The 228,647-nt window shown below is 72.8% G+C and carries 204 protein-coding genes, 2 tRNA genes, 1 other RNA gene and 1 pseudogene (2 of these 208 cut by a window edge); 133 read left to right on the top strand and 75 right to left on the bottom strand.

The window, feature by feature from the left end; all coding sequences use genetic code 11:
* The 5 genes in view from ACU4ZT_RS09555 to ACU4ZT_RS09535 are tightly spaced (at most 2 nt apart) and all read right to left on the bottom strand, a layout consistent with a single transcriptional unit that may run on beyond the window.
* Window positions 1–256, bottom strand: the beginning of a protein-coding gene (locus tag ACU4ZT_RS09555) for an isocitrate lyase/phosphoenolpyruvate mutase family protein (protein ID WP_445337072.1). 662 nt of this gene lie to the left of the window's left edge; the window shows 256 of its 918 coding nt (coding positions 1–256); it begins with the start codon at window positions 254–256; its stop codon lies off the left edge, out of view.
* Window positions 253–828, bottom strand: a complete 576-nt coding sequence (locus ACU4ZT_RS09550) for a thiamine pyrophosphate-dependent enzyme (protein ID WP_445337071.1) — start codon at window positions 826–828, stop codon at window positions 253–255. Before ACU4ZT_RS09550 ends, ACU4ZT_RS09555 begins: the two co-directional genes overlap by 4 nt.
* 2 nt (window positions 829–830) lie before the next feature.
* On the bottom strand, window positions 831–1,343 hold the full coding sequence (locus ACU4ZT_RS09545) for a thiamine pyrophosphate-binding protein (protein WP_063071167.1): 513 nt from the start codon (window positions 1,341–1,343) through the stop codon (window positions 831–833).
* The gene (gene asnB / locus ACU4ZT_RS09540; RefSeq protein WP_217491909.1) at window positions 1,340–3,268 is read right to left on the bottom strand and encodes an asparagine synthase (glutamine-hydrolyzing); all 1,929 of its coding nucleotides are present in this window, start codon (window positions 3,266–3,268) and stop codon (window positions 1,340–1,342) included. Before asnB ends, ACU4ZT_RS09545 begins: the two co-directional genes overlap by 4 nt.
* Window positions 3,265–4,005, bottom strand: a complete 741-nt coding sequence (locus tag ACU4ZT_RS09535; protein WP_175345471.1) for a phosphocholine cytidylyltransferase family protein — start codon at window positions 4,003–4,005, stop codon at window positions 3,265–3,267. The genes asnB and ACU4ZT_RS09535 overlap by 4 nt, the downstream gene beginning before the upstream one ends.
* A 488-nt stretch (window positions 4,006–4,493) precedes the next feature.
* On the opposite strand from ACU4ZT_RS09535, the gene pdxT reads away from it, so the two are divergent.
* The 10 genes from pdxT to ACU4ZT_RS09485 all read left to right on the top strand — a co-directional run bounded on the left by pdxT (window position 4,494) and on the right by ACU4ZT_RS09485 (window position 14,471).
* On the top strand, window positions 4,494–5,123 hold the full coding sequence (gene pdxT, locus ACU4ZT_RS09530; RefSeq protein WP_063071170.1) for a pyridoxal 5'-phosphate synthase glutaminase subunit PdxT: 630 nt from the start codon (window positions 4,494–4,496) through the stop codon (window positions 5,121–5,123).
* Window positions 5,124–5,200: 77 nt separating this feature from the next.
* A complete protein-coding gene (locus ACU4ZT_RS09525) occupies window positions 5,201–5,968 on the top strand; it encodes a YebC/PmpR family DNA-binding transcriptional regulator (RefSeq protein ID WP_445337070.1) in 768 nt (255 codons plus the stop codon).
* Window positions 5,969–5,974: 6 nt separating this feature from the next.
* Window positions 5,975–6,628 (top strand): crossover junction endodeoxyribonuclease RuvC, encoded by a 654-nt coding sequence (gene ruvC / locus ACU4ZT_RS09520; RefSeq protein ID WP_270981764.1) that lies wholly within the window; start codon window positions 5,975–5,977, stop codon window positions 6,626–6,628.
* Window positions 6,629–6,645: 17 nt separating this feature from the next.
* Complete coding sequence (gene ruvA / locus ACU4ZT_RS09515; protein ID WP_063071190.1) at window positions 6,646–7,290, top strand: Holliday junction branch migration protein RuvA; 645 nt, start codon at window positions 6,646–6,648, stop codon at window positions 7,288–7,290.
* Entirely contained in the window at window positions 7,287–8,375 is a 1,089-nt protein-coding gene (gene ruvB, locus ACU4ZT_RS09510) for a Holliday junction branch migration DNA helicase RuvB (protein WP_445337069.1), read from the top strand. Before ruvA ends, ruvB begins: the two co-directional genes overlap by 4 nt.
* A 76-nt stretch (window positions 8,376–8,451) precedes the next feature.
* Window positions 8,452–8,841: a preprotein translocase subunit YajC gene (gene yajC, locus ACU4ZT_RS09505; protein ID WP_107490167.1), complete on the top strand. Its 390-nt coding sequence runs from the start codon at window positions 8,452–8,454 to the stop codon at window positions 8,839–8,841.
* Between the two features lie 124 nt (window positions 8,842–8,965).
* A complete protein-coding gene (gene secD / locus ACU4ZT_RS09500) occupies window positions 8,966–10,768 on the top strand; it encodes a protein translocase subunit SecD (RefSeq protein ID WP_270981759.1) in 1,803 nt (600 codons plus the stop codon).
* Window positions 10,768–11,778 (top strand): protein translocase subunit SecF, encoded by a 1,011-nt coding sequence (secF, locus tag ACU4ZT_RS09495; RefSeq protein WP_063071175.1) that lies wholly within the window; start codon window positions 10,768–10,770, stop codon window positions 11,776–11,778. Before secD ends, secF begins: the two co-directional genes overlap by 1 nt.
* The gene (locus ACU4ZT_RS09490) at window positions 11,775–12,134 is read left to right on the top strand and encodes a rhodanese-like domain-containing protein (RefSeq protein ID WP_063071176.1); all 360 of its coding nucleotides are present in this window, start codon (window positions 11,775–11,777) and stop codon (window positions 12,132–12,134) included. Before secF ends, ACU4ZT_RS09490 begins: the two co-directional genes overlap by 4 nt.
* An 87-nt stretch (window positions 12,135–12,221) precedes the next feature.
* The gene (locus ACU4ZT_RS09485) at window positions 12,222–14,471 is read left to right on the top strand and encodes a RelA/SpoT family protein (RefSeq protein WP_063071177.1); all 2,250 of its coding nucleotides are present in this window, start codon (window positions 12,222–12,224) and stop codon (window positions 14,469–14,471) included.
* Here ACU4ZT_RS09485 and ACU4ZT_RS09480 read toward each other — a convergent pair.
* The 3 genes from ACU4ZT_RS09480 to ACU4ZT_RS09470 form a co-directional block, all read right to left on the bottom strand.
* Entirely contained in the window at window positions 14,458–15,066 is a 609-nt protein-coding gene (locus tag ACU4ZT_RS09480; protein ID WP_254654491.1) for a type IV toxin-antitoxin system AbiEi family antitoxin, read from the bottom strand. The genes ACU4ZT_RS09485 and ACU4ZT_RS09480 overlap by 14 nt on opposite strands.
* A gap of 94 nt (window positions 15,067–15,160) precedes the next feature.
* The gene (locus ACU4ZT_RS09475) at window positions 15,161–16,393 is read right to left on the bottom strand and encodes a DUF349 domain-containing protein (protein ID WP_445337068.1); all 1,233 of its coding nucleotides are present in this window, start codon (window positions 16,391–16,393) and stop codon (window positions 15,161–15,163) included.
* A 205-nt stretch (window positions 16,394–16,598) separates the two neighbouring features.
* A complete protein-coding gene (locus ACU4ZT_RS09470) occupies window positions 16,599–16,889 on the bottom strand; it encodes a hypothetical protein (RefSeq protein WP_063071178.1) in 291 nt (96 codons plus the stop codon).
* Window positions 16,890–16,961: 72 nt separating this feature from the next.
* On the opposite strand from ACU4ZT_RS09470, the gene ACU4ZT_RS09465 reads away from it, so the two are divergent.
* The 50 genes from ACU4ZT_RS09465 to pyk all read left to right on the top strand — a co-directional run bounded on the left by ACU4ZT_RS09465 (window position 16,962) and on the right by pyk (window position 71,504).
* Entirely contained in the window at window positions 16,962–18,374 is a 1,413-nt protein-coding gene (locus ACU4ZT_RS09465; RefSeq protein ID WP_270981761.1) for a replication-associated recombination protein A, read from the top strand.
* A gap of 248 nt (window positions 18,375–18,622) precedes the next feature.
* Entirely contained in the window at window positions 18,623–19,252 is a 630-nt protein-coding gene (gene rpsD, locus ACU4ZT_RS09460; RefSeq protein ID WP_012038492.1) for a 30S ribosomal protein S4, read from the top strand.
* 189 nt (window positions 19,253–19,441) lie between these two features.
* Window positions 19,442–19,663, top strand: a complete 222-nt coding sequence (locus tag ACU4ZT_RS09455; RefSeq protein WP_063071179.1) for a hypothetical protein — start codon at window positions 19,442–19,444, stop codon at window positions 19,661–19,663.
* A gap of 5 nt (window positions 19,664–19,668) precedes the next feature.
* Window positions 19,669–22,326, top strand: coding sequence for an alanine--tRNA ligase (gene alaS / locus ACU4ZT_RS09450; protein WP_270981762.1), 2,658 nt, complete (start codon window positions 19,669–19,671; stop codon window positions 22,324–22,326).
* Window positions 22,326–22,811 carry a Holliday junction resolvase RuvX gene (gene ruvX, locus ACU4ZT_RS09445; RefSeq protein ID WP_063071181.1) on the top strand — a complete coding sequence of 162 codons (486 nt, stop codon included), beginning with the start codon at window positions 22,326–22,328 and terminating at the stop codon, window positions 22,809–22,811. The genes alaS and ruvX overlap by 1 nt, the downstream gene beginning before the upstream one ends.
* Window positions 22,726–24,453, top strand: coding sequence for an endolytic transglycosylase MltG (gene mltG, locus ACU4ZT_RS09440; RefSeq protein ID WP_445337067.1), 1,728 nt, complete (start codon window positions 22,726–22,728; stop codon window positions 24,451–24,453). The genes ruvX and mltG overlap by 86 nt, the downstream gene beginning before the upstream one ends.
* A complete protein-coding gene (locus tag ACU4ZT_RS09435; RefSeq protein ID WP_063071744.1) occupies window positions 24,446–25,336 on the top strand; it encodes a shikimate dehydrogenase in 891 nt (296 codons plus the stop codon). The genes mltG and ACU4ZT_RS09435 overlap by 8 nt, the downstream gene beginning before the upstream one ends.
* Window positions 25,337–25,387: 51 nt before the next feature.
* On the top strand, window positions 25,388–26,626 hold the full coding sequence (aroC, locus tag ACU4ZT_RS09430; protein WP_415292797.1) for a chorismate synthase: 1,239 nt from the start codon (window positions 25,388–25,390) through the stop codon (window positions 26,624–26,626).
* A gap of 2 nt (window positions 26,627–26,628) precedes the next feature.
* Window positions 26,629–27,120 (top strand): shikimate kinase, encoded by a 492-nt coding sequence (locus tag ACU4ZT_RS09425; protein WP_063071746.1) that lies wholly within the window; start codon window positions 26,629–26,631, stop codon window positions 27,118–27,120.
* Window positions 27,117–28,262: a 3-dehydroquinate synthase gene (gene aroB, locus ACU4ZT_RS09420; RefSeq protein WP_254654529.1), complete on the top strand. Its 1,146-nt coding sequence runs from the start codon at window positions 27,117–27,119 to the stop codon at window positions 28,260–28,262. Before ACU4ZT_RS09425 ends, aroB begins: the two co-directional genes overlap by 4 nt.
* Complete coding sequence (locus tag ACU4ZT_RS09415) at window positions 28,259–29,041, top strand: SDR family oxidoreductase (protein ID WP_063071747.1); 783 nt, start codon at window positions 28,259–28,261, stop codon at window positions 29,039–29,041. Before aroB ends, ACU4ZT_RS09415 begins: the two co-directional genes overlap by 4 nt.
* A gap of 61 nt (window positions 29,042–29,102) precedes the next feature.
* Window positions 29,103–29,543, top strand: a complete 441-nt coding sequence (locus tag ACU4ZT_RS09410; protein WP_063071748.1) for a type II 3-dehydroquinate dehydratase — start codon at window positions 29,103–29,105, stop codon at window positions 29,541–29,543.
* A 112-nt stretch (window positions 29,544–29,655) separates the two neighbouring features.
* Window positions 29,656–30,219, top strand: coding sequence for an elongation factor P (efp, locus tag ACU4ZT_RS09405; RefSeq protein ID WP_063071749.1), 564 nt, complete (start codon window positions 29,656–29,658; stop codon window positions 30,217–30,219).
* Between the two features lie 4 nt (window positions 30,220–30,223).
* The gene (gene nusB / locus ACU4ZT_RS09400) at window positions 30,224–30,637 is read left to right on the top strand and encodes a transcription antitermination factor NusB (protein ID WP_063071750.1); all 414 of its coding nucleotides are present in this window, start codon (window positions 30,224–30,226) and stop codon (window positions 30,635–30,637) included.
* Between the two features lie 112 nt (window positions 30,638–30,749).
* A complete protein-coding gene (locus ACU4ZT_RS09395) occupies window positions 30,750–31,625 on the top strand; it encodes an ABC transporter ATP-binding protein (protein WP_063071751.1) in 876 nt (291 codons plus the stop codon).
* Between the two features lie 58 nt (window positions 31,626–31,683).
* The gene (locus ACU4ZT_RS09390; protein WP_063071752.1) at window positions 31,684–32,727 is read left to right on the top strand and encodes an aliphatic sulfonate ABC transporter substrate-binding protein; all 1,044 of its coding nucleotides are present in this window, start codon (window positions 31,684–31,686) and stop codon (window positions 32,725–32,727) included.
* Window positions 32,724–33,572: an ABC transporter permease gene (locus tag ACU4ZT_RS09385; protein ID WP_445337066.1), complete on the top strand. Its 849-nt coding sequence runs from the start codon at window positions 32,724–32,726 to the stop codon at window positions 33,570–33,572. Before ACU4ZT_RS09390 ends, ACU4ZT_RS09385 begins: the two co-directional genes overlap by 4 nt.
* Window positions 33,573–33,644: 72 nt before the next feature.
* Window positions 33,645–35,693: an acetate--CoA ligase gene (gene acs / locus ACU4ZT_RS09380; RefSeq protein WP_445337065.1), complete on the top strand. Its 2,049-nt coding sequence runs from the start codon at window positions 33,645–33,647 to the stop codon at window positions 35,691–35,693.
* Window positions 35,694–35,779: 86 nt separating this feature from the next.
* The gene (locus tag ACU4ZT_RS09375; RefSeq protein ID WP_270981524.1) at window positions 35,780–36,121 is read left to right on the top strand and encodes a PadR family transcriptional regulator; all 342 of its coding nucleotides are present in this window, start codon (window positions 35,780–35,782) and stop codon (window positions 36,119–36,121) included.
* Window positions 36,118–36,558 (top strand): hypothetical protein, encoded by a 441-nt coding sequence (locus tag ACU4ZT_RS09370; protein ID WP_445337064.1) that lies wholly within the window; start codon window positions 36,118–36,120, stop codon window positions 36,556–36,558. The genes ACU4ZT_RS09375 and ACU4ZT_RS09370 overlap by 4 nt, the downstream gene beginning before the upstream one ends.
* A gap of 101 nt (window positions 36,559–36,659) precedes the next feature.
* Window positions 36,660–37,238 (top strand): bifunctional pyr operon transcriptional regulator/uracil phosphoribosyltransferase PyrR, encoded by a 579-nt coding sequence (gene pyrR, locus ACU4ZT_RS09365; RefSeq protein ID WP_445337063.1) that lies wholly within the window; start codon window positions 36,660–36,662, stop codon window positions 37,236–37,238.
* A complete protein-coding gene (locus tag ACU4ZT_RS09360; protein ID WP_063071756.1) occupies window positions 37,235–38,191 on the top strand; it encodes an aspartate carbamoyltransferase catalytic subunit in 957 nt (318 codons plus the stop codon). The genes pyrR and ACU4ZT_RS09360 overlap by 4 nt, the downstream gene beginning before the upstream one ends.
* A gap of 26 nt (window positions 38,192–38,217) precedes the next feature.
* Window positions 38,218–39,609, top strand: a complete 1,392-nt coding sequence (locus tag ACU4ZT_RS09355) for a dihydroorotase (RefSeq protein ID WP_445338649.1) — start codon at window positions 38,218–38,220, stop codon at window positions 39,607–39,609.
* Window positions 39,606–40,133 carry a PH-like domain-containing protein gene (locus tag ACU4ZT_RS09350; protein ID WP_063071757.1) on the top strand — a complete coding sequence of 176 codons (528 nt, stop codon included), beginning with the start codon at window positions 39,606–39,608 and terminating at the stop codon, window positions 40,131–40,133. The genes ACU4ZT_RS09355 and ACU4ZT_RS09350 overlap by 4 nt, the downstream gene beginning before the upstream one ends.
* A 5-nt stretch (window positions 40,134–40,138) precedes the next feature.
* Window positions 40,139–41,308, top strand: a complete 1,170-nt coding sequence (carA, locus tag ACU4ZT_RS09345) for a glutamine-hydrolyzing carbamoyl-phosphate synthase small subunit (RefSeq protein ID WP_063071935.1) — start codon at window positions 40,139–40,141, stop codon at window positions 41,306–41,308.
* On the top strand, window positions 41,308–44,598 hold the full coding sequence (gene carB / locus ACU4ZT_RS09340; RefSeq protein ID WP_445337062.1) for a carbamoyl-phosphate synthase large subunit: 3,291 nt from the start codon (window positions 41,308–41,310) through the stop codon (window positions 44,596–44,598). The genes carA and carB overlap by 1 nt, the downstream gene beginning before the upstream one ends.
* Window positions 44,595–45,491, top strand: coding sequence for an orotidine-5'-phosphate decarboxylase (pyrF, locus tag ACU4ZT_RS09335; protein ID WP_445337061.1), 897 nt, complete (start codon window positions 44,595–44,597; stop codon window positions 45,489–45,491). The genes carB and pyrF overlap by 4 nt, the downstream gene beginning before the upstream one ends.
* Window positions 45,488–46,396 (top strand): guanylate kinase, encoded by a 909-nt coding sequence (gene gmk / locus ACU4ZT_RS09330; RefSeq protein WP_445337060.1) that lies wholly within the window; start codon window positions 45,488–45,490, stop codon window positions 46,394–46,396. Before pyrF ends, gmk begins: the two co-directional genes overlap by 4 nt.
* A 48-nt stretch (window positions 46,397–46,444) precedes the next feature.
* Complete coding sequence (gene rpoZ, locus ACU4ZT_RS09325; protein ID WP_012038467.1) at window positions 46,445–46,714, top strand: DNA-directed RNA polymerase subunit omega; 270 nt, start codon at window positions 46,445–46,447, stop codon at window positions 46,712–46,714.
* Between the two features lie 78 nt (window positions 46,715–46,792).
* Window positions 46,793–48,010: a bifunctional phosphopantothenoylcysteine decarboxylase/phosphopantothenate--cysteine ligase CoaBC gene (gene coaBC, locus ACU4ZT_RS09320; protein ID WP_445337059.1), complete on the top strand. Its 1,218-nt coding sequence runs from the start codon at window positions 46,793–46,795 to the stop codon at window positions 48,008–48,010.
* A 51-nt stretch (window positions 48,011–48,061) separates the two neighbouring features.
* Window positions 48,062–49,273, top strand: a complete 1,212-nt coding sequence (metK, locus tag ACU4ZT_RS09315; RefSeq protein ID WP_063071761.1) for a methionine adenosyltransferase — start codon at window positions 48,062–48,064, stop codon at window positions 49,271–49,273.
* Window positions 49,274–49,315: 42 nt separating this feature from the next.
* Window positions 49,316–51,376, top strand: a complete 2,061-nt coding sequence (locus ACU4ZT_RS09310; RefSeq protein ID WP_445337058.1) for a primosomal protein N' — start codon at window positions 49,316–49,318, stop codon at window positions 51,374–51,376.
* A 112-nt stretch (window positions 51,377–51,488) separates the two neighbouring features.
* Window positions 51,489–52,406, top strand: a complete 918-nt coding sequence (gene fmt / locus ACU4ZT_RS09305; protein ID WP_063071762.1) for a methionyl-tRNA formyltransferase — start codon at window positions 51,489–51,491, stop codon at window positions 52,404–52,406.
* Complete coding sequence (locus ACU4ZT_RS09300) at window positions 52,403–53,881, top strand: RsmB/NOP family class I SAM-dependent RNA methyltransferase (RefSeq protein ID WP_270981510.1); 1,479 nt, start codon at window positions 52,403–52,405, stop codon at window positions 53,879–53,881. The genes fmt and ACU4ZT_RS09300 overlap by 4 nt, the downstream gene beginning before the upstream one ends.
* Window positions 53,882–53,890: 9 nt before the next feature.
* On the top strand, window positions 53,891–54,559 hold the full coding sequence (gene rpe, locus ACU4ZT_RS09295; protein WP_270981509.1) for a ribulose-phosphate 3-epimerase: 669 nt from the start codon (window positions 53,891–53,893) through the stop codon (window positions 54,557–54,559).
* Window positions 54,560–54,593: 34 nt separating this feature from the next.
* Complete coding sequence (locus ACU4ZT_RS09290) at window positions 54,594–54,962, top strand: FKBP-type peptidyl-prolyl cis-trans isomerase (RefSeq protein WP_063071764.1); 369 nt, start codon at window positions 54,594–54,596, stop codon at window positions 54,960–54,962.
* A 109-nt stretch (window positions 54,963–55,071) separates the two neighbouring features.
* Window positions 55,072–55,335, top strand: coding sequence for a phosphoribosyl-ATP diphosphatase (locus ACU4ZT_RS09285; protein ID WP_012038459.1), 264 nt, complete (start codon window positions 55,072–55,074; stop codon window positions 55,333–55,335).
* A 46-nt stretch (window positions 55,336–55,381) separates the two neighbouring features.
* Window positions 55,382–56,221, top strand: a complete 840-nt coding sequence (gene hisG / locus ACU4ZT_RS09280) for an ATP phosphoribosyltransferase (RefSeq protein ID WP_063071939.1) — start codon at window positions 55,382–55,384, stop codon at window positions 56,219–56,221.
* A gap of 31 nt (window positions 56,222–56,252) precedes the next feature.
* Window positions 56,253–57,032, top strand: coding sequence for an imidazole glycerol phosphate synthase subunit HisF (gene hisF, locus ACU4ZT_RS09275; RefSeq protein WP_445338647.1), 780 nt, complete (start codon window positions 56,253–56,255; stop codon window positions 57,030–57,032).
* On the top strand, window positions 57,029–57,436 hold the full coding sequence (gene hisI / locus ACU4ZT_RS09270) for a phosphoribosyl-AMP cyclohydrolase (RefSeq protein WP_414763405.1): 408 nt from the start codon (window positions 57,029–57,031) through the stop codon (window positions 57,434–57,436). Before hisF ends, hisI begins: the two co-directional genes overlap by 4 nt.
* Window positions 57,433–58,983: an anthranilate synthase component I gene (locus tag ACU4ZT_RS09265; protein ID WP_063071766.1), complete on the top strand. Its 1,551-nt coding sequence runs from the start codon at window positions 57,433–57,435 to the stop codon at window positions 58,981–58,983. Before hisI ends, ACU4ZT_RS09265 begins: the two co-directional genes overlap by 4 nt.
* Entirely contained in the window at window positions 58,983–59,672 is a 690-nt protein-coding gene (locus ACU4ZT_RS09260) for a Trp biosynthesis-associated membrane protein (RefSeq protein WP_445337057.1), read from the top strand. The genes ACU4ZT_RS09265 and ACU4ZT_RS09260 overlap by 1 nt, the downstream gene beginning before the upstream one ends.
* Window positions 59,673–59,712: 40 nt before the next feature.
* Window positions 59,713–59,949 carry a DUF6704 family protein gene (locus ACU4ZT_RS09255; RefSeq protein WP_270981502.1) on the top strand — a complete coding sequence of 79 codons (237 nt, stop codon included), beginning with the start codon at window positions 59,713–59,715 and terminating at the stop codon, window positions 59,947–59,949.
* Entirely contained in the window at window positions 59,949–60,725 is a 777-nt protein-coding gene (trpC, locus tag ACU4ZT_RS09250) for an indole-3-glycerol phosphate synthase TrpC (RefSeq protein WP_270981501.1), read from the top strand. The genes ACU4ZT_RS09255 and trpC overlap by 1 nt, the downstream gene beginning before the upstream one ends.
* Window positions 60,722–61,936, top strand: a complete 1,215-nt coding sequence (gene trpB, locus ACU4ZT_RS09245; RefSeq protein ID WP_063071770.1) for a tryptophan synthase subunit beta — start codon at window positions 60,722–60,724, stop codon at window positions 61,934–61,936. Before trpC ends, trpB begins: the two co-directional genes overlap by 4 nt.
* Window positions 61,933–62,751: a tryptophan synthase subunit alpha gene (trpA, locus tag ACU4ZT_RS09240; protein ID WP_445337056.1), complete on the top strand. Its 819-nt coding sequence runs from the start codon at window positions 61,933–61,935 to the stop codon at window positions 62,749–62,751. The genes trpB and trpA overlap by 4 nt, the downstream gene beginning before the upstream one ends.
* Window positions 62,752–62,822: 71 nt before the next feature.
* Window positions 62,823–63,845, top strand: coding sequence for a prolipoprotein diacylglyceryl transferase (gene lgt, locus ACU4ZT_RS09235; RefSeq protein ID WP_445337055.1), 1,023 nt, complete (start codon window positions 62,823–62,825; stop codon window positions 63,843–63,845).
* Between the two features lie 101 nt (window positions 63,846–63,946).
* On the top strand, window positions 63,947–68,521 hold the full coding sequence (gene gltB / locus ACU4ZT_RS09230) for a glutamate synthase large subunit (protein WP_445337054.1): 4,575 nt from the start codon (window positions 63,947–63,949) through the stop codon (window positions 68,519–68,521).
* The gene (locus tag ACU4ZT_RS09225) at window positions 68,514–69,971 is read left to right on the top strand and encodes a glutamate synthase subunit beta (protein WP_270981498.1); all 1,458 of its coding nucleotides are present in this window, start codon (window positions 68,514–68,516) and stop codon (window positions 69,969–69,971) included. The genes gltB and ACU4ZT_RS09225 overlap by 8 nt, the downstream gene beginning before the upstream one ends.
* An 87-nt stretch (window positions 69,972–70,058) precedes the next feature.
* Window positions 70,059–71,504: a pyruvate kinase gene (gene pyk / locus ACU4ZT_RS09220; protein ID WP_063071774.1), complete on the top strand. Its 1,446-nt coding sequence runs from the start codon at window positions 70,059–70,061 to the stop codon at window positions 71,502–71,504.
* Window positions 71,505–71,597: 93 nt separating this feature from the next.
* On the opposite strand, the gene ACU4ZT_RS09215 is transcribed toward pyk, so the two are convergent.
* A tRNA-Leu gene (locus ACU4ZT_RS09215) sits at window positions 71,598–71,680 on the bottom strand.
* A gap of 85 nt (window positions 71,681–71,765) precedes the next feature.
* Between ACU4ZT_RS09215 and ACU4ZT_RS09210 the strand changes: the two genes are divergently transcribed.
* The gene (locus tag ACU4ZT_RS09210) at window positions 71,766–72,371 is read left to right on the top strand and encodes an ANTAR domain-containing response regulator (RefSeq protein WP_063071775.1); all 606 of its coding nucleotides are present in this window, start codon (window positions 71,766–71,768) and stop codon (window positions 72,369–72,371) included.
* 36 nt (window positions 72,372–72,407) lie between these two features.
* On the opposite strand, the gene ACU4ZT_RS09205 is transcribed toward ACU4ZT_RS09210, so the two are convergent.
* Window positions 72,408–72,842, bottom strand: a complete 435-nt coding sequence (locus ACU4ZT_RS09205) for a PaaI family thioesterase (RefSeq protein ID WP_063071776.1) — start codon at window positions 72,840–72,842, stop codon at window positions 72,408–72,410.
* 53 nt (window positions 72,843–72,895) lie between these two features.
* Here ACU4ZT_RS09205 and polA point away from each other — a divergent pair, with 53 nt between their 5' ends.
* From polA to ACU4ZT_RS09125, 16 genes are all read left to right on the top strand, one after another.
* Window positions 72,896–75,580: a DNA polymerase I gene (gene polA, locus ACU4ZT_RS09200; RefSeq protein ID WP_445337053.1), complete on the top strand. Its 2,685-nt coding sequence runs from the start codon at window positions 72,896–72,898 to the stop codon at window positions 75,578–75,580.
* Between the two features lie 49 nt (window positions 75,581–75,629).
* Window positions 75,630–76,088, top strand: coding sequence for a PTS mannitol transporter subunit IIA (locus tag ACU4ZT_RS09195; RefSeq protein WP_270981492.1), 459 nt, complete (start codon window positions 75,630–75,632; stop codon window positions 76,086–76,088).
* Window positions 76,085–77,764: a DUF885 domain-containing protein gene (locus tag ACU4ZT_RS09190; protein ID WP_063071779.1), complete on the top strand. Its 1,680-nt coding sequence runs from the start codon at window positions 76,085–76,087 to the stop codon at window positions 77,762–77,764. Before ACU4ZT_RS09195 ends, ACU4ZT_RS09190 begins: the two co-directional genes overlap by 4 nt.
* Window positions 77,765–77,955: 191 nt before the next feature.
* Window positions 77,956–79,410, top strand: coding sequence for a 30S ribosomal protein S1 (gene rpsA / locus ACU4ZT_RS09185; protein ID WP_063071780.1), 1,455 nt, complete (start codon window positions 77,956–77,958; stop codon window positions 79,408–79,410).
* A gap of 107 nt (window positions 79,411–79,517) precedes the next feature.
* The gene (coaE, locus tag ACU4ZT_RS09180; protein ID WP_270981488.1) at window positions 79,518–80,132 is read left to right on the top strand and encodes a dephospho-CoA kinase; all 615 of its coding nucleotides are present in this window, start codon (window positions 79,518–79,520) and stop codon (window positions 80,130–80,132) included.
* A gap of 10 nt (window positions 80,133–80,142) precedes the next feature.
* A complete protein-coding gene (gene uvrB, locus ACU4ZT_RS09175) occupies window positions 80,143–82,209 on the top strand; it encodes an excinuclease ABC subunit UvrB (RefSeq protein ID WP_094129737.1) in 2,067 nt (688 codons plus the stop codon).
* 80 nt (window positions 82,210–82,289) lie between these two features.
* Window positions 82,290–85,211: an excinuclease ABC subunit UvrA gene (gene uvrA, locus ACU4ZT_RS09170; protein ID WP_063071783.1), complete on the top strand. Its 2,922-nt coding sequence runs from the start codon at window positions 82,290–82,292 to the stop codon at window positions 85,209–85,211.
* Window positions 85,211–87,139: an excinuclease ABC subunit UvrC gene (uvrC, locus tag ACU4ZT_RS09165; protein WP_270981485.1), complete on the top strand. Its 1,929-nt coding sequence runs from the start codon at window positions 85,211–85,213 to the stop codon at window positions 87,137–87,139. The genes uvrA and uvrC overlap by 1 nt, the downstream gene beginning before the upstream one ends.
* Before the next feature lie 74 nt (window positions 87,140–87,213).
* Window positions 87,214–88,089 carry an RNase adapter RapZ gene (gene rapZ / locus ACU4ZT_RS09160; RefSeq protein ID WP_063071785.1) on the top strand — a complete coding sequence of 292 codons (876 nt, stop codon included), beginning with the start codon at window positions 87,214–87,216 and terminating at the stop codon, window positions 88,087–88,089.
* 29 nt (window positions 88,090–88,118) lie between these two features.
* Window positions 88,119–89,099 (top strand): DNA-binding protein WhiA, encoded by a 981-nt coding sequence (whiA, locus tag ACU4ZT_RS09155; RefSeq protein WP_445337052.1) that lies wholly within the window; start codon window positions 88,119–88,121, stop codon window positions 89,097–89,099.
* 188 nt (window positions 89,100–89,287) lie between these two features.
* Window positions 89,288–89,914: a superoxide dismutase gene (locus tag ACU4ZT_RS09150; RefSeq protein ID WP_063071787.1), complete on the top strand. Its 627-nt coding sequence runs from the start codon at window positions 89,288–89,290 to the stop codon at window positions 89,912–89,914.
* Between the two features lie 124 nt (window positions 89,915–90,038).
* Window positions 90,039–91,046 (top strand): type I glyceraldehyde-3-phosphate dehydrogenase, encoded by a 1,008-nt coding sequence (gene gap, locus ACU4ZT_RS09145; protein WP_445337051.1) that lies wholly within the window; start codon window positions 90,039–90,041, stop codon window positions 91,044–91,046.
* Between the two features lie 6 nt (window positions 91,047–91,052).
* Window positions 91,053–92,267 carry a phosphoglycerate kinase gene (locus tag ACU4ZT_RS09140; protein WP_063071789.1) on the top strand — a complete coding sequence of 405 codons (1,215 nt, stop codon included), beginning with the start codon at window positions 91,053–91,055 and terminating at the stop codon, window positions 92,265–92,267.
* Window positions 92,258–93,061, top strand: coding sequence for a triose-phosphate isomerase (gene tpiA / locus ACU4ZT_RS09135; RefSeq protein WP_445337050.1), 804 nt, complete (start codon window positions 92,258–92,260; stop codon window positions 93,059–93,061). Before ACU4ZT_RS09140 ends, tpiA begins: the two co-directional genes overlap by 10 nt.
* Window positions 93,062–93,200: 139 nt before the next feature.
* Complete coding sequence (gene secG, locus ACU4ZT_RS09130; protein ID WP_012038429.1) at window positions 93,201–93,452, top strand: preprotein translocase subunit SecG; 252 nt, start codon at window positions 93,201–93,203, stop codon at window positions 93,450–93,452.
* 11 nt (window positions 93,453–93,463) lie between these two features.
* Entirely contained in the window at window positions 93,464–93,832 is a 369-nt protein-coding gene (locus ACU4ZT_RS09125; protein ID WP_053774592.1) for an RNA polymerase-binding protein RbpA, read from the top strand.
* Between the two features lie 159 nt (window positions 93,833–93,991).
* On the opposite strand, the gene pgl is transcribed toward ACU4ZT_RS09125, so the two are convergent.
* The 6 genes from pgl to tkt form a co-directional block, all read right to left on the bottom strand.
* The gene (gene pgl, locus ACU4ZT_RS09120) at window positions 93,992–94,762 is read right to left on the bottom strand and encodes a 6-phosphogluconolactonase (RefSeq protein ID WP_063071791.1); all 771 of its coding nucleotides are present in this window, start codon (window positions 94,760–94,762) and stop codon (window positions 93,992–93,994) included.
* The gene (locus ACU4ZT_RS09115; protein ID WP_414747909.1) at window positions 94,759–95,757 is read right to left on the bottom strand and encodes a glucose-6-phosphate dehydrogenase assembly protein OpcA; all 999 of its coding nucleotides are present in this window, start codon (window positions 95,755–95,757) and stop codon (window positions 94,759–94,761) included. The genes pgl and ACU4ZT_RS09115 overlap by 4 nt, the downstream gene beginning before the upstream one ends.
* Complete coding sequence (gene zwf / locus ACU4ZT_RS09110) at window positions 95,754–97,295, bottom strand: glucose-6-phosphate dehydrogenase (RefSeq protein ID WP_063071793.1); 1,542 nt, start codon at window positions 97,293–97,295, stop codon at window positions 95,754–95,756. Before zwf ends, ACU4ZT_RS09115 begins: the two co-directional genes overlap by 4 nt.
* Before the next feature lie 38 nt (window positions 97,296–97,333).
* Window positions 97,334–98,929, bottom strand: coding sequence for a glucose-6-phosphate isomerase (locus tag ACU4ZT_RS09105; RefSeq protein WP_445337049.1), 1,596 nt, complete (start codon window positions 98,927–98,929; stop codon window positions 97,334–97,336).
* Window positions 98,926–100,041: a transaldolase gene (gene tal, locus ACU4ZT_RS09100; RefSeq protein WP_063071795.1), complete on the bottom strand. Its 1,116-nt coding sequence runs from the start codon at window positions 100,039–100,041 to the stop codon at window positions 98,926–98,928. Before tal ends, ACU4ZT_RS09105 begins: the two co-directional genes overlap by 4 nt.
* Window positions 100,042–100,195: 154 nt before the next feature.
* Window positions 100,196–102,286, bottom strand: a complete 2,091-nt coding sequence (gene tkt, locus ACU4ZT_RS09095) for a transketolase (RefSeq protein WP_445337048.1) — start codon at window positions 102,284–102,286, stop codon at window positions 100,196–100,198.
* Between the two features lie 173 nt (window positions 102,287–102,459).
* Between tkt and ACU4ZT_RS09090 the strand changes: the two genes are divergently transcribed.
* A complete protein-coding gene (locus ACU4ZT_RS09090) occupies window positions 102,460–103,380 on the top strand; it encodes a heme o synthase (protein WP_063071797.1) in 921 nt (306 codons plus the stop codon).
* A gap of 404 nt (window positions 103,381–103,784) precedes the next feature.
* Here the strand turns inward: ACU4ZT_RS09090 and ACU4ZT_RS09085 are convergent, their stop codons facing one another.
* Window positions 103,785–104,735 carry a COX15/CtaA family protein gene (locus tag ACU4ZT_RS09085; protein WP_445337047.1) on the bottom strand — a complete coding sequence of 317 codons (951 nt, stop codon included), beginning with the start codon at window positions 104,733–104,735 and terminating at the stop codon, window positions 103,785–103,787.
* 324 nt (window positions 104,736–105,059) lie between these two features.
* Between ACU4ZT_RS09085 and sufB the strand changes: the two genes are divergently transcribed.
* The 6 genes from sufB (at window position 105,060) to ACU4ZT_RS09055 (ending at window position 110,955) form a co-directional block, all read left to right on the top strand.
* Window positions 105,060–106,478, top strand: coding sequence for a Fe-S cluster assembly protein SufB (sufB, locus tag ACU4ZT_RS09080; protein WP_012038419.1), 1,419 nt, complete (start codon window positions 105,060–105,062; stop codon window positions 106,476–106,478).
* A complete protein-coding gene (sufD, locus tag ACU4ZT_RS09075; protein ID WP_175345501.1) occupies window positions 106,479–107,690 on the top strand; it encodes a Fe-S cluster assembly protein SufD in 1,212 nt (403 codons plus the stop codon).
* Window positions 107,687–108,007 (top strand): non-heme iron oxygenase ferredoxin subunit, encoded by a 321-nt coding sequence (locus ACU4ZT_RS09070; RefSeq protein WP_015490400.1) that lies wholly within the window; start codon window positions 107,687–107,689, stop codon window positions 108,005–108,007. Before sufD ends, ACU4ZT_RS09070 begins: the two co-directional genes overlap by 4 nt.
* Window positions 108,008–108,020: 13 nt before the next feature.
* Window positions 108,021–108,791, top strand: coding sequence for a Fe-S cluster assembly ATPase SufC (gene sufC, locus ACU4ZT_RS09065; RefSeq protein WP_063071799.1), 771 nt, complete (start codon window positions 108,021–108,023; stop codon window positions 108,789–108,791).
* A complete protein-coding gene (locus ACU4ZT_RS09060; protein WP_043669540.1) occupies window positions 108,788–109,123 on the top strand; it encodes a metal-sulfur cluster assembly factor in 336 nt (111 codons plus the stop codon). Before sufC ends, ACU4ZT_RS09060 begins: the two co-directional genes overlap by 4 nt.
* A gap of 233 nt (window positions 109,124–109,356) precedes the next feature.
* Window positions 109,357–110,955 (top strand): ABC-F family ATP-binding cassette domain-containing protein, encoded by a 1,599-nt coding sequence (locus tag ACU4ZT_RS09055; RefSeq protein WP_270981472.1) that lies wholly within the window; start codon window positions 109,357–109,359, stop codon window positions 110,953–110,955.
* A gap of 54 nt (window positions 110,956–111,009) precedes the next feature.
* On the opposite strand, the gene ACU4ZT_RS09050 is transcribed toward ACU4ZT_RS09055, so the two are convergent.
* From ACU4ZT_RS09050 to ACU4ZT_RS09040, 3 genes are read right to left on the bottom strand one after another with little or no spacing between them, the layout of a single operon-like run.
* Window positions 111,010–111,855: an SURF1 family cytochrome oxidase biogenesis protein gene (locus ACU4ZT_RS09050; RefSeq protein ID WP_445337046.1), complete on the bottom strand. Its 846-nt coding sequence runs from the start codon at window positions 111,853–111,855 to the stop codon at window positions 111,010–111,012.
* Window positions 111,852–112,106 carry a hypothetical protein gene (locus tag ACU4ZT_RS09045; protein ID WP_445337045.1) on the bottom strand — a complete coding sequence of 85 codons (255 nt, stop codon included), beginning with the start codon at window positions 112,104–112,106 and terminating at the stop codon, window positions 111,852–111,854. The genes ACU4ZT_RS09050 and ACU4ZT_RS09045 overlap by 4 nt, the downstream gene beginning before the upstream one ends.
* Window positions 112,103–112,591: a DUF3099 domain-containing protein gene (locus ACU4ZT_RS09040; RefSeq protein ID WP_445337044.1), complete on the bottom strand. Its 489-nt coding sequence runs from the start codon at window positions 112,589–112,591 to the stop codon at window positions 112,103–112,105. The genes ACU4ZT_RS09045 and ACU4ZT_RS09040 overlap by 4 nt, the downstream gene beginning before the upstream one ends.
* Window positions 112,592–112,710: 119 nt before the next feature.
* Here ACU4ZT_RS09040 and fabG point away from each other — a divergent pair, with 119 nt between their 5' ends.
* Together fabG and ACU4ZT_RS09030 are read left to right on the top strand one after the other, a co-directional pair.
* Window positions 112,711–113,421, top strand: coding sequence for a 3-oxoacyl-ACP reductase FabG (gene fabG / locus ACU4ZT_RS09035; protein WP_063071804.1), 711 nt, complete (start codon window positions 112,711–112,713; stop codon window positions 113,419–113,421).
* A 23-nt stretch (window positions 113,422–113,444) separates the two neighbouring features.
* Entirely contained in the window at window positions 113,445–114,401 is a 957-nt protein-coding gene (locus ACU4ZT_RS09030) for a phosphotransferase enzyme family protein (protein ID WP_445337043.1), read from the top strand.
* 18 nt (window positions 114,402–114,419) lie between these two features.
* Here ACU4ZT_RS09030 and serB read toward each other — a convergent pair whose 3' ends face one another.
* Together serB and ACU4ZT_RS09020 are read right to left on the bottom strand one after the other, a co-directional pair.
* Window positions 114,420–115,118: a phosphoserine phosphatase SerB gene (gene serB / locus ACU4ZT_RS09025; RefSeq protein ID WP_445337042.1), complete on the bottom strand. Its 699-nt coding sequence runs from the start codon at window positions 115,116–115,118 to the stop codon at window positions 114,420–114,422.
* Window positions 115,115–116,356, bottom strand: coding sequence for a glucose-1-phosphate adenylyltransferase (locus ACU4ZT_RS09020; RefSeq protein WP_063071806.1), 1,242 nt, complete (start codon window positions 116,354–116,356; stop codon window positions 115,115–115,117). Before ACU4ZT_RS09020 ends, serB begins: the two co-directional genes overlap by 4 nt.
* A gap of 46 nt (window positions 116,357–116,402) precedes the next feature.
* Between ACU4ZT_RS09020 and glgA the strand changes: the two genes are divergently transcribed.
* From glgA to ACU4ZT_RS09005, 3 genes are all read left to right on the top strand, one after another.
* Window positions 116,403–117,587 carry a glycogen synthase gene (glgA, locus tag ACU4ZT_RS09015; RefSeq protein WP_445337041.1) on the top strand — a complete coding sequence of 395 codons (1,185 nt, stop codon included), beginning with the start codon at window positions 116,403–116,405 and terminating at the stop codon, window positions 117,585–117,587.
* 63 nt (window positions 117,588–117,650) lie between these two features.
* On the top strand, window positions 117,651–118,439 hold the full coding sequence (locus tag ACU4ZT_RS09010; protein ID WP_270981468.1) for an ABC transporter ATP-binding protein: 789 nt from the start codon (window positions 117,651–117,653) through the stop codon (window positions 118,437–118,439).
* A gap of 132 nt (window positions 118,440–118,571) precedes the next feature.
* Window positions 118,572–118,829 carry a type B 50S ribosomal protein L31 gene (locus tag ACU4ZT_RS09005; protein WP_063071809.1) on the top strand — a complete coding sequence of 86 codons (258 nt, stop codon included), beginning with the start codon at window positions 118,572–118,574 and terminating at the stop codon, window positions 118,827–118,829.
* A 106-nt stretch (window positions 118,830–118,935) separates the two neighbouring features.
* On the opposite strand, the gene ACU4ZT_RS09000 is transcribed toward ACU4ZT_RS09005, so the two are convergent.
* On the bottom strand, window positions 118,936–119,637 hold the full coding sequence (locus ACU4ZT_RS09000; protein WP_063071810.1) for a 3'-5' exonuclease: 702 nt from the start codon (window positions 119,635–119,637) through the stop codon (window positions 118,936–118,938).
* 10 nt (window positions 119,638–119,647) lie between these two features.
* Window positions 119,648–121,369, bottom strand: a complete 1,722-nt coding sequence (treS, locus tag ACU4ZT_RS08995; protein WP_012038402.1) for a maltose alpha-D-glucosyltransferase — start codon at window positions 121,367–121,369, stop codon at window positions 119,648–119,650.
* A gap of 138 nt (window positions 121,370–121,507) precedes the next feature.
* Between treS and ACU4ZT_RS08990 the strand changes: the two genes are divergently transcribed.
* Together ACU4ZT_RS08990 and ACU4ZT_RS08985 are read left to right on the top strand one after the other, a co-directional pair.
* A complete protein-coding gene (locus ACU4ZT_RS08990; protein WP_270981466.1) occupies window positions 121,508–122,404 on the top strand; it encodes an alpha/beta fold hydrolase in 897 nt (298 codons plus the stop codon).
* Entirely contained in the window at window positions 122,401–123,495 is a 1,095-nt protein-coding gene (locus ACU4ZT_RS08985) for a glycosyltransferase family 4 protein (protein WP_063071812.1), read from the top strand. Before ACU4ZT_RS08990 ends, ACU4ZT_RS08985 begins: the two co-directional genes overlap by 4 nt.
* Window positions 123,496–123,517: 22 nt before the next feature.
* Here ACU4ZT_RS08985 and ACU4ZT_RS08980 read toward each other — a convergent pair whose 3' ends face one another.
* Both ACU4ZT_RS08980 and ACU4ZT_RS08975 read right to left on the bottom strand, forming a co-directional pair.
* Window positions 123,518–124,153, bottom strand: coding sequence for a histidine phosphatase family protein (locus tag ACU4ZT_RS08980; protein ID WP_063071813.1), 636 nt, complete (start codon window positions 124,151–124,153; stop codon window positions 123,518–123,520).
* On the bottom strand, window positions 124,150–125,004 hold the full coding sequence (locus tag ACU4ZT_RS08975; RefSeq protein ID WP_063071814.1) for a Sir2 family NAD-dependent protein deacetylase: 855 nt from the start codon (window positions 125,002–125,004) through the stop codon (window positions 124,150–124,152). The genes ACU4ZT_RS08980 and ACU4ZT_RS08975 overlap by 4 nt, the downstream gene beginning before the upstream one ends.
* A 149-nt stretch (window positions 125,005–125,153) precedes the next feature.
* Here ACU4ZT_RS08975 and ACU4ZT_RS08970 point away from each other — a divergent pair, with 149 nt between their 5' ends.
* Complete coding sequence (locus ACU4ZT_RS08970; RefSeq protein ID WP_063071815.1) at window positions 125,154–125,963, top strand: TrmH family RNA methyltransferase; 810 nt, start codon at window positions 125,154–125,156, stop codon at window positions 125,961–125,963.
* The gene (locus ACU4ZT_RS08965; RefSeq protein WP_270981464.1) at window positions 125,960–127,174 is read left to right on the top strand and encodes a D-alanyl-D-alanine carboxypeptidase family protein; all 1,215 of its coding nucleotides are present in this window, start codon (window positions 125,960–125,962) and stop codon (window positions 127,172–127,174) included. The genes ACU4ZT_RS08970 and ACU4ZT_RS08965 overlap by 4 nt, the downstream gene beginning before the upstream one ends.
* Before the next feature lie 60 nt (window positions 127,175–127,234).
* On the opposite strand, the gene ACU4ZT_RS08960 is transcribed toward ACU4ZT_RS08965, so the two are convergent.
* Entirely contained in the window at window positions 127,235–128,026 is a 792-nt protein-coding gene (locus tag ACU4ZT_RS08960) for an SGNH/GDSL hydrolase family protein (protein WP_445337040.1), read from the bottom strand.
* Window positions 128,027–128,167: 141 nt separating this feature from the next.
* On the opposite strand from ACU4ZT_RS08960, the gene ACU4ZT_RS08955 reads away from it, so the two are divergent.
* The 3 genes from ACU4ZT_RS08955 (at window position 128,168) to ACU4ZT_RS08945 (ending at window position 132,261) form a co-directional block, all read left to right on the top strand.
* Window positions 128,168–129,019: a VOC family protein gene (locus ACU4ZT_RS08955; protein ID WP_063071818.1), complete on the top strand. Its 852-nt coding sequence runs from the start codon at window positions 128,168–128,170 to the stop codon at window positions 129,017–129,019.
* Between the two features lie 52 nt (window positions 129,020–129,071).
* On the top strand, window positions 129,072–130,253 hold the full coding sequence (locus ACU4ZT_RS08950; protein WP_063071819.1) for an acyl-CoA dehydrogenase family protein: 1,182 nt from the start codon (window positions 129,072–129,074) through the stop codon (window positions 130,251–130,253).
* A 199-nt stretch (window positions 130,254–130,452) separates the two neighbouring features.
* Window positions 130,453–132,261 (top strand): DEAD/DEAH box helicase, encoded by a 1,809-nt coding sequence (locus tag ACU4ZT_RS08945; protein WP_063071820.1) that lies wholly within the window; start codon window positions 130,453–130,455, stop codon window positions 132,259–132,261.
* Between the two features lie 181 nt (window positions 132,262–132,442).
* Here ACU4ZT_RS08945 and ACU4ZT_RS08940 read toward each other — a convergent pair whose 3' ends face one another.
* From ACU4ZT_RS08940 to ACU4ZT_RS08925, 4 genes are read right to left on the bottom strand one after another with little or no spacing between them, the layout of a single operon-like run.
* Window positions 132,443–133,450 (bottom strand): glycine betaine ABC transporter substrate-binding protein, encoded by a 1,008-nt coding sequence (locus ACU4ZT_RS08940; RefSeq protein ID WP_063071821.1) that lies wholly within the window; start codon window positions 133,448–133,450, stop codon window positions 132,443–132,445.
* Window positions 133,451–133,452: 2 nt separating this feature from the next.
* Window positions 133,453–134,217: an ABC transporter permease gene (locus ACU4ZT_RS08935; RefSeq protein ID WP_063071822.1), complete on the bottom strand. Its 765-nt coding sequence runs from the start codon at window positions 134,215–134,217 to the stop codon at window positions 133,453–133,455.
* Window positions 134,214–135,500: an ABC transporter ATP-binding protein gene (locus ACU4ZT_RS08930; RefSeq protein ID WP_414747918.1), complete on the bottom strand. Its 1,287-nt coding sequence runs from the start codon at window positions 135,498–135,500 to the stop codon at window positions 134,214–134,216. Before ACU4ZT_RS08930 ends, ACU4ZT_RS08935 begins: the two co-directional genes overlap by 4 nt.
* Entirely contained in the window at window positions 135,493–136,134 is a 642-nt protein-coding gene (locus ACU4ZT_RS08925; RefSeq protein ID WP_445337039.1) for an ABC transporter permease, read from the bottom strand. The genes ACU4ZT_RS08930 and ACU4ZT_RS08925 overlap by 8 nt, the downstream gene beginning before the upstream one ends.
* Before the next feature lie 247 nt (window positions 136,135–136,381).
* Between ACU4ZT_RS08925 and ACU4ZT_RS08920 the strand changes: the two genes are divergently transcribed.
* Window positions 136,382–137,725: a J domain-containing protein gene (locus ACU4ZT_RS08920; protein ID WP_414747920.1), complete on the top strand. Its 1,344-nt coding sequence runs from the start codon at window positions 136,382–136,384 to the stop codon at window positions 137,723–137,725.
* 54 nt (window positions 137,726–137,779) lie between these two features.
* On the opposite strand, the gene ACU4ZT_RS08915 is transcribed toward ACU4ZT_RS08920, so the two are convergent.
* The 3 genes from ACU4ZT_RS08915 to ACU4ZT_RS08905 form a co-directional block, all read right to left on the bottom strand.
* Window positions 137,780–138,745 carry an NAD-dependent epimerase/dehydratase family protein gene (locus ACU4ZT_RS08915; protein WP_063071826.1) on the bottom strand — a complete coding sequence of 322 codons (966 nt, stop codon included), beginning with the start codon at window positions 138,743–138,745 and terminating at the stop codon, window positions 137,780–137,782.
* A gap of 44 nt (window positions 138,746–138,789) precedes the next feature.
* The gene (locus ACU4ZT_RS08910; RefSeq protein WP_063071827.1) at window positions 138,790–139,806 is read right to left on the bottom strand and encodes a magnesium and cobalt transport protein CorA; all 1,017 of its coding nucleotides are present in this window, start codon (window positions 139,804–139,806) and stop codon (window positions 138,790–138,792) included.
* A 128-nt stretch (window positions 139,807–139,934) separates the two neighbouring features.
* A tRNA-Leu gene (locus tag ACU4ZT_RS08905) sits at window positions 139,935–140,020 on the bottom strand.
* Window positions 140,021–140,135: 115 nt separating this feature from the next.
* On the opposite strand from ACU4ZT_RS08905, the gene ACU4ZT_RS08900 reads away from it, so the two are divergent.
* Genes ACU4ZT_RS08900 through mshC form a run of 3 tightly spaced genes read left to right on the top strand, consistent with a single transcriptional unit; the run spans window position 140,136 to window position 143,595 of the window.
* Window positions 140,136–141,446, top strand: a complete 1,311-nt coding sequence (locus ACU4ZT_RS08900; protein WP_063071828.1) for a M20/M25/M40 family metallo-hydrolase — start codon at window positions 140,136–140,138, stop codon at window positions 141,444–141,446.
* A 42-nt stretch (window positions 141,447–141,488) separates the two neighbouring features.
* Entirely contained in the window at window positions 141,489–142,307 is an 819-nt protein-coding gene (locus tag ACU4ZT_RS08895; RefSeq protein WP_414747921.1) for an undecaprenyl-diphosphate phosphatase, read from the top strand.
* Window positions 142,308–142,311: 4 nt separating this feature from the next.
* A complete protein-coding gene (gene mshC / locus ACU4ZT_RS08890; protein WP_445337038.1) occupies window positions 142,312–143,595 on the top strand; it encodes a cysteine--1-D-myo-inosityl 2-amino-2-deoxy-alpha-D-glucopyranoside ligase in 1,284 nt (427 codons plus the stop codon).
* Between the two features lie 38 nt (window positions 143,596–143,633).
* On the opposite strand, the gene ACU4ZT_RS08885 is transcribed toward mshC, so the two are convergent.
* Window positions 143,634–144,593, bottom strand: a complete 960-nt coding sequence (locus tag ACU4ZT_RS08885) for a PAC2 family protein (protein ID WP_063071831.1) — start codon at window positions 144,591–144,593, stop codon at window positions 143,634–143,636.
* Between the two features lie 89 nt (window positions 144,594–144,682).
* Here ACU4ZT_RS08885 and ACU4ZT_RS08880 point away from each other — a divergent pair, with 89 nt between their 5' ends.
* The 9 genes from ACU4ZT_RS08880 (at window position 144,683) to lnt (ending at window position 155,102) form a co-directional block, all read left to right on the top strand.
* The gene (locus ACU4ZT_RS08880; RefSeq protein ID WP_063071832.1) at window positions 144,683–145,378 is read left to right on the top strand and encodes an HAD family hydrolase; all 696 of its coding nucleotides are present in this window, start codon (window positions 144,683–144,685) and stop codon (window positions 145,376–145,378) included.
* Window positions 145,375–146,439, top strand: a complete 1,065-nt coding sequence (locus ACU4ZT_RS08875) for a tRNA (adenine-N1)-methyltransferase (protein WP_414747923.1) — start codon at window positions 145,375–145,377, stop codon at window positions 146,437–146,439. The genes ACU4ZT_RS08880 and ACU4ZT_RS08875 overlap by 4 nt, the downstream gene beginning before the upstream one ends.
* Before the next feature lie 61 nt (window positions 146,440–146,500).
* Window positions 146,501–147,544, top strand: coding sequence for an FKBP-type peptidyl-prolyl cis-trans isomerase (locus tag ACU4ZT_RS08870; RefSeq protein WP_063071834.1), 1,044 nt, complete (start codon window positions 146,501–146,503; stop codon window positions 147,542–147,544).
* 46 nt (window positions 147,545–147,590) lie between these two features.
* Window positions 147,591–148,598 (top strand): helix-turn-helix transcriptional regulator, encoded by a 1,008-nt coding sequence (locus ACU4ZT_RS08865; RefSeq protein WP_063071835.1) that lies wholly within the window; start codon window positions 147,591–147,593, stop codon window positions 148,596–148,598.
* Complete coding sequence (locus tag ACU4ZT_RS08860) at window positions 148,595–149,584, top strand: helix-turn-helix transcriptional regulator (protein ID WP_414763385.1); 990 nt, start codon at window positions 148,595–148,597, stop codon at window positions 149,582–149,584. Before ACU4ZT_RS08865 ends, ACU4ZT_RS08860 begins: the two co-directional genes overlap by 4 nt.
* 199 nt (window positions 149,585–149,783) lie before the next feature.
* Window positions 149,784–150,125, top strand: coding sequence for a Sec-independent protein translocase subunit TatA (tatA, locus tag ACU4ZT_RS08855; RefSeq protein ID WP_063071837.1), 342 nt, complete (start codon window positions 149,784–149,786; stop codon window positions 150,123–150,125).
* A gap of 54 nt (window positions 150,126–150,179) precedes the next feature.
* Complete coding sequence (gene tatC, locus ACU4ZT_RS08850; protein WP_063071944.1) at window positions 150,180–150,932, top strand: twin-arginine translocase subunit TatC; 753 nt, start codon at window positions 150,180–150,182, stop codon at window positions 150,930–150,932.
* Window positions 150,933–151,035: 103 nt separating this feature from the next.
* On the top strand, window positions 151,036–153,507 hold the full coding sequence (locus ACU4ZT_RS08845) for a DEAD/DEAH box helicase (protein ID WP_445337037.1): 2,472 nt from the start codon (window positions 151,036–151,038) through the stop codon (window positions 153,505–153,507).
* Window positions 153,504–155,102 (top strand): apolipoprotein N-acyltransferase, encoded by a 1,599-nt coding sequence (gene lnt, locus ACU4ZT_RS08840; RefSeq protein WP_445337036.1) that lies wholly within the window; start codon window positions 153,504–153,506, stop codon window positions 155,100–155,102. The genes ACU4ZT_RS08845 and lnt overlap by 4 nt, the downstream gene beginning before the upstream one ends.
* Window positions 155,103–155,189: 87 nt before the next feature.
* On the opposite strand, the gene ACU4ZT_RS08835 is transcribed toward lnt, so the two are convergent.
* A complete protein-coding gene (locus ACU4ZT_RS08835) occupies window positions 155,190–155,555 on the bottom strand; it encodes an RNA polymerase-binding protein RbpA (RefSeq protein WP_063071839.1) in 366 nt (121 codons plus the stop codon).
* 60 nt (window positions 155,556–155,615) lie between these two features.
* Window positions 155,616–156,437 (bottom strand): glycerophosphodiester phosphodiesterase family protein, encoded by an 822-nt coding sequence (locus tag ACU4ZT_RS08830; RefSeq protein WP_445337035.1) that lies wholly within the window; start codon window positions 156,435–156,437, stop codon window positions 155,616–155,618.
* A gap of 175 nt (window positions 156,438–156,612) precedes the next feature.
* On the opposite strand from ACU4ZT_RS08830, the gene ACU4ZT_RS08825 reads away from it, so the two are divergent.
* The 3 genes from ACU4ZT_RS08825 to ACU4ZT_RS08815 are packed head-to-tail and all read left to right on the top strand — an operon-like array spanning window position 156,613 to window position 160,001.
* A complete protein-coding gene (locus ACU4ZT_RS08825) occupies window positions 156,613–157,392 on the top strand; it encodes an SDR family oxidoreductase (protein WP_445337034.1) in 780 nt (259 codons plus the stop codon).
* A 51-nt stretch (window positions 157,393–157,443) separates the two neighbouring features.
* Window positions 157,444–159,531 carry a S9 family peptidase gene (locus ACU4ZT_RS08820; RefSeq protein WP_414747927.1) on the top strand — a complete coding sequence of 696 codons (2,088 nt, stop codon included), beginning with the start codon at window positions 157,444–157,446 and terminating at the stop codon, window positions 159,529–159,531.
* Window positions 159,528–160,001, top strand: a complete 474-nt coding sequence (locus tag ACU4ZT_RS08815; RefSeq protein ID WP_063071843.1) for an NUDIX hydrolase — start codon at window positions 159,528–159,530, stop codon at window positions 159,999–160,001. Before ACU4ZT_RS08820 ends, ACU4ZT_RS08815 begins: the two co-directional genes overlap by 4 nt.
* A gap of 61 nt (window positions 160,002–160,062) precedes the next feature.
* On the opposite strand, the gene ACU4ZT_RS08810 is transcribed toward ACU4ZT_RS08815, so the two are convergent.
* The 6 genes from ACU4ZT_RS08810 to ACU4ZT_RS08785 all read right to left on the bottom strand — a co-directional run bounded on the left by ACU4ZT_RS08810 (window position 160,063) and on the right by ACU4ZT_RS08785 (window position 169,330).
* Window positions 160,063–161,079: a LacI family DNA-binding transcriptional regulator gene (locus tag ACU4ZT_RS08810; protein WP_063071844.1), complete on the bottom strand. Its 1,017-nt coding sequence runs from the start codon at window positions 161,077–161,079 to the stop codon at window positions 160,063–160,065.
* 35 nt (window positions 161,080–161,114) lie between these two features.
* Entirely contained in the window at window positions 161,115–161,900 is a 786-nt protein-coding gene (locus ACU4ZT_RS08805; protein ID WP_270981442.1) for a carbohydrate ABC transporter permease, read from the bottom strand.
* A gap of 140 nt (window positions 161,901–162,040) precedes the next feature.
* A complete protein-coding gene (locus ACU4ZT_RS08800) occupies window positions 162,041–163,003 on the bottom strand; it encodes a carbohydrate ABC transporter permease (protein ID WP_081235020.1) in 963 nt (320 codons plus the stop codon).
* 71 nt (window positions 163,004–163,074) lie between these two features.
* Window positions 163,075–164,391, bottom strand: a complete 1,317-nt coding sequence (locus tag ACU4ZT_RS08795; protein ID WP_270981441.1) for an extracellular solute-binding protein — start codon at window positions 164,389–164,391, stop codon at window positions 163,075–163,077.
* Window positions 164,388–166,550 (bottom strand): glycoside hydrolase family 36 protein, encoded by a 2,163-nt coding sequence (locus ACU4ZT_RS08790; RefSeq protein ID WP_063071846.1) that lies wholly within the window; start codon window positions 166,548–166,550, stop codon window positions 164,388–164,390. Before ACU4ZT_RS08790 ends, ACU4ZT_RS08795 begins: the two co-directional genes overlap by 4 nt.
* Window positions 166,551–166,621: 71 nt before the next feature.
* Complete coding sequence (locus ACU4ZT_RS08785; protein WP_414763380.1) at window positions 166,622–169,330, bottom strand: CBM35 domain-containing protein; 2,709 nt, start codon at window positions 169,328–169,330, stop codon at window positions 166,622–166,624.
* 475 nt (window positions 169,331–169,805) lie between these two features.
* Here ACU4ZT_RS08785 and ACU4ZT_RS08780 point away from each other — a divergent pair, with 475 nt between their 5' ends.
* Window positions 169,806–170,012, top strand: a complete 207-nt coding sequence (locus ACU4ZT_RS08780) for a hypothetical protein (RefSeq protein ID WP_063071847.1) — start codon at window positions 169,806–169,808, stop codon at window positions 170,010–170,012.
* Here ACU4ZT_RS08780 and ACU4ZT_RS08775 read toward each other — a convergent pair.
* The 7 genes and pseudogenes from ACU4ZT_RS08775 to zapE form a co-directional block, all read right to left on the bottom strand.
* A pseudogene (locus tag ACU4ZT_RS08775) lies at window positions 169,996–170,202 on the bottom strand (universal stress protein); the annotation flags it as partial. The gene ACU4ZT_RS08780 and the pseudogene ACU4ZT_RS08775 overlap by 17 nt on opposite strands.
* Window positions 170,203–170,426: 224 nt before the next feature.
* Window positions 170,427–171,734, bottom strand: a complete 1,308-nt coding sequence (locus ACU4ZT_RS08770) for an endo-1,4-beta-xylanase (protein WP_254654530.1) — start codon at window positions 171,732–171,734, stop codon at window positions 170,427–170,429.
* A gap of 175 nt (window positions 171,735–171,909) precedes the next feature.
* Window positions 171,910–172,707, bottom strand: coding sequence for a putative protein N(5)-glutamine methyltransferase (locus tag ACU4ZT_RS08765; protein WP_081235030.1), 798 nt, complete (start codon window positions 172,705–172,707; stop codon window positions 171,910–171,912).
* 124 nt (window positions 172,708–172,831) lie between these two features.
* A complete protein-coding gene (locus ACU4ZT_RS08760; protein ID WP_063071850.1) occupies window positions 172,832–173,257 on the bottom strand; it encodes a MarR family winged helix-turn-helix transcriptional regulator in 426 nt (141 codons plus the stop codon).
* A 208-nt stretch (window positions 173,258–173,465) separates the two neighbouring features.
* Window positions 173,466–174,305, bottom strand: a complete 840-nt coding sequence (locus tag ACU4ZT_RS08755) for an aldo/keto reductase (protein ID WP_063071851.1) — start codon at window positions 174,303–174,305, stop codon at window positions 173,466–173,468.
* Window positions 174,306–174,528: 223 nt separating this feature from the next.
* Window positions 174,529–175,815 (bottom strand): ammonium transporter, encoded by a 1,287-nt coding sequence (locus tag ACU4ZT_RS08750; RefSeq protein WP_063071852.1) that lies wholly within the window; start codon window positions 175,813–175,815, stop codon window positions 174,529–174,531.
* Between the two features lie 251 nt (window positions 175,816–176,066).
* A complete protein-coding gene (zapE, locus tag ACU4ZT_RS08745; protein ID WP_063071853.1) occupies window positions 176,067–177,131 on the bottom strand; it encodes a cell division protein ZapE in 1,065 nt (354 codons plus the stop codon).
* A 156-nt stretch (window positions 177,132–177,287) separates the two neighbouring features.
* Between zapE and ACU4ZT_RS08740 the strand changes: the two genes are divergently transcribed.
* The 7 genes from ACU4ZT_RS08740 (at window position 177,288) to ACU4ZT_RS08710 (ending at window position 185,057) form a co-directional block, all read left to right on the top strand.
* Window positions 177,288–178,199: a sulfurtransferase gene (locus ACU4ZT_RS08740; RefSeq protein WP_063071854.1), complete on the top strand. Its 912-nt coding sequence runs from the start codon at window positions 177,288–177,290 to the stop codon at window positions 178,197–178,199.
* Window positions 178,196–178,636, top strand: a complete 441-nt coding sequence (locus ACU4ZT_RS08735; RefSeq protein WP_063071855.1) for a SufE family protein — start codon at window positions 178,196–178,198, stop codon at window positions 178,634–178,636. The genes ACU4ZT_RS08740 and ACU4ZT_RS08735 overlap by 4 nt, the downstream gene beginning before the upstream one ends.
* Entirely contained in the window at window positions 178,633–179,379 is a 747-nt protein-coding gene (locus tag ACU4ZT_RS08730; protein ID WP_414763379.1) for a dihydrofolate reductase family protein, read from the top strand. Before ACU4ZT_RS08735 ends, ACU4ZT_RS08730 begins: the two co-directional genes overlap by 4 nt.
* 80 nt (window positions 179,380–179,459) lie before the next feature.
* Window positions 179,460–180,056 carry a DUF3000 domain-containing protein gene (locus ACU4ZT_RS08725; protein ID WP_270981433.1) on the top strand — a complete coding sequence of 199 codons (597 nt, stop codon included), beginning with the start codon at window positions 179,460–179,462 and terminating at the stop codon, window positions 180,054–180,056.
* A gap of 416 nt (window positions 180,057–180,472) precedes the next feature.
* Entirely contained in the window at window positions 180,473–181,651 is a 1,179-nt protein-coding gene (locus ACU4ZT_RS08720) for an HRDC domain-containing protein (protein ID WP_270981538.1), read from the top strand.
* A 71-nt stretch (window positions 181,652–181,722) separates the two neighbouring features.
* On the top strand, window positions 181,723–182,931 hold the full coding sequence (locus tag ACU4ZT_RS08715) for a thiolase family protein (RefSeq protein ID WP_063071858.1): 1,209 nt from the start codon (window positions 181,723–181,725) through the stop codon (window positions 182,929–182,931).
* Window positions 182,928–185,057 (top strand): 3-hydroxyacyl-CoA dehydrogenase NAD-binding domain-containing protein, encoded by a 2,130-nt coding sequence (locus tag ACU4ZT_RS08710; protein ID WP_445337033.1) that lies wholly within the window; start codon window positions 182,928–182,930, stop codon window positions 185,055–185,057. The genes ACU4ZT_RS08715 and ACU4ZT_RS08710 overlap by 4 nt, the downstream gene beginning before the upstream one ends.
* 63 nt (window positions 185,058–185,120) lie before the next feature.
* Here ACU4ZT_RS08710 and dxs read toward each other — a convergent pair whose 3' ends face one another.
* From dxs to dut, 5 genes are all read right to left on the bottom strand, one after another.
* Window positions 185,121–187,073, bottom strand: coding sequence for a 1-deoxy-D-xylulose-5-phosphate synthase (gene dxs / locus ACU4ZT_RS08705; protein ID WP_063071860.1), 1,953 nt, complete (start codon window positions 187,071–187,073; stop codon window positions 185,121–185,123).
* A 114-nt stretch (window positions 187,074–187,187) separates the two neighbouring features.
* The gene (acnA, locus tag ACU4ZT_RS08700; protein WP_063071861.1) at window positions 187,188–190,001 is read right to left on the bottom strand and encodes an aconitate hydratase AcnA; all 2,814 of its coding nucleotides are present in this window, start codon (window positions 189,999–190,001) and stop codon (window positions 187,188–187,190) included.
* A gap of 213 nt (window positions 190,002–190,214) precedes the next feature.
* Window positions 190,215–190,988 (bottom strand): DUF3159 domain-containing protein, encoded by a 774-nt coding sequence (locus ACU4ZT_RS08695; RefSeq protein WP_254654531.1) that lies wholly within the window; start codon window positions 190,986–190,988, stop codon window positions 190,215–190,217.
* A gap of 2 nt (window positions 190,989–190,990) precedes the next feature.
* Window positions 190,991–191,680 (bottom strand): DUF3710 domain-containing protein, encoded by a 690-nt coding sequence (locus tag ACU4ZT_RS08690; RefSeq protein WP_063071863.1) that lies wholly within the window; start codon window positions 191,678–191,680, stop codon window positions 190,991–190,993.
* Window positions 191,677–192,147, bottom strand: a complete 471-nt coding sequence (gene dut, locus ACU4ZT_RS08685) for a dUTP diphosphatase (protein WP_063071864.1) — start codon at window positions 192,145–192,147, stop codon at window positions 191,677–191,679. Before dut ends, ACU4ZT_RS08690 begins: the two co-directional genes overlap by 4 nt.
* 38 nt (window positions 192,148–192,185) lie before the next feature.
* Here dut and ACU4ZT_RS08680 point away from each other — a divergent pair, with 38 nt between their 5' ends.
* Window positions 192,186–192,635 carry a DUF3093 domain-containing protein gene (locus ACU4ZT_RS08680; RefSeq protein WP_063071865.1) on the top strand — a complete coding sequence of 150 codons (450 nt, stop codon included), beginning with the start codon at window positions 192,186–192,188 and terminating at the stop codon, window positions 192,633–192,635.
* 47 nt (window positions 192,636–192,682) lie between these two features.
* On the opposite strand, the gene ACU4ZT_RS08675 is transcribed toward ACU4ZT_RS08680, so the two are convergent.
* Window positions 192,683–192,976, bottom strand: a complete 294-nt coding sequence (locus ACU4ZT_RS08675) for a DUF4193 domain-containing protein (RefSeq protein ID WP_012038342.1) — start codon at window positions 192,974–192,976, stop codon at window positions 192,683–192,685.
* A 325-nt stretch (window positions 192,977–193,301) separates the two neighbouring features.
* Between ACU4ZT_RS08675 and sepH the strand changes: the two genes are divergently transcribed.
* Window positions 193,302–194,501, top strand: a complete 1,200-nt coding sequence (gene sepH, locus ACU4ZT_RS08670; RefSeq protein ID WP_445337032.1) for a septation protein SepH — start codon at window positions 193,302–193,304, stop codon at window positions 194,499–194,501.
* 26 nt (window positions 194,502–194,527) lie between these two features.
* On the opposite strand, the gene ACU4ZT_RS08665 is transcribed toward sepH, so the two are convergent.
* A complete protein-coding gene (locus ACU4ZT_RS08665) occupies window positions 194,528–195,667 on the bottom strand; it encodes an alkaline phosphatase family protein (RefSeq protein WP_445337031.1) in 1,140 nt (379 codons plus the stop codon).
* Between the two features lie 84 nt (window positions 195,668–195,751).
* Between ACU4ZT_RS08665 and ACU4ZT_RS08660 the strand changes: the two genes are divergently transcribed.
* Window positions 195,752–198,298, top strand: coding sequence for a DNA gyrase/topoisomerase IV subunit A (locus tag ACU4ZT_RS08660; RefSeq protein WP_063071868.1), 2,547 nt, complete (start codon window positions 195,752–195,754; stop codon window positions 198,296–198,298).
* Between the two features lie 81 nt (window positions 198,299–198,379).
* On the opposite strand, the gene ACU4ZT_RS08655 is transcribed toward ACU4ZT_RS08660, so the two are convergent.
* Window positions 198,380–200,458, bottom strand: a complete 2,079-nt coding sequence (locus ACU4ZT_RS08655; protein WP_414747934.1) for a DNA gyrase/topoisomerase IV subunit B — start codon at window positions 200,456–200,458, stop codon at window positions 198,380–198,382.
* A 212-nt stretch (window positions 200,459–200,670) separates the two neighbouring features.
* On the opposite strand from ACU4ZT_RS08655, the gene ACU4ZT_RS08650 reads away from it, so the two are divergent.
* Entirely contained in the window at window positions 200,671–200,898 is a 228-nt protein-coding gene (locus tag ACU4ZT_RS08650; RefSeq protein WP_012038337.1) for a DUF7455 domain-containing protein, read from the top strand.
* 108 nt (window positions 200,899–201,006) lie between these two features.
* Here ACU4ZT_RS08650 and ACU4ZT_RS08645 read toward each other — a convergent pair whose 3' ends face one another.
* From ACU4ZT_RS08645 to ACU4ZT_RS08625, 5 genes are all read right to left on the bottom strand, one after another.
* Complete coding sequence (locus ACU4ZT_RS08645; RefSeq protein WP_063071870.1) at window positions 201,007–201,735, bottom strand: type 1 glutamine amidotransferase; 729 nt, start codon at window positions 201,733–201,735, stop codon at window positions 201,007–201,009.
* On the bottom strand, window positions 201,732–203,012 hold the full coding sequence (locus ACU4ZT_RS08640; RefSeq protein ID WP_063071871.1) for a Mur ligase family protein: 1,281 nt from the start codon (window positions 203,010–203,012) through the stop codon (window positions 201,732–201,734). Before ACU4ZT_RS08640 ends, ACU4ZT_RS08645 begins: the two co-directional genes overlap by 4 nt.
* A gap of 3 nt (window positions 203,013–203,015) precedes the next feature.
* Complete coding sequence (locus ACU4ZT_RS08635; RefSeq protein WP_445337030.1) at window positions 203,016–204,503, bottom strand: RNA polymerase sigma factor; 1,488 nt, start codon at window positions 204,501–204,503, stop codon at window positions 203,016–203,018.
* 212 nt (window positions 204,504–204,715) lie between these two features.
* Window positions 204,716–206,038, bottom strand: a complete 1,323-nt coding sequence (locus ACU4ZT_RS08630; RefSeq protein WP_445337029.1) for an MFS transporter — start codon at window positions 206,036–206,038, stop codon at window positions 204,716–204,718.
* Between the two features lie 54 nt (window positions 206,039–206,092).
* Window positions 206,093–207,013 (bottom strand): proteasome assembly chaperone family protein, encoded by a 921-nt coding sequence (locus tag ACU4ZT_RS08625; RefSeq protein WP_063071873.1) that lies wholly within the window; start codon window positions 207,011–207,013, stop codon window positions 206,093–206,095.
* Between the two features lie 137 nt (window positions 207,014–207,150).
* Between ACU4ZT_RS08625 and ACU4ZT_RS08620 the strand changes: the two genes are divergently transcribed.
* The 3 genes from ACU4ZT_RS08620 (at window position 207,151) to sucB (ending at window position 211,631) form a co-directional block, all read left to right on the top strand.
* A complete protein-coding gene (locus tag ACU4ZT_RS08620; protein WP_445337028.1) occupies window positions 207,151–208,659 on the top strand; it encodes a leucyl aminopeptidase in 1,509 nt (502 codons plus the stop codon).
* A gap of 91 nt (window positions 208,660–208,750) precedes the next feature.
* A complete protein-coding gene (gene lpdA, locus ACU4ZT_RS08615; protein WP_063071875.1) occupies window positions 208,751–210,124 on the top strand; it encodes a dihydrolipoyl dehydrogenase in 1,374 nt (457 codons plus the stop codon).
* 58 nt (window positions 210,125–210,182) lie between these two features.
* Window positions 210,183–211,631: a 2-oxoglutarate dehydrogenase, E2 component, dihydrolipoamide succinyltransferase gene (gene sucB, locus ACU4ZT_RS08610; protein ID WP_445337027.1), complete on the top strand. Its 1,449-nt coding sequence runs from the start codon at window positions 210,183–210,185 to the stop codon at window positions 211,629–211,631.
* A gap of 22 nt (window positions 211,632–211,653) precedes the next feature.
* Here sucB and ACU4ZT_RS08605 read toward each other — a convergent pair whose 3' ends face one another.
* Window positions 211,654–213,141 carry a protein kinase domain-containing protein gene (locus ACU4ZT_RS08605; RefSeq protein ID WP_445337026.1) on the bottom strand — a complete coding sequence of 496 codons (1,488 nt, stop codon included), beginning with the start codon at window positions 213,139–213,141 and terminating at the stop codon, window positions 211,654–211,656.
* A gap of 348 nt (window positions 213,142–213,489) precedes the next feature.
* On the opposite strand from ACU4ZT_RS08605, the gene ACU4ZT_RS08600 reads away from it, so the two are divergent.
* The gene (locus ACU4ZT_RS08600) at window positions 213,490–214,200 is read left to right on the top strand and encodes a DUF4191 domain-containing protein (protein WP_063071877.1); all 711 of its coding nucleotides are present in this window, start codon (window positions 213,490–213,492) and stop codon (window positions 214,198–214,200) included.
* Between the two features lie 54 nt (window positions 214,201–214,254).
* Window positions 214,255–214,971 carry a J domain-containing protein gene (locus tag ACU4ZT_RS08595; RefSeq protein ID WP_063071878.1) on the top strand — a complete coding sequence of 239 codons (717 nt, stop codon included), beginning with the start codon at window positions 214,255–214,257 and terminating at the stop codon, window positions 214,969–214,971.
* 37 nt (window positions 214,972–215,008) lie between these two features.
* On the opposite strand, the gene ACU4ZT_RS08590 is transcribed toward ACU4ZT_RS08595, so the two are convergent.
* Window positions 215,009–215,437, bottom strand: coding sequence for an RDD family protein (locus tag ACU4ZT_RS08590; protein WP_063071879.1), 429 nt, complete (start codon window positions 215,435–215,437; stop codon window positions 215,009–215,011).
* 193 nt (window positions 215,438–215,630) lie between these two features.
* On the opposite strand from ACU4ZT_RS08590, the gene glnA (ACU4ZT_RS08585) reads away from it, so the two are divergent.
* A complete protein-coding gene (gene glnA / locus ACU4ZT_RS08585; RefSeq protein ID WP_063071880.1) occupies window positions 215,631–217,055 on the top strand; it encodes a type I glutamate--ammonia ligase in 1,425 nt (474 codons plus the stop codon).
* Between the two features lie 123 nt (window positions 217,056–217,178).
* Here glnA (ACU4ZT_RS08585) and ACU4ZT_RS08580 read toward each other — a convergent pair whose 3' ends face one another.
* Both ACU4ZT_RS08580 and glnA (ACU4ZT_RS08575) read right to left on the bottom strand, forming a co-directional pair.
* Complete coding sequence (locus ACU4ZT_RS08580; RefSeq protein WP_445337025.1) at window positions 217,179–220,199, bottom strand: bifunctional [glutamine synthetase] adenylyltransferase/[glutamine synthetase]-adenylyl-L-tyrosine phosphorylase; 3,021 nt, start codon at window positions 220,197–220,199, stop codon at window positions 217,179–217,181.
* 58 nt (window positions 220,200–220,257) lie between these two features.
* A complete protein-coding gene (glnA, locus tag ACU4ZT_RS08575; RefSeq protein WP_063071882.1) occupies window positions 220,258–221,595 on the bottom strand; it encodes a type I glutamate--ammonia ligase in 1,338 nt (445 codons plus the stop codon).
* Between the two features lie 85 nt (window positions 221,596–221,680).
* Between glnA (ACU4ZT_RS08575) and panB the strand changes: the two genes are divergently transcribed.
* Window positions 221,681–222,550 carry a 3-methyl-2-oxobutanoate hydroxymethyltransferase gene (gene panB, locus ACU4ZT_RS08570; RefSeq protein WP_063071883.1) on the top strand — a complete coding sequence of 290 codons (870 nt, stop codon included), beginning with the start codon at window positions 221,681–221,683 and terminating at the stop codon, window positions 222,548–222,550.
* 9 nt (window positions 222,551–222,559) lie between these two features.
* Here the strand turns inward: panB and ACU4ZT_RS08565 are convergent, their stop codons facing one another.
* The gene (locus ACU4ZT_RS08565; protein WP_063071884.1) at window positions 222,560–222,742 is read right to left on the bottom strand and encodes a hypothetical protein; all 183 of its coding nucleotides are present in this window, start codon (window positions 222,740–222,742) and stop codon (window positions 222,560–222,562) included.
* 74 nt (window positions 222,743–222,816) lie between these two features.
* Here ACU4ZT_RS08565 and ppgK point away from each other — a divergent pair, with 74 nt between their 5' ends.
* The gene (ppgK, locus tag ACU4ZT_RS08560; RefSeq protein WP_063071885.1) at window positions 222,817–223,638 is read left to right on the top strand and encodes a polyphosphate--glucose phosphotransferase; all 822 of its coding nucleotides are present in this window, start codon (window positions 222,817–222,819) and stop codon (window positions 223,636–223,638) included.
* A gap of 78 nt (window positions 223,639–223,716) precedes the next feature.
* On the opposite strand, the gene rnpB is transcribed toward ppgK, so the two are convergent.
* The 7 genes from rnpB to ACU4ZT_RS08525 form a co-directional block, all read right to left on the bottom strand.
* Window positions 223,717–224,097, bottom strand: an RNA gene (rnpB, locus tag ACU4ZT_RS08555) — RNase P RNA component class A.
* Between the two features lie 43 nt (window positions 224,098–224,140).
* Complete coding sequence (locus ACU4ZT_RS08550; protein WP_445337024.1) at window positions 224,141–224,875, bottom strand: zinc ribbon domain-containing protein; 735 nt, start codon at window positions 224,873–224,875, stop codon at window positions 224,141–224,143.
* A gap of 75 nt (window positions 224,876–224,950) precedes the next feature.
* Window positions 224,951–225,778, bottom strand: a complete 828-nt coding sequence (locus ACU4ZT_RS08545) for a Nif3-like dinuclear metal center hexameric protein (RefSeq protein WP_063071953.1) — start codon at window positions 225,776–225,778, stop codon at window positions 224,951–224,953.
* Window positions 225,779–225,827: 49 nt separating this feature from the next.
* Window positions 225,828–226,025 (bottom strand): hypothetical protein, encoded by a 198-nt coding sequence (locus ACU4ZT_RS08540; protein ID WP_063071887.1) that lies wholly within the window; start codon window positions 226,023–226,025, stop codon window positions 225,828–225,830.
* A 72-nt stretch (window positions 226,026–226,097) separates the two neighbouring features.
* Window positions 226,098–226,703 carry a CbiQ family ECF transporter T component gene (locus ACU4ZT_RS08535; RefSeq protein WP_063071888.1) on the bottom strand — a complete coding sequence of 202 codons (606 nt, stop codon included), beginning with the start codon at window positions 226,701–226,703 and terminating at the stop codon, window positions 226,098–226,100.
* Window positions 226,700–227,386, bottom strand: coding sequence for an energy-coupling factor ABC transporter ATP-binding protein (locus ACU4ZT_RS08530; RefSeq protein ID WP_063071889.1), 687 nt, complete (start codon window positions 227,384–227,386; stop codon window positions 226,700–226,702). The genes ACU4ZT_RS08535 and ACU4ZT_RS08530 overlap by 4 nt, the downstream gene beginning before the upstream one ends.
* The gene (locus ACU4ZT_RS08525) at window positions 227,383–228,030 is read right to left on the bottom strand and encodes a biotin transporter BioY (RefSeq protein WP_445337023.1); all 648 of its coding nucleotides are present in this window, start codon (window positions 228,028–228,030) and stop codon (window positions 227,383–227,385) included. The genes ACU4ZT_RS08530 and ACU4ZT_RS08525 overlap by 4 nt, the downstream gene beginning before the upstream one ends.
* On the opposite strand from ACU4ZT_RS08525, the gene ACU4ZT_RS08520 reads away from it, so the two are divergent.
* Window positions 228,029–228,647: the 5' portion of a TetR/AcrR family transcriptional regulator gene (locus tag ACU4ZT_RS08520; RefSeq protein WP_445338645.1), read on the top strand. The gene runs 122 nt beyond the window's last position; only the first 619 of its 741 coding nucleotides appear in the window; the start codon lies at window positions 228,029–228,031; its stop codon lies off the right edge, out of view. The genes ACU4ZT_RS08525 and ACU4ZT_RS08520 overlap by 2 nt on opposite strands.

The following is a 228,647-nucleotide window of genomic DNA, read 5'->3' as shown; positions in this document are numbered from 1 at the left end:
ATCCCGAGTCGCAGTCCGCGAGGACCGGGATCCGGACCTTCGCGGCCATCGACGCCGCCACCGCCAGCACGTCGCTCATCGTCAGGATGTTCGCGTCGGGCACGGCCATCGACGCGGAGATCTCGAGCCCGCTGGCCCAGACCACGTCGTATCCCGCCTGTTCGACCAGCCGCGCCGTCAGCGCGTTGTGCGCGCCGGCCGCGCTCCCGATGCGCGCTGAGGTCAGCACGTCCCGGAGCGTCCGTTGCATCGTCATCGTCCCTCTCCTCTCATCTCGTGTCCGTCCGACCGCAGATGCGCGGCGAACCTGTCGCGGAGCTCCCGCGGTGCGAGCGACACGCGGGGTCCGATCGGCCCGGACCTCGGGGCGACCCGGATCCGTGCGAAGGCGGGGAAGCGCGCGATCCCCGCGATCCCCGCGAGCTCGTCCTCGGTCGTGATGTCCAGCACGGTGCGGTACCCGAGCCCGCGGGCGACGGCGGCCAGGTCCCCGGAGGGGGACACGCGCTGACCGCCCGTGCTGCCGTGCTGGCCGTTGTCGAGCACGACGTGCAGGATCCGGTTGCCGCTCCCCGCGACGCTGGCCGCTCCGCTGAGGTTCATGGCCGCGGAGCCGTCGCCGTCGATCGCGATCACCGTCGTCGACGGGAGCTGGATCGAGACGCCGAGCGCCACCGGTCCCGCCATCCCCATCGACCCGACGAGGTAGAGGTTGCCGCCCCTGTCGTGGAAGCCGAACAGGTCCCGCGAGATGTGGCCGCACGTGGCGACCACGGCGGCGTCCGCGTGCGCGTCGAGCAGGGCTCGGAACGCGTCCTCGTACCGCACGACTAGATCCCCTCCACGACGAGCACGACGAACGGCTGAGCGTCCCGCACCGCGTCCATGCCCGACGCCACGGCCCGCTCCGGCCGCTCGGGGTCCAGGACCGCGTGCGCGATCCCGACGACGTCGAGGAGGCGGACGACCTCGCGGCCGATGACGTCGTGCTCGACGGCGTCCGTCCCGTCGTGCCCGCGCCAGCTCATGATGATGAGCGGATGGACGTCGTAGATGAGGGTGAGGCTCGTGAGCACGTTCAGGCAGTAGCCCAGTCCGGAGTTCTGCATCAGGACGACGGGCATCGCACCCGCCAGCCGTGCCCCGACCGCCATCCCCATCGCGGTGTCCTCGCGCGGCGCCGGGACGTACCGGATGCGCTCGCCCGGCCCTCCGCGCTCCAGGGCGGAGAACAGCCCCGCGAGCAGGGAGCACGGGACGCCGGTCGCGAAGTCGACCCCCTCCCGCCGCAGGGCGGCGAGCACCCGGTCGGCGGCCGTCGCCGTCGCGGTCCCGGCGGTCACGAGTGCACCACCTCCTGCATCCAGATCGCCACGTTCATGTACATCCAGACCTTCTTCCCGTAGAAGTCGTGGTCGAGGTCCTGCGGGCGGCGGAGGAACTCCTCCATCGCCCGCCGATCGAAGAGGCCGTCGCGCTGGGTTGCCCCGTCCAGGAGCACCTCGCGGGCGCGGACCAGCATGCCGTCGCGCATCCAGTCGTCCAGCGGCGTGGGGAAGCCCATCTTCTTGCGCGACGTCAGCGTCCCCGGGAGGTACCTGTCGGCGACCCTCCGCAGCACGGTCTTCGTCGTGTCCAGGGTCTCGGAGGCGCGGAAGGCGGGCGTGAACCACGAGCGGAGCTGCGCGGAGCGGCTGTTCCACGCCATCTTGTGGCGGACGGGCATGTGCACGAACGCCTCGACCAGCTCGTGGTCGACGAACGGCACGCGTCCCTCCAGGCTCGCGGACATGCCGATCGCGTCGACCTTGTCGAGGATCGCGCCGATGTGGAGGTGCTGGAACGCGTGCAGGACCCGGTCGTAGGGGTCGGCATCCGCGGTCCGGGCGAACGACCGCTCGAACGGGGCCCTGACCGCGCGATCACCCTGCAGGGCCTCGCGCGCCTCGGGGGAGAAGAGGCCCCACTTCTCCTCGAACGGCACCCAGTGGTACATGCGGTAGAAGTGCTCGAGGTGGTCGCGCACGTCCAGGTTCGCGGCCAGCGAGGTCTGGCTCGGGCCGTGCGCGGCCGCGATCCTCCTCGCCAGGGCCGGCGGGACCACCTTCTGCAGCGCCGCCGTCTTCTTCCAGTCGAGCGGCGAGCGCATCACCCGCCCGTATCCGCCGAACAGCTCGTCCGCCCCGTCCCCCGAGAGCGCGACCGTCACGTGGCGCCTCATCTCGGTGGAGAGAGCGTGGACGGCGATCTCCTGCGGGATGGACAGGGGCGCGTCGCGGTGCCGGATCAGCGGCACGAGCCCCTCCTCGTACGTCTCCCTGCCGACGACGAGATGGGTGTGCTCGGCGCCGACGTGGTCGGCGACCTGCTGCGCGAACGCCCCCTCGTCGTACGCGCCCGTCCCGTAGCCGACCGAGAACGTCCGCACCGGGCGATCGAGGCGCCGCGCCATCATCGCGACCACGAGGCTCGAGTCGAGGCCCCCGCTCAGGTACGCCCCGAGCGGCACCTCCGAGACGAGGCAGCGGTCGACGGCCCTCCCGAGCATCTCGTCGGCGAGGTCGATCCACTCCGGTCCGCTCCGGGACCCGTCCGGCCGGGGCACGGGGAGCTGCCAGTACTCGCGGTCGACGACCCGCCCTCCGGACACCTCGACCAGATGGCCGGGCAGCACCTTCTCGATCCCCTCGAAGTAGCTGTTCCCCCACACGGCCTGACGGAAGGTGAGGTAGCTCGAGATGCCGGCGAGGCTCGCCTGCCTGCGGAAGCCCGGCACCGCGAGGATCGCCTTCATCTCGGACGCGAAGACGAACCTCCCGTCGACCACCGCCCAGTGCAGGGGCTTGATCCCGAGCCGGTCCCGAGCCAGGAGGAGCGTGCCCGTGCGACCGTCGTGGATGCCGAACGCGAACATGCCGTTCAGCCGGTGCACCACGTCCGAGCCCCACTCGAGGTACCCGCGGAGGAGCGACTCCGTGTCGCTCGACGTCCGGAACACGTGGCCGCGCGCCCGCAGCTGGCTCCGGAGCTCCCGGAAGTTGTAGATCTCCCCGTTGAAGACGAGCGACACGCGCGTGTCCGCGTCGACCATCGGCTGCTGCCCGTGCGGCACGTCGATGACGCTGAGCCGCGTGAATCCCAGACCGACGGGACCGTCGACGTGGTAGCCGGACTCGTCGGGTCCGCGATGAGCCTGGCACGCGTTGACGGCGGCGAGCATCTCCAGGTCGGCGAACGGCCGACCGTCGAGCTCCAGGATCCCCGTCACCCCGCACATGGGCCGGCACCTCCACGCCCCGTCTCGAAGATGCTGCGCGCGCGGGCGTAGTCCGCGGGCGTGTCCACCTCCGCCCATCGGTTCCCCCCGACGCTGACGCACTCGATGGACAGCGTGTGCGCGAGGTCCGGGAGGACCGCCGTGTAGTAGTCGTCGCGATCGCGGCCCTCGGCGAACCGACGCGCGAGCTCGGCCGCGACGGGCGCGCAGGCGCGCTCGCTCAGCTTGAGGATCCCCACGAAGTTGCCGTCCGCCTCGGCCGGCGCGAGGCGGTTGCCGATCTCGAGCGCACCGTCCCGGAGGCGGACCCGCATGGTGCCCTCGAGGCGGGAGGAGCCGTCGACGGCGAGCGCGACGTCCGCGGGCGAGTCGAGCAGCGCGTCGAGGATGCCCGGATCGAAGACCACGTCGCCGAAGAGGATCACCCGGTCGCCTCCCCCCTCGAGGAGGTCGACGTTCGCGCCGAGCGTCCAGAGGTTGTTGGCGGTCTCCCAGCCGTCCCAGACGCGCACCGTCCCGGTCGGTCCCACGGCGCTCGCCAGCTGGCGCCACTCGAACCCGGCGACCACCACGGAGTCGCGCACCCCGGCGCGTGCGAGCTGGGCGCGGGCGCGGGCGAGCAGCGACACGGCGTCGATCTCGAGCAGGCACTTCGGGACGTCGCCCGTGACGTCGCGCGCGCGGGTGCCGGATCCGGCGCAGAGGAGCACCGCCCTCGTCTCAGCCACGGTCGGCTCCCCGACCGGCGGACGCCCCGACGACCTCGCGCGACCGGACCCGGTCCCGTCCCTGCACCCCTTCGCGGACGGCAGCCGGCGCGTCGGCCAGCAGCCTCCGCCTGCACCCCTCGGGTACGCCCTGATGCGACATCGATCCCTCCCCGTCTCGTCCTGCACGCGTACGACCTGTGCGCCTCCGACGAGAAGGGAGCTCGTGAACGCCTGCCCGTCCGTGGACGGAGCCTCGCGTTCGATACGACATCGTCAGCTTCGTGCGAGGACGGTATCGACGTCCATCCCCCGTTCGCCATCTGTTGACGAAGCGGTCATCCCGTCGCATAATCGCGCCCGCGGGCCGGGCACCCGTCGCGCGCGGGATATCCTGTCCTCCATGCCCTCGTCCTCCGCATCCCGCTCCGCACGGGGTGGTGGCACGTCGATCCCGGCTCACGGCGACGAGCTCGCCGGCGTGAGCGCCGCCCACCGGCTCGCCCAGCGTGGCCGGTAGCACGGCGGCGCCGAACGCCGACGGGACTCTCGTCGGCGTCCTCGCGCTGCAGGGGGACGTCCGCGAGCACGTGCGGGTGCTCGAGGGATTCGGTGCGCGCACGCGGCTCGTCCGCCAGCCGAAGGACCTGCCGGGGCTCAACGGCCTGGTCATCCCGGGCGGCGAGTCCACCGTGATGGACAAGCTGTCGCGCCAGTTCGGGATCGCCGAGCCGCTCCGCGGTGCGATCGACGACGGGCTGCCCGTGTACGGGACCTGCGCCGGCCTCATCATGCTGGCCGACGAGATCGTCGACGCGATCCACGACCAGCGGAGCATCGGCGGGCTCGACGTCGCGGTCCGCCGCAACGCCTTCGGATCCCAGACCGCGTCCTTCGAGGTGGACCTCGACGTGCCCGAGCTGGGGGACCCGCCCGTGCACGCCGTCTTCATCCGCGCGCCCGTGGTCGCGTCGGTCGGGCCGGCTGCGTCGGCTCTCGCGTCGCTCGACGACGGCCGCGTGGTCGCCGTCCGCCAGGGCGCGCTCCTCGGCACCTCGTTCCACCCGGAGGTGACGGGCGACCTCCGCTTCCACCGCCTCTTCCTCGACATGGTTGAGGAGTCCGGCCGCACCCTCTGACCCCCGGGGTCGATCGGCGCGGCCGCCAGATGGTCCATCATTGACAGCGAGCAGACGCCGCGTAAGGAGAACCACCCGTGTCCGGACATTCCAAGTGGGCGACCACGAAGCACAAGAAGGCGATCATCGACTCGCGTCGCGCCAAGTCGTTCGCGAAGCTGATCAAGAACATCGAGGTCGCGGCCAAGATCGGCGGCGCCGACATGTCCGGCAACCCGACCCTCGTCGACGCGGTGCAGAAGGCCAAGAAGACCAGCGTCCCGAACGACAACATCGACCGCGCCGTCAAGCGCGGCGCGGGCCTCCTCGGCGAGGTCGTCGACTACCAGACGATCATGTACGAGGGCTACGCGGCCAACGGCGTCGCGATGCTCGTGGAGTGCCTCACGGACAACAAGAACCGCGCGGCCGCCGAGGTCCGCACGGCGATGAGCCGCAACGGCGGCAACATGGCCGATCCGGGCAGCGTCGCCTACAACTTCCACCGCAAGGGCGTCCTCGCCGTTCCCCATGCCGAGGCGCCGACGGAGGACGACGTCCTCACGGCGGTCCTCGACGCGGGCGCGGAGGACGTCACCGACCACGGCGAGGTGTTCGAGATCCGGTGCGAGCCGAGCGACATGGTCGCCGTGCGCCAGGCGCTCCAGGCGGCGGGCATCGAGTACGACTCCGCCGACGTGGAGTTCGTGCCGCAGGTCAAGGTCGAGGTCGACCTCGAGACCGCGCGCAAGGTGAACAAGCTCATCGACGCCATGGAGGACCTGGACGACGTCCAGAACATCTACGTCAACAGCGACGTGCCCGCCGAGGTCCAGGCGGCGCTCGACGACGACGACGAGGAGTAGCCCCTCATCGCCGGTGCGCGGGGGAGCGGCGCGGGCGGCACCGGGCCGTCCGTCCGGATCCTCGGGATCGACCCCGGACTGACCCGCTGCGGCGTCGGGGTGGTCGACGTGTTCGCGGACCGCTCGGCGCGCATCGTCGACGTGCAGGTCGTGCGGACGAGCCCCACGGACGAGCTGCACCACCGGCTGCTCGCGGTGGGCGACGGCATCGACGAGCTCGTGGCGCGGCACGGCCCGGCGGTCGTCGCCATCGAGCGCGTCTTCGCGCAGGACAACCTCTCCACGGTGATGGGCGTCGCGCAGATCACGGGCGTGGCCCTCGCCGGCGCCGCGCGGCGCGGGCTCGACGTCGCGATGCACACGCCGAGCGAGGTGAAGGCGGCCGTCACGGGCTACGGGCAGGCCGACAAGAAGCAGGTCGCGACGATGGTCGCGCGGATCCTCGGCCTCGACGAGCTGCCGACCCCGGCCGACGCCTCGGACGCCCTCGCCCTCGCCATCTGCGCCGGCTGGCGGGCGGGGCTGTCCCGCGCGGGGATCACCGGGACGCCCGCGCCGGTCTCGCGCGCCGCCGCGTCGGCGGCGCCCGGTGCCGCCGGACCGACCGCGGCCCAGGCGGCGTGGCTCGCCGCCGAGCGTGCGCAGCGGGGTCGGCGCTAGCTCGTAGGGTTGTGGGCGTGATCTCCTCCCTCCGCGGCACCGTGCTGTCCGTCTCCGGTCAGACCCTCCTGCTGGAGGTCCACGGCGTCGGCTACGGGATCTCCGTCACCCCGCGGCACGCGCTCGAGCTGCGGCACGGATCCGAGGCCACCGTCCTCACGTCCCTGGTCGTCCGCGAGGACTCCCTCACCCTCTTCGGCTTCCCCGGGCCGGACGAGCTGCGCGCCTTCGAGCTGCTCTGCGGCGTCACCGGCGTCGGCCCGAAGTCCGCCCTCGCGGTGCTGGAGCACCTCGACCCCGAGGCCATGGCGCAGGCGATCGCCGTCGAGGACGACGCCGTGTTCCGCCGCGTCTCCGGCATCGGCCCCAAGACGGCGAAGCTCATCGTCCTGCAGCTGGCGGGGAAGCTCGTCGTCACGCAGCCGCGGTCGCGCTCGGCGGCATCCGCCCCGTCGTCCGTCACCGCGGACGTCCTCACCGCGCTCGTGGGCCTCGGCTGGTCGGAGCGCGTCGCCCGCACGGCGGTCGACGACGCGGTGGCCGCCGCCGAGGAGCAGGGCGCGCCGGCCGACATGGCGCGCCTCCTCCGCGTCGCCCTCGGGATGCTCGGCCCGCAGCAGGCGCCCGGCACCGCCGCGGCCGGCGCGGCGGCCGACCGGTGAGCGCCCCCGAGCAGGGCGACGTGTCGAGCCCCGTCCCCGAGTCGGAGGCCGAGCTCGCCTTCGAGGGCGCGCTGCGACCACGGTCCCTGTCGGAGTTCGTCGGGCAGGTCAAGGTGCGTGGGCAGCTGGAGCTGCTGCTGACGGCGGCCGCGATGCAGAACCGCTCGCCCGACCACATCCTCCTGGCCGGCCCGCCCGGGCTCGGCAAGACGACGCTCGCGATGATCGTCGCGGAGGAGAGCCGCCGGCCGCTCCGCCTCACGAGCGGCCCCGCGATCCAGCACGCGGGCGACCTCGCGGCGGTGCTGTCCGCGCTCGTGCCGGGCGAGATCCTGTTCGTCGACGAGATCCACCGGATGGCGCGCTCCGCCGAGGAGATGCTCTACCTCGCGATGGAGGACTTCCGCATCGACATCATGGTGGGCAAGGGCGCCGGCGCCACCTCCATCCCGCTGGAGCTCGCGCCCTTCACGCTCGTGGGCGCCACCACTCGCTCCGGCATGCTGCCGAGCCCGCTACGCGACCGCTTCGGCTTCACCGCGCACCTCGAGTTCTACGAGACGCACGAGCTCGAGCAGGTCATCGAGCGCGCGGCCGGGATGCTGCACCTCGAGATCGAGCACGAGGCCGTCGCGGAGATCGCGGGACGCTGCCGTGGGACGCCCCGCATCGCCAACCGCCTCCTCCGCCGGGTGCGCGACTACGCGCTCGTCCACGGCACGGAGGCGGACGTGACGTCCGTCCGCGCCGCCCTCGACCTCTACGACGTGGACCCGCTCGGCCTCGACCGGCTCGACCGCGCGGTGATGCGCGGCATCCTCACGCGCTTCGACGGCGGACCCGTCGGGCTCAACACCCTGGCCGTCTCGGTGGGGGAGGAGGCCGAGACCATCGAGTCGGTCGTCGAGCCGTTCCTCGTGCGCACCGGGCTGGTCACCCGCACCCCGCGCGGTCGCGTGGCGACCCCCGCCGCCTGGCGGCACTTCGGGCTCGAGGGACCGATGGCCCAGGTCCGGCCGGGCGCCCCCGGACCGGGGGCGGCGTCTCCCGGGGCCGAGGAGCCGCTCTTCGGCGATGGCCTATGATTCAAGCTGGCCTCCCGCGGAACGTCGCCGGTTCGTCGCGTCCGTACACCCCCAGCTCCTGAAAGGCCCGTCCCGCATGGACCCGTTCACCCTGATCATGTTCGCCGTCCTGGCGCTGCTCATCTTCTTCATGTTCCGCAACAGCCGGAAGCGCCAGAAGGACCTGGCCGCGCTGCAGACGCAGATGGTGCCCGGCGCCGAGGTCATGACCGCATCCGGCATCTACGGGACGCTCGTCTCCTTCGACGACGAGAACAACCTCGCCTACCTCGAGGTCTCGCCCGGCACCGTCCTCAAGCTGCACCGCCAGACCATCGCCCGGGTCGTCGAGCCCACCGTGGCCGTGGCGGACGACGCGAGCGAGCTCGTGGACGACGCCCCCGCGACCGACGTCGTCGACGAGACCGGCAGCACGGACGCCGGTCGTCGCCTCGACGACGGCGACGCGCCCACCGCGCGCTCCTGATCCACCGGGCGGGCGGCTGAGCCGTCCGCCGCACCCGGGCGGGATCGCGCCCGGGCCAGCTCCCCCACCCATCCGGGACCGCGTCGCAGCGGCGGGCGTCCCGCGGAGAAAGTCGAGTGTCCAGGTGGCCAAGTCGCCCACACCGGTACGCAAGGCCCGGCGCAAGCTCGTCTGGCTGCTCGTCATCATCGGCCTCCTCGCCGGCGGCAACGCGGCGAGCATCGCCTTCAGCAACGGGTCCTGGACCCCGAAGCTGGCGCTCGACCTCGAGGGCGGCACGCAGATCATCCTCGCGCCGCAGCTCGACGGCTCGTCGTCCGGGCCCACGAGCGAGCAGCTCGCCCAGGCGGTGTCGATCATCCGCCAGCGCGTCGACGCGAGCGGCGTCTCCGAGGCGGAGATCACCACGCAGGGCGGCAGCAACATCGTGGTGAGCCTGCCGGGCGAGCCCGACGCCGCGACGATGCAGCGCCTGCAGTCGTCCGCGAAGCTCGAGCTGCGGCCCGTGCTCGTCGGCGCCCCCGGCACCGCCACGCCCACGCCGACGCCGACGCCCACGGACGGATCCGCGCCCGCCGACGGGTCGACCCCCGCGGCCGAGACGCCGGCCGCCGAGGCCACGCCCGACCCCGCCACGCTCTCCGACGAGCCCGCGACGCAGCCGACCGGCCCCAGCGATGTCGCCTGGATCACCCCGAGGCTGCAGGCGCAGTTCGCCGCCTACGACTGCGCCACCGCGCCGGAGAACGACGGCCAGGCCGCACCCGCCGACCGCGCGATCATCGCCTGCGCCGACGACAAGGCGGCCAAGTACGTGCTCGGCCCGGTCGAGGTCGACGGCAGCACGATCTCCGACGCCACGAGCGGGCTGACGCAGTCCAGCCAGGGCGTCAGCACCGGCACGTGGGCCGTCAACCTCGTCTTCGACGGAGACGGCACGAAGCAGTTCGGCGACATGTCGACCCGCCTCATCACGCTCGAGTCCCCGCGCAACCAGTTCGCCTTCGTCCTCGACAACGAGGTCATCTCCGCACCGGTCACGCAGGGCGTCGTCACCAACGGCAAGCCCTCCATCACGGGCAACTTCACGCAGGAGAGCGCCAAGGCGCTGGCCGACCAGCTCAAGTTCGGCGCCCTGCCCCTGAGCTTCACCCTGCAGAGCTCGGACGTCATCTCGGCGACGCTCGGGTCCTCCCAGCTCACCAGCGGCCTGATCGCGGGACTCATCGGCCTCGTGCTCGTGGTGCTCTACTCGCTCGTGCAGTACCGGGCGCTCGGCATGGTGACGGTGGCGTCGCTGGCCATCGCCGCCGTCATCACGTACCTGCTCATCACGCTCCTCAGCTGGCGGGAGGGGTACCGGCTGTCGCTCGCCGGGGTGGCGGGGCTCATCGTCGCCATCGGCATCACGGCGGACTCGTTCATCGTGTACTTCGAGCGCATCAAGGACGAGCTCCGGGACGGCCGCGGCCTCGTCTCGTCGGTCGAGCAGGGGTGGAAGCGCGCGCTGCGCACGATCATCGCCTCCGACACGGTCAACTTCCTCGCCGCCGCGGTGCTCTTCATCCTCGCCGTCGGCAACGTGAAGGGCTTCGCGCTCACGCTCGGGCTCACGACGATCATCGACCTCATCGTCGTGTCGCTCTTCACCCACCCGATCCTGCAGCTGCTCGCCGAGCGCCGCTTCTTCGCCGAGGGCCACCGCCTCAGCGGGCTCGACCCGCGGGCGCTCGGCGCGGTCTACCGCGGCCGCGCCACCTTCCGCACCCCGACCGTCTCGACCGGCCGAGGCACCGCCGCGGCCAAGGAGGCGGCGCGCCGGCAGACCATCGCCGAGCGCAAGGCCGCCCAGGGCGCGGGAACCGGCACCACCTCGACCGCGACGATCGACGCGCCGCGATCCGACGACACGAGCAGGGACGACTGATGGCTGGCTTCTCCGAGTTCGGCAACGACCTCTACACGGGCAAGCGCTCGTTCGACATCGTCGGGCGCCGCAAGCTCTGGTACGGCATCGCCGCCGTGTGCATCCTCATCTCGATCCTCGGGCCGCTGGTCCGGGGCGGATTCACCTTCGGCATCGAGTTCACGGGCGGATCCGAGTTCACGGTGAGCGGGGCGTCCTCGCAGTCGCAGGACATCGCGAGCGACGCGGTGGCCACCGTGACCCCCGTGCCGGCGCGCGTCTCCAGCGTCGGCTCCGACGGGGTGCGCGTGCAGACCGACCAGCTCGAGGCCACCGACAGCACCGCCGTCCGCCAGGCCCTCGCCACGGCGTACGGCGTCGAGCCGGCGAGCGTCACGGAGTCGTTCATCGGCCCCTCCTGGGGCCAGGACATCACGCGCCAGGCGCTCTGGGGGCTCGTGGTGTTCCTCGCGCTGGCCGCCCTCGTCATGTCGGTGTACTTCCGCACCTGGAAGATGTCCGTCGCCGCCATCGTGGCACTGCTCCACGACCTGGTGCTCACCGCCGGCATCTACGGGATCACCGGGTTCGAGGTCACGCCGGCAGCGGTGATCGGCTTCCTCACGATCCTCGGCTACTCGCTGTACGACACGGTCGTGGTCTTCGACAAGATCCGCGAGAACACCGCGGAGGACGGCCAGGAGTCGCGGCGCACGTTCGGTCAGTCCGTCAACCTCGCCGTCAACCAGACGCTCGTGCGCTCGATCAACACCTCGATCGTCGCGATCCTCCCGGTCGGCTCGATCCTCTTCATCGGCGCCGTGGTGCTCGGAGCGGGCACCCTGCGAGACATCGCCCTGTCGCTCTTCATCGGCATCATCGTGGGCACCTACTCCACGATCTTCCTCGCCGCCCCGCTGTACGCGCACCTCCGGGAGAACGAGCCGAAGGTGAAGAAGGGCGACGCCCGCGCGGCCGCGGCCGCCAGCCGGGCCCAGGCCGAGCGCGCCGCGGCTACGGTGGAGGCATGAGCAGCGCACACGGAGCGGGCGTCCCCGAGGACATCGACGCCGCCACGGCCAAGGCCCGCACGGCGACGGGGGAGTCCTGGCTCCTCGACGTGCGCGAGGCAGACGAGTGGGCCGCGGGCCATTCCGCGGTCGCCCATCACATCCCCCTGGGCGAGCTCCAGGACCGCGCCGACGAGCTGCCGTCCGACGAGCACATCGTCGTGGTCTGCCGCTCCGGCCACCGGTCGTCGCTCGCCACGCAGGCCCTCCTCCGCGGGGGCTTCGCGGCCTCCAACATCACCGGCGGCATGCAGGCCTGGGCGGAGATGGGCGGCGACGTCGTCACGGACGACGGGTCCGCGGGCCGCGTCGCCTGATCCGCGCCCGTCCCGCCGGAGCAGTGGTCGGGAGCGCTGTGCTGCGGTGATAATTTGGTCACCAGCAGACGGCTGGGAGGCTGGACGATGACGGAGACGACCTCGAGCACGGCTTCCCTCCGGCGCCTCGTGCCCCGCCTCTTCTCCCGGGCGCAGCCGGCCGGCGCCGTGGAGCAGCTCATCCGCACCGCCAGGCTGCACCACCCCAAGGCAGACATGGGCCTCATCGAGCGGGCGTACTCGGTCGCCGAGAACGCGCACGAGGGTCAGAAGCGCAAGAGCGGCGAGCCGTACATCACCCACCCCGTGGCCGTGGCGCAGATCCTCGCCGACCTCGGGATCGGACCGAAGACCCTCGCGGCCGCATTGCTGCACGACACGGTGGAGGACACCGAGTACACGCTCGACATGCTCCGGCACGACTTCGGCGACGAGATCGCGATGCTGGTCGACGGCGTCACCAAGCTCGACAAGCTCAAGTACGGCGACAGCGCGCAGGCCGAGACCGTGCGCAAGATGGTCGTCGCCATGTCGAAGGACATCCGCGTGCTCGTGGTCAAGCTCGCCGATCGCCTGCACAACGCCCGCACGTGGGGCTTCGTCGAGTCGGCCTCCGCCGAGCGGAAGGCCAAGGAGACGCTCGAGATCTACGCGCCGCTCGCGCACCGCCTCGGCATCCAGACCATCAAGTGGGAGCTCGAGGACCTCTCGTTCGCGGTGCTCTACCCGAAGATCTACGTCGAGATCGAGAACCTCGTCAAGCAGCGCACGCCGCAGCGCGAGGAGTTCGTGCAGCAGGTGATCGACAGCGTCAACGACGACCTGCGGTCCGCGCGCATCCGGGGCAAGGTCGCCGGCCGCCCGAAGCAGTACTACTCGATCTACCAGAAGATGGTCGTGCGCGGTCGCGAGTTCGACGAGATCTACGACCTCGTCGGCATCCGCGTGCTCGTCGACTCGCTGCGCGACTGCTACGCGGTGCTGGGTGCCATCCACGCGCGCTGGACGCCGGTGCCCGGGCGGTTCAAGGACTACATCGCCACCCCCAAGTTCAACCTCTACCAGTCGCTCCACACGACGGTGATCGGCCCGAAGGGGCGACCCGTCGAGATCCAGATCCGCACGCACGAGATGCACCAGCGCGCCGAGTTCGGCGTGGCCGCGCACTGGAAGTACAAGGAGCGCATGAACGGCGGCCGCACGACGGAGGTGTCGCCGCAGGGGGACACCGACCTCGCCTGGCTCGCCCACATCTCCGACTGGCAGTCCGAGACCGCCGACCCCGGCGAGTTCCTCGACAGCCTGCGCTTCGAGATCGGGGCGAAGGAGGTCTACGTCTTCACGCCGCACGGCAAGGTGATCGGCCTCCCGGCCGGCGGCACGCCCGTGGACTTCGCCTACGCGGTGCACACGGACGTCGGCCACCGCACCATGGGGGCGAAGGTCAACGGGCGGCTCGTGCCCCTCGAGAACCCGCTCACCACGGGCGACGTCGTGGAGGTCTTCACGTCGAAGAACCCGGACAGCGGCCCGAGCAAGGACTGGCTCGCGTTCGTCAAGAGCGCCCGCGCCCGCAACAAGATCAAGCAGTGGTTCACCAAGGAGCGCCGCGAGGAGGCCATCGAGCAGGGCAAGGACGCCATCGCCCGGGCCATGCGGAAGCAGAACCTCCCGCTCCAGAAGCTCATGAACCAGGACGCGTTCTCCGACGTGGCCCAGAGCATGAAGTTCGACGACGTCGCGGCGCTCTACGCGGCCGTCGGCGAGGGCCACGTCTCCACCCAGTCGGTGATCGAGAAGGTGCTCGCGTCCATCCAGGGCGACAGCGGCGGGGAGGCGGAGGAGGTCTTCGCCGTCACGCAGCGCTCCCGGGTGTCGCGCAACAGCGACTCGGGCGTGCTGGTCCGCGGCGCCCCCGACATCCTCGTCAAGCTCGCCAAGTGCTGCACGCCCGTCCCGGGGGACGAGATCATCGGCTTCGTGACCCGGGGTGCCGGCGTCTCGGTGCACCAGGCGTCCTGTCACAACGTCGGCTCGCTGCGCTCCGAGCCCGAGCGCATGATCGAGGTGGAGTGGGCGCCCTCGTCCAAGAGCCTGTTCCTCGTGCACATCCAGGTGGAGGCGCTCGACCGCTCGGGTCTGCTCAGCGACGTGACGCGCGTGCTGTCGGAGCACCACGTGAACATCCTGTCCGCGTCCGTGTCCACCTCCTCGAACCGGCTGGCCATCAGCCGCTTCGTGTTCGAGATGGGCGACGTCACCCACCTCGACCGGGTGCTCAACGCCGTACGGCGGATCGACGCCGTGTACGACGTGTACCGGGTCAACGGGGGCTGATCGGAGCGGCGCCGCCGGCGCCCTCGTGCTCTGCGGCGTCGTCCGCGAGACCGGCGAGGGCCGAGAGGCGCGCGAGCGCGCGGCGCTTGTCGGGCAGCGCCCCGGAGGCCTCGAGGTGCGCGCGGGCAGCGGGCACCGTGACGTCGGGGAGGGCGAGCAGTCCGAGGCACGCGCTCTCGTGCCGCGGCGTGAAGTCGGCGACCGTGCGGGCGATGTCGCACAGCGTGCGCACGGGCGTGGTGACGCGGAGGCCCGCCATGACGACGGTGTCGCGCTCGTCGAGCACGACCTCGCGGATGCGGACGTTCCGCAGCTCCGGTGGATGGCACCGCGCGACGGCGTCGACGCAGTACTCGTGCGTGCGCGGGGGCTGGCGCGTGGCGCCGTGGACCCACGCCGCGGTCAGGCGCTCGGCGATGAGGCGGCTCGGCACCTGGGCGGCCAGCGCCGCCGCGCGGAGCCAGGGGGACGCGAGCTCGTCCACGGGGGAGTAGCAGGCGTCGACCTCGTAGACCTCGCCGTCGAGGCGCGCGGAGCAGAGCTCGGCGAGGGGCAGGTCGAGGACGGACAGGACGGGGGCGAGGCGCGGGGTCATGCGGCGCACCATGGCAGGTGCCGGCCGCGCACGGACCACGGGCCGGGATCCTGTGGAGGATCCCGGCCCGTCGTCGCCGTGCGGAGGAGGAGGGCTAGGACCCCAGCGCGTCCAGCCAGACCCGGCGGGCGGCGAGCGCCTCCTCGGCCTCGGCGATGCGGCGGGCGTCGCCCTCGGCCTTGGCAGCGTCGAGCTCACGCTGCAGCTTGTCGATCGCGGCGCCGAGCTGCGACGCGAGGCCCTCGGAGCGCGCCTTGGTCTCCGGGTTGTTCTTGCGCCAGAACTCCTCGTCGAGAGTGCGGACGTGCGTCTCGACCTTGCGGAGCCGGTCCTCGACGGTCTTGACGCTGTCGCGCGGCACGCGGCCGACGGCGTCCCATCTCAGCTGGACGGCCGTGAGCTTGTCGCGCGCGGCGGTGCGCTCGGTGATCTGGAGGATGGGCTCGGCCTCGTCGAGCAGGGCGAGCTTCGCCTGCAGGTTCGCCTGCTGCTCCTCGTCGTCCGCCGCGTCGACCTCGGCCTTGGCGCCGTAGAGGACGTCGCCCGCGGCCTTGAACTGCGCCCACAGCGCGTCGTCGTAGCGCTTGCCGGCGCGGCCGGCGAGCTTCCACTCGTCGAGGAGGCGACGGTACGCCGGGATGCCGCCGACGCCCTGCGACTCGAGGGCGCGCGCCTGCTCGACGATGGCCTGCTTCTTGGAGCGGGCGTCCTTGTGCGCGTTGTCGAGCTCGGCGAAGAACGCCTTGCGCTCGGTGTCGATGGTGGAGCGCGCGGTGCGGAACCTCTTCCACAGCTCGTTGGCCTCGTTCTTGGGGAGGCGCGGCCCCGTCTGCTGGTGCTGCTGCCAACGGGCGAACAGCGCGTCGACCTCGGCCGTGAGCTGCTTCCACTGCACCTTCGAGAAGTCCTGCTGCGCGAGGCGCTCGGTCTCCTCGACGATGGCGGTGCGCTCGGCGACGGCGCCCTGGACGACCTGGCGCTGCTCCTCGCCCTGCTTCTCTGTGAGCTCGCCGACCGTGGCGGCGAGCACGTCGAGCCGGGCCCGCAGGGCCTGCAGGTCGCCGACGGCGTTCGCGCCGTCGACCGCCTCGATGAGGTGCGCGACGGCCTTCGACACGTCCGCCGCGGGGGCGCCGCGCTTGGCGCGCTGCTCCAGGAGCGTGACCTGACCCGCGAGGTCGGTGAACTTGCGCTGGAAGTACGCCAGCGCCTCCTCGGGGGTCCCGTCGGGGTACTGGCCGACGACGCGCTCGCCGTCGCCCTCGCGGAGGAAGACGGTGCCCGTCTCGTCGACGCGGCCCCAGGGGGTCTGATCGTTGTCTGCCACGGATTCCACCTTGTTCGTAGGACCGGCCGGACCGGTGCGGAGACGTGCACGTCAGCCTAGAGCACGGGCATCGCGCAGGTTCGCCGCGTGCGTCGGCGGGCTGACCTGTCGATCATGCCCCAGCGCGGGTCGCGCCTGCGCGGGAGGACGCCGATCGGCCCGGGCTCGCAGGCGCTCGTGAGGACCGTGCGGTCGGGCCGGCTGCTCAGGGTGCCGGGGTGGCGTCCGGCGCCGGGGTGGCGTCCGGCGTGGCGGGCGCGGGGTCGCCGGGAGAGGCGGGGGTGGAGGACGGCGCGGGAGCCGGGGCTCCGGGGCCGGCCTCGTACGCGAGCTGCGCGCCGACCGCGAGCGCGGCGACGAGGATCACGCCGACGACCGCGACCAGGTCGTCGCGGCGGCGGCGGCGGACGCCGCTCGCGTGCAGCTCCTGACGGGCCTCGTAGCGGCGGAGCCGGGCCTGCGCCTCACGGGCTGCGCGGTCGTTCCTGGGGGCCACGGCGTCCTCCGGTCGGTGCCGCCCGAGTCGGCGGTACGGGAACACTAGCCGGTCCCGCCTACCATCGAGGTCATGACCGACACGCGAACGGGCCTCCGCTCGGGGGCCACGCCCCTGGCCGTCCGGATGCGTCCGCGGAGCCTCGACGAGGTCACCGGCCAGCGTCACCTGCTGACGCCCGGATCGCCGCTCGTGAGCCTCGCCTCGGACGTCGCGGGGGAGCAGGGCTCCGTCTCGATCATCCTGTGGGGCCCGCCCGGCACGGGCAAGACGACGCTCGCGCAGGCCATCGCGCACGGGTCGAGCCGCCGCTTCGTCGAGCTGTCCGCGGTGACGGCCGGGGTCCGCGACGTGCGCCAGGTGATGGAGAAGGCGCTCAGCGACCGCGACCTCTTCGGCGTCTCCACGGTGCTGTTCCTCGACGAGATCCACCGCTTCACCAAGGCGCAGCAGGACGCGCTGCTGCCGGGCGTGGAGAACGGCTGGGTGATCCTGATCGCGGCCACCACGGAGAACCCCTCGTTTTCGGTCATCTCGCCGCTGCTCTCCCGCAGCCTCCTGCTGACCCTCGAGCAGCTCGACGACGACGACCTCGGCGTGCTCGTGGACCGCGCCGTCGCGGACGCCCGGGGACTGGGCGGCCGGTTCGCGCTCGAGGACGACGCCCGGTCGATGATCATCCGGCTCGCCTCCGGGGACGCCCGGCGCGCGCTGACGGCGCTCGAGGCGGCCGCGGTGTCGGCCCAGGCGGACGCGTCGGGCAAGGCGCGCGCGGCGGCGGAGGACGACGAGGACGAAGACGAGGACGACGAGGCAGCCGCGCCCGCGCCCGCCGAGGACCCCGCGCCCATCCCCATCTCCACCGAGCAGGTCGCCCTCGCCGTCGACCGGGCGCTCCTCCGCTACGACCGCAACGGCGACGAGCACTACGACGTCATCAGCGCCTTCATCAAGTCGATCCGCGGCTCCGACGTGGACGCCGCGCTGCACTACCTGGCCCGCATGATCGAGGCGGGGGAGGACCCGCGCTTCATCGCCCGGCGGATCATCGTCTCGGCCTCCGAGGACATCGGGCTCGCCGACCCGCAGGCGCTCGTCGTCGCGGTCGCCGCCGCCGACGCGGTGCAGCTCATCGGCATGCCAGAGGGGCGGATCCCGCTGGCCCAGGCCGTCGTGCACCTCGCGACCGCGCCCAAGTCGAACGCGTCCTACCTCGGCATCGACCAGGCCATCGCCGACGTGCGGGCCGGCGCGTTCGGCCGCGTGCCGCTGCACCTGCGCGACGCGCACTACCCGGGCGCGAAGCGCCTCGGCCACGGCAAGGGCTACCGCTACCCGCACGACGCGGACATCGGCGTCGTCACCCAGCAGCACCTCCCCGACGAGCTCGTGGGCCGCACCTACTACTCGCCCACGCAGCACGGGCACGAGCGCGACCTCGCGGCGCGCCTGGAGAAGCTGCGGCGCATCGTCCGCGGCGGGTGACGCCGGCGCGGCGCACCCCCGGGAACGCGCGGATGCCGTGCTAAGCTCGCTGTCGCCTAGATGGGGTGTCGCGTGCGGCTGCGTCGACATCCAGATCCAAGGGACACGTCCTGTAGCCGGACGACCCGTGGCGAATCCCTCTACTTCCGCAGGACCCGCATCAGCGGGATCGATCGTCGCGCGCCCATGCGTGTGCGCGGACGCCCTGCACCACCCGTCGTCAGAGACTTTCTCCCTGGAAGGAAAACGTGTCCACCAAGTCACGCACCCGCAGCAAGACCCGCCTCTCCCGCGCGCTGGGCATCCCGCTCACGCCGAAGGCGGCCAAGTACCTCGAGAAGCGCCCCTACGCGCCGGGCGAGCACGGCCGGTCCAAGCGCAAGCAGGACAGCGACTACGCCGTCCGCCTCCGCGAGAAGCAGCGTCTGCGCGCCCAGTACGGCATCCGTGAGGCCCAGCTCAAGATCGCCTTCCAGGAGGCGCGTCGCACCCAGGGGCTGACCGGTGAGAACCTCGTCGAGATCCTCGAGCAGCGCCTCGACGCGCTCGTCGTCCGCTCCGGCCTCGCGCGCACCACGGCGCAGGCCCGCCAGCTCGTCGTGCACCGCCACATCATGGTCGACGGCAAGATCGTCGACCGCCCCTCCTTCCGCGTGAAGGCCGGCCAGATGATCCACGTCAAGCCGCGCTCCGAGGGCACCGAGCCCTTCCAGGTCGCTGCCGCCGGCGGTCACGCCGACGTGCTGCCGAAGCTCCCCTCGTACCTCGAGGTCGAGCTCGACAAGCTGCAGGCCCGCCTCGTGCGCCTGCCGAAGCGCGCCGAGGTCCCCGTGACCTGCGAGGTCCAGCTGGTCGTCGAGTACTACGCGGCCCGCTAGCCACCCGCACCACCGTCCGCGAGGCGGGTCGCCCTCCGGGGCGGCCCGCCTCGCGGCGTATCCGGGCCACGGGCGCCGGCGACCGCGCGCCCGCCCGCCCGCCCGCGGGACGCCGAGACCGGGCCGGTAGGATCGCCCTCGGCCCCGTGGCCGCGCACCCGGCACGACGTCTCCCGGAAGGGGAACCCCATGAAGAACCTCGTCCTCATCGCCGTGGGGGTCGCCATCGGCTTCGCCGCCGCCCACGTGGTCGACCGCACGCCCGCCGGGCACCGCCTGTTCCAGGGCGTCGACGCCCGGGCCCGCCGCTTCGGCGAGGCCGTCGAGCACGGGTACCGCCGCCGCGAGGCCGAGCTCCGCGCCGCCGTGGGCGAGGCCGAGGACACCATCACCGAGCTGGGAAAGCAGTAGACCGCATGCAGACCGCAGACATCCGCAACGCCTGGCTGACGTACTTCGGCGATCGGGGGCACACCGTCGTGCCGTCGGCGTCGCTCGTGAGCGACGACCCGACGCTCCTGTTCACGGTGGCCGGCATGGTCCCGTTCGTGCCGTACCTCACGGGCGTCGTGCCCGCGCCGTTCCCGCGCGCCACGAGCGTGCAGAAGTGCATCCGCACGCTCGACATCGAGGAGGTCGGCCGCACGCCGCGGCACGGCACCTTCTTCCAGATGAACGGCAACTTCTCGTTCGGCGACTACTTCAAGGAGCAGGCCATCGCGTACGCGTGGGAGCTGCTCACCACGAGCGAGGCCGACGGCGGCCTCGGCTTCTCGCCCGACGACCTGTGGGTCACCGTCTACCACGAGGACGACGAGGCCCGGCAGGCGTGGAAGCGCATCGCGGGGCTCCCGGACGAGCGGATCCAGGGCCTCGGCCGCGACACGAACTACTGGCACACCGGGCAGCCCGGGCCCGCGGGCCCCTGCTCCGAGATCTTCTTCGACCGCGGCCCGGCCTACGGCGCCGACGGCGGCCCGGCGACGGACGACGACCGCTACGTGGAGATCTGGAACCTCGTCTTCATGCAGTACCTGCGCGGGGCGGGCACCGGCAAGAGCGACTTCGAGATCCTCGGCGACCTGCCGAAGCGGAACATCGACACCGGCATGGGGCTCGAGCGCGTCGCGTTCCTCAAGCAGGGCGTCGAGAACATGTACGAGATCGACCAGGTGCGCCCGGTCCTCGACCGCGCGTCCGAGCTCTCGGGCCGGCGCTACGGCGCCGACCACGAGGACGACGTGCGCATGCGCATCGTCGCCGACCACGTGCGCTCGTCGCTCATGCTCATGTCGGACGGCGTCCGGCCGTCCAACGAGGGACGCGGCTACATCCTGCGCCGCCTCATGCGCCGCACGGTGCGCGCCATGCGCCTCATGGGCGTCGACGCCGCCACCTTCGGCGAGCTGTTCCCCGCGTCGCGCGACGCGATGAAGGCGGCGTACCCCGAGGTGTCCGACGACTTCGACCGCATCTCCCGCCTCGCGTACGCGGAGGAGGAGACCTTCCTCCGCACGCTCGCCGGCGGGACGACGATCCTCGACGTGGCCGTGGGCGAGACCAAGGCGAAGGGCGGCGAGCGGATCGCGGGCGACACCGCCTTCCTCCTGCACGACACGTTCGGCTTCCCCATCGACCTCACGCTCGAGATGGCGGAGGAGAACGGCCTCACGGTCGACCGCGAGGCGTTCGACCGGCTGATGCTGGAGCAGCGCACGCGCGCCAAGGCGGATGCCAAGAGCAAGAAGACCGCGCTCGCCGACCTCACCGTCTACAGCGAGTTCCGCGCAGCCGGCGAGACGCGCTTCACGGGCTACGACGAGCTCGAGACCGGGACGACCATCCTCGGCCTCATCGTGGGCGGACACAGCGTCGACCACGCGGTCGCGGGCGACATCGCGGAGGTCATCCTCCCGGAGACGAGCCTCTACGCCGAGTCCGGCGGCCAGGAGGCCGACGCGGGCAGCATCGTCGGGAACGGCTTCGACCTCGAGGTGCTCGACGTGCAGAAGCCCGTCAAGGGCCTCGTCAGCCACCGCGTGCAGGTGCGCTCGGGCGAGGTGGGCGTCGGCGACGCCGCCACCACCGTCGTCGACGCCGACTGGCGCCGCGGCGCGACCCAGGCGCACTCGGGCACGCACCTCGTGCACGCGGCGCTCCGCCAGGTGCTCGGCCAGGACGCGCACCAGTCCGGCTCCTACAACCGCGCCGGCTACATGCGGCTCGACTTCGCGTGGAACCAGGCGCTGAGCCCCGAGACGCGCAGCGAGATCGAGGACATCGCGAACGGCGCCGTGCGCGACGACCTGCAGGTCGTCACGCGCGTGATGCCGCTCGACGAGGCCAAGCAGCTCGGCGCCATGGCGCTGTTCGGCGAGAAGTACGGCGACACCGTGCGCGTCGTCGACATCGGCGGCCCGTGGTCGCGCGAGCTGTGCGCCGGCACGCACGTGTCCTCCAGCGCGCAGATCGGGCTCATCAACGTGGTGGGGGAGTCGTCCGTCGGATCCACGAACCGCCGCATCGAGTCGCTCGTGGGTCGCGAGGCGTTCCAGGACCTCGCCGTCGAGCGCGCCATCGTGTCGCAGCTCACCTCGAGCCTCAAGACGCCGCGGGAGCAGCTGCCCGACCGCATCGCCGACCTCCTGCAGAACCTCAAGACCGCGGAGCGGCGCATCGCCGACTTCGAGGCGCAGGCGCTGCAGCAGCGCGTGCCGGCCCTCCTCCAGCAGGGTGCGCGCGTGGGCGCCGTCACGCTGATCCAGGACTCGCTCGGCAGCGTGCGCTCGGCGGACGAGGTGCGCCAGCTCGTGACGCTCGTGCGCGAGCGCGCGGGATCCGAGCCCGTGGTCATCGCCCTCGCGGGCGACGCGGGCGGCAAGCCGACCGTCATCGTCGCCACGAACCAGGCCGCGCGCGACGCCGGCGCCAAGGCGGGGCAGCTCGCCCGCGCCGCGGCGGCCGTGCTCGGCGGCGGCGGAGGCGGCAAGGACGACCTCGCGCAGGGCGGCGGCCAGGACGTCTCGGCCATCTCCGACGCGCTCGCGGCCGTGCGCCAGGCGCTCGCATCCTGATGCGCCTGGGCGCCCGGATCGCGGTCGACGTGGGGAAGGCCCGCATCGGCCTCGCCCGGTCGGATCCGCACGGGCTGATCGCCACGCCCGTCGAGACCGTGCCGCGCGACGCGGCCGGCTCGGCGGACGTGCGCCGCATCCTGGAGGTGGCCGCGGAGGCGGACTGCGTCGAGCTCGTCGTCGGACTGCCGCTCGCGCTCTCCGGCCGGGCGACGGCCTCCACCGACGACGCCGAGGGCTTCGCGCGGCGGCTCGCCGACGCCACGGAGATCCCCGTCCGGCTTGTCGACGAGCGGCTCTCGACGGTCTCCGCGCAGAGCGCCCTGCGCTCCTCCGGCAGAGGCTCCCGTAAGCAGCGGCCCGTGATCGACCAGGTGGCGGCCGTTATAATCCTTCAACATGCGCTCGAGAGCGAGCGCGCCGCCGGCTCCCCACCCGGCGATCTCGTCCCGAGGAACCGAGTCGATCCTGACCGACACGCCTGAGCACGACCCCGCCCGACGCGCCACGACGGCCTCGGGCGGAGGAGCCGACCCCTTCGAGAGCCTCTTCGGCGACGTGGGGGACGTGGTCGAGGCGACTCCGGGCTCCGCGTCCGCCGTCCCGGCCTCCCCTCCCGCCGGCGGATCGACGGCCTCCTCCGCGGACGCCGACACCCCGGCCCCGCGGGGCGCCGGGCCCGGCATCGGCACCGGCGCCCCCATGACCCGCCGCGAGCTCCGCGCGCTGCGCGAGGCCGCGGAGGCGCGCTCGGAGGCCGCGGCGGCATCCGGGCCCGCCCCGTCCACGTCGGCCGGGTCGCCCGCCCCGCGACCGGTCGGCGGCGACGCCCGGCCGTTCCCCGACCCGTCCGCGGCAGCCGCCGCGTCGGCGTCCGCGGCACCCGCCGACGCGTCCTCCGCATCCGCGGCCGCCGCCGGCATCGCCGCAGCCGCGGCAGCACCGGACCGCGGCACGTCGGGCGCGCCCGTCCGCGTCCCGCGCCCGGCTCCCGCGCCGGTCGACCCCGCCTCCCGCCGCGGCGGCCGCACGCCCCGTCCGCCGGCCGCACCGCGGTCCGCGCCGAAGCCGAAGCGGCGCCACCCGAAGTGGCCCTACGTCGTGGTCCTCCTGGTCGTGCTGTTCGGCGGCGCCGCCGTGATCGCGACCTCGCTGTTCGGCCCCGTCGTCTCGGCGCTGCTCACCCAGGCCGAGCCCTCCGACTACGACGGCGACGGATCCGGTGAGGTGCAGGTGGTCGTCAAGACCGGCGACACCGGCAGCACCATCGGGGACACGCTCGCCTCGCAGGGCGTGGTGAAGACGTCGAAGGCCTTCTACCAGGCCGTCGTCCGCTCGGGCAGCGAGATCGTGTTCCAGCCCGGCACGTACACGCTGCGGAAGCAGATGAGCGCGGCCTCCGCGCTCGAGATGCTGCAGGATCCGACGAGCCAGGTGCAGGCCAAGGTCACGATCCCCGAGGGGCAGACCGCGGCGCAGGCGTTCGAGCTCGTCGCCGAGGGGACGGGCACGCCCGTCGCCGACCTGGAGGCGGCCGCCGCCGACCGGGCGGCGCTGGGGATCCCGGCCGAGGCTCCGAGCATCGAGGGCTACCTCTTCCCGGCCACCTACGACTTCCCGCCCGGCACGAGGGCGGCGGACATGGTGAAGGCCATGGTCTCCCGGACGTTCGCGGCGCTCGACAAGGCGGGGGTCGCGCCCGCGGACCGCCATCGGGTGCTCACGCTGGCCGCGCTGATCCAGAAGGAGGCGCGCTTCGAGGGCGACTTCTACAAGGTGTCCCGCGTCTTCCAGAACCGCATCGGGATCGGCATGGCGCTCCAGTCGGACGCCACCGTCGCGTACGGGGCGCAGTCCGTCGGCCGCGTCACGACCACCGACGCCGAGCGCGCCGACGACAACCCGTACAACACCTACCTGCACCCCGGGCTCCCCGTCGGGCCCATCTCCAACCCCGGCGACCTCGCGATCAAGGCGGCGATCGCGCCCGAGCAGGGACCGTGGCTGTACTTCGTCACGGTCAACACCATCACGGGCGACACGGTGTTCTCCCAGACGTACGAGGAGCACCTCAAGGCCGTCGCGCAGTGGCAGCAGTTCATGAAGGACAACCCGGGCAATGGCTGATCCGCGGACGCCGGCCGTGCGGCTGGCGGTCCTCGGCAGCCCCATCGGGCACTCGCTCTCGCCGCGCCTGCACCGCGCGGCGTACGGGGTCCTCGGGCTCGATTGGTCCTACGAGGCCGCGGAGTGCACCGGCGCGGGGCTCCCGGCGTTCGTCGCCGGGCTCGGCGACGGCTGGCGCGGCCTGTCGCTCACGATGCCGCTGAAGCGCGACGTGCTGCCGCTCCTCGACGCCGTGGACGAGACGACCCGCCTCGCGGGCGCCGCGAACACGCTGCTCCTCGAGCGCGACGGAGCGGGCGGGATCCGGCGGCGCGGCGCGAACACGGACGTCGCGGGCATCGTCCGCGCGCTGGCGGCGGCGGGTGTCGAGCGGTCGCGGCGCGCGGTCGTGCTGGGCGCCGGATCCACGGCGCGCTCCGCCGTCGTCGCGCTCGGCCGCATGGGCGCGCGCCACGTGATCGTGGCCGCTCGGCGGCCGGAGCAGGTGCGGGAGCTCGTGCCCCTCGCGGACGAGCTCGGGATCACGCTGGAGGCGGCGTCCCTCGACGACGCGCCGGCCGCGCTGCGCGACGCCGACACGACCGTCTGCACCCTTCCGGGCGACGCCGCCGCGGCCGTCCCCCTCCCGGACCGCCTGCCCGACGCGGCCGCGCTCCTCGACGTCACCTACGCGCCGTGGCCGACCGGCATCGCCTCCGGGTGGGAGCGGGCGGGGGGACGCGTGGTGCCGGGGATCGACATGCTCGTGCACCAGGCGCTCGGGCAGGTGCGGCTGTTCGTCCACGGCGACGCCGGGCTCGCGCTGCCGGACGAGCCGCGCGTGCTGGAGGCGATGCTCGCGAGCGTCGGCCGGGATCCGCGGAGGCCCTGGACCGGCGCCTGACGCCGCCCCGATCCGGGGGAGCGCCGCCGACCGCTGTGGGAGGATGGGGCCATGCTGCGTTGGCTCACCGCCGGGGAATCCCACGGCCCCGAACTCATCGCCGTCCTGGAGGGCCTGCCCGCGGGCGTGCCCGTCAGCCTCGACGGCATCCGCGCCGACCTCGCCCGTCGCAAGCTCGGCTACGGCCGTGGCGCGCGCATGGCGTTCGAGCAGGACGAGCTGCACCTCTCGACCGGCGTCGTGCACGGGCGGACGCTCGGCAGCCCCATCGCGGTGCGCATCGGCAACACGGAGTGGCCCAAGTGGGTCGACGTCATGAGCCCGGAGCCGGTGGATCCCGAGAAGCTGCAGGGCGCGCGCGCCGCGGCCCTCACGCGCCCCCGCCCGGGCCACGCCGACCTCGTGGGCATGCAGAAGTACGACTTCGACGAGGCGCGTCCCGTGCTCGAGCGCGCGAGCGCCCGCGAGACGGCCGCGCGCGTCGCCCTCGGTGCCGTGGCCCGCGCGTTCCTCGCCGAGCTCGGCATCACCCTCGTCAGCCACACCCTCGCGATCGGCCCCGTGCGCGTGCCCGAGGGCGCGCCGCTGCCGACGCCCGCCGACGTCGACGCGCTCGACGCGGATCCGCTGCGCTGCTTCCACCCCGAGACGAGCGCCCGCATGGTCGCCGAGGTCGACGACACGAAGGCGAGCGGCGACACGGTCGGCGGCGTCGTCGAGGTCCTCGCGTACGACCTGCCGCCGGGCCTCGGCTCGCACGTGCACTGGGACCGCCGGCTCGACTCGCAGCTCGCGGGCGCGCTCATGGGCATCCAGGCCATCAAGGGCGTGGAGGTCGGCGACGGCTTCCTCACCACCACGCGGCGCGGATCCGAGGCGCACGACGAGCTGTTCTCCACTGCCGCCGGCATCGGCCGGTCCACCGACCGCGCCGGCGGCACCGAGGGCGGCATGTCGACGGGCACGGTCCTCCGCGTCCGCGCCGGCATGAAGCCCATCGCGACCGTGCCGCGCGCGCTCCGCACCGTCGACACCGCGACGGGCGGCGCCGCGCCCGCGAACCACCAGCGCTCCGACGTGTGCGCGGTCCCCGCGTCCGGCGTCGTCGCCGAGGCGATGGTCGCCCTCACGCTCGCGAACGCCGTGCTCGAGAAGTTCGGCGGCGACTCCGTCGGCGAGACGCGGCGGAACCTGCGCGGCTACCTCGACGCGATCCCCGAGGGCCGCCGCTCCGGCGCCGACCTCGTCGACGAGGCCGACGCCGCCCCGCCCGCCCCGCCCGAGGCCTGAGCGTGCCGGTCGTCCTGATCGGCGCGCCCGGCGCGGGCAAGACCACGGTGGGCCGCCGGGTCGCGCGCGCGATGGGCGTGCCGTTCACGGACACCGACCGCGCCCTCGTGGACGCGCACGGGTCCATCGCCGACATCTTCCGCGAGCACGGCGAGCCGCGCTTCCGCGAGCTCGAGCGCGAGGAGGTCGCACGCGCCCTCGCGGCCGGCGGCGTCGTCTCGCTCGGCGGGGGAGCCGTGCTCGATCCGGCGACCCGCGCCGACCTCGCGGCGTGCGACGTCGTGCTCCTCACCGTGAGCGAGCACGCCGTCCGCGCCCGCATCCGCGGCGACGACCGCCCCCTCGTGGACGGCGTCGAGAGCTGGCGCCGCATCGTCGCCGACCGCGAGGAGCTCTACCGCTCGCTCGCCGACCTGACCATCGACACCTCCGACCGCCCGCTCGCGCGCATCGCCCGCGAGATCGAGCGCTTCGCCCGGGAGAGGCAGCCATGACCGACCCACACCCCACCGACACCGCCCCCACCGACGCCGCCGCGCACGAGACCGCCGCCGTCGAGCCCGACGCGCCCACCGTCATCCGCGTCTCCGGCACGCCCGGCTACGACGTCACCGTCGGCCGCGGCCTGATCCCGGGCGTCGGCGCGCTGCTCGGCCCGCGCGTCCGCAAGGTGCTCATCGTGCACGCGCCGGCCCTCGCCGAGGAGGCGTCGCGGCTCCGGGAGCGCCTGCAGGGCGACGTCGAGGTGTACCTCGCCGAGGTGCCGGACGCCGAGGGCGCCAAGCGCGTCGAGGTCGCGGCGTTCTGCTGGAAGATCATGGGCACCACCGACTTCACGCGTTCGGACGCCGTCATCACGCTCGGCGGCGGTGCCACGACCGACCTCGGCGGCTTCGTCGCGGCCACGTGGCTGCGCGGCGTGATGCTCATCCAGATCCCGACGACCGTGCTCGCCATGGTCGACGCGGCCGTGGGCGGCAAGACGGGCATCAACACCTCCGAGGGCAAGAACCTCGTCGGCGCCTTCTACGCGCCGACCGCGGTGGTCGTCGACCTCGACCTGCTGGCGACGCTGCCGCGCAACGAGCTCGTCACGGGCTTCGCGGAGATCGTGAAGGCCGGGTTCATCGCCGTGCCCGAGATCCTGGACATCATCGAGCGGGACGTGGCGCGCGTCACCGATCCCACGGCACCGGAGTTCCGCCGCGTCGTCGAGCTCGCCATCGCCATGAAGGCGGAGGTCGTGGGGGAGGACTTCACCGAGAAGGGCCGCCGCGAGATCCTCAACTACGGGCACACGCTCGGCCACGCCATCGAGCACGCCGAGCGGTACCGCTGGCGGCACGGCGCGGCCGTCGCGGTGGGCATGGTGTTCGCGGCCGAGCTGTCGCGCCTCACCCGCTCGCTCTCCGACGAGGCGGTCGACCGGCACCGCCGGATCCTCGACTCGCTCGACCTGCCCACGAGCTACCCCGTCGGCCGCTGGCCCACGCTCGTCGCGAGCATGAAGCGCGACAAGAAGGCGCGCGGCGACATGATGCGCTTCATCGTGCTCGACGGCGTCGGCCGCGCGAGCGTGCTCAACGGACCCGAGGAGGCGCTGCTGTTCGCGGCGTACCAGGAGATCGGGTCGTGACCGACCCCGCGCATCCGGACGCGCCCCGGCCCGTCGCCCTCGTCACGGGCGTCGGCCGTGTGTCCGGCATCGGCGCGGCGATCGCGGAGGACCTGGCCCTCGGCGGCTGGGACGTCGCCTTCACCTACTGGTCCGACTACGACGCGCGGATGCCGTGGGGCCGCCGGCCCGAGGACCCCGCGCGCGTCGCGGAGGCCGTCGAGCGCGCGGGCGGCCGGGCCCACGCCGTCGAGGCCGACCTCGTGGACGTGGACGCGGCCGAGCGGATCCTCGGCGAGGTCGAGCGGGAGCTCGGGCCCATCACGTCGCTCGTGCTGAGCCACGCGGAGTCCGTCGACAGCGCGCTGCTCGACACGAGCGTCGAGAGCCTCGAGCGCCACCTCGCGGTGAACGTGCGGGCATCGCTGCAGCTGATCCAGGGGTTCGCGCGCCGGTACCGGGCCGTCCCCGGCGCCGGCCGCATCGTGGCGCTCACCTCCGACGCCGTCGTGGGGGAGGTCGCGTACGGCGCGAGCAAGGCCGCGCTCGACCGCATCGTCATCGCGGCGGCGCGCGAGCTCGAGGACGTGCGCATCACCGCGAACCTCGTGGACCCCGGTCCGACGGACACGGGCTGGTTCACGGACGAGATCCGCGAGAGCCTCCGCGAGACGACGCCGCGCGGCCGGCTGGCCGAGCCCCGCGACGCCGCGGCGCTCGTGTGCTTCCTCGTGTCGGCCGAGGGCGGCTGGATCAACGGCCAGCGCATCCGCTCCGACGGCGGCCAGAGCGTCGGCTGAGCATGCGCCCCGCGCGCACCGGCCGGCCGATCCCACCCGACCCGCGCCCTAGGCTGGGCGCATGTCACGCGTGCTCGTCCTCAACGGCCCCAACCTCGGACGGCTCGGCAGCCGCGAGCCCGACGTCTACGGCACCGGATCGCTGGAGGACCTGCGGCGCGAGCTCGTCGCCTTCGCGCCCGCCGACGTGGAGATCGACCTCCGCCAGACCGACGACGAGGCGACCCTCATCGGCTGGCTGCACGAGGCCGTCGACACCGCGAGCCCCGTGATCCTGAACCCCGCCGCGTTCACGCACTACTCGTACGCGCTCCGCGACGCCGCCGCGCTCGTCACGAAGGCGGGGATCCTCCTGCTGGAGGTGCACCTCTCGAACCCGCATGCGCGCGAGGAGTTCCGGCACACCAGCGTCATCTCGCCCGTCGCGACGGGCGTCATCGCGGGTCTCGGGCAGGGCTCCTACCTCCTCGCCCTCGCGCACGTCGTGACCGCCACCCGTTAGGCTGATCCCTCGGATCCCCGCATGCGCCCCGTCGGGCCGCGGATGACGGATCCTCCGCGCGGCCGCTCGCACGCCGCATCCCGCTCGTCGAACAGGCAAGGACCCTCCCCGCATGGCCTCTACCGCTGACATCAAGAACGGCATCGTCCTCAACATGGACGGCCAGCTGTGGACCGTCATCGAGTTCCAGCACGTGAAGCCGGGCAAGGGCGGCGCCTTCGTGCGCACCAAGGTCAAGAACGTGATGACCGGCAAGGTCGTCGACCGCACGTTCAACGCGGGCGCGAAGATCGAGACCGAGACGGTCGACCGCCGCGACTTCCAGTACCTCTACGCCGACGGCGAGAACTTCGTGTTCATGGACACGAGCGACTACGACCAGATCACGCTGTCCGCGGCGCAGGTCGGCGACGCGAAGAACTTCATGCTGGAGAACCAGGACGTGACCGTGGCGCTGCACAACGGCGAGGGGCTCTACGTCGAGCTGCCCGCGTCGGTCGTGCTCACCATCACGTACACGGAGCCGGGCCTGCAGGGCGACCGCTCGACGGGCGGCACCAAGCCCGCGACGGTCGAGACCGGGCACCAGATCCAGGTCCCGCTCTTCCTCGAGCAGGGCACGCGCGTCAAGGTCGACACCCGCACGGGCGACTACCTCGGCCGCGTCACCGACTGACCCCGTGAGCGCACGCACCAAGGCGCGCAAGCGCGCCCTCGATGTCCTCTACGTCGCCGACATCCGCGGGGAGAGCATCCCCGCCACCCTCGCGGTCGAGCAGCAGCGCGCCGCGGCCGAGCCCGACCGGCAGGCCTCGTGGCAGTACGCCCGCGAGATCGCCGAGGGGTTCGTCGCGCACCAGGACGAGATCGACGAGCTCATCGAGACGTACTCGGTGAACTGGACCCTCGCCCGCATGCCCGCCGTGGACCGCGCGATCCTGCGCATCGGCATCTGGGAGATCCTCTTCAACGCGGACGTGCCGAACGGCGTCGCGATCTCGGAGAGCGTCGACCTCGCGTCGTCGCTCTCGACGGACGAGTCGGCGTCGTTCGTGAACGGCATGCTCGCCCGGATCGCGGCCGCGCAGGCCTGATCCCCGGCACGTCGGGCCCGTTCTCGCCACCTCCGTTACGCCGCGTGTCGCCTCGCGACGGCGTGTGACGGGGGACGAGGCGGGTCGGCACGCGCCGACCTAGCGTCGGGTCATGCCCGCCACCGCCACCGCCTCGCACCGCGCTCCCGCGACGCCCGCCCGCGCCCGCGCCGACGCCGGCGCGGATCCCGAACCCGGCTCGGCCGGCGCCGTCGAGCTCCGCGGGGTAGGCCGGTCGTTCCCGGTCGACGGCGGACGGAGCACGCGCGTCGTGCTGCGCGACGTCGACCTCGACCTCGCGGCCGGCGACGTCGTCGCGGTCCTCGGGCCCTCCGGCTGCGGCAAGTCGACGCTCCTCCGCCAGGTGAGCGGGCTCGACCGGCCCGACGCGGGGTCCCTCCGCATCGACGGGACGCCCGTGCGCGACGTCGACCAGCGCTCGGCGGCCGCGTTCCAGGAGCCCCGGCTGCTGCCCTGGCGCACGCTCCGCGCCAACGTGCGGCTCGGCCTCCCGCGCGACGTGCCGCGCGCCGAGGGCGACGCCCGGGTGCGCGACCTGCTGGAGCTCACGGGCCTCGCCGAGGCGGCCGACCTCCGTCCGCGCCAGGTCTCCGGCGGCATGGCCCAGCGCGCGTCGCTCGCCCGCGCGCTCGCCCGCCGACCCCGCGTGCTCGTGCTCGACGAGCCGTTCGGCGCGCTCGACGCCCTCACCCGGCTGCGGATGCAGGACCTCCTCCTCGACGTGCACGCCGCGATCCCCACGACCGTCCTGCTCGTCACCCACGACGTGGACGAGGCGCTGCACCTCGCCGACCGCGTGGTGCTGCTGGGGCCCGATCCCGCGCCCGGCGCCGCGCCGGGCGCGACCGTGCGCCGCGTGCTCGACGTGCCGGGCGCCCGCCCGCGCGACCGCGGCGACGCCACCCTCGCGGCCCTCCGCGCGGAGCTGCTCGAGGGGCTCGGCGTGCCGGGCCACCGCGGCGGCTGATCCGCCCCATCCGCCGGCCCCGCTCGACCACCGCACCCGACACCGCACCGAGGACCCCGTGACCCGACTCCTGCCCCGCCGATCCGCCCTCGCGCTCGCGACCGCCGCCGTCCTGCTCCTCGCCGGCTGCGCCGCGGGCGAGGGCTCCTCCGTCGCTCCCGCCCCGGCCGCCGCGGGCGGCTGGAGCGCCGACACGCTCACGGTCGACTGGGCGACCTACAACCCGCTCAGCCTCATCGTGAAGGACCAGGGCCTCCTCGAGGCGCGCCTCGGGTCCGACGTCGAGGTCGACTGGGTGCAGTCCGCGGGCTCGAACAAGGCCAACGAGCTGCTGCGGGCGGGCGCCGTCGACGTGGGCTCCACCGCGGGCTCCGCCGCGCTGCTCGCCCGCGCCAACGGCTCTCCCATCCGCACCATCGACGTGTACTCCCAGCCCGAGTGGACGGCGATCGTCGTGCCGAAGGGCTCGCCCATCACGAGCGTCGACGAGCTCCGCGGCGCCGACATCGCCGCCACGAAGGGCACCGACCCGTACTTCTTCCTCCTGCAGACGCTGGATCAGGCGGGCATCCCCGCCTCCGACGTCACCATCCAGAACCTCCAGCACGCCGACGGCCGCGCGGCGCTCGAGAACGGCGCGGTCGACGCGTGGGCCGGGCTCGACCCGCTGATGGCCGCGAGCGAGGCGCAGGCGGGATCCACGCTGCTGTACCGGAACGTCGACTTCGCGACCTACGGGTTCCTGAACGCGACGCAGTCGTTCCTCGACGCGTCGCCCGATCTCGCGCAGGCGGTCGTCGACGCGTACGAGCAGGCGCGCGCGTGGGCCGTCGCGCACCCGGACGAGACGGCGGCGATCCTCGCGCGGGCCGCGGCGATCGACCCCGGGGTCGCCACCTCCGTGATCGACCGCACGAACCTGGCCGTGGATCCGGTGCCCGGCGACGCGCAGCGCACCGTCCTCGAGCGCGTCGGCCCGATCCTCGTGGACTCGGGCGACGTGACCGACCAGGGGAAGGTCGACGACGCGCTCGACGAGCTGTTCGAGCCGCGGTTCGCCGAGGCCGCGGATCCCGCAGCCGCTCCCGGGACCGCCGGATGACCGCCGTCGACCGGACGCCCGTCGCCCGCGACGCAGGTGCGACGCGCGACGCCCGCCCGGACGACCGCCGGCGGGACGGCGCCCGCTCCGCCCGCGCCGCGCTGACTCGCACGGCCGTCGGCCTGGTGGTGCCGGCCGTCGTCGTCGGGCTGTGGGCCGTCGTCACCGCGACGGGTGCCGTGCCCGCCCACCTGCTACCCGCGCCGCTCGACGTGGTGCGCGCGGGCGTCCAGCTCGCCGAGCAGGGGATCCTCGGCCCGTACGTCGCCATCTCCCTGCAGCGCGTGCTGCTCGGCTTCGCGCTCGGCGCGACCGTGGGCCTCGTGCTCGGCGCGGTGGTCGGCCTGTCGCGCGTGGGCCGGCTCCTCCTCGCGCCCACCGCGGGCGCCTTCCGCACGGTGCCGTCGCTCGCGTGGGTGCCGCTGCTCCTGCTCTGGATGGGGATCAACGAGGACTCCAAGGTCACCCTCGTGGCCATCGGCGCGATGTTCCCCGTGTACACGACCGTCGCGGGGGCGCTCCGGCACGTGGACCCGCACCTCGTGGAGGCGGGGCGCGCGTTCGGGCTGACGCGGATCCCGCTGCTGGTGACCGTGCAGCTCCCCGCCGCGCTGCCGGCGGTCGTCTCCGGGCTCCGGCTCGCGCTCGCGCAGTCGTGGCTGTTCCTCGTGGCCGCGGAGCTGCTCGCCGCCTCGATGGGGCGCGGCTTCCTGCTCACGGAGTCGTCCTCGAACGGACGCGTCGACCGGGTGCTGCTCGCGATCGTGCTGCTCGCCGTGCTCGGCGCCGTCACCGACGCCGTGGTGGGCCTCGTCGAGCGCGTCCTCGTGCGCCGCTGGGGCTGACCGCGGCCGTTCCGTGTCGTCGCGTGACATCCCGGTTCCGGATCGAGGCGGCGCCGCACGTAGCGTCGGCGCATGACCTCCCCGCGCACCGAGCAGGCCGAGACCGCCGCCCCCGATGAGGACGCCGACGCGACCGTCGGGCAGGCGCTCTTCCCGCCGCCGGCGCATCTCGCGGCGGCGGCGAACGTCAAGGCGGAGGCGTTCGCGCGAGCCGACGCGGATCCGGTCGCCTTCTGGGAGGAGGCCGCCCGCCGCCTCGACTGGGAGACGCCGTGGGAGACCGCGCACACGTGGATCCCGCCGGTCGCCGCCGACGGCACCCCGCAGGTGCCCGCGGCCACGTGGTTCGCGGGCGGCTGCCTCAACGTCGCCGTCAACTGCGTCGACCGGCACGTCGCCGCGGGGCGCGGGGAGAAGGTCGCGCTGCACTTCGAGGGCGAGCCGGGGGACCGGCGCGCGGTCACGTACCGCGACCTCCAGGACGAGGTGTCCCGCGCCGCCAACGCGCTCACGGCGCTGGGCATCGGGCCCGGCGACCGCGTGGTGATCTACCTGCCCGTGCTGGTCGAGACGATCGTGGCGACGCTGGCGGTCGCCCGCATCGGCGCCGTGCACTCGCTGGTGTTCGGCGGCTTCTCCGCGGAGGCGCTGCGCTTCCGGGTGGAGGACACGGGCGCGAAGCTGCTCATCACGAGCGACGGGCAGAACCGCCGCGGCACCGCCGTCGCGACGAAGCCGCAGGCCGACGAGGCCGTCGCGGGCATCGCGTCGATCGAGCACGTGCTCGTCGTCCGCCGCACCGGGCAGGACGTGCCCTGGACCCCGGGACGCGACGTGTGGTGGCACGACGCCGTCGGATCCGCGTCGCCGGTCCACGAGCCGCGGGCCTTCGACGCCGAGCACCCGCTCTTCATCATCTACACGTCCGGCACGACGGGACGCCCCAAGGGCCTCGTGCACACCTCCGGCGGGTACCTGACCCACGCGTCCTGGGCGCACTGGGCGCACTTCGACGCGAAGCCCGACGACGTGCACTGGTGCACCGCCGACCTCGCCTGGGTCACCGCGCACACCTACGAGATCTACGGTCCGCTGTCCAACGGCCTGACCCAGGTGATCTACGAGGGCACGCCCGACACGCCCCACCGCGGGCGGCACCTCGAGATCATCGAGCGGTACGGGGTGACGACGTACTACACGGCGCCCACGCTGATCCGCTCGCTCATGAGCTGGCACCCCGACGGCGTGCGGGAGGCGCACGACCTCTCGAGCATCCGGCTGCTGGGATCCGTGGGGGAGGCGATCAACCCCGCCGCGTGGCGCTGGTTCCACCGGGAGATCGGCGGCGGGCGGGCGCCCGTCGTCGACACGTGGTGGCAGTCCGAGACGGGAGCGGCGGTCATCGCGCCGCTGCCCGGCGTCGCGACCCTCAAGCCCGGCGCCGCCGGCCGCGCCCTGCCCGGGTTCCGGGTGGACGTGGTCGACGACGACGGCGAGCCCGCCGCGGACGGCGAGGGCGGCCTCCTCGTGATCCAGCGCCCGTGGCCCGGCATGGCCCGCACCGTGTGGGGCGACCCGGACCGCTACCGCCGCGCCTACTGGGAGCGATTCGCCGAGCGGGGCTGGTTCCTCGCGGGCGACGGCGCGCGCCGGGACGAGGACGGCGACGTCGCGCTGCAGGGCCGGATCGACGAGGTCGTGAACGTGTCCGGCCACCGGCTCTCCACCATCGAGATCGAGTCGGCGCTCGTCGCGCACCCGCGCGTCGGCGAGGCCGGGGTCACGGGAGTCGCCGACGAGCTCACGGGGCAGCGCGTCGTCGCGTTCGTCGTGCCGCCCGGCGACGACCGCCCGGCGGACGACGACGCGGCGGGCTGGCACGCGCTCGCCGCGGAGCTGGAGCCGCTCCTCACCGCGCACGTGGCCCGCGCCATCGGGCCGGTCGCGAAGCCCCGCCGCGTCGTCGTCGTGCCGGACGTGCCGAAGACGCGCTCGGGGAAGATCATGCGGCGGCTGCTCGCCGACCTCGTGGAGGGGCGGACCCTCGGCGACGCCACGAGCCTGCAGGACGCCGCCGTGCTGGGCCGGATCCGCGCGGTGCTGGACGCCTCCGCGGGCTGAGCGGAGGACGCGGCCGGGTCGACCGGGCCAGCCCGCTCGGGCGGTAGTAGTTTGTGCGGCCATCTACTCAGGCATACCATCTACCTATGGACGCGAACTGGCCGGGCGAGTGGCTCCGGGGTCCCCTCGAGATGATGGCGCTCGCCGTCGTCGCCGAGGGGGAGACCTACGGCTACCTCATCGCCGCCCGCCTCGAGGAGGCGGGCATCGGCACCGTCAAGGGCGGCACCCTGTACCCGATCCTCGCCCGCCTCGAGCAGGCGGGGGCGCTGGCGTCCGAGTGGCGCCAGGGGGACGGGGGCCCGGGCCGGAAGTACTACTCGGCCACCCCGGTCGGCCGCGCCCGCCTGGACGAGCAGCGCCGCCGATGGCTGCTGTTCGCGGAGCGCACGACCGCACTGCTCGCACCCCGGAGGGACCCCGCATGACCACCACGACCGAGTACACCCAGCAGCTCGCCCTCGCGCTCCGCATGCGCGACGTGCCCGGCGCCGCCATCGGCGACGCCGTCGCGCAGGTGGAGAGCCACGTCGCCGACACGGGGGAGGATCCCGTAGAGGCGTGCGGCCCCGCGCGGGCCTACGCCGCGAGCGTCGCCGCCACCGTCGACCGCCCGGCCCCGGCGCTCCGGGTGGTCCGGCTCGCCCTCCTGGCGCTCGCCGGCGCCCTGCTCGGGGTCGCCCTCGCGCTCGGGATCGCCGGGCTGGTGCGTGGCGAACCGGTGGTCGGCGGGATCCCGCCGATCGTCGCCGTGCTCGTGGGTGGCCTCGGCATCGTCGGCGTCCTCGTCGTCGTGAGCGTCGTTTCCGCACGGCGGATGCGCGGCCCGCGCATCCACGCCGGGGAGGGGCGCTCGCGCGGGTGACGGGGTGGCGCCGACACGGCGCCCGGCCGACACCCGCTAGAGTGACCGGCGGAACAGACCACCTTTAACATCCGTCCCGAGAGGCGGGGAAGGAGGTCGGATTGCCTCAGCGCGTCGTGCTGCAGCCCTCTGACATCACCCGTGCGCTCACGCGCATCGCCCACGAGATCCTCGAGTCGAACCGCGGCCCCGCCGGCCTGCTGCTCCTCGGCATCCCGACCCGCGGCACCGTCCTCGCCGAGCGCATCGGCCGGATCATCGCCCGTCTCGAGCCCGACGCCCCCGCCGACCTGGTGGGCTCGCTCGACGTCACCATGTACCGCGACGACCTGCAGCGGAACCCGACCCGGGCACCCGCCCCCACGCTCCTGCCGCCCGGCGGCGTCGACGGCCGCACGGTCGTGCTGGTGGACGACGTGCTCTTCTCCGGCCGCACGGTGCGCGCCGCCCTCGACGCCATCGGCGACCTCGGCCGCCCCACGGCCGTGCGCCTCGCCGCGCTCGTCGACCGCGGGCACCGCGAGCTCCCGATCCGGGCCGACTTCGTGGGCAAGAACCTGCCGTCGAGCCTCGCGGAGCGCATCTTCGTGCGGCTCGACGAGATCGACGGCGAGGACGCCGTCACGATCGCCGGTCCCGACGACGCGCCCGCCGCGACCGAGGGCGAGGTCCGCGCATGAGGCACCTGCTCTCCACCCGCGACCTGTCCCGCGACGAGGCGGTCCACATCCTCGACGTCGCCGAGGACATGGCCGACGTCGGCACCCGCGAGATCAAGAAGACGCCCGCGCTCCGCGGCCGCACGGTCGTCAACCTGTTCTTCGAGGACTCGACCCGCACGCGCATCTCGTTCGAGGCCGCCGCCAAGCGCCTCTCGGCCGACGTCATCAACTTCAGCGCCAAGGGGTCGAGCGTCTCGAAGGGCGAGAGCCTCAAGGACACCGCGCAGACGCTGCAGGCGATGGGCGCCGACGGCGTGGTCGTCCGCCACCCGTCCTCGGGCGCACCGCACACCCTCGCTGGCAGCGGTTGGATCGACGCAGGCATCGTCAACGCGGGCGACGGCACGCACGAGCACCCCACGCAGGCGCTGCTCGACGCGTTCACGATCCGCCGCCGGCTGCACGGATCCGCCGCGCGCGGGAAGGGCCTCGACGGCACGCGCGTCGTCATCGTCGGCGACGTGCTCCACAGCCGCGTCGCCCGCTCGAACGCGTGGCTGCTCACGACGCTCGGCGCGGAGGTCACGCTCGTCGCGCCGCCCACGCTCGTGCCGGTGGGCGTCGGATCCTGGCCCGTCACCGTGCGCTACGACCTCGACGCGGCGCTTCGCGAGGGGAAGCCCGACGCCGTGATGATGCTGCGGATCCAGGCCGAGCGCATGCGGGCCGCCTTCTTCCCGAACCCGCGCGAGTACGCGCGCATCTGGGGCCTCGACGACGCGCGGCTCGCGCTCCTCGGGCCCGATACGATCGTCATGCACCCGGGGCCCATGAACCGCGGGCTCGAGATATCCGCCGCCGCCGCCGACTCGGAGAGGTCCACGGTGCGCGAGCAGGTCGCCAACGGCGTCTCGGTGCGCATGGCCGTCCTCTACCTCCTGCTGTCCGGCGACGGGAAGGCCGACCGATGACCCAGAACGAGATGACCCAGGACACGATGACCCTGGACGACGCGCACCTGATCCGCGGCGCCACCCTGCCCTCCGGCGAGCGCGCCGACATCCTCGTCGCCGACGGGCGCATCCGGGCGATCGGCGCCGACCTCGACGCCCCCGCGGGCGCGCGTGTCCTCGACGCGGACGGCCTGGTCGCGCTGCCCGGCCTCGTCGACCTCCACGTGCACCTGCGCGAACCCGGCTACGAGCAGAGCGAGACCGTGCTCACGGGATCGCGCGCCGCGGCCCTCGGCGGCTTCACCGCGGTCTTCGCGATGGCGAACACGATGCCCGTGCAGGACACGGCGGGCGTGGTCGAGCAGGTCAAGGCCCTCGGCGACGCGGCCGGCTACGCCACCGTCCGCCCCATCGGCGCCGTGTCGGTCGGGCTCGCGGGGGAGTCGATGGCGGAGATCGGCGCCATGGCGTCCAGCCGCGCGGCCGTCCGCGTCTTCTCCGACGACGGGAAGTGCGTCTCCGACCCGCTGCTCATGCGCCGCGCGCTCGAGTACGTGAAGGCCTTCGACGGCGTCATCGCGCAGCACGCGCAGGATCCGCGCCTCACGGAGGGCGCGACCATGAACGAGGGCGAGCTGTCGGGCGAGCTCGGCATCACGGGCTGGCCCGCGGTCGCGGAGGAGTCGATCATCGCGCGCGACGTGCTGCTCGCCGAGCACGTGGGATCCCGCCTGCACGTCTGCCACGTCTCCACCGCGGGCTCGGTCGACGTGATCCGCTGGGCCAAGGCCCGCGGGGTCGACGTCACCGCCGAGGTCACGCCGCACCACCTGCTCCTCACCGAGGACCTGGTCGCCGGCTACGACGCGCGCTACAAGGTGAACCCGCCGCTCCGCCGCCGCGCGGACGTCGAGGCGCTCCGCCAGGCGCTCGCCGACGGCACGATCGACGTCGTCGCGACCGACCACGCGCCGCACCCGACCGAGGCCAAGGACTGCGAGTGGGACGCGGCCGCGTTCGGCATGGTCGGCCTCGAGTCGGCGCTCTCGGTGGTCCAGCTCGCGATGGTCGACACCGGGCTCCTCGACTGGCAGGGCGTCGCCCGGGTCATGTCGCACGCGCCCGCGCGCATCGGCCGCCTCGCCGAGCACGGGCACGTCCTCGAGGCGGGTGCCCCGGCGGACATCACGCTGTACGACCCCGCGGCCTCGCGCGTCTTCGGGCGCGACGACCTCGGCGGCCTGAGCGGCAACTCGCCGTACCTCGAGATGACGCTGCCGGGTCGCGTGGTCGCCACGTTCCACCGCGGCTACCCGACGGTGCTCGACGGCGCCCTCGTCGACCGCGAGACCGTCGCGCGCGCCGCGGTCCTCCGCGACCGGGCCGACGCCGACGCGCGCGAGGCGGCGGCCGACGCCGCGGCGGGACGCGCATGAGCGACCGCACCGGACCCGCGCTCACCGTGATCGCGCTCCTCCTCCTGCTGCTCGCGCTCATGGTGCTCGGCTGGCGCGCGCGCCGCCGTCGCCAGCGCGCCCTGCCCGAGCCGCCGCGGCCGCCCGAGGACCTCGGTGCGCCCGACCTCGAGGTCGACGTGCTCTACGTCGCCACGACCACGGCCGGCCAGCCGCTCGACCGGCTCACGGTCGCGCCCCTCGGGTTCCGGGGACGCGCGGCCGCCCGGATCCACCCGGCCGGCCTGGTGCTCGCGATCGACGGCGAGCGCCCGGTGCTCGTGCCGGCCGACCGGATCACCGGATCCGGCCTCGCGACCTACGCGATCGACCGCGTCGTGGAAGAGGGCGGCCTCGTGGCCGTCACCTGGCTCCTCGACGAGGCCGCCGGCGTCGAGGTCGACACGTACCTCCGGGTGATCGACCCGCGCGAGAAGACCGCGCTCGTCGACGCCCTCCACCGCATCCCCCGCCCCGCGCACGACGACGACAACGAAGGGAAGTGACCGACATGGCCCGACACGAACCGGCGGTCCTGGTACTCGAGGACGGACGGAGGTACGTCGGACGCGCGTACGGCGCCCGTGGCACCACGCTCGGCGAGGCCGTCTTCGCGACCGGCATGACCGGCTACCAGGAGACGATCACCGACCCGTCCTACGCGGGCCAGATCGTGCTCCAGACCGCGCCGCACATCGGCAACACCGGCATGAACGACGACGACATGGAGTCCCGCCGCATCTGGGTCGCCGGCTACGTCGTCCGCGACCCCTCCCGCGTGGTCTCGAACTTCCGCGGGCAGCGCACCCTGGAGGACGACCTCGTCGCCCAGGGCGTCGTCGGCATCTCCGGCATCGACACGCGCGCCGTCACCCGCCGGATCCGCGACGAGGGCGCCATGCGCGCCGGCGTCTTCTCCGGCGAGGCCTTCGCGCTCGGCGACGAGGAGCAGCTCGCGCAGGTGCGGCAGGCGCCCGACATGGCGGGCCGCAACCTCTCCGCCGAGGTCTCCACGCAGGAGACGTACACGATCCCCGCCGTGGGCGAGCGCATCGGCTCCGTCGCCGTGCTCGACCTCGGCATCAAGACCGCGACGGTGAAGCACCTCGCCGCCCGCGGGCTCGACGTGCACGTGGTGCCGCAGTCGATCACCACCGAGCAGCTCGCCGAGCTCGCCCCCACCGCGGTCTTCTACTCGAACGGCCCCGGCGACCCCGAGGCGTCGCAGTACCACGTGGAGCTGCTGCAGGACGTGCTGCGCAAGGGCATCCCGTTCTTCGGGATCTGCTTCGGCAACCAGCTCCTCGGCCGCGCCCTCGGCTTCGACACCTACAAGCTGCCGTTCGGGCACCGCGGGATCAACCAGCCCGTGCTCGACCGCCGGACCGGCCGCGTCGAGATCACGAGCCAGAACCACGGCTTCGCGGTCTCGGCGCCGCTCGACGGCCCCGTCGAGAGCCCGGCCGGCTTCGGCCGCGCCGAGGTCAGCCACGTCTCGCTCAACGACCAGGTGGTCGAGGGGCTCAACTGCCTCGACATCCCCGCCTTCTCGGTGCAGTACCACCCGGAGGCGGCCGCAGGCCCGCACGACTCGTCGTACCTCTTCGACCGGTTCATCGAGCTGATCCACGCCGCGGGCGACGCCCCCGCATCCGCCGCGACCCCCCAGGAGACCGTGTAATGCCCAAGCGCGACGACATCAACAGCGTCCTCGTCATCGGCTCCGGGCCGATCGTCATCGGCCAGGCCGCCGAGTTCGACTACTCGGGCACGCAGGCCTGCCGCGTGCTCCGCGAGGAGGGCGTGCGCGTCATCCTCGTGAACTCGAACCCCGCCACGATCATGACCGACCCGGGCTTCGCCGACGCGACCTACATCGAGCCGATCACGAGCGAGGTGCTCGAGAAGATCATCATCAAGGAGAAGCCGGACGCGGTGCTCCCGACCCTCGGCGGCCAGACCGCGCTCAACGCGGCCATCCGCCTCGACGAGCTCGGCATCCTCGCCAAGCACGGCGTGGAGCTCATCGGCGCGAAGGTCGAGGCCATCCAGAAGGGCGAGGACCGCCAGCTCTTCAAGGACCTCGTCATCGAGTCCGGCGCCGACGTCGCCCGCTCGCACGTCGCGAAGACGCTCGAGCAGGCCGTGGAGTTCGCCGAGGACCTCGGCTACCCGCTCGTGATCCGCCCCTCCTTCACCATGGGCGGCCTCGGCTCCGGCTTCGCGCACACCCGCCAGGAGCTCGAGCGCATGGTCGCCGACGGACTGCAGTCGAGCCCCACCACCGAGGTGCTCCTCGAGGAGTCGATCCTCGGCTGGAAGGAGTACGAGCTGGAGCTCATGCGCGACACGGCCGACAACACGGTCGTCGTCTGCTCCATCGAGAACGTCGACCCGGTCGGCGTGCACACGGGCGACTCCATCACGGTCGCGCCCGCGCTCACGCTCACCGACCGCGAGTACCAGCACATGCGCGACATCGGCATCGACATCATCCGGCGGGTGGGCGTCGACACCGGCGGCTGCAACATCCAGTTCGCGGTGGATCCCGCGGACGGCCGACTCATCGTCATCGAGATGAACCCGCGCGTGTCCCGCTCCAGCGCGCTCGCGTCGAAGGCGACGGGCTTCCCCATCGCGAAGATCGCCGCGAAGCTCGCCATCGGCTACCGGCTCGACGAGATCCCCAACGACATCACCAAGGTCACGCCCGCGAGCTTCGAGCCCACGCTCGACTACGTGGTCGTGAAGGTGCCGCGGTTCGCGTTCGAGAAGTTCCCGGCCGCCGACGCCGAGCTCACCACCACCATGAAGTCGGTCGGCGAGGCCATGGCCATCGGCCGCAACTACTCGACCGCGCTGCAGAAGGCGCTGCGCTCGCTCGAGAAGCGCGGATCCTCGTTCCACTGGGGCCCCGAGACCCGCTCGGTCGACGAGCTGCTCGAGGTCAGCCGCACGCCCACCGACGGCCGCATCGTCACGGTGCAGCAGGCCCTCCGCGCGGGCGCCACGGCGGAGCAGGTCTTCGACGCCACGAAGATCGACCCCTGGTTCATCGACCAGATCGTGCTCATCAACGAGGTCGCCGACGCCGTGCGCGACGCCGACGAGCTCGACGCGGAGACGCTCCGCGAGGCCAAGGACCACGGCTTCTCGGACGCGCAGATCGCCGAGATCCGCGGGTTGAGCGAGCAGGAGGTGCGCGACGCGCGCCACGCGGCCGACATCCGGCCCGTGTTCAAGACGGTCGACACGTGCGCGGGCGAGTTCCCCGCGCTCACGCCGTACCACTACTCCAGCTACGACTCCGAGACCGAGATCGTGGCGTCCGACCGCCGCAAGGTGATCATCCTGGGCTCGGGCCCGAACCGCATCGGCCAGGGCATCGAGTTCGACTACTCGTGCGTGCACGCGTCCTTCGCGCTGTCCGACGCCGGGTTCGAGACGATCATGATCAACTGCAACCCGGAGACGGTCTCCACCGACTACGACACGAGCGACCGGCTCTACTTCGAGCCGCTCACGCTCGAGGACGTGCTCGAGATCGTGCACGCGGAGCAGCAGGCGGGCGAGCTCGTCGGCGTCGTCGTGCAGCTCGGCGGCCAGACCGCGCTCGGGCTCGCGAAGGGCCTCGAGGCCGCGGGCGTCCCGATCCTCGGCACGAGCCCGTCGGCCATCGACCTGGCGGAGGAGCGCGGCCTGTTCTCCGGCATCCTCGACGCCGCGGGCCTCGTGGCGCCGCGGAACGGCACGGCCACAGCGATCGACGAGGCCGTGGTCGTCGCGGAGGAGATCGGCTACCCCGTGCTCGTCCGCCCGAGCTACGTGCTCGGCGGCCGCGGCATGGAGATCGTCTTCGACACCGCCACACTGCACGACTACTTCCTGCGCATGGCCGACCAGGGGATCATCGGCGAGGGCAAGCCCCTCCTCATCGACCGGTTCCTCGACGACGCCATCGAGATCGACATCGACGCCATCTACGACGGCACCGAGCTGTACGTCGGCGGCGTCATGGAGCACATCGAGGAGGCCGGGATCCACTCGGGCGACTCGAGCTGCACCCTCCCGCCTGTGACCCTCGGCCGCGGCCAGATCCAGCAGGTCGTCGACGCCACGCGCGCCATCGCCGAGGGCGTGGGCGTGCGCGGCCTCCTCAACGTGCAGTTCGCGATCGGCGCGGGCGTGCTCTACGTCCTCGAGGCGAACCCGCGCGCCAGCCGCACGGTGCCCTTCGTCTCCAAGGCGCTCGGGATCCCGCTCGCGAAGGCGGCGTCGCTCGTCATGGTCGGCACCTCCATCGCCGAGCTCAAGGCCTCCGGGCTGCTGCCCGAGCGCGACGGATCCGACGTGCCGATGGACTCGCCCGTCGCCGTGAAGGAGGCCGTGCTGCCCTTCAAGCGGTTCCGCACGAAGGACGGCCTCATCGTCGACTCCGTGCTCGGCCCGGAGATGCGCTCCACGGGCGAGGTCATGGGCATCGACCGCGACTTCCCCCGCGCGTTCGCCAAGAGCCAGGAGGCGGCGTTCGGCGGCCTCCCGCTCTCGGGCACGGTGTTCGTCTCGGTCGCCGACCGCGACAAGCGCTCGATCGTGCTGCCGGTGCTGCGCCTCCAGCAGCTGGGCTTCGAGGTGCTCGCCACCGAGGGCACGGCGGAGATCCTCAGCCGCAACGGGATCCAGGCGCGCGTCGTCCGCAAGTACAGCGAGACGCCGGCCGCGGGGGACTCGCCGTCGATCGTGGACCTCATCAACCGCGACGAGGTCGACGTGGTCATCAACACCCCCTCGGGCCGCACCGCCCGCGCGGACGGCTACGAGATCCGCGCCGCGGCCGTGGCGGCGGACAAGCCGCTGTTCACGACCATCGCGCAGCTCACGGCCGCGGTCGCGTCGTTCGACGCCATCCGCGCCGGGTTCGACGTCACGAGCCTGCAGGACTACGCGATCGCCCGCGAGGCCCGCAGGTGACGACCGCCGACGGCGGGGCGGCTCCGGCCGTCCCGCCGTTCGGCGCGCGCCTCGCGCGGGCGTTCCGCGAGCACGGGCAGCTCTGCGTGGGCATCGACCCGCACCGGTCGCTGCTCGACGCGTGGGGCCTCGCCGACGACGCACGCGGCCTCGAGGAGTTCGGCCTGCGCGTGGTCGAGGCGACGGCCGGGCGCGCGGGGATCGTCAAGCCGCAGGTGGCGTTCTTCGAGCGCCACGGATCCGCCGGGTACGCCGCCCTCGAGCGCGTGCTCGCGGCCGCCCGTGACGCCGGCCTCCTGGTGATCGCGGATGCCAAGCGCGGCGACATCGGCTCCACGGTCGACGCGTACGGCGCCGCGTGGCTCGCGCCCGACAGCCCGCTGCGCGCCGACGCCGTGACCCTCACGGCCTACACGGGCGTGGGGTCCCTCGACGGCGTGCGCGCCGCTGCTGACGTGTGGGGCGCGGGCGTCTTCGTCCTCGCCGCCACCTCGAACCCCGAGGCGCGCGGGCTCCAGCGCGCGCTGCTCCCCGGCGGCGGATCCGCGTCCGCCCACCGCACGGTCGCCCGCGCGATCCAGGACGCCGCCGTCGCCGCCAACGGGTCGCTCGACGATCCCGCGGCCGAGCCCGGCGCGTTCGGCCTCGTCATCGGCGCGACCGTCGACGCGGCCGACGCCGGCCTCGACCTGGCGCGCCTCACCCGCACGCCGATCCTCGCGCCCGGCTTCGGCCACCAGGGCGCGCTGCTCGCCGATGTCCGGAAGCTGTTCGGTCCGGCCGCCGGCGTTGTGGTCGCGAGCGCCTCGCGGAGTATCCTCGCGGCAGGGCCACGGCGTGTCGCGGAGGCCGTCACCGATCACGCCGCACGACTCAGAGAGGCGCTCCCATGAGGCCCGAACCACCCGAGGTCGACCGCGTCGCCGCCTCCCAGGCCGCGGTCGCCGCGCGCCGGGCCCGCGCCGAGGTGAAGCACGACATCGTCACGGGGGAGCGCACCCCGCTCGGCGTCCTCGACGCGTCCGCCGATCCCGCCCGCCGCGCCGAGGCCACCCTCCGCGTCACCGAGTTCCTCACGAGCATCCCGAACATCGGCCCCACCAAGCTCGAGCGGATCCTCGGCGAGCTCGGCATCTCCACCGCCAAGCGCCTCGGCGGCCTCGGCGTGCACCAGCGGGTGCGCCTCACCCGGTTCCTCGAGGACTGGCAGGCCGCCAAGCAGATCGTGGAGCCGAGCCGCCTCGTCGTGCTCGCCGGCCCCACGGCCGTCGGCAAGGGCACCGTCTCGACCTTCATCCGCGAGAACGAGCCCGACGTGCTCCTCTCGGTCTCCGCCACGACCCGCGCGCCCCGCCCGGGCGAGGTCGAGGGCGTCAACTACTACTTCGTGTCCGACGCGGAGTTCGACCGCATGGTCGAGCACGGCGAGCTCCTCGAGTGGGCCACCGTGCACAACGCCCACCGCTACGGCACGCCGCGCGCGCCCATCGACGTGGCGCTGGCCGAGGGCCGGAGCGTGCTGCTGGAGATCGACATCCAGGGCGCCCGCCAGGTGAAGGCCGCCATGCCGGAGGCCCGGCTGGTGTTCCTGCTGCCGCCCACCTGGGAGGAGCTGGTGCGCCGACTGGTCGGCCGCGGCACCGAGGGGCCCGAGGAGCAGCAGCGTCGGCTCGACACCGCGAAGGTCGAGCTGGCCGCCCAGGACGAGTTCGACCACCTCGTCGTCAACCGCGATGTCGCGGAGGCGGCGCGCGAGGTCGTAGACTTGATGAAATCCAGGAAGGCCGTCGGTCCATGACACGGACCCGTGCGGCCTTCTTCCATGCAATGAGGAAGCGGCACATCCATGGTTGACAAGACCCAGGGCATCATCGACCCGCCCATCGACGAGCTCCTCTCGAAGGTCGACTCGAAGTACGCGCTCGTGATCTTCGCCTCCAAGCGGGCCCGCCAGATCAACGACTACTACGCCGACCTGCACGAGGGCAGCCTGTTCGACAACGTCGGACCGCTCGTCGACTCCACCATCGACGACAAGCCCCTCTCGGTCGCCATGCACGAGATCAACGAGGACAAGCTCGTCGCCACGCCCATCGTGGAGCCCGCGGCCTCCTAGCCGCCCGCCGTCCCGGATGCCCCGCGCCGACCGCACCCCGCACGCCCTCCCGGCCCCCGAGCCCCGGAGCGCCGCCGCGTGATGGTCGTCGTGGGCATCACGGGCGGCATCGCGGCGTACAAGGCCGTCGGCGTGGTCCGGGGCCTCGTGCTCCTCGGCCACGACGTGCACGTCGTGCCCACCGAGGCCGCGCTCCGCTTCGTCGGGAAGCCCACGCTCGAGGCCGTGAGCCGCAACCCCGTCACGAGCGACCTCTACGACGGGGTCTCCGAGGTCCGCCACGTGGCGCTCGGCCAGAAGGCCGACCTCATCGTCGTCGCCCCGGCCACCGCGCACACGCTCGCGTCCATGGCACTCGGCCTCTCGGACGACCTGCTCGGCACCACGATCCTCGCCAGCCGCGCGCCCCTCGTCGTCGCGCCCGCGATGCACACGGAGATGTGGCAGCACCCGGCCACCCAGGCCAACGCGGCCCTCCTGCGCTCCCGCGGCGCGACCCTCGTCGGCCCCACCTCGGGACGGCTCACCGGCACCGACTCCGGGCCCGGCCGCATGGCCGAGGTGGAGGACGTCATCGCCGCGGCCCTCGCCGCCGTCCGCCCGGGCGGACGCGACCTCGAGGGCCGCCGCGTCCTCGTCTCGGCTGGCGGCACGCGCGAGCCGCTGGACCCCGTGCGCTTCCTCGGCAACCGCTCGTCCGGCCGCCAGGGCGTCGCCCTCGCGACGGCCGCGCGCGACCGCGGCGCCGACGTCGTGCTCGTCGCCGCGCACCTCGAGGTGACAGCGCCCGCCGGCGTCCGCGTCGTGCCCGTGTCGACCGCGCTCGAGCTCTCCGACGCCATGGTCCGCGAGGCGGACGACGCCGACGTCGTCATCATGGCCGCGGCTGTCGCCGACTACCGGCCGGTGTCCGTGTCCGAGGGCAAGATCAAGAAGGACGAGGCGGGGGAGTCGCTCTCCGTCGAGCTCGTGCGGAACCCGGACGTGCTCCAGCGGCTCGCGGCGGACGCCGCCGTGCCGCGCGCGGACGGCTCGCGTCGCGTGGTCGTCGGCTTCGCGGCGGAGACCGAGGAGGACCCGGCGGAGCTGGTGCGCATCGGCCGCGCGAAGCTCGCCCGGAAGGGCTGCGACCTGCTCGTCCTCAACAGGGTGGGGTGGTTCGAGGGGTTCGCCACAGAGGGCAACGCGATCACGGTGCTCGGGAGGTCCGGCGATACACTGGCCGAGGCCTCCGGCTCCAAGGAGCAGGTGGCCCATCGAATTCTCGACGTAGTGGGTCTGCCGACTCCGCGGTAACGACTCCGCGGCAGCGATGGGCGGGCGCCACGCGATCCCCTGGAGGCCTCTGTGACCGACCTGCGCCTGTTCACCTCCGAGTCCGTCACCGAGGGCCACCCCGACAAGATCTGCGACCAGATCTCGGACAGCATCCTCGACGCGCTCCTGGCGCAGGACCCGTCGAGCCGCGCCGCCGTCGAGACGCTCGTCACCACGGGCCTCGTGCACGTCGCCGGCGAGGTCACCACGTCCGGCTACGTGGACATCCCGCAGATCGTCCGCGACCGCATCCGGGACATCGGCTACGACTCGTCCGAGGTCGGGTTCGACGGCAGCAACTGCGGCGTCACGGTCTCCATCGGCGCGCAGTCGCCCGACATCGCGCAGGGCGTCGACCGCTCGTACGAGTCGCGGTCGGGGACGGCGTCCACCGACGCGCACGACCTCCAGGGCGCGGGCGACCAGGGCCTCATGTTCGGCTACGCGTCGCGCGACACCCCCGTGTTCCTGCCGCTCCCCATCTACCTCGCGCACCGGCTCGCCGAGCGCCTCGCAGCCGTCCGCCACTCGGGCGAGCTGTCGTACCTCCGGCCGGACGGCAAGACGCAGGTCACCATCGGCTACGACGGGCTCGTGCCGCGCACGGTCGACACCGTCGTGCTGTCCACGCAGCACGGGCCGCAGGTCTCCCAGGACGACCTCCGCCGCGAGGTCGAGGAGCACGTCATCCGCCCGGTGCTCGCGCAGGCGGCGGAGATCGGCATCGAGCTCGACTCGCGCGAGGCGACGATGCTCATCAACCCCACCGGCAAGTTCGAGATCGGCGGGCCGAAGGGCGACGCCGGGCTCACCGGCCGCAAGATCATCGTCGACACGTACGGCGGCTTCAGCCGGCACGGCGGCGGCGCGTTCAGCGGCAAGGACCCGTCGAAGGTCGACCGCAGCGCCGCGTACGCCATGCGCTGGGTCGCGAAGAACGCGGTCGCCGCGGGCCTCGCCGACCGGCTCGAGGTGCAGGTCGCGTACGCGATCGGCAAGGCCGCGCCCGTGGGGCTCTACGTCGAGACGTTCGGCACGGCGCACGTGCCCGAGGAGCGCATCGTGCGCGCCATCCGCGAGACGTTCGACCTGCGTCCCGCGGCCATCGTCGAGCAGCTGGACCTGCTCCGCCCCATCTACGCGCAGACCGCCGCCTACGGGCACTTCGGGCGCGAGCTGCCGGACTTCACCTGGGAGGCGCTCGACCGTGTCGCCGACCTGCAGAGCGCCGCGGGGCTCTGACGCGACCAGCCGCGCGGGTCGCCCCGTGACCGGGGGCGCGCGATGACCGCGGGGGAGACCGCGCCCGTCGGCGGATCCGCGACCACGGAGGCCGCGTCCGGCGCGCGCCCGCCCGTGGTGCGGGTGATGGTGGACTCGCCGCTCCCGCAGCTCGACCGGCTGTTCGACTACGCGGTGCCCGAGGCGCTGCGCACGACGTGCGTCCCGGGCGTCCGCGTGCGCGTGCCGCTGCGCTCGGCGGGACGCGTGGCCGACGGCTACGTCATCGAGGTCGGCGACGGGCAGGGCTACGACGGCGCGCTCAGCGAGGTCGAGCAGGTCGTGTCGCCGCTGCCCGTGCTGCGGCCGGAGGTCTGGGCGCTCGCTCGCGCTGTCGCCGACCGGCAGGCCGGCACGGCATCCGACGTCGTGCGGCTGGCGGTGCCCCCGCGGCAGGTGCGCGTGGAGAAGGCGCACCTCGCGGGCCTCGCGGCGGCTGCCGACGCCGGCGATCGGACGGACGAAGCCGAGGCCGCTCCGGTCGGGGACCCCGCCCTGCCTCCGATCGACGGCTACGCCCCCGGCTCGCTCGACGCCGTGGTCGACGCGTCCGGCCGCGCGGCCGTCGACGCGATCCCCGAGGTCGTCGAGCTGCCCGGCGGCGCATGGGCCGGGCGCTGGGCCGTCACGCTCGCGCAGGCCGCCGTCCGGGTGCTCGCGTCGGGCCGCAGCAGCATCCTCGTCGTGCCCGACTACCGCGACCAGGACCAGCTGGAGACGGCGCTCCGGGCCCACGCGCCCGCCGGATCCGTCATCCGCACCGATGCCCGCCAGTCCGGCCCCGACCGCTACCGCGCGTTCCTCCAGGGGCTGGGCGAGGAGCCGCGCATCGTCGTCGGCAACCGCTCCGCCGTCTACGCGCCCGCCGCGCGCCTCGGCCTCATCGCGCTGTGGGACGAGGGCGACCCGTTGCACGCCGAGCCGCTCAGCCCCTACGCGCACGCCCGCGACGTGGCGCTCCTCCGCACGCAGCAGCAGGGCACGGCGCTCGTCCTCCTCGCCCACTCGCGGAGCACGGAGGTCGAGCGGCTCGTCGCGATCGGCCACCTGGGGAGCGTCACGCCCGCCGTGAACCGGCCTCCGCGCGTCATCCCTACCACGTCGCAGACGGGTGACGAGGGCTTCGCGCGCCAGGCGCGCATTCCCTCGGGCGCGTGGCGCGCCGCCAAGGACGCGGTGGAGCACGGGCCGGTGCTGATCCAGGTCGCCCGCCCCGGCTACGCGCCGCTCGTGGCCTGCCGTGCGTGCCGCCAGGCCGCGCGCTGCACGGTCTGCACCGGGCCCCTCGGCATGTCGACCGCCACGAGCACGCCCACGTGCGGCTGGTGCGGCCACCTCGCCGGCGACTGGACGTGCGCCAACTGCGGATCCGACGAGCTGCGCCTCGTCACCATCGGCGCGGGCCGCACCGCGGAGGAGCTCGGCCGCGCGTTCCCCGGCGTGCAGGTCGTGGTCGCCGACGGCGAGCGCCAGGTGCAGGAGGTGGACGCGGAGTCGCGGCTCGTGGTCGCGACGCGCGGCGCGGAGCCCGTGGCGGCGGGCGGCTACCGCGCGATCCTCCTGCTCGACGGCGAGCGGATGCTCGCGCGCGAGAGCCTGCGGGTGGGGGAGGACGTGCTCCGCCAGTGGTCGAACGCCGCCGCCCTCGCCGCACCGCGCGCGCCCGTGATGCTCGTGGGCGTCGGCGGGCAGGTCGCCCGGGCGCTCGCCACCTGGCAGCAGCCGCGGTACGCGCGCGAGGAGCTGCTCGAGCGCCGCGCCCTGCGCTTCCCGCCCGCGGTGCGCGCCGCGAGCGTCGAGGGCCTGCCGGATGCGGTCGGGGCGGCCGTCGAGCGCCTGGCCGGGATCGAGGGCGTCGACGTGCTCGGCCCCGTGCCCACCGAGCAGGGCCGCGTGCGCGCCATCGTCCGGCTCGACTACGCCCGGGGCGCCGACGCGGCGCGGGAGCTGCGGGCGGCCGTCGTGCGCAACGCCTCGAGCCGCCGCAAGCCGGTCGCGGGCCGCACCGGGTTCCGGCCCACGGTCCCCCTCCGTGTACGGTTCGACGACACGGGGCTGTTCTGATGCACGTCGCCCACGCCGCCCGCCCTGCCGCCGCGGACCGCTGCGCCGCCCCGGCCGCCGCCGCCTCCGCCCGCCCCGCCCACCCGCACGTCGTCCCCGGAAGGGACCCGCAATGAGACTCGTCTTCGCCGGCACGCCGCTCCCGGCCGTCCCCTCGCTCCGGCTGCTCGCCGCGTCCGGCCACGAGGTCGCCCTCGTCGTCACGCGCGCCGACGCGCCGCTCGGCCGGAAGCGCGTGCTCACCCCGTCGCCCGTCGCCGCGGAGGCCGAGCGGCTCGGGATCCCGACGCTCCGCACCAACCTCCTCGACGACGAGGCCACCGCGCGCATCGCCGCGGTCGGGGCCGACCTCGGCGTGATCGTCGCCTACGGCGGCCTGGTCCGCGAGCCGCTGCTCTCCACTCCCGCGAAGGGCTGGATCAACCTGCACTTCTCGCTGCTGCCCCGGTGGCGCGGCGCCGCCCCCGTGCAGCGGTCGATCATGGCCGGCGAGCGCGTCACGGGCGCGAGCGTCTTCCAGCTGGAGCGCGGCATGGACACCGGGCCCGTGTTCGCGATGGAGGAACGCCCCACGGGCGAGCACGAGACGGCCGGTCACGTCCTCGACGCGCTCGCGGAGCAGGGCGCCGACCTGCTGCAACGCACGGTCGACGCCATCGGCGCGGGCACGGCCGTCGCGCGCCCGCAGGAGGGCGAGCCGACGCTCGCCCCCAAGACCACGATCGACGACGGCCGGATCGACTGGGCGCGGCCCGCGGAGGAGGTGCTCGCCCGGATCCGCGGCGTCACGCCCGAGCCCGGCGCGCACACCTCCGTGGACGACGTGCGCCTCAAGGTCCACCGCGCCGCCGCGCTGCGCGATGCCGCGCCGCTCGCGCCCGGCGCGCTCGGATCCGTCGACGGCCGCGTCGCCGTCGGCACCGCGACCCACCCGGTCGAGCTCATCCAGGTGCAGCCCGCCGGGAAGAGCGCCATGCCCGCCGCCGACTGGTGGCGCGGCATCACGAGGAAGGACGTCACCGCACGATGAGCGAGAGCACCGGATCCTCCGCCCGCCGGCCGGGCGGACGCCGCCCCTCGGGAGGAGGCCGCCGCGCCGACGACCGCCCCGACGTCGGCGGGCCCGCCACCGTGAGCCCCGCCCGCCGCGTCGCCTACGAGGTCGTGAGCGCGGTGCGCGAGTCGGACGCGTACGCGAACCTGCTGCTGCCCGTCCGGATCCGCCGCGCGGCCCTCTCCGCGCAGGACGCCGCGCTCGCCACCGAGCTGGCCTACGGCACGCTGCGCATGTCCGGCTACTACGACCGCGTGATCGAGCTGGCCGCCGGCCGCCCCGTCACCGCGATCGACGCCCCCATCCTCGACGTGCTGCGCCTCTCCGTGCACCAGCTCCTCAGCATGCGCGTCGCCACGCACGCCGCCGTCAACGAGGGCGTCGACATGGCGCGCGCGGTCGGATCCCGCTCCGCGACGGGCTTCGTCAACGGCGTCCTCCGCACCATCACGCGCTCGGAGCCCGCCGAGTGGCGGCAGCGCGTGCTCGACAGCGCCGCGAGCGACGACGAGCGCCTCGCGCTCGAGCACTCCCACCCCCTCTGGGTGCTGCGCGCCCTCCGCCAGGCGCTCGCCCGCGAGGGCCGCGCCGACGAGCTCGAGGACCTGCTGAGCGCCGACAACGCCGCGCCCGCCGTCAGCCTCGTCGCGCTCCCCGGCCTCGCGACCGTCGCGGAGACGGGCGAGCAGCCGGCCGCGTTCTCGCCCGTCGGCGCCTACCTCGAGGGCGGCGACCCGGTGGACGCGCCCGGCGTCGCCGAGGGCCGCGTGCGCGTGCAGGACGAGGGCTCCCAGCTCGCCGCCCTCGCGCTCAGCCGCGCCCGGCCCGTCACCCCCGGCGAGCGCTGGCTCGACCTGTGCGCGGGCCCCGGCGGCAAGGCCGCGCTGCTCGCCGCCGAGGCCGGCCGCTCCGGCGCCCTGCTCACGGCCAACGAGCTCGTCCCCGCGCGGGCGGGACTCGTCCGCGACGCCCTCCGCGCCGTCCCCGGCGACACCGAGGTGTGGGAGGCCGACGGCACCACCGTGGGGGAGGAGCACCCGGGCGCCTTCGACCGGATCCTGCTCGACGCCCCGTGCAGCGGCCTCGGCGCCCTCCGCCGCCGGCCCGAGGCGCGCTGGCGCAAGACCCCGCGCGACGTCGCGGGCCTCGGCGCGCTCCAGACCGGCCTCATCGACTCCGCGATAGGCGCGCTCGCGCCCGGCGGGATCCTCGCCTACGTCACGTGCTCGCCTCACCTCGCCGAGACGCGCGCCATCGTGCAGGCCGCGCTGCAGCGCCACCCGGACGTGACGGCGCTCGACACGCGCGCCGTGCTGCAGGAGGTGGCCGAGGGCGACCTCGAGCTGCCCGAGGCCGACCCGGACGCGGGCGCCCGCGGATCCAGCGTCCAGCTCTGGCCCCACCGGCACGGCACGGACGCCATGTTCATCGCCCTGCTGACCCGCCGGTAGGGTCGGGGCATGCCCGTCCGCATCGAACCGAGCATCCTGTCCGCCGACTTCGCGAACCTGGAGCGCGAGATCCAGCGCCTCGCCACGGCCGACCTCGTCCACGTCGACGTCATGGACAACCACTTCGTGCCGAACCTCACGTTCGGCCTGCCGATGGTGCAGCGCCTCCAGGAGGTGACCCCGGTCCCGCTCGACATCCACCTCATGATCGACGACGTCGACCGCTGGGCCCCCGGCTACGCGGAGGCGGGCGCCGCGAGCGTCACCTTCCACGCCGAGGCCACGGAGGAGCCCGTCGCGCTGGCCCGCCGTCTCCGCGCGATCGGCGCGCGCGCCGGCATCGCGTTGAAGCCCGGCACCCCCGTCGACGACTACCTCGACCTGCTCGCCGAGTTCGACCAGGTGCTCGTGATGACGGTGGAGCCCGGCTTCGGCGGCCAGTCGTTCATGCCCGAGACGATGCCCAAGCTCCGCGCCCTCCGCTCGCGCCTCCGCGACTCCGGGCACGACGTGTGGCTGCAGGTCGACGGCGGCATCGACGTGGAGACCATCGGCCGCGCGGCCGAGGCGGGCGCCGACACGTTCGTCTCCGGATCCGGCGTCTTCCGCGGCGGCGACCCCGAGGCGTCCATCGCCGAGCTGCGCCGCGCGGCCGAGGCGCACACGCACGCGCACTGACGGCGGCCCGGCGCGGATCTGCTTGACTGGATCCATGACCGACACCACCAAGCCCGAGGTCGAGCCCGTCGACGGCCCGGCCCCCGCAGAGCTCACCATCTCCGACGTCACCGTGGGCGACGGCCCCGAGGCCCAGCCCGGCGACACGGTCGACGTGCACTACCTCGGCGTCGACTTCGAGACCGGCGAGGAGTTCGACTCGTCCTGGAGCCGCGGCCAGTCCGTGCGCTTCCCCCTCCGCAGCCTCATCGCCGGCTGGCAGCAGGGCATCCCCGGCATGAAGGTCGGCGGACGCCGCCAGCTCGTCGTGCCGCCGGAGCTCGCCTACGGCCCCGCGGGCGGCGGCCACCGCCTCTCCGGCCGCACGCTGATCTTCGTGATCGACCTGCAGGGCGTCGGCTAGCACCGCGACCACGCACGACCAGCACCACCACCGGGAGGCCGGGAGCGCATCGCTCCCGGCCTCCCGTCGTCGTGCCGGGGCCCCTTCGCGCGGCTGTACCCTGGACCACGTGAAGACCTTCGATGACCTGTTCGGCGAGCTCACCCGCATCGCCGCCGAGAGGCCCGAGGGGTCCGGCACCGTCCGCGAGCTCGACGGCGGCGTGCACGCGATCGGCAAGAAGGTCGTCGAGGAGGCCGCCGAGGTCTGGATGGCGGCCGAGCACGAGTCCGACGACCGCGCGGCCGAGGAGATCTCGCAGCTGCTGTACCACGTGCAGGTCATGATGATCGCGCGCGGGCTCACCCTGGAGGACGTCGGCCGACATCTGTGACGCGCCCCGTCACCCGTCGACCCCACCCCAGGAAGAAGTGATCCCCATGCTCCGTGTCGCCGTGCCCAACAAGGGCTCGCTCGCCGAGACCGCCGCCCAGATGCTCGCCGAGGCCGGGTACGCCGGCCGGCGTGACCCGAAGGAGCTCTACGTCCTCGACGCGCGCAACGACGTCGAGTTCTTCTACCTCCGCCCGCGCGACATCGCCACCTACGTCGGTTCCGGCGCGCTCGACGTCGGCATCACCGGCCGCGACCTCCTCATCGACTCGGCGTCCGAGGCGTCCGAGACCGCGGAGCTGGGCTTCGCGGGATCCACGTTCCGCTTCGCCGGCCCGGTCGGCCGGTTCCAGGACCTGGCGGACCTCGCGGGGGTCCGCATCGCCACGAGCTACCCCGTCCTCGTCGGCGGGTTCCTCCGCGAGCACGGCGTGGAGGCGCAGCTCATCCGCCTCGACGGCGCGGTCGAGTCCGCCATCCAGCTCGGCGTCGCCGACGCGATCGCCGACGTGGTCGAGACCGGCACCACGCTGCGGAAGGCGGGGCTCGAGATCTTCGGCCCCGTGATCCTCCGCTCCACCGCCGTGCTCATCTCCGGCGCCGAGGAGAAGGCGGGCGCCGCGACGCTCCTCCGCCGCCTCGAGGGCGTGCTGGTCGCGCGCCGCTACGTGCTCATGGACTACGACGTGCCGCTCGACCTGCTCGACGCCGCCACGGCCATCACGCCGGGCATCGAGTCGCCCACCATCTCGCCGCTGCAGGATCCCGCGTGGGTCGCCGTGCGCTCGATGGTGCCGCGCGACGACACGAACCAGATCATGGACCGCCTGCACGAGGTGGGCGCGCGCGCGATCCTCGTCAGCCCCATCCACGCCGCACGGATCTGACGTGGTCGCCGACCGTCCCGTGCCCGTGCCCGTGGCCGGGTCCCCGTCCTCCGGCGACCTCGCCGTCCGCGTCATCCCCTGCCTCGACGTGGCCGCCGGCCGTGTCGTCAAGGGCGTCAACTTCCTCGACCTGCAGGACGCGGGCGACCCCGTCGAGCTGGCGCGCCTCTACTACGAGCAGGGCGCGGACGAGCTGACGTTCCTCGACGTCACGGCCACGGTCGAGGACCGTTCGACCATGTACGACGTGGTCAGCGCGACGGCCGAGCAGGTCTTCATCCCGCTCACCGTGGGCGGGGGAGTGCGCAGCGCCGACGACGTGGCGCGCCTCCTCGCGAGCGGCGCCGACAAGATCGGCGTCAACAGCGCGGCCATCGCCCGTCCCGACCTCGTGGGCGAGATCGCCGACCGGTTCGGCGCGCAGGTCTGCGTGCTCTCGCTCGACGTGACCCGGGGCGACACCGCATCCGGATTCGTCGTCACCACGCACGGCGGCCGCACGCGCACGACCATCGACGCCGTCGCCTGGGCTCGCGAGGCCGTCGAGCGCGGGGCGGGCGAGCTGCTCGTCAACTCCATCGACGCCGACGGCACGCGCGACGGGTTCGACCTCGAGCTCGTCGCCGCGATGCGCGCCGCGAGCCGCGTCCCCGTCATCGCCTCGGGCGGCGCCGGCGAGCTCGCCCACTTCGCGCCAGCGATCGAGGCCGGCGCCGACGCCGTGCTCGCCGCGAGCGTCTTCCACTCCCGCCGGTTCACCATCGGCGACGTCAAGGGCGCCCTGCGCGAGGCCGGTCAGGTGGTCCGATGACCGGCACGCACGGGTCCGACCCGCTCCCCGACGTCGACGGCATCCTCGCCCGGGCGTCCTTCGCCGACGACGGGCTCCTGCCCGCGGTGATCCAGCAGCACGACACGCGCGAGGTGCTCATGCTCGGCTACATGGACCGCGAGGCCCTCCGCCGCACGCTCACCTCCGGTCGCGTCACGTTCTGGTCGCGCTCCCGCCGGGAGTACTGGCGGAAGGGCGACACCTCCGGCCACGCCCAGTACGTGCGCGACGCGGCGCTCGACTGCGACGGCGACACGGTCCTCGTCCAGGTCGACCAGGTAGGAGTGGCGTGCCACACCGGCACGCGCACCTGCTTCGACGCGGATCACCTCCACCCCGTCCCGGGTACCCGCCCCACCGCCGACGAAGGGCCCACCCCATGAGCGAGACCCCGCGCCCCGGCGCGTCCGCGCCCGGCACCACCACGCGCGAGGGCTTCGACGCCCTCGCGGTCGACCACCGGGTGATCCCCGTGCTCCGCGAGGTCTTCGCGGACGGCGAGACCCCCGTGGGCGTGCACCGCAAGCTCACGGCCGGGCGCCCCGGCAGCTTCCTGCTCGAGTCCGCCGGCCAGGGCGGCATCTGGACCCGGTTCTCCTTCGTCGGCGTCTCGTCCTTCGGCGTGCTCACGCAGCAGGGCGACGAGGCCCGCTGGCTCGACTACGGGCTGGATGCGCGCCGCGCCCTCGGCGAGGACGCGCCCGACGGTCCGCTCGCCGCCCTCGCCGCGCTCTACGCGCGCTGGGAGACCCCGCGCATCCCCGGCCTGCCGCCCCTCACGGGCGGCCTCGTCGGCTTCATCGGCTGGGAGGCCGTGCGGCAGATCGAGCGCCTGCCGGACCGCCCGCCGGCGGAGGTGCCCGTGCCCGGCCAGGCGCTCAGCTTCGTCTCCGAGCTCGCCGTCCTCGACCACCGCCGCGGCACGGTCACGCTCGTCGCGACCGCCCTCAACGACGGCGTCGACGACGCGGACGCCATGTGGGCGGACGCGCAGGCGCGCCTCGACCGCATGCAGGCCGACCTCGCGCGCCCGTCCGAGACGTTCCTCGCGGAGGTCGACCTCCAGGCCCAGCCGTCGCCGACGCTCCGCACGCAGCCCGCCGACTTCCACGAGGCCATCGCGCGGAGCAAGCACCACATCCGCGAGGGCGACGTGTTCCAGGTCGTGGTCTCGCAGCGCTTCGACCAGCCGACGACCGCCGAGCCGATCGACGTCTACCGCGTCCTCCGCGTGCTCAACCCGAGCCCCTACATGTACCTCCTCACGCTGGAGGACGCCGACGGGAAGCCCTACTCGATCGTCGGCTCGTCGCCCGAGGCTCTCGTCACCGTCACCGACGACCACGTCTACATGCACCCCATCGCGGGCTCCCGTCCGCGCGGCGCGACCGTGGAGGAGGACGTCGCCCACGAGGAGTCGCTGCTCGCCGACCCGAAGGAGCGCGCCGAGCACCTCATGCTGGTGGACCTCGCGCGCAACGACATGCTGAAGGCGTGCGCCCCGGGATCCGTCGAGGTCACCGAGTTCATGCGGGTCGAGCGGTTCAGCCACATCATGCACCTGGTGAGCTCGGTCGAGGGTACGCTCCGGCCCGGCGTCTCGAGCATCGACGTGTTCCGCGCCACCTTCCCGGCCGGCACGCTCTCGGGCGCGCCGAAGCCGCGCGCGCTGCAGATCATCGACGACCTCGAGCCCGCCCAGCGCGGCGTCTACGGGGGAGTGGTGGGCTACTTCGACTTCGCGGGCGATGCCGACCTCGCCATCGCGATCCGCACGGCCACCATCGTCGACGGCGTCGCGCACGTGCAGGCCGGCGGCGGCATGGTCGCCGACTCCGACCCCGACGCGGAGTACCTCGAGTCGCAGAACAAGGCCGCGGCGCCGCTCCGCGCGGTCGCGGTCGCCGAGGCCATGCGGCGCGTGCGTTGATGCGCGTCACCCGCCGCACGAAGTCCCTCGCCCTCCTGCTCGTCCTCGCCACGAGCGCGGCCACGTTCCTCGGCTGGTCGCAGGACTGGTCGACGCTGCGCATCGGCGGCCAGTCGCCCACGCTGGTGCCGGTCGCGGGGAGCGTCGCCGCGCCCGCCCTGAGCGCGCTCGCGCTGTCGAGCCTCGCCCTGGCCGGCGCCCTCGCCATCGCCGGCCGGGTGCTGCGCGTGGTGCTCGGGATCCTGCAGATCCTCATCGGGGCGACGGTGGCCCTCACGGCCCTCGCCGCCGTCTCCGGTCCCGTGCAGGCCGGCGAGGCCGCCATCACCGCGGTCACGGGCGTGGCCGGATCGACGCCCGTCGCCGACCTCGTCGACGGGTGGACCACCACGCCCTGGGGTCCCGTGAGCCTCGCCGCCGGCATCGCCTCCGCGCTCACCGGCCTGCTCGTGGCGGTGACGGGTCCGCGCTGGCCCACGGGTCGCTCCCGCTACGACGCGGCAGCCGACGCGCCGGCCCGCCGCATCGTGCCCACCGAGGACCCGGTCGGCGCCTGGGACAGCCTGAGCGGCGGCGGCGACCCGACGCGCCGCGAGGCCGGCGATCCCGAGGAGACGCCCGCCGCCACGCCCGCCGACGGTCCTGACGCCCCTCCCCAGCTCGACGGGCGCCCCGGCGCCGCACGGTAGACTCGACCCATCCCGCCCGCCCCACAATCGAGGAGCACGCATGTCCACAGAGTCAGCAGACACCGGTCACGGAAACTCGCCGGCGGCCTGGACGGCTGTCGTCATCGCGCTCATCGGCTTCACCGTGGGCACCATCGCCTTCTGCTTCTCCCTCGCCCCCGTCGTGTGGGCGTCCGTGGGGGTGGTCCTGCTCGGATTCGCGATCGGCGGCATCATGAAGAAGATGGGCTACGGCGTCGACGGACACCGCACCTCGCCCACGAAGGCGCACTCCTGATGCTCGGCGACCTGCTCGCCGGCGCCCTGGAGGACGCGGCCACGCGCCGCGAGACCCGCCCGCTCGCCGAGGTGGAGGCCGCGGCCCTCGCCCGTCCCGCCGCGCTCGACGTGCTGAGCGCCCTCGCACCGGCCGAGCGCGTCAAGATCATCGCCGAGGTCAAGCGCTCGAGCCCCTCGCGCGGCGCCCTCGCCGAGATCCCCGACCCCGCGCTCCTCGCGTCCCGCTACGAGACCGGCGGCGCCAGCGCCATCAGCGTGCTCACCGAGGGCCGTAAGTTCGGCGGCTCCCTGCACGACCTCGAGCAGGTCCGCGACACGGTCTCCATCCCCGTGCTCCGCAAGGACTTCATCGGCGAGGCGTACCAGGTGCTCGAGGCGCGCGCGTCCGGCGCCGACCTCGTGCTCCTCATCGTCGCCGCGCTCGACCAGAAGACCCTCGTCGAGCTGCACGCGCTCGTGAACGAGCTCGGCATGACCGCGCTCGTCGAGACCCACTCGGCGGAGGAGGTGTCCCGCGCGCTCGACCTCGGGGCGCAGGTCGTCGGCGTCAACGCCCGCAACCTCACCACCTTCGAGCTCGACCGCGACCTCTTCGGATCCCTGGCCGACTCCATCCCGTCCGGCGTCATCCGCATCGCCGAGTCCGCGGTCAAGACCGCCGACGACGTGGCGCATTACCGCCGCTCCGGCGCCGACGTCGTGCTGGTGGGCGAGGCGCTCGTCACCGGCGACCCGGTCCGCACCCTCACCGAGTTCCTCGAGGTTCGCCCGTGACGGACCTCCGCAGCGCGACCGGCCCGTACTTCGGCGACTTCGGCGGGCGGTACGTCCCGGAGTCGCTCGTGGCCGCGCTCGACGAGCTCGCGGAGGCGTGGGAGGAGCTCAAGGTCGACCCCGCGTTCATCGCGGAGCTCCAGGAGCTGCACCGCACCTACACCGGCCGACCGTCCCTCATCACCGAGGTGCCGCGCTTCGCCGAGCACGCGGGCGGCGCCCGCATCATCCTCAAGCGCGAGGACCTCAACCACACCGGCTCGCACAAGATCAACAACGTGCTCGGTCAGGCGCTGCTCACCAAGAAGATCGGCAAGAAGCGCATCATCGCGGAGACGGGCGCCGGCCAGCACGGCGTCGCGACCGCGACCGCGGCGGCGCTCTTCGGGCTGGACTGCGTCATCTACATGGGCGAGGTCGACACCGAGCGCCAGGCGCTCAACGTGGCCCGCATGCGCCTCCTCGGCGCCGAGGTCGTCCCCGTGCGATCCGGCTCCCGCACGCTCAAGGACGCCATCAACGACGCCATGCGCGACTGGGTCACCAACGTCGAGACCACGAACTACGTCTTCGGCACCGTCGCGGGTCCGCACCCGTTCCCGGCCATGGTGCGCGACCTCCAGAAGGTCATCGGCGAGGAGGCGCGCGAGCAGGTCCTCGCGCTCACCGGCCGGCTGCCCGACGCCGTCGCCGCGTGCGTGGGCGGCGGATCCAACGCCATCGGCATCTTCCACGCCTTCCTCGACGACGCCGACGTGGCCCTCTACGGCTTCGAGGCCGGCGGCGACGGCGCGGAGACCCCGCGCACCGCGGCCACCATCACGAAGGGCCGCCCGGGCATGCTCCACGGCGCGCGCAGCTACCTCCTCCAGGACGAGGACGGCCAGACCATCGACTCGCACTCCATCTCCGCGGGCCTCGACTACCCGGGCGTCGGCCCCGAGCACTCGTGGCTGTCGGACCTGGGGCGCGCGACGTACCGTCCCGTCACGGACGACCAGGCCATGAGCGCGCTCCGCCTGCTCAGCCGCACCGAGGGGATCATCCCGGCCATCGAGTCCGCCCACGCCCTCGCCGGCGCGCTCGAGCTCGGCAAGGAGCTCGGCCCGGAGTCGATCATCCTGATCAACCTCAGCGGTCGCGGCGACAAGGACATGGAGACGGCCGGGGCGTACTTCGACCTCATCGACGCCGGGGCGGAGCAGTCGTGACCGCGTCCGCCCACGCCGCGGCCCCCGTCGCCAGCCCCGTCGAGCGGGCCATCGCGCTCCGCCGCGAGCAGGGGTCCGGCGCGCTCGTCGGCTACCTGCCCGTCGGCTTCCCCGACGTCGCCACGAGCATCGAGGCGGCCGTCGCGCTGGTCGAGAACGGCGTCGACGTCATCGAGCTGGGCCTGCCCTACAGCGACCCCGTGATGGACGGCCCCGTCATCCAGCGCGCCACCCAGACCGCGCTCGCCCAGGGCTTCCGCCTCCGCGACGGCTTCGACGCGCTGCACGCGATCACGCAGCGCGTGGACGCGCCCGTGCTCCTCATGACCTACTGGAACCCGGTCGTGCAGTACGGGGTCGAGCGCTTCGCCGACGACATCGTCGCCGCGGGCGGGGCCGGTCTCATCACCCCCGACCTCATCCCGGACGAGGGCGCCGACTGGCTCGCCGCCTCCGAGCGCACCGGCCTCGACCGCGTCTTCCTCGCCGCGCCGTCCTCGAACGAGGCGCGTCTGCAGCAGGCCGTCGAGCGCAGCCGCGGCTTCGTGTACGCCGTGTCCACCATGGGCATCACGGGCGCGCGGCAGGACGTCGACCAGGCGGCTCGCGGGCTGGTGTCGCGCCTGCGCGACGCCGGCTCCACGAGCGCCTGCGTCGGCATCGGCATCTCCACGGGCGACCAGGTCCGCGAGGTCCTCGACTACGCCGACGGCGCCATCGTGGGCTCCGCGCTCGTCGCCGCCCTGGCCGACGGCGGCGTCCCCGGCGTCGCCCGCGCCGCGGCGGATCTCGCGCGCGGAACCGCGCTACAGTAGCCCCCGGCTCGCGGTCCCGCCGCGCCCGCCGACCCCCCTGCGAAAGTGAGCGCCATCCGTTGTTCGTCCCGATGAGCATCCCCAGCCCGGATCCGTCCGACACCCGGTTCGACGTCACGGCGTGGCTCCAGGGCCTCGGCGTCGACCTCCCGCTCACCTTCGTGATCCACGCCTACGCGGTGTGCATCCTCGTCGGCATCCTCATCGCCGCCTTCCTCACCAACCGCCGCCTCGTGGCGCGCGGCGTCGAGTCGGGCACGGTCATCGACTTCACGCTGTGCGCGCTCGTGCTCGGCATCGTGGGGGCCCGCGCCTTCCACGTGCTCACGCACCCGGGCGACTACTTCTACGAGGGTGCCAACCTCTGGCGGGTGCTCTACGTGTGGGAGGGCGGCATCGCCATCTTCGGCGCGCTCATCGGCGGAGCCGTGGGCGTGTGGCTCGGCTCCAAGTGGACCGGCGTCCGCTTCTGGACCTTCGCCGACGCGCTCGCTCCCGGCCTCCTGCTCGCGCAGGCCGCGGGCCGCATGGGCAACTACTTCAACCAGGAGCTGTTCGGCACGCCGACCACGCTGCCCTGGGGCCTCCAGGTGGACGCGACGAACGCGGCCTTCCCGGCCGGGCTCCCGGCGGGCACGCTCTTCCACCCCACGTTCCTCTACGAGATCGTGTGGAACGTCGCGGGCGCCCTGCTCATCATGCTGCTGGGCCGCGCGGTCCGCGTGCAGTGGGGCCGCGGCCTCGCCGTCTACCTCATGTGGTACGGCCTCGGGCGCATGGTGTTCGAGTCCATCCGCATCGATCCGAGCGAGATCATCCTCGGCATCCGCACCAACGTCTGGGCCGCGTTCATCGCGGTGGCGGTCGGCCTGGTGCTCTTCATCGTGCAGACCCGCCGCCATGTCGGCAGCGAGCCGAGCCCCTACCTTCCGGGCCGCACGCCGGATGACGTAAGCGCGCGCGCGAAGGCGGGCCGCGACGGCGGGGTAGCATCGGTGTACACGGAATCGGATTTCACCGACGGCGACGCCGAGCGGGCATCCACCGGGTCGGACTCCCACGCTCTCCCCGCCACAAGCGGACGCGGCGCCTAGTCCCCAGCGCGGGCACCCCCGCGGTCACCGTCTCCTCGTGTGAGGCGGTCCCCACCACAGGGCCAGCGACGTCCCTCCGCAGTGCATCTAGGACGGTTCCCATGGCGTTCTCCTCCACCTCCCCTCCCGGCGGCGCGTTCCCCGCGAAGCAGGGCCTGTACGACCCGGCGTTCGAGAAGGACGCCTGCGGCCTGGCCATGGTGGCCACCCTGCGCGGCACGCCCGGACACGACATCATCGTCAACGCCCTGGACGCGCTGCGGAACCTCGAGCACCGCGGCGCGATCGGCTCCGACGCCGGCACCGGCGACGGCGCGGGCCTCATGACCCAGATCCCCGACGCGTTCCTCCGCGGCGTGGTGGGCTTCGACCTGCCGCCCCTGGGGGAGTACGCCGTGGGCATGGCGTTCCTGCCCGTCGACGACGCCGAGCGCGAGGAGCTGCAGGCCGGCATCGAGCGCATCGCGGAGTCCGAGCGCCTGCGGGTGCTCGGGTGGCGCGAGGTCCCGGTCGACCCGGCCCACCTCGGCAACCTGGCCCGCAAGGCCATGCCCGCGTTCCGCCAGCTCCTCCTCACCTCCGACGCTCCCGCGGACGCCGCCGACCGCCCGTCCGGCCTCGCCCTCGACCGCCTCGCCTTCCGCCTGCGCAAGCGGGCGGAGCGGGAGCTCGGCGCGTACTTCATCTCGCTGTCGTCCCGCACGCTCGTCTACAAGGGCATGGTCACCACGCTCCAGCTGGAGCCCTTCTACCCCGACCTCTCCGACGAGCGCTTCGCCTCGAAGCTCGCCATCGTGCACTCGCGGTACTCCACGAACACCTTCCCGTCCTGGCCGCTCGCGCAGCCGCTGCGGATGATGGCGCACAACGGCGAGATCAACACCGTCGCGGGGAACCGCAACTGGATGCGCGCCCGCCAGTCCCAGCTCGAGTCGGAGCTGCTCGGCGACCTCTCGCCCCTGCTTCCCATCGTCACGCCGGGCGCGAGCGACTCCGCGTCGTTCGACGAGGTCCTCGAGCTCCTCAGCCTCAGCGGCCGGAGCCTGCCCCACGCGATGATGATGATGGTCCCGGAGGCCTGGGAGAAGCAGACCGACATCGACCCGGCCCGCCGCGACTTCTACGAGTACCACTCCATGGTCATGGAGCCGTGGGACGGCCCGGCCGCCCTCACGTTCACCGACGGCACGCTCGTCGGCGCCACCCTCGACCGCAACGGCCTGCGCCCCGGCCGATACCTCGTCACGCACGACGGCCTCGTCGTGCTCGGCAGCGAGATCGGCGTGCTCGAGATCGACCCGGCGCGCATCGCGCGGAAGGGCCGGCTCCGCCCCGGCAAGATGTTCCTCGTCGACACCGAGGTCGGCCGCATCATCGAGGACGACGAGATCAAGTCCGAGCTCGCGGCCAGCGCGCCCTGGGGGAAGTGGCTCGAGAACCGCATCCACCTCGCCGACCTGCCCGAGCGCGAGCACATCGTGCACACGCCCGCCTCCGTCGTCCGTCGCCAGCGCACCTTCGGCTACACCGAGGAGGAGGTGCGGATGCTGCTCATGCCCATGGCCAAGGTCGGGGCCGAGCCCCTCGGCGCCATGGGGTCGGACACGCCCATCGCGGTGCTGTCGCAGCGCCCGCGCCTGCTCTTCGATTACTTCACGCAGCAGTTCGCGCAGGTCACGAACCCGCCGCTCGACTCCATCCGCGAGGAGGTCGTCACCAGCCTCCGCCTCGGCCTCGGCCCGCAGCGCAACCTCCTCGACGCGGGGCCCGAGCACGCCGAGCAGGTCGTGCTCGACTTCCCGGTGATCGACAACGACGAGCTCGCCAAGGTCATCCACATCGACCACCGGCCGGGCAGCCGCACCACGACGATCGTCAGCGGCCTGTACCGCGTCGACGACGGACCGCTCGCCATGCAGAAGCGCATCGACGCCATGTGCGACGAGGTCGACCGCGCCATCGAGCACGGCGCGCGCTTCATCGTGCTGTCGGACCGCGACTCCACCCGCGACCTCGCGCCCATCCCGTCGCTTCTCATGATCGCGGCCGTGCACCACCACCTCATCCGCAAGCAGACCCGCATGAAGGTCGGCATCGTGGTCGAGGCCGGGGACGTGCGCGAGGTGCACCACATCGCGCTGCTCATCGGCTACGGCGCCTCCGCGGTCAACCCGTACCTCGCCATGGAGTCGTGCGAGGACCTCGTGCGCAGCGGCATGCTCACGGGCGTCACGCCGGAGAAGGCCACCCGCAACCTCATCAAGGGCCTCGGCAAGGGCGTGCTGAAGATCATGTCCAAGATGGGCATCTCGACGGTCTCCTCCTACGCGGGCGCCCAGTGCTTCGAAGCGGTCGGCCTCTCGCAGGAGCTGGTGGACCAGTACTTCTCCGGCACCACCACGCGCCTCGGCGGCGTCGGCATCGACGTCATCGCGGCCGAGAACGCCGCGCGCCACCGCAGCGCCTACCCCACGGACGGCGCCGTGCTCTCGCACGAGCGGCTCCAGACGGGCGGCGAGTACCAGTGGCGCCGCGACGGCTCCCCGCACCTGTTCAACCCGGACACGATCTTCCGGCTCCAGCACGCCACGCGCATGCGCCGGTACGACATCTTCCGCGAGTACACCTCGATGGTCGACGCCCAGTCGAAGGACCTCATGACGCTGCGCGGCATGTTCCGCCTGCGCACGGGCACGCGGCCGCCCGTGCCGCTCGACGAGGTGGAGTCCATCAGCGACATCGTCAAGCGCTTCTCCACGGGCGCGATGAGCTACGGCTCGATCTCCGAGGAGGCGCACGAGACGCTCGCCATCGCGATGAACCGGCTCGGCGCCAAGTCGAACACGGGCGAGGGCGGCGAGAACGTCGAGCGCCTGCTCGACCCGGAGCGCCGCAGCGCCATCAAGCAGGTCGCATCCGGACGCTTCGGCGTCACGAGCATGTACCTGACGCACGCGGACGACATCCAGATCAAGCTCGCGCAGGGCGCCAAGCCCGGCGAGGGCGGTCAGCTCCCGCCCGGCAAGGTCTATCCGTGGGTGGCCCGCACGCGCCACGCGACCGCGGGCGTGGGCCTCATCTCGCCACCGCCGCACCACGACATCTACTCCATCGAGGACCTCAAGCAGCTGATCTTCGACCTCAAGCGCGCCAACCCGTCCGCCCGGATCCACACGAAGCTCGTGAGCCAGTCGGGCATCGGCGCGGTCGCGGCGGGCGTCGCGAAGGCGCTGAGCGACGTGATCCTGGTCTCCGGCCACGACGGCGGCACGGGTGCGAGCCCCGTCAACTCGCTCAAGCACGCGGGCACGCCGTGGGAGCTCGGCCTCGCCGAGACGCAGCAGACCCTGCGCCTCAACGGCATGCGCGACCGCGTGGTCGTCCAGGTCGACGGGCAGATGAAGTCGGGCCGCGACGTGATCGTCGGCGCGCTGCTCGGCGCCGAGGAGTTCGGCTTCGCCACCGCGCCGCTGGTCGTCTCCGGCTGCATCATGATGCGCGTCTGCCACCTCGACACCTGCCCCGTGGGCGTCGCCACGCAGAACCCGGAGCTGCGGAAGCGCTTCCCGGGGAAGGCGGACCACGTCGTCAACTTCTTCGAGTTCATCGCGCAGGAGGTGCGCGAGCACCTCGCGGCGCTCGGCTTCCGCTCGCTCGACGAGATCGTGGGCCGCAACGACCTGCTCGGCGTCGAGGACGCGGTCGACCACTGGAAGGCGTCCGGGCTCGACCTCGCGCCGATCCTCGTGGGCCCGACGTTCGCCGACGACGAGCCCCGTAAGCACGCCCGGGCGCAGGACCACGAGCTCGAGGACCACTTCGACAACGAGCTCATCCGCCTCAGCCGCGACGTGCTCGACCACGGCGGCCGTGTGGAGATCGATCTGCCCGTGCGCAACACCGCGCGCGCGGTCGGCACGATGCTCGGCCACCTCGTCACCAAGGGCCACGGCGTGGACGGGCTCCCGACGGGGTCCATCGACGTCACGCTCCGCGGCTCGGCCGGCCAGTCCTTCGGCGCGTTCATGCCGTCCGGCATCACGCTGCGCCTCGTCGGCGACAGCAACGACTACCTGGGCAAGGGCCTGTCCGGCGGCGACATCGTCGTGCGGCCTGACGCGAGGGCGGGCTTCCCCGCGGAGGAGAACGTCATCGCGGGCAACGTCATCGGCTACGGCGCCACCCAGGGCACCATGTTCATCCGCGGCATGGTGGGGGAGCGGTTCCTCGTGCGCAACTCCGGTGCCACCGCCGTGGTCGAGGCCGTGGGCGACCACGCGCTGGAGTACATGACGGGCGGTCTCGCCCTCGTGCTCGGCGGCACCGGACGCAACATCGGCGCGGGCATGTCGGGCGGCACCGCCTACGTGCTCGACCTCGACCGCGACCGCATCAACACCGACGCCCTCGCCACCGGCGAGCTCGAGCTGCACCCGCTCGGGAGCGCCGACGCCGAGATCGTGCTCGACCTCCTCCGCCGGCACCTCGCCGAGACCGGATCCACCGTGGCCGAGCGCCTGCTCGCCGAGCCGGAGACCTCCATGGAACGCTTCACCAAGATCCTGCCGCGGGACTACGCGGCCGTCCTCGCCACCCGCCAGACCGCGGTGGACGAGGGAATCGACCCCGACGGCGACGTCGCGTGGAAGCGCATCCTGGAGGTGACCGGTGGCTGACCCCAAGGGCTTCCTCAAGGTGACGGAGCGCGAGCTCCCGAAGCGCCGACCCGTCTCCGTCCGCCTCATGGACTGGAAGGAGGTGTACGAGCAGCAGGAGCGCGGCGAGCTCGTGCGCCAGGCCGGCCGGTGCATGGACTGCGGCATCCCGTTCTGCCACCAGGGCTGCCCGCTCGGCAACCTCATCCCGGAGTGGAACGACCTCACCTGGCGCGGGGAGGGCCGGCAGGCCATCGAGCGCCTGCACGCCACGAACAACTTCCCGGAGTTCACGGGACGCCTGTGCCCCGCGCCCTGCGAGAGCTCGTGCGTGCTCGGCATCAACCAGCCGCCCGTGACCATCAAGCAGGTCGAGGTGTCGATCATCGACGACGCCTTCCAGAACGGCTGGGTCGAACCGCATCCGCCCGAGCGCCTCACCGGCAAGACCGTGGCGGTCGTCGGATCCGGCCCCGCCGGCCTCGCCGCCGCCCAGCAGCTCACGCGCGCCGGCCACACGGTCGCGGTCTTCGAGCGCGACGACCGCATCGGCGGTCTGCTGCGCTACGGCATCCCCGACTTCAAGATGGAGAAGCGGCACCTCGAGGCGCGCCTCGCGCAGATGACCGCCGAGGGCACCCGCTTCCGCGCGGGCGTCGACATCGGGAAGGACATCACCTGGTCCGACCTGCGGCTCCGCTACGACGCGGTCGTCGTCTGCACGGGCGCGCTCGTGCCCCGCGACCTCGACATCCCGGGCCGCGACGTCGACGGCGTGCACTTCGCCATGGACTACCTGCGCCAGTCCAACCACGCGACGGCCGGGGACCAGGTGCCCGAGCAGATCCACGCGGAGGGCAAGCACGTCGTCGTCCTCGGCGGGGGTGACACGGGCGCGGACTGCATCGGCACCGCGCACCGGCAGAAGGCGGCCTCGGTCACCAACCTCGCCATCGGCCAGCAGCCGCCGACGGAGCGCCGCCCCGACCAGCCGTGGCCGACGTACCCCACGCTCTTCGAGGTGTCGAGCGCGCACGAGGAGGGCGGCGAGCGCCACTACCTCGCCACCACGGTCGAGTTCCTCAAGGACGACGACGGGCACGTCCGTGCCGTCCGCGTCGCCGAGACGGAGTTCCGCGACGGGCGTCGCGTGCCGAAGTCCGGCACCGAGCGCGAGATCCCCGCCGACCTCGTGCTCCTCGCGCTCGGCTTCACCGGCCCCGAGAAGGACGCCCTGGAGCGCCAGCTGGAGGTCCCCTTCGACGACCGCGGCAACGTGGCGCGCGACGAGGACTACCAGACCGACCAGCCCGGCGTGTTCGTCGCGGGCGACGCGGGCCGCGGACAGTCCCTCATCGTCTGGGCCATCGCGGAGGGACGTTCAGCGGCGTCCGCCGTCGACCGGTACCTTGAGGGGGACACGGAGCTCCCGTTCCCGGTCCGTCCCACGGACCGCGCTCTCTCCATCTGACCCGGCCGCTGCGCCCTGCGCGCGCGTCCGCGACCACTCACCCGAACCGCGTCCGTGTGCGACGCAGAAACGCGAGACAGACAGAGCATGACCAGACGAGCGAAGATCGTCGCGACCCTCGGGCCCGCGACCAGCTCCTATGAGAGCATCCGCGCCATCATCGACGCCGGCGTGGACGTGGCCCGGATGAACCTGAGCCACGGCACGTACGACGTCCACGAGGGCATCTACTCCACGATCCGGAAGGCCGCCGACGACGCGGGCCGCGCAGTCGCGGTCCTGGTCGACCTGCAGGGCCCGAAGATCCGCCTCGGCAAGTTCTCCGACGGCCCGCACGACCTGGCCTTCGGCGACACGTTCGTCATCACGGTCGAGGACATCCTCGGCACGAAGGACATCTGCTCCACCACCTACAAGGGCCTCCCCGGCGACGTGAAGGCGGGCGATCCGCTGCTCATCGACGACGGCAAGGTCACGCTCCGCGTGGTCTCCACCGACGGCACCCGCGTCACGACCACGGTCGAGGTCGCGGGCACCGTGAGCAACAACAAGGGCATCAACCTCCCGGGCGTCGCGGTCAACGTGCCCGCGCTGTCCGAGAAGGACGAGGCCGACCTCCGCTGGGGCCTCCGCCTCGGCGCCGACCTCATCGCGCTGAGCTTCGTCCGCGACGCGTCCGACATCGTCCGCGTGCACGAGATCATGGACGAGGAGGGCCGCCGCGTCCCCGTCGTCGCCAAGGTCGAGAAGCCGCAGGCGGTCGACGCGCTCGAGGAGATCGTCGACGCGTTCGACGCGATCATGGTCGCCCGTGGCGACCTCGGCGTCGAGCTGCCGCTCGAGGCCGTCCCCATCGTCCAGAAGCGCGCGGTCGAGCTCGCCCGTCGCAAGGCGAAGCCCGTCATCGTCGCGACGCAGATGCTCGAGTCGATGATCACGAGCCCCCGCCCCACGCGCGCCGAGGCCTCTGACTGCGCCAACGCGGTGCTCGATGGCGCCGACGCGCTCATGCTGAGCGGCGAGACGAGCGTGGGAGAGTTCCCCGTCGTCACCGTGAAGACCATGGCGCGCATCATCGAGTCCACCGAGGAGCACGGGCTGGAGCGCATCCCGAAGCTCGGCACGCGCCCCTTCACGCAGGGCGGGGCCATCACGCTCGCGGCCGCCGAGGTCGCCGAGTTCGTCGAGGCGAAGTTCCTCTGCGTCTTCACCGAGTCGGGCGACTCCGTGCGTCGCATGACCCGGCTCCGCAACGGCATACCGATCCTCGCGTTCACGCCGAACGAGGGCATCCGCCGCCGCCTCGCGCTCTCGTGGGGCGTCCAGTCCTACCTCGTCGAGCCGGTCACGCACACCGACCAGATGTTCCACCAGGTCGACGACGTGCTCCTCGCGGAGGGACTCGCCGAGGTCGGCCAGAAGGTCGTCGTCATCGCGGGGTCCCCTCCCGGCATCGCCGGCTCGACCAACGAGCTGCGCGTCCACGTCGTCGGCGACGCCGTGAACGAGGCGGCTCCGGCCTACGAGAAGTAGCACGACGACGCGGGGCTCCGGCCCCGCCGGCACGCGAGAGGGCGGGCGACCACATGGTCGCCCGCCCTCTCGCTTCTCCCTCGCGGGATGCGGTGCCGGATGTGGGACTCGAACCCACACGCCCTCACGGACAGAGCATTTTGAGTGCTCCGCGTCTGCCATTCCGCCAATCCGGCACGGCCGGTACGAGCGACGTCGCGGCGGGGATCCCCGCGCTCCGCCGCGCACCGGCCCGGCCGACGATACCGTAGGCTCCTATCCGTGAGTGACCAGGAAGCAACCCCCGCAGCCCCCCGCCGTGTCGTCGTCGCCGAGGACGAGTCGCTCATCCGCCTCGACATCGTGGAGACCCTCCGCGACAACGGCTTCGAGGTCGTCGGCGAGGCCGGCGACGGCGAGACCGCCGTCGCGCTGGCCACCGAGCTGCGCCCCGACCTCGTCATCATGGACGTCAAGATGCCCCAGCTCGACGGCATCTCCGCGGCCGAGCGCCTGAACCGCAACCACATCGCGCCCGTGGTCCTCCTCACGGCCTTCAGCCAGAAGGAGCTCGTCGAGCGCGCGGGCGAGGCCGGCGCGCTGGCGTACGTCGTCAAGCCGTTCACGCCCAACGACCTGCTGCCCGCGATCGAGATCGCCCTGGCCCGCTACGCGCAGATCATCACGCTCGAGGCCGAGGTGTCCGACCTCGTCGAGCGCTTCGAGACCCGCAAGCTCGTCGACCGGGCCAAGGGCCTGCTCAACGAGAAGATGGGCCTCACCGAGCCCGAGGCGTTCCGCTGGATCCAGAAGGCGTCCATGGACCGCCGCCTCACCATGCACGACGTGGCCCAGGCCATCATCGAGCAGCTCAGCGCCAAGAAGTAGCGCGCCCGCCGGGCGTCGCGCCCGGCCGGACGGCGCTCAGCGCGGCGTGCGCTCGCGGATGATGTTCGTGATGCGCACCGTCGACAGGCGCCGTCCCTCGTCGTCGGTCATCACGATCTCGTGCGTGGTGAGCGTGCCGCCGAGGTGGATCGCCGTGCAGGTCCCGGTGATGGTGCCGGCGGTCGCGGAGCGCGTGTGGCTCGCGTTGAGCTCGATGCCGAAGGCCACGCGGTCGGGACCGGCGTGGACGTTGGCCGACATGGATCCGAGCGACTCCGCGAGCACCACGTACGCGCCGCCGTGCACCACGCCGTAGGGCTGCGTGTTCCCCTCCGCGGGCATGGTGGCGACGGATCGCTCGGGGCTGAGCTCCTGGAAGACGATGCCCATCTTCTGGGCCAACGCGCCCACGTCCTGGGGCTGGCGGAGGAGCCGCGCGGTGGCGGACGGCTCGGGTGCGGGCTGGGTCATGGGCGATCCTCCGAGGCCGGGTCGGCGTCGGGGGCCCTCGGTAGGCTGGGCCCGTGCCGAACACGGAAAAGCCTACCCTCCTCGTCATCGACGGCCATTCCCTCGCGTTCCGGGCCTTTTACGCCCTGCCGGCGGAGAGCTTCCAGAACCGCGAGGGGCAGCACACGAACGCCGTGCACGGCTTCATCGCGATGCTCATCAACCTCCTGCAGAAGGAGAAGCCCACGCACGTCGGCGTCGCGTTCGACATCTCGCGCTTCTCGTTCCGCACGCGCGAGTACCCGGAGTACAAGGGGACGCGCGGCGAGACGCCCGTGGAGTTCACCGGGCAGGTGCCGCTGCTCGAGCGCGCGCTGAAGACCATGAACATCCCCACCCTCACCAAGGAGGACCACGAGGCGGACGACATCCTCGCGACCCTCGCCACGCAGGGCCGGGAGCAGGGGTACCGCGTCCTCGTCGTCTCCGGGGACCGGGACGCGATCCAGCTCGTCAACGACGACGTCACCCTGCTCTACCCGTCCACCCAGGGCGTCTCGCAGCTCACGCGCTACGACGCCGAGAAGGTGTTCGAGAAGTACGGCGTGCAGCCGGAGATGTACCCGGACATCGCGGCCCTCGTGGGGGAGACGAGCGACAACCTCATCGGCGTCGACAAGGTCGGCCCGAAGACCGCGGTCAAGTGGTTGAACCAGTACGGCTCGCTCGACGCCGTCCTGGAGCACCGCGACGAGATCTCGGGCAAGGTCGGCGACAACCTGCGCGCGCAGTACGAGAACGTCATCCGCAACCGCCGGCTCAACCGCCTCCTCACCGACGTGGAGCTGCCCCTCGGGCCCGACGACCTCGAGCGGAAGCCCATCGACGAGCCCGCGCTCCGCGAGGTGTTCCAGGTGCTGGAGTTCAAGCAGCTGCTCGACCGCGTCCTGAAGCTCGAGGGATCGGGTGCCTCCGCGTCGAGCGCCGACACGCCCGTGGGCGCGGTCGAGCAGGAGCCGTCCACGGCGCCGGCCGCCCCGCACGCCCAGCAGCTGCTCGACGAGGAGCTGGCGAAGTGGATCGCGACGCAGAGCGCCGCGTCGCCGCACGGCCTCGGTCTCACGGTGGAGACGCAGGACGGGACACCCGTCGGCTTCGGCATCGCCAGCGCCACCGAGTCCGTGAGCCTGCCGTGGCAGTCGGGCCGCGCGGACTACGCGCCGTTCGAGCGCTGGCTCGCGAGCGATGCGCCCAAGATCATGGCCGACGCGAAGGTCCAGGTGAAGGCGATGCGCCGCGCCGGACTCGCCGTCTCGGGGCTCGCGTTCGACGTGCTCGTGGCCGGGTGGCTCCTGCGTCCGGGCTTCACCGACAAGACGCTGGCCGCGCTCGTCAGCAGGTACCTGCTGGAGGACCTGCCCGAGCCCGACGCCAACCAGCTCGTGCCGGAGACGGAGGCGCTCACCGCCCCCGTCGAGGCCTGGTACACGCTCCGGGTCGAGGAGGCCCTGCGTCAGGTGCTCGACGAGCGCACCCTCGGGGTCATGGTCGACATCGAGATGCCGACGCTCCTCGTGCTGGTGGAGATGGAGCTGCGCGGCGTCGCCACCGACCGGGCGGGGCTCGGCGAGCTGTCCGCGCAGCTGCAGGAGCGCATCACCGACCTCGCCCAGCGCGCCTTCGCGGAGATCGGCAAGGAGATCAACCTCGGCTCGCCCAAGCAGCTGCAGGAGGTGCTCTTCGACCAGCTCGGCATGCCGAAGACGCGCGCCAACAAGACGGGCTTCTCCACCGACGCGGGGGCCCTCGCCGACCTGCAGGCGTCGAACCCGCACCCGTTCCTCGACCTGCTGCTCGAGCACCGCGACGCGAGCAAGCTGCGTCAGATCATCCAGACGCTCGAGCGCGGCATCGGCGACGACGAGCGGATCCACACCACCTACGTGCAGACCGGCACGACCACGGGCCGCATCTCCTCGAACGACCCCAACCTGCAGAACATCCCCGTCCGCACCGAGGAGGGCCGCCGCATCCGCAGCGCCATCCGCGTCGGCGAGGGCTACGAGACGCTGCTCACGGCCGACTACTCGCAGATCGAGATGCGGATCATGGCGCACCTCTCCGGCGACGAGGGCCTCATCGAGGCGTTCGCGGCGGGGGAGGACCTGCACCGCTTCGTGGGATCCCGCATCTTCGGCGTCACGCCTGCCGACGTGAGCGCCGAGATGCGCACGAAGGTCAAGGCCATGAGCTACGGCCTGGCCTACGGGCTCAGCGCGTTCGGCCTGTCGAAGCAGCTGCGCATCCCGTCGTCCGAGGCGAAGCAGCTCATGACCGACTACTTCGCGCGCTTCGGCTCGGTGCGCGACTACCTCCGCCAGGTCGTGGAGGAGGCGCGCGCCGCGGGCTACACGGAGACCATCTTCGGCCGACGCCGCCCGTTCCCCGACCTCACGAGCCCGAACCGCGTCCTGCGCGACAACGCGGAGCGGGCCGCTCTCAACGCGCCCATCCAGGGCTCCGCGGCCGACATCATGAAGATCGCGATGATCCGCATCGAAGCCGACATGCGCGAGCAGGGCATGGCGTCGCGCATGCTGCTCCAGGTGCACGACGAGCTCATCCTCGAGGTCGCCGCGGGGGAGTGGGACGCGCTCGAGGGCATCGTCACCGACCGCATGGCGCACGCCGCCGACCTCCGCGTGCCGCTCGAGGTGCAGGTGGGCCGCGGCGACTCGTGGGCCGCCGCCGCGCACTGACAGACGGGCATCCGTCCCCATCCACCCCGAGCACGAGGAGCACCACGGCATGACGAACGGACGACTCTCGGACCTCCTCGCGGACGGGTCCATCCGGCTCGACGCGCACGCCGCCGATCGCGAGGCCGCCATCCGCCAGGCGGGCGAGGCCCTGGTGGCGGCGGGCGCCGTCGACCCGGGCTACGTCGACGCGATGGTCGAGCGCGAGCGCTCCGTCTCGACCTTCGTCGGCGAGGGCGTCGCCGTCCCGCACGGCACGCTCGCCGCCGGACGCGATCTGGTGCGGGCCGACGCCATCAGCGTCCTGCGCCTCCCCGACGGCGTCGACTGGGACGGACACGACGTCCGCATCGTCATCGGCATCGCGGCCACGGGCGGCGGCCACATCGCGTTGCTGTCGCGGCTCGCGGAGATCCTGCTCGACCCCGTGTGCGCCGAGCGGCTGCGTGGCGCCACCGATCCCGCGGCCGTCCGGTCGCTGCTGGGAGCCGGTACGGTCGAGGGATGACGACGACGCCGAAGGCCCCCCGACCGCAGACGGACATCGACCGGATCGCCGAGGGGTGGATCGACGCGTCGCTCGAGCTGCACCCCGAGGAGCGCGTCTACCTCGGCCGCCCGGGACGCGAGGGCGAGTACGGCGACACGTCGCCCGCGGGCCACGCGGCGCACGCCGAGGCGGCGCGCGCGGTCATCCGGCAGCTCGCTGACGCCCGTCCCGTCGACGCGGTGGACGAGGTCACCCGCATGGACCTCACGCGCGAGCTGGAGCTCGACGTCGAGATGCACGACGCGGGCGTCCACCTGTCCGACCTCAACGTCATCGCCTCGCCCGCGCAGGGCATCCGCGAGGTGTTCGACATCTCGCCCACGGCCACCGAGGGCGACTGGGAGCACCTGGCCGCACGCCTCGGCAACGTGTCCGGCGCCGTCGACGGCTACATCGAGACGCTCCGCGAGGGCGTGCGCCGGGGACAGACCCCGGCGAAGCGGCAGATCCGCGAGGTGCTCGGCCAGGTCGAGCGGCAGGCCGCGCCCGACGGCTTCTTCCGCTCCTTCGCGGAGGACGCGCGGCCCGACTCGGGCGAGCTGCCCGAGTCGCTCCGGCGCGACCTCGGTGCTCGCGCCGAGGAGGCCCGCACCGCCTACGCGCGCCTGGCGGCGTTCCTCGGCACCGAGCTCGAGCCCGCCGGCCGCGAGGCCGACGCGGTGGGCCGCGAGCAGTACGCCCTCCGCTCGCGCTCCTTCCTCGGCGCGGAGGTCGACCTCGACGAGACGTACGAGTGGGGCGTCGGCGAGCTGGCCCGCATGGTGGAGGAGCAGGAGGCCATCGCGCGCGAGATCCTCCCGGGCGCGAGCGTGCTCGAGGCCATCGCCCACCTCGACGGCGACGCCTCGCGGAAGCTCCACGGCACGGACGCCCTGCGCGCGTGGATGCAGGAGACGAGCGACCGCGCGGTCGAGGAGCTCGGCCGCACGCACTTCGACATCCCCGAGGAGATCCGGGCGCTGGAGTGCATGATCGCCCCGACGCAGGAGGGCGGCATCTACTACTCGGGCCCCGCCGACGACTTCAGCCGCCCCGGCCGCATGTGGTGGTCGGTGCCCGAGGGCGTCACCGAGTTCGACACCTGGCGCGAGCTCACGACCGTGTACCACGAGGGCGTCCCGGGCCACCACCTGCAGATCGCGCAGGCCACCTTCAACAAGGCGGAGCTCAACACCTGGCGCCGGTTCGCGGGCACGTCGGGCCACGCGGAGGGCTGGGCCCTGTATGCCGAGCGCCTGATGCAGGAGCTCGGCTACCTCGACGACCCCGCCGACCGCCTCGGCATGCTCGACGGCCAGCGCATGCGCGCCGCCCGCGTGGTGCTCGACATCGGCGTGCACCTCGGCAAGACGCGGCCCGACGGCGAGGCCGCCTGGGACGCCGAGTTCGCCTTCGACTTCATGGGCCGCAACGTCAACATGGATCCGTCCTTCGTGCGCTTCGAGGTCAACCGCTACCTCGGCTGGCCGGGGCAGGCCCCCTCGTACAAGGTGGGCCAGCGCATCTGGGAGGACCTCCGCGACGAGACCCGCCGCCGCGAGGGTGCCGCGTTCGACATCCGCGAGTTCCACCGCCGCGCGCTCGACATCGGCGGAGTCGGCCTCGACACGCTCCGCGCCGCTGTCCTGCGCTGAGTCGCGGCCCTCGGCGCGGGCAGGACGGTCACGGCGCGCCGACGTGCGCGGCGCGGTTGTCCCGGCTCGGGGGCCGGGTCTAAGATCGACTGTCGCAGTTCTGCGACGACCCATCCGTCCGCCGCTCGACCGGTACCCGCGCGGGTCCGCGCCAGCGGCCTTATTCATGCCCATCCTGGAGCACTAACTACATGACAATCGCAACGACCGACAAGGCGCCCAAGCAGGTCGCGATCAACGACATCGGATCTGCTGAGGACTTCCTCGCCGCGGTCGAGAAGACACTGAAGTTCTTCAACGACGGAGACCTCATCGAGGGCACCGTCGTGAAGATCGACCGGGACGAGGTCCTGATCGACGTCGGCTACAAGACCGAGGGCGTCATCCCCTCGCGTGAGCTGAGCATCAAGCACGACGTCGACCCCACGGAGGTCGTCAAGGTCGGCGACACCGTCGAGGCCCTCGTCCTCCAGAAGGAGGACAAGGAAGGCCGTCTGATCCTGTCCAAGAAGCGCGCGCAGTACGAGCGTGCGTGGGGCGACGTGGAGAAGATCAAGGAGTCCGACGGCGTCGTCACCGGCACCGTCATCGAGGTCGTCAAGGGCGGCCTCATCGTGGACATCGGCCTCCGCGGCTTCCTCCCGGCCTCGCTCATCGAGCTGCGCCGCGTCCGCGACCTCACGCCGTACCTCGGCCAGGAGATCGAGGCCAAGATCCTCGAGCTCGACAAGAACCGCAACAACGTGGTCCTGTCGCGTCGCGCCCTGCTCGAGCAGACGCAGTCCGAGAGCCGCAGCACGTTCCTCAACAACCTCCAGAAGGGCCAGGTCCGTAAGGGCGTGGTCTCCTCGATCGTCAACTTCGGCGCGTTCGTGGACCTGGGCGGCGTCGACGGCCTCGTGCACGTCTCCGAGCTCAGCTGGAAGCACATCGAGCACGCCAGCGAGGTCGTCGAGGTGGGCCAGGAGGTGACCGTCGAGATCCTCGAGGTCGACCTGGAGCGCGAGCGCGTGTCGCTGTCGCTCAAGGCGACGCAGGAGGACCCGTGGCAGGTCTTCGCCCGCACGCACGCCATCGGCCAGGTCGCGCCCGGCAAGGTCACCAAGCTGGTGCCGTTCGGTGCGTTCGTCCGCGTGGCCGAGGGCATCGAGGGCCTCGTGCACATCTCGGAGCTCTCCGGCAAGCACGTCGAGCTCGCCGAGCAGGTCGTGTCCGTCGGTGACGAGGTGTTCGTCAAGGTCATCGACATCGACCTCGAGCGTCGCCGCATCTCGCTGAGCCTCAAGCAGGCCAACGACGGCGTCGACCCCGAGGGCACCGAGTTCGACCCCGCCCTCTACGGCATGCTCACCGAGTACGACGACCAGGGGAACTACAAGTACCCCGAGGGCTTCGACCCGGAGACCAACGAGTGGAAGGAGGGCTTCGAGGCCCAGCGCGAGACCTGGGAGCAGCAGTACGCCGCCGCTCAGGCCCGCTGGGAGGCCCACAAGAAGCAGGTCGCGGCAGCAGCCGAGGCCGAGGCGGCCGACACGGGCATCACGTCCGCCGGCCCCGGCTTCACGAGCGACTCGACGGGCGCCGGCACGCTGGCGGACGACGAGAGCCTCGCCGCCCTGCGCGAGAAGCTGTCCAGCTCGAAGTAGTCCCACCCGCACCACGACGAGGCCGCTCTCCCTTCGGGGAGGGTGGCCTCCGTCGTGCGGGGCCCGCGCGGGACGCGGCTCGTCCTGCCCGCGCCTAGGCTGGATCCATGCGCGTGATCGGACTGACGGGCGGCATCGCCGCGGGCAAGACGGTGGTGGCCGACCGGCTGGCGGAGCTCGGTGCGGTGCGCATCGACGCCGACCGGCTGGCCCGCGAGGTCGTCGAGCCGGGCTCGCCCGCGCTGGCGGACATCGCCCGCCGCTTCGGGGATGCCGTCCTCGCCGCCGACGGCGCGCTGGACCGGGCGGCCCTCGGGGCGATCGTGTTCCAGGATCCCGACGCCCGCCGCGACCTCGAGGCCATCACCCATCCGGCCGTCCGCGCCCTCTCCGCGCAGCGCATGGCAGAGGCGGGGGAGGCCGATCCCGACGCGATCGTCGTCTACGACATCCCGCTCCTCGTGGAGTCCGGCCGCGGCGACGAGTTCGAGCGGATCGTCGTGGTGCACGCCCCGCGCGAGGAGCGGATCCGTCGGCTCGTCGAGCTCCGCGGCATGGCCCCCGAGGAGGCCGAGCGCCGCATCGCCCTGCAGGCGTCCGACGAGGAGCGCCTCGCGGTCGCCGACGACGTCATCGACTCCGGCGTCTCGCTGGCGTCGACGCTCGAGCAGACGGATCGGCTCTGGGCGAACCTGTCCGGCGGTGTCGGAGGCCGCTCGTAGACTCGGGAGCATGCAGCCCACCCGGTCCGTGCGCCCCTTCAAGGTCGTCAGCGAGTACTCCCCGAGCGGCGATCAGCCCACGGCCATCGCCGAGCTGGCGGGCCGGGTCAACGCCGGCGAGCCGGATGTCGTGCTCCTGGGCGCGACCGGCACCGGCAAGTCCGCGACCGCGGCCTGGCTCATCGAGCAGGTGCAGCGGCCCACGCTCATCCTCGCCCACAACAAGACCCTCGCCGCCCAGCTCGCGACGGAGTTCCGCGAGCTCATGCCGGACAACGCGGTCGAGTACTTCGTCTCCTACTACGACTACTACCAGCCCGAGGCGTACGTGCCGCAGACCGACACCTTCATCGAGAAGGACTCGTCGGTCAACGCCGAGGTCGAGCGCCTGCGCCACTCCACCACCAACTCGCTGCTGAGCCGTCGCGACGTGGTCGTGGTGAGCACGGTGTCCTGCATCTACGGCCTCGGCCAGCCCGAGCAGTACATGAACGCGATGGTCGCGCTCCAGGTGGGCATGCAGATCAACCGCGACACCCTCATCCGCAAGTTCGTCTCCATGCAGTACCAGCGCAACGACGTCGACTTCTCGCGCGGCAACTTCCGCGTGCGCGGCGACACCATCGAGATCATCCCCATGTACGAGGAGCTGGCCATCCGCATCGAGATGTTCGGCGACGAGATCGAGGCGCTGTACACGCTGCACCCGCTCACGGGCGACGTGGTCCGCAAGATGGACTCGGTGTCCGTGTTCCCGGGGTCGCACTACGTGGCCGAGACCGAGGTCATGCAGCGGGCCATCGGCACCATCCAGCAGGAGCTGGAGGAGCGGCTCGCCGTGCTCGAGCGCGAGGGCAAGCTGCTCGAGGCCCAGCGGCTGCGCATGCGCACCAACTTCGACATCGAGATGATGCAGCAGATCGGCTTCTGCTCCGGCATCGAGAACTACTCGCGGCACATCGACGGGCGTGATGCGGGGGAGGCCCCGCACTGCCTGCTCGACTACTTCCCGGACGACTTCCTCGTGGTCATCGACGAGTCGCACGTGACGGTCCCGCAGATCGGCGCCATGTTCGAGGGCGACTCGTCGCGCAAGCGCACGCTCGTGGAGCACGGCTTCCGCCTGCCCAGCGCGCTCGACAACCGGCCGCTGAAGTGGAACGAGTTCACCGAGCGCGTGCCGCAGACCGTGTACATGTCGGCGACGCCCGGCAAGTACGAGCTCGGCATGGGCGACGGCGTGGTCGAGCAGATCATCCGCCCCACGGGTCTGGTGGACCCGGCCATCGTGGTGAAGCCCACGAAGGGCCAGATCGACGACCTGCTGGAGCAGATCCGCATCCGGGTGGAGAAGGACGAGCGCATCCTCGTCACCACCCTCACCAAGAAGATGGCCGAGGAGCTCACCGACTACTTCGCCGAGGCGGGCGTGCGCGTGCGCTACCTCCACTCGGACGTCGACACGCTCCGCCGCGTCGAGCTGCTCAGCGAGCTGCGCGCCGGCATCTACGACGTGCTGGTCGGCATCAACCTGCTGCGCGAGGGCCTCGACCTGCCGGAGGTGTCGCTCGTCGCCATCCTCGACGCCGACAAGGAGGGCTTCCTGCGGTCGTCCACGTCGCTCATCCAGACCATCGGCCGCGCGGCGCGCAACGTCTCCGGCGAGGTGCACATGTACGCCGACGTCCTCACCGACAGCATGAAGCGCGCCATCGAGGAGACCGACCGGCGTCGCGAGAGGCAGGTCGCGTACAACACCGAGCACGGCATCGACCCCACCCCGCTGCGCAAGCGCATCGCCGACATCACGGAGATCCTGGCGCGCGAGGGCGAGGACACGAAGAAGATGCTCGAGGGGCGCGGCGGCGGCAAGCGCTCGCCCACGCCGAACCTCCGACGCGAGGGCAAGGCGGCAGCAGGGGCGAACGAGCTGGAGACGATCATCTCCGACCTCAACGACCAGATGCTGCAGGCCGCGGGCGAGCTCAAGTTCGAGCTCGCGGCACGCCTCCGCGACGAGCTGGGTGACCTCAAGCGGGAGCTCCGGCAGATGGAGAAGGCCGGGCACCTGTCCTGACGGGTCGGCGTGGGGGAGCGGCCATGGCCGCCGACCCCCGCGCCGTCGGAGGTGTCGGTGGCGACGCATACGATGGACGGGTGTCCATCTCCCCCGTCGAGTCCTCGTCCCTCCTGAGCGTCCGCGGCGCTCGCGTCCACAACCTCCGCGACGTCGACCTCGACATCCCGCGCGACTCGCTCGTCGTCTTCACGGGCCTGTCCGGGTCCGGCAAGTCGTCCCTCGCGTTCGACACGATCTTCGCCGAGGGGCAGCGCCGTTACGTCGAGTCGCTGTCGGCGTACGCGCGTCAGTTCCTCGGGCAGGTCGACCGCCCGGACGTCGACTTCATCGAGGGGCTGAGCCCCGCGGTCTCCATCGACCAGAAGTCCACGAACCGCAACCCGCGGTCCACGGTCGGCACCATCACCGAGATCTTCGACTACATGCGCCTCCTCTGGGCCCGCATCGGCGTCGCCCACTGCCCCGTGTGCGGGGAGCGCATCTCGCGGCAGACGGTGCAGCAGATCGCCGACCAGCTCATGGAGCTGGAGACCGGCACCAGGTACCAGATCGTCAGCCCCATCGTGTCGCAGAAGAAGGGGGAGTTCGTCGACCTCTTCGCCGAGCTCGCCTCGGGCGGCTACTCGCGCGCCATCGTCGACGGGGAGCTCATCCAGCTCAGCTCGCCGCCCAAGCTCAAGAAGCAGTACAAGCACGACATCTCGGTCGTGGTCGACCGGCTCGTCGCGAGCGACGACATCCTCGGGCGCCTCACCGACTCGCTCGAGACCGCGCTCCGCCTCACCGACGGCATCGTGATGATCGACTTCGTCGACGTCGAGGGCCCCGCCGGCCTCCAGACGTACTCGGAGAAGCTGTCCTGCCCGAACAACCACCCGATCCAGCTCACCGAGATCGAGCCGCGCACGTTCTCCTTCAACGCCCCGTTCGGCGCCTGCCCCGAGTGCTCGGGCCTCGGCACGCGCATGTCGGTCGACCAGGAGCTGCTCATCGGCGACGAGTCGCTGAGCATCGCCGACGGGGTCATCCTGCCGTGGACCACGCAGGGCAAGGGCCTCTTCCAGTACTACGAGAAGCTGCTCGCGGGCCTCGCGCGCGATCTGAAGTTCTCGCTCACCACGCCCTGGCGGAAGCTGTCGGAGGAGGTCCGCGAGGCGGTCCTCCGCGGCAACGACTTCGAGGTCCAGGTCAAGTGGAAGAACCGCTACGGCCGCGAGATGACCTACTCCTCCGGCTTCGAGGGCGTCATGCCCTACATCGAGCGCCAGTTCGCCCAGGCCGAGACCGACAACCAGCGCGCCCGCTGGGGCGAGTACCTGCGCGAGATCCCGTGCCCGGTGTGCGACGGCAAGCGCCTGAAGCCCGAGGTGCTCGCGGTGCTCGTGCACGGCGCGAACATCGCGGACGTCGCGGAGATGAGCCTCTCCGACGCGCAGACCTTCATGGCGCAGCTCGAGCTCACCGATCGCGAGGCGCACATCGCCGCGCAGGTGCTACGCGAGATCCGAGTGCGGCTCGACTTCCTCATCGAGGTGGGCCTCAACTACCTCAACCTGGCGCGCGCCGCGGCGTCGCTCTCGGGCGGCGAGGCGCAGCGCATCCGCCTGGCCACGCAGATCGGCTCCGGTCTCACGGGCGTGCTCTACGTGCTCGACGAGCCCTCCATCGGGCTGCACCAGCGCGACAACCGCCGGCTCATCGAGACGCTCGTGAAGCTCCGCGATCTCGGCAACACGCTCATCGTCGTCGAGCACGACGAGGACACCATCCGCACGGCCGACTGGATCGTCGACATCGGACCGGGCGCGGGCGTCAACGGCGGCAAGGTCGTCCACTCCGGCTCCTACGCGGGTCTCATCGAGAACCGCGAGTCGCTCACGGGCGACTACCTCGCGGGCCGTCGAGCCATCGCGACGCCGGCGAAGCGCCGCAAGATCGACAGGAAGAGGCAGATCCAGGTGGTGGGCGCCCGCGCCAACAACCTGCAGAACGTCACGGCGGCGTTCCCGCTCGGCACGCTCACGGCCGTCACGGGCGTCAGCGGATCGGGCAAGTCGTCGCTCGTGAACGACATCCTGTACCGCGTGCTCGCCAACGAGCTCAACGGCGCGCGCAAGGTCCCGGGCAAGCACGCCCGCGTCACGGGTCTCGAGAACCTCGACAAGGTCGTCCACGTCGACCAGAACCCCATCGGCCGCACCCCGCGCTCGAACCCGGCCACCTACACGGGCGTGTTCGACCGGATCCGCACCCTGTTCGCCGAGACCACCGAGGCCAAGGCGCGCGGCTACCTGCCCGGCCGCTTCAGCTTCAACGTCAAGGGCGGGCGCTGCGAGGCGTGCTCCGGCGACGGCACCATCAAGATCGAGATGAACTTCCTGCCCGACGTGTACGTGGCGTGCGAGGTGTGCGGGGGAGCGCGCTACAACCGCGACACCCTGAGCGTGCACTACAAGGGCAAGAGCATCGCGGAGGTGCTCGACATGTCCATCAGCGAGGCGGCGGAGTTCTTCGAGCCGATTCAGGCCATCCACCGCTTCATGAAGACGCTCGTCGACGTGGGCCTCGGCTACGTGCGTCTCGGGCAGAGCGCCACGACCCTCTCCGGCGGCGAGGCGCAGCGCGTCAAGCTGTCGACGGAGCTGCAGCGACGGTCGAACGGGCGCAGCGTCTACGTGCTCGACGAGCCGACCACGGGGCTCCACTTCGAGGACGTGCGCAAGCTCCTGCTCGTGCTCAACGGCCTGGTCGACAAGGGCAACACCGTCATCGTCATCGAGCACAACCTCGACGTCATCAAGTCCGCCGACTGGCTCATCGACATGGGCCCCGAGGGCGGCGCGGGCGGCGGCACTGTCCTGGCGACGGGGACCCCCGAGCACCTCGCCACGGTGCCGGAGAGCTACACCGGCGGGTTCCTCCGCGAGGTATTCGAGGCCGAGGCGGAGGCCTCCGCGGTCGCGTCGTCGCGTGCGCGCGAGGAGCGCGCGGCCGTCTGATGGCCCGCGCCGACACCGTCGGGTACCGTCCGGCGGCGGGGGAGATCCCCACGTCGCCGGGCGTGTACCGCTTCCGCGACGCCGCGGATCGCGTGCTCTACGTGGGCAAGGCGAACAACCTCCGGGCCCGCCTCGCCAACTACTTCGCGCCGCTCGAGAGCCTGCACGAGCGCACCCGTCGCATGGTCACGTCCGCGGCCGGGGTGGAGTGGACCGTGGTCGGCAGCGAGTTCGAGGCTCTGCAGCTCGAGTTCACGTGGATCAAGGAGTTCGACCCGCCCTTCAACGTCAAGTTCCGGGACGACAAGTCGTACCCGTACCTGGCGGTCACGCTGGGCGAGGAGTACCCGCGGGTCATGGTCACCCGCAACCGGAAGATCCGCGGCGCCAAGTACTTCGGGCCGTACACGAAGGTGTGGGCCATCCGCGAGACGGTCGACCACATGCTCAAGGTCTTCCCCGTGCGGTCCTGCTCCGAGAGCACCTTCAAGCGCGCCCGCCAGACCAACCGCCCGTGCCTGCTGGGCGACATCGGCCGCTGCGCCGCGCCCTGCGTCGGCCGCGTCTCGGAGGAGGAGCACCGCGAGATCGCGGACGACTTCGTGAGCTTCATGGCGGGCAACGACTCGAAGTACGTGGGCCAGCTCACCCAGCGGATGAAGGACGCCGCCGCGGAGATGGACTACGAGGCCGCCGCCCGCCACCGCGACGACATCGGCGCCCTCGAGGCCGCGCTCTCGAAGACCGCGGTCGTGTTCGACGACCGTGTCGACGCCGACGTGTTCGGCATCGCCGCGGACGAGCTCGCCGCGGCAGTGCAGCAGTTCATGGTCCGCGGCGGACGCATCCGGGGCACGCGCACGTGGGTGGTCGACAAGGAGCTCGACATCGGCATCGGCGAGCTCGTCGAGACGGTGCTCCACAACGCCTACGAGGACGAGGCGCATCCGCCGCGCGAGGTCCTCGTCCCGGAGCTGCCGGCCGACGCCGCCGAACTCGAGCTGTGGCTGAGCCAGCGACGGGCGGCGGGGGAGGACGACGGCACCGTCCGCCGGGGGCGACCGAGCTCGTGGCAGGTCGACCTGCGGGTCGCCCAGCGCGGGGACAAGGCCGCGCTCGCGCAGACGGCAGCGACCAACGCGCAGAACGCACTCATGCTCTACAAGACGCGCCGCAGCTCCGACTTCACCACGCGCTCGAAGGCGCTGGCCGACATCCAGGAGGCGCTCGGCATGCCCGACGCGCCGCTGCGCATGGAGTGCTACGACGTCTCGCACCTGAGCGGCACGAACATCGTCGCGTCCATGGTGGTCTTCGAGGACGGCCTGCCGCGCAAGGACCAGTACCGCCGCTTCAACATCGCCGACTCCACGGACGACACCGAGTCCATCCACCAGGTCATCACGCGCCGCCTCGCCTACCTCGGCAAGGAGGCGGAGGTGCCGGCGGATGCCGCTCCGCCCGAGCTCGGCGAGGCGCCCCCGGTCAACAAGTTCTCCTACAGCCCGAACCTGCTCATCGTCGACGGCGGGCAGCCGCAGGTCGCCGCCGCCCAGCGGGCGCTCGAGGAGTCGGGCGTCACGGGGATCCAGCTCGCGGGAATCGCGAAGCGCCTCGAGGAGATCTGGCTGCCGGACTCCGACTACCCCATCATCCTGCCGCGCAACAGCGACGCCCTCTTCCTCATCCAGCGCATCCGCGACGAGGCGCACCGGTTCGCGATCACGCACCAGCGCGCCCGGCGGAAGCGCGACATCACGTCGGTGCTCAACGAGATCCCGGGGCTCGGGCCGTCGCGCGTGCAGCGCCTGCTCCAGCAGTTCGGCTCGGTCGCGAAGCTCAAGCAGGCCGAGGTGGAGGAGATCGCCGCGGTCCGCACCATCGGACCGACGCTCGCCCAGGCCGTGTACGAGCGCCTCCGCTCCTGATCGGGCCCGACCCGGGGTCGTGGGTCGCACCTAGACTGGATCCACCGACAGCGCGACGAGAGGTGCAAGCCCGCATGAGCGTGGAGAACCCCCAGCAGGACGTCATGATCGTCACGGGCATGTCCGGCGCGGGCCGCTCCACCGTCGGCAACGCGCTGGAGGACCTCGGCTGGTACGTGGTCGACAACCTCCCGCCGCAGATGCTCAAGCCGCTCGTCGAGCTCGCCGGCCGTGCGGGAACGTCCCTCCCCAAGATCGCCGCGGTGGTCGACGTCCGCGGCGGCGACTTCTTCTCCGAGCTGCGCGACATCCTCCAGACGTTCGGCACGGGTCCCCGGCTCCGGGTCCTCTTCCTCGAGGCGACCGACGCGGCGCTCGTGCGGCGCTTCGAGCAGGTGCGCCGACCGCATCCGCTCCAGGGCAACGGCACGCTGCTCGACGGCATCGCGGCCGAGCGCGCGCGCATGATCGAGATCCGCGAGGCCAGCGACCTCGTCATCGACACCTCCGAGCTCAACATCCACCAGTTGGCCACGGCCATCACCGAGCAGTTCAGCGGCGCGGACGACGCCGGCGTGCGCGTCACCGTCATGAGCTTCGGCTTCAAGTACGGGACCCCGGCGGACGCCGACATGGTGGCCGACATGCGATTCCTGCCGAACCCGTTCTGGACCCCGGAGCTCCGCCCGCTGACGGGTCGTGACAAGGCCGTCAGCGAGTACGTGCTGGGCCAGGAGGGGGCCGAGGAGTTCGTCCGGGCCTACGCCCGCGCGCTCTCCCCGGTGCTCGCGGGGTACCAGCGCGAGAACAAGAGACACGCTACGATCGCTATCGGCTGTACCGGCGGCAAGCACCGCTCGGTGGCCGTCGCCGAGGAGCTCTCCAGCCTCCTCCGCGCCCTTCCCGGCGTCGCTGTCAGCACGAAGCACCGCGACCTCGGCCGGGAGTAGGGCACCCATCTCATCAAGGGAGTAAGCATTTGCCTCTGACCTCGGACGTCAAGGAAGAACTGTCACGCGTCGAGGTCAGCAAGACCACGGTGAGGGCCGCCGAGCTGGCCACCATCCTGCGCTTCTCCGGCGGGCTCCACCTCATCTCCAACCGCATCGCGGTGGAGTCCGAGCTCGACACCCCCATGCTGGCCCGGCGCGTCCGCAAGGACCTCGCGGAGCTGTACGGAGTGCGCAGCGACATCTCGGTGGTCCCGGCCTCCGGCATGCGCCGCGCCACGCACTACCTGGTCCGCGTGATTGAGGGCGGCGAGACGCTCGCCCGCCAGACGGGCCTGCTCGACGCCCGCCGTCGCCCGATCCGCGGCCTCCCGAACCGTCTCACCACGGGCTCGCGCGAGGAGATCGCGGCCGTCTGGCGCGGCGCGTTCCTCGCCGCAGGCACCCTCACGGATCCGGGGCGATCGGCCGCCCTCGAGGTCACCTGCCCGGGCAACGAGGCCGCCATGGCGCTCGTCGGCGCCGCCGGCCGCCTCGACGTCAGCGCCAAGGCCCGCGAGGTGCGCGGCGTGCACCGCGTCGTGATCCGCGACGGCGACGCCATCGGGCAGATGCTGCGCGTCATGGGCGCCCAGGGCACCGTCCTCAACTGGGAGGAGATGCGCCAGCGCCGCGAGGTCCGCGCCACCGCGAACCGGCTCGTCAACTTCGACGACGCGAACCTCCGCCGCTCCGCCCAGGCCGCCGTCGCCGCGTGCGCGCGTGTCGAGCGGGCCATGGAGATCCTCGGCCCGGACATTCCGGAGCACCTCAAGTACGCGGGCGACCTCCGCCTCCGGTTCCGCGACTCCAGCCTGGACGAGCTCGGCCACCACGCCGACCCGCCCATGACGAAGGACGCCGTCGCGGGCCGCATCCGCCGCCTGCTCGCCATGGCCGACAAGAAGGCCGTCGACGAGGGCCTCCCGGGCACCGACGCGAACCTGCCGGCCGACCTCGACGACGTCTGAGCCGCTGCCGCGACCCCTCCGATCCGGGCATCTGCGCCGTGCCGAGCCCGCACCGGGCCGCGGTGACCCGCCGGACGCCGGACGTCATCCGGCCAGGTGGCGCGGAGGGCCGCCGGACTAGACTCGACCCGTCACCCACCCCCGGCCTGTGGCCGGGAGCCCCCGGGCAATGAAGAGGAGATACACCTATGGCTGACTACACTCTCGTCGACCTCCCGTACGACTACTCGGCCCTCGAGCCGAGCATCAGCGGCCGCATCATGGAGCTGCACCACGACAAGCACCACAAGACGTACGTCGACGGCGCGAACACCGCCCTCGTCAAGCTGCAGGAGGCGCGCGACGCCGGCGACCTGACCTTCGTCAACAAGCTGCAGAAGGACCTCGCGTTCAACCTCGCGGGCCACGTCAACCACACGGTCTTCTGGAACAACCTCAGCCCGGACGGCGGCGACAAGCCCACCGGCGAGCTGGCCGCCGCCATCGACGAGTTCTTCGGCTCGTACGAGAAGTTCCAGGCGCACTTCACCGCGTCGGCCCTCGGCATCCAGGGCTCGGGCTGGAGCATCCTCGCGTGGGACTCCCTCGGCGAGAAGCTCATCATCGAGCAGCTCTACGACCACCAGGGCAACCTCGCCGCGGCGACCGTCCCCATCCTGCTGCTGGACATGTGGGAGCACGCCTTCTACCTCGACTACGTCAACGTCAAGGCCGACTACGTCAAGGCGTTCTGGAACATCGTCAACTGGGCCGACGTGCAGGCGCGCTTCGAGGCGACCCGCACGAAGACGCAGGGCCTCTTCCTCCTGTCGTAGCCGCATCCGCGGGCGGCCGGCCGGGAGACCCCGGCCGCCCGCGGACATCGCACGCCGGGACTCCCGCCCCGGACCTCCACCACCCACCCGCCGCCTCCGCGCGCGCAGAACCCCAGGAGAACTCGTGACCGTCAAGATCGGCATCAACGGCTTCGGCCGCATCGGCCGCAACTACTTCCGCGCAGCGCTGGCCAAGGGCAGCGACATCGAGATCGTCGCGGTGAACGACCTCACCGACAACAAGGCGCTCGCGCACCTGCTCAAGTACGACTCCATCACCGGCCGCCTCGACGCCACGGTCGAGCTCGACGGCGACAACATCGTCGTCAACGGCAAGGCCATCCGCGTCCTCGAGGAGCGCGACCCCGCGAACCTCCCCTGGGGCGAGCTGGGCGTCGAGATCGTCATCGAGTCCACGGGCCGCTTCACCAAGGCGGAGGACGCGCGCAAGCACATCACCGCCGGCGCCAAGAAGGTCCTCGTCTCCGCGCCCGCCACGGGCGACAACGTCGCGACCCTGGTCCTCGGCGTCAACGAGGGCACCTACGACCCCGCCACCCACGACGTGATCTCCAACGCGTCCTGCACCACGAACTGCCTCGCGCCCCTCGCCAAGGTCTTCCTCGACGAGTTCGGCATCAAGCGCGGCCTCATGACGACGGTCCACGCCTACACGGCCGACCAGAACCTGCAGGACGGCCCGCACAGCGACCTGCGCCGCGCCCGCGCCGCCGCCGTCAACATCATCCCCACGTCGACGGGTGCCGCCAAGGCGCTCGGCCTCGTCATCCCGGAGCTCGTCGGCAAGCTCGACGGCTACGCGCTCCGCGTGCCCGTGCCCACCGGCTCGATCACCGACCTCACCATCGAGACCACGGCGAACGTCACGGTCGAGCAGGTCAACGCGGCGTACAAGGCCGCCGCCGAGGGCCCCCTCAAGGGCATCCTCAAGTACACCGAGGACCCGATCGTCTCGAGCGACATCGTCAACGACCCGCACTCCTCGATCTTCGACGCCGGCCTCACGAAGGTCATCGGCAACCAGGTCAAGGTCGCGTCGTGGTACGACAACGAGTGGGGCTACTCCAACCGCCTCGTCGACCTCACCGAGTACGTCGCCGACCGCCTGTAACCGGCCGTGGCACTCCGCACCATCGACTCCCTGGGGGATCTCCGGGGACGCCGCGTCATCGTGCGCTGCGACCTCAACGTCCCCCTGAAGGACGGCGTGATCGGTGACGACGGGCGCATCCGCGCCTCGCTGGGGACCCTCACGGGTCTCCGCGAGGCCGGGGCCCGCGTCGTCGTCATCTCGCACCTCGGCCGCCCCGACGGCACGCCCGACGAGAAGTACAGCCTCCGTCCCGTCGCGGCCCGCCTCGGCGAGCTGCTGGGCGCCGACGTGGCATTCGCGACCGACACCGTGGGCGACTCGGCCCGTGCGGCCGTCGACGCGCTCGGCGACGGCGACGTCGTCGTGCTCGAGAACCTCCGCTTCCACGCGGAGGAGACCAGCAAGGACGAGGCCGTGCGCCGCGGCTTCGCGGAGTCGATCGCCCAGCTCGGGGACGCGTTCGTGTCCGACGGCTTCGGCGTCGTGCACCGCAAGCAGGCCAGCGTGTTCGAGCTCGCCTCGGCGCTCCCCAGCGCCGCCGGCTCGCTCATCGCGAGCGAGCTCGAGGTCCTCGACCGCCTGACGGAGAACCCGGAGCGGCCCTACACGGTCGTCCTCGGCGGATCCAAGGTGTCCGACAAGCTCGGCGTGATCGGCCACCTGCTGCCGCGCGTCGACTCGCTGCTCATCGGCGGCGGGATGCTGTTCACGTTCCTCAAGGCGCAGGGCCACGAGGTGGGCGCGAGCCTCCTCGAGGAGGACCAGGTCGAGACCGTCAAGGGCTACCTGGCCGAAGCGGAGGAGCGCGGCGTGAAGATCGTGCTCCCCACCGACGTGGTCGTCGCCGACGGGTTCTCCGCCGATGCCGCCCACCAGGTCACGCGTGCCGACGCGATCGAGGAGACGCCCGCGGGAGCGAAGGGGCTGGGGCTCGACATCGGGCCCGAGACCGCCGACGCGTTCGCGGGCATCATCCGCGGTTCCACGACGGTGTTCTGGAACGGCCCCATGGGCGTCTTCGAGCTGGAGCCGTTCGCGGCCGGCACGAAGACGGTCGCCGACGCGCTCACTCGCGTCGAGGGGCTCTCCGTGGTCGGCGGCGGCGACAGCGCCGCAGCCGTCCGCGCGCTCGGATTCGATGATGACCGCTTCGGTCACATCTCGACCGGAGGCGGCGCGAGCCTCGAGTTCCTCGAGGGGAAGCGCCTGCCGGGACTGGAGGTCCTCGGATGGCAGTGACCGATCGCCCGCAGGGGCGCACGCCCCTCATCGCGGGCAACTGGAAGATGAACCTGGATCATCTCCAGGCCATCGCGTTCGTGCAGAAGCTCGCCTGGAGCCTCAAGGACGCCAAGCACGACTCGACGGACGCGGAGGTGGCGGTGTTCCCGCCCTTCACCGACATCCGCAGCGTGCAGACGCTGGTGACGGCGGACAAGCTCGAGATCGCCTACGGCGCGCAGGACGTGTCCGCGCGTGCGTCGGGCGCGTACACGGGTGAGATCTCCGCGTCGTTCCTGGCGCAGCTCGCCTGCCGGTACGTCATCGTCGGCCACTCCGAGCGGCGCACGCTGCACGGCGAGACCGACGAGCAGGTGGCCGCGAAGTCGGCGGCCGCCGTGCAGCACGGCATCGTCCCGGTGATCTGCGTGGGCGAGACCGCGGCGGACCTCGAGGAGCACGGCGCGAGCGCCGTCCCCGTGGCCCAGCTGCGCGTCGCGCTCCAGGGTCTCCCGAAGGGCGCCGACGTGGTCGTCGCCTACGAGCCCGTCTGGGCCATCGGATCCGGCACGGCGGCCACGCCCGAGCAGGCGCAGCAGGTGGCGGCGCCCCTCCGGGCCGTCGTCGCCGAGCTTCTCGGCGACGAGGCGGCCGCGGCGACGCGGATCCTCTACGGCGGCTCGGTCAAGTCCGGCAACATCGCGGGATTCCTCCGCGAGCCCGACGTCGACGGCGCGCTCGTCGGCGGCGCCAGCCTCGACGTCCAGGAGTTCTCCGCCATCGCGCGGTTCCGCTCCCACGTCGGGGTCTGATCCGCGGGTGTCCACGAGCCGTTCGCGTCCATCCGGGCGCGGGCGGCTCGCCGCATCCAGGCGCCCGCTATAATCGACAGCGGCCCATCGGCCGTTCACCGGTCGAATCGGCCACAGCACCGCACCCGAAAGGCCGCACGTGGAAATCCTCCAGGTAGTCCTGCAGGTGGTTCTGGGAATCACCAGCCTCCTGCTGACCATGCTCATCCTGCTGCACAAGGGGCGGGGCGGCGGTCTCTCCGACATGTTCGGGGGCGGCACCACGTCGAGCCTCGGCTCGTCGGGCGTGGCCGAGCGGAATCTGAACCGCATCACCGTCATCCTCGGCCTCGTCTGGGTCACGTGCATCGTGGTCCTCGGGCTGATCACCAAGTTCGACACCGGATTGTAGGGAGCAGCCACATGGCATCAGGAGGAAGCGCCATCCGCGGTTCGCGCGTCGGCGCGGGCCCCATGGGCGAGCAGGACCGCGGCTTCCACGCGGAGCGCATCTCGATCTCGTACTGGGACGCCCTCGGCAACGAGACCGTCCGCCACTTCGCGGCGAACCTGCCCGAGGAGGAGATCCCCGAGACCATCGACTCCCCGCAGTCGGGTCTGCCGGCCGGGCGCGACAAGGCCAACCCGCCGTCGGTCGCCAAGCTCGAGCCCTACAAGACGCACCTCGCCTACGTGAAGGAGCGTCGCAGCGAGGAGGAGGCGAGCCAGCTCCTCGAGGAGGCGCTGGAGCAGCTCCGCGCCCGCCGCGGCACCGTGAAGGCCACCAAGTAGCCCACCGCACCGCGTCATCACGACGAACGCCCCCGTCCATCGGACGGGGGCGTTCTCCGTTCCGCGTGTGCGGCGGGCGGCCGGGTGGACGACGACGGGCGGGCCTCACGAGGAGACCCGCCCGTCACGGCATCGTCCGGCTCGCACCGGCTGCCGTCGTCAGTAGGACGACAGCCGGAGGTTCTCCGGCACGTCCGCAGCGGCCTCGCGGTCGATGAAAAACACCGTCCGCTTGCGGCCCTTGATGCCGGCGACGGGCACCTCGGTGCGGTCGGCTCCCGCGAGGGCGAGACCCAGCGCGAACGCCTTGTCCGGACCCGCGAGCACCATCCAGATCCGGAGCGACGAGTTGAGCACCGGCAGCGTGAGGGAGATGCGCTCGGCCGGCGGCTTCGGGGAGTTGCGCACGCCGATGACCGCGGCGTCCATCGTGCGGATGCCCTCGCTGTCCGGGAACAGCGACGCGACGTGACCGTCCGGCCCGACACCCAGGAAGGTGATGTCGAAGCGGGGGAGGGTCGTCTCGCCGTTCGCGTGCTCGGCGAGCTCCTCCGTGTACGCCGCGACGGCCTCGTCCAGGCTCGAGCCCTGGTCGCTCGCGCCCATGGCGTGGACGTTCTCGGCGGGCAGGTCGATGTGGTCGAGCAGGGCCTCGCGCACCGTGGTGTCGTTGCGCTCGGGGTCGCCCTGCGGGAGCCAGCGCTCGTCGCCGAACCAGAAGTGGACGCGGGTCCAGTCGACGCTGTCGCGCGCCGCGGACTCGTTCACGGCCGCGAGGATGCTCGGGCCCACCGTCCCCCCGGTGAGGACGACGTTGGCCGTCTCCTCCTCATCCAGGATGTCGACGAGCTTCGTGAGGAAGCGCGCGGCGACGGAGCCGGTCATGGCCTTCTTGTCGGGGTGCACGAGCACCCTGCGGTCGTTCGTCATCGGTCGGCCGAGTCCTTCCGTGCGGTGGTGGACGCGGTGATGTACCCCTGGCCCGCGGTCGACCGCTCGAGGCCGTGACGGATCACGTCGCCGTAGAGCGAGTCGGGGTCGAGGCGCCGGAGCTCCTCGGCCAGGCAGTCCCGGAGGCTGCGGCGCGGGAGGCTCACATCGTGCGTCGGCTGGTTCGGCTGCTTGAGCGTCGCCACGTTCGCGATGGGCCGGTCGAGGTCGATCACGCCGGACGCGCGGTGGAGCCGCACGCCGTGGATCCCGCTCGAGCCCGTGGCCCGGGTCGTGACCTCGTGCAGCACCGGGACCTGCAGCTGCAGGCCCAGCCACGCGGCCAGCAGCACGGTGGAGGGGGAGTCGGCGGCGCCGGACACCTCCACCTGCGTGACGGGCTCGTACGGCGGCTGGTCGAGAACCGCGGCGAGCAGCGCCCGCCACAGGGTGAGACGCGTCCAGGCGAAGTCCGTGTCGCCCGGCGCGTACGTCTCGGCCAGGTGCTGCAGGGCCACGCGCGGGTTGCTGCTCGTGGACGAGTCCGTGATGCGGCGCTGCGCGATGCGGCCGAGCGGCGACTGGCTGACGACCGCGGGCGCGTCGTGCGGCCACCACGCCACGACGGGCGCGTCGGGGAGGAGGAGACCGGTGACCAGGCTCTCCTCGTCCTCGGCGGCCGCGCCGTACACGCGGAGCACGACGACCTCGCTCGCGCCGGCGTCGCCGCCCACGCGGATCTCCGCGTCGACGCGAGCCGACTCGGCCGTCGTCGACGTCTGCGCGCCGCGCTCGGTGGAGATTACGATGACGCGCATCGGGTGCTCGCGCGACGCGTCGTTGGCGGCCTCGATGGCCTCCTCCTCGCTGCCGTGCGACGTCGAGATGACGAGCGTCAGGACACGGCCGAGGGCGACCGCGCCGCCCTCCTCGCGGATCTTGACGAGCGCCTTCGAGATCTTGGCGGTGGTGGTGTTCGGCAGATCGACTCTCATGGCCGCCTCCAGGTCCGTCCGTCGCGGGCGAGGAGCTCGTCGGCCGAGGCCGGCCCCCAGGTGCCCGGACGGTACTGCTCGGGCTGGCCCTGCGTGCGCCAGAATTCTTCGATGGGGTCCAGGATCTTCCAGCTCAGCTCGACCTCCTGGTGGCGGGGGAAGAGCGGCGGGTCGCCGAGCAGCACATCGAGGATGAGCCTCTCGTACGCCTCCGGGCTCGCCTCCGTGAAGGCGTGGCCGTAGCCGAAGTCCATGGTGACGTCGCGCACCTGCATCCCCGCGCCCGGCACCTTGGAGCCGAAGCGGATGGTGACGCCCTCGTCGGGCTGCACCCGGATGACGAGCGCGTTCTGCCCGAGCGCCGAGGTCTGGTCCTCCGCGAAGAGGTTCTGCGGCGCGCGCTTGAACACGACCGCGATCTCCGTCACGCGGCGGCCGAGGCGCTTGCCCGCCCGAAGGTAGAACGGCACGCCGGCCCAGCGTCGGGTGTTGATGTCGAGCCGCATGGCCGCGTAGGTCTCGGTCAGGGACTCGGGGTCCATGCCGTCCTCGTCGAGGAAGCCCACGACCTCCTCGCCGCCCTGCCATCCGCCGGCGTACTGCCCGCGGGCGGTGGCGGTGGAGAGGTCCTTCGGCAGGCGCACCGCCGACAGCACCTTCTCCTTCTCGTCCCGGAGGCTCGACGCGTCGAACGCGACGGGCTCCTCCATGGCCGTGAGGGCGAGGAGCTGCAGGAGGTGGTTCTGGATCACGTCGCGCGCCGCGCCGATGCCGTCGTAGTACCCGGCACGACCGCCCACGCCGATGTCCTCGGCCATGGTGATCTGCACGTGGTCGACATAGTTCGCGTTCCACAGGGGCTCGTACAACTGGTTGGCGAAGCGCAGCGCCAGGATGTTCTGGACCGTCTCCTTGCCCAGGTAGTGGTCGATGCGGAACACCGAGTCCGGCGGGAAGACCGTCTCGACGACCGCGTTGAGCTCGCGGGCCGTCTTGAGGTCGCTGCCGAAGGGCTTCTCGATGACGACGCGGCGCCAGTGGCCCTCCTTCTGCTCCGCGAGTCCCGAGCGGCGGAGCTGCTCGGTGACCAGCGGGAAGGACTTCGGCGGGATCGACAGGTAGAACGCGTGGTTCCCCATCGTGCCCCGCTCGCGGTCGAGCTCCTCCGTGATGTCCTTCAGCGTCTGGAACGCCTCGTCGTCGTCGAAGGTGCCCTGCACGAATCGGATGCCCTGGGCCAGCTGGCGCCAGACGTCCTCGTCGAACTTGGTGCGCGAGTACTGCTTGACGGCCTCGTACACGACCTGCTCGAAGTCCTGGTCCTCCCAGTCCCTCCGGGCGAAGCCGATGAGCGCGAAGCCGGGGGGCAGGAGCCCCCGGTTCGCGAGGTCGTAGACGGCCGGCATCAGCTTCTTGCGCGACAGGTCACCCGTCACGCCGAAGATGATGAGGCTGCTGGGCCCCGCGATGCGGTTCAGCCGTCGGTCTGACGGGATCCGCAGGGGATTGAATTCCGGGGTGATATCCACCGGCGACATGTAACTCCTCGATCTGCCGGACGGATCCGGCGATGCGGTCATTCGAGCGTCGAGAGCAGAGCCCGGGCGTCCGTGGTGGGGTCGGTCAGGTTCAGTCGCAGGACGGGACGGCCGTGCTCGGCGAGCACGGTGGCGTCGCCGGCGGCCTGCGCCTGGATGAGCTCGCCGAAGGTGAAGGGGCGGTCCGGGATCTCCAGGTCCGACGCCGCGTCCGCGGTGATCTGCAGGAACACGCCGACGGGGGTGCCGCCCTTGTGGAACTGCCCCGTGGAGTGGAGGAACCGGGGTCCCCAGCCGAACGTGACGGGACGGCCGGCCTTGCGGGCCACGGCGTCGCGGAGGCGCTCGAGCTCGGGGAGCGCGAGGCGGTCGACGAACGCCTGGACCGCCACGTAGCCCGTGGGGCCGACGTGCGCGAGGAGGGCGTCGATCGCCGAGCCGACGTCGGTCGCGCCGTCGGTGACGTCGCTCGTGCCGCGGACCTCGATGCCGTCCGTCGTGACGACGGGAGCCTGTGGTGCGGGCCGGTCGTCGAGCAGACCGCGCGCGGCGACCTTGGCGGCCTCCACGTCGGGCTGGTCGAACGGGTTGATCTCGAGCAGGCGTCCCGCGACGGCGACGGCGTACTCCCACGTGAGGATCTGCGCGCCGAGCGTGCCGCTGATGACGATCTCGCCCTCGGCGGCGTCGTGCGCGTCGACGTCGGCGACGAGCCGCGCGATCTGCAGGTCCGCCAGGCCGAGCGAGAGCTCGGGGGCGTCGGTCGGCAGGACGACGGGCAGCAGGCCCGTGCCGAGCTTGCCGGTGGACTCCGCGATGAGCTGCTCGACCCAGTCGCCGAAGCCCACGATGTGCGTGCCGTCGGAGACGATGCCGAGCTTGTCCTTCAGCGGCGAGGTGCCGGCGATGGCGGCGCCGAGCACGAGGCCCGGGTTCGACACGTCGTCGACGGCGAGCTGCGCGGAGGCGGCCTCCGCCTCGTCGAGCAGGCCGCCGATGTCGGCGCCGGCGAGGCCGGACGGCACGAGGCCGAACGCGGTCAGCGCGCTGTAGCGGCCGCCGACGTCGGGGTCCGCGTTGAACACGCGGTAGCCGTCGGCGCGTGCCGACTCGTCGAGCGGCGAGCCGGGGTCGGTCACGATGACGATGCGGCGGGTCGGGTCGATGCCCGCGTCACGGAACGACTTCTCGTAGACGCGCTTCTGACTGTCGGTCTCGAGCGTGGAGCCCGACTTCGACGAGATGACCACGACCGTGGTGGCGAGGCGGTCGCCGAGGGCGGCGAGGACCTGACCGGGGTCGGTCGAGTCGAGGACGGTGAGCTCGACGCCCGCGGTGCGGGTGATGACCTCGGGCGCGAGCGAGGATCCGCCCATGCCGCCGAGGACGACATGGTCGACGCCCTCGCCGCGGAGCTCCTCGCGGAGCGCCGTGATCTCGGCGACGAGCGGACGCGAGACGGAGACCGCCTGCGTCCAGCCGAGGCGCTTGGTGGCCTCGGACTCGGCGTCGGGCCCCCAGAGGCTGCCGTCGAGGCCCGTGATGCCGGACGCGACGTGCGCCTCGACCAGCGCGGGCACGTGGGTCTCGACGGCCGCGGCCGCCGCGCCGCTCAGCGCGATGCGGACGCTCACTTGGCGCCGTCCAGGGCGTTGGTGACGGTCTCGATGAGCTCGCTCCACGACACCTTGAACTTCTCGACGCCCTCCTTCTCGAGGAGCTCCGTGACCTCCTTGTAGGAGATGCCGAGCGAGTCGACCTCGTTGAGGACCGCGTTCGCGGCGTCGTAGGAGCCGGTGATCGTGTCGCCCTCGATGACGCCGTGGTCGGCGGTCGCGTCGAGCGTCTTCTCCGGCATCGTGTTGACGACGTCCGCGGCGACGAGCTGCGTGACGTAGAGCGTGTCGGGCAGGTCGGGGCTCTTCACGCCCGTCGAGGCCCAGAGGGGGCGCTGCTTGTTGGCGCCGGCGCCGAGGAGGCCCTGGGCGCGCTCGGACGCGAAGGACTGCTCGAACGCCTGGTAGGCGAGCTGCGCGTTGGCGACGCCGGCCTTGCTCTTCAGCGCGGTGGCCTGCTCGGTGCCGAGCGCGTCGAGGCGCTTGTCGATCTCGGTGTCGACGCGCGACACGAAGAAGGACGCGACGGAGTGGATGGTCGACAGGTCGATGCCCGCCGCCTTCGCCTTCTCGAGGCCGGTGAGGTACGCGTTGATGACCTCGCGGTAGCGCTCGAGGCTGAAGATGAGCGTGACGTTGACGCTGATGCCGGCGCCGATGACCTCGGTGATCGCCTCGAGGCCCTCGCGGGTCGCGGGGATCTTGATCATGACGTTGGGCTCGGCGATCTTGTCCCACAGCTTGTGGGCCTCGTCGATGGTCGCCTGCGTGTCGTTCGCGAAGTCGGGGGAGACCTCGATGGAGACGCGGCCGTCGAATCCGGCGGTGCGGTCGTAGACGGGGCGGAAGATCCGGGCCGCCTCGCCGACGTCGCGGGTCGTGATCTCGAAGACCGCGCGGTCGACGTCGGCGCCGTCGGCCGCGAGTTCGCGGACCTGGGCGTCGTACGCCTCGCCCTTGGCTAGGGCCGACGCGAAGATGGTGGGGTTGGTCGTGATGCCGACGACGTCGCGGTCGGCGATCACCTTCTCGATGCCCTTGGCGTCGATGCGCTCGCGGGACAGGTCGTCGAGCCAGATGCTGACGCCCGCGGCGGAGAGCTGCGCGGTGGGGGATGTGGTGTCGGTCATGTTGCCTTCTCCATGCTGGTTGTGAGGTTCTGGGGGGAGGGGCGCGCACACGCGCCCCTCCCGGGCACCCGACCGGCGAGCCTAGGGAGGCGGGCCGGTCGGGCCGGGCCGGCGGGGAGCGGAGCAGCTCTGCCGCCCCGCTCCTCGTCAGCTTCTAGAGGGAGGCGATGGACTCCTTGGCCGCCTTCACGACGGCCTCGGTGGTGATGCCGAACTCGCGGTAGAGGACCTCGTACTCGGCGCTGGCGCCGAAGTGCTCGATCGAGATGCTGCGGCCGTGGTGCCCGACGTACTGCTTCCAGGAGAGCGAGATGCCCGCCTCGACGGAGACGCGCGCGGCGACCGCCTCGGGGAGCACGTGCTCCTTGTACGCCGCGTCCTGCTCCTCGAACCACTCGAGGCTCGGGGCGCTGACCACGCGAGCCTGCACGCCTTCCGCGGCGAGGGCCTCGCGGGCCTCGAGCGCGAACTGCACCTCGGAGCCCGTGGCGATGAGGATCACGTCGGGCGTGCCCTCGGTGTCGGCGAGGACGTAGGCGCCCTTCGCGACGCCGGCCGCCGAGGCGTACTCGGTGGCCGTGGCGTCGCCCGTGCCGCGCTCGACGACGGGGAGGTTCTGGCGCGACAGCGCGAGACCCGCGGGGCCCATGCGACGCGTCAGGATCGTCTTCCACGCCTGGGCGGTCTCGTTGGCGTCCGCGGGGCGGATGACGTCGAGGCCCGGGATGGCGCGGAGGCTGGCGAGCTGCTCCACCGGCTGGTGCGTCGGCCCGTCGCCGCCGAGGGCGACGGAGTCGTGCGTCCAGACGAAGATCGACGGCGCCTTCATGAGCGCGGCGAGACGGACCGCCGGGCGCATGTAGTCGCTGAAGATGAGGAACGTGCCGCCGAAGGGGCGCGTGTTGCCGTGGAGGACGATGCCGTTGAGGATCGCGCCCATGGCGTGCTCGCGGATGCCGAAGTGGAGGACGCGGCCGTAGGGGTCGCCCTTCCACATGTCGGTGGAGCGCTCGGCGGGGACGAAGGACGGCGCGGACTCGATGGTCGTGTTGTTCGACTCGGCGAGGTCGGCGGAGCCGCCCCACAGCTCGGGCATGACCTCGGCGATGGCGTTGATGACCTTGCCGGACGCGGCGCGCGTGGAGACGTCCTTGCCCGCGGGGAACACGGGGAGCGCCTCGTCGAGGCCCTCGGGGGCGTCGCCGGCGAGGACGCGGTCGAGCAGCGTCTTGCGCTCGGGGTTCGCCTCGGCCCACGCGGCGAGCTTCTCGTCCCACTCGCGGTGCTGCTGCTGTCCGCGCTCGATCGCCTGGCGGGTGTGCTCGAGGACGCCGTCCGGCACCTCGAAGCTCTTCTCGGGGTCGAATCCGACGATCTGCTTGACGGCCGCGAGCTCCTCGGCGCCGAGGGCGGAGCCGTGGATCTTGCCCGAGTTCTGCTTCTTCGGGGAGGGCCAGCCGATGATCGTCTTGAGGATGATGAGCGAGGGCTTGCGCGTCTCGGCCTTGGCGGCCTCGACGGCGTCGAACAGCTCCTGGACGTCCTCGACGTACTCGCCCGTCTTCTTCCAGTCGACGTGCTGCACGTGCCAGCCGTAGGACTCGTAACGCGCGGCCACGTCCTCGGTGAAGGCGATGTCGGTGTCGTCCTCGATGGAGATCTGGTTGCTGTCGTAGATCGCGATGAGGTTGCCGAGCTCCTGGTGCCCCGCGAGGGAGGACGCCTCGGAGGTGATGCCCTCCTGCATGTCGCCGTCGCCGGCGATGACGTACACGAAGTGGTCGAAGGGGCTCTCGCCCGCCGGCGTCTCCGGATCGAACAGGCCGCGCTCGTAGCGGGCTGCGTAGGCGAAGCCGACGGAGGAGGCGAGGCCCTGGCCGAGGGGGCCCGTGGTGATCTCGACGCCGTCGGTGTGGCCGTACTCGGGGTGACCCGGGGTCTTGGATTCCCAGGTGCGGAGGGCCTGGAGGTCCTCGATCTCGAGGCCGTAGCCGCCGAGGAAGAACTGCGTGTACTGCGTCAGCGAGCTGTGGCCCACCGAGAGGATGAACCGGTCGCGGCCGATCCAGGTGCTGTCCGACGGGTCGCGTCGCATGACCTTCTGGAACAGGAGGTAGGCCGCCGGGGCCAGGCTCATGGCGGTGCCGGGGTGACCGTTTCCGACCTTCTCGACCGCGTCCGCGGCGAGGATCCGCGCGGTGTCGACCGCCTTGCTGTCGATGGGGTCCCATTGCAATTCTGCCACTTGGTTCTAGCCCTTCTGAAGATGGGGGGAGGCCCAGCCGGACCGCCTATCAGTATAGGGAACACCCACTCGGCCCTCGGTGTTCCGAGCCCGTCCCGGAGGCCGCCCGCGGCTCGGCTCGCAGGTGCCGTGGCCTACGATGGGGAGGGAATTTCCGGCGAGTTAGAGGTGCGATGAACGTTGCGGTGCAGAGCCGGGTCGATCGGGAGACGATCGGCGTGGCGAGGAAGACCAAGGCGTACGTCGCACTGACGAAGCCGCGCGTCATCGAGCTCCTGCTCGTGACCACCGCGCCCGTCATGATCCTCGCCCAGGGCGGGTGGCCGAACCCGTGGCTGATCCTCGGCGTCCTCGTCGGCGGCACGCTCAGCGCCGGCAGCGCCAACGCGTTCAACTGCTACATCGACCGTGACATCGATCGCGTGATGAAGCGCACGCAGCGCCGGCCCCTCGTCACCGGCGAGCTGTCGGACCGCGAGGCCCTGGTCTTCGCCTGGATCATCGGCGTCGCGAGCATCGTGTGGCTCGGCGTCATCTCGAACTGGCTCGCCGCCGCGCTCTCGCTGGCCGCGATCCTCTTCTACGTCTTCGTCTACACGCTCTGGCTCAAGCGCCGCACGCCGCAGAACATCGTGTGGGGCGGGGCCGCCGGGTGCATGCCCGTCCTCATCGGCTGGGCCGCGGTCACGGGCGACATTTCGTGGGCGCCCGTCATCCTCTTCATGATCGTGTTCCTCTGGACGCCGCCGCACTACTGGCCGCTGTCGATGAAGTACCGCGACGACTACGCCTCGGTGAACGTGCCGATGCTCGCGGTCGTCCGCGGACGCGCGGCCGTGGGCCTCCAGACCATCCTGTACGCGTGGGCCACGCTCGCCTGCTCGCTGCTGCTGATCCCGGTCGCCGGCATGGGCCTCGTCTACACGCTCGCGGCCCTCGCGGGCGGCGGCTGGTTCGTCTACGAGACCCACCGCCTGTACGACCTCGCGGTGCGCCACGAGCCGATCAAGCCGATGCGCGTGTTCCACGCCTCCATCTCGTACCTGTCGCTCCTGTTCCTCGCGGTGGGCATCGACCCCCTCCTGCCCTTCTGATCCGCACGGTCTCGACGGGGTCGCCCGCGGTGAGCGTGGGCGGCACCCGCGGGTCCGCCGTCTGACGCCTCGTCGGCCCCGACCGCGGAGCCCGCGCCCCGGACCGCATCCGCCGAGGGCAGGCGGATCGGACCGGGCGCCGTGCGCGCCGAGGAGCGGGGTGTCGCCCTGGGGCTCCCGCGGCCGCATGCGGTCCGCACATGGTCACCGGTGTCGCCCCGTGATCCCCGCGCCCGGCACGCGCCCCGGGCGCGGTCGGCGTCGCCTCATGCTCCCGCCCGGCTCTCCGACCGGTCCGCGCCGGTCCGGCTCGCGGCATCGGCCTGCGCCCGTCGCCCGACATGACGACGCCCGCCCGAGCGGTGCTCGGACGGGCGTCGACAGGAGGGCGGGATGCGCCGGGATCAGCCCACGTGGGCCGCGCGGCGCACCTCGGCGGGCGTGAGGCGCAGCGTGTCCGCGCGCCGCGTCGTGCTCAGCAGCGTCGCCGTCATCGCGGAGGCCAGCAGGCAGGCGAGCACCATGTGCAGGCCCACCAGGAACTCCGGGAGTCCCGTGCGCGCCTGGATCAGGCCCACGGCGATCTGCACCAGCTCGACGGCGAGCAGCACGCGCGTCCAGCGGGAGACCGCCGGCCAGCGGTGACGCGCCGCGATGACGACGAGCGCGACCGTGAGGCCGAAGGTCGTGTACGCCGGCCAGCTGTGCACGTGCTGCAGCAGCTCCGGGTCGAGCCCGTTGCGCGCGGCGCCGCGGTCGCCGGCGTGGGGACCGGATCCGGTGACGACGATGCCGACGAGGATCGTGACGCCCACCACGGCGGCGGTCACCCGGGCGAGCGCGAGGAAGGAGGCGGGGACCGAGCGCTCCGCCTCGTCGAGCGGGTGGTACGTGCGCCACACCAGCACGGTGGAGAGCACCACGAGCACCACCGAGACGACGAAGTGCATGCCCACGATGTACGGGTTGAGGCCGGTGAGCACCGTGATGCCGCCGATGACGCCCTGCGCCGGGATGCCGAGCCCGATGGCGAGCGCGAGGGAGAAGAGCCCCCGGCCGCGGTTCCGCAGCCGCAGGACCGCCAGGAACGTGGCGATCGCGACGATCACGAGCACGAAGGTGAGCAGGCGGTTGCCGAACTCGATGATCCCGTGCACGCCCATCTCGGGCGTGGAGACGAAGGAGTCGGCGGTGCATCGCGGCCAGGTCGGGCAGCCGAGCCCCGACCCGGTGAGCCGGACGAGCCCTCCCGTGCCGACGACGAGCGTCTGCACGACGAGCGTGGTCCAGACGAGGATCCGCGTCGCGCGGGTGATCCCGTCCGGGAGCCTCTCGCGCAGCCTCCTCGCCACCATGGTGGTCTGACCTAGCACGCTCCCACTGGGAGACTGCCCCGCATCGGTGCCGTGAGTCACTGCCTGCCTTCCGCGCCCGCTGGATTGCCCGTAGAATCGGGTGGTTCATGGAACACGTCGGGCCTTTCGGCGTCCGGCACGTCAGCGAGGACGGCGGGAACAAGTCCACCCGCGTTCGTGTTCATCCTAAGAGGGGTGCGAGGCGTGAAGCCGCGGCATCCCTGAGACCCACAGTCTTCCCCTCGTCACCGAAGCGGCCCCGCCGTGCGAGGGGGTTGCCGATACGGCGCTGATACGCCCAGATCGTCAGGAAAGCAGGTAGCCATGTCAGATGTGCTCATCGACCGACCCGAGCTCGAGAGCCTCGGGCAGTACGAGTTCGGCTGGTCCGACTCCGACGTCGCCGGGGCGTCCGCCAAGCGCGGCATCTCGCCCCAGGTCGTCGCCGACATCTCGCGGCGCAAGAGCGAGCCCGAGTGGATGCTCGCCAACCGCATGAAGGGTTACGAGCTCTTCGGCAAGAAGCCCATGCCCACCTGGGGCGCCGACCTGTCGGGCATCGACTTCGACAACATCAAGTACTTCGTGCGGTCCACGGAGAAGCAGGCCCAGACGTGGGAGGACCTGCCCGACGACATCAAGAACACGTACGAGCGGCTCGGCATCCCCGAGGCGGAGCGTCAGCGCCTCGTCTCCGGCGTGGCCGCCCAGTACGAGTCCGAGGTCGTCTTCCACTCCATCCAGAAGGAGCTCGAGGACCAGGGCGTCATCTTCATGGACACCGACACCGCGCTCCGCGAGCACCCCGAGCTGTTCAAGGAGTACTTCGGCACCGTCATCCCGGCGGGCGACAACAAGTTCGCCGCGCTGAACACGGCGGTGTGGTCCGGCGGCTCGTTCGTGTACGTGCCCAAGGGCGTCCATGTCGAGATCCCGCTGCAGGCGTACTTCCGCATCAACACCGAGAACATGGGCCAGTTCGAGCGGACGCTGATCATCGCGGACGAGGGCAGCTACGTCCACTACATCGAGGGCTGCACCGCCCCGATCTACAAGTCCGACTCGCTGCACTCCGCGGTCGTCGAGATCATCGTGAAGAAGGACGCCCGCGTCCGCTACACGACCATCCAGAACTGGTCGAACAACGTCTACAACCTCGTCACCAAGCGCGCGACGGCGGCCGAGGGCGCCACCATGGAGTGGATCGACGGCAACATCGGGTCCAAGGTCACGATGAAGTACCCCTCCATCTACCTCATGGGCGAGCGCGCCAAGGGCGAGACCCTGTCCGTCGCCTTCGCGGGCCCCGGCCAGCACCAGGACGCCGGCGCAAAGATGGTGCACATGGCGCCGTACACGCAGTCGTCGATCGTCTCCAAGTCGATCGCGCGCGGCGGCGGCCGGGCCGGCTACCGCGGCGAGATCCGCGTGGACGCGGCCGCCCACCACTCCGCCAACACCGTCCGCTGCGACGCGCTGCTGGTCGACACCATCTCACGCTCCGACACGTACCCCGCGATCGACATCCGGGTGGACGACGTGCAGCTCGGCCACGAGGCCACGGTCTCGCGCGTCAGCGAGGAGCAGCTGTTCTACCTGATGAGCCGGGGCATGCCCGAGGACGAGGCCATGGCCATGATCGTCCGCGGCTTCATCGAGCCCATCGCCCGAGAGCTGCCCATGGAGTACGCGCTCGAACTCAACAAGCTCATCGAGATGGGCATGGAAGGATCCGTCGGCTAGATGACGACCCCACTCGCCACCACAGAAGCCCCCGTCCCCGCCGACCAGCACGGCAGCCGGGCGCACACCGACGGAGGGTGGGGCGTCATCCCCATCCAGACCCGCTCCGAGCGCTTCACGTCCACGGACGTCGAGGCGTTCGACGCGGTCACCGGCCGCGAGGCCGTCTGGAAGCTGACGCCCGTCCGCCGGCTCGACGACCTCATCTCGGGTGAGCTCGACGGCACGCGCTACCCGTTCGCCACCACAGGGGGTGAGGGCACGTCCGTCTCCTGGATCGCGCGGGACGACGCCCGCGTCGGCACCGCCGGCGCCCCCGAGGACCGCGCCCAGGCCAACGCCTGGTCGTCCTTCGGGGAGGCGCTCGCCATCGAGGTGTCGGGCGAGCAGCCCGTCACCGTCACGGTCGGCCGCTCCGAGCTCGGCTCGGCGCCCCGCGCGGCGCACACCGTCATCACGGCGGCGCCCTTCAGCCGCGGCGTCGTCATCCTCGACAACGCCGGGTCGGCCTCGCTGGTCGAGAACGTCGAGATCGTCGTCGGCGACCAGGCCGAGCTCACCGTCGTCACGGTGCAGCAGTGGGACGACGAGGCGCGCCACCTCGCCGCGCACCAGGCCGTCGTCGGCCGGGACGCGAAGCTCAAGCACGTGGTGGTGACGCTCGGCGGCTCCATCGTCCGGGTCAATCCCTCCACGCACCTCTCGAACGAGGGCGCCGACGGCGAGCTCCTCGGCGTGTACTTCGCCGACGCGGGCCAGCACCTCGAGCAGCAGGTCTACGTCGACCACGACGCCCCGAACACCCGCAGCCGCGTCACCTACAAGGGCGCGCTGCAGGGGAAGGGCGCCCGCACCGTGTGGATCGGAGACGTGCTCATCCGTCGTTCCGCACCCGGCACCGACAGCTACGAGCAGAACCGCAACCTCGTCCTCACGGACGGCACGCGCGCCGACTCGGTCCCGAACCTCGAGATCGAGACCGGCGACATCGCCGGCGCCGGTCACGCGAGCGCCACGGGCCGCTTCGACGACGAGCAGCTGTTCTACCTCCAGGCCCGCGGGATCACGGAGGAGGAGGCGCGTCGCCTCGTCGTCCGCGGCTTCCTCAGCGAGATCGTGCAGCAGATCGGCGTCCCCGACCTCGAGGAGCGGCTGCAGGCCGCCATCGAGGCCGAGCTGGCCGGGACGAGCACCGGGGCGGTCGTCCGATGACCGCCGTCCGCATCTGCGCCGTCGACGAGCTGGGCGAGAACGAGGCGCTCCGCATCGAGATCGAGGGCCTCGCCATCGCGCTCGTCAAGGACTCCTCGGGCACCGTGCACGCCATCGGCGACACCTGCACGCACGGCGACATCTCGCTGGCCGAGGGCTTCGTCGAGGGCGACACCCTGGAGTGCTGGGCCCACGGCTCGAAGTTCTCCCTCGAGACGGGCAAGCCGCGCACGCTGCCGGCGTACGAGCCCGTCCCCGTCTACCCCGTGACGATCGTGGACGGCGACATCCACATCGACACCACCCCGAAGAGCTAGAGGAACCGCACGCATGTCAACTCTCACCATCACCGACCTGCACGTCAGCGTCGACACCGAGCAGGGTCGCAAGCAGATCCTCAAGGGCGTCGACCTCACGATCAACGAGGGCGAGATCCACGCGATCATGGGCCCGAACGGCTCGGGCAAGTCCACGTTGGCGTACTCCATCGCGGGCCACCCCAAGTACCACGTCGACTCCGGCTCGGTCACGCTCGACGGCGTCGAGGTGCTCGACATGAGCGTCGACGAGCGCGCGCGTGCCGGCCTGTTCCTCGCCATGCAGTACCCGGTCGAGATCCCCGGCGTCACCACCACGAACTTCCTCCGCACCGCGAAGACCGCGATCGACGGCGAGGCCCCGGCCATCCGCGGCTGGATCAAGGACGTCCGCACCTCCATGGCGGCGCTCAAGATGGATCCCGCGTTCGCCGAGCGCAACGTCAACGAGGGCTTCTCCGGCGGCGAGAAGAAGCGCAACGAGGTGCTGCAGCTCGAGCTGCTGAAGCCGAAGTTCGCGGTGCTCGACGAGACCGACTCCGGCCTCGACGTCGACGCGCTCAAGATCGTCTCCGAGGGCGTCAACCGCGCGAAGGCGAACACGGGCCTCGGGCTCCTGCTCATCACGCACTACACGCGCATCCTCCGCTACATCCAGCCCGACTTCGTGCACGTCTTCGTCGCCGGTCGCGTCGCCGAGCAGGGCGGGCGCGAGCTGGCCGACCGCCTCGAGGACGAGGGCTACGACCGCTTCCTGACGCCCTCGACCACGGTGGACGCGTGAGCACGCAGAGCACGCTGACCCCGCAGAAGTTCGACGAGGTCGAGGAGGCGCTCAAGGACGTCATGGATCCCGAGCTCGGGATCAACGTGGTCGACCTGGGTCTCATCTACGACCTCGCGTGGGACGACGAGAACGACGCCCTCATCATCCACATGACGCTGACATCGGCGGGCTGCCCGCTGACCGACGTGCTCGAGGAGCAGACCGCGGAGGCGCTCGACGGCGTCGTGGCCGCGTTCCGCATCAACTGGGTGTGGATGCCGCCGTGGGGTCCGGAGCGGATCACCGACGACGGCCGCGACATGATGCGGGCCCTCGGCTTCTCCATCTGATCCGCGCCCGCGCCGCGCGACCTCGACGGCCCCTCCCGCACCGGGTGGGGCCGTCGTCGCGTCGGGGCCCGCCTCTCGGCCGCTGTCGGGAGGGGCGGGACGCCGCCGTCTCGTACACTGGACCGGTCGGGTCCGATGGACGCCCTCGACCGACCGGGCTCGACCCCCTCTGCTGCGGGTCGCCCCTCTCCCACGGACCGTGGGACATCCGCTGATCAGAAGGACCTCTCACCGTGCTCGCTGTACACGAACTGGAGCTGCGCGTCGGCGCCCGCGTCCTCATGGAGGATGTCTCGTTCCGGGTGAGCCCGGGGGACAAGATCGGCCTCGTCGGCCGCAACGGCGCCGGCAAGACCACGCTCACCAAGATCCTCGCGGGGGAGGGCCAGCCCACCGGCGGCCGCATCGACCGCTCCGGCGAGATCGGCTACCTCCCGCAGGACCCGCGCTCCGGGAACCCTGAGGACCTGGCGCGCACGCGCATCCTCGACGCACGCGGGCTCGGCACGCTGTCGCTCGACATGCAGCGCGCGATGCTCGACATGGCGTCCACCGACGACAAGGTCTCGTCGAAGGCCATGAAGGACTACGGCCGGCTCGAGGAGCGCTTCGTCGCGCTCGGCGGGTACGCGGCCGAGGCGGAGGCCGCGTCCATCGCGAGCAACCTGAGCCTGCCGGACCGGATCCTCGACCAGCCGCTCAGCACCCTCTCCGGCGGTCAGCGCCGGCGCATCGAGCTCGCGCGCATCCTCTTCTCCGGCGCCGACACGATGCTCCTCGACGAGCCCACCAACCACCTCGACGCCGACTCCGTCACCTGGCTCCGCGAGTTCCTCAAGGGCTACCAGGGCGGCCTCATCGTGATCAGCCACGACGTGGAGCTCGTCGGCGACACCGTGAACCGCGTCTTCTACCTCGACGCGAACCGCATGGTCATCGACATCTACAACATGGGCTGGAAGCACTACCAGCGCCAGCGCGCCGCCGACGAGGAGCGCCGCAAGAAGGAGCGCGCCAACGTCGAGAAGAAGGCCGGCGTCCTCCAGCTGCAGGCCGCGAAGTTCGGCGCCAAGGCATCGAAGGCGGCGGCCGCCCACCAGATGGTGCGGCGCGCGGAGAAGATGCTGTCCGGCCTGGAGGAGGTGCGCGCCGTCGACCGCGTCGCCAAGCTGCGCTTCCCCGAGCCCGTCGCCTGCGGGCGCACACCGCTCATGGCGAGCGACCTCAGCAAGAACTACGGCTCGCTCGAGATCTTCACCGCCGTCGACCTCGCCATCGACCGCGGGAGCAAGGTCGTCATCCTCGGCCTCAACGGCGCGGGCAAGACCACGCTGCTGCGGATCCTCGCGGGCGTCGACGAACCCGACACCGGACGCCTCGAGCCCGGACACGGCCTGCGCATCGGCTACTACGCGCAGGAGCACGAGACGATCGACGTCAAGCGGAGCGTGCTGGAGAACATGGTCTCCTCGTCGCCGGACATCTCCGAGATGGAGGCGCGACGCGTCCTCGGCTCGTTCCTGTTCACGGGCGACGACTCGGCCAAGCCCGCGGGCGTCCTCTCCGGCGGCGAGAAGACGCGCCTGGCGCTGGCGATGATCGTCGTGTCGGGCGCCAACGTGCTGCTCCTCGACGAGCCCACCAACAACCTCGACCCCGCGAGCCGCGAGGAAATCCTCGGCGCGCTCAACACCTACTCCGGCGCGGTCGTGCTCGTGAGCCACGACTCCGGCGCGGTCGAGGCGCTCAACCCGGAGCGCGTCCTCATCATGCCGGAGGGCACCGAGGACCACTGGAGCCCCGACTACATGGACCTCATCGAGCTCGCCTGATCCGACTGGGCGCAGCCCGCGGCCTCCCGACGGGAGCGCCGGGGCGGGGTGCGCTCAGCGCGCGTCGTCGAGGATCCGGTCCTCGACGTCGGCGTCCGAGGGCTGCTTCCGCGCCCGCTTCGCCTGGCGGGCACGCTCGCGGTCCTGCTCCTCGGGGTCGTCCTGGTTGATGATGCGGTACTCGTTGCGGATCGCGACGCCCAGCCCCACGAACGCGATGATCGCGAACACGAGCCACTGGAAGGCGTAGGAGAGGTGCGGGCCCTCGTCCTCCTCCGGACGCGGCGTGGCGAACGGCGCCGCGGCCGCGGGGGCCGGGTCCTCGGACATCAGCAGGCCGTACGCGCCGGTGAACGTGGGCGCCTGGATGCGGTCGGCGATGTCGGGCAGGTTCACGGTGGCGATCTGCCCTTCGGGGGCGGTGCGTCCCGGCAGCTCCGGTTCGCCCGCCTTCAGCCGCGTCGTGACGGTGACCTCGCCCGCGGGCGGCGCAGGTACGGAGTCAGGGGAGTCCTGCGAGTTGCCGATGGGCACCCACCCGCGGTCGACGACGAAGACGCGTCCGTCCTCGAGGCGCAGCGGCGTGAGGACCTCGAAGCCGGGCTGCCCGTTGAAGGGGCGGTTGCGCGCGAGGATCTGCTGGTCGACGAGGTACGTGCCGGTCATGGTGACCGGGGTCCACTTCTGCGTGTCGACGTACGCGGACGTGTCGGCGAGCACCTGGTCGACCGGCTGCGCCGCGCGATCCCAGTTGTCCTCCACCTTGGCGATCTCGGCGAGGGCCTCGTCGCGACGGGCGAACTGCCAGTGGCTGAGCAGCACGCAGGCGATGGAGAAGACCACGGCGACGAGCAGGTAGCCGGCCCAGCGGCGGTTGAGGACGAAGCGCCAGCGGTTCACGCGATCGCCCCCTCGACGGGCGCGTCGACGGCGGCGACCCGCACGGGGAAGTCGCGGCCGGCGAGGAAGTCGCGGAGGAAGCCGACGTGCTCGTCGCACGCCGTCCACGTCTTCACGCGGTCGACGGTGTGGATCCGCGGGTTCCGCCACTCGACCCGCCAGGCGGCGTCCGCCCGGCAGCCGGCGCGCGAGCACTGGACGACGTCGGGGGACGGACCGGAGCCGAGCCCCCAGGAGGCGAGCCCGCTCACGCGTCGGTCGGGGAGTCGGGCACTCCCGGCTCGGCGGCCGATGCGGGGCGGGCGGCGTGCGGACGCGGTTCCGGAGCGCGGCCGGTCTCGTACGTGGTGAAGGGCTCGGGGGTTGTGAAGGCCTCGGAGGAGCGGGACGGCTCGGACGGCGCGTGCGGCTCCGACATCGTGAACGGCTCGGAGGGGACGTACGGCGCGGCCGGCGGCGGGAAGCCCGAGTGCCGCGCGGACACGGCGACGACGCCGCCCGGGCGCTCCACGGCCGTGCCCTGGTTGCCGCCCACGTTCGCGAGGATGACCGCGAAGTAGGGGAGCACGACGGCGCCGACGGCCGCGACGGCCAGCCACCAGCCCTGGAGGAACAGGCAGGACAGGATGCAGACCATCCTGATGCTCATGGCGATGGTGTACTTCACCATGCGCGCGTGACGGTCCTCCTGCGGGGACCGGGGGAGGCTGGTGACCGATTGCTGCGGGGCTGGCATGCGTGGTTGGCGTCCTTCGAGGGCACGTCGCGCGCCCCATCGGGACAAGGGTACGCCGCACCACCGATAGGATCTCCCGAGTCCGCATGCCCCCGCCGAGCCGTAAGGGAAGGTCCCCCATGAGCGCCGCACGCACCGTCCTCGTCACCGGAGGCAACAGGGGGATCGGGTACGCGATCGCGGAGGAGATGCTCCGCCAGGGCCACCGCGTCGCCGTCACCGCCCGCTCGGGCGAGGGTCCCGCGGGCAGCCTCACGGTCCGCGCCGACGTCACCGACGCCGCGTCCGTCGACGCGGCGTTCACCGAGGTCGAGGCCGCGTACGGCCCGGTCGAGGTCGTGGTCGCCAACGCCGGCATCACCCGCGACACCCTGATGATGCGCATGAGCGACGCCGACTTCACCGAGGTGGTCGACACCAACCTGGGCGGCGCCTTCCGCGTGGTCAAGCGCGCGTCCAAGGGCATGCTCAAGGCCCGCTTCGGCCGCATCGTCCTCATCTCGAGCGTCGTCGGCCTCTACGGCTCCGGCGGCCAGGTCAACTACGCGGCGTCCAAGAGCGGGCTCGTCGGCCTCGCCCGCTCGGTCACGCGCGAGCTCGGCGGTCGCGGCATCACGGCCAACGTCGTGGCCCCGGGCTTCATCGAGACCGACATGACCGCCGAGCTGCCCGAGGCGACCGCGGCCGAGTACCGGAAGTCCATCCCGGCCGGCCGCTACGGCACCGCCGCCGAGGTCGCCGGCGTCGTCGCGTGGATCTCCTCCGACGAGGCCGCGTACATCTCGGGCGCCGTCATCCCCGTCGACGGCGGCCTCGGCATGGGCCACTGACGCCGCTCGTCGGGGAGAGGGCCGTGTCCGACCTCCTGGCCGCGTGGGACATCGGTCCCGCCGAGCTCACCGAGCTCGGAGCCACGCACAACCACGCGTACCGCGTGGACGTCGAGGGGGGATCGCGCTATCTGCTCCGCCTGCACGTCGCGCGGCGGAAGCCCCACGAGATCGACCTCGAGCTCGACTGGCTGGCCATGCTGGCCGCGCGCGGCGGGGCCTCGGTGCCCGTGCCGCAGCGCACGCGCGACGCGAACTGGACCGCGACCGTCGAGGCCGCCGTGCCGGACGACGACGAGGTCGGCCTCCGTCGGGCGGTGACGGGCGCGTCGGGGGAGCGGGTCGAGCTGCGGCTCGCGAGCCTCCTCACCTGGCACGACGGCGAGATGCTGAGCAGCCTCCCGGCCACGGCCGACGCCGGGCCGTTCGCGGAGGCGCTCGCGGCGCTGCACGCCGCGGGCGCGGACCCGGCCGCGGTCGCCCTAGCCTCGCGCCGTCGCCAGTACGACGCCGACTACGCCGCCCTGCGGCTGGAGAGGCTGGCGGACGGCTACCCCGGCATCATGGCCGACGGGTCCACCGCCGCCGCGCTCGCGGGCGCCGTCGAGGAGCTGCGGGCCACGCTCGCGGAGGCGGGGCCCCCGATCATGGTGCACGGCGACTACCACCCGGGCAACCTCATCCAGGGGCCCGACAGCGCCTCCGTCATCGACTTCGACCGCTGCGGCCTCGGCCCGGCGGGACTCGACGTCGCCGCCGCGATCATGTACCTCGCGCCCCGGCAGCGCGCGCAGTTCCACCGCGCCTACACCGCGGCGGGCGGAAGCACGGGCGTCCCCGACGAGCGCTTCGGCGCGTTCATCTTCCTGGCGTACCTCGACAACGTCACGCACCTCGCGAGCCTGCCGTCCGAGCGCGAGCGGATGCCCGCGAACATCGCGCAGCTCGTCGCCATCGCCCGGGCGGTCGTCGGCGGCTGAGACGGCGGTGACGCCGCGTCAGCGGGGGAGGCCGAGGAGCGCGAGCACCTGCGCGAGGTCGCGGCGGTCGACGCAGACGTCGGCGCGCTCCCGGACGGCGGGCTTCGCGTCGAAGGCGACGGAGAGGCCGGCGACCGACATCATCTCGAGGTCGTTGGCACCGTCGCCCACCGCGACGACGCGCGACAGCGGGATGCCCAGCTCCGCGCTCCACTCCTCGACGGCCGCGCGCTTCGCCGCGGCGTCGATGACGGGGCCGGCGACCCGTCCCGTGAGGCACCCGTCGACGGTCTCCAGCCGGTTCGCGCGCCACCGGTCGAGCCCGAGGCGCTCGGCGAGCGGATCCAGCAGCTCGTGGAACCCGCCGGAGACGACGGCGACCACGTGGCCGGCGTCGTGCAGGCCCGCGACGAGCCGCTCGGCGCCCGGGGTGACGCGGATGCGGCGGCCGACGACCGCGTGCACGGAATCCGGCAGGCCGACCAGCGTGAGCACGCGGGAGCGCAGGCTCTCGGCGAAGTCGAGCTCGCCGCGCATGGCCCGCTCGGTGACGGCGGCGACCTCGTCGAGCGAGCCCGCCTCCGCGGCCAGCAGCTCGATCGCCTCGTCCTCGATCAGGGTGGAGTCGACGTCGAGCACGACGAGCATGCGCGGACCCGCGACTCGCGTGTCCGGCGCCGGCACCGCGGGACGCGTCAGGGGGAGGACGGCGCTCACGGGGTGACGCGCACGCCCTTGCCCACGACGGTGATCCCGCCGTCGGTGACCGTGAAGCCGCGCGCGCGGTCGCGGTCGTGGTCGACGCCGACGGTGGCGCCGGGCTCCACCTCGACGTCCTTGTCGAGGATGGCGCGGCTGACGACCGCGCCCGCCCCGATGTGCACCTTGTCGAAGACGATGGAGTCGACGATCCGCGCGCCCGACTCCGCGATGACCCACGGGCCGAGCACGCTGCGCTCGACGTGGGCGCCGCTGATGACGCCGCCGAGCGAGGTGATCGAGTCGATCATCGTTCCCGTGTTGCCCTGCGCGTCGCGGACGAACTTCGCGGGCGGGCTGTTGAGCTGCTGGCTGAAGATCGGCCAGTCCTTGTTGTAGAGGTTGAACACCGGCAGCGCCGAGATGAGGTCCTGGTGCGCGTCGAAGAACGACTCGATGGTGCCGACGTCGCGCCAGTAGTAGCGGTCGCGGTCGTTGGCACCGGGGACCTCGTTGCGGTTGAGGTCGTAGACACCGGCGTTCCCCTGCTCCACGAACCACGGCACGATGTCGCCGCCCATGTCGTGCGCGGACTCGGCGTTCTCGCCGTCGCGGCGCACGGCGTCGATGAGCTGGTCGGTGTCGAAGACGTAGTTGCCCATGGACGCGAGCACCTCGCCGGGGGAGTCGTCGAGGCCCTGCGGGTCCTTCGGCTTCTCGAGGAACGCGCGGATGGCGTAGGGGTTCGCGGGGTCCACGTCGATCACGCCGAACTGGTCGGCCAGCTCGATGGGCTGGCGGATGGCCGCGACCGTCGCGCCGTGGCCGGACGCGATGTGCGCGTCGATCATCTGGCTGAAGTCCATGCGGTACACGTGGTCGGCGCCCACCACCACGACGATGTCGGGCTTCTCGTCGTTGATGAGGTTGAGGCTCTGCAGGATGGCGTCGGCCGACCCGCTGAACCACCGCTTGCCGAGGCGCTGCTGCGCGGGCACGGACGCGATGTAGGAGTTGAGCATCTGGTTGAGGCGCCAGGTCTGCGACACGTGACGGTCGAGCGAGTGCGACTTGTACTGCGTCAGCACGACGATCTGCGTCAGCCCCGAGTTGATGAGGTTGGAGAGCGCGAAGTCGATGAGCCGGTACTGGCCGCCGAACGGGACGGCGGGCTTGGCGCGGTCCGCGGTGAGCGGCATGAGCCTCTTGCCCTCGCCGCCGGCGAGCACGATTCCAAAGATCTTCTTCGATGCCATTGCACCAGCGTAGATGCACGTCAGGGCATGTACTAGCGTTCGACGAATGCGAGCAGACGTGATCACCAAGGAGTATCCGCCCGAGGTCTACGGGGGTGCGGGGGTCCATGTCACGGAGCTCGTGAAGGCCATGCGGCAGCAGACGGAGGTCGTGGTCCGCGCCTTCGGGGCGCCGCGTGACGAGCCCGGCGTCTTCTCCTACCCCGTCCCCTCGGAGCTCGCCGGCGCCAACGCCACGCTGCAGACGATGGCCGTCGACCTCGCCATCGCGCGCGACGTCGCCGGCGCCGCCGTCGTGCACTCCCACACCTGGTACGCCAACCACGCGGGCCACGTCGCGTCGCTGCTGCACGGCATCCCGCACGTGGTCACCGCGCACAGCCTCGAGCCGCTCCGACCCTGGAAGGCCGAGCAGCTGGGCGGCGGCTACCGCGTCTCCAGCTGGATCGAGCGCACGGCGTACGAGGCGGCCGACGCCGTCATCGCGGTGAGCGACGGCATGAAGCGCGACATCCTCCGCTCGTATCCCGCGCTCGACGAGGCGCGCGTGCACACCGTCTACAACGGCATCGACCTCGAGGCGTGGGCGCCCGTGCACGACGAGGACCTCGTGCGCTCCCTCGGCATCGATCCGTCGCGCCCCTCGGTCGTCTTCGTCGGCCGCATCACGCGCCAGAAGGGCCTGCCGTACCTGCTCCGCGCCGCGGCGCTCCTGCCCGCCGACGTGCAGATGGTGCTGTGCGCGGGCGCGCCCGACACCCCGCAGATCATGGAGGAGGTGACGGCCCTCGTGCGCGGCCTCCAGGAGGAGCGCTCCGGCGTCGTCTGGATCGACCGTCTCCTGCCGCGTCGCGAGCTCTCCGCGGTGCTCACCGCCGGCACGGTCTTCGTGTGCCCGTCGGTCTACGAGCCGCTCGGCATCGTGAACCTCGAGGCCATGGCGTGCGGCGCGCCCGTCGTGGGCACCGCCACGGGCGGGATCCCCGAGGTCGTCGACGACGGCGTCACCGGCCGCCTCGTCCCCATCGACCAGGCGACGGACGGCACGGGCACGCCCACCGACCCGGAGCGGTTCGTCCGCGACCTCGCCGCCGCGCTCACCGAGGTCGTGGCGGATCCCGCGGCCGCGCGCCGCATGGGCGAGGCCGGCCGGGTGCGTGCCGAGCGGGAGTTCGGCTGGGACCGCATCGCCCGGCAGACCGAGGCGATCTACGCGTCGATCCTCCGCTGACCGGCCTCGCGGCCCGGGTGGCGGCGGGCCGCACCCGGGGCCCGGGCGGATAGACTGACGGGCATGAGCCACGTCCTCTCCCTGTCCGGAGTGTCCTTCGTCCGGAACGGGACGACCATCCTCGACCACGTGGACTGGACGGTCGACGGCGACGAGCGCTGGGTCGTCCTCGGCCCCAACGGCGCGGGCAAGACGAGCCTCCTCCAGATCGCCTCGGCGATGGCGCACCCGTCCTCCGGCACCGCCACGGTGCTCGACCACGAGCTCGGCCGGGTCGACGTCTTCGAGCTGCGCTCGCGCATCGGCTTCGCGTCCACCGCCATGGCCCGCCGCATCCCCGCCGACGAGACCGTGCTCGACGTGGTGCTCACGGCGGCGTACTCGGTCACCGGCCGCTGGAACGAGGACTACGAGGACATCGACGTGCGGCGCGCCCAGCGCGTGCTCGCCGAGTGGCGCCTCGACCACCTCGAGCAGCGGAAGTTCGGCACTCTCAGCGACGGCGAGCAGAAGCGCGTGCAGATCGCCCGCTCGATCATGACGGACCCCGAGCTCCTGCTCCTCGACGAGCCCGCCGCGAGCCTCGACCTCGGCGCCCGCGAGGAGCTGCTCCAGCTGCTCGGCGGCTACGCGTCCGCGCCCGAGGCGCCCGGCATCGTCATGGTCACCCACCACGTCGAGGAGATCCCCCGCGGATTCACGCACGGGCTGCTCCTGCGCCAGGGCGCCGTCGTGGCGGCGGGGCCGCTCGCGGACGTCATCACGGCCGACAACCTGGGCCGCGCCTTCGGCCTCGAGCTCGAGGTCACGCAGGACGACGGCCGCTTCACGGCCCGCGCCGTCCGCCGCTGATCCGTCCGCGCCGCTCCTCGGCGCGCCGACCCGATCCGGGCACCCGTCTGGTAGGCTCGTCCACTGGTCCGGTGATCATCCCGGACACCCACGCTTCCCACGCAGACACCAGAAACGACGAAGGACACCCCGATGAAGACCGACATCCACCCCAAGTACGCCCCCGTCGTCTTCCGCGACCTCGCCTCCGGCGCGACCTTCCTCACCCGCTCCACCGTGAGCAGCTCGAAGACCATCGTCTGGGAGGACGGCAAGGAGTACGCCGTCATCGACGTCGAGATCTCGAGCGAGTCGCACCCGTTCTACACGGGCAAGCAGCGCATCATGGACTCCGCCGGCCGCGTCGAGAAGTTCAACTCGCGCTACGCGAACTTCGGCACCAAGAAGTAGCAGCCTCCTGCTGCACCACGAAGGGCGCCCGGCTCCGGCCGGGCGCCCTTCGTCGTCCCCGCACCGCGGCGGCCCGAGGAGCGCGGCGCCGGGGGAGCGGGCCGGATCAGCTGTCGGCGTGGCGCTCGGGCCAGGCGCCCGACGTCGTGAACGCGGGGTCGCGCGTGCGGCGCATGTAGTCCTGGAAGCTCTCCGCCTGCACGCGGGACCAGTCGACCTGGCGGTCGTGCAGATCGAGCACGGGGATGTCGAGCTGGTCCGCGTACCGGCCGGCGATGGCCTGCGCGACCCGCCCGGCGGCGATGGCGTCCGCGCCCGCGTCGTGCGCGTCGTCGAGCCGCACGCCGTAGTGCTCGGCGGCGACGGAGAGCGTGCGCTTGCCGCGGCGGTAGGTGTCCACCGCCTTGTCGATGACGAGGGGGTCGATGACGGGACCGGTGTCGCGGAGCGGCTCGACGCCGTGGCGCACGGCCTCCCGGTTGAGGAGCGTGAGGTCGTAGGGCGCGTTGTAGACCACGAGGGCGAGCCCGCGCGCGAACACCTCGCGGATGGTCGTGACGATCTCGAGCACGACCGCGGCCGCATCGCGTCCCTCGGCGCGGGCGCGCTCCGTGGTGACGCCGTGGATGGCGGCGGCGGCCGCAGGGATCTCGACGCCGGGATCCGCCAGCCAGTCGTGCCGTTCGGTGACCTTCCCGTCGGCGTCGAGCACGACGATGCACGCCGTGACGATGCGCGCGGTCTCGACGTCCACCCCCGTCGTCTCGAGGTCGAAGGAGGCGAGGGAGTGGTGCCAGCGGGAGCTCATCCTGTAGATGCTACGGGCGACCGCCGATGGCGGGCGCACCCATGTGGAGCCAGTAGAAGCTCTGCGTCGCGAGCGTGAGGGTCAGCCGGCCGTCGTCGCCGACCGTCGGGAAGACGCCGCCGCCGAAGAGGTCGTAGAGCTGCGAGCCCGCGAAGTCGGACGCGTCGATCGTGACCGACACCGGGTTGTGCGCGAAGGAAAACACGCAGAGCACGTCCTCGGCGCGGTCGCCGAAGTGGGTGCCGCTGCCCTCGTACGAGCGCACGAACGCGAGGACGCTCTCGTGGTCGGTCGGCAGCACGCGGATGGTGCCCTGGCCGAAGACCGGGTGGGCCTTCCGCACGTGGATGACGTTCCGCACCCAGTGCAGGAGCGACCGCGACTGCGCGAGCTGCGACTCGACGTTGATCTGGGCGTAGTTGTACACGAGGGACTGCACGACCGGCAGGTAGAGCTTGCCCGGGTCGGCCGTGGAGAAGCCGGCGTTGCGGTCGGGCGTCCACTGCATGGGCGTGCGGGACGCGTCGCGGTCCGGCAGCCAGATGTTGTCGCCCATGCCGATCTCGTCGCCGTAGTAGAGGAACGGGCTGCCGGGCAGCGAGAACAGGAGCGCGTGCACGAGCTCGAGCTCGGCGCGCGAGTTGTCGAGCAGCGGCGCGAGGCGGCGGCGGATGCCGATGTTGACGCGCATGCGCGGGTCGTAGGCGTACCAGCCGTACATCGCCTGCCGGTACTCCTCGCTCACCATCTCGAGCGTGAGCTCGTCGTGGTTGCGGAGGAACACGCCCCACGCGGCGGCCTCCGGGATCTCGAACGTCTCGCTCATGATCCGCTTCAGCTCGTCGGCGGTCTGCGAGCGGAGCGAGTAGAAGATGCGCGGCATGATCGGGAAGTCGAACGCCATGTGGCACTCGGGCTCCTCCTCGGTGCCGAGGAACGCGGACACCTCGCGGGGCCACTGGTTGGCCTCGGCGATGAGGATGCGGCCCGGGTACTCCTCGTCGACCATCGCGCGCAGGCGCTTGAGGAACTCGTGCGTGGCCGGCTCGCCCTCGCCGTTGCCCTCCTCGGTCTCGTAGAGGTACGGGATGGCGTCGAGGCGGAGGCCATCGACGCCCATGTCGAGCCAGTGGCGGATGACGCCGTAGATGGCCTCGTGCACCTTGGGGTTGTCGAAGTTGAGGTCGGGCTGGTGCGAGAAGAAGCGGTGGAAGAAGAACTGGCGGCGCACCGGGTCGAAGGTCCAGTTGGACTCCTCGGTGTCGACGAAGATGACGCGGATGTCCTCGTACTTCTCGTCGGTGTCGCTCCAGACGTAGAAGTCGCCGTAGGGGCCGTCGGGGTCGGACCGGGACTGCTGGAACCACTCGTGCTGGTCGGACGTGTGGTTCATCACGAGGTCGATGACGATGCGCATGTTGCGCTCGTGCGACTTGGTGACGAGCTCCTTGAAGTCGTCGAGCGTGCCGAACTCGGGCAGCACCGACATGTAGTCGCTGATGTCGTAGCCGCCGTCGCGGAGCGGGGACTGGAAGAAGGGCGGGATCCAGAGGCCGTCGATGCCGAGCCACTGCAGGTAGTCGAGCTTGGAGATGAGGCCCTGGATGTCGCCCGTGCCGTCGCCGTTCGAGTCGACGAACGACCGGATCATCACCTCGTAGAAGACCGAGCGCTTGTACCACTGCTTGTCGAGGGTGAGGCCGGGCAGGGTGATGGGGGCGGTGAAGCTCACGGTTCTCCTCAGGGGCGCGACGGGTCGTCGACGGCGGGGCGGGAAGGCTCGGGGGCAACTCTAGGCGCGCGCGGCTCGCGGCACGGCCCCCGGCGCGCCCGGGACCGGGGGCGCCCGCCGCTCGTAGACTCGACCCCGATGAACGTCCCCTCGCCCTACGCCGCCCAGCTCGACCGGATCCCCGTCGTCCGGCGCACCGCCGACGTCCTCGGCAGCCCCACCGCGTGGTGGGAGTACGGTCCTGCCGACGCGCGCGAGGTCCTCGTCGTGGTCCACGGGTTCCGCGGCGACCACCACGGGCTGGAGCCGGTGGTGGCGCAGCTGCCCGGCGTGCGCATCATCTCGCCCGACCTGCCGGGGTTCGGCGACTCCGCGCCGCTGGCGGGCGCCGCGCACGACATCCCCGGGTACGCGGCATGGCTCCGCGCGTTCGTCGACGCCACGGGCACGCGCGACGCGACCGTGCTCGGCCATTCGTTCGGATCGATCGTCGTCACGGCCGCGCTCGCGGGCGGCCTGCCGAACCCGCGGGCGATCCTCGTCAACCCGATCGCCGCCCCCGCCCTCGAGGGGCCGCGCGGGATCCTCACGCGCCTCGCCGTGCTGTACTACCGCTCCGCCGCCGTCCTCCCCGAGCGCGCGGGCTTCGGCCTGCTGCGCAACCGCGCCATCGTCCGGGTGATGAGCGAGGCCATGGCGAAGACACGCGACCGCGGGCTGCGCCGGTGGATCAACGACCAGCACGACCGCTTCTTCAGCGCGTTCGGCGACCGCCGCGTCGTGCTCGAGGCCTTCCGGGCATCCGTGTCCTCGGACGTGAGCACCTACGCACCCCGAGTGCGCGTGCCCGTGCTGCTCGTCGCGGCCGAGCGCGACGACATCACCCGCGTGGCCGCCCAGCACCGGCTGCGCACCCTGTTCGCGGACGCCCGCCTCGAGGTCATCCCGCGCGTCGGGCACCTCATCCACTACGAGACGCCCCGGGAGGCCGCCGGCTTCATCCGCGCGTTCCTCGACCAGGGGAGCGCCTCATGAGGCTCGTGTTCGACTGCCGGTACACGCGCGTCGGCCGCCACGACGGGATCAGCCGCTACGGCGCCGAGCTCGTCGCCCGGCTGGGCGAGCGCTTCGACGTGACCATGCTCATCAGCGACCACCGCCAGCTCGCCCTCCTGCCCGACCTGCCGTGGCAGCTGGTGAGCGCGCCGACCGGCGCCCGGGAGCCGTGGATCGCCCGGCGCATCGCCCGGCTGCGCCCCGACGTGGTCTACAGCCCCATGCAGACGATGGGATCCCGCGGACGCGACTACCCGCTCGTGCTCACGCTGCACGACCTCATCTACTACCGCCACCGGCGTCCACCGCGCGACCTGCCGGCCGGGGTGCGCGCCCTGTGGCGCGCGTTCCACCTCGCCTGGTGGCCGCAGCGGCTGCTGCTCGACCGGGCCGATGCGATCGTGACGGTCAGCGAGACGACGCGCGGGCTGATCCGCCGCCACAAGCTCACCTCCCGTCCCGTGGTCGTCGTGCCCAACGCCGCCGAGCTGGAGCCCGCGCCCGACGGCGCGCCCGACGGCCCCCGTGACGCCCCCGCCGAGCGCACCCTCGTGTACATGGGCTCCTACATGCCGTACAAGAACGTCGACACCCTCGTGCGCGCCGCCGACGACCTGCCCGACCACGAGCTGCACCTGATGAGCCACGTCTCCGCACCCGAGCGCGCGCGCCTGGAGGCGCTCGCCGACGGCGCGCGCCTCGTGTTCCGCGAGGGTCCGAGCGACGAGGAGTACGCCCGGACGCTGCGCCGCGGCACGGCGCTGCTCACGGCATCGCGCGACGAGGGCTTCGGCATCCCCGTCATCGAGGCGATGAGCGTCGGGCTCCCCGTCGTCGTCAGCGACATCCCGATCTTCCGCGAGATCTGCGGGGACGCCGCCGTCTACGTCGACCCGGACGATCCCGAGGGCTTCGCCGCGGCGGTCCGCGCCCTCGAGGACCCCGCGGAGTGGCGCCGTCGGTCCGCCGCGTGCGTCGCCCGGGCCGCCGCCTACGACTGGGACCGCTCCGCCTCCGCGCTCGGGGACCTGCTCGTGCAGGTCGCCCGGCCGAGGACTCCCTCGGCCTGATCCCCCGCGGGGATCCGACGGCTCAGGCGGGCCGGGCCTCCGATGACGGGGCGACGGCGGCGAGCTCCGCGACGCCGCCGAAGCGCAGCAGCGACAGCGTCCCGTCGATCACGCCGAAGGTGTGCGCCGAGCCGTTCTCGATCATGGGGCCCGGCCGACCGAGGAGCGAGGGGTCGAGGCTCCGGGCGAGCGCCGCGATCACGCCGCCGTGCGACACCACGATGAGCGATCCGCCCGGGTGCTCCTCCGCGAGGCGCAGCAACGCTCCGCCGGCCCGCTCGGTGACGGACTCCACGGTCTCGCGGCCGGGGACGTCGCCGTCCGGGAAGCGCGCCTCGATCTCGGAGTGGGTGAGCCCCTCCGCGAGGCCGTAGCGGCGCTCGGCCAGCGCCGGCTCCGGCAGGGGACCGGCGGTGGGGGAGCCGCCGAGCGCGAGGTGCTCGACGATGATCGACGCGGTCTCGAACGCGCGCCCGAGCGGGCTGGCGTGCACGGCATCCCAGCCGGCGCCGCCGTGCGCCGCCTCGGCGAGCAGCGCCCCCGCGGTGGCGGCCTGGGCGCGGCCGGTGTCGTCGAGCGGGATGTCGCTCGATCCCTGCACGCGCCGCTCCACGTTCCACGCGGTGCGGCCGTGGCGGACGAGCACGATGCGCGTCACGACGCGAGCTCCGTCGCGATGGCGCGGAGGGTCTCGCTGGTGCCGCCCTCGAGGCGCACGGTGGCACGCGTGTCGCCCTTGGTGATGCCGCGGTTGAGGATCACGATCGGCATGCGGCTCCTCCGGGCGATCTCGAGCAGTCGGATGCCGGAGTTCACGGCGAGCGAGGAGCCGGCGATGAGGAGCACGTCCGCGTCGGAGACGATGGCGCTCGCCTCCTGGAAGCGCTCGGTGGGCACCAGCTCGCCGAAGAACACCACGTCGGGCTTCAGCATGCCGCCGCAGACGCTGCACACCGGGATCCGGAAGCGGTCGACGTCGTGCACCTGGGCGTCGCCGTCGGGGTTCAGCTCCACCGCGTCGGGCTGGTCGAGCCACGGGTTCTCCGCGCTGATGCGGTCGGCGATCGCCGACCGCGCGTACGCCTGGCCGCAGTCCAGGCAGAGGACCCGGTCGAGCGACCCGTGCAGGTCCACCACGCGGCGCGACCCGGCGCGCTCGTGCAGGCCGTCGACGTTCTGCGTGACGAGGCCCGACACGACGCCGGCGCCCTCGAGGTCGGCGAGCGCGGCGTGCCCGTCGTTGGGGCGCGCGGAGCTGAACGCCTTCCAGCCGAGGTGCCCGCCCGCCCAGTAGCGGCGGCGGAAGTCGTCGCCCTCGCTGCGGAACTGCTGGAACGTCATCGGATTCCGCTTGGGGGCGCCCTCGCCGCGGTAGTCCGGGATGCCCGAGTCGGTGCTGAGGCCCGCGCCCGTGAGGACCGCCGTGCGGCGGCCGCGCATCAGCTCGACGGCCTCGGCCACGGTGGATCCCGCGGGGGGCCGGGGATCGTCGCGGAGAGCGGTGCTCATGGGGCCTCCCGGTGGCGCACGGACACCCCATCCTGTCGGCGGGCGACGACGGGGCAGGGCATCATTGTCCTGCCGAGTCTAGACAGCGCACCCCCGCGATGGCTCCGCGCGAGCAGCACCGCCCCGCCCGGCGGACGGAGAGGATCGGCGTGCACATCCACCGCATCGAGGACCTCGACGCCCCGGGGCTCGAGGACTACTCCCGGCTCACCGACGTGGCGCTCCGCCGCGTGAGCGAGCCGGCGGGAGGCCTCTACATCGCCGAGTCGACCAAGGTCATGGGACGCGCGCTCGCCGCGGGCCACGTGCCCCGCTCCGTGCTGCTGCAGGAGCAGTGGCTCGACGACGTCACGCCGCTCCTCGCGGACTTCCCCGACGTGCCCGTCTTCGTGGGGGAGGCCGCGGTGCTGGAGCGGCTCACCGGGTACAACCTGCATCGGGGAGCGCTCGCCGCCATGCACCGACCGGCGCTCCCCGCGGTCGCCGACGTGCTGCGCGACGCCCGACGGGTGGTGGTGCTCGAGGACGTCGTCGACCACACCAACGTGGGCGCCATCTTCCGCGCCGTCGCCGGCATCGGGGCCGATGCCGTGCTCATCACCCCGCGCTGCGCCGACCCGCTCTACCGCCGGAGCGTCAGGGTCAGCATGGGCACGGTGCTGCAGGTGCCGTGGACCCGGCTGCCCGAGTGGCCCGAGGCCGTCACGCTCCTGCACGAGGCCGGCTTCCACCTCGCCGCGCTCGCGCTGGAGGACGACGCCGTGACGCTCGACGCCTTCGCGGCGGATCCACCCGAGCGCATCGCGCTCGTGCTCGGCACCGAGGGCGACGGCCTCAGCCGCGCCGCGCTCCGCCACGCGGACTCGACGGTCGTCATCCCGATGCTGCACGGCGTGGACTCCCTCAACGTCGCCGCGGCGAGCGCCGTGGCGCTGTACGCGCTGCGGGTGCCCGCGTGAGCCGCGCCCGCCTCCTCGTCCTCACCGGGGTCGCGGCCGCGCTCCTCGTCTCCGGCGGCGTCTACGTCCCGGTCAGCCTGACGGCGGATCCGCCGGCCGCGGTCGCGCAGGTCGAGGCACCCGATCCGATCGTCAACGTCCTCACGCCCGAGGCCTGGCCGGGCGCGGGCGTCTCCGCGGTCGGCGCCGTCGGCTTCGACGGGGTCCTCGCGACCGACGACCCGGCGCCCGTGTCGCACCCCATGGCGAGCATCACCAAGATCGTGACCGCGCTGGTGGTGCTGCAGGCGAAGCCGCTCGCCCCCGGCGAGGACGGTCCGCAGGTGACCTTCACGGCCGAGGACGAGGCCCTGCGCGCCGAGATCCTCAAGCAGGACGGTACCGTCGAGCCGGCCGTGCCGGGCACGAGCCTCGCGCAGCGACACCTCCTCGAGGGCGCGCTGCTCGCGAGCGCGAACAACTACGCGGCGTCGCTGGGCGTCTGGGCGTACGGGTCCAACGACGCGTTCGTCGCCGCGGCGAACGCGTGGCTCGCCGAGCACGGGCTGACCGGCACGCACGTCGCCGACGCCATGGGCCTGTCACCCGAGACGGTGAGCACGACCCCCGACCTCGTGCGCATCGGCGAGATGGCGCTCGCCGACCCCGTGCTCTCCGGGATCGTCAACCAGAGGAGCGCGGACCTCCCGGGCGTGGGCACCATCCAGAACCGCAACATGCTCGCGTCGGTGCCGGGCTTCCGCGGGATCAAGACCGGCACGCTCGAGCAGGCGGGCAAGTGCCTGCTCTGGGCGGTGGACACGCAGGTGGGCGACCGCGACGTGACGATCGTCGGGGTCACGCTCGGTGCCCGCGACCACGCGGAGCTCGCCCGGCAGGTGCTCGCGCTCCTGCCCACCGTGACCGCGAACATGCACGTGGTCCAGGTCGCCACCGCCGGGGAGCCGTTCGCCGACTACGCGACCCCCTGGGGCGCCACGGCGCAGGCCGTCGCCACCGAGGACGAGACGCTGCTGGTGTGGGGCGACACGCCTGTGACCACGACCGTGGCCGCGCGCGGCGCGAGCGAGGGCGACGCGGGGGACCCGGTGGGCACCGCGACCGTCACCGCCGGCGCGCAGAGCGTGCAGGTGCCGCTGGCGCTGGACCGCGCGATCGCCGGACCCGACGGCTGGTGGCGGCTGGGCAACCCGGGGGAGATGCTCGGCTGACGCCGGGCGCCCGCGGCCCGGTCGGCCCGATCGGCCCTGCCGCGCCCGCGGCTGCCGCGGTCAGCCGTCCGCGTCGACGCGCGTCCACGGCGACGCGTCCGGCCGCTTCGCCGTGCGCCCGTCGCCGGAGGACTGGTGACGGAGCCGCCGCAGCACCCACGGCACGAAGTACGAGCGCGCCCAGTCGATGTCGCCCGCGCGCGCCTGCCGCCACGTGCGCGCCGGGAGCGGCTCGGGCTTGCGGGGCTCGAGGTCGTTCTCCACGGCGAGCGCGGCGAGCACCATGCGCGCGACGGTGTGGTGGCCGAGCGGCGCGAGGTGCAGCCGGTCGACGTCCCACATGCGGGGGTCCTGGATCTCGGTGAGCGACCACTGGTCGGCCACGATGCAGTCGTGCCGGGCCGCGATGGCGCGGATGTCCTCGTTGTAGATCGCGACCTTGCCGCGGAGGCGCCCGAACACGGGCGAGAACTTGACGTCGGTGCCCGTGAAGAGCACCACGGTCGCGCCCTCGGAGGAGAGGCGGGCGACCATGCCGTCGAGGCGGTCCGCGAGCCGGTCCGGATCCGCTCCCGGCCGGAGGATGTCGTTCCCCCCGGCGGAGAGGGACACGAGGTCGGGGTGCAGGGCCATCGCCGGCTCGACCTGCTCGTCGGCGATCTGCGCGAGGAGCCGTCCGCGGATGGCGAGGTTCGCGTACGAGAAGCCGTCGACCTGGCCCGCGAGCACCTCGGCGACGCGGTCCGCCCATCCGCGGTGCCCGCCCGGGCTGCCGGGCTCGGGATCGCCGATGCCCTCCGTGAAGGAGTCGCCGAGGGCGACGTAGCGGCGCCAGGGGTGGGGCTCGGTCATGCGGTTCCTTCCGGGGTGGGCGCCTCCCATCATAGGAACGGCCTCCCGCCGGGGGTCGCGTCCGCTGCGCGGGAATGACCGCGGCGACGAGTTGGTTGAGCCCTCAAGCAACTGTTCCACACCGAGCGAACCCGAGGACCCATGCCCGACCTGCTCTCCGCCGACACGACCATGGGGCCCGTGACCCTCCTGGTCCGCGACCTCGACGCCATGACCGCCTACTACCGCGACGCCGTCGGCCTCGACCTCGTCGCCGAGGGCCGGGGGTCCGTGATGCTCGGCCGGGGGAGCGCCCCCGCCGTGATCCTGGAGACCGGGCACGGCCTCGACCTGCCGAGCCCCGGGGACGCCGGCCTCTTCCACACGGCCGTGCTCTTCGACACCCCCGCGGCCCTGGCGCGCTCGGTCGCCTCCGTGGCCCGCCGAGCACCGGGCACGTACGCGGGCAGCGCCGACCACCTGGTGAGCCGGGCCTTCTACTTCACCGACCCCGAGGGCAATGGCGTCGAGCTCTACACCGACCGCCCGCGGGACGAGTGGACGTGGGAGGACGGGCACCTCGTCATGGGCACGCTGCACCTCGACCCGAACGCCTACCTGCAGCAGGAGCTCGCGCCCGTCGCGTCGGCCGCCGACGACGCGGCCGGCATCGGGCACGTGCACCTGCAGGTCGGCGACACCGGGACGGCGCACGCGTTCTACGTCGACGCGCTCGGCTTCGAGCTGGTCGCCGGGGCGCACGGCTCCGCGATCTTCGTCTCGGCCGGCGGGTACCACCACCACATGGCCATGAACACCTGGAACAGCCGGGGCGCGGGTCGGCGTCCGGCGACGCTCGGGCTCGGCACCGTCCGCATCGAGGTGCCCACGCGCGACGAGGTCGAGGCCGTCGACGCGCGGCTCCGCCACGCGGGCGTGGCCACGCGGGACGACGGGCGCGCGCTCGCGTTCGAGGACCCGTGGGGCAACGCGCTGGTCCTGTCGGCCGGCTGAGCGGCGGGATCCGGGCCCCCGGGCTCCCGTCCGCGCGGGGGAGGATGGGCGCATGACGCCGGCCGACCCGCTCGATCCGCACGCGCTCCTCGACGACGCCCTGCTCGAGCGGATCCGCTCCCGGGCCGCCGGCTACGACGAGCGCGCCGCCTTCTTCACGGAGGACCTGGCGGAGCTGCGGGAGGCGGGGTACCTGCGCCTCCTCGTGCCGCGCGACCTCGGCGGATCCGGCGCCTCGCTCGCGGACGCCGTGCGCTGCCAGTCGCTCCTCGCGGAGGCCGCTCCCGCGACGGCCCTCGGTGTCGGCATGCACCTCGTCTGGACGGCCGTCGCGCGGATCCTCGCCGACCGCGGCGACGACTCCCTCCGCGGCGTGCTCGAGGACGCCGCCCGCGGCGAGGTGCTCGCCTTCGCCATCAGCGAGCCCGGCAACGACGCCGGCCTCGGCGACGCCCGCACGCGCGCCGTGCCCGACGGCACGGGCGGCTACAACTTCACGGGCACGAAGGCGTCCGCGAGCATGTCTCCCGCGTGGACCCGGCTCGGGCTCTTCGGCCGGGACGACCTCGATCCCGAGCGGCCGCTCCTCGTGCACGCGTTCGTGCGCCGCGACGCGCCCGGCCTCGAGATCGTCCAGGACTGGGACACCCTCGGCATGCGCGCGACGCGCAGCGACAGCGTCGAGCTGCGCGACGTGCACGCGCCCGCCGCCGACGTCGTCCGCCGCCGCGAGCCGGGACGCCGCGACGACCCCTTCGCGCTCGCGGTCCTCCAGGCCTTCGAGCTGCTGATCGCGTCCGTGTACGCGGGGCTCGGCCGGCGCGCGCTCGACCTCGCGGTCGCGTCCGCACGGAGCAGGACCTCCCACGCCGCGGGCGGGGCGTCGCTCGCCGTCGACCCCGCCGTGCGCGCGCTCGTCGCCGAGGCGGCCCTCCAGCAGGACGCCCTGGCCCCGCAGCTGCGGGCGCTCGCCGAGGACGTGGACCGCGGCGTCGACCACGGCGACCGGTGGCCGTCGCTCCTCGTGGGCGCCAAGGCCCGCGCCACGCGCACCGCGGCGGACGTCGTGCGCGCGGCCGTCGGCGTCGTCGGCGGATCGGCGTTCCGCACAGGCGACGAGCTCGGCCGCCTGCACCGCGACGCGCTGGCCGGCGGCTTCCACCCGCCGAGCGACCGGCAGGCCGCCGAGACGCTCGCGACGGCGCTCCTCGGGCCCGCCGCGCGCCCGGTCTGAGCGCCCACCGGGCAGCCGCTCGACGTGCGCCGAGGGGCGGGGGAGGCGACGCGCCCGGCCGTCCGCCGGGCTCCGGATCCGCCGGACGGGGAGCGCCGGGACGCCTCGCCGACGGTCGTGCGGATCCGCTTCCGCCGTCCTCCCCGACGGGGGCGCGAGCCGTCGGGCCGACGGTCGCGGGCGGGTATCGTGAGGTCGAGTGAGCACCCTGCCGTCCCCTCCTCCGCACGTCGGATCCGCCGCGGCCGAGCACCTCTCGCCGGCCTTCCCGGAGCGGGCCGCCTGGGGCACCGTCAGCAAGCTGCGCGCGTGGCAGGAGGAGGCCCTCACCGCCTACTTCGAGAACGAGCCGCGCGACTTCCTCGCCAACGCGACGCCGGGCGCCGGCAAGACCACGTTCGCGCTCCGCCTCGCCTCCGAGCTGCTGCACCGCAAGACGATCGACCGGATCACCGTCGTCGCCCCCACCGAGCACCTCAAGAAGCAGTGGGCCGACGCCGCCGCCCGCGCAGGCGTCCGCCTCGACCCGATGTACAGCAACTCCTCCGGCGCCCTCGGCCGGCACTACCACGGGGCCGCCGTCACGTACGCGCAGGTCGCCGCCAACCCGTACCTGCACAAGACCATGACCGAGTCGAGCCGCACGCTCGTGATCCTCGACGAGGTCCACCACGGCGGCGACGCGCTCAGCTGGGGCGACGCGATCCGCGAGGCCTTCGAGCGCGCGACCCGCCGCCTCTCGCTCACGGGGACGCCCTTCCGCTCCGACACGGCGCCCATCCCGTTCGTCAGCTACCTGCGCGACCACCGCGGCGTCCGCCTCTCGCAGACCGACTACGACTACGGCTACGGGCGTGCGCTCGCCGACGGCGTCGTCCGGCCCGTCATCTTCCTCGCGTACGCGGGCAGCATGCGCTGGCGGAACAAGATGGGCGACGAGATGGAGGCGCAGCTCGCCGAGGGAAACACCAAGGACATCACCTCGCAGGCGTGGCGCACGGCCCTCGCACCGGACGGCGAGTGGATCCCGCAGGTGCTCGCGGCCGCCGACCGCCGCCTCACCGAGGTGCGGCAGTCGATCCCCGACGCGGGCGGCCTCGTCATCGCGACCGACCACACCACCGCGCGCGCCTATGCCGCGATCCTGCAGCGGATCAGCGGACAGCCCGTGACCCTCGTCCTCTCCGACGACGTCGAGGCGAGCGCCAACATCGACCGGTTCTCCGCGGGCACCTCCCGGTGGATGGTCGCGGTGCGCATGGTGTCCGAGGGCGTCGACGTGCCGCGGCTCGCCGTCGGCGTGTACGCCACCAGCGCGTCCACCCCGCTGTTCTTCGCGCAGGCCATCGGCCGCTTCGTGCGCGCCCGACGCCGGGGCGAGACGGCGTCGATCTTCCTGCCCAGCGTCCCCAACCTCCTCGTGCTCGCCAACGAGCTCGAGCGCCAGCGCGACCACGCCCTCGACCGCGACTCCTCGAAGGAGGGCGACCTCTACAACCCCGAGGACGCCATGATGGGCGAGGCCAACCGCAGCGAGAAGGGGTCCGACTCGCTCCTCAGCGAGTTCTCCTTCGAGGCGATGGGGTCCGAGGCCACCTTCGACAAGGTCCTCTTCGACGGCGCCGAGTTCGGGCAGATGGCCGACGTCGGCAGCCTCGAGGAGGAGGAGTTCATCGGCCTCCCCGGGATCCTCGAACCCGAGCAGGTGCGCGAGCTCCTCGCCCAGCGGCAGCACCGGCAGTCGAAGCACGCCAGCGAGCGCGAGCGCAAGCAGGCCGAGAGCGGCGCGCCCAAGGACCCGGACGACATCCCGCTGTACCGCACGCTCAAGGAGCAGCGGCAGCTCCTCAACAGCCTCGTCGGGATGCGCGCCAAGCTCCACGGCGAACCGCACGGGCTCGTGCACGCCGAGCTCCGCCGCGTGTGCGGCGGGCCGGCCGTCGGCCAGTGCAGCGTGACGCAGCTGCAGCAGCGCATCGACCAGCTCCGCCGGTGGATGCGCAGCTGACGCGCCCGATCCGTCGGGGGCAGCTCCGCCGGTGGATGCGCAGCTGACGCGCCCGATCCGTCGGGGGCAGCTCCGCCGGTGGATGCGCAGCTGACGCGCCCGATCGGTCGGGGGCAGCTCCGCGGGTGGATGCGCAGCTGACGCGCCCGATCGGTCGGGGGCAGCTCCGCCGGACGCGCGGCTAGGGCTCCGTCACGAAGCCGTGGTCGACCATGAAGCGGTACGCGACGTCCGCGGGCTCCTCGCCCTGGTCGTCCACCTCGAGGTTCATCTCGCGGAGCGCGTCGTCGGTGATCTCGGGGGAGATCCGGTCGAACACGTCCTGCAGGCCCGGGTACTCCGCGAGCGTCGCGCTGTCGAGGACGGGCGCCACGTTGTACGCGGGGAAGAAGCCGAGGTCGTCCTGCAGGATGCGCAGGCCGAGCTTGTCGATGCGCCCGTCCGTCGTGTACACCTCGCCGAACTGGCACGTGCCCCGGTCCGCCGCCGTGTACACCGCGCCGGTGTCGAAGATCGAGACGTTGCCGTCCGGGACGCCGTCCGCGGATCCGCGCGGGATGCCGTACGCATCCAGGAGCGGCGAGAGGCCGTCGCTGCGGGAGTTGAACTCCGCCTCCACGCAGAACGTCCGCTTGTCGACGGGCAGGTCCCGGATCTGCGACAGCTTCGTGATCCCGAGGCGTTCCGCCTCCTCGTCGCGCATGGCGAGCGCGTAGGTGTTGTTGAGCGGCGCGGGCGTCAGCCAGGTGAGGCCGTTCGCGGCGTCGGCGTCACGCACGGCCTCGTACTGGGCGCGCTGGTCGGCGATGCCGGACTTCTGGCCGAGGTAGCTGAGCCACGCCGTGCCCGTGTACTCCCACGTCATGTCGGCGCCGTGGCTCGTCATGAGCTCGCGCGCCGGCACGCTCCCCGGGACGTTCGTCTCGTCCGTCACCCGGAAGCCCGCGGCCCGCGCGGCGATGACCGCGATCTTGCCGAGGATGAGCTGCTCGGTGAAGTTCTTGGACGTGACGGTGAGCGAGGCGCCCGGCGGCAGGTCGAGCGGGCGGATGGAGCCGGGCGCCGCATCCGGCGCGTAGGCGGTGGCGGGCTGCAGGCCGCACCCCGTCAGGGTCGCGAGCGCGGCGACGACGAGCGCGGGGGCGGCAAGCGCCCGGCGACCGCGGGCGGAGCGGGGGAGGAGCGGCACGGTCAGAGTCCCTTCGGGCGGGCGACGTGCTCGACGATGCGGCCGAGCCAGTCGATGGCGAGCGCGAGGAGCGCGATGAGGAGGGCCCCGGAGACGAGGACGGGATACAGATAGAGGCTCACGCCCGTGATGATGAGGACGCCGAGGCCCCCGCCGTTCACGAACGCCGCGAGGGCCGCGGTGCCGACGAGGAGGATGAGCGCCGTGCGGATCCCGGCGAGCATCACGGGCACGGCCAGCGGCAGCTCGATGCGGAACAGCACGGCGACGCGGCTCATGCCCATCCCGCGACCGGCCTCGACGAGCCGCGCGTCGACGCCCCGGATGCCGAGCATGGTGTTCCGGAGCACCGGCAGCGCCGCGTAGAGCACGAGGGCGATGAGGCTCGCCGTGAAGCCGTCGGGCACTGCCATGGCGAGGAGCACCACGAGCCCGATCGCCGGTGCCGCCTGCCCGAGGTTCGCGACCGCGAGCACGGGCGCGGAGAACCGCCGGAAGCGGGGACGGGTGAGGAGGACGCCGAGCGGGATGGCGATCACGAGCACGATCGCGGCCGCGGTGAACGTCAGGACGAGGTGCTCGAGGGTCGCCTTCCCCAGCGCGGCGGGGGCGAGGGTCGTGCGCTCCACGGCGGTGAGCGGTGCCGTCAGCAGCCACGCGACGTAGACGGCGAGGACCGCGGCGATGGCGACGGGCTGCGCGATGAGCCCGCGCCAGGTGCGCGCGCCGCCCGCGGTGCCGGTGCTCGCGTCGAGGGCGATGCTCATGCGTCGCGTCCGTCCGCGGCGTCGGACGCGGCGTCGTCGGGCCGGCCCGCGCGCTCGGCGTCGGCGCCGACCGTGCCGATGGTGCCGGTGTTCGTGCCGACGGGCGCGTCGTCCTGCACGCCGGCGGCCGACGCCCGGGCGCTCGTGATCGCGTCCATCACGGTCTCGACGTCGATCACGCCGAGGAACGCGCCGCCGCGTCCGGTGACGAGCGCCGCGCCGGCGCTCGAGACGAGCATCGTGTCGAGCGCGTCGTTCAGGGTCGCGCGGGCGCCGACGACGGGGAGCTGCGGGTCGGCGTCCGGGCCCACGACGTCGATGCGGCCGAGGGCGCGGCGGGACGGCCAGCGGAGCGGGCGGTCGCGCCCGTCGAGCACGACGGCGTGCTGGTGGCCGACCTCGTCCATGCGGGCGAGCACGTCGCGCGCGGCGTCGCCGGGCCGGGCGATCACGGCGTCGGCGAGCGGCACCTCGTCCACGCGTCGGAGCGTCAGCTGCTTGAGGCCGGCGCCCGAGCCGATGAACTCCTCGACGAACGCGTCGGCGGGCTCCGCGAGGATGCGCTCCGGGGTGTCGTACTGGACGATGCGGGCGCCCTCGGCGAAGACGACGATCCAGTCGCCGAGCTTCACGGCCTCGTCGAAGTCGTGCGTGACGATGACGATCGTCTTCTGCAGCTCGGCCTGGATGCGCAGGAGCTCGTCCTGCAGCCGCTGGCGGGTGATGGGGTCCACGGCGCCGAACGGCTCGTCCATGAGGAGCACGGGCGGGTCGGCGGCGAGCGCGCGGGCCACGCCCACGCGCTGCTGCTGCCCGCCGGACAGCTCCTTCGGGTACCGGTCGCGGTACTGGTCGGGGTCGAGCGAGACCAGCTCGAGCAGCTCGTCGACGCGGGCGCGGATCCGGGCGGCGTCCCAGCCGAGCATCTTCGGCACCACGGCGATGTTCGCGGCCACGGTCATGTGCGGGAAGAGGCCGCCCGCCTGGATCACGTAGCCGATGCGGCGTCGCAGCTCGTCGCCGTCGATGCCCGTGACGTCCTCGTCGCCGAGGACCACGCGGCCCTCGGTGGGCTCGATGAGCCGGTTGATCATCTTCAGGGTCGTGGTCTTGCCGCAGCCGGACGGGCCGACGAGCATCACGATCTTCCCCGCGGGGATCTCGAGCGTGATGCCGTCGACGGCCGGCTTCGCCTGGCCCGGGTAGCGCTTGGTGACGCGGTCGAGCAGGATCGACCGCCCGCTGACGTCGGCGGTCGGGGGAGTGGTGGGGGTCTCAGACACGGATGCCTCTCGGGGTGGTGAGCCGGCCGAGGCCGACGAGGACGAGGTCGAGCAGGAGGGCGAGCAGGACGACGCCGGCGACGCCGGTGAGGACGGACTCGGTCGAGTTCGCGCCGCCGAGGCGCGAGAGCCCGGAGAAGATGAATCCGCCGAGCCCCGGCCCCAGCACGTACGCGGCGACCGCGGCGATCCCCATGACCATCTGCGCGGACACGCGGATCCCGCCGAGGATGACGGGCCAGGCGAGCGGCAGCTCGACGCGGAGGAGCGTGCGCATCCGTCCCATGCCGATCCCGCGAGCCGACTCGACCAGGGCCGGGTCGATGCCCGCGAGCCCCACCACGGCGTTCCGCAGGATCGGGAGCGTCGCGAAGAAGGTGACGACCGCGACCGCGGGGGCCACGCCGAAGCCGAGGGGCGCGATGAGCAGCCCCACCAGCGCGAAGGCGGGGATCGTGAGGCCGATGGCGGACACGCTGTTGGCGAGGGACGTGAGCGGGCGGCTGCGGTACACGGCGGCCGCGATGCCCACGGCGATCAGGGTGGCGAGCGCCAGGCACTGCACCACGAGGCTGAGGTGCTGCCAGGCGGAGAAGGCGATCTGGTCGGCTCGGGCGGACAGGAAGTCCCACATGTCGGTCTCCTCTGCGTCGGTCGGTCACCGGGAGGGGCGTCGGCGGGGGATACCCTACGCAGGCAGGCGGACGGCGAGAAGTTCGCGGGCACAGGGGTCGAGCTGGTATCACGCGCGCGGCGCGGGCGGGCGCGCCCGTGGTCGAGAGGTGCGACGGGGGCGGATGCCGCGCTCGGGCGTCGCCCAGGCGGCCTCGCCTACGCTCGTCATCCTGGGAGCCGCCCGACCGGCGCCCGCGAGGAGTCCCATGTCCGTCCCGTCGCGCGACGCCGACGCGTACGCCGTGCTCGGCGTGGATCCCGCCGCGTCCCAGGAGGAGATCCGCCGGGCCTACCGTCGCCGCGTCCGCGCCGCCCACCCGGACATGGGCGGGAGCGCGGACGCGTTCCAGGCGGTGCGCGACGCGTTCGAGGCCGTCGGCGACCCCGAGAGCCGCGCTCGCTACGAACGCGGCCTCCGCGACGCGCCCGCGGCGGAGGAGGACGGCACCGCGGGACGCGCGCACCCCGCGCACCCGGAGTCGACCGCGGGATCCGGTTGGGATCCCGCCTCGCGCCGCGGTCGCCCGGGAGCGCCCCGGGAGAGACCCGCCGCCCGCACCCGCAGCTTCGGCCACCCCGGCGGCTTCGCCCGCCTCCGCTACCTGTCGCTCGTGCGCGAGTGGCTCGCCGATCCGGCCGAGCCCGTCGTGCCCGCGTCGCCCGTCCCGCCCCGGGGCGGCCCGGCGCTCTCGGGCGAGCCCGGTCCGTACGTGCGGCGGACGCGCGTCATCGCCCCGCCCGTGCTGGCCGCGCTCCTCGCCGTCGTGCTCCTCGTCTCGGGACTCGGCGCGACGGGCGCCCTCGGGGGCGCGGTGCTCGGCGCCGCCGCGGGGCTCGCCCTGGCCGGACCCATGGGCCGCGCGTGGTTCCGTTCCGAGGAGCCGCGCCGCGTCGCCGCCCGCCGGCTCCAGGAGGACGTGCTCGCGCACGAGCGGGCCCTCCGCGCCTACCCCGACCTGATGGCGGCCTACAGCGACCGCCTGACGCGCCTCGCGGGGCTCCGCCGCCGCTTCGAGGCCGACGCCTACGCGCCCGACCTCGTCGCGGAGGTCCCCGAGGAGGCCGCGGCCGCCCTCCGCGCCGCCGTCGCCCAGGAGGAGACCGCGCGCGAGCTCATGGAGCTCGGGCCCTCCTACGCGTTCTGGAACGGGGTCTCCGTGCCCCGCTCAGGCGATGCCGTCGACCACCTGGTGCTCGGGCCGCAGGGCCTCGTGGCGGTCGAGTCGGTGCCCGCCGGATCCGCGGCGGCGACGGACCCGGCGGCGCGCGCCGACGTCCTCCGGGGGCTGGATGCGCGCGCCCGCGCGCTGGCGCGGGAGATGGACGTGCCCGTCGTCGGACTCGTGCTGTCGCTGCCCTCCGGCGTGCTCGGCGCGGCGCCCGTCGTGCTGCACGGCGCCGACGACCCGCACGCGCTCCCGGCCTATGCGGTCGCACGCACGCTCCTGGCCGACCACGTGGCCGCGGGCCTGCCGGGCCTCACGCCCATGGCGCCGGAGCGTCTGCTCGCGGTCCGCACCCGGCTCGTGCTCGACGCCCGCTTCGTCTGACGCGGCGCGGCGGCGCGGGCGCGGGGACGACCGCGCGAGCACGCCGCGAAGCGGTCAGCGGGGGAGCGGCACGTCCAGCTGGCCCGCCCGCACCATCCACTCGACGGCCTCGCGGGCCGCTTCCTCGCTCGTGTACCGCGGCGCGTAGCCGAGCACGTCGCGGGCCTTCTCGATGCTGGCGACGTGGCTGCGGCTGAGGTGCTCCCAGCTCACGTCCGCGTGCTCGGGTGCCGTGCGCGCGCGGAACGCGTCCCAGTCGAGGTGCTCCAGCTCGGCTTCGCGGCCGAACCAGGCCGCGGCGGCGCGCGCGAACCCGCGGACGGACATGGCGCGCTCGGAGACGGCGTGGAAGCTCTCGCCCACGGCGGTCTCCCGGTTCACGACGGCCAGCTGCACGACCTGCGCGACGTCGTCGGCGTGCACGTGGTGCATGGTCTCGCTTCCCGAGCCCGGGACGGCGAGGGGCGCGCCCGTGGCCAGCGCGGTCCAGACGGCGGGGTCGAGGTTGCCGACGGGCGTGATGACCGGCCAGCCGCCGCCGCTGATGTGGCCGGGGTGGACGACCGTCGCGGGCACGCCGCCGGACCGGGACTCGTGGATCAGGTAGCGCTCGATCTCCGCCTTCCGCACCCCGTACTCGCCGAACGGCTCCTTGACGTCGTCCTCGCGGAGCGGGAGCGAGGAGCTCAGCCCGTGCGTCCAGATGCTGCCGACGTGCACGAGGTGGCGGATCCGCCCGCGCAGCCCCTCGACGAGGTGGCGCGCCGACTCCGGCGTGAAGCACACCAGGTCGATGACCACCTCGGGCGCCAGCTGGGCGATGCGCTCCGCGAAGGTGCCCGCCGCGTCCTCGGCCTCGCGGTCCACGGCGACGCGCTCGACGCGGTCCCAGAGCGGGGACACGCGGTAGGGCTCGCGGGTGCCGCGGCTGACCGCGACGACGTCGTGGCCGGAGTCCACGAGGCGGGGGACGAGGAAGGTCCCGATGTGGCCGGTGGCTCCGATGACGACGACGCGCATCCCGTCACCCTATCGGCGCGCCGGGCGGCCGACCGGCCCGCGGATCAGATCCAGCCGCGCTTCCGGAACGCCGCGTAGAGGATGCCGCCCATCACGACCATGAGGCCGAGCGCGAGCGGATAGCCGTAGGTCCACTTCAGCTCCGGCATGTTGGTGAAGTTCATGCCGTAGATGGTGCCGACGAGCGTCGGCGCGAAGAGGATGGCCGCCCAGGACGAGATGCGCTTCACCTGGTCGTTCTGCGCGAGGCTCGTCTCGGTGAGCTTCTTCATCTCGTCGTTCTGGCGCTGGCCGACGAGGGTCGTGTGCACCGTCAGCGCGTTCTGCAGCAGCGTGCGGAAGGCGTCCGCCCGCTCGGCGACGCGGATGACGTGGTCGTGGACGTCGCGGAAGCCGCGGCGCAGCTCGAGGTCCACGTCGCGCCGCTCGGCGGCGGCGCGGAGGTCGTCGAGCATCGCCCCGAGGGGCGCGGTGGCGCGCTGGAAGGCCGTGACCTCGCGCATGAGCGCGTAGATGCGGCGGGAGACGTCGGGATCGGCGCCGAAGATCTGGTCCTCGATCTCGTCCACGTCGTCCTCGAGGCCCGCGGCGACGGGCCCGTACTCGTCGACGACCTGGTCGAGGATCGCGTAGAGGACGGCGGTGGGGCCGAGCGCGAGCAGCTCGGGGTCGTCCTCGAGGCGGTGACGGACGGCGGAGAGGTCGGGCGACTCGGCGTGCCGGATGGTGACCACGAAGTCCGGCCCCACGAACACGTGCAGCTCGCCGAACTCGACGCGCTCATCGGCGTCGACGTAGCGCGCGGGCCGCAGGACGACGAACCAGGTGTCGCCGTAGCGCTCCATCTTGGACCGCTGGTGGCCGGTGAGGGCGTCCTCGACCGCGAGCGGATGCAGCCCGAACTCGGCGGCGACGTGGTGGAGCTCGTCCGCGTCCGGGCGGTAGAGGCCGATCCACGCGAGGCCCTGGCGCTCGCGCATCACCTCGAACGTCTCGTCGAGGCTCTCCGGATCCGCCGTGCGGACCCCCTGGACGTACACGGCGCTGTCGACGACGGTCATGCGATCTCGCTCTCGGGTCGGAGGCCCGTCGCGCGGGCCGAGAGCGACTGTAGCCGGGCGGTGGCCGAGCCGGCCGGGAACGAGGAAGAGCCGGTCGGATCCTCGTGGATCCGACCGGCTCTCGTGTGTGTCCGAAGGGGGACTTGAACCCCCACGCCCTAATACGGGCACTAGCACCTCAAGCTAGCGCGTCTACCAATTCCGCCATCCGGACAGGATGTGCGGCCCGCCGTCTCCGGCTGCCGAGAGACGACATTAGCACGGCTCGGGAGGCCTCTCGACCACCCGCCGGGCCGGACGCCCGTGCCCGGCCTCGATAGCGTGGACCCATGACCGACACGCTCCCCGACGACCTCGACGCCACCGCGCGGATCGCCCGCGACCTCATCCGGTTCGACACGACCAACCACGGCGAGGGCCGGTCGGAGGGGGAGACGGAGGCCGCCGAGTACGTCGAGCAGCATCTCAAGGACCTGGGGCTCGAGCCCGAGCTGATCGACGCCGCGCCCGGTCGCACGAGCGTCCTCGCCCGCATCCCGGGGCGCAACCGCGACAAGCCCGCGCTCGTCGTGCACGGCCACCTCGACGTGGTCCCCGCCGACCCGGCGAACTGGTCCGTCGACCCGTTCGGCGGCGTCATCAAGGACGGCATGCTCTGGGGCCGCGGCGCCGTGGACATGAAGAACATGGACGCGATGATGATCACCGCGCTCCAGGAGATCATCACCTCCGGTCGCGCCCCCGAGCGCGACCTCATCATGGGCTTCTTCTCCGACGAGGAGGCGGGCGGCGTGCTCGGCTCCGCGTACGTCGTCGAGAACCGCCCCGAGTGGTTCGAGGGGGCCACCGAGGCCATCAGCGAGGTCGGCGGCTACTCCATCGACCTGGCCGGCAAGCGCGCGTACCTGCTGCAGACGGGGGAGAAGGCGCTCATCTGGATCCGCCTGGTCGCCACCGGCACCGCGGGCCACGGCTCGCAGGTCAACCGCGACAACGCCGTCACGCGCCTCGCGGGCGCGGTCGCGCGGATCGGCATGGAGGAGTGGCCCGTCCACCTCACCGACACGACGCGCCAGCTGCTCGACGAGATCGCCCGGATCGTCGGCGCCGACCCGAAGCAGGTGACGCCGGACGACCTGGCCATCGCCACGGGCACGGCCTCGAAGTTCATCGCCGCGACGCTCCGCACCACCACCAACCCGACGCTGCTCACCGCCGGCTACAAGCACAACGTGATCCCCGACACGGCCGAGGCCCTGGTCGACATCCGCGTGCTCCCGGGCGAGGAGGAGGCCGTGCTCGCGCGGGTCCGCGAGCTGGCCGGCGAGGGCGTCGAGGTGCGCATCGTGCACCAGGACGTCGGCCTCGAGAACCCGTTCGACGGTCCGCTCGTGGACGCCATGGTCGCCACCCTCGGCGCGCACGACCCCGAGGCCGAGGTGCTGCCCTACATGCTCTCCGGCGGCACGGACAACAAGGCGCTCAGCCTCCTCGGGATCACCGGCTACGGCTTCGCGCCGCTCAAGCTGCCGGCCTCGATGGACTTCCCGGCGATGTTCCATGGCGTCGACGAGCGCGTCCCGCTCGACGCACTAGTCTTCGGGAGGCAGGTCCTGCGCGACCTCCTCCTGAACTACTAGATCCGAGCCCCAGGTGGGCCACCCGACACTGGGAGCACCCGTTTGAGCTATCTCGAGGCGATCTTCCTGGGCCTCGTCCAGGGTCTGACCGAGTTCCTGCCCATCTCCTCGAGCGCGCACCTCCGCATCGCCGGGCTCTTCCTGGGCGGCGACCCGGGCGCGACGTTCACCGCCATCACGCAGCTCGGCACCGAGCTCGCGGTCGTGGTGTTCTTCCGCAAGCGCATCGGCAGGGTCCTGTCGGCCTGGTTCCGCTCGCTCCGCGGCGGCATGCCGAAGAGCGACCCGGACGTGCGCATGGGCTGGCTCGTCATCATCGGCACCATCCCCATCGGCATCGCGGGCTACCTCTTCCAGGACACGATCCGCTCCACGTTCCGCTCGCTCTGGATCGTCGCCATCGTGCTCATCGTCTTCGGCATCCTGCTCGGCCTCGCCGACCGGTACAGCCGCAGCGACCGGCTCGAGAAGGACATGACGTACGGGCACGGCGTGAGCATCGGCATCGCCCAGGCCCTCGCCCTCGTCCCCGGGGTCTCCCGGTCGGGCGCCACCACCACCGCGGCGCGCGCGTTCGGCTACGCCCGCCCGGTCGCCGCCGAGTACTCGTTCCTCCTCGCCGTACCGGCCGTCTTCGGCAGCGGCCTGTACGAGCTCGTGAAGAGCTTCGACGAGACCGGCCAGGCGGGCGCGGGCCAGACCGCGGTCGCGACGCTCATCGCGTTCGTCGTCGGCCTCGCGGTCATCGCGGGCCTCATGCGGTACATCTCCACGCGCACCTTCATGCCCTTCGTCGTCTACCGCGTCGCCCTCGGCGTCGTGCTGCTCGTGCTGCTCGGCACGGGTGCGATCGCGGCCTGATCCCGTGCGCGCCTGGTCACGTACCGCCGTCCCCGCCGTCGCGGGGGAGCCGCCCGTCCCGCAGCTGCACGACACGAGCAGCGGAACCGTCCGTCCCGCCGAGTGCGCGGGCGACGGCCGCGTGGGCCTCTACGTGTGCGGCATCACGCCGTACGACGCGACGCACATCGGACACGCCTCCACCTACCTCGCCTTCGACACCCTGCAGCGCGTCTGGCTCGACCGCGGCTACGACGTGGCGTACGTGCAGAACGTGACCGACGTCGACGACCCGCTGCTGGAGCGGGCGACCGCCACGGGCGTCGACTGGCGCGATCTCGCCGCCGAGCAGGTCGAGCTGTTCCGCACCGACATGGAGGCGCTGCGGATCCTTCCGCCCGACTTCTACGTCGGCGTGACGGAGGTCGTCGACGAGGTCGCGGCCGCCGTCGCCGAGCTCGTGCGACGCGGCACGGCCTACCCGGTCGACACCCCCGACGCCGTCGAGCCCGGCGCCCGGGACCTCTACTTCGACGTGGCCCGCGCGGGCGAGGACGGACCCTGGGCGCTCGGCGACGAGAGCCGCTACGACCGCGACACGATGTCCGCGCTCTCCGCCGAGCGCGGCGGCGACCCCGAGCGGCCCGGCAAGCGCGACCCGCTGGATCCGCTGCTCTGGCGTGCCGAGCGCGCGGGCGAGCCCGCGTGGGACGGCGTCGTCGGCCGCGGACGGCCCGGCTGGCACATCGAGTGCGCCGTCATCGCGCTGCGGAAGCTCGACCGGCCCGTCACGGTGCAGGGCGGCGGATCCGACCTAATCTTCCCCCACCACGAGATGTCCGCCGGCCACGCCTCCGCCCTCACCGGCGAGGACTTCGCGTGCGTGTACGCGCACACCGGGATGGTCGCCTACCAGGGCGAGAAGATGAGCAAGTCGCTCGGCAACCTCGTGCTCGTGTCGCGCCTGCGGGCCGCGGGCGTGGATCCGCGCGCCATCCGCCTCGCGCTCCTGGCCCAGCACTACCGCGCCGACTGGGAGTGGACCGACGCGCTCCTCGCGGAGTCGGTCGCCCGGCTCGCCGCGTGGGACGCGTGGGTCGATGCGGCGACGCCGCCCGTCGACGCCGTCGCGGAGGAGCCCGGCGAGCTCGTGCAGCTGGTGCGCGAGCGGCTGGCCGACGACCTGGACACCCCGGGCGCGCTCCTGCTGCTCGACCTCCGCGTGGCGACGGGCGTGCCCGCGACGCCCGTCGAGGTCGAGGCCGTCGACGCGCTGCTCGGCGTGCGGCTGGGGAGCCCCGCGGCCTGACCGGCGCAGGAGTCCGCGCGGTCCGCCGCGGCGCCGCCCTACTGGTCCTTCGGGTCCTTGGGCTCCCGGGGCCGCCACGGCTCGTCCGGGCGGTCGTCGCCTCGGCCGCGCGGCCCGTCGCCGCGGCGGAGGTACTTCTCGAACTCCTGCGCGATGGCCTCGCCGCTCGCCTCGGGGGAGTCGACGGTGTCCCGCGCCTGCTCGAGCTGCTGGATGTAGGACGCCATGTCCTCGTCCTCGCCCGCGAGCTGGTCGATGCCGGCCTCCCAGGTGGCGGCCTCCTCGATCAGCTCGCCGCGCGGGATCACGACGTCGACCATCTCCTCGAGCTTGTCGATGAGCGCGAGCGTGGCCTTCGGGGACGGCGCGCTGTGCACGTAGTGGGGGACCGAGGCCCAGAGCGAGACGGTGGGCATGCCCATCTCCTCGGCGCGCTGGGCGATGATGCTGAGGATCCCCACCGGTCCCTCGTACGTGCTCCGCTCGATGCCGAGCTCGGCGCGCACGTCCGCGTTCTCGCTCGTGGAGAAGACCGTGATGGGACGCGTGTGCGGAACGTCCGCGAGCAGCGCGCCGAGCAGCACGACGCCCTCGACGCCCGCGGCGCGTGCCGCGTCGAGCACCTCGGCCGTGAAGGCCGTCCAGTGCCGGGACGGCTCGACGCCGAGGAGGAGGTGGATGCTGCCGCCGTTGTCGCCGCTCACGCCGAGCTGCGCGTCGGCGGCCAGGTCCTGCGCGGGTCGCCGGGGGTCCTTCGGGCCGTAGAGCGTGGCGCCCGGCCACTCGAGCTCGCGGGTGCCGTCCTCCGCGAAGCCGATGGTGGGGCGGTTGAACTGGAAGTCGAAGTAGTCCTCGGGATCCACCGACGACACCGCCTCGAGGTCGAGGAGCTCCTTGAGCGCCCGGACCGCTCCGCTGGCGGCCTCGCCCGCGTCGTTCCAGCCCTCGAAGGCGACGACCAGCAGCCGTCCGCTCACGAACCTCTCGGCATCCGCCACGTGACTCCCGTCCCCTCCGACCCGACCACCCGGCCGGCGGTCGTCGTACGATCCTAGGACGCGGCGGCCCCCCGATAGACTCGCTCCCCGTGATCAGCAACAGACCCGCGGCCGTCCTCTGGGACATGGACGGCACCATCGTGGACACCGAGCCCTACTGGATGGTGGCGGAGGCGGCGCTGGTCGGCTCGTTCGGCGGCACGTGGACGCACGAGGACGGGCTCCGGCTCGTCGGCAACGGGCTGCCCGACTCGGCCCGCATCCTGCAGGAGGCCGGCGTCGACCTGCCCGCGGGCGAGATCATCGACCGCCTCAGCGACCGGGTGATGGAGCAGATCCTCGTCGAGGTGCCGTGGCGTCCCGGCGCGCGCGAGCTCCTCCGCGCGATCCGCGAGGCCGGCATCCCCACCGCTCTCGTCACCATGTCCATCGGCCGCATGGCCCGCCAGGTCGCCGACGCCGTCCCCTTCGACGCGTTCGACCACGTGGTCGCCGGCGACGACGTCTCCCGCAGCAAGCCGCACCCCGAGGCGTACCTGGCCGCGGCCGACCTGCTGGGCGTGGACATCCGCGACTGCGTCGCCATCGAGGACTCGGTACCCGGGGTCGCCTCCGCCGTGGCCTCGGGCGCCACCGTGATCGCCGTCCCGCACCACGTCCCCCTGCCCGCCGACGACGCCTACGTGCTCTGGGACACGCTCGCCGGCCGCACGCTCGCCGACGTCGAGGCCGCCCACGATGCCCGGCGCGCCGGCGCCCCGACCCGCGACGAGGTGCGCGCATGACCGTCGACACCGCGGCCGCGCGCTTCAGCGGCCCGTTCCGCGCGGGCGACCGCGTGCAGCTGACCGGCCCCAAGGGCCGCCTCAACACGATCCTGCTCGAGCCCGGCAAGGTGTTCCACACCCACCGCGGCATGATCGACCACGACGACCTCATCGGCCTGCCCGACGGCAGCGTCGTGACGAACAGCGCTGGGGTCGAGTGCCTCGCGCTCCGCCCGCTCCTGTCCGACGTCGTCATGTCGATGCCGCGCGGCGCCGCGATCATCTACCCCAAGGACGCCGCGCAGATCCTCGGCCTCGCCGACGTGTTCCCGGGCGCCACGGTCGTGGAGGCCGGCGTCGGATCCGGCGCGCTCTCCATGTGGCTGCTGCGCGCCCTCGGCCCCACCGGCACGCTGCTCTCCTTCGAGCGCCGCGAGGAGTTCGCCGACGTGGCCCGCGGCAACGTCTCCAGCTACTTCGGGCACAGCCCCGAGAACTGGTCCATCACGCTCGGCGACCTCGCCGAGGCGCTGCCGACCGTGACCGAGCCGCACTCCGTCGACCGCGTCGTCCTCGACATGCTGGCCCCGTGGGAGTGCGTCGACGCCGTGGCCGAGGCGCTCACGCCCGGCGGCGTCCTGCTCTGCTACGTCGCCACCGTCACGCAGCTCTCGCGCGTCGCCGAGGCGCTGCGCGACACGGGCCTCTTCACGAACCCCGACGCGAGCGAGACGATGATCCGCGGCTGGCACGTGGAGGGCCTCGCGGTCCGCCCCGAGCACCGCATGATCGGGCACACCGGCTTCCTCATCACCGCCCGGCGCCTCGCGCCCGGATCCGTCCTCCCGCAGCTCAAGCGCCGCGCGTCGAAGTCGGACTTCAGCGACGAGGACATGGAGGCCTGGACCCCCGGCTCGCTCGGCGAGCGCCGGGTCAGCGACAAGGTCCTGCGCAAGCGCGTCCGCATCGCGGAGCACGGCGCCGAGCTGGCGGGCGCGCGCGACGCGGCCGAGGCGGGCGGCGCGGCGGATCCCCACGGCGCGGCCGATGCGCCGGAGCCCGCCGACCCCACCGCCTAGGATGACAGGGCCGATCACGCGGGTGCGTGCCGGCCACCCCCACCATCGAAAGAGGAGTCACGTGCGCCGTTCCGCCGCGCTCACCGTCTGCGCAGGGCTCGTCCTGTCGCTCGCCGCCTGCAGCCCCTCGGGCTCCGGATCCGGTTCCGCGGCCGACTGCACGCCCCTCGGGCAGCCCGGTACCTCCTCGAGCGCGGTCCAGGCCACGGGCGACGTGGGCAGCGCCCCCGCCTCCGTGACGTTCCCGACGCCGCTCAAGCCCTCGGGCACCGAGGTCTCCGTCCTCGTCGCGGGCGACGGGGAGCGGGTTCAGCCGCACCAGGGCATCACCGCCGCGGCCTCCATCGTCGACGGCAAGACGGGCGAGACGCTCGCGGAGTACGCGCGCGTCGCCCCGAACTCGCGCACCACCGGGTCGAACGTCTTCACCACGGCGTCGCTGCACGAGGGGCTCCCGTACCTCGAGGACGCGATGACGTGCATGCCGGTCGGCTCGCGCCTCGCCGTCACCGTGCCGGTCTCCACCGTCTTCCCGGGTCAGGACCTCTCCTCCCGCGGGCTCGAGGCCACGGACGGCCTCGTCCTCGTCGTCGACATCATCTCCTCGTTCCCGGAGCGCGCCACCGGCGACCGGCGTCCCGCGCAGGCCGGGTTCCCCTCGGTCGTCACCACCGACGACGGCGTCCCGGGCGTCACGATCCCGCCGAGCACCCCGCCCACGGACTACCGCGACGCGCTGCTGCGCGCCGGCGACGGCGACGAGGTCGCCGAGGGCGACGTCGTCACGATGCAGTACACGGGAGTCGTCTGGGGCACGAGCGCCTCGGCCGAGAAGCAGGCCGTCTTCGGATCCAGCTGGGCCGCCGGCGGTCCCCTGCAGGTCCCCGCCGCCGCGAGCACGGCCGGGTCGGCGTCCGCGCCCTCCGCGGTCGTCGTCACCCCCGGACTCGCGAAGGCCCTGGTCGGCAAGCACGTGGGCGACCAGGTCATCGCGGTCGTCCCGCCGGGCGACGGATTCGGCGACCAGGCGTCCGCCAAGGTCCCCGCGGGTTCCACGCTGGTCTACGTCGTGGATATCCTCGGGACGAGCAAGCCGAGCAAGTAAGCGCATCGCCACCGGCCGGGGGCTGCACCACCGTGAGGACATCCGAGTGCCCGAGTCATCCCCCCGCCCCGCCGTGCCGGTCGAGGAGCGGCTGTTCAGCCTGGTGCTGGCGCTGCTCGCCACCGAGCAGGGCCTGACCAAGAACGAGGTCCTCTCGAGCGTCCAGGGGTACCGCCAGCGGTATCGCGCGGGCGGAGACAACGCGAACCTGGAGCGCCAGTTCGAGCGCGACAAGGACGACATCCGCGACCTCGGCGTGCCGCTCGAGACGGTCGAGTCCCCGGGCCAGGAGGGCAACAACCAGCTCCTGCGGTACCGGATCCCGCGGGGCGCCTACGAGCTGCCCGCGGACCTGTCCTTCACGCCGGAGGAGACGACGCTGCTCAACCTCGCGGCCATGGTCTGGCGCGAGGGGTCGCTGTCGGGGGAGTCGCGCCGCGCGCTCATCAAGCTCCGCTCGCTCGGCGTCGAGTCGGACGACCCGGTCATCGGCTACGCGCCTCGGCTGCGCACGCGCGAGGCGGCGTTCGGGCCGCTCAGCGTCGCGTTGGAGCGTCACGTGCTCGTCACGTTCGGCTACCTCAAGCCCGGGGAGCGCGCCGCGCGGACCCGCACCGTCGCGCCGCTCGCGCTCGTCCAGCACCAGGGGCGCTGGCACCTGCACGGCATCGACCAGGACGCCGACGGCCCGCGCACCTTCCTGCTCTCCCGCATCGTCGACCGCGTCCGCGTCACGAGCCGCGCGTTCACGCCCGAGGGGGAGGACCACGCCGAGCGCGCCCTCGCCGACCTCGACCGGGTGTGGGCGAACGGCGTCGGCGAGGTGTCGGTGGTGCCCGGCAGCGACGCGGAGATCCGCCTCCGCCGCCGCCGCGACACCGAGGACCTCGGCGACGGGCGCCTGCGCGTGCACTACTCCGACACCAACCTGTTCGCGGACGAGGTGGCCGGCTTCGGCCCCGAGGCGCGCGTGATCGCGCCGCCGCGGCTGCGCGACGCCGTGCGCGCCCGCCTCGCCGAGACCGCCGCCGCCCACCGGGAGGACGCATCGTGACCGACCGCGCCGCACCGCTCCAGGCGCAGGACAAGCTCGCCTTCCTGCTGGCCCTCGTGCCGTACCTCACCGACCACGGGCGGGTGAGCGTCGCCCAGGCCGCCGCGCACTTCCGGGTGCCGGCCGAGCAGATCCGCCAGGCCGTGCGCCTCATCGCCGTCTCCGGCGTCCCGGGATCCACCGCGTCGTACCAGCACGGCGACCTGTTCGACATCGCCTGGGACGACTTCGAGGACAACGACCAGATCGTCATCACGCACATGGTCGCCCTCGACGACTCGCCGCGCTTCTCCGCGCGCGAGGCGGCGGCGCTCATCGCGGGCCTCCAGTACGTCTCCTCCCAGGCCGACGCCAGCGACCTCGACCTCGTCGGGCAGCTCATGGCGAAGCTGGCGCGCGGCTCCTCGGCGAGCCCCAGCCAGGTCGCCGTCGCCGCCGGCGCGGGCGACCGCACGCGCGAGGACCTGCGCCGCGCCATCGCCGACGAGCGCCGCGTCGAGTTCGACTACCGCAGCCCCCGCGGCGGCACGGAGCGCCGGGTCGTGGATCCGCTGCGCCTCGAGTCGGTCGACCAGGACTGGTACCTGCGCGGCTGGGATCTGGCGCGCGGCGCCGTCCGCACGTTCCGCCTCGACCGCCTCGACGAGCTCCTCGTCACCGACCTCCCGCCGGAGCACCGCCCCCAGGACGTCGTGCTCGGCGACACCCTGTTCGAGCCGAGCCCCGACGACCTCCGCGTCTCGCTGGAGGTGGCGGAGTCCGCGCTGCCGCTCCTCGGCGACTTCGTGGGGGACGAGCGGCCCGTGCCGATCCCCGGCAGTCCGGGCCGCGTGAAGCTCACGGTGCGCGTGGCGCACTACCAGGGCCTGGTGCGGCTCGTCGCGGGCATGGCCGGCGTCGTCGTGGTCACCGGCCCGCCGGAGGCGCGCGCGGCCGTCGCCGACTGGGCCGCACGCGCCGCGGCCGCCTACGACGCGGAGGCCTGACCGGGCTCCACCTGTCGCGGGCGGGCTCCGCTCCGGCCGCCCGACCCCTCGTCGGCTCCCGCGAACACCGGTAGGCGCGCGAGGCGAACTCCGCGTGAACCGCTCGGCCCTCCCTGCCGTCCCCAGGGTCCCGACGATAGACTCGTCCTCAATCCGACAACGACTGTCCGGCCTTCGTGACCTAAGGAATGTGAACCACATGCTCGGAAACGCCTTCAGCGGCTGGCACCTCGTCATCATCCTCGTCGTCATCGTCCTGCTCTTCGGCTCCACCAAGCTGCCGGCCCTGGCGAAGAGCGTCGGCCAGTCCATGCGCATCTTCAAGGGCGAGGTCAAGACCATGAAGGAGGAGAGCGCGTCCGACCGCCGGGACGACACCCGCGAGGAGAACCGCCGCCGCGACGAGGAGCGCTACCGCTCGGACGACCGCGACGCCCCGCGCGACTTCGTCCGCCCCAGCGACACCCGCGCCGACGAGCCCCGCTACGACGCCCCGCGCTACGACTCCCCGCGTGACGGGGACTCCCGCCCCCGCGCCTGATCCGTGAGCACCACCGAGCGGCCCCGCGCCACGAAGCGGGACGCCGAGGGGCGCATGTCCCTCGTCCAGCACCTGCTGGAGCTGAAGAAGCGCCTGTTCATCGCCGGCGTGGCCATCGTCCTGGCGATGGTCGCGGGCTGGTTCCTGTCGTCGTTCGTGCTCGAGGCGCTGCGCGCGCCCATCGAGGAGATCAACGCCGAGCAGGGGCGGAACGCGAGCCTCAACTTCCCGACCATCACGTCGGCCTTCGACCTGCGACTGCAGATCGCCCTCTACGTGGGCCTCATCATCTCCAGCCCGGTGTGGCTGTACCAGGTCTTCGCCTTCCTGGTCCCCGGCCTCACGAAGACGGAGCGCCGCTACACCTTCGGCTTCTTCTTCTCCGCCGTGCCGCTGTTCCTCGGCGGATGCGCGGCCGGCTGGTTCGTGCTGCCGCACATCGTCGCGCTGCTCACGCAGTTCGCCGGAGCGGGGGACTCCTCGTTCATCACGGCGCGCGAGTACTTCGACTTCGTGCTGAAGCTCGTGTTCGCGGTGGGCATCGCGTTCGTGCTGCCGGTGTTCCTCGTGCTGTTCAACTTCATGGGGATCCTCACCGGCACGGCGATCATCAAGTCGTGGCGCATCGCCATCCTGCTGATCATCCTGTTCTGCGCCATCGCGACGCCGGCGGCCGACGTCATGTCGATGTTCCTGCTGGCCGTGCCGATGACGGTCCTGTACCTGATCGCCGCGGGCATCTCGCTGCTGAACGACAAGCGTCGTGCGCGTCGGGCCGCGACGCTCACGGACGACCTGCTGCCCTGACGCGCGCGGGTCCCGCGCATCCGACGCCCGTCCCGCGAGGGGCGGGCGTCGTCGCGTCCGCGCCCGGCCGACGCCCGGATCCGCCGCCTAGACTGGCGGCATCGTGACAGACCAGCTCTCGCCCGCCGAACGCTACGCCGCCTCCCGGAGCCGCCGCGGCCTGCCGCTCCTGGAGCAGTTCGCCAGCGGCCTGCGCTTCGACCTCGACCCGTTCCAGCGCGCCGCTGCCGCCTCGCTCGAGAACGGCCGCAGCGTGCTCGTCGCCGCGCCCACCGGCGCGGGCAAGACCGTGGTCGCCGAGTTCGCGGTGTTCCTCGCGATGCAGCGTCCGAGCGCCAAGATCTTCTACACGGCGCCGATGAAGGCCCTGAGCAACCAGAAGTACGCCGAGCTCGTCGCGGAGTACGGGCCGGACGAGGTGGGGCTCCTCACGGGCGACACGAACGTCAACAGCCGGGCGCGCATCGTCGTCATGACGACCGAGGTGCTGCGCAACATGCTCTACGCGGACTCCGACCTCCTCCGCGACCTCGCCTTCGTCATCATGGACGAGGTGCACTACCTCGCCGACCGCTTCCGCGGGGCCGTGTGGGAGGAGGTCATCATCCACCTGCCGCAGAGCGTGCGCATGATCTCCCTGAGCGCCACGGTCTCCAACGCGGAGGAGTTCGGCGACTGGCTGCAGGCCGTCCGCGGCGAGACCGACGTCATCGTCTCGGAGGAGCGTCCCGTGCCGCTGGAGCAGCACGTCATCGTGCGGCACCGCATGGTCGACCTCTTCGACTCCTCCGGGCTCGCGGCCACGCATCGCGTGAACCCCGAGCTCGTCCGGATGACGCACGGCGGCGGCCGCGAGTCCGCCCGCGTGCGCGCCGGGCAGAGCCAGGGCCGCGGCCGCGGGGGAGCGGGCGGCGGTTCCGGACGACGCGCTCCGGGCCCCTGGGAGCGCGGGCGCATGGACCGGCCCGAGGTGGTCGCCCTCCTCGACGAGCGCAACCTCCTGCCGGCCATCTTCTTCATCTTCAGCCGCGCGGGCTGCGACGCCGCGGTCAAGCAGGTGCTCCGCGCGGGCGTCCGGCTCACGCACGCGGACGAGCGCGACGAGATCCGCGCCGTCGTGGAGGAGCGCTGCCGCACGCTGCGGGACGAGGACCTCGCCGTCCTCGGCTACTGGGAGTGGCTCGAAGGGCTCGAGCGGGGCGTCGCCGCGCACCACGCCGGGATGCTCCCCGCCTTCAAGGAGGTCGTCGAGGAGCTGTTCCAGCGCAAGCTCGTGAAGGCCGTGTTCGCGACCGAGACGCTGGCCCTCGGGATCAACATGCCCGCCCGCACGGTCGTGCTCGAGCAGCTGGAAAAGTTCAACGGCGAGGCGCGCGTGCCGCTGACACCGGGGGAGTACACGCAGCTCACGGGCCGCGCCGGCCGCCGCGGCATCGACGTCGAGGGCCACGCGGTCATCCAGTGGAAGGACGGGCTGGATCCGCAGGCCGTCGCCTCGCTCGCGTCCCGTCGCACGTACCCGCTCAACTCCAGCTTCCGGCCCACCTACAACATGGCCGTCAACCTGATCGACCAGTTCGGCCGCGAGCGCACGCGCGAGGTGCTCGAGTCGTCGTTCGCGCAGTTCCAGGCCGACCGGGCCGTGGTCGACCTCGCCCGCAAGGTCCGCACGCAGGAGGAGTCCCTCGCGGGCTACGAGAAGGCGATGGCCTGCCACCTCGGCGACTTCCGCGAGTACTCGGGCCTCCGCCGCGAGCTCAGCGACCTCGAGCGGGCCACCGCGGCGCGCGCCGACATGCAGCAGCCGGGCCAGCACGGCGAGCGCGACAAGCGCCAGCGCCAGCTCGCCGACCTCCGTCGCCGGATGAAGGCGCACCCCTGCCACGCCTGCAAGGACCGCGAGTCGCACGCGCGCTGGGCGGAGCGCTGGTGGCGGCTCAAGCGGCAGACGGATGCGCTGGGCCAGCAGATCCGCACGCGCACCAACGCCGTCGCGAAGGTCTTCGACCGGGTCACGGAGCTGCTCCTCTCCCTCGGCTACCTGAAGCGCGCCGTCGACGGCCAGGTGGCGCCGACGCCGAACGGGCGGATGCTGAAGCGCATCTACGGCGACCGCGACCTCCTCGTCGCCGAGTGCCTGCGGACGCAGGTGTGGGTCGACCTCGACCCCGCCGGGCTCGCCGCGATGGCCGCGTCGCTCGTCTACCAGCCGCGCCGCGACGAGGGCGACCGCAACGAGCGGAACCTGCCGCGCGGGGCGTTCCGGCCGGCGCTCGAGCGCACGGAGGAGATCTGGTCGCGGCTCGACGACGTGGAGCGCGAGCGCCGCCTCCCGACGACCGAGCCGCTCTCGACGGGCTTGTGCGCGCCCATGCACCGCTGGGCGCGCGGCGGCAGCCTGGACGCCGTGCTCGACGAGGCCGACCTCGCCGCGGGCGACTTCGTCCGCTGGACCAAGCAGACCATCGACCTCCTCGACCAGCTGTCGATCGTCGCCGACGGCCCCGTCTCCCGGAACGCGCGCACGGCCCTCGACAGCATCCGGCGCGGCATCGTCGCGTACTCGTCGGTGTGACCGCGCTCGCCCGCGCGCCCCGACGGGAGCGCGCCGCCCACCCGCTCGTCGACGTCGACGTCGACGAGCCGCGCATCCGCCCGCCGCTGCCGCTCTGGGGTGCGATCCTGGCGGCGGCGCTGTCCGGCCCGGTCCTCGACGCCGCGTTCCCCGACCGGGGTCTGTGGCCGATGGTGTTCCCCGGCATCGCCCTCGTGCTCCTGGCGCTCCGGGGCCGGCGCGCGGGGCCGGCGTTCCTGATCGGGCTCGTGGCCGGACTGGCCTTCTACCTGACGCACATCGAGTGGGCGTCGCTCTACCTGGGACCCGTGCCGTGGATCGCCCTCTCGACGCTGGAGTCGCTGTTCGTCGCCACGGGCGCCGCGGTCATCGCCACGGCGTACCGCTGGATCCCCCGCGCGTTCTCCACGGTGGCGGGACGGGTCGTGCTCCTGCCCGTGGCCGTCGCGGGCCTCTGGACGGCGCGCGAGGCGATCTCCGCGGTGTGGCCGTACGGCGGCTTCGCGTGGGGGCGCGTCTCGCTGTCCCAGTCCGAGGGCCCGTTCGCGCACCTCGTCACCTGGCTCGGCCTGTCCGGTCTGTCCTTCGTCCTCGTGCTCCTGGTGGCGCTGCTGCTCGAGCTGGCGGCCGAGGAGCGCGTCCGGCGGTCATCCCGTGCGCTCGTGGCCGGGATCGCCGTCGCTCTCGTGCTGGTCGTGCCCGCGTTCCCGGTGACGACCACCGGGACGACGCGCGTCGCCGCCGTGCAGGGGAACGCGAAGGCCGGGTACTTCGACGGCGCGCGCTACGGCGACATCCTGCGCGCGCACCTCCGGGCGACGGAGGAGATCCCGTCCGACGCGGGCGTCGACATGGTCGTGTGGCCCGAGAACGCGGCCGACGCGGATCCGCTGCGCGACCCCGGATCGGCCGCCGCGCTCGACCGCGTGGTGGCCCGTCTCGGCGCGCCGCTCGTCGTCGGCACCGTGACGGAGCGCGACGGACGCTTCTACAACGAGTCGCTCGTGTGGACGGGGGGTCGGGCGACCGACCACTACGACAAGAAGCACCCCGTGCCGTTCGGCGAGTACGTGCCCGACCGCGCGTTCTGGGAGCCGTTCGCGCCCGACCTCATCGGCCTCATCCAGCGCGAGTACACGCCGGGGACGACCGACCAGGTCATGGACGCCGCGGGCGTGACCGCGGGCATCGCCATCTGCTTCGACATAGTCGACGACCAGCTCACGACCGACATGGTGCACGAGGGCGCGGACCTCATCCTCGCCCAGTCGAACAACGCCGACTTCGGCCGCACCGACGAGAGCGTGCAGCAGCTGGCCATCGCCCGGATGCGCGCGCTCGAGACCGGCCGCAGCGTCGTGAACATCTCGACCGTGGGCACGAGCGCCGTCGTCGGCCCGGACGGCCGCGACCTCGACCGCCTGCCGTGGTTCACCGCCGGCTCGATGGTGGTGGACGTGCCGACCGCGGACGTCGTGACGCCCGCGATCCTCGTGGGCCGCGACATCGAGTGGCTCGTCTCGGGACTCGGCCTCGGAGCCCTCGCGGTCGCCGGTCTGGCGCTCGGGCGCCGCGGGCGACGCGCGGCGCGCTGACCCGGCCGGCGACGACGGCCCGGACGCACGAGAGCCCCCGGCCGAAGCCGGGGGCTCTCATGACGCGCCGCGATCGGAGGGCGCGGGTCAGGCGCCGATGCGCTGCTGTCCGCGCCGGGCGCGCAGGACGGCGAGGCGCTCCTCGAGGAGCTCCTCCAGCTCGGCGCGCGTGCGGCGCTCGAGCAGCATGTCCCAGTGGCTGCGGGGGATCTTCGCCTCGACCTCGTCGTGGGCCACGGGCGCGCCCTCCGAGTCGAGCAGGCGGCCCTCCTGGCCGCTCTTCGGCGACTCCCACACCTCGGGGACCTCGGCGTCCGCCGAGAACACGACCTCGAACGTGGTGCCGTCGGCCGTGCGGTAGGTCTTCCTCTGCCGGGGGGAGAAGCTCACGCCCTCCTCGCTCTGCAGGCTCGTGGAACCGAGCCGCATCCCGCGCAAGCTGCGATCTGCCATGGTGGTCTCCTCTCGCGATGCACTCCCCGTTGTAAACCGCGCGGCTGAGAGGATCCTTTCTCAGGACGTCCGGTTCCCAGGCGAATCCCAGTCCCTGGCTCGCAATACGGCGACGGCCCGCTCCGGCCTGTCCGTCACGATCCCGTGCACCCCTGCTCTGACCAGGCGGATCATCTCCGCGGGGTCGTCCACCGTCCACACGTGCACCTCGCGGACCACGCGCGCCAGTCCGCGGACCATGGCGGGGGATGTGGTGCGGATCCCCAGGACCGTGCGCGGCATCTGCACGGCGTCGATCCCGCGGAGGGCCGCGCGGACGACGGGGGAGAGGCCGAGCCGCGCTCCGAGCACCGCGATGACGAGGCGCAGGGCGTCGGCCGACGTCGCGACGCCCGGCAGGAGCGCGACCGCGCGCCTCCGCCGCGATCCCGAGAAGGAGGTGACGAGCACGCGCTCCACGGCGTCGGCCGCGAGGATCTCGCGCGCGACCGCAGCGGGCGCCGAGCGCCCCTTCACGTCGACGTTGACGCGCGCCGACGGCAGCGCGCGGAGGAGCTCCACCAGGGTCGTGACGCGGGCCCCCGACCCGAGGTCGATCCCGCGCAGCTCGGCCAGGGTCATGCGCTCGACGCGGCGCCGGTCGCCCGTGAGCCGACGGAGGTCGGCGTCGTGCCACAGCACGCACGCGCCGTCCGCCGTGACGCGGGCGTCGGTCTCGAGGTGCGTGATCCCGGCGTCCCACGCGGCGCGGAAGGCGCCGAGGGTGTTCTCGACCGTTCCGTGTCGGATGCCGCCGCGGTGGGCGAGCACGCGGGGGAGCGCGTCGTCGAGGTAGCGGACGGGGCGCGCGGCGCCGGGAGCGTCGTGGGGGAGGTGCGCCATGGCCCGTGCCGTCCCCCCTCGCCGCCTCACCCGAACCTAGACCCGAGCGCGCGGGCCCGTTGGTAGGCTCTCAGGCGCCGTCGGCGTGGTGCCCAGCCCGCCCGTCGGAGTCCCGGCAGCAGCCGGATGACCCGTCGCGCGCCCACGGGTGCGCACCTTCGAGGAGGAGACCCCTGTGAGCACCGTCGACGAGATCCGCCCGTTCGCCCCCGACGAGCTGCGCGGTCGACGCGCCCTCGTGACGGGATCCTCCCGCGGCATCGGCGCCGACACGGTCGCCTACCTCGCCGGCGCCGGCGCGGACGTGGTCGTCAACTACCGCAACAAGGCGGCCCGCGCCGAGAAGCTCGTCGCGAAGCTGATCGAGGGCGGGTCGAAGGCCGTCGCGGTCGGGGCCGACCTGACGGACCCGGCGTCGGTGGACGCGCTCATGGCGACGATCCGCACCGAGCTCGGCGGGCTCGACGTGCTCGTGCTCAACGCGTCCGGCGGCATGGAGAGCGGCATGGCCGAGGACTACGCCATGACCCTCAACCGCGACGCGCAGCTGAACGTGCTCCGGAGCGCCCTGCCGCTCCTGACCGACGGCGGCCGGGTCGTCTTCGTCACGAGCCACCAGGCCCACTTCATCCGCACCACCGAGACCATGCCCGAGTACGAGGCGGTCGCCCGCAGCAAGCGCGCGGGGGAGGACGCCCTGCGCGATCTCATCCCCGAGCTCGACGCCCGCGGCATCGGCTTCGTCGTCGTCTCGGGCGACATGATCGAGGGCACCATCACGGCCACGCTCCTCGGCCGCATGAACCCGGAGGCCATCCAGGAGCGCAAGGAGGCATCCGGCGGCCTCTACAACGTCTCGCAGTTCGCGGCCGAGGTCGCGCGCGCGGTGGTCGACCCGATCCCCGCGGACCACCTCCGCCTCGTGGGCGACACGAGCAGCTTCCGTCCCGAGTGAGGCGGCCGCGCAGCCCGTGGCCGGCGGCGGGCGCGGGCTAGGCTCGGGTCGATGAAGACCACGGATCTCGACCTCCTCACCTCCGTCTCCCGCCCCGCCGTCTCGCCCGACGGCCGCCTGGCCATCGCGTCCGTGACGCGGCCGCGGGTGCATGCCGACGCGTACACCGGCCAGCTGTGGGAGGTGGCGATCGACGGATCCGTGCCGCCGCGCCGCATCACGCGCGGGTTCCGGGACACGGCGCCCCGCCTGTCGCCCGACGGCGCCGTGCTGGCGTTCCTGCGCGCGGAGCCGAAGGGCCCGCCGCAGCTGCACGTGGTCCGCGCCTCGGGCGGCGAGCCCGTCGCCGTGACCGACGAGCTGCTCGGGGTCGGCGCGTACGACTGGGCGCCGGACGGGACGCGCATCGTGTACGCGGCACGTGTCGCCGAGCCCGGCCGGTACGGGAGCGTCGAGGGCGTCTCCTCCGGGGCCGAGCCCGCCCGGCGGATCACGACCACGAAGTACCTCGCCAACGGGCTCGGCTGGTCGACCGACCGGCACGTGCAGCTCCACCTCGTGGAGGTCCCGGACCTGGACGCCGAGCCGTTCGCGGCGGCGGTGCCGTCGGGGTACCCGGACGCCGCGGATCCGGCCGTGCGCGGCACGGGCGCGGACGCCACGCCGTCGGCCGCCGAGCGCGCCGGGGTGCCGCCCGTCATCCGGCTCACCGACGAGCCGGTGGACCACGGATCCCCGCGCTTCTCCGCCGACGGGTCCGAGGTCCTCTTCGTCGCCTCGCGGCACGAGAGCCGCGACGACGACCTGCTCGCCGGCGCCTACGCCGTGGCGGTGCCCGCCCGCGGCGCGGCCCCGTCGGGCGTGGCCGAGGTGCGCACGGTCGTCTCGCACGAGGCCGGGCTGGGCATCGGCGAGGCGGTCGCAGTGGCCGGGGGCCGCGTCTTCCTGCTCGCCCAGGACCTGGGGGAGAGCGGCGTCGACTTCGTCGCGCGCAACACGTCCCTCTACGTGCTCGATCCCGGCGACGCCGCCCCGCGCGTCCTCACGGACGCGGAGACGACCGATCTCGGCGGCAGCGACATCACCGTGCTCGACCGGGACGCCGTGCTCGTCCTCAACGCCTCGCGCGGGACCGTGCAGCTGCTGCGCGTCGACGCGGACGGGGCCGTCGAGGCCCTCGTCGACGACCAGGTCGAGGTCACGGGGGTCGGCGTCGGGGGAGGGACCATCGTGGTCTCCCTGACGGATCCGCGCACGCACGGCGACCTCGCGCTCGTCCGCGACGACCGCGCGCCCGACGCGAGCTCGGCCCTCGTCCCGCTCACCGACTTCTCCGCCTCGCTCCGCGAGCGCGGCATCCGTCCGCTGCACGAGCTCGTGGTCGACGGCCGCGACGGATACCCCGTGCACGGCTGGGTCGTGCTGCCGGAGGGGGAGGGGCCGCACCCGGTCCTCCTCGTGATCCACGGCGGACCGTACGCGGCCTACGGCGTGCACCTGTTCGACGAGGCGCAGGTCTACTCCGACGCCGGCTACGCCGTCCTCCTGTGCAACCCGCGCGGCGCCGCCGGGTACGGGCAGGCGCACGGACGCGTCATCAAGGAGCGGATGGGCACGGTCGACATGCACGACGTGCTCGACTTCCTCGACGGCGCGATCGCGGTGCACGAGTCCCTCGACGGATCGCGCACCGGCATCATGGGCGGGTCGTACGGCGGCTACCTCACGGCCTGGACCATCGCGCACGAGCACCGCTTCCAGGGCGCGATCGTGGAGCGCGGCTTCCTCGACCCGGAGCTCTTCACCGGCACGTCCGACATCGGCACGTTCTTCGGCGAGGAGTACACGGGCCATGACGAGGAGACGCGTCGCGCGCAGAGCCCGCAGGCGTCCGCGCACCAGGTGCGCACGCCCACGCTCGTCGTCCACTCCGAGGACGACCTGCGCTGCCCGCTGTCGCAGGCCGAGCGGTACCACCTCGCGCTGGTGCGCGCGGGCGTCGAGACCGAGATGCTCGTGTTCCCGGGCGAGGACCACGAGCTGAGCCGCTCGGGCCGCCCGCGGCACCGCGTGCAGCGGTTCGAGGCGATCCTCGAGTGGTGGGCGCGGCACCTGCCCGTCGGCGGAGGCACCCGATGAGCGACGGCGAGGTCGTGCGGCACGTCCGCGACACCGCGCGGATCCTGCTCGTCGACGAGCGCGACCGCCTGCTGCTCTTCCTCACGAACTACTCCACGGACGTGGACCTGCCGCCGCGCTGGCTGACGCCCGGCGGCGGGATCGACCCGGGCGAGACGCCGGCCGTCGCGGCGCGCCGGGAGCTGTTCGAGGAGACCGGGATGCGCGTCGACTCCGTGGGCGAACCCGTCTGGGAGCACGACTACGCGCGCAACCGGATCGACGGCGGACTCGACGTCGGCCACTCGACGTTCTACCTGGTGCGGACGGAGGCGTTCGCGCCCGTGTCGGACAACTGGATGCCCGACGAGTTCGACGACATCCACGCGCACCGCTGGTTCACGCTCGACGAGCTGGCGTCGACCGAGGATCCGGTCGAGCCGGCGGAGCTCGTCGAGGTCGCGCGCAAGGTGCTGTCCACCCGGTCGTGATGCGGCCCGGAGGGCGTTCCCTCCGCGCGACGCCGTCGCCTGTCCCGCCCGGCGGGGAGCGCTAGCGACGCCGCGGGGCCGGCCCCGTGCTCTCGCGCGCGACGACGACCGCCTCGTCCGTGGTGAGCGGCGCGGTCGGCTCTCCCGCCATCAGGGACTCCAGCTGCCCGAAGGCGCGGGTGCCGAGGGCGGCGAAGTCCTGGCGTGCGGTCGTGAGGGCAGGCGAGAAGAGCTGGGCGATCGGGTGGTCGTCGAAGCCCGCGACGCTGACGTCGGCTGGGACGGCACGGCCCTCGTCGGCGAGGCCGCGGATGACGCCCATGGCGATCTCGTCGTTGCCGCACAGGACGGCCGTCACGTCCTCGTGGGCGAGCTGTCGGCCGATCGCGCGGCCTGACGCCGGCTCCCACGTGGCGTCGTGGATCGTCGGCTCCTCGATGCCGCTCTCGGCGAGGGTCCGGCGCCACCCGGTCGTGCGGCCGTCCTCCTTGCCGGACGGGGGCACGCGCACGTAGTGGACGGTGCGGTGCCCGAGCTCGAGCAGGTGACGGGTGAGCGCCGCGGATCCCGCGGCCTCGTCGATGACGGCCTGCGGGACGGCGGCGGCGATCTCGCCGGAGATGGCGACGGTGGGCAGGGACGACGGGACGGCGGCGAGGGCGGCGACGCCCTGGGGGTCGAACTTCAGCACGACGACGCCGGCGACCGCCTGCTGGAGCGCGAAGTCGACCGCCGTGCCGACCTCCTCCGGGTCCACCGAGTCGACGACCGTGATGCTCACGAGGTACCCGGACGCGCGTGCGCTCACCTCGATCCCGCGGAGGGTCTCGGCGTAGCCGTAGCGCGAGGTGCCGCCGGACAGCACGGCGATGACCCGGGACCGCCCGTTGGCCAGCGCCCGGGCGGCCGGGTTCGGGCGGTAGCCGAGCTCCTGGATCGCCTTCCGCACCCGCTCCGTCTTCTCGGCGCTCACGCGCGCGGCGCCGGTGATCACCCGGGACACGGTGGGCGCGGAGACGCCGGCGACGCGGGCGACGTCGTCGAGGTTGGCGGGTCGGCCGGCGGGGACGGTGGGCATGATCCCCTCACCATATGGCGGGACGACCGCGGCGGTCACTTGACGGCGCCACTGGTGATGCCCGCGATGATCTTGCGCTGCATGACCATGAAGGTGACGAGCAGCGGCAGGCTCATCACGATGACGTAGGCGAAGATCAGGTGCCAGTTCTGCAGGTAGAGCCCGCTCGAGGCGACCTGGAAGAGGTTGAGCGGGAGGGTGTCGAGACGCCCGCCGACCACGAACAGCGCGTAGAAGACGTCGTTCCAGACGTACAGGCAGATGAGGATCGTCGCGGTGGCCAGGGTCGGACCGAGCAGCGGCAGGATGATGCGGACGAACACGCGCACGGGTCCGGCGCCGTCGACGCGGGCCGCCTCCTCCAACTCGACCGGGATCGTGCGGACGAATCCGGTGACGAAGAAGACGACTGTCGAGAGGTACATGCCCATGTACACGCCGATCATGCCCTCCGGCGTGCCCGCGAGCCCGATCTGGCGCAGCAGCAGCACGATCGTGACGACGGCCGGCGGGAGCACGATGCCGCTGATGGACAGGGCGTAGACGACCGCCATCACGCGGCTCGAGCGGCGGGCGAGGACCCACGAGGCCATGGATCCCAGCAGCAGCACCCCGAGCACCGAGGGGACCATGACGAGCAGGCTGCCGAGGAAGGCCGGGAGCATGCGGCCGTCGGCGACCACGGTGGCGACGTTCTCGAGCAGCTGCCACCGGGAGGGCGGTGCGAGGTCCGGTCGCAGCGCCTCGGCCTGGTCCTTGCCTGCCGTGACGACGACCATCCAGAACGGGATGCCCAGGAGGATCACGACGAGGGCGATCACCGCGAGGGGCTGGAGGATCGGACGTCGAGGCCGCCGGGCGCCCCGCCGTCGCGGAGCGTCCGCGCCCGGCCGCCCGGCGGCCGAGGACGCTCGCGGGTCGGACGGGGCCCCGAGGGTCGGGGAGGCGGCGGCGGAGACGTTCACGAGAGCACGTCCTCTCTCGTGCGCAGGATGCGGATGACCGGGAAGGCGAGCACCGCGACCATGAGGAAGAGCGCGAGGCTCATCGTCGTGGCCTGGGCGAAGAGCCCCTGCCCGAAGGTGCGGAAGATGAAGATGTCCAGGAGCTCCGTGGTGCCGCCCGGGCCGCCCCCCGTGGTGGCCTGCACCACGTCGAAGCCGTTCATGGATCCGAGCAGCGAGGTGGCGACGTTGAACGTGACCGCGGGCGCGAGGAGCGGGAAGCGGATGGTGCGGAAGGTGGCCCACCAGCCGGCGCCGTCGAGGCGGGCGGCCTCGAGGACGTCGCCGCTGATGGTCTTGAGGCCGGCGAGGTAGATGAGCATCGAGAGGCCCATCCACTTCCACGCGTGGATGAGGGCGACGACGACGATGGTCCAGGTGGTGCTGCCGAGCCATGCGGTCGTGACCGGGGTGCCCGTGACGGCGCCGAGGATCGCGTTCACTGCGCCGTCGGGCTTGAGGAGCGCCTGGAAGACGTAGCCGACGGCCAGGGCGGACATGACGACGGGGACGAAGAACGCGACGCGCGCCATGCGGTTCACGCGGGTGTCCGCCTCCAGGACGAGGGCGAGCACCAGCCCGGAGAGGTTCTGGAGGACGGCCACGAGGACGGCGTACACGAGCGTGATCCGGAGGCCTCCGACGAGGCTGCCGTCGGCGAGCAGGGAGGCGAAGTTGTCCGTGCCGACGAACGCGATGCTCGACTTGTAGCTCGACCAGTCCGTGAACGCGTAGACGAAGTCGAAGGCGGTCGGGATGAGGAAGAACACCACGAGCACGACGAGGGCGGGGACGAGGAACCACGCGGGGTGGTCGTGTGACCGGCGGCGGGTCGTCCCGCCGCGTCGGCCGGCGGCGGGCGGAGGGGTGGCCGATGGCCGCGCGGTCGGGGCGCGGAGTGCGGTCGGGGATGCGGTCATGGGGGCTCCTCGAGGATGCGGGGACGAGGCGGCGCGCGGCCGCCCCGGGGACGTGCGGAGGGGAGGGGCGGCTAGAAGCCGGTGGCGCCCTGCGCCTTGGCGAGCGCGGCGAACTGCCGCTGGGTGGCCTCCGCGACCTCCTGGGGCGTCATCGTCCCCTGCAGCATGTCGGCGAGGTCGAGGTAGAGGTCCGGGTTGGCGATGGCGAGCACCTGCATGGATCCCACGGCGTCGGGGACGGACGCGGCCGCGGCCCGGAGCGCCTCGGGTACGTCGGACGGGGTGTCCACCCCCGTGAGGACCGGCACGGTCGACTGGTCCTGGACGAAGGCGGGGTAGCCCTCGCCCATCCAGTAGGAGAGGAACTGGCGCGCGGCGGCCTCCCGCTTCGCGTCGCCGGTGCGGAACGCGACGAGCGCGTCGCTCTGGTCGGGGATGAAGGTGGCGACGTTGCCCGTGGGGGAGATGGGGAAGAAGCCGATCTTCTCGTTCAGCTCCGCGGTGTCGGCCTTGGCCTGGAGCTGCGTGAAGAAACTGTTCACCTGCATGACCATGGCGGCGCGGCCGGACAGGAGGGCGTCGCCCTGGTCCTCGAAGGTGGCCGTCCGGATGTCGGAGTTGAACAGGCCCTCGTCGACGAGCCCCTGGTATCCGTCGATGGCGTCCTGGATGGTGGGATCGGTGAACTTCTCCTTCCCGGAGTCGACGCGGTCCCAGAGGCCGCCCTTCGCCGCGTCGGCGAGGGCGACGGACACCCACCACTGCGTGGCCCACTTGTCGCCGCCCATCTCGAAGAAGGGCGTGACGCCCCTGGCCTTGAGCTCGCGCGCGTCGGCGAGGAACTCGTCCCAGCCGGTCGGGGTCGTGGTGATGCCGGCGTCGGCCAGGACCTGCTTGTTGTAGTAGACGCCCTCGACGGCGGGGGTCGAGACGAGGGCGGCGTAGCGCGTGTCGTCGAGCACGCCGGTGATGCCGGCGTAGTCCGCGGCGTACGAGCCGAGCCACGGGGCGCCGTCGAGGGGCTGGAGGTGCTGCTTCGCGTTCAGCGCCGTGAGGCTCGATGCGGTGGGCTGCCAGAAGGCGAGGTCGGGCTCGTCGCCGGTCGCGACCTTGGTCTGGACCCCCTGCTCGTAGGGATCGGGGATGGTCTGCACCTCGACCTTCGCGCCGGTCGCCGCCTCGAAGCCCGCGACGACGCTGTCGGGGGTCTTCGTGCTGTTCTGCGCGGCCCAGATGGTCAGGGTCGTGCCGGTCAGGTTGGCGTCCTCGGCCGGCCAGGTGACGGGTCCGGCCGCGGGGCCTCCCGCTCCGGGGTCACTGCAGGCGGTGAGCGCGAGGGCGGCGGTGAGGGCGAGTGCCGTCGCGCCGGTCTTCCAGGTGAGCTTCATCGGTCGTCCTTCGAGATGGGGTGATGCGGGGGAAGGGGGGTGAGGGAGAACGTGCGTGCGCCGACGGAGCCGGCGGGGGAGCGGACGGTGAGCGTGCCGACCTCGGCGTCCCACCGGGTTGGCCACCGGGCCAGCCGCCGCGGGAAGACGACGTCGACGTAGACCTCCCGGCCCCGGAGCGCGGGGAGCGCGAGCGCCTGCTCCCCGTCCGCGTCGCCGCGGTCCCAGACCGAGACGAGGGTGACGCGGTCGGTGGAGAGCGCGGCGCTGACTAACCGGTCCTCCCATCCGGGCAGCCCGGTGGGCCAGGAGGGCACGGCGTCGACGAGCTCGGGACGCAGGGACCGCGCGGCGGAGACGGCCTCGCGGACGAGGTCCAGCTGCTCGCCGTCCATCCGGTTGAGGTACCCGGACAGGAAGTAGCGGCCGAGCAGGCTCGTGACGAGGCAGAAAGCCGACTCCTCCTCCGTCATCGACGGCTGGGGGTAGGCCCAGCTCGCCGCCTGCTCGGGGAGCATCGACAGGGGGGCCGCCGCCGCGATGGGCGGATACAGCAGGAAGTCCTGCTGGTCGGAGGTGGATTGCGCCTGGACGCGGGATAGGATCGCCGGGTCGGCGCGCATGGCCCCGGAGGAGCAGGCCTCCAGGACGAGCTCGGGGTGGCGGTCGAGGACGCCGTCGAGCCAGGTCAGCACGGCGCGGGAGTGGCCGAGCAGGCCCGCGCCGGCGCTGGGGGCGTCGACGTCGGTCCCGGCGCCGGGGTCGGTGTTGTAGTCGAGCTTGAAGTAGCCGACCCCGAAGTCGCGCACGAGGCGGTCGACGACCTCGTCGAGGTGGGCGCGCGCTGCGGGGTGGCGGAGATCGAGGTGCAGCCGCTCCTGCTCCTGGATCCGTCGGCCCGCGCGCTGGAGGAATGCGTCGTGGGGGAGGGACGAGGCGACGGGGCTCCGGACCCCGACGGACTCGGGCTCGAGCCACAGGCCCGGGACCATCCCGTGGGAGCGGATCCGGTCGGTGACCTCGGCGAGGCCGCCCGCGAACCGGACGCGCGACGGCTGCCAGGCGCCGACGCTCGGCCACCAGTCGCCTCCGTCGTCGTACCAGCCGGCGTCGATGCAGAACACCTCGGCTCCCACCGCCGCAGCGGCGTCGACGAGCGGGAGCAGCTTCTCGGTCGTGGGATCGCCGTCGAGGGTGTTCATGTAGTCGTTGAAGACGATGGCGGGGCGTGCGTCGTCCGGATGCGCTCGCCGCGTCGCGCGGCGGTGGCGCGTCAGCGCGGCGGCGGCCGCGTCGAGGTCGGCTCCGAGGGCGATGGTGACCGGCACGGTCGTGAAGGCCTCCCCGGGAGCGAGCGGCTGCTGCCACTGGTGGTCGACGTCGGTGGGGCCGGAGAGGGCGACGAACACGTCGTCGACGTGCTCGCCCACCTCCCAGCGCCACGGCCCGTTGTTCTCGACCTGCCACAGCCACGTCATCCCGCCCGCGGCGGAGACGGCGCCGCCGAGGGGGAGCGCGCCGCCGGTCGACCAGGTGCCCTGCGAGGTGCGCCGGACGGCCGATCGCGGGGTGTGGCCGGTCAGGTCCTGGTGGATGGCGGGCAGCTCGTCGCGCAGACGGGTCGTCGTCCACCGCCCTTCGCCCAGCCAGTCGCTGCGGCCCTGGAGGAGCGACCAGGCGTCGGCCGTCGGGAGCGAGCCGTCCCGGGATCCGAGGGCGTGGGCCCAGGAGCTGACGGAGTGGAGCGTGAGCGGCGCGTCTCCCGTGTTCTCGATCGTCGTGGACGCGCTGAACGCCGCGTGCCCCGCGGCGCGGAGGTGGAGGGTGCTCCGGATCCCGTCGGGGGAGTCGGAGACGAGGTCCAGGCCGCCGTCCGGCGTGGTGCGCGCGTGGGCGAGCCGGAGGGTCGTGCCGAGTCGCGACTGCACGAGGCGGGATCCGACGAGGGTGCGCCCGTGGCCGGCGGCGAGGACGTCCGTCACCGGGATGGCCCCGGGGATGCGCACCTCCACCCCCGCGGCACGGGCGCCCGCGAGGCGGACGGGCGCGTCCCCGTGCGCGAGCTCGAGGGTGAGGCCGGGGGTGCTCCAGCGGATCTCGCCGGGCGGCTGCGACGTCGTCCGATCGTCCCGGGGGAGCAGGAGGGGGTCGAGGGTCATGGGGTCCTTTCGTCCCGCGTGACGGGAGGGGAGCCGGCTGGCGGCCTCGCGGTCGCCGGCCGGCGCGGGCGTCAGCGGGAGGTGGTGACGGGCGAGCCGACGGCCTGCTTGGCGAGCGTGACCGTGTCGATGTCGGGGGCGTACGCGCTCGCGTTGCCGAGGGTCAGCGCGCCGCCCGCCGTGGTGAGGGTGACCGGCTGCGCGTAGTCCCAGAAGCTGCTCCAGGAGTAGTCGTGCCGTACGGTCACCCGCGCTCGGGCTCCGCCGGCCTCGGAGACGTCGACGAAGCGGCTGATCACCTGCGGGTTGTAGTTGATCGCGGCCGTCTTGTCGGCGTTGGCCGCGGAGAGGGTGAGGACGTAGTCGCCCGCCCCGAGCCCGGACGGGCGGGTCATCGTCGCCGTGTTGCCCGCTCCGCCGCCCAGGCTGCCCAGGACGCCGACCGCGCTCTGCGCGTCGGCCGAGCCGTTCGACCCGCTCGACGCCGGCAGGGTGCGGATCGCCGTGGCCCCGGCGCGGGCGAGCTGCTCGGCCTCGACGCGGACGGCGTTCCCCGGCGCGGTGTCCGCCGCCCGCTGGCTGGAGCCGCGGGTGGTCGTGATGTCGGTGACGGTCACCCCCGTCGACGAGGAGACGCCGATCTCGTTCACGCCCTGGGTCAGCCACACGCGGACCGTGGTGCTCCACGCGCCGGCCCCCGCCACGCTGCCTGCGGGCACCGACCGGTCGCCGACCCTCAGCCCGAGCGAGGACGCGCCCTCGGTCGTGTACCGCACGGCGACGTCGTGGTAGCCGCTCTCGGCCGCGGAGACGAAGAACGAGGCCGATGCCGATCCGCCGAGACGGGCACCGCCGTCCGCCGCGGCGCGGGGCTGCTGGTAGACGAGGCGGGCGCCGGATGCGAGGCGGGCCTCGGTCGCGGGATACGTCGTGGGCTCGCCATCGGTGGCGTCGCGCAGCTCGAAGCGGTCGAGCGTGACGGCGCTCCCCGGGAGCCGGGTCGTCCCGTCGCGGCTCGCCCGGAGCGAGAGCGAGTGGGTGCCGGCGCGGAGCGGGACGAGGACGTCGGTGCTGCCCCGGTACGTGGAGGACAGGTCGGCGGAGTACTTCACGAGCTGACCGAAGGCTCCGTCGACGAAGAGCGCGTGCTGTCCGGGTGCCTGGCCGGCGCCGGCGAGCACGGACAGGCGGTAAGTCCCGTCACGGGGCACGGTGACGTTCCACGTGGCCGAGGATCCGACCTGGTCGAACCCGCCGACGTCGCTCCCGCCGGAGGCCATGAAGGACCACTCGCGCGTGGGATCCTGCGCCTGGACGGTGGCGTCGTGGAGCGCGGTGGCCTCCGCCTCCACGCTGCTGACGAGCGAGGAGTCCACGGCGGGCCGCTGGGCGAGCGGCTTGGTGATCTGCACCTCGTAGGCGGAGTACCTGTCGCTGTTCGGGATGGTGAGGGTGGTCGCGCCGGAGGCGAGCGCGGCGCGGGTCGAGAGGACGACCGGGGGCTGCCGGGAGAGGCCCTCGGCGCCGTTCAGCCGCGCGGCGCGGACGACGACGTCGACGCTCGTGCCGAAGCTCGCCGGATCCAGGCCGGTCAGGTCGAGGCCGATGTCGGACGATCCGCCGCCGACGAGCACGGTCGCCTTGCCATCGGCGTCGTCGCGGGCCCCGATCGCCTGCACCGTGTCGGCGACGTCGGCCTGCGGGGGAGTGACCTTCACCGTGCGGCTGCCGGCGAGGTCGCCGTACCACTTGAACATCCACCAGCCGCCGTTGGCGCCGTTGCTCCGGGCGGAATTGTCGGAGAGGTTGCCGGCGTAGTTCCAGTAGGCGGTCTGCGCGTCGACCTTGCGGTCCTCGAACATCGAGAGCCACTGGACGAGCTGTCCGGGCACGCCCATGTCGCGGAGCATGCCGTACTCGGTGATGTCGACCGGGATGTCCGGCAGGCCGAGGTCGCGGAGGATCCCCTGGTACTGGTCGTCGTGCCCGCGGAATGTGGCGAGGTTCTGGGTCCCGAGCTCGTGCCAGATGAAGACGTCGGGGAGCTCGGACCTCTGCTTCGCGTACGCGAGCAGGTCGCGGCTGCGGTCGGCGCGCCAGACCGAGTCGCCGGGACCGCCGATCCTCGCCTTGCCGAGGCCGTGCGCCGCGTAGATCTGCTGGATCGCGTCGTACGCGGCAGACCAGTCGGCGAGGAACTGCGACTTCTGGTTCGCCCAGTCGGGGTACCAGTTGCCGCCGTCGGGCTCGTTGAACGGGATGAACACGTACTTCTCGGGGTGCTCGGACTTCGTGGCCACGGCCTCCACAGCCTTGCGGAGCAGGGGCAGGTAGTCCCACTCGCCGTCGCCGTTCGCGTCCCCGGGGCGCTTGCCGCCGTTGTAGGCCCAGTCGGGGTACTCGTCCTGGAGGTAGACGTACAGGTCCTTGCCGCCGGCGGAGAAGAAGCCGTGCTCGACGTCGAGGGCGTCGCCATTGGGGTGCTGGGTACCCTGCGGCGGCTTCTGCGACGTGTTGGTGACGTGGGCGCCGGCGAGGACGGCGGGCGACGGGGATCCGTCGTCGCCGAGCCCGTACAGCGTGCCCGTCGCACCGCCGCGGAAGGCGCCGGTGCTGGTGCCGAAGTCGACGGCCACGCGACTGGTCGCGGCGGATGCGGATGTGGGGGATGCGACCAGCGACGCGCCGGACAGCGCGAGCGACAGCGCGCCTGCGGCTGCGGTGCAGCCGAGCAGCGCCCGTCGGAGAGGGGACCGGGTGGACTTCGACAACGTGTGCACTCCTTCGTACTTCCTCTAGGCCATCACGACTCCGTGAAAGCGCTGTCACGGATCATGTCCGATGACGCGGAGGTGCGCAAGCGCTTTCACGGAACTTGCGCCGGTGTTCACCTGGATGGCCGCAGGCCGGCGTCGCACGACGCGGTGTCCCGGCGGGCGGCTCGGCTGGCGACCGCGCGGGGTGGCACACGACGTCCCGACGAACGACGTCCACCAGGCGCGTCGGCCTCGAAGCGATGGCGTGACGCAGGAGCCGTGTGGCCGGGCATCAGGAGTTCACGAGGCAGGCTGGCTCAACCCGCTCTCGCCCTGATCAACACCGCTGATAATGCACATTATGTCATATGAGGCGTAGTCGCGGCTCGGTTGGGGTGACCGGACCGCCCTCCTCGGCCCCAGCGGCCCCAGCGGCCACGGCGCGCTGCGGCCACGGCGCGCTGCGAGGCGACCGGCACCGGATGGTGGCGACCACCTCGTGACGCTGCGTGCACTGCGCTGGCGCTCCCGGCCGGGCCGCTCCGCGATGGACGGCGACGAGAACTTCACGCGCTGCGTCGACGACGTCCGCGACCGCAGGACGGTCATCGCGGTCGCCGGCCTCAGCATGCCCGCGCGCGGCGGGGAGCATCTCGCCCTCCCCCGCCGCGCTCGAGGCGACGCGCGGCTCAGCCCCGGGTGGTGACGAGCGACGGCGCGGGCGCGTCGGATGCGCGGCTCCCGTCGCCGAGGGCTTCCGCGCCGGCGCTGACCGGGTCCTCGTGCTCGACGAGCGGGGCGTGCATGACCAGCACGGGGCAGGCGGCGTGCTCGGCGCAGGCGGAGCTGACGGATCCGAGGAGGAGCCCGACGAAGCCGCCGTGGCCCCGGCTGCCCGCCCGGGGAGGACGGACGTCCGCGAGCGCGGACGCGGTGGTGCGGGGAATGCTCATCGTCGAACACCTTCCATGCGTTCCGACTCCGGTGTCGGATTCTCGCAACGTAGGCACCCCCTCCCCCCGGGGCAAGGTATCCGAAGACCTTCGTCGCATGAGGCGACGAACGCGGAGCGGCCCCCGTCCTCGGCGAGGACGGGGGCCGCTGCGGTGTCGGGCGGTGATCAGCCCTTCGGCAGGGGCGGGCGCGCCGGGAGCAGGCCCGGGTTCACGATGCCCCAGTACGCGGGCATCGCCTCCTGGTTGGTCCCGAACGGGAGCGGCTGCTCCCAGGGCTGGTCGATCGCCGGGCTGTGCAGCCAGGTGTGCGAGTTGTCGGATCCCCAGAAGGTGACCGAGTCGAGGTTCCCGGCCTCCTGCCGGATCATCGTGAACAGGTCCTTGTAGACCCAGCCCACGGCCGCGGCGGTGTCGTCCGGGTTCGAGTAGACCGGCGCCGTGTGGCTCCGATTCTGGCTGTCGCCGGTCGCGGCCGCCTGCGAGGCGCCGACGTCGAGCTCGGAGACGGCCTCGAGGAGCTTCGGGTCGATCGCCTTCACCGCGTGGATAGTGGTGCGGAGCTCCTCGATGTCGCTCCGGAGGCCGATGTGGCTCTGCTGCGACACGCCCTCGACCGGGATGCCGCGCTTCAGGAGGGCGGAGATGAGTCCGAGGTAGTCGGTGCGCTTGCTCGGCGAGTCGGTGTTGTACTCGTTGATGAAGAGCTTGACGCCCGGGAAGTACTTCTTCGCGAGCTGGAAGCCCTCGTCGACGAAGCCCTCGCCCAGCACCTGGAACCAGCGGGTGTCCTTCATGTGGTGCGGGTTGGCGTTGGGGCCGTCGTCGATGACCTCGTTGACGACGTCCATGGCCCAGATGGGGCTGTTCCCGTTCGGGTAGCGGGACGCGATGTGGTCGGAGATCGCCTTGACGTGGGCCTCCATGCGCGCCTTCAGCAGCGCCTGGTCGGCGGGGCTGTTCGTGAGCGGCCGACCGTTGTCGAGGAAGAACCACGCGGGCGTCTGCGGCATCCAGAAGTCGACGTGGAAGTACATCTTCATGCCGTGGGCGTCGGCGAAGTCCAGCAGACGGTCGATGCCGGAGAAGTCGAACTGGCCCTCGACGCGCTGGATGGCGTCGGCCTTGCCCTCGTTCTCCGGGGTCATGGCGTTGAAGTGGCGGGCGATGAGGTCGGACGAGGTGCCCTGCACCTCACCGCTGCCCATGGCCACGCCGACGTGCTCGATGCCGGCGTCGCCGAGGACGTCCTTGAGGGCGGGGACCTGCATGCCGGGGACGGGCGTGCTGGGGGCGGCCGCGGAGGCGGAGGCGACGGGGACGCCGACGGCAGCCGCGGTGAGGACGGCGGCGGCCGCGGCGACGGCGGCGAGGCCGCGGCGGGGTCGGCGGCGGCGGAGCTCGGGATCGGGGTGGGACGGCGTCACGCGGACGGACGCCTCGGAGCGGGTGGAGCGGATGGGACGGGGAGTCACTGGTGCCTCTCGTGCGATGGATGGGACACAGGGACTCTAGGCAGGACCGCCCCGACGCCGCGCGGCTTGTTGACAGGTGCCAACGAGATCGGCGGCGGGTCACGGATGCGGGCGGTCCGTCGCCGTCGCCGTCGCCGTCGCGTGTCGCCGGCGGGTCGGCCGGTCCGCCGCCTGGTCAGCGCGGGCGGCGGCCGGTGACGACCCGGGTGCCGTCGTCCGCGTCGTCCTCGGGCGCGTCGATCCGCTCCACCCGCGCCTCGAGCCCGGCATCGGCGAACGCGGCGACGGCGTCGTCGAGCTGCGCGTCCGCGACCTCGACGAGGAGGATCCCGTCGGGCGCGAGCCAGGGGCCGCTCCCCCGCGCCACGCGTCGCAGCACGTCGAGCCCGTCGGGCCCGCCGTCGCGCGTCGCCTCCGGCTCGTGCAGGCGGGCCTCCGGCGGCATGAGGGCGAGCGCGGCACGCGGCACGTACGGCACGTTCGCGACGAGGACGTCGATCCGGCCCCGCAGGTCGTCCGGCAGGGCGTCCAGCAGGTCGCCGCGGTGCACGGTCGCGCGACGCGGCTCGAGGTTGCGGGCCGCGCAGGCGACCGCGACCGGATCCACGTCGGAGGCGTGGACCACGGCGCCGGGCACGTCGTCGGCGATCACGGCGGCGATGGCGCCGGATCCGCAGCAGAGGTCGACGACGACGGGTCGCCGTCTCCCCCGGGCCGCCGCCGCGGCGGCATGGGCCAGCCGCTCCGTCCGGCGGCGCGGGACGAAGACTCCGCGGTCGACGAGGATCCTCCGCCCGGCGAACTCCGCCCAGCCGATGACGGTCTCGAGCGGCTCGCCGGAGACGCGGGCGGTCGCCATCGCCTCGAGCTCCGCTGCCCGTGCCGCCAGGAGTCCGCGCGTCGCGGGGATCGACGGGGCCGTGGGGTCCGTGGGGCGCGCCGGATCCGGGTGGCGCTCGACGGACGCGGCCATGAGGAGCTCGGCCTCCTCCTCGGCGAAGACGCATCCCGCGGCCCGGAGGCGGAGCACGAGGGAGGCGAGGCCGGGAGCGTCGACGCGGCGGGCGTCGTCCGGCGTCGTCACGGTCGCCGCACGCTCAGGCGTCGCTGCCGAGGTGATCCAGCAGCGCGGCGACCCGGAGGAGCTCCTCGCCGCGCACCGGCGGGTGCGCGTGCTCCGCGGCCTGCACGAGCCACTCGGCGCGGGCGAGGTGCACCTCCGCGAGGAGCTGGCGCCCGCCGTCGGTGAGGCGCAGGAAGGATCCCGCGGCGTCCTGCGACTCGACGACGAAGCCCTTCTGCATGAGGCTCGCGAGGCTCGGGACGGTGGCCGCGCGTGCGGTGCGGGTGTCGAGCGCGAGCGACGTGCGGTCCATGCGCTCGGTGCCGGCCAGGCGGCGCAGGATGAGGATCTGCACGCCGGTGAGGCCGTCCCAGCTGGCGTCGACGGACGTGTCGATGCGCTCGGTCACGGCGCTCAGCGCGTGCGCGAGCCGGGTGTGCGGCTCGGTCGGGTCGGTCACGGGTGCTCCTCGGATGCGTGACCGCTCGCGCGTCGACCCCGCGGCTGCGGGTGGGCGGCGGGTGTCATGTCGTGATGCTCACGGTAGCGCCGGCGGGGGCCCCGCACGAGGGCGGATCCGGGATGCGACGCGGGACGACGACGCCCGCCGCGGCCGGGGCCGGGCGGGCGTCGGGGTGATGGGGCGTCGCCGGGGTCCGGCGGCCGGATCAGGACGGGAACTGCGTGAAGTCCGCGGTGTCCGGGTCGGCGCCGAGTCGCGTGCCCGACTCCAGGGTGTCGATCTCCGCGAGCTCCTCGATCGAGAGCTCGACCTCGATGCTCTCGAAGTTGGCGACGATGCGCTCCGGGGTGACCGACTTCGGGATCACGATGCGGCCCTGCGCGAGGTGCCAGGCGAGCACGATCTGCGCGGGCGTGGCGTCGTGCTCCTTCGCGAGGCGCGTGACGATCTCCGACTCGAGGTCGGCGCCCTGGCCGAGCGGGCTGTACGCCTCGACCTCGATGCCGCGCTCCACCGAGAACGTGGAGAGGTCGTGCTGCTGGAACGTCGGGTGCACCTCGATCTGGTTCACCACGGGCACGACGTCGGTCTCGGCGGCCAGCTGCTCGAGGTGCTTCTCGAGGAAGTTGGAGACGCCGATCGCGCGGATGAGGCCCTCGGCGTGCAGCGCCTCGAAGGTCTTCCACGTCTCGACGAACAGGCCGTGGCGGGCGTAGGGCCAGTGGATGAGGTAGAGGTCGACCGCGTCGACGCCGAGCTTGCGGCGGCTGTCCTCGAAGGCGGTGCGCGCGCTGTCCGCGCCCTGGTCGCCGTTGCGGAGCTTGGTGGTGATGAAGAGCTCTTCGCGCGGGATGCCCGTCGCCTTGATGGCGGCGCCCACGCCCTCCTCGTTGTAGTAGCCGGCGGCGGTGTCGATGTGGCGGTAGCCGGCCTCGAAGGCGCGCTCCACGGCCTGCTGCGTCTCGGCGGGCGGGGTCTGGAAGACGCCGAAGCCCAGCTGCGGGATGGTGACGCCGTTGTTCAGGGTGATGAGGGGGGATGCCATGTGCTCTCGTCTTCTTCGTCTCGATGGTCACGGGGGCGGGGCGCCGTCGTGCTCGGCTCCCCGCGTGCATCCACCGTACGCCCGGCTCGCGTCCCGACGACCGGGGGGACGGCGGGCTCCGCGCTGGGCGAACAGGAGACCGCGCGCCCGGCGCGTCCCGAGCACGACGACGGGCGCCGTCCTCTCGCGAGGAGCGGCGCCCGTCGGGTGGCGCGGAGCGGGATCAGCGGCCGGAGGTCTCCAGCACGTAGCCCTCCTCGCCGTGGACGATCGTGTCGATGCCCGCGATCTCGTCCTCGTTCTTCACCCGGAAGCCCATGGTCTTCTGGATGATCGTGCCGATGACGTACGAGAGCACGAAGGAGTAGATCAGCACCGCGAACGCGGCGAGGGCCTGCTTGCCGAGCTGCTCGAAGGTGCCCGAGTAGATGAGGCCCACGTTCGTGGCGAAGATGCCGATGTAGAGCGTGCCGATGAGGCCGCCGATGAGGTGGATGCCCACCACGTCGAGCGAGTCGTCGAAGCCGAGCTTGAACTTCAGCTCGATCGCGACGGCGCAGACGGCGCCGGCGACCAGGCCCAGCACGATCGCCCAGATGGGCGACAGCGAGGCGCAGGCCGGGGTGATGGCGACGAGGCCGGCGACCGCGCCGGATGCGGCGCCCACCGAGGTCGGCTTGCCGTCGCGGATCTTCTCCACCACGAGCCAGCCGAGGATGGCCGCGGCGGGCGCCGCGATGGTGTTGAGGAACGCGACGGCCGCGAGGCCGTCGGCCGCGAGCTCGGACCCGGCGTTGAAGCCGAACCAGCCGAACCAGAGGAGGCCGGCGCCGAGGAGCACGAACGGCGGGTTGTGCGGCACGTGCATGCCCTTGGCGAACCCGACGCGCTTGCCGAGGACGAGCGAGAGGGCGAGCGCCGCGGCGCCCGCGTTGATGTGCACCGCGGTGCCGCCCGCGAAGTCGATGGCACCGACGTTGTAGGCGATCCACCCGCCGTCGACGTTCGCGCCGTCGACGGCGGTGAAGTTGAAGACCCAGCTGGCGACCGGGAAGTAGACGACCGTCGCCCAGACGCCCGCGAACACCATCCACGCGCCGAACTTGGCGCGGTCCGCGATGGCGCCGGAGATGAGCGCGACGGTGATGATCGCGAAGGTCGCCTGGAAGGCGGCGAAGGCGAGCGTCGGGTAGGCGGTGGTCTGCTCGCCGAGGGCGGCGGTATAGGCGTCGCCGAGGCCGAGCTGGCCGAGGTCGATGCCGAGGACCCCGTCGATCCCGACGAACCGGTCGTTGGCGCTCGGCCCGCCGGGACCGTTGCCGAACGCGATGGCGTAGCCGTACAGGACCCAGAGGAGCCCGATGAGGCCCATGGCCCCGAAGCTCATCATCATCATGCTGATGACGCTCTTGGCCTTGACGAGCCCGCCGTAGAAGAACGCCAGACCCGGCGTCATCAGGAGGACCAGCGCCGCGGCGATCAGGAGGAAGGCGGTGTTGCCTTGATCCATGGTGTTTCACCTCTCGTAGATCGTGCAGGGGGTCGCACCGACGGGAGGCGAGCGGCCGCCCGTGTGGTCGGGGGGTTCGGCGCGAGCCGGGTGCCGGGTACGGCTCCAGTGTCCGGGGGCGAGGTTTCGCGGGCTCGCCGGCCGTGTTTCGGGCGCGTTACACGGGCGGCGGCCGTGTGAACATCGTGTTACCGGGGGCCTCGGAGGCCGTCGCGGGCGTCCCGCACCCAGCTCCGCGGGAGGCGCGTGCGCTAGAGCTCGCGGGCCGAGGCGGTGAGCGAGATGAGCCGGGAGATGGCCCGCAGGTACTTCTTCCGGTACCCGCCCGCGAGCATCTCGGCGGAGAACGCCTCGTCGAACGGCGTCCCCGTCGCCAGCAGCGGGATCTGCGCGTCGTACACGCGGTCGACGAAGGCGACGAAGCGGAGCGCGTCGGTCTGGCCCGTCAGCTGGGCGACGTCACGGAGGGCGATCACGTCGACGCCCTCGATGAGCTTCACGTACTTCGAGGGGTGCAGGCGGGCGAGGTGCCCGACGAGGTCCGCGAAGCCGTCGACCGTGACCGCACGCCCGCCGGAGCCCGCGGCCTCGGCCCGCGCGTCGAGGTCGGCGTCGGCGACCGTCACGGCGTGGCCCTCGAAGGCGCGGCGGCGGTAGTCGAGGCCGTCGATGCGGATCGTGTCGAACCGGTCGCTCATCGCCTGGATCTCGCGGAGGAAGTCGGCCGCGGCGAAGCGCCCCTCCCCCAGCGCGTTCGGCGGGGTGTTGCTCGTCGCGGCGATGCGCGTGCCGTCGGCCACGAGGTCGGAGAGCAGCCGGGTCATCATCATGGTGTCGCCCGGGTCGTCGAGCTCGAACTCGTCGATGGCGACGAGCGTCGCGCCGCGGAGGATCTCCACCGCGCCCTGGTAGCCGAGGGCGCCGACGAGCGCGGTGTACTCGATGAAGGTGCCGAAGTACTTCGGTCCCGGCATGGCGTGCCAGAGGGACGCGAGCAGGTGGGTCTTGCCGACGCCGAAGCCGCCGTCGAGGTAGACGCCGGGCTTCACGGCCGGCGCCTTCCGCCGGGAGAAGAGCCCGCCCCGGGATCCGGCGCGGTCGCCCGAGAAGGCGCGGAGGACCTCGACGGCCTGCGCCTGCGTGTCGTACTCGGGGTCGGGCCGGTACGTGTCGAACCGCGCCTCGTCGAACTGGCGCGGGGGCACCAGGTGCGCGGCGATCTCCTGGCCGGTGATGCTCGGCGACCGGCCGACCAGCGCGCCCGGTCCCGCGCCGCGCTCGTCGTGGTGCCGGGATCCGGTGTCGGTGTTCGTCACAGGTGGGTCTCCGGCTGTCATGGGAAGGTCCCGCGCATCGCGAACCGTTACCGTGGATGGTGGTCGACGCGCGCGCCGAGCGCCCGCGGAAGACCCCCAGACTAGACCGCGTCCCACCCAGCGCGGCCCCCGAGGCCGCGAGATCAGGAGAGCCCCATGGCCGTCGAGCCGGACACCACCCCCAGGTTCGCCGAGTACGCGCACCCCGAGCGGCTCGTGAGCGGCGACTGGCTCCAGGAGCGCCTCGCCGACGGCGCGCTCACGCCCGGCCTCGTGGTCGTCGAGTCGGACGAGGACGTGCTGCTCTACGAGACCGGCCACATCCCCGGAGCCGTGAAGCTCGACTGGCACACCGACCTCAACGACCCGGTCCAGCGCGACTACGTCGACGGCGAGCGGTTCGCGCAGCTCATGTCGGAGCGCGGCATCGCCCGCGACAGCACGGTCGTCATCTACGGCGACAAGAGCAACTGGTGGGCCGCGTACGCCCTCTGGGTGTTCACCCTCTTCGGCCACGAGGACGTGCGCCTCCTCGACGGCGGCCGCGACAAGTGGATCGCCGAGGGCCGCCCGGTCACCACCGACCAGCCGGTGGTCGCCCCCGCCGAGTACCCCGTGGTCGAGCGCCGCGACGAGGAGATCCGCGCATTCAAGGACGACGTGCTCGCGCACCTCGGCAACCCGCTCATCGACGTCCGCAGCCCCGAGGAGTACACGGGCCAGCGCACGACCGCGCCCGCCTACCCCGAGGAGGGCTCGCTCCGCGCCGGCCACATCCCCACGTCGCGCAACGTGCCGTGGGCCAAGGCCGCCGCCGAGGACGGCTCCTTCAAGACGCGCGCCGAGCTCGACGCCGTCTACCGCGAGGGCGCGGGCCTCTCCGACGGCGACGACGTCGTGGTGCTCTGCCGCATCGGGGAGCGCTCCAGCCACACGTGGTTCGTCCTCACGCACCTGCTGGGCTTCGAGGGCGTCCGCAACTACGACGGATCCTGGACCGAGTGGGGCTCCGCCGTGCGCGTCCCCATCGTCCAGGGCGCCGAGCCCGGGGAGCTGCCCTCCCGATGACCGGCTCCCCCGTGCTGCCCGCGGCGCTCGCCGAGATCCGCGACGACTTCCTCGCGCTCGGGCAGCGCGACCGGCTCCTGCTGCTGCTCGACTTCAGCAACGAGCTGCCGGAGCTGCCCGCGCGCTACGCCGAGCACCCCGACCTCCTCGAGCGCGTCGAGGAGTGCCAGTCGCCCGTGTTCATGTTCGTGGAGGTCGTCGAGGGCGACGTGCACGTGCACGCGCAGGCGCCGGCCGAGGCGCCCACGAGCCGCGGCTTCGCCTCGATCCTCGCCCAGGGCCTCGACGGGCTCCCGGCCGAGGAGGTGCTCGCGGTGCCCGACGACTACCCGTCCACCATCGGGCTCGACGCGGCCGTCTCCCCGCTGCGCATGCGCGGCATGACGGCCATGCTCGGCCGGGTCAAGCGGCAGGTGCGCGAGCGGCTCGCCGGGTGAGGATCACGCGGGTCCTGCCCGTCGCGGGCGCCGGGGAGGCCGCGGCATCCCGCGGGCTGGAGGACGACGGCACGCGCGCGTGGCTCGAGGGCCTCTACCGACCCGGATCCCCGGTCCACGTGCGCCTCAACTTCGTGGCCTCCGTCGACGGCAGCGTGATCGGCGCCGACGGGTCGTCCGACAGCCTCAGCAGCGCGGTCGACCGCCGGATCCTCGGCGTGATCCGCGAGGTCGCCGACGTCGTCCTCGTGGGCGCCGGCACCGTGCGCGCCGAGCGGTACGTGCTGCCCCGCCGCACGCCCCTGGCGGTCGCCACGTCCTCGGGAGACCTCACGGGCCACCGCTTCGACGCGGATGCCGCCGCGGGATCGCTCCTCGTCCTGTGCCCGCCCGAGGCGCGCGACCGCGCCGTCGCCACGCTCGACGGGGTTCCCGCCGAGATCGTCCCGGTCCCGCTGGGCGCCGCGGCCGACGGCCGCCTCTCCGGCGATGACGTCGTCGACGCGCTCGGCCGCCACGGCCTCACCGGCGTGGTGTGCGAGGGCGGGCCGGCGCTCGCCGCGGCGCTCCTCGCGGCGGGCCGGGTCGACGAGCTCTGCCTCACCACCTCCCCCGAACTCGTCACGTCCCTGACGCCGCTCGTGCCCGCGGGCTCCGGGGTCCGCGCTCCGCTGCGACTCACGCAGCTGCTCCTGGACGACGACCACCGCACGTACGCCCGCTGGGCGGTCGACCACGGCTGATGCCCTGGTCGCGGGCGCATCGCCGCGGGCCGACCGGCGTGGCTCCCGGCGGGCGCGACGGCGGACCGTAGTCTGCCCACGTGGTAGACACCCGTGACAGTGCCGAGGATCCGCCCGAGTTCCGCGCGGCGCTGGACGCGCTCCGGCGGGCCACCACCCGGTCCGAGCTCGTGCTGACCGAGATCCCGTCGCCGTCGTCGAACCTCGCGCCCTACGCCGTGGCGCTCGCCGCCGACGTGTCGCCGTCCGGCCACGCGTCCGACTCCGAGCTCGGCACGGGCCGCTTCATCCTCCTGCACGACCCCGAGGAGCCCGACGCCTGGGGCGGCGCCTTCCGCATCGTCTGCTTCGCGCAGGCCCCGCTCGAGACCGACATGGGCACCGACCCGTTCCTCGCCGACGTCGCGTGGTCGTGGCTCGTCGACGGCCTGGCCTCCCGCGGCGCGCGCTACACGGCGCCCTCGGGCACGGCCACCCGGATCATCTCCACCGGCTACGGCGAGCTCGCCCGGCAGGGCAGCGGCGCCAAGATCGAGCTGCGCGCCTCGTGGACGCCCGCGGACGCCGACGTGACCGCCCATGTGGAAGGCTGGGGGGAACTACTGTGCATGCTCGCCGGACTCCCTCCCGCGGGCGAAGGAGTGACACTGCTATCAGCGCGACGCACCCGGACGTGAACGCCCCGTCCGACACCCCCGACCCCGCCGACGGACGCCAGGAGGCCACCGGCTCCGCGACCGCGACGCCACTGACCCGGCCGGCCATGGGCGCGTCCCTGTTCTCGGACGTGCCGGGATCCACGGCCACGGACGCCGTGGTCGCGGGCACCCGGACGCGCACCCGCCGGGAGGCACCCGCCGTGGAGCCCGCGGCGGCGCCCGAGGCGGACGCAGCCGAGGCGGACGCGCCCGACGGGCCGGTCGCGGAGCCCGCCGAGCCCGAGGCCCGATCCCGCTCGTCCCGCGGTCGCGGCCGTCGCGCGTCCTCCGCTCCGGCCAGCGCGGCTCCGGAAGCCGAAGCCGCCGCCGACGCCCCGGATGCCCCCGCGCGCCCCGCCCTACGCGAGGCCGCGGCGACGGGCGACCTCACGGTCATCGACACGCGCGAGGAGTACCTGCGCGCGGTCGAGGCCATCGCGGCCGGCACCGGACCCATCGCCGTCGACGCCGAGCGCGCCTCCGGCTTCCGCTACAGCCAGCGCGCCTACCTCATCCAGGTGTTCCGCCGCGGCGCCGGCACGTTCCTGTTCGACCCGCCGGCCGTCGGCTCGTTCGCCGAGCTCGACGCCGTGATCCGCGACGTGGAGTGGGTGCTGCACGCCGCCAGCCAGGACCTGGCGTGCCTGCGCGAGGTGGGCCTCGACCCGCGGCGCATCTTCGACACCGAGCTCGCGTCGCGCCTGCTCGGGCTCCCCCGCGTCGGCCTCGGCACGGTGGTGGAGGAGCTGCTCGGGATCCACCTGGCCAAGGAGCACTCGGCGGCGGACTGGTCGACCCGGCCGCTCCCCCGCGCCTGGCTCGTGTACGCGGCGCTCGACGTGGAGCTGCTCGTCGACGTCCGCGACGAGATCGCCCGGCGCCTCGAGGAGCAGGGCAAGACGCGCATCGCCGAGCAGGAGTTCGCCGCGACGATCGCCAAGGAGGCGAAGCCCGCGCGCGTCGAGCCGTGGCGTCGCCTCAGCGGACTGCACGGCGTCCGCGGCGGCCGCAACCTCGCCGTCGCCAAGGAGCTGTGGGAGGCCCGGGACGCGTACGCGCGCGAGGTCGACACGAGCCCCGGCCGCCTCGTCCCCGACGGCTCGCTCGTGGCCGTCGCGCGCGTGCTGCCGCAGTCCAAGCGCGACCTGGCGGCCGTCCGCGAGTTCTCGGGCCGGGCGAGCCGCAGCGAGATCGACCGGTGGTGGGCCGCGGTGGAGCGCGGGCTCGCGGCCACGGAGTTCCCGTCCCTGCGCGGCACCGGCGAGTCGATGCCGCCCGCCAAGGCCTGGGCCGACAAGGACCCCGCCGCCGACCGCCGCCTCAAGCGCGCGCGTGCGGCCGTCCAGGACGTCGCGGACGGGATGTCCCTCCCGCAGGAGAACCTGGTGACGCCCGAGGTCCTCCGCCGCGTGGCCTGGACGCCGCCCGCCGACCTCGCGCCCGAGGCCGTCGGCGAGGCGCTCGCGTCGTGGGGGGCGCGCCCCTGGCAGATCGAGGCGGCTGCGGCTGCGGTGGCCGCGGCCTTTGTCGATGCGGACCAAGAGGACGACGCACCCGACGACGGGGCCTCGTAGGAACAGTCAACGGATTCGGCCCCCGTCCGGCTTCTTCCTAGGGTGGGGGAAATCGATGCGAGGAGGCGTCAGTGGTCGAGAGAGCCGAAGTCCATTTCGTGGACGGGGTCCGCACCCCGTTCGGGCGAGCGGGCGAGAAGGGCATGTACTGGCGGACCCGGGCCGACGACCTCGTCGTCAAGGCCATGATCGGGCTGCTGGAGCGGAACCCGCAGGTCCCGAAGGACCGGATCGACGAGGTCGCCATCGCGGCCACGACGCAGACGGGCGACCAGGGCCTCACGCTCGGTCGCACGGCGGCGCTCCTCGCCGGTCTCCCCCGTTCGGTTCCGGGTTTCGCCATCGACCGCATGTGCGCGGGCGCCATGACGAGCGTCACCGCGACGGCCGGCGGCATCGCCTTCGGCGCGTACGACCTCGCGATCGCCGGCGGCGTCGAGCACATGGGCCGCCACCCGATGGGCTTCGACGCGGACCCGAACCCGCGCTTCCTCGCCGAGCGGCTCGTCAGCCAGGACGCCCTCAACATGGGCAACACGGCCGAGCGGATCCACGACCGCTTCCCGGCGCTCACCCGCGAGCGGGCCGACCGCTATGCGCTGGCCAGCCAGCAGAAGACCGCCCTCGCGTACGCGAACGGCGACATCCAGCCGGACCTCGTGCCCGTCGCGACTCGATCCGACCAGGGCTGGGGGCTCGCCACCCGCGACGAGGCGATGCGCCCCGAGACGACGCTCGAGGGCCTCGCCGGGCTCCGCACCCCGTTCCGCCCGCACGGCCGCGTCACGGCCGGCAACTCGTCGGGCCTCAACGACGGCGCGACGGCCGCCCTGCTCGCGAGCGGCGACGCCGTCAAAGAGCTCGGCCTCGCCCCCAAGATGACGCTGGTGTCCTTCGCCTTCGCGGGCGTGGAGCCCGAGATCATGGGCATCGGACCCGTGCCGAGCACGGAGAAGGCGCTCCGCAAGGCCGGCCTCACGATCGACGACATCGGGCTCTTCGAGCTCAACGAGGCGTTCGCCATCCAGGTGCTCAGCCTGCTCGACCACTTCGGGATCGACGACGCCGATCCGCGCGTCAACGAGTACGGCGGCGCCATCGCCGTCGGCCACCCGCTCGCGTCCAGCGGCGTCCGGCTGATGAACCAGCTCGCGCGCCAGTTCGAGCAGCACCCGGAGGTCCGCTACGGCCTCACGGCGATGTGCGTCGGCCTCGGCCAGGGCGGCAGCGTCATCTGGGAGAACCCGCACTTCACCGGCAAGAGGAAGAGGAACAAGTGACCGACACCAGCCGCTTCCGGGAGCTCGTGGCGCTCGATCCCGACGAGGTCGTCACGCACTCGTTCGTCCGCGACGTCCACCTGCCCTCCGGCGGCGTGCTCGCGCTCGTCACGCTCGACAACGGGCGCGACCACACCCGGCCGTCCACGCTCGGGCCGGCCACGCTGCTGGAGCTCGCCGATGTGCTCGACCGCCTCACGGCGCGCGCGGCCGCCGGGGAGATCCGCGGCGTCGCGATCACCGGCAAGCCGTTCATCCTCGCCGCGGGCGCCGACCTCAGCAAGGTCGGCGAGATCCCCAGCCGTGAGGTCGGTCGTCAGATGGCGCAGCTCGGGCATGACACCCTCGGACGGCTGCACCGGCTCGGCGTGCCGTCGTTCACGTTCGTCAACGGTCTCGCGCTCGGCGGCGGGCTCGAGATCGGGCTGAACTCCGACTACCGCACGGTCGACGAGTCGGTGCCGGCGGTCGCGCTGCCCGAGGTGTTCCTCGGCATCATCCCCGGCTGGGGCGGGGCATGGCTGCTGCCGAACCTCATCGGCATCGAGAACGCCCTGAAGGTGATCATCGAGAACCCGCTCAAGAACAACCGCACGCTGAAGGCGGAGGACGTCATGGAGCTCGGCATCGCCGACGCGTCGTTCCCGTCCGCGTCGTTCCTCGAGCAGTCGATCCGCTGGGCCGACGGCGTCATCTCGGGCGCCATCGAGGTGAAGCGCCCGCACGCGCCGGGCCGCCTCGAGCGCATCGCGAAGTGGGACGTCGCCATCGGCATCGCCCGGAAGTCCCTCGAGCAGCGGATCGGCACGGTCGCGCTCTCGCCGTACCGAGCACTCGACCTGCTCCAGGGGGCGAAGCGCAGCACCCGCGAGGAGGGGTTCGCCGCGGAGGACGAGGCCCTCGCGGACCTCATCTCGGGCGACCAGTTCCGCGCGAGCATCTACGCGTTCGACCTCGTGCAGAAGCGCGCCAAGCGGCCCGCGGGAGCGCCGGACAAGGACCTCGCGCGTCCGGTCACCAAGGTCGGCGTGGTCGGCGCCGGGCTCATGGCCTCGCAGTTCGCCCTCCTGTTCGTGCGTCGGCTGCAGGTCCCCGTCGTGATCACCGACCTCGACCAGGCGCGCGTCGACGCGGGCGTCGCCGGCATCCACGGCGAGATCCGGAAGCTGGCCGAGAAGGGTCGCGTCTCCCCCGACGAGGCCAACCGGCTCACGGCGCTCATCACGGGGACGACCGACAAGGCCGACTTCGCCGACGCGGACTGGGTCATCGAGGCCGTCTTCGAGGAGCTCGGCGTGAAGCAGGCCGTGTTCGCGGAGATCGAGCAGCACGTCTCCGAGACGGCGATCCTCGCGACGAACACGTCGAGCCTCTCGGTGGAGCGCATCGGCGAGCGGCTCGCGCACCCGGAGCGGCTCGTGGGCTTCCACTTCTTCAACCCGGTGGCGGTCATGCCGCTCATCGAGGTCGTGCGGACGCCGCAGACGACGGACGAAGCGCTCTCGACGGCGATGCAGGTCGCGAGGAAGCTCAAGAAGAACGCCGTGATCACCCGCGACACCCCGGGGTTCGTGGTCAACCGGATCCTGGCCAAGGTCCTCGGCGAGGCCATGCACGCGGTGGACACGGGCACGCCGTTCGAGGTCGTCGACCGGTCGCTCGCGCCGTTCGGCCTGCCGATGACGCCCTTCGAGCTGCTCGAGCTCGTGGGCCTCAAGGTCGGCGCGCACGTGCTCGACACGCACCACGCGGCCTTCCCCGACCGGTTCTTCGAGAGCCCGAACCTGCACCGGCTCGCGGACCTCGGCCGCATCTACGCGCGCGACGCGAAGGGACGGCCGACGGGCTTCGACAAGGAGGCGGTGCGGATCGTCACGGGCGGGAAGTCGCCCATGACGGCCGAGGAGATCCGCGAGCGGGTCGAGACCGGCCTCGCGGACGAGGTGCACCGCATGCTGCAGGACGACGTGGTGCACGCGGCCGAGGACATCGACCTGTGCCTCATCCTGGGCGCCGGCTACCCGTTCCAGATGGGCGGCCTCACGCCCTACCTCGACCGGGTCGGCGCGAGCGAGCGCGCGTTCGGCACGACCTTCCACCAGCCGGCGATCCGCGGCGTCGCGTAGCGCGACACCGCACGACGGAGGGCCCGGCCGCGACGGCCGGGCCCTCCGTCGTCGTGCTGCGGCCTACGGCTGCTCGTCGTCCTCCGGGGCCACGGACACGCGGTCGGCATCCTCGCGCAGGGGCCGGGCGGCCGGCACGCGGCTGCCGAGGACCTGCGCCACCACGTCGCGCGCGATGTGCTGCGGCGTCAGGCCGACGCGCTCGAGGATCTCCGCGCGGCTGGCGTGGTCGAGGAACTCGTCCGGGAGCCCCAGCTCGGTCACGCCCGTGTCGATGCCGGCCTCCCGGAGGTCCTGGCGGATCCGGGTGCCGATGCCGCCGACGACCACGCCGTCCTCGATGGTCACGACCAGGCGGTGGGCGCCGCCGAGCTCGACGACGCTCCGCGGCACCGGGACGACCCAGCGGGGGTCCACGACGGTCGCGCCGATGCCCTGGGCCTGGAGCCGCTCGGCGACCTCGATGCCCATGGCCGCCATCGGACCCACGGTCACGATGAGGACGTCCTTCGCCTCCGACTCGTGCAGCACGTCCACGCCGTCGTCGAGGCGCCGCAGGGCATCGATCTCGTCGCCGACGACGCCCTTGGAGAAGCGCACGACGGTGGGCGCGTCGTCCACCTTCACGGCCTCGCCCAGCTCCTCGCGGAGGCGCGTCGCGTCCCGCGGGGCGCTCAGGCGGATGTGCGGCACGATCTGCAGCAGGGCGAGGTCCCACATGCCGTGGTGGCTGGGTCCGTCCGGACCGGTCACGCCCGCCCGGTCGAGCACGAAGGTCACGCCGGCGCGGTGCAGGGCGACGTCCATGAGGACCTGGTCGAAGGCCCGGTTGACGAAGGTCGCGTAGAGCGCGACGACGGGGTGGAGGCCGCCGAACGCGAGGCCGGCGGCGCTCGTCACCGCGTGCTGCTCGGCGATGCCCACGTCGTGGACGCGGTCGGGGTGCTTCTCGGCGAACTTGTGGAGGCCCACGGGGCGCAGCATGGCGGCCGTGATGCCGACGATGCGCGGGTCCTCGTCGGCGAGGGCGAGGATCTCGTCCGCGAAGACGCTCGTCCAGCTCGCGGCCTGCGCGGCGTCGATCGGCTCCCCCGTCTCGGGGTCGATCTGGCCGACGGCGTGGAACTGGTCGGCCACGTCCCGGCGCGCCGGCTCGTAGCCGCGGCCCTTCTCCGTGATGGCGTGCACGATGACCGGGGCGCCGTAGTCGCGCGCCTGCTGGAGCGCCTCCTCCATGGCCTGCTGGTCGTGCCCGTCGATGGGCCCCAGGTACTTGATGTCGAGGTTGGAGTAGAGCGCCTCGTTGTCCGTGACGCGCGTGAGGAATCCGTGCAGGCCGCCGCGGAGCCCGCGGTAGAGGCTGTCCCCCGGCGCCCCGAAGACCCCGAACACGCGCTGGCTCGTCTCGTAGAGGCCGCGGTAGGTGCGGCGCGTGCGCACCGTGTTGAGGAACCGCGCCATGCCGCCGATCGTCGGGGCGTAGGAGCGGCCGTTGTCGTTGACGACGATGATGAGCTTGCGCGTGTTGTCGTCGGAGATGTTGTTGAGCGCCTCCCACGTCATGCCGCCCGTGAGGGCCCCGTCGCCCACGACCGCGACCACGTGCCGGTCGGTCTGCCCGGTGATCCCGAAGGCCCGGGAGATGCCGTCCGCCCAGCTCAGCGAGCTGGACGCGTGCGAGCTCTCGACGATGTCGTGCTCGGACTCCGACCGCTGCGGGTAGCCGGCGAGGCCCCCGGACGCGCGGAGCCGGCTGAAGTCCTGGCGGCCCGTCACGAGCTTGTGCACGTACGACTGGTGCCCGGTGTCGAAGACGATCGCGTCCTTCGGCGAGTCGAAGACCCGGTGGATCGCGAGGGTCGTCTCCACGACACCGAGGTTCGGGCCCAGGTGGCCGCCGGTCTTGGACACCTCCGCGACCAGGAACTGCCGGATCTCCACGGCGAGCTCGAGCATCTGCCCGGGGCTCAGCCGGTCCAGGTCACGGGGTCCCGTGATGGTCTCGAGGATTCCCATGCTGACCGCCTTCCCTCGGACGCCATGTCGCGACGTCCGCCTCATCGAGTGTACGCAGGGCCCTGCATGCACGAAGGAGGCCGGGCGTCGCCGCCCGGCCTCCTCAGCCTCCTGTTACGCGACGAGGCTGCGCAGCACGTACTGCAGGATGCCGCCGTTGCGGTAGTAGTCCGCCTCGCCGGGGGTGTCGATGCGCACGACCGCGTCGAACTCCACCTTCTCCTTGCCCGCGGGCGAGTCGGAGGTGGGGGCGGCGACCACGCGCACGGTGCGCGGGGTGGTGCCGGAGTTCAGCGCCTCGAGACCGGTGATGCTGATCTCCTCGGTGCCGTCGAGCCCGAGCGTGTCCCAGGTCTCGCCCGCCGGGAACTGCAGCGGGACGACGCCCATGCCGATGAGGTTGGAGCGGTGGATGCGCTCGAAGCTCTCGGTGATGACCGCCTTGACGCCGAGCAGGCTCGTGCCCTTGGCCGCCCAGTCGCGCGACGAGCCGGAGCCGTACTCCTTGCCCGCGAGGATCACGAGCGGGGTGCCGGCGACCTGGTAGTTCTCCGACGCGTCGTAGATGAAGGACTGCGGGCCGCCCTCCTGCGTGAAGTCGCGCGTGTAGCCGCCCTCGACGCCGTCGAGCAGCTGGTTGCGGAGGCGGATGTTCGCGAACGTGCCGCGGATCATGACCTCGTGGTTGCCGCGACGCGAGCCGTAGGAGTTGTAGTCCTTCCGCCCCACGCCGTGCTCGTCGAGGTAGCGGCCCGCGGGGCTGTCCGCCTTGATGGAGCCGGCCGGGCTGATGTGGTCGGTCGTGACCGAGTCGCCCAGCTTGGCCAGCACCCGCGCGCCCGTGATGTCGGCGACCGGCGTGGTCTCCATCGTGAGGCCCTCGAAGTACGGGGGCTTCCGCACGTAGGTGGACTCCGCGTCCCACTCGAACGTCGCGCCCGTGGGCGTGGGGAGCGAGCGCCAGCGCTCGTCGCCGTCGAAGACGCCGGCGTACTGGTGCGTGAACATGCCCGTGTCGATGGAGCTGTCGATGGTCGACTGGACCTCGTCCGCGTCGGGCCAGATGTCCTTGAGGAACACGTCGTTGCCCTCGGTGTCGGTGCCGAGCGCGTCGGCGTCGAAGTCGAAGTTCATCGATCCGGCCAGCGCGTACGCGATCACGAGCGGCGGGCTCGCGAGGTAGTTCATCTTCACGTCGGGGTTGATGCGGCCCTCGAAGTTGCGGTTGCCCGAGAGGACCGCCGTCACCGCGAGGTCGTTGTCCTGCACCGCGGCGGAGATCTCGTCGAGCAGCGGGCCCGAGTTGCCGATGCAGGTCGTGCAGCCGTAGCCGACGGTGTAGAAGCCGAGGTCCTCGAGGTACGTCGTGAGGCCGGACTTCTCGTAGTAGTCGGTGACGACCTTGGATCCGGGCGCCAGCGTGGTCTTCACCCACGGCTTGGCCTTCAGGCCCTTCTTGCTGGCGTTGCGGGCGAGGAGCCCGGCCGCGAGCATGACCGACGGGTTCGACGTGTTGGTGCACGAGGTGATCGCCGCGATGGCCACCGCGCCGTGGTCGAGGGTGAAGTCGCGCCCGTCCTCGAGGGTGACGCGCGTGGGCTTCGTGACGCTCGTGGGGCTGTTCGACGCGTGGTGCGTCTCGTGCGTGGAGTGCTCGTCCTCCGGCTGCAGCTCGCCCGGGTCGGACGCGGGGAAGCTCATGGCCGACGCGAGGTCGACGATGTCGTGGTCGACCTTCGCGTAGTCGTTGAGGTCGCGCTCGAACTGCGACTTCGCGTCCGTCAGCTCGATGCGGTCCTGCGGGCGCTTCGGGCCGGCGATGGACGGCACCACGGTGGACAGGTCGAGCTCGAGGTACTCGCTGAAGGTGGGCTCCACCGACGCGTCGTGCCAGAGCCCCTGCTCCTTGGCGTAGGCCTCGACGAGCGCGACCTGCTCGTCGCTGCGGCCGGTGAGGCGCAGGTAGTCGAGCGTGACGTCGTCGATGGGGAACACGGCGGCGGTCGAGCCGAACTCGGGGCTCATGTTGCCGATGGTGGCGCGGTTCGCGAGCGGGACGGCGCCGACGCCGGAGCCGTAGAACTCGACGAACTTGCCGACGACGCCGTGCTTGCGCAGCATCTGCGTGATGGTGAGCACGACGTCCGTCGCCGTGACGCCTGTGGGGATCTCGCCGGAGAGCTTGAAGCCGACGACCTTGGGGATGAGCATCGAGACCGGCTGGCCGAGCATGGCCGCCTCCGCCTCGATGCCGCCGACGCCCCAGCCCAGCACGCCCAGGCCGTTGACCATGGTCGTGTGCGAGTCGGTGCCGACGCAGGTGTCGGGGTAGGCCTGGAGGACGCCGCCGACCTCGCGCGTCATGGTGACGCGGGCGAGGTGCTCGATGTTGACCTGATGCACGATGCCGGTGCCGGGCGGGACGACCTTGAAGTCCTCGAACGCCGTCTGGCCCCAGCGGAGGAACTGGTACCGCTCGCCGTTGCGCTCGTACTCGATGTCGACGTTGCGCTCGAGCGCGTCCTCGGAGCCGAAGAGGTCGGCGATGACCGAGTGGTCGATGACGAGCTCGGCGGGCGCGAGCGGGTTGATCCGGGTCGGGTCGCCGCCCAGCTCGCCGACGGCCTCGCGCATGGTGGCCAGGTCGACGATGCAGGGGACGCCGGTGAAGTCCTGCATCACGACGCGGCCCGGGGTGAACTGGATCTCGGTGTCGGGCTCGGACTCGGGCACCCAGTCGCCGAGGGCGCTGATCTGCGACCCCGTGACGTTCTTGCCGTCCTCGGTGCGGAGCAGGTTCTCCAGCAGCACCTTGAGGCTGAACGGGAGCCGCTCGTGGCCCGGCACGGTGTCGATGCGGTAGATCTCGTAGTCGGTGTCCCCGACGCGGAGTGTGTCCTTCGCGCCGAAGCTGTTGATTGCAGACACGTGGCCCTCTTCCCTCGCTGGATGGGCGCGGAACCCGCGTTCCGCCCGTCATCCGATCTTGGTCGCCCGCCGCGGCCGGGTCCAGTAAGGCGACCCTGAGCGGGCGCGCCGACGCGGGCGGGGACGGCGTCGATGTATCTCGACGTCGAGATAAACGTATCACCGCCTCGACCGGTCGTCGCCGCGGCGCGCGCGGGCGGGACGGGTCTCGCGTCAGGCGGCCGGGGAGGCCGAGCGGTCGGCCGCGTACACCGCGCGGACGAAGAGCCACGAGAGCACGAGCAGCACGCCGTAGAGCGGCGTGCCCATCACGAGGCGAGCGACGCCCAGCGCGTCGATCGCGTCGGCGAGGTAGAGCGGGAGCTGCACCGCGAGGCGGAGGCCGAAGAACGCGACCCACACGAGCGTGAGGAGCCGGAGCGCGCGGGACTTCCGCCGGTCGCCTCGCCAGGCGGTGCCGTCCCCCATGAGGAAGCCGACGGCGACGCCGACGAGCGGCCAGCCGACGACGACCGACACGAGCAGCACGGTGAAGTAGGCCCCGTTGGTCCAGAGGCCGAGGGCGTAGAAGTCGCGCCCCTCCCCGGACCGCAGGGCGAGGACGGCGGAGATCACGATGCCGACGAGGCCGCCGACCGCGGGGGCGACGGCCGAGCGCTGGACGAGGCGGGCGATGACCGCCACGACCGCGACGCCGACCGGGACGGCGACCGACAGCACGATGTCGCGCGTGAGCGTGAAGGCGACGAGGAAGAGGAGGCCGGGCACGATCGCCTCGAGGACGCCGCGGACGCCGCCCATCGCGCCGATCAGGGCGGAGGGCGTCATCGGCTCGCCGCGCGCGGCCTGGCCGAGCCCGGCGCGCTCGGCGGCCTGGGCCATGCTCGCGCCGAGCGCCTCGCCCGCAGCCGGAGCGGCGGGACCCTGCTGCTCGGACCCGGCGTCGGCTGGCGCGCCCGGCCGGCGCGGCTCGTCGCCCGCCGTCACGCTCAGGAACCCAGCGCCGGGGCCGGGGCCTCGCCGGCGGGTGCCGCGCCCGACGTGGTGCCGACCTGCGCGGCCGGCATCTTCAGGGGGATGAGGTCGCGCGGGGGCATCGGCGAGGATCCGCGGACCACGACGACGCTGCGGAACAGGTCCTCGACGGCGGCGGCCGCCTCGGGGTCGGACACGGCGCGGCCGGTGATGACGCCGCGCAGGAACCAGCGCGGACCGTCGACGCCGATGAAGCGCGCGTCGCGGGTGGTCGCCGCCGGCTGGCCCGGCTGCGGGACGACGGGGATGACCGCGTGCAGCTCGGGGCCGAACGGGCCGTCGGCGAGGCGCGTGGTGCCGCCCTGCTTCTGGATCTGCTCCCCGATCGTCGTGCGGATCTCATGCCACAGGCCGCTCGAGCGCGGCGCCGCGAAGGGCTGCACCTGGAGGCTGGACTCGGCGAAGTCGAGCCCGACGGCGACGACCTGCTGCGTGCCCTCGGCCACCTCCAGGCGGAGGTGCAGGCCCTCGCGCGGCAGGATCTTGATGCCGCCGAGGTCGACATAGGGACGGACCGGGTTCGCCTCGGTCTCGTCGAGCGGCCCCTCGTCGGCCCGGTCGTCGGGCGCGGACTTCGCGTCGAGGACGTGCTCGGCCTCGTCCGCGACCGTGTCGTCGGGCTGGTCGGTGGTGTCGTCGGTCATGTTCGGTCTCCTGACTCTCGGGCGGGGAGGGCGCCGGTGCCCGTGGAGCCGAAGCCCCCCGAGCCGCGGTGGCTCCCGGGCAGCTTCTCCACGGGCACGAAGCGCACCCGGCTGACCGGCATGACGACGACCTGCGCGATGCGGTCGCCGACCGCGACATCGTACGCGTGGTCGGCGTCGGTGTTGAGGAGCGTCACCCGGATCTCGCCGCGGTAGCCCGCGTCGACGGTGCCGGGCGCGTTGACGATGGTGATGCCGTGGCGTGCCGCGAGCCCGCTGCGCGGAAGCACGAAGGCGGCGTGGCCGTCCGGCAGGGCGATCGAGACTCCCGTGCCGACGGTGGCCCGCCGACCGGGCTCGAGGCGCACGGCCTCCGCGCTCACGAGGTCGGCACCGGCGTCGCCGGGGTGCGCGTAGGCGGGGATCGGGGCGTCGCCCGCGATGAGGACGTCGACGGGATCGGGCACGGTGAGAGGCTAGTGCAGGAATCTGATCGAATAGGCGCATGCCCCCACCCCCCTACAGAGAGCGGCTCCGGCCGGCTCCCTGGCTCTTCGTCGCCACCGCCCTCGTCATCCCCGCGAGCCTGCTCGTCTTCCTCCCCATCAGCGTCGTCGCCGGGGTGGTGGTCGCGATCGTCCTCTACGCGGGGGTCGTCGCGACGCTCGTGCTCACGAGTCCCGTGATCGAGGTGGTCGACGGGCGGCTGCGGGCCGGCCGCGCCACCATCGACGTGGACCAGCTCGGCGAGCCCGAGGCGTTCCGCGGCGCCGACGCGACGGCCGAGCGCGGCGTGCGGCTGCACGCGCGGGCGTTCCTCGTGATCCGAGGGTGGGTGGATCCGGTGGTCAAGGTGCCGCTCCTGGACGCGGCGGACCCGGCGCCCTACTGGCTGGTGTCCACACGGACGCCGGAACGACTGATCGCCGCGATCCGGGGATCGCGGCGATCATGACGTGCGGTGAGGCGCATGGCCTCTAGGGGCTCTCGCCCGGCGTCTCCCTAGGCGGCGCACTCCTGGCAGATGGGCCCGAGCTTCTCCTGGTGGTCGATCTGCGAGCGGTGCTTCACGAGGAAGCAGCTCACGCAGGTGAACTCGTCCGCCTGCGGCGGCAGCACCACGGTCTCGAGCTCGAGGTCGGAGAGGTCGGCTCCGGCGAGGTCGAAGCTCCCGGGGTTGTCGGCATCGTCGACGTCCACGACCCCGGACATGCGGTCCGGGACGCGCTCCTTCAGAGCCTCGATCGAGTCGGAGTCGTCCTCCGTCTTGCGCGGGGCGTCGTAATCAGTTGCCATTCCTGTCCACTTCTCGAATAACCGCCGAACGGAATCGGCGGGCACAGTTTGCATGAATCGCATCCGGATAGCAAACCGTCCCAGGGCCCCTCGCGAGGCACCTGATCGGGCGTTCCGATGCGGAGCGCCGGCCCGTGTCCGGGCCTCGGACGCGGACTCACACGGTACACCGTTCGCGCACTAACTGAGTGCCCTCCGGCGCCGCGATCCCGCCTCCCGACGCTCTCGTCCGACACAAGTCGCGGCGCGCCACGCGTATTCCCCGGAAGAGGGGCCGGTTCGTGACATCGTGAATCGTCCAGTGAGCGCGAGAGGCGTGGAACACATGCAGGATCTGAAGATCGTCGGAGTCGAGGACGGCGCCCTCGTCGTCGAGACGGTGGGCGGCGACCGCCACCGCCTCGCCATGGACGACGCGTTCCGCCAGGCGCTGCGCCGTCAGACGGGTGACGGCGGCGCCGTGCGCAAGGCCGCGCCCCGCATCATCCAGTCGTTCATCCGCCAGGGCATGAGCGCGGAGGACGTGGCCCGGGAGACCGGGGCGTCGGTCGAGTACGTGCGCAAGTTCGAGGGACCCGTCGTCGCCGAGCGCGAGCACGTCGTGCGCAGCGCGATGAAGGTCCCCGTCCACACGGCCATCGAGGTCGACCCGATGGGCCAGGGCACGCTCTTCGGCCAGGTCATCGAGGAGCGACTCGAGTCGCTCGGCGCGACCGACGTGCGCTGGAGCAGCTGGAAGGAGCAGCTCGGCGGCTGGGTGGTCAAGGCGTCCTTCACCTCCGAGGAGATCGACCACGACGCGCGCTGGGCCTACGACCCCAAGAAGCACGCCCTCTCCCCCGCCAACAACGAGGCCGTCACGCTCTCGCAGCAGGGCGAGATCCGAGGCGCGCTCATCCCCAGGCTCCGGGCGCTGCCGCCCGAGACGGTGGACACGCACCAGGAGGGCGGCGTCACGCGGTTCGACAGCGGGGCGTTCCGGCTCCCGGAGCCGGCCGCATCCGCCACGCAGGACACCGCGCCCCAGCCGTGGGAGGCGCCGCGGCGCGAGGAGGGCGCCGCCGTGACGCACCTGGGACGACAGGGGAACCACCCCGCCGGGAGCCAGCAGCCGGCCCGCGTCGCCCAGGCCGAGCTGAACGAGACCGCCGACCTGCTCGAGGCGCTGCGCCGCCGGCGCGGGGAGCGCGAGTCCGTGCCGCGCGAGGACGAGGGCGACGCGGCGGACGCGTCGCCGGCCGAGTCCCCGTCGCCCGCCGCGCGCGGCGGCGAGCCGCTCACCCGTCCGCGCGGCGGGCAGCGCGGCGCTCCCCCGCTGCGCTCCGCCGTGGTCCCCGGCATCGGCCGCGGGGAGTCGGGACGCGAGCGCTCGCAGGGCGACGCCGAGGACGAGGGCCTGCGGACCCCCGGCGGCGCCGAGTCGCGCGGATCCGGCAAGGCCTCCGGGCGACGCGGACGAACGGCGATGCCGAGCTGGGACGAGATCGTGTTCGGCGCGCGCAGCGACGACGACCACCTGGCCTGACGGCCGCCCGTCGGATCGGTCCCGGGTCAGCCGCGCGCGAAGGCTCCGGCGCGGATGAGCGGGACCAGCCGCTCCTCGTCCGAGAAGGAGCCGTGCTGGCCGACCATCCGGCGCGCGCCCTGGTCCCGCGGGCGTCCGTCGTAGTAGGCGATGAGCGCGCGCGCGGCCACGACCACGTCGCCGATGCGCGGAGCGACCCCGTCGCGGACCTCGCCGTACCAGTCCGCTGCGAGGGCCTCGTCACGCGTGGCGACATGCGCGCGGCCGCCCTCAGACGCGCGCCAGGCGTCGGCCAGCGCGTCGGCGTCGACACCGGGCTCCAGGTGCAGGTGCAGGCAGCGCGGCTCGCCGGCGACGTGCCGGACGCCCGCCACGAGCTCGGGCACGCGGTCGAAGAGCACGTGCGACTCGGCGGGCACGTCGACGATCCCGTGGTCGGCCGTGACGAGCAGGCCCTCGCGCGCGCCGAGCCGGTCGCGGAACGGGCCGAAGGCGGCATCGAGCTCCTCGAGATCCCGGAGCCAGCGGTCGGACTGCCAGCCGTGGGAGTGCGCGGCCTGGTCGAGCTCCGGGACGTAGAGGTAGACGAGCGCTCGCGGCGTGCGGTCCAGGAGGGCGCGGGTGGTCGCGAACCGGTCCGCCATCGACTCGGCGGGGACGTAGGTCGCGCCACGGAGGGCGGCACGGGAGAAGCCGGACCCGGAGTAGCGCGCCGGGCCGACCGCGAACGCCGGCACGCCCGCCGTGGCCGCGCGCTCGAAGACGGTGGGGACGGGCTGCCACTCCTCGGGGACTCTGCGGGCGTCCCATCCCGAGAGGAGCTTGAGGACGCGGTCGCCCGCGGGGTCGAGCGCGCTGTAGCCCACGAGGCCGTGCTCCCCGGCGCGGACGCCCGTGGTGAACGACGTGATGCTGGCGGCGGTCGTGGTGGGGAACCCCACGTCGACGAGGTCGCGCTTCCGCCAGTCGCGCACGAGGTTCCGCGCGTGTCCGGCCCGCGCGCGGAGGGCGGCGGAGCCGAGCCCGTCGACGAGGACGACCACGGCGCGGTCGACCGGGGGCAGGGACGCCTCGGACCCCTCCCCCGCGAGGGCGGCGAGGCAGCCGGGCAGGACCGCGGTGAGGCTCATCCGGCCGGATCCGGGCGCCGGTAGCATGGGGGCCATCCGGCCCAGTCTGCCACAGCAGCCCGGCGCGCATCCGCGCCGTGACGCCGATCCGACGCAGCGCGATCCCGACCCAGAGAGTCCATGAGTCCCTCCACCACGAACACCACGCCCGACGAGCCCGCCGAGCGGATCGAGGACGTCGACGTCTCCACCGAGATGGAGAACTCGTTCCTCGAGTACGCCTACTCGGTCATCTACTCCCGGGCCCTGCCCGACGCGCGCGACGGCCTCAAGCCCGTGCAGCGCCGCATCCTCTACCAGATGAGCGAGATGGGCCTCCGTCCCGACCGCGGGCACGTGAAGTCGGCGCGCGTCACGGGCGAGGTGATGGGCAAGCTCCATCCCCACGGCGACTCGGCCATCTACGACGCGATGGTGCGCATGGCGCAGCCGTTCACGCTGCGGGTGCCGCTCATCGACGGGCACGGCAACTTCGGCTCGCTCGACGACGGGCCCGCCGCCCCCCGGTACACGGAGGCCCGGCTGGCGGCCTCGGCCCTCGCGATGGTCGAGGGCCTCGACGAGGACGTCGTGGACTTCGTGCCCAACTACGACAACGCCTTCATGCAGCCGGCCGTGCTCCCGGCGGCGTTCCCGAACCTGCTCGTCAACGGCGCCAGCGGCATCGCGGTCGGCATGGCGACCAACATGGTGCCGCACAACCTCATCGAGGTCGTGGGTGCCGCGCGTCACCTCATCGACCACCCCGACGCCTCGCTCGACGACCTCATGGCCTTCGTCCCGGGGCCCGACCTGCCCACCGGGGGCACGATCATCGGCCTGGCCGGCGTCAAGGACGCGTACCTCACCGGCCGCGGCAGCTTCAAGACCCGCGCGCGCGTCTCCGTCGAGAGCCTCACGCCGCGGAAGTCGGGCCTCGTCGTCACCGAGCTGCCGTACCTCGTCGGCCCCGAGAAGGTCATCGAGAAGATCAAGGACGGCGTCCAGAACAAGAAGCTCTCCGGGATCACGAACGTCACGGACCTCACCGACCGCACGCACGGGCTGCGGCTCGTCATCGAGATCAAGACGGGCTTCAACCCGGAGGCGGTGCTCGAGCAGCTGTACCGCTACACGCCGCTCGAGGACGGCTTCAGCATCAACAACGTCGCGCTCGTCGACGGCAGCCCGCAGACGCTGGGCCTGAAGGAGCTGCTGCAGGTCTACGTGGCGCACCGGCTCGACGTGGTCACGCGGCGCACGCGCTACCGGCTCGCCCGCCGGCAGGAGCGGCTGCACCTCGTGCTCGGGCTCCTCATCGCGATCCTCGACATCGACGAGGTCATCCAGGTCATCCGCGGCAGCGACGACACCGACCAGGCGCGCGCGCGGCTGATGGACGTGTTCGACCTGTCGACGCTGCAGGCCGACTACATCCTCGAGCTCCGCCTCCGTCGTCTCACGCGGTTCAGCCGCATCGAGCTGGAGGAGGAGCGCGACCGGCTGCGTGCCGAGATCGCCGAGCTCGAGGCGATCCTCGCGGATCCGCTCCGCCTGCGCGCGCTCGTCTCCAGCGAGCTCCAGGAGGTGGCCGACCGCTTCGGGACGCCCCGGCGCACTCTCCTCACGGAGGCGGCGCCGAGCGTGGCGGGCGCGTCGAGCCGCCGCACGGCGCCCGTGCTCGAGATCGCCGACGTGCCCTGCCGCGTGCTGCTCTCGACGACGGGCCGCGCGGTCCGCGTCGACCTGCCGACGGACGCCCCCGGCACGCCCCTGCAGACAGTGCGCCGCAGCTCGCACGACGCGGTGCTCACGGCGATCGAGACCACGAGCCGCACGCGCATCGGCGCCATCACGAGCACCGGGCGCCTCATCACGATGACGCCCGTCGACCTGCCCGTGGTGCCCGTCGCGAGCGTGCAGCTCGGGGCGGGCGTGCGGATCCGCGACTACCTCGGCCTCACCGACCGGAAGGAGCGGGTCGTCGCTCTCGTCGCGCTCGAGTCCGACGAGGCGATCGCGATCGGCACGCGTCAGGGCGTCGTCAAGCGGGTCGCCCCCTCGTCGCTGCCCGCCAAGCCGGAGTTCGAGGTCATCGCGCTCAAGAAGGGCGACGAGGTCGTCGGCGCGCGCCAGGGCGCCGAGACGGACGAGCTCGTGTTCGTCACCAGCGAGGCGCAGCTGCTGCACTTCCCGGCGGTCTCCGTGCGCCCGCAGGGCGTGCAGGCGGGCGGCGTCGCAGGGGTCAACCTCGCCGCAGGCGCCCGCGTGCTGTTCTTCTCCTCCGTGGCGCCCGAGGGCGCCCAGGTCGTCACCGTCTCCGCGTCGTCGGCGACCATCGCCGGCGTCGACCCCGGGCGGGCCAAGGTGTCCGCCTTCGGGGACTTCCCGCGGAAGGGCCGCGCGACGGGCGGCGTGCGCGCGCACGCCTACCTCAAGGGCGAGGACCACCTGGCCCTCGCCTGGGTGGGCCCCGGCCCGGCGCTCGCGGTCGGCCCCGCCGGCGAGGTGCGGCAGCTCCCGCCCACCGGCATGAAGCGCGACGGCTCGGGCATCCCGCTCGAGAAGGCCATCGGCGGCGTCGGCCAGGCGGTCACCCCCGCCGAGGTCCCGGACGCGGCGTCGGGCGCCGCCGTGGGCGTCGTGGAGCCCGCGGCCGAGGACGGGTCCGCCCCGCTCGAGACGTAGTCCCGGTACGGACGACGACGGCCGCGGATCCCTCGGGGTCCGCGGCCGTCGTCGTCGTGCGCCGGGTGTGGCACCCGCGCGTCACACGTCGATGCGGTCCCGCACGGCGCCGGCTCCGTCGATGATGAACTCCTTGCGCGGCGCCACGTCGTTGCCCATCAGCAGCTCGAACATGCGCGTCGCCGCCTCGGCGTCGTCCACCCGCACGCGGCGCAGCGTGCGGTTGCGGCGGTCCATCGTGGTGGTCGCGAGCTGGTCGGCGTCCATCTCCCCCAGGCCCTTGTAGCGCTGGATGGGGTCCTGGTAGCGCTTGCCCTGCCGCTTCGCCTGCGCGAGCACGGCTGCGAGCTCGCGCTCCGAGTAGGTGTAGATCACGTCGTTGGGCTTCGATCCCGGGTTCATCACCACGACGCGGTGCAGCGGCGGCACGGCGGCGAACACGCGGCCCTCGTCGATCATCGGACGCATGTAGCGGAACAGCAGCGTGAGCAGCAGCGTGCGGATGTGGGCGCCGTCGACGTCGGCGTCGCTCATGATGATGATCTTCCCGTAGCGCGCGGCCGACAGGTCGAACGTGCGGCCGGATCCCGCCCCGAGCACCTGGATGATGGACGCGCACTCCGTGTTCGAGAGCATGTCCGGCAGGGAGGCCTTCTGCACGTTGAGGATCTTCCCGCGGATGGGCAGCAGCGCCTGGTACTCGCTGTCGCGGGCGAGCTTCGCCGTGCCGAGGGCCGAGTCGCCCTCCACGATGAACAGCTCGCTGTTCGCGACGTCGTTCGACCGGCAGTCCACGAGCTTCGCCGGCAGGGAGGAGCTCTCCAGCGCGTTCTTGCGACGCTGCGTCTCCTTGTGCGTGCGGGCCGAGATCCGCGACTTCATCTCGCCGACGACCTTCTCGAGGAGCACGGCCGTCTGCGCCTTGTCCTCGCGTCGGGTCGACTCGAAGCGCTCCGCCATGGCCTTCTGCACCACCTGCGACACGATCTGGCGCACGGCCGGCGTGCCGAGCACCTCCTTCGTCTGCCCCTCGAACTGCGGCTCGGGGAACCTCACCGTGAGCACGGCCGTGAGCCCGGCGAGCACGTCGTCCTTCTCGAGCTTGTCGGTGCCGACCTTGAGCTTCCGGGCGTTCGCCTCGACCTGCGCGCGGACGAACTTGAGCAGCCCCGCTTCGAACCCGGCCTGGTGCGTCCCGCCCTTGGGCGTCGCGATGATGTTGACGAACGACTTGAAGCGCGTGTCGTACCCGGTGCCCCAGCGCAGCGCTATGTCGACGGCGCACTCGCGGGTCAGCTCGGTGGGCACCATGGCGCCGCCGTCGGTGAGGACGGGAACCGTCTCCGTGAACGTGCCCGACCCCTCGAGCCGCCAGGTGTCGGTGAGCGGCGCGTCGACGGCGAGGTGGTCGACGAACTCCGCGATGCCGCCGTCGAAGCGGAAGGACTCGCGCACGGGCTGCTCGCCGCGGAGGTCCTCGATGTCGATGCTGAGGCCCGGGACGAGGAACGCCGTCTGCCGCGCTCGGCCGAGCAGCTCCTCGGTGAGGAAGGACGCGCCGCGGGTGAAGATCTGTCGGTCGGCCCAGTAGCGGATCCGCGTGCCGGTGACGCCCTTGCGCACCTTGCCGACGACACGCAGCTCGCTGCCGGACGTGAAGGGGCGGAACGGCGCGTCGGGGCTCGGCTCCCCCTCGTCGTCGAAGATGCCCGGCTCGCCGCGACGGAACGACATGGCGTACGTCTTCCCGCCGCGGTCCACCTCCACGTCGAGCCGCTCCGAGAGGGCGTTGACGACGGACGCGCCGACGCCGTGCAGGCCGCCCGAGGAGGCGTAGGAGCCGGATCCGAACTTGCCGCCGGCGTGCAGTTTGGTGAAGACGACCTCGACGCCGGACAGCCCGGTCTTCGGCTCGATGTCCACGGGGACGCCGCGTGCGGTGTCCCGGACCTCGACGCTCCCGTCGGCGTGCAGCCGGACGTCGATGCGGTCGCCGTGCCCGCCCAGGGCCTCGTCGACGCTGTTGTCGATGATCTCCCAGAGGCAGTGCATGAGTCCGCGCGAGTCGGTGGAGCCGATGTACATGCCGGGCCGCTTGCGGACCGCCTCGAGGCCCTCGAGGACGGAGAGATGGCGGGCGGAATAATCGGATGCTGCCACGTGCTGTCCTCCATGTGCGTCCGGCGTTCGCCGGACGCGAGCCGATGTCGATCTTAACCGCCACCCGGTGCCTCCCCCTCCGACCCGCCGTCCCCGCTCGCGCCTACGCGCAGAGCGAAACGTCGGGCCCGAGGACAGCAGCCACCCGGGAGCACGTGGTCTACTTGACGCATTCGGCTCGACACACGACCCGACCCGGAGGGGAGCATCACATGACACCGACCGCGACCGAGCGTCCCGTCGACGAGCTCGACAACCACCAGCTCACCGCCAACGACCGCTGCGACAGCTGCGGTGCGCAGGCCTACATCCGAGTCGAGGTCAACAGCTCCGAGCTCCTCTTCTGTGCCCACCACGGCAAGAAGTACCAGGAGAAGCTGTCGGCCATCGCCACGAGCTGGCACGACGAGTCGAGCCGCCTGCTCGACGAGCGGGCCTAGGCACGGACTCCGCGTCGGCTCCGGCCGACGCTCGAAGGGCGCATCCTCCTCGGAGGATGCGCCCTTCGTCATGCGGGGGCACCGGGCCGGTCGGCCCGGAGCCCGTCGTCAGTAGTGGGCGGGCCGCGCCATGACGGTGGCGCGCGCCTCGCGCGCCCAGCCGTCGAGCCGGTCGAGCGTGCCCGAGATGTCCGCGGGGAGCTCCCGGCCGTGACGCGCGAGGGCGGCGGCGAGCAGCTCGTCGGCGAGCCGCGGGTTGAGCGCGAGCACCGGTCCGCCGAGGTGCGTGCCGATCGACGATCCGATGCGCACGCCCTCCTGGCCGCCGCCGTTCCCGGATCCCGCCCGCACGGCCCCGAGGGGCGCGTGGGTGCGGATGTCGAGCGTCGACCCGTGGTTCTCGTAGCCGACGAGCTCGCCGTCGGCCGTGTCGACGACGAGGTCGCCCACCTGCCGGGCGGCGGTGAGCTGCGTGCGGATGGGCAGCACGCCCGCGCCCACGAGCTCTCCCCCGTCGACGAGACGGACGGTCTCGCCCAGCAGCTGGAGGCCGCCGCCCACGGCCAGGAGCGGCACTCCGGACGCCTGGAGGGCGACGAGGTGGGCCGCGTGGGACACGAGGTCCGGCAGCACCGTGCGCTGCGCGGACAGCGGCCCGGATCCCGCGAAGACGATGTCGGCGTCGCCCGGGTGCCCGCCGCCCGGTGCGTGCCGGACGACCTCCGTGCGTATGCCGCGGATGCGCGCGCGCTCGACGAGCACCGTCACGTTCCCGCGGTCCCCGTTGATGCCGAGCTCCTCCGGGTAGAGGTGCAGGATGCGCAGGACGTCGCTCACGCCGGTCCCCCTTCGAGATCCGTCCGCCCGAGGATGCGGCGGATCGCCATCATCTGCTCGTAGTTGACGATCATGGTCTTGACCCCGCGGGACGGCTTCTCCAGCGCGAGGAACGCCTGCACGGCACGGCGGAGGTCGGGCTCGACGCGGCCGACCTCCAGTCCCTCGTAGCCGAAGCGCACCGCCAGCTGGTAGCCCTTCGTGCCCGAGACGACGTCGGCGTGCGTGAGCGCCGAGAGGTCGGTGTCGTAGATCCACGACGGGTCCGGCGTGCCGTCGTCGACCGCGAGCAGCACCTGCTCGGGCGGGTCGCCCAGAGCGTCGAGGTTCATCTGCAGGCTCGCCGGGTTCTTCATCATGATGATCTCGATGTCCTCGTCCCCGGCGCGCAGCACCTCCCCACGTCCGTAGACGGCGGCGACCGAGCCGAGGCCCTCGGCGGCGAGGGCCGGGTCGAACCGGTCGCCGAGCACCCGGCGGGCCGTGGCCAGCGCACCGGCGGCGTCGACGGCGTAGTGCAGTCCGCGGGAGGGGAGGCGGGCGGTCAGATCCCCCGAGGCGAGGCGGAAGACGGCGTCGCGACCCTCGAGCGCCACGGCCTCGACCGCGGCCGGCGCCTCGACGGGTGCCGGATCCTCGGATCCGAAGCGCGGTGCGGATGCGAGCCCGTGCTTGCTGTCGCCGAGCAGGCCCGGGGAGACGCCGAACCAGTCCACGGCGACGCGGCCGGACGACGTCGCGTCCGCGGCGATGGCGTTGACGTTGGCGTCGTCGCGGTTCGCGACCACGGCCTCGGTCGCGGTCGCGGCGATGCGCTCGAGCATGCCGACGACCCGGTCCGGCTCGTGGAAGCGGTTGAGCTGGTCGATCTGGATGTTGAGGAGCAGCACCGTGCGCGGGGTCAGCAGGGCCGAGAGCGCCACCCCGTAGGCCTCGTCGATCTCGAGCACCGCGACGTCGGCGTCCAGGCGTCCCGAGGGGTCGGCGTCCGCCAGCACCGCCGAGGCGATCCCCTGGGGCAGGTTGCCGCCGGAGGGGTTCGTGAAGACCCGGAGGCCGTGGGCCCGGAGGACCGCGGTGAGCATGTGGGTGGTGGTCGACTTGCCGTTCGATCCCGTGACGGCGACCACGCCGTGCGGGAGGTCGGCGATGGTGCGCTCGAGGAAGCGAGGCTCGAGGCGGAGGGCGACGACGCCGGGCACGGCGGAACCGCCGCCGCGGAGACGGGCGGCCCAGCGGGCGGCCCGTCCCGCGGCGACGGCGAGGCGCAGCGGCACGGCCTACTCGAGGTAGTCGCGCAGCGACTGCGAGCGCGACGGGTGGCGGAGCTTGGCCATGGTCTTGGACTCGATCTGGCGGATCCGCTCGCGCGTGACGCCGAACGTGTCGCCGATCTGGTCGAGCGTCTTCGGCATGCCGTCGCCCAGGCCGAAGCGCATGCGGATGACGCCCGCCTCGCGCTCGGAGAGGGAGTCGAGGAGCGACTCGAGCTGCTTCTGCAGCATGGTGAAGCCCACCGCGTCGGCCGGGACGACCGCCTCGGTGTCCTCGATGAGGTCGCCGAACTCGCTGTCGCCGTCCTCGCCGAGGGGCGTGTGGAGGGAGATGGGCTCGCGTCCGTACTTCTGGACCTCGATGACCTTCTCGGGCGTCATGTCGAGCTCGCGCGACAGCTCCTCGGGCGTGGGCTCGCGGCCCAGGTCCTGGAGCATCTGGCGCTGCACGCGGGCGAGCTTGTTGATGACCTCGACCATGTGCACCGGGATGCGGATCGTGCGGGCCTGGTCGGCCATGGCGCGCGTGATCGCCTGGCGGATCCACCACGTGGCGTAGGTGGAGAACTTGAAGCCCTTGGTGTAGTCGAACTTCTCGACCGCGCGGATGAGGCCCAGGTTCCCCTCCTGGATGAGGTCGAGGAACTGCATCCCGCGACCCGTGTAGCGCTTCGCGAGGCTGACGACGAGGCGGAGGTTGGCGCCCAGCAGGTGGCTCTTCGCCCGCTGGCCGTCGCGCGCCACCCAGCGCAGCTCGCGCTCGAGCTCCCGCGAGATGCCGGGGGTGTTCGCCAGCTTGTCCTCGGCGAAGAGGCCCGCTTCGATGCGCATGGCGAGCTCCACCTCCTCCGCGGCGTTGAGCAGCGCGACCTTGCCGATCTGCTTGAGGTAGTCCTTGACGGGGTCGGCGGTGGCGCCCGTGATGGTCGTCGAGTAGACGGGGACGTCCTCGTCCTCCTCCTTGTTCGACAGGACCATGGCGCCGGTCGGCAGCGGTTCGAGCGCCACGGGCGGCTTCGGAGCGCCGTCCTCGACGGCCTCGTCCTCCGAATCGTCCTCGACGGCCGGGACCACGACCTCCTCGGCGTCCTCGTCGGATGCGTCGCCCGGGCCGTCCGTCGCGGGCGCGGCCTTCTTCGCGGCGGTCTTGCGAGGCGCCTTCGCCGGAGCGGCGGCATCGTCGCCGCCGGCAGCGGCCTTCTTCGCGGCAGCGGCCTTGGCGCGAGCCGTGGGCGCCTTGGCGGGCGCGGCCGGCGTCGTCTCCGCGGCGGGCTCGTCAGCGGCGGCGGCGGCCTTCGCGGCGGCGGCCTTGCTCGTGGCCTTGGCCGCGGGGGCCTTGGCGGTGGCCTTCGCCGCCGGGCTCTTCGCGGCAGGGGCCTTGCGGGCGGGGGCGCGCTTGGCGGGTGCCGTCGCCTCGCCCGTCGCGGCGTCGTCTGCCGGGCTGGTCGCGGTCGCCGCGTCCAGCGTGGCGGACGGGGTGGAGGGGGTGGCCATGCGAACACCTTTCGTCCCCACGGGCGACCGGTCGCGCGCTCCGCGGTGGCTCTGCGGGGTGACCTGCCGGAGGTGGGTCGGGGTTGTTTTCGGACATTGCTAGGACCCATGTCAAGTCCGCTGCTCGTGCACCACCGGGGCGGCGCGAGATGCGGGACATGAACGGGTCCGTACCTGATTATTGCACGGATGCCGGCGAGGACGAGCCACCGTCACGCGCGGCGCCGACGACGCCTGTCGAGGTAGGCAACCCAGAGCGGCCCCACCCGCATTCCCTCGTCGGCCATGGCGCGACGCGTCCGCCTCCGGGTGCGGACGAGCATGACGACCCCGAACCCCACCACCAGGTACTGGACCGCGAACGCGACCCGGAACGAGTCGAAGGAGTAGAGGTCGCTCGGCGCGCCGCCGGCGACGCGGATGCCGTCCTGCACGTCGAGGGCGATGCCGATGAGCAGCATCGTCGTGAAGCTCGCGGTGAAGCCGCCCACGTTGACCACGCCCGAGGCCGCCCCGAGGCTCCGCGGCGGGTTGAAGGTGCGCGCGAAGTCGAGGCCGACCTGCGATCCCGTCCCCCCGACGCCGATCACGACGACCATCACGAGCACCGCCCACAGCGGCGGGACGCCGGGCCAGAGGAGCACGACCGCCCAGGCAGCCCCCATCATGGCGACGATGCCGAGGACGAGGTTCGAGCGGCGGAACGGGAACCGGCCGGTGAGGATGCCGATGGACGGCCCGACCACCATGCCCGAGGCCACGATCACGATAAGGATGCCGGACGCGAGCGCCGGGCTGTAGCCGAGTCCCCCGACGAGGAACGGGAAGCCCCAGAGAAGGCTGAACACGCCGCCCGGGGACTGCGTCACGAAGTGCGACCAGAAGCCGAGACGCGTCCCGGGCCGCCGCAGGCTCCGCCCCAGCTCGCGCATCGAGTCGCCCCACGACACCCGGGGCGGCGGCGGATCCCCGGCCGGGCGGTCCCGCACGGCGACCACGACGGCGACCAGCGCCACGACCGCGACGGACGCGGACCCGACGAACGCCGGGGTCCAGCCGGCGGTGTGCAGCACCAGCGAGAGGGGGACGGCCGAGAGCACCTGCCCCAGCTGCCCCACGTTCGCGAACCACTGCGAGAGCACGGGGACGCGCGGGCCGGAGTGCCAGGCGTTGATGAGACGGAGCCCCGACACGAAGGTCATGGCGTCCCCGGCGCCCACGAGCACGCGTCCCGCGACGGCCACCTCGGGGGTGGTGGAGAACGCGAGCGTCAGCTGGCCCGCGACCATGAGGAGCGCGCCGCTCGCCAGCAGCGCGCGCGGGCCGACGCGGTCGATGAGCACGCCGACGGGGATCTGCAGCGCCGCGTACACGACGAGCTGCGTGACGGCGAGCGTGGACAGCAGCGCCGCGGAGACGTGGAACCGGTCGCCGGCCTCGACGGCCGCGACGCCGAGCGACCCCCGCTGCAGGACGGAGGAGAGGTACGCGGCGGTGGCGACGCCGAAGACGATCCGGGCGCGGCGTGTGCTCATCGCCCCGAGACTATCGGCGCGCGACCCGCGTCCCCGGTGCCCTGGGGACGCGGATCAGACCGCTTCGCCGTCCCCCGGACGACGGCGGGCGAGGAACTTCTCGAGCTCCGCGGCGATCTCGTCCGCGGAGGGCAGCGCGCCGTCCTCGTCCGTCAGCGGGGACTTGAGCGGCGTGTCCTCCATGTAGCTGTCGTACCGCTCCTCCAGCGTCGTCACGAGCCGCGCCAGCTCCTGGTTGCCGGCGACCTGCTCGTCGATGCGGCCGACGAAGTCCCGGCCCTCCTCGCGCAGGCGGTCCGTCGGGAAGATGAGCCCCGTGGCGGCGCTGATGCTCTCGAGAGCGGCGACCGCGGCGAGCGGGAACTCGGTGTCGGCGAGGTAGTGCGGCACGAGCAGCACGAACCCGGCCACGGGGTGCCCCGCGTCGTGCAGCCGGTGCTCCACGAGGTGGAGGGCGTTCGCCGGCACCTGCGTGTGCGGCTTCCAGACGGAGAGCGCGTCGATGAGCTCCGTGCGGTTCCCGCTCACGGTGACGTTGATGTCGCGCGTGTGCGGCACGGGCATGGGGATGCTGTGCACCCACGTCGTGGTGGAGACGCGGTAGCGGTCGACGATCCCCAGGACGGCGGCCGTGAACGCCTCCCAGCGGAAGTCGGGCTCGAAGCCCGTCAGCAGGAGGAAGGGCTGGCCGATCTCGTCGTGGGCGAGGTAGAGGGCGAGCCGGGCCGGACGGTAGTCGGCGAGGTGGTCCTGGTCGAAGTAGATGGTGGGGCGGCGGGCGCGGTAGTCGAGCAGCGTGTCGGTGTCGAAGCGGAGGACGTCGCGGTGGCTGAGCGTGTCGAGGAGGTAGGCGCTGACCTGGGATACGCCGGACCCGGCGTCGGAGAACCCCGTGAGGCCGGCGACAAGGGGCAGGCCGGTCGGGACCTCGCCGATGTCGGTGTCGATCTCGTACAGTCCGTCCGCGTCAGCCATGCGTCAACTCTAGGCCGCGCTCCGGGCGACCTCCCGCGGTCACGGCATGCCGCGGTGGCGCCCACAGCGAACACGCGCAGCGCCCGAGCGGGTGGCCGCGGACGGCGCGCAGGCCTCCGTCGATAGGCTCGTGGCCCATGACCACTCCCCTGCTCTCCGTGTCCTCCGACCGCGCCGTCGCGACCACGGCCGACGTCCTCGTCGTCGCCGTCTCCTCCGAGAGGGAGGGCGTCCGCGTGCATGCCCCGGAGGGCCTCGAGCTCGACGTCGCCGGGCTCGTCGCGGTCGGCGTCACCGGCGGTCGGGACGAGGTCACGCGCATCGCCGGCACCGGCACGGCCGCCCGTGCCGTCGCGCTCGTCGGGGTCGGCTCGGCGCGGCTCGACGCGGTGGCCCTGCGGTACGCCGCCGGGACCGCCACGCGTCAGCTGCGCGGGATCGAGAGCGTCGTCCTGGCGCTGCCGGTGTCCTCCCTCGGGGAGCTCACCGCCGTCCTGGAGGGCGCCGCGCTCGGCGTCTACTCCTTCGACTCCTACCGCCACGACTCCCTCGCGGGCCAGAAGGCGCGCGCCTCCGTCATCACGGTCGCCGCCTCGGGCGACTCCTGGACCGCGGACGACGCGGACGAGGCCGTCGCCCGGGCGGTCGCGGTCGCTAGCGCGGTCGCCGGCACGAAGGACCTGGTCAACACCCCGCCGCTCGACCTCTACCCCGCCACCTTCGTCGACGCCGTGCACGCGCGCACGGCGGACCTGCCCGTCGAGGTCCGCGTCTGGGACGAGGAGGCCCTCGCGTCGGACGGCTTCGGCGGCATCCTCGGGGTCGGCCAGGGCTCCACCCGGCCACCGCGCCTCGTCAAGGTCGCCTACTCCCCCGCCGGCGCCACCCGCCACCTGGCGCTCGTGGGCAAGGGCATCACCTACGACACCGGCGGCATCTCGCTGAAGCCCGCCGTCCCCATGATCGGCATGAAGTACGACATGAGCGGAGCGGCCACGATCCTCGAGGTCGTGGTCGCGGCGGCGCGCCTGGAGCTGCCCGTGCGGCTCACGGCATGGCTCTGCATCGCGGAGAACATGCCCTCGGGATCCGCCATCCGTCCCGACGACGTCCTGCGCATGCGCGGCGGCACGACCGTCGAGGTGCTCAACACGGACGCCGAGGGCCGCCTCGTCATGGCGGACGGGCTCGTCGCGGCGAGCGAGGAGCATCCCGATGCGGTCATCGACATCGCGACCCTCACCGGAGCCCAGGTCGTCGCGCTCGGCGAGCGCTACTCGGCGGTGATGGGCGACGACGATCTGGTCGCCCGTCTCCTCGGCGTCGCCCGGGAGCAGGGCGAGCCCATGTGGGGGATGCCGCTGCCGGAGGAGATGCGCGCGCTGCTCAACTCGGACGTGGCGGACATCGCGAACGTCAAGCCGGGGAACCCCGCGGGCGGCATGCTCGTCGCCGGGGTCTTCCTGCAGGAGTTCGTCGGACGCACCAGCGACGCCGAGGACGCACCCCGCATCCCGTGGGCGCACATCGACATCGCCGGTCCGTCACACAACAAGGGCGGCGGCCACGGCTTCACGGGCAAGGGCCCGACGGGCGTCGGGGTCCGCACGCTCCTCGCTCTGGCCGCCGGTTTTACCCGCGCGTAGTAGGCTCGGAGAGGCCTCCTGAGGGGGTCCCGCGCCTGCCCGGTCGGGCGGTCGCATGAGACGACCTTGATGCATACGAGGGAGATCCTGGGTGTCGGAACAGAACTTTGACGTGGTGGTGCTCGGCGGCGGGAGCGGTGGCTACGCAGCCGCCCTCCGCGCGGTTCAGCTGGGCAAGACCGTGGGCCTCGTGGAGAAGGGCAAGCTGGGCGGCACCTGCCTCCACCGCGGCTGCATCCCCACGAAGGCCCTCCTGCACTCGGCCGAGGTGGCCGACGTGTCGCGGGAGTCGGAGAAGTACGGCGTCAACGTCACGTTCGACGGGGTCGACATCGCGCGCGTCACGGCGTACCGCGAGGCCATCGTCGCCAGCAAGTACAAGGGCCTCCAGGGCCTCATCAAGGCCCGCGGCATCACCGTCATCGAGGGCGAGGGCCGCCTCACGTCCGGCACGACCGTGCAGGTCGGCGACCAGACCATCACCGGGAAGAGCATCGTCCTCGCGACGGGCTCGTACTCGCGCACGCTCCCCGGCCTCGAGATCGGCGGCCGCGTCATCACGAGCGAGCAGGCCCTCGAGCTCGACTACATCCCGAAGAAGGTCGCCATCCTCGGCGGCGGCGTCATCGGCGTCGAGTTCGCCTCCGTCTGGCGCTCCTTCGGCGTCGACGTGCAGATCATCGAGGCCCTCCCCCACCTCGTCCCGAACGAGGAGGAGTCGATCAGCAAGCAGTTCGAGCGCGCCTTCCGCAAGCGCGGCATCGCGTTCTCGCTCGGCGTGCGGTTCAAGTCGGTCACGCAGGACGACCAGGGCGTGCAGGTCACGCTCGAGGACGGCACCGCGTTCGACGCCGACATCCTGCTCGTCGCGGTCGGCCGGGGACCCGCCACCCAGGGCCTCGGCTTCGAGGACGCGGGCGTGAAGACCGACCGCGGGTTCGTCCTGACGGACGAGCGCCTGCAGACCAGCGTCCCCGGCGTCTACGCCGTCGGCGACATCGTCCCCGGCCTCCAGCTCGCGCACCGCGGCTTCCAGCAGGGCATCTTCGTCGCGGAGGAGATCGCGGGCAACAAGCCCGTCGTCGTCGACGACATCAACATCCCCAAGGTCACCTACTCCGACCCCGAGGTCGCGAGCGTCGGCTACAGCGAGGCGAAGGCCGTCGAGAAGTTCGGCGCCGACAAGGTCTCCAGCTACGAGTACAACCTCGGCGGCAACGGCAAGAGTTCGATCATCGGCACGGCCGGCTCCGTGAAGGTCGTGCGGGTGCAGGACGGCCCGGTCGTCGGCATCCACATGATCGGCGCGCGCGTCGGCGAGCTCATCGGCGAGGGCCAGCTCATCGTGAACTGGGAGGCCTACCCCGAGGACGTCGCCAACCTGGTGCACGCCCACCCCACTCAGAACGAGGCGCTCGGAGAGGCCCATCTGGCCCTCGCCGGCACCCCGCTGCACGCCCTCTAGCACCCGCCATCACCGACACACAAGCCGGGTCCGGAGTCGGGCCTGAAGGAGACAACCCATGAGCGAATCCGTCAACCTCCCCGCACTCGGCGAGAGCGTCACCGAGGGCACGGTGACCCGCTGGCTCAAGAACGTCGGCGACCACGTCGAGGTGGACGAGCCCCTCCTCGAGGTCTCGACCGACAAGGTCGACACGGAGATCCCCTCCCCCGTCGCGGGCGTGATCGAGGAGATCCTCGTCCAGGAGGACGAGACCGTCGAGGTCGGTGCCGTCCTCGTGCGCATCGGCGACGGCTCGGGCGGCGGCGACGCCCCCGCCGCGGAGCCCGCGGCCGCGGCCGAGCCCGAGCAGCAGGACGAGCCGGCCGAGGAGGCCGTCGACGACCAGGTGACCCCGTCCACCGAGGCGGACGACGACTCCGAGGCGCCCGCGCCCGTCGAGCCCGAGCCCGCCCCTGCGGCCCCGCAGCCGGCCGCGGCCGAGGAGACCCCGGCCCCCGCGCCGGCGGCTCCCGTCGCTGCCGCTCCCGCGCCGGCCGTGGCTCCCGCGCCCGCCGCGGCTCCGGCTCCGGCCCCCGCCGCGTCCGGCAACGCGGGCTACGTCACCCCGCTGGTGCGCAAGCTCGCCAACGAGCGCGGCGTCGACATCGCGTCGGTCACGGGTACCGGGGTCGGTGGCCGCATCCGCAAGGAGGACGTCCTCGCCGCGGCGGAGGCCGCCGCCTCCGCCGTCCGCTCCACGGCTCCGTCGGCGCCCGCCGCCCCGGCCGCGGCTCCCCTCGAGACGTCGCCGCTGCGCGGCACGACGGCCAAGATGTCGCGCATGCGCAAGCTCATCGCCGACCGCGCGGTGGTCTCCATGCAGTCGACGGCGCAGCTCACCTCCGTGGTCGAGGTGGACGTCACGAAGGTGGCCCGCTTCCGCGACCGTGTGAAGGGCGAGTTCCTCGAGAAGACCGGCGTCAAGCTCTCCTTCCTGCCGTTCTTCGCACTGGCCGCAGCGGAGGCACTGCGCGCCTACCCGGTCGTCAACGCGACCGTCGACGGCGACAGCATCGTCTACCCGGATCACGAGAACATCAGCATCGCGGTCGACACCGAGCGCGGCCTGCTGACCCCCGTGGTCAAGGACGCCGAGGGCAAGAACCTCGCCCAGTTCGCGTCGGAGATCGCCGACCTCGCTGCCCGCACCCGCGACAACAAGCTGTCGCCGGACGAGCTGGCAGGCGGCACGTTCACGCTCACCAACACGGGTTCGCGTGGCGCGCTGTTCGACACCCCGGTGGTCTTCCTGCCGCAGTCCGCAATCCTCGGCACCGGCATCGTCACCAAGCGCCCCGTCGTCATCACGGCCGACGGACAGGACACGATCGCCATCCGCTCCACGGTGTACCTGGCGCTCTCGTACGACCACCGCATCGTCGACGGCGCGGACGCCTCCCGCTTCCTCGTCGCGGTGAAGAACCGCCTCGAGGCGGGCGCCTTCGACGCCGACCTCGGCATCTAGCGAACGCACCTGACGGTCGGCCTCACCGGTCGTCCATCAGGTCGCGGATCCGCCATCCGGCCTCCCCCCTGACCATCAGGAGGGAGGCCGGTCGGCGTTCCGGGGCATCCGCGTCCCCGTGCATCGTGATGAGCGCCGTGTCGCCGAGGCGCTGGGCCGTGTCCAACCGGTCGGACGCGTGCAGCTCGGAGCCCTCGGGCCCTCCCGACCGTGCCCGGGAACGGTCGGCGTCCTCGATCGCGGAGTCCGGCTGATCCACCTCGTGGAGGCATCCGTCCGAGGCGGCGCGCAGGCACGCCGCGCGAAGCCGGAGCAGCGCCGGCGCGGCGACGTCGGGATCCGGGGAGGCCGCCGCATCCGCGTCGGGATGATCCGGCACCACGTCCGTCGGCACCTGCTCCGGCATCCCGTCGGCGGTCCCCGGTCCCGTCGAGGGCGTCGGGCGCCCGACGGCCGTCTGCGGGGCGTCGTGCGCCGCGGCGCCCAGCATCGGCACGACGACAGCGCCGGATGCCGCGACGAGGAGCGCCACGGCGCCGCCCACCCACACGCGCGGACGCACCGCCGCCGTCTCGCGCCGGACGGCGGCGCCGGCGATGCGCAGGCGGGCGGCGCACCGGCGCCCGAGCGTCTCCCGGGGCGCCCGATGGCGGCGAGGCGCGACGCGCGGGAGGACTCCCCTCGACGCCTCGACCCTCCTCTCGCGCCGCCGGGGGACACGCGGCCCGTCGGGGAGCGGCCCGATCGCCGCGGCGCCGGGTACGCCGCCGACGGGCCACCGGTCGTCGTCCGCCGGGTGGAGCGCGATGTCCGCCAGAGGTGCCGCATCCACGGTCTCCAGCAGCCGATCGGCGAGGTCGTGCGCGGTGGCGTCCGATTCGCCGTGGACCGCGTCGTCGAGCCGGGTGAGCCAGTCGTCCCAGGAGGAGTCAGCGGATCGCGGCCCCCCGTCATGGGGCATCCGGAGCGCAGCCGCCATGCGCGCCACCCGGGCCAGGTCGTCCGCCATCGGGTCCGTGCCGTGGCCGGGTCCGGAGGCCGCTCCCTCCTCGTCCGATCCGCCCGGCAGGTGCGCGGATCCGAGCCCGCCGAGCACCGGGCGCCCCGTCCCATCCAGGAGGACGTGCGTCAGGTCGAGCGCCCCGTGCGCGATGCCGACCTGGTGGAGGTCGCCGAGACCCCGCAGGACGGACGCCAGCAGGGTCGCCACCTCCCCGGGCGTCAGGCCGCCCCTCCTGCCCACGAGCGCCGCCGCGGTGCCGCGGGCGCACAGGGTCTGGACGAGGCACGTGCCGCCGTCCGCGAGCGACGCGACGTCGAGCAGGCGCACGACGTGCTCGGAGTCGACCGCCTGGAGCGCGAGGATCTCGGTGTGGCCACGACTCCGCTGCGTGGCGGGGACGATCTTCACCGCGACGTTGCCCGAGGGGTCCTCGCCGTCGCCCAGGCGCGCCGTGGGTCGACCGAGGAACACCTGCGCGCGCTCGCCCCGGCCGACGAGCCGGACCAACCGGTAGCCGGCGATGTCCGATGCGCCGTCGACGGGTCCCGTGCCCGCACGGCGCCGAGCGGCGGCGGGCGTCCGCCCCGGTGGCGAGGGACGTCGCTCCCCGTCCCGCGCGCGCGTCTCCCGCGATCCCCGCCTTCCCTCACGTGCTCCCTGCACGACCACCGTCCTCCCCGGCTGCCGCTCCCCTGTCGAGGAGGGGCGGCCCCTCGGAGGGGGAGCATGCGCGACGCGTCGTGTCGAGGCGGCTCCGCCGCTGCTGTCGGGGATGGCGTCGCCTTCGCGAGGCTGGGAGGGAGCCAACGTGGCGCGGTGCCGGGACGTGCCCGGGCACCGGGTATCCTGGGCACCATGGCCCGCAAGACAGCCTCTCCGAAGGCGCCCAAGGAACCCGGCCGCATCAAGCAGATGTGGCAGGTCTTCCAGATGACCCGGCGGTACGACAAGAGCTCGGTCTGGTGGATGCTCCTGGCGCTGCTCGGGCCCGTCGTCGTCGGCATCCTGCTCGCCGTCTTCGCGACGGGCGGCAGCTGGCTCACCGCGATCCTCTTCGTGATCGCCGGCGTCTTCGCCGGCATCCTCGCCTTCCTCATCGTCCTCGGGCGCAAGGCCGAGCGCGCCGCGTACCTGCAGATCAAGGGCCAGCCCGGCGCCGTCGGCGTGGTGCTCCGCAGCTCGCTCAAGCGCGGCTGGGTCGGGAGCGAGATGCCGGTCGCCGTCAACGGCAAGTCCCAGGACGCGGTCTACCGCGCCGTCGGGCGTCCCGGGGTCGCGCTGATCGGCGAGGGTCCCAAGAGCCGCACGACGCGCATGCTCGAGGACGAGCGCCGCAAGATCGCACGCGTCCTCCCCAACGTGCCCGTGCACTTCGTCTTCGTGGGACCCGACGCCGACTCCGTCGAGCTGCACAAGCTCGCCGGCCGGCTGCAGCGCTTCCCGCGCACCATCACGAAGGCGGAGGTGCTGGCCGTCAACAACCGGCTCACCTCCCTCGGGCAGAACAGCATGCCGATCCCGAAGGGCGTGGACCCCTTCAAGGTGCGCCCGTCGCGCGCCCGCTGATCCCCCTCTCGTCGCCCGTTTGCGCGGGCATTCGCCCCGGCGCAGACTGAGCCCATGGATCCGGTCTCCGCTGCGGCCCTGCTCGGGGTCGCCGTCGACGCCGACCGGCCCACCATCAGCCGGGCCTACGCGCGCCGGGCCCGGGAGACGCATCCGGATCGGCTGCCCGGCGCGACGCCGCAGCAGCTCCGCACGGCACACGAGCGCTTCGTCCAGCTCACCCTCGCGCGCGATGCGCTGCTGCTGCGTCGCGATCCGAGGTCGACGCATCCCGGTGCGGTTCCCCGTCCGGGTCCCGCGGCGGCCCCCCGCGACGCGACGCCGCCGGTGACCGCGACACCCGAGCGCCGCCATCCCTACGGACGATCCCGACGCGAGCTCGCACGCAGGGGCCTCGGGCCGTCGATCGCCGCGGTGTGCGGGCTCGCGGGCATCCTGGTGGTCCTGGTGACGTTCCAGGACTCGACGCGGGCGCAGTTCACGACGATCGGCGCCGACCTGACACGGGACGCGGTCGTCGTGCCGGTCCTCGATCCTGCCTCCCGCGCGAGCGAGTGCGTCGACACCACGTCGTGCACGCTCCTGGACATGACGGCCCCCGAGGACTGCAGCGCGGCCCTGGCGCGCTTCGAGGTGACCACGGGGCGCACGGACGACGGCCGCGAGACCGAGAGCCGCGAGCTGGGCGCCGTCCGTGCCGGGTCGCCCGCCCGCGTGGTGCTCGGCGGGGTCGACCCGGAGCTCGTCTACCTCGGGTGCGAGCCCGGCTGACGCCGAGCCGCACCGTCCCCGAGGGGGCGTGCCGCGGTCACGACGTGCGGACGAGGACCGTGCCGGAGAAGACGTCGTGGAGGCCGCGCTGGTCGGCGTTCCAGACCACCGCCGGCACCACCAGGCAGAGGAGGACGGTGCGGAGCGCGGGGCGCCAGAGCGACACGTAGCCGCCCGTGAGCGGCCGCACGCGCATGCCGAGGACGACGTGGCCGACGCTGCCGCCCAGCGTGACGACGAGGACGTACTGCATCACGGCGAAGATCGCGAGCGTCGCCGTGGCGTCGTAGGAGAAGAAGGCCCACGACACGACGACCGCGAGGGCCCAGTCGATGCACACGCCGACGATCCTCCGCCCGGCGCGGGCCACGGAGCCCCGCCCCCGCTCCGGGAGGCCGAGGCGCTCCCCCGGCCACCTGTTCCGTCCGGGATCGCCGAGTTCGGGGCTGTACGGGGTGGCGGGCACGCATCGATCCTAGGCGCGCGGGCGGTGGATCCCCTGATCTCCGGGGCATGCGGACAGTCGGCGACGCGCCCGGGACGGCCTGCGTAACATCGCGGAAACACGGCGGTTATGGCGAGGTAACCCCTTCCCCCTAGGGTCGGAGAGGCTGAAACCGTCAGTCTCATCCGCTCCGGCCCCCTTTTGGAGACACCACATGTTCAGAGACTCATCCGAGGTGCTCGCGTTCATCAAGGACACCGACGTCAAGTTCCTCGATATCCGGTTCACCGACCTCCCCGGGGTGCAGCAGCACTTCAACATCCCCGCGTCCACCGTCGACGAGGAGTTCTTCTCCGTCGGCCAGCTGTTCGACGGCTCGTCCATCCGCGGCTTCGCGAGCATCCACGAGTCGGACATGCAGCTCATCCCCGACGTGACGACCGCCTACGTCGACCCGTTCCGCATCGAGCGCACGCTCATCATGGTGTTCGACATCTACAACCCCCGCAACGGCGAGATCTACGCCCGCGACCCGCGCCAGGTGGCCAAGAAGGCCGAGAAGTTCCTCGCCGCGTCCGGCATCGCCGACACCGCGTTCTTCGCCCCCGAGGCCGAGTTCTACATCTTCGACGACGTCCGCTACGAGGTGAACCAGCACACGAGCTTCTACTCGGTGGACTCCGAGGAGGGCGCGTGGAACTCGGGACGCGAGGAGGAGGGCGGCAACCTCGGCAACAAGACGCCGTACAAGGGCGGCTACTTCCCCGTCAGCCCGGTCGACAAGCAGGCCGACCTCCGCGACGACATCAGCCTCAAGCTGATCGACGCAGGACTCATCCTCGAGCGCGCGCACCACGAGGTGGGCACGGGCGGCCAGGCCGAGATCAACTACCGCTTCGACACCATGGTGCACGCGGCGGACGACATCCTGAAGTTCAAGTACATCGTCAAGAACACGGCCGAGCAGTGGGGCAAGACGGCCACGTTCATGCCGAAGCCGCTCTTCGGCGACAACGGCTCGGGCATGCACACGCACCAGTCGCTCTGGAACGACGGCAAGCCGCTGTTCTACGACGAGGCCGGCTACGGCGGCCTGTCGGACGTCGCGCGCTGGTACATCGGCGGCATCCTCAAGCACGCGCCCGCCATCCTCGCGTTCACGAACCCGACGGTGAACTCCTACCACCGCCTCGTGCCCGGCTTCGAGGCGCCCGTCAACCTCGTGTACTCGGCGGGCAACCGCTCGGCGTCCATCCGCATCCCGATCACGGGCACCAACCCGAAGGCGAAGCGCATCGAGTTCCGCGCGCCCGACGCGTCGAGCAACCCCTACCTCGCGTTCGCGGCGCAGCTCATGGCCGGCATCGACGGCATCAAGAACCGCATCGAGCCGCACGAGCCCGTCGACAAGGACCTCTACGAGCTCCCGCCCGAGGAGGCGAAGAACATCCCGCAGGTGCCGGCGTCGCTCGGCGCCGCTCTGGACGCGCTGGAGGCCGACCACGACTTCCTCACGGCCGGCAACGTGTTCACGCCCGACCTCATCGAGACGTGGATCGAGTACAAGCGCGAGAAGGAGATCAAGCCCCTCGCGCAGCGCCCGCACCCGTTCGAGTTCGAGCTGTACTACGGCGTCTGATCCCCTCGCCGCCCCGCATCGGGGCGCGTGACGCACGGGCTGTCCTCCTCCGGGAGGGCGGCCCGTCGTCGTGTCCGCGGGAAGCCGATGGGGCGGCTCTCGGATGGGCGAGATGACGCGGGGTCAGGCCCCGAGCGGATCCACGCGGTCGTCGAACCCGTAGAAGAGCCGCTCGAACACCGCGCGCGACCGGCGCGTCACGCCCAGGTACTCCTCCTCCAGGACCGACGCGGATCCGGGCGGGTACTCCAGCAGGCGCGCGATGGCGTCGAGCGCCGCGCGGTCCGCGGGGAGGACGTCGGCCGTGCGGTTCGTCCAGAGGGTCATGGCCGAGCGCACGCGGGACGCCAGGAGCCAGGCCTCGCGCAGCCGCTCGGCGTCATCCGGCGCGACGAGCCCGGCGTCGACCGCCGCGTCGAGGGCGCCGAGCGTGGTCGGCGTGCGCAGCGCCGGGTGCGCGTGCGCGTGCTGCAGCTGCAGGAGCTGCACGAGCCACTCGACGTCGCTGAGGGAGCCGCGTCCGAGCTTCAGGTGCCGCGTCGGATCCGCGCCCTGAGGGAGCCGCTCGTTCTCCACGCGCGCCTTGATGCGCTTGATCTCCCGGACGTCGGCCTCGCCGATGGCCGCCGGGTACCGGATCCGGTCCGCCAGCTCCGTGAAGTCCGCGATGAGCCCGCTGTCGCCGACGACGCCACGTGCGCGCAGGAGCGCCTGCGCCTCCCACGTGAGCGACCAGCGCTCGTAGTAGGCCCGGTAGGACGCGAACGAGCGGACGACGGGGCCGTTGCGGCCCTCGGGTCGGAGGCCCGTGTCGAGGTCGAGCGGCAGGCGCGAGTCGTCGGTGAGGCGCGTGAGTTCGGACACGATGAGCTGCGCGCGGCGCTGGGCGAGGTCGGGGTCCATGCCGGCGATCGGGCGGTACACGTGCATCACGTCGGCGTCGGAGCCGAAGCCGAGCTCCGCCCCGCCGTAGCGGCCCATGGCGACCACGGCGTACTCGGGCCACGGCCCGTCCTCGCGGCGGATGGCGCGCATCACCCCGCGCAGGGTGGCCGTGGTGATGTCCGCGAGCGACGGCCCGAGGGTCTCGACGTGCGTGACGCCGACGATGGCGCCGATCGCGAGACGCAGGACCTCTCGGCGCCGCAGGGTCCGGAGCGCCGCGGCCGCCGCGTCGGCCGTGGGGTGGCGGTTCACCGTGGCCACCGCCTCCTCGTCGAGCGATGCCCGGGAGCGGGGCCGCAGATCCTCATCGCGGGCGAGCCACGCGGCCGCCTCGGGAACGCGGTCGAGCAGCTCGGACACGTAGCGGGATCCGGACAGCACCTGCGTCAGCCGCTGCGCCGCGCCCGCGGAGTCGCGCAGCATCCGCAGGAACCACGTCGCCTCGCCCAGCGCCTCGCTGAGCCGGCGGAACGCGAGCAGGCCGTGATCGGGATCCGGTCCATCCGCGAACCACTGCAGGAGCACGGGCAGCAGGTGACGCTGGATGGCGGAGCTCCGGGACACGCCCTGCGAGAGCGCGCGGATGTGCGCGAGGGCACCGCGCGCGTCGACGAAGCCGATGGCCGAGAGGCGCGCCGCGGCCTGGTCGCTCGTGAGGGCGAGCGTCTCCTCGGGGAGGGAGGCGACGGCGGCGAGCAGCGGGCGGTAGAACAGGCGCTCGTGCAGCGTGCGGACCCGGGTCTTGGTGGCGGTCCACCGCGCGACGAGCTCCTCTGCTCGCCCGTCGAGGCCCGTGCTGCGCGCGAGAGCGCGCAACCGCTCCTCGTCGACGGGCATGAGGTGCGTGCGGTGCAGGCGCTCGAGCTGGAGGCGGTGCTCGAGCAGGCGCAGGTAGCGGTAGTCGCGGGCGAAGTCGCCGGCCTCCACGCGACCGATGTAGCCCGCGTCGGCGAGGGCGACGAGCGCGGGCAGCGTGCCGCGCTGCCGCACCTGCTCGTCCGTCTGGCCGTGGACCAGCTGGAGGAGCTGCACCGTGAACTCGATGTCGCGGATGCCGCCGGGCCCGAGCTTGATCTGCTGGTGCAGCTGCTCGGCGGGGATGTTGTCCGTCACGCGCGTGCGCATCCGCTGGACCTGACCGACGAAGCCCTCGCGGGACGCGCTCGACCAGACGAGGGGAGCCACCGCATCGGCGTACCGCTCCCCCAGCTCGGCGTCGCCGGCCAGCGGCCGGGCCTTGAGCAGCGCCTGGAACTCCCAGTCCTTGGCCCACCGGTCGTAGTAGGCCAGGTGCGAGTCGAGGGTGCGGACGAGGGCGCCGGCCTTGCCCTCGGGCCGGAGGTTCGCATCCACCTCCCAGAGCGCGGGCTCGACCTCGTGCTCGTCGATCCCGCGCATGGTGAGCACGGCCAGCCGCGTCGCGAGCTCGACCGCGCGATGGGGCTCGATCGCGGATTCGCCGTCGGCGTCCGTCGCGGCCTCGGCCACGAAGATGACGTCGACGTCGCTGACGTAGTTCAGCTCCCGGGCCCCCGCCTTGCCCATGCCGATGACGGCGAGGCGGGTCGCCGCGATCTCGTCGGGACGGGCGCGGCCGAAGGTGCCGGGCGCCGACAGCTCGGCGCGGGCGACCGCGAGCGAGGCCTCGAGCGCGGCGCCCGCGAGGTCGGCCAACGCGGCCGTGACCGGTCGGACGGCCACGAGCGGGTCCGGGTGCACGAGGTCCCACGCGGCCACGCGGGCCACGAGGGCGCGGTACCGGATGCGGAGCGCCGCGCGCGCCTCGGCCCCGGTGATCGCGGCGACGCCGTCCACCGCGCCCACGGAGGCGAGCAGCACCTCCCGCACGTCGCCCGGCGCGGGCGAGTGCGCGAGCGGGAGGGCGAAGGCGTCGAGTTCGGCCGGATGCCGCGCCAGGAAGTCGGCGAGTCCGGCGGAGGATCCGAGCACCCGGGCCAACCGGTGCCGCGCGTCGGCGTCGTCGAGCACGGCGCATGTCCGCTCCGGGTCGAGCCGCAGCAGCCGGACGAGCGCATCGAGCGCGGCATCGGGATCCGCGCTCGGCGTCAGCGCCTCCACCAGGTCGGCCTCGGCCCACGCGGAGAGGTCGGCCGCCTCGGCCAGGGTCTCCCCCACCTCGCTCAGCCGGGCGAAGCCGGCGCGCGCGAGCGCGCCGGTCAGGGTCTGTCCGCGTCTCATCGGGTGCTCCGGCCTCGTCGTCGGATGTTGTTGCGGATGCGTCGGGCGGGGATCCGCGTCAGAGCATCTCGAGGTTCGAGCGCAGCTCGTACGGCGTCACCTGGGCGCGGTAGTCGCGCCACTCCTGCCGCTTGTTGAGCAGCACGTAGTTGAACACCTGCTCCCCCAGCGTCTCGGCGACGAGCTCGGAGCGCTCCATGAGCTGGATCGCGTGGTCGAGGCTCGACGGCAGCGGCGCGTAGCCGAGGGCGCGACGCTCGGCGTCGCTCAGGCTCCAGACGTTGTCCTCGGCCTCGGCGGGGAGCTCGTAGCCCTCCTCGATGCCCTTGAGGCCCGCGGCCAGCATGAGCGAGAACGAGAGGTACGGGTTCGCGGCGGAGTCGATCGCGCGGTACTCGACGCGCGAGCTGTTGCCCTTGTTCGGCTTGTACAGCGGCACGCGGACGAGCGCGGAGCGGTTGTTGTGCCCCCACGTGACGAAGCTCGGGGCCTCGCCGCCGCCCCAGAGGCGCTTGTAGGAGTTCACGAACTGGTTGGTCACGGCCGTGATCTCGGGGGCGTGCTTGAGCAGCCCCGCGATGAACTGGCGGCCGATGGTCGAGAGCTGGTACTCGGCGCCGGACGCGTAGAACGCGTTGACGTCGCCCTCGAACAGGGACATGTGCGTGTGCATGCCGCTGCCGGGCTGATGCGCGAGGGGCTTCGGCATGAACGTCGCGTACACGCCCTGCTCGATCGCGACCTCCTTGATGACCGTGCGGAAGGTCATGATGTTGTCGGCCGTGGTGAGCGCGTCGGCGTAGCGGAGGTCGATCTCGTTCTGGCCCGGCCCCGCCTCGTGGTGGCTGAACTCCACCGAGATGCCGAGGTCCTCGAGCATGCGCACCGAGCGGCGGCGGAAGTCGTGCGCCGTGCCGCCGGGGACGTTGTCGAAGTAGCCCGCCGCATCCACCGGCTCCGGGCCGTCGACGCCGAACTCGCTCGACTTGAGCAGGTAGAACTCGATCTCGGGGTGCGTGTAGAAGGTGAAGCCGCGGTCGGCCGCCTTCTCCAGCGTGCGCTTCAGGACGTTGCGCGGATCCGCGATGGCGGGCTGACCGTCGGGCGTGGAGATGTCGCAGAACATGCGCGCGGTGGGGTCGATCTCGCCGCGCCACGGGAGGATCTGGAACGTCGTCGGATCCGGGTGGGCCAGCATGTCGGCCTCGTAGGAGCGCGTGAGCCCCTCGATGGCGGAGCCGTCGAACCCGAGGCCCTCGGCGAACGCGCCCTCGACCTCGGCCGGGGCGATCGCCACCGACTTCAGGGTGCCGGTCACGTCGGTGAACCACAGGCGCACGAACTTGATCCCGCGCTCCTCGATCGTCCGCAGGACGAAGTCACGCTGCTTGTCCATCCACCACCCTCTCGTCGGAGTCCAACCTACCGGCTGACCAGGGGCGGCGCGGAGCGCGACGGGGCCCGCCCGTAGACTCGCGGACATGCAGAGCCCCGACGCTGCCGTCACCCCGCCCGAGCCCGCCCGCCTCCCCTCGGAGGCCTCCGCCGCACCGAAGCGCGTGCGGATCCGCCACTTCGCCCGGGCCAAGGAGCAGGGGCTCAAGATCACCGGGCTCACGAGCTACGACATGCTCACGGCCGGCGTCTTCGACGAGGCCGGGATCGACTTCCTGCTCGTGGGCGACTCGGCGGGCAACACGGTGCTCGGCTACGACACGACCGTGCCCGTCACGGTCGACGAGCTCCTCCCGCTGGCGCGGGCCGTGGCCGCCTCCGCCCAGCGCGCGCTGGTCGTCGCCGACCTGCCCTTCGGCTCCTACGAGTCGGGCCCCGACCAGGCGCTCGCCACGTCGGTGCGCTTCATGAAGGAGGCGCGCGCGCACGCCGTGAAGCTCGAGGGCGGCGTGCGGAGCGCGGAGCAGATCCGCCGGGTCGTCTCCTCCGGCATCCCCGTGATGGGCCATGTGGGCTTCACGCCGCAGAGCGAGCACGGCCTCGGCGGGCACATCATCCAGGGGCGCGGCGACGCGGCCGAGGCGCTGCTCGCCGACGCGCGCGCCGTCGAGGACGCGGGTGCGTTCGCGGTGGTGCTGGAGATGGTCCCGCAGGAGATCGCACGGCGCGTCACCTCCGAGCTGCGGATCCCCACGATCGGCATCGGCGCGGGCCCGGGCACCGACGGGCAGATCCTCGTCTGGACGGACTTCGCGGGCCTCACGTCGGGTCGCGTGCCCCGGTTCGTGCGCCGCTACGCGGACATGCGCCAGGTGCTGCTCGACGCGGCCACGCGCTACCGGGACGACGTCGTCGCCGGCGCCTTCCCGTCGGAGGCCGAGAGCTACTCCGACTGAGGCCGGCCGTCAGTCGGCGTCGCGCTCCTCGGCGGCCCACTGCTCCGAACGCTCGCGCAGGCGCTGCGGCGCGGCGGCGGCCTCCTCGGCCGTGGCGAACGGGCCGATGCGGTGGACGCCAGGGGACAGCATCCCCTTCTCCACCTCGCCCGTGCGGTCGTCGTACCAGTACTGCTCGTCGCTGTCGCTCATGCTGCCGATGCTAGGCCCGCCGGGCCCGGTCGGGCGGGCGGGACGCGGTCGGACGAGCCGGTAGGGTCGCTTGCATGAGCGAGGACGCGACGACCGCAATCGGCATCGACATCGGCGGCACGGGGATCAAGGGCGCCATCGTGGATGTCGCGACCGGCGAGCTGAAGAGCGAGCGCGTGAAGCTCCCGACGCCGCAGGGCGGCGAGCCCGAGGACATCGTGGCCACCGTCACGCAGATCATCGAGGCGCTCGGCGAGGTGCCCGCGGGCACGCCGCTCGGCGTGTGCTTCCCGGCCGCGATCGTCCACGGCACGACCATGTCGGCCGCCAACGTCTCCCCCAGCTGGATCGGCCTCGAGGCCGAGAAGCTGTTCGAGGAGCGCCTGGGCCTCGAGATCACCTTCGTGAACGACGCCGATGCGGCCGGCTACGCCGAGGCTCGCTACGGCGCGGCCAAGGACGTGCGCGGCCTCGTGATCATGACGACGCTCGGCACCGGCATCGGCACGGCCCTCATCCACGACGGCGTCCTGATCCCCAACGCGGAGCTCGGCCACATGGACGTGGCCGGCCGGCGCGACTTCGAGCGTCGCGCGTCCTACGCCGCCAAGGAGCGCGCGCACCTCAACTGGAAGCGCTGGGCCGCGCGCCTGCAGGTCTACTACGGCCAGCTCGAGAAGCTGATGTGGCCGGAGCTGTTCATCGTCGGCGGCGGCGTCTCCAAGAACCACAAGCACTTCCTGCCGCTGCTGCGCCTCCGCACGCCCATCGTGCCGGCGGAGCTGCGCAACAACGCCGGGATCATGGGCGCGGCCGCCCTCGCCGCGCACGCGGTCGGCGCGAGCACGCACGCCCCCGCCGCCGAGCTCGTGGACAAAACGAAGCCCGAGGACTGACGCGGACCGCAGCCCCGCACGACGGAAGCGGCCGGACCCCCGAGGGGATCCGGCCGCTTCCGCGTCTGGCGCGTGGTGCGGATGGGCCGGCTGATACGCCGGGTTCTGTCCCGGTGCACAAGGCACCATGGACGGCCATCTATCTCGGAGCTGCGTCACCGCAGCCCTCCAGCGGTCTACCCGGGGACTGGACGAGCAGCCTGTGCGTCCCCTGTTCGACCTTGCTCCGGGCGAGGTTTGCATAGCCGACCCGATCACTCGGGCCGCTGGTGGTCTCTTACACCGCCGTTTCACCCTCACCCGCCGCTTCCGCGACGGGCGGTCTGCTCTCTGTTGCACTGTCTCGCGGGTCGCCCCGGGTGGGTGTTACCCACCGCCCTGCTCTGCGGAGCCCGGACGTTCCTCGACGCGGTCTCCCCCTCTCGGGATCCTCCGCGGCGCGACCGTCTTGCCGACCCATCCGCGGGGACGAGTCTAGGGCAGGGTTCGGCCGGCGGCCGGCCTAGAGGCCGGACTCGTCCGTGCGGACGAGGATCGCGTTGCTCTCGGGGTCGATGACGACGTCGTCGGGCGCGCGCTTGCGCAGCGCGTCGAGGTCGCTCTGGTGGAGGGCGATGTTGCTGCCGAGCGAGATGCCGCGGTGGAGCATCGCGGCGCCCACGCCGTAGCGGGCGCGCTGCTTCTCGTAGAGGGCGAGGAGGTCCTCGGGGAACCGCGACGCCCGGGCGTCGCGGTCCTGCTGCGCTTGCTCGGCTTGGACGCGCAGCTCCACGGCGGCGGCGTCGCGCTCCGCCTCGAGGGCCGAGATCCGGTCGGCGAGGGCATCGCGCTCCACGGACACCTCGGCCTGCGCGGCCTGCGCCTCCTCGAGACGCTGCATGACCTCGAGCTCGACCTCCTCGAGGTTGTCGCGGCGGCGCAGCAGCGACTCGAGCTCCCGCTCCAGCGCCTGCACGTCCTTGGAGCTGCCGCCCGCCTCGATGCGGCTGCGGTCGCGGTCCATGCGCGCCTGCACGACGGCCACGTCCGACTCGATCCGCGCCAGCTCCGTCTGCGCGTCCTCGACGACGCCGGTGCGCTCGCTGAGGCGGCGTCGGACGCCGTCCATCTCGCGCTGCAGCGCGTCGATCTGCTTCAGCTGCGGGAGCTGGGCGAGGCGGCCGCGCAGGTGCGTCAGCCGGGTGTCGATCTCCTGCAGGTCGAGGAGCTCCTTCTGGACGCTCGGATCGGCTTTCATGCTCTCCCTCTCGTGGTGCGGCGGTGCGACGTGCGCGCCGGCCGGTGGTGCGGGGTGCGGCCCGTGCCGCGTGCGTCACTGGGTGACGGCGAAGTCCCAGGGGTCGGTGCGGATGTCGCTGACGGTGACGTCGGTGCCGGGCAGGGCAGCGCGGAGCGCGTCCGCCGCGACGTCGAGCCACAGCCACTCGCTCGCCCAGTGCGACGTGTCGAGGAGGTACGGGGTGCCGCCGGCGAGCGCGGCGGACTCGCGGGCCTCGCTGGCGGGGTGGTGCCGCAGGTCGGAGGTGATGTAGACGTCGGCTCCCCTCACGGCAGGCGATCCCAGGAGCGAGTCGCCCGCCCCGCCGCACAGGGCCACGCGTCGCACGGGGGCGTCGTACGGGCCGGCGGCACGGATGCCGGTGGCCGTGGGCGGCAGGATCCGTGCGAGCTCGGCGGCGAGGCGCCCGAGGGTCGTCGCGGCGGGCAGGTCGCCGACCCGGCCGATGCCGCGGACGCCGTCCCCGGCGGGCTCGAGGGGCCGGAGGCTCTGCGGCGGGATGCCGAGCAGGGCGGCGAGTCGCCCGGACGTGCCCTCCTCGACGACGTCGGACGTGGTGTGCGCGGCGTAGAGCGCGCAGTCGGCGCGGACGAGGTCGGCGAGCAGGGCGCCCTTGTAGCCGGTCTCGGCGATGGTCGTGACGCCGCGGAGGAGCAGCGGGTGATGCGTGAGCAGGAGGTCGGCGTCGGCGGCGACGGCCTCGTCGACGGTGGCGCGCACGGCGTCGACGGCCAGGTGGATCCGCTCCACGGGGCGGGCGGGGTCCCCGCTCACGAGCCCCGAGGCGTCCCAGTCCGACGCGCCCGCAGGCGGCCAGGCGTCCTCGATGGCGCGGACGGCGTCGGCGAGGGTGTGGGTCACGTCGCCCATCGTAACGAAGGGGCGTCGGGCGCCGACGCGCGGGAGGACCTCAGCCGCGGCGTCCGCCACGCGATGCGGAGCCCCCGCCGCCCACCGCCGTAACCTCGGGCAGGATCCCGGGGGTGGGCACGAGCGGCTCGAGCGGCCACAGCGCGCGCTGCGACGAACCGGGGTGCCTGCTCGATCCGTGGGTCGCGGCGTCGACCACGGACCGGGAGGCCTCGTCGTCGCCGGTGTCGGGGCTCATGGGGGAACAGTAGCGGGGAAGACCGTGAGGACCCTAACGGATGCACGATCCGCGCACCCGCCGTCCGCAGGGTCAGCGCACGCCGCGCGCGGCCAGGGCGTCGCCCAGGTCGTCGGCGTGCTTCAGCGCGAGGACGAGGAACGGGACGACCGAGGTCGTGATGCCCGTCCGCCCGCCGCGGGCCCTCTGCGCGTCCCGCACGTCGCGTGCGAGGCGCGCGAGCACCGGCACGGTCGACACGGTGACCGCGAGCAGCAGCGCGACCCGCTCGGAGTCGAGCCCGAGCCGCCGGGCCGGTCGGAGGCCCCGTTCCACCGCGTCGAGGATCTCCGTCGTCGAGGTCGTCAGCATGAGGAGGCCCGGGACGGCGATGGCCGCCGCGATGCGCGCGGTGTTCGACACCGCCGGCTCGACGCCGAGGAGGACCAGCTGGCTCACCAGCGTGAACAGCAGGATCCACCTCGTCGCCCGCACCTGGCGCCCCAGCGCCCGCAGCCCGAGCGCTCCGTCGCCGAGTCCGGCCGCGCCGTAGCAGGCGATGGCGATGGCGAGGGCGGCGACGGCTCCCGCCCAGGTGGACGGGAGGACGGAGACGCCGAGCACGACGAACGCGACGAGCACGAGCTCGGGCCCGGTGGGCATGCGGGCGAGGCGTCCCGCCGAGGGTCCCGCCGTCATGCGAGCATCGCCTCGTACTCGGCGACGACCTCCGCGGGGGGCCCGACCCGACGCACCCGCCCGTCGGCGAAGAGCACGGCGGCGTCGCAGCGCTGCGCGGCGGCGAGGTCGTGCGTGACGAGGAGGAGCCGGTGCCCGTCCTCGAACAGGTGGTCGGCGACCCGACGGGCGTTGCGCGCGTCGAGGTACGCGGTCGGCTCGTCGGCGATCACCAGCTCCGGCCCCCGGACGAACGCGCCCGTCAGGGCGAGCAGCTGCTTCTGGCCGCCGGACAGGTCGTGCGCGGACCTGTCGGCCAGGTCGCCGAGCCCGAAGCGCGCGAGCGCTGCGTCGACGCGCGCGTCCGACTCCGCCCGCGACAGCCGCTCGGGCCGCAGCGAGAAGGCCACGTCCTCGCGCACGGTCGGCATCACGATCTGGGCGTCCGGGTTGCTGAACACCAGGGCCACGCGTCGCCGCAGCTCGCGGGCGTCGCGTTCCGGATCGAGGCCCAGCACGCGGAGGTCGCCCGCGTCCCGCCGCACCAGCCCGCCGACGAGCCGCGCGAACGTGCTCTTGCCCGAGCCGTTCTCGCCGACCACGGCGACCGTCCGCGCGTCGAGGTCGAGGGTCACGTCCGCGAGCACGTCGACGTCGCCCAGACGGACGCCCACGCCCTCGAGCCGCAGGGCGGGAGGCGTCACGTCGTCGGCACCGCTCGCGCGTCGCGGGCCCGGGTCCAGCCGGCGCGGCGGCGGAAGGCGCGCGGGTAGCCGCGCACCAGGGTCATCACGATCCCCGTCGCGATGACGGTCTTGATCGCGTCCCCCGGCAGGAACACCAGGCTCGTGAGGACGGTCTCGCCGAGCGGCAGGCGGGTCACCGCGCTCTGCACGGGGATGCCGACCGCGTAGATCGCGAGGATGCCGCCGGCCACCATGCCGACCGCCGTGCGCCAGGCGACGGGTCGTCGCCCTCCCGCGTGCACCACGAGCCCGATCACGAACGCGCCCAGGATCCAGCCGACGAGGTACCCCGCGCTCGGCCCGGCGAACACCCCGAGCCCGCCGGCGCCGCCGGACAGGAGCGGCAGCCCGACGGCGACGAGCAGCAGGAGCACGACGATGCAGAGGGCGCCGAGCCACGGGCCGAGGATCGCGCCGGCGAGCATCACGCCCAGGGTCTGCGCGGTGATGGGCACGCCGCCGAGCACGCTGATGCCGCCGGGGAGCCCGAGCACCGCGATCACGGCGGCCAGGACCGCGACCCGGGCCAGGTTGGTGGCGTCGACGCGGGGCGTGCGCTCCGCGCGCTCGAAGCCCCGGGCGGGGAGGGAGGACGGGGTCATGGGCATCCTTCGGATCGGCGCGACGGCAGGTCGTCGGCAGCGGGAGCCGGACCGGCTCCTGAACGCCGTTCACTATAGTGAGCGCATGGCGGACGCGCGCGGCGGGAGGCGTCTCACCCGCGACGACGTCGCCGCGGCGGCCCTCCGGCTCCTCGACGAGCACGGCCTCCCCGACCTCACGATGCGCCGGCTCGGCGCCGCCCTCGACGTGCAGCCGAGCGCGCTCTACTGGCACTACCCGGACAAGCAGACCCTCCTGGCGGCGGTGGCCGACCGCATCGTGGCCGGAGCGGCGCGGCACCGCGGAGGCGCGGACGCCCCGGGCGACGCCACGGCGGCCATCCGCGACCAGGCGTCCGCGCTGCGCCTGGCGCTCCTCGCGCACCGCGACGGCGCCGAGGTCGTCGCCAGCACGACGGCCCTGGGCCTCGGCGCGGCGGATGCCCGGGACGCGCTCGCGGCGGCGGTCGCGGGTGCCGGCTTCGCCGCCGGTGCCGCCGATCGCGCGGCGGACGCGCTCCTGCACTTCGTGCTCGGCCACGTGACCCACGAGCAGCAGCGGACCCAGCTCGCCCGCCTCGGGGTGATCGCGGCCGACGAGCACCGCGGGGGCGACG

The sequence above is a fragment of the Clavibacter davisi genome, from assembly GCF_052751415.1.
Note: the sequence above shows the minus strand (reverse complement) of the source record. Positions and strands in the feature narration are given on the sequence as shown.

Bases quoted from the DNA above. Each gene is read 5' to 3' on its own strand.
- zwf (WP_063071793.1), bottom strand. From the start codon at position 97,295: ATGTCGCCGGTGGATATCACCCCGGAATTCAATCCCCTGCGGATCCCG.
- ACU4ZT_RS09005 (WP_063071809.1), top strand. From the start codon at position 118,572: ATGAAGACCGACATCCACCCCAAGTACGCCCCCGTCGTCTTCCGCGAC.
- ACU4ZT_RS09375 (WP_270981524.1), top strand. From the start codon at position 35,780: ATGGACGCGAACTGGCCGGGCGAGTGGCTCCGGGGTCCCCTCGAGATG.
- rpe (WP_270981509.1), top strand. From the start codon at position 53,891: ATGCCCGTCCGCATCGAACCGAGCATCCTGTCCGCCGACTTCGCGAAC.
- ACU4ZT_RS08950 (WP_063071819.1), top strand. From the start codon at position 129,072: ATGACGCCGGCCGACCCGCTCGATCCGCACGCGCTCCTCGACGACGCC.
- ACU4ZT_RS08650 (WP_012038337.1), top strand. From the start codon at position 200,671: ATGACACCGACCGCGACCGAGCGTCCCGTCGACGAGCTCGACAACCAC.
- ACU4ZT_RS08525 (WP_445337023.1), bottom strand. From the start codon at position 228,030: ATGACCCCGTCCTCCCTCCCCGCCCGGGGCTTCGAGCGCGCGGAGCGC.
- ACU4ZT_RS09125 (WP_053774592.1), top strand. From the start codon at position 93,464: ATGGCATCAGGAGGAAGCGCCATCCGCGGTTCGCGCGTCGGCGCGGGC.
- rpoZ (WP_012038467.1), top strand. From the start codon at position 46,445: ATGGTTGACAAGACCCAGGGCATCATCGACCCGCCCATCGACGAGCTC.
- ACU4ZT_RS09090 (WP_063071797.1), top strand. From the start codon at position 102,460: ATGAACGTTGCGGTGCAGAGCCGGGTCGATCGGGAGACGATCGGCGTG.
- aroC (WP_415292797.1), top strand. From the start codon at position 25,388: ATGCTGCGTTGGCTCACCGCCGGGGAATCCCACGGCCCCGAACTCATC.
- yajC (WP_107490167.1), top strand. From the start codon at position 8,452: ATGGACCCGTTCACCCTGATCATGTTCGCCGTCCTGGCGCTGCTCATC.
- uvrC (WP_270981485.1), top strand. From the start codon at position 85,211: ATGGCCCGCGCCGACACCGTCGGGTACCGTCCGGCGGCGGGGGAGATC.
- glnA (WP_063071880.1), top strand. From the start codon at position 215,631: ATGTTCAGAGACTCATCCGAGGTGCTCGCGTTCATCAAGGACACCGAC.
- ACU4ZT_RS08835 (WP_063071839.1), bottom strand. From the start codon at position 155,555: ATGGCAGATCGCAGCTTGCGCGGGATGCGGCTCGGTTCCACGAGCCTG.
- ACU4ZT_RS08755 (WP_063071851.1), bottom strand. From the start codon at position 174,305: ATGGCATCCCCCCTCATCACCCTGAACAACGGCGTCACCATCCCGCAG.
- glnA (WP_063071882.1), bottom strand. From the start codon at position 221,595: ATGGACAAGCAGCGTGACTTCGTCCTGCGGACGATCGAGGAGCGCGGG.
- secF (WP_063071175.1), top strand. From the start codon at position 10,768: ATGGCTGGCTTCTCCGAGTTCGGCAACGACCTCTACACGGGCAAGCGC.
- hisG (WP_063071939.1), top strand. From the start codon at position 55,382: ATGCTCCGTGTCGCCGTGCCCAACAAGGGCTCGCTCGCCGAGACCGCC.
- ACU4ZT_RS08625 (WP_063071873.1), bottom strand. From the start codon at position 207,013: ATGGCTGACGCGGACGGACTGTACGAGATCGACACCGACATCGGCGAG.
- ACU4ZT_RS08915 (WP_063071826.1), bottom strand. From the start codon at position 138,745: ATGCGCGTCGTCGTCATCGGAGCCACCGGCCACATCGGGACCTTCCTC.
- ACU4ZT_RS09190 (WP_063071779.1), top strand. From the start codon at position 76,085: ATGACGACGACGCCGAAGGCCCCCCGACCGCAGACGGACATCGACCGG.
- ACU4ZT_RS08580 (WP_445337025.1), bottom strand. From the start codon at position 220,199: ATGAGACGCGGACAGACCCTGACCGGCGCGCTCGCGCGCGCCGGCTTC.
- trpC (WP_270981501.1), top strand. From the start codon at position 59,949: ATGCTCGGCGACCTGCTCGCCGGCGCCCTGGAGGACGCGGCCACGCGC.
- ACU4ZT_RS08665 (WP_445337031.1), bottom strand. From the start codon at position 195,667: ATGGCCCCCATGCTACCGGCGCCCGGATCCGGCCGGATGAGCCTCACC.
- ACU4ZT_RS09010 (WP_270981468.1), top strand. From the start codon at position 117,651: ATGAGCCACGTCCTCTCCCTGTCCGGAGTGTCCTTCGTCCGGAACGGG.
- ACU4ZT_RS09370 (WP_445337064.1), top strand. From the start codon at position 36,118: ATGACCACCACGACCGAGTACACCCAGCAGCTCGCCCTCGCGCTCCGC.
- aroB (WP_254654529.1), top strand. From the start codon at position 27,117: ATGACCGACCCACACCCCACCGACACCGCCCCCACCGACGCCGCCGCG.
- ACU4ZT_RS08800 (WP_081235020.1), bottom strand. From the start codon at position 163,003: ATGACCGCATCCCCGACCGCACTCCGCGCCCCGACCGCGCGGCCATCG.
- ACU4ZT_RS09020 (WP_063071806.1), bottom strand. From the start codon at position 116,356: ATGGCATCGAAGAAGATCTTTGGAATCGTGCTCGCCGGCGGCGAGGGC.
- ACU4ZT_RS08795 (WP_270981441.1), bottom strand. From the start codon at position 164,391: ATGAAGCTCACCTGGAAGACCGGCGCGACGGCACTCGCCCTCACCGCC.
- ACU4ZT_RS09255 (WP_270981502.1), top strand. From the start codon at position 59,713: ATGTCCACAGAGTCAGCAGACACCGGTCACGGAAACTCGCCGGCGGCC.
- dxs (WP_063071860.1), bottom strand. From the start codon at position 187,073: ATGGGAATCCTCGAGACCATCACGGGACCCCGTGACCTGGACCGGCTG.
- ACU4ZT_RS08675 (WP_012038342.1), bottom strand. From the start codon at position 192,976: ATGGCAACTGATTACGACGCCCCGCGCAAGACGGAGGACGACTCCGAC.
- ppgK (WP_063071885.1), top strand. From the start codon at position 222,817: ATGAGCGAGGACGCGACGACCGCAATCGGCATCGACATCGGCGGCACG.
- ACU4ZT_RS09265 (WP_063071766.1), top strand. From the start codon at position 57,433: ATGAGCGAGACCCCGCGCCCCGGCGCGTCCGCGCCCGGCACCACCACG.
- ACU4ZT_RS08600 (WP_063071877.1), top strand. From the start codon at position 213,490: ATGGCCCGCAAGACAGCCTCTCCGAAGGCGCCCAAGGAACCCGGCCGC.
- ruvX (WP_063071181.1), top strand. From the start codon at position 22,326: ATGCGCCTGGGCGCCCGGATCGCGGTCGACGTGGGGAAGGCCCGCATC.
- ACU4ZT_RS08975 (WP_063071814.1), bottom strand. From the start codon at position 125,004: ATGAGCACCGCTCTCCGCGACGATCCCCGGCCCCCCGCGGGATCCACC.
- sucB (WP_445337027.1), top strand. From the start codon at position 210,183: ATGAGCGAATCCGTCAACCTCCCCGCACTCGGCGAGAGCGTCACCGAG.
- sufD (WP_175345501.1), top strand. From the start codon at position 106,479: ATGACGACCCCACTCGCCACCACAGAAGCCCCCGTCCCCGCCGACCAG.
- ACU4ZT_RS08660 (WP_063071868.1), top strand. From the start codon at position 195,752: ATGAGTCCCTCCACCACGAACACCACGCCCGACGAGCCCGCCGAGCGG.
- ACU4ZT_RS09085 (WP_445337047.1), bottom strand. From the start codon at position 104,735: ATGGTGGCGAGGAGGCTGCGCGAGAGGCTCCCGGACGGGATCACCCGC.
- tatA (WP_063071837.1), top strand. From the start codon at position 149,784: ATGCTCGGAAACGCCTTCAGCGGCTGGCACCTCGTCATCATCCTCGTC.
- ACU4ZT_RS09070 (WP_015490400.1), top strand. From the start codon at position 107,687: ATGACCGCCGTCCGCATCTGCGCCGTCGACGAGCTGGGCGAGAACGAG.
- ACU4ZT_RS08620 (WP_445337028.1), top strand. From the start codon at position 207,151: ATGACCACTCCCCTGCTCTCCGTGTCCTCCGACCGCGCCGTCGCGACC.
- ACU4ZT_RS08630 (WP_445337029.1), bottom strand. From the start codon at position 206,038: ATGAGCACACGCCGCGCCCGGATCGTCTTCGGCGTCGCCACCGCCGCG.
- ACU4ZT_RS08920 (WP_414747920.1), top strand. From the start codon at position 136,382: ATGTCCGTCCCGTCGCGCGACGCCGACGCGTACGCCGTGCTCGGCGTG.
- carB (WP_445337062.1), top strand. From the start codon at position 41,308: ATGCCCAAGCGCGACGACATCAACAGCGTCCTCGTCATCGGCTCCGGG.
- ACU4ZT_RS08910 (WP_063071827.1), bottom strand. From the start codon at position 139,806: ATGACCGTCGTCGACAGCGCCGTGTACGTCCAGGGGGTCCGCACGGCG.
- ACU4ZT_RS09290 (WP_063071764.1), top strand. From the start codon at position 54,594: ATGACCGACACCACCAAGCCCGAGGTCGAGCCCGTCGACGGCCCGGCC.
- ACU4ZT_RS08750 (WP_063071852.1), bottom strand. From the start codon at position 175,815: ATGGATCAAGGCAACACCGCCTTCCTCCTGATCGCCGCGGCGCTGGTC.
- ACU4ZT_RS08595 (WP_063071878.1), top strand. From the start codon at position 214,255: ATGGATCCGGTCTCCGCTGCGGCCCTGCTCGGGGTCGCCGTCGACGCC.
- rpsA (WP_063071780.1), top strand. From the start codon at position 77,956: ATGACAATCGCAACGACCGACAAGGCGCCCAAGCAGGTCGCGATCAAC.
- tpiA (WP_445337050.1), top strand. From the start codon at position 92,258: ATGGCAGTGACCGATCGCCCGCAGGGGCGCACGCCCCTCATCGCGGGC.
- pgl (WP_063071791.1), bottom strand. From the start codon at position 94,762: ATGACGAACGACCGCAGGGTGCTCGTGCACCCCGACAAGAAGGCCATG.
- uvrB (WP_094129737.1), top strand. From the start codon at position 80,143: ATGCAGCCCACCCGGTCCGTGCGCCCCTTCAAGGTCGTCAGCGAGTAC.
- gmk (WP_445337060.1), top strand. From the start codon at position 45,488: ATGAGGCCCGAACCACCCGAGGTCGACCGCGTCGCCGCCTCCCAGGCC.
- ACU4ZT_RS08830 (WP_445337035.1), bottom strand. From the start codon at position 156,437: ATGGCGCACCTCCCCCACGACGCTCCCGGCGCCGCGCGCCCCGTCCGC.
- ACU4ZT_RS08875 (WP_414747923.1), top strand. From the start codon at position 145,375: ATGACCGTCGACACCGCGGCCGCGCGCTTCAGCGGCCCGTTCCGCGCG.
- ACU4ZT_RS08810 (WP_063071844.1), bottom strand. From the start codon at position 161,079: ATGCCCACCGTCCCCGCCGGCCGACCCGCCAACCTCGACGACGTCGCC.
- coaE (WP_270981488.1), top strand. From the start codon at position 79,518: ATGCGCGTGATCGGACTGACGGGCGGCATCGCCGCGGGCAAGACGGTG.
- ACU4ZT_RS09150 (WP_063071787.1), top strand. From the start codon at position 89,288: ATGGCTGACTACACTCTCGTCGACCTCCCGTACGACTACTCGGCCCTC.
- ACU4ZT_RS08635 (WP_445337030.1), bottom strand. From the start codon at position 204,503: ATGGCCACCCCCTCCACCCCGTCCGCCACGCTGGACGCGGCGACCGCG.
- ACU4ZT_RS09260 (WP_445337057.1), top strand. From the start codon at position 58,983: ATGCGCGTCACCCGCCGCACGAAGTCCCTCGCCCTCCTGCTCGTCCTC.
- ACU4ZT_RS09455 (WP_063071179.1), top strand. From the start codon at position 19,442: ATGAAGAACCTCGTCCTCATCGCCGTGGGGGTCGCCATCGGCTTCGCC.
- efp (WP_063071749.1), top strand. From the start codon at position 29,656: ATGGCCTCTACCGCTGACATCAAGAACGGCATCGTCCTCAACATGGAC.
- ACU4ZT_RS08790 (WP_063071846.1), bottom strand. From the start codon at position 166,550: ATGACCCTCGACCCCCTCCTGCTCCCCCGGGACGATCGGACGACGTCG.
- fabG (WP_063071804.1), top strand. From the start codon at position 112,711: ATGAGCGCCGCACGCACCGTCCTCGTCACCGGAGGCAACAGGGGGATC.
- ACU4ZT_RS08820 (WP_414747927.1), top strand. From the start codon at position 157,444: ATGAAGACCACGGATCTCGACCTCCTCACCTCCGTCTCCCGCCCCGCC.
- ACU4ZT_RS09355 (WP_445338649.1), top strand. From the start codon at position 38,218: ATGACCCTGGACGACGCGCACCTGATCCGCGGCGCCACCCTGCCCTCC.
- gltB (WP_445337054.1), top strand. From the start codon at position 63,947: ATGGCGTTCTCCTCCACCTCCCCTCCCGGCGGCGCGTTCCCCGCGAAG.
- ACU4ZT_RS09360 (WP_063071756.1), top strand. From the start codon at position 37,235: ATGAGGCACCTGCTCTCCACCCGCGACCTGTCCCGCGACGAGGCGGTC.
- glgA (WP_445337041.1), top strand. From the start codon at position 116,403: ATGCGAGCAGACGTGATCACCAAGGAGTATCCGCCCGAGGTCTACGGG.
- fmt (WP_063071762.1), top strand. From the start codon at position 51,489: ATGAGACTCGTCTTCGCCGGCACGCCGCTCCCGGCCGTCCCCTCGCTC.
- ACU4ZT_RS08565 (WP_063071884.1), bottom strand. From the start codon at position 222,742: ATGAGCGACAGCGACGAGCAGTACTGGTACGACGACCGCACGGGCGAG.
- ACU4ZT_RS08680 (WP_063071865.1), top strand. From the start codon at position 192,186: ATGCCCCCACCCCCCTACAGAGAGCGGCTCCGGCCGGCTCCCTGGCTC.
- ACU4ZT_RS08985 (WP_063071812.1), top strand. From the start codon at position 122,401: ATGAGGCTCGTGTTCGACTGCCGGTACACGCGCGTCGGCCGCCACGAC.
- ACU4ZT_RS08735 (WP_063071855.1), top strand. From the start codon at position 178,196: ATGACCGGCTCCCCCGTGCTGCCCGCGGCGCTCGCCGAGATCCGCGAC.
- ACU4ZT_RS09385 (WP_445337066.1), top strand. From the start codon at position 32,724: ATGACCGCCGTCGACCGGACGCCCGTCGCCCGCGACGCAGGTGCGACG.
- ACU4ZT_RS09300 (WP_270981510.1), top strand. From the start codon at position 52,403: ATGAGCGAGAGCACCGGATCCTCCGCCCGCCGGCCGGGCGGACGCCGC.
- ACU4ZT_RS08535 (WP_063071888.1), bottom strand. From the start codon at position 226,703: ATGACGGCGGGACCCTCGGCGGGACGCCTCGCCCGCATGCCCACCGGG.
- rapZ (WP_063071785.1), top strand. From the start codon at position 87,214: ATGAGCGTGGAGAACCCCCAGCAGGACGTCATGATCGTCACGGGCATG.
- ACU4ZT_RS08765 (WP_081235030.1), bottom strand. From the start codon at position 172,707: ATGGCCGCGTCCGTCGAGCGCCACCCGGATCCGGCGCGCCCCACGGAC.
- ACU4ZT_RS09195 (WP_270981492.1), top strand. From the start codon at position 75,630: ATGACGAACGGACGACTCTCGGACCTCCTCGCGGACGGGTCCATCCGG.
- hisI (WP_414763405.1), top strand. From the start codon at position 57,029: ATGACCGGCACGCACGGGTCCGACCCGCTCCCCGACGTCGACGGCATC.
- ACU4ZT_RS09040 (WP_445337044.1), bottom strand. From the start codon at position 112,591: ATGCCAGCCCCGCAGCAATCGGTCACCAGCCTCCCCCGGTCCCCGCAG.
- alaS (WP_270981762.1), top strand. From the start codon at position 19,669: ATGCAGACCGCAGACATCCGCAACGCCTGGCTGACGTACTTCGGCGAT.
- tatC (WP_063071944.1), top strand. From the start codon at position 150,180: ATGTCCCTCGTCCAGCACCTGCTGGAGCTGAAGAAGCGCCTGTTCATC.
- ACU4ZT_RS08935 (WP_063071822.1), bottom strand. From the start codon at position 134,217: ATGAGCATCGCCCTCGACGCGAGCACCGGCACCGCGGGCGGCGCGCGC.
- ACU4ZT_RS08960 (WP_445337040.1), bottom strand. From the start codon at position 128,026: ATGACCGAGCCCCACCCCTGGCGCCGCTACGTCGCCCTCGGCGACTCC.
- sepH (WP_445337032.1), top strand. From the start codon at position 193,302: ATGCAGGATCTGAAGATCGTCGGAGTCGAGGACGGCGCCCTCGTCGTC.
- ACU4ZT_RS08955 (WP_063071818.1), top strand. From the start codon at position 128,168: ATGCCCGACCTGCTCTCCGCCGACACGACCATGGGGCCCGTGACCCTC.
- ACU4ZT_RS09485 (WP_063071177.1), top strand. From the start codon at position 12,222: ATGACGGAGACGACCTCGAGCACGGCTTCCCTCCGGCGCCTCGTGCCC.
- pyk (WP_063071774.1), top strand. From the start codon at position 70,059: ATGACCAGACGAGCGAAGATCGTCGCGACCCTCGGGCCCGCGACCAGC.
- ACU4ZT_RS08690 (WP_063071863.1), bottom strand. From the start codon at position 191,680: ATGACCGACGACACCACCGACCAGCCCGACGACACGGTCGCGGACGAG.
- sufC (WP_063071799.1), top strand. From the start codon at position 108,021: ATGTCAACTCTCACCATCACCGACCTGCACGTCAGCGTCGACACCGAG.
- ACU4ZT_RS09310 (WP_445337058.1), top strand. From the start codon at position 49,316: ATGACCGCGGGGGAGACCGCGCCCGTCGGCGGATCCGCGACCACGGAG.
- ACU4ZT_RS08815 (WP_063071843.1), top strand. From the start codon at position 159,528: ATGAGCGACGGCGAGGTCGTGCGGCACGTCCGCGACACCGCGCGGATC.
- carA (WP_063071935.1), top strand. From the start codon at position 40,139: ATGGCCCGACACGAACCGGCGGTCCTGGTACTCGAGGACGGACGGAGG.
- ACU4ZT_RS08550 (WP_445337024.1), bottom strand. From the start codon at position 224,875: ATGAAAGCCGATCCGAGCGTCCAGAAGGAGCTCCTCGACCTGCAGGAG.
- ACU4ZT_RS09480 (WP_254654491.1), bottom strand. From the start codon at position 15,066: ATGACCCCGCGCCTCGCCCCCGTCCTGTCCGTCCTCGACCTGCCCCTC.
- ACU4ZT_RS09490 (WP_063071176.1), top strand. From the start codon at position 11,775: ATGAGCAGCGCACACGGAGCGGGCGTCCCCGAGGACATCGACGCCGCC.
- ACU4ZT_RS09410 (WP_063071748.1), top strand. From the start codon at position 29,103: ATGTCACGCGTGCTCGTCCTCAACGGCCCCAACCTCGGACGGCTCGGC.
- lgt (WP_445337055.1), top strand. From the start codon at position 62,823: ATGAGCATCCCCAGCCCGGATCCGTCCGACACCCGGTTCGACGTCACG.
- ACU4ZT_RS09435 (WP_063071744.1), top strand. From the start codon at position 24,446: ATGGCTGATCCGCGGACGCCGGCCGTGCGGCTGGCGGTCCTCGGCAGC.
- ACU4ZT_RS08900 (WP_063071828.1), top strand. From the start codon at position 140,136: ATGACCGACACGCTCCCCGACGACCTCGACGCCACCGCGCGGATCGCC.
- ACU4ZT_RS08990 (WP_270981466.1), top strand. From the start codon at position 121,508: ATGAACGTCCCCTCGCCCTACGCCGCCCAGCTCGACCGGATCCCCGTC.
- tal (WP_063071795.1), bottom strand. From the start codon at position 100,041: ATGACCGACACCACATCCCCCACCGCGCAGCTCTCCGCCGCGGGCGTC.
- mltG (WP_445337067.1), top strand. From the start codon at position 22,726: ATGCGCTCGAGAGCGAGCGCGCCGCCGGCTCCCCACCCGGCGATCTCG.
- ACU4ZT_RS08740 (WP_063071854.1), top strand. From the start codon at position 177,288: ATGGCCGTCGAGCCGGACACCACCCCCAGGTTCGCCGAGTACGCGCAC.
- acs (WP_445337065.1), top strand. From the start codon at position 33,645: ATGACCTCCCCGCGCACCGAGCAGGCCGAGACCGCCGCCCCCGATGAG.
- ACU4ZT_RS09395 (WP_063071751.1), top strand. From the start codon at position 30,750: ATGCCCGCCACCGCCACCGCCTCGCACCGCGCTCCCGCGACGCCCGCC.
- sufB (WP_012038419.1), top strand. From the start codon at position 105,060: ATGTCAGATGTGCTCATCGACCGACCCGAGCTCGAGAGCCTCGGGCAG.
- ACU4ZT_RS09350 (WP_063071757.1), top strand. From the start codon at position 39,606: ATGAGCGACCGCACCGGACCCGCGCTCACCGTGATCGCGCTCCTCCTC.
- ACU4ZT_RS09115 (WP_414747909.1), bottom strand. From the start codon at position 95,757: ATGAGAGTCGATCTGCCGAACACCACCACCGCCAAGATCTCGAAGGCG.
- ACU4ZT_RS08925 (WP_445337039.1), bottom strand. From the start codon at position 136,134: ATGTGGGACTTCCTGTCCGCCCGAGCCGACCAGATCGCCTTCTCCGCC.
- ACU4ZT_RS08540 (WP_063071887.1), bottom strand. From the start codon at position 226,025: ATGAGCCCCGACACCGGCGACGACGAGGCCTCCCGGTCCGTGGTCGAC.
- ACU4ZT_RS09465 (WP_270981761.1), top strand. From the start codon at position 16,962: ATGACCGACACGCGAACGGGCCTCCGCTCGGGGGCCACGCCCCTGGCC.
- ACU4ZT_RS09000 (WP_063071810.1), bottom strand. From the start codon at position 119,637: ATGAGCTCCCGCTGGCACCACTCCCTCGCCTCCTTCGACCTCGAGACG.
- panB (WP_063071883.1), top strand. From the start codon at position 221,681: ATGCAGAGCCCCGACGCTGCCGTCACCCCGCCCGAGCCCGCCCGCCTC.
- ACU4ZT_RS09205 (WP_063071776.1), bottom strand. From the start codon at position 72,842: ATGACCCAGCCCGCACCCGAGCCGTCCGCCACCGCGCGGCTCCTCCGC.